The organism is Clostridium chromiireducens (genome assembly GCF_003575225.1).
GTDB lineage: Bacteria > Bacillota > Clostridia > Clostridiales > Clostridiaceae > Clostridium > Clostridium chromiireducens.
Genome location: NZ_QXDJ01000004.1, coordinates 407,830 through 575,770 on the forward strand (window position 1 = coordinate 407,830; position 167,941 = coordinate 575,770).

Genomic DNA, 167,941 nt, shown 5'->3' on the forward strand with positions numbered 1-167,941 from the left:
TAAATCTTGCAAAACCGTAAGCTACCACAGCACTTGAAATTACCGTAAATAATACAGTTGGTATAACAAGTTTTATTGTATTAAGGAAAAATGTACTATATCCATATTGTCCACTTCCCTTCCATCCTTGTATATATGAATCCCATGTAAATGCTTTAGGAAGTAATGATGCCGAACCAAATAATTCATCATTACTTTTAAATGAAGCAAAGAAAAGCCATACAACTGGATAAATCATGATTATTCCGACTACTACTAAAATTACATATCTTAGAATTGTGCTTCTTGACTTTTTATTCATTAAAACTCTCCTCCATCATCGTAATAAACCCATTTCTTTGAAGATTTAAATATTATAAGTGTGAAAACTAATATTATTAAAAATAGAATCCAAGATAAGGCAGATGCATATCCCATTTTAAAATATCTGAAAGCTTCTAAATACAACTTCATTCCATATAAATAAGTTGATTGCATAGGACCTCCACCTGTTATTACAAAAGCGGATGTGAACTCTTGGAAAGCTCCAACTAATTGCATAATAACGTTAAAAAATACTATTGGTGTTAACATTGGTATAGTAATTGTAAAGAACATTCTAATTTTTGATGCTCCATCCATTATTCCAGCTTCGTATAGTTCTGCAGGTATCTGCTTTAAGCCCGCAAGAAACAACACCATAGATGAACCAAACTGCCAAACAGTAAGTATATCTATTGTGAATAACGCTAAACTAGGACTACCAATCCAATCAAGAGGTGGTATTGAGAATATAGATAAAATCTGATTTATTGTACCTTCTTTCATGAACAAGAAACGCCATAATACAGATACTGCTACACTTCCTCCAAGTATGGATGGAATATAATATATAGTCCTAAAAGCATTTATAAATTTTAATTTTGAGTTTAATATCATTGCAATCAGTAATGCAAACGCTAATTTTGCAGGAACGGATGTAAATACATATACAATTGTTACACTTAAGGATTTCCAAAACTCTGGATCCACTGTAAATATACGTATATAATTATCTAAACCAACAAATTTAGGGTTTCCACCTAAACTTAAATTAGTAAATGAATAATAAAATGATGAAACTAAAGGATATAGCTGAAAACCAAGAAAACCTAATAGCCATGGGGATATGTATAATAATCCCGTGTATTTTTTCAATGTCTTACTTCTTTTATGGTGAAGACCACTTTTTAATTCTATTGCTGTATTTTGTTCCACGTAAAAACCTCCTACCTTTACTTTATATTAATCTCTTACAATGCTAATTATTTATGAATAGATGAGCTCCAGCACAATATATTAATCTTTCATTAGAAACAACCAATAATAAATGAGGTTAATCTCTATGCTGAAGCTTCTAATCACAACATTGCCATGTATTTAAATTAAACTAGTTTGCAGCACTCTTTAATTCTTTTAGCTTACTTTCATAAAGTTTAATCATGTCATCTGCTGCTTGGTCAGGTGTAAACTTCTTATATGCAACATTTTCAATTTCAGTTAATAAAATATTTCTTAATTCTGAATTACTAGATACCCCATTGTATATTAACCCTGGATTTTTTGTTGCTGCCTCAACAGCTTTTACTGCTAATGGATTTACTTTATTCGCATCCAATGCAGCTTTTCTTGAAGCTTCTACAGGAGGAATAGATCTAACATCCCCTAATACTTTAGCTGCTTCCTTATCGTTGAAGAAAAAGTTCATGAATTTTGCTGCTTCTTTTGCGTTAGGAGATTTTTTATTAATACAAAGTAAAGTCGCAGGTCTTACTACTATCCCTGAACTTTTCGCATCTTTAGGTACTGGATATAATGTAACATCCGCACTATCTCCTAAAGTACCACTAAGTACTCCTATACCAGCTGCCCAACTAATAGCACTACCAAATTGCTTATTTATCCATGCAGTATTTTGCTCTGGTTTAGATTTAAATGTAAAACTTTGCTCTGCTGGTTGTACAATTCCTTCATCAAATAACTTTCTTTCAAGTTCAAAGGCTTGAGTAAGTGTAGCTTTATCAAATCCCATTGTATAATCATCTTTTACCCATTGCTGACCTGTTTTTTGAATAACATATGGCATAATAATAAAATCTAAAAAGTTATTTTGTTCTGCATTTAATAAATAATTGCTACTATTTTGTGCATGAACTTTCTTTCCTTCTTCAATTAATTTGTCCCAATCTAAATCTTTAGTTATATCAGCATTTGCAGCCTTTAAAATATCCTTATTGTAAACTACAGTTAATGCATTTAATCCCATTGGTAATCCTTGAATTTTTCCATTAAGTGTACAATAACCATCTAAGAATTTTTTATCAAACCCGCTCATATCAACTATGTCTTTAAACTCATTTAAATCGTAAAACATTTCTCCTTGTTTGGCATAATCATAAATCCATGGGTTGTCCACTTGAATAAGATCTGGTGCAGTACCACCGCCTAACTGAGTTGATAACTTATCTTGATATCCATCAACTCCACCATATTCTGCCTCTATCTTTACATTTGGATTTTGTTTCATATACAAATCTATTGCTTCTAAAGTTGCCTTATGACGTACATCACTTCCCCACCAAGAAAATCTTAGAGTTACTTGATCTCCTTTACTGCTATCTTTGGCAGTTTCTTTTGAAGCATTTCCACAACCTACAAATATAGATGTAGCTATTGAAATAGCACATAATATACTAATGATTTTTTTTCTGTTTTTCATAAATTTCCTCCTAATTTATATAGTGCTATACACACTAATAATTTCACTATTGCTGCAGCTTTAATGTTATTCTATCATACGTGTAATTCTTTACATAAGTGACCTATTATTATAAATGGTATCTTTATAACAGAACTTCTTTACAATTAAATTTAAAAGGTATCTTTATCTTATAAAAAGCATCTTTCTCTTATGATTAGAATCACTTTCTTATGATTTTAATTTCTATCAATTCAATAACCTTAAATTATGTAGACAATCTTTGAATTCAGTAATAAAAGAAATCAACTTATTAAGCTTAACATTAAAATACCCCCTTTTATAGAGACAGTTTTATTAATTAAACTATCTGCTATATAAGGGAGCATATAAATCTAAAATTTCCGTGAGATTCATGGTGGATACTAAATAGCTCTTAAATTTCCACCAAGATATGTATAAGACATCTTAAGGTAGGCTATATTTTTATGTAGTTTGGATTTTTTACAATTTAAATTTTTCTACCATGTTAATTAATTTTTGTGCGAGTTCTGCTTGGCTTTGTGCTGATTTAGCAACATCATTAACAGCAAGAGTAACCTCATTAACACTATTTGATATATCTTCTGAACTTGCAGCTGATTCTTCTGCAGTTCCAGATACATTTTGAACAGCATATGATATTTGTTCAACTAATTCATTCATTTGATTAGATGACTTGGAAATTTCAACAATGATATCATTTACAAGATTTGCATCTTCCTCATACTGAATGCCTGTTTTATTAAGAAATTCATAATTTGATTTCACATTATTATCAATGAAGTTAAGTACATCTTGGCCACTTTTTGATAATTTTGTTACTGCTACTTGCACTTGATTTACCATAGCATGAATATTCATTACTGCTTCTGAAGATTGCTCTGCTAGTTTTCTTACTTCATCAGCAACTACTGCAAAACCTTTCCCATGTTCCCCAGCTCTTGCAGCTTCAATTGCTGCATTTAATGCTAACAGATTAGTTTGCTCTGCAATACTTCCAATAGAATCTGCAATCATTTTAACTTCATCTACTACTTTTGCTTCTTCAATAGCATTTAAAATTTGTGAGCGATTTTCCATATATATTACATTACTTTCCTTTATCTCATTTATTGCCTTATCTTTTATGTAAAATGCACGTTTTTTAATATCATTTACTGTGGCACTTGCATCGCTGGCTCTATTTGCAAGTCCACTGGTGTTTGAAGTAATTTCTTCTGTCGATGCACTTACTTCTTCTGCTGTTGAACTTAAATCCTGTACTCCTCTTGATATTTGTTCGGTTGATTCATTTACTGATTCCATTTTAGAAGAAACCTCTTCAACTGTGGCTGATAATTCTTCACTTGTTGCACTCATATCACTTGCACTATTCATTATTTCACTTATTAGATTTTTTATATTATTATTAGCATTATTTAATGCTATAGAAAGATTTCCGAACTCATCGTTAGAATTAATTCTTATTGATTGGGTTAAATCGCCACTACCAATTGCTTCTGCAAAATTTAAAACTTTTTTTATCTGCTTAGATATCCATATAGCTATCAAAGTTCCTAACATAATTGCTATAATTAGGTTTAAAGCTCCTATTGTAATTACCTTATGTATGGAACTCTGGTAAGTTAAATTATTTTCTTTGTATAGATTATCAGCTTGATCTGTATTAATTCTAATTAGATTGCCTAAGTGATTATATAAAGCTGTCTTCACTGGACCTAAATTAAGATATTGATCATCAGCTTCATTATAATTATTTTCATCTGCATATTTGATAATTTGTTCACATGCATTTTTATAAAGTTTTATATCATCTTTTAATAAAGCCAATGCTTCTTTTTCTTCATCAGATAATATTGCTTTTTCATAGTTTTCTATAATTTCTGCATTTTCTTCATACAATCTATTAACTTCTTTTTTAGTTGCTTCATTTTGATTATTTATATTTCTCTGAGCATCAATTTTTAAAATATCAAAACGAATATCCGCTATATTCTGCCTAATAGTTGTTAGCTGTTTTACTGACTCAAGATTATAATTATGCATTTTATCGGCATTAGATTTAATTTCTCTCATATTTATTATTCCAATACTGCCTACTAAAACAATAAATAATGATACTAAAACAAATGTAGATATTAATTTTTGTATGGTTTTTAGATTTGTAAACCACTTCACAAAATATCCCTCCATATTCTTTCTTGTATTATTTTGCGCAATGATGTTGTCCAGATTAGGTCAAAATTTTTTCAGACAATTAAACCGGAGCTGCAATCTTATAAGCTTGTAGTATTACAATTTATCTTCTCTAAAAACAATAGAAACATAATCCGGGCTAACAAACGGTTCTCCACCTTCAGAATACATAAATGCCTTATAAGGATATGCTTCATTGAAATATGGCGCACTTTTCGAAATATCAATATTAGTGACACAATTAATCAATTTAATTAATAGCTCTCTACTATAAGGTTCACTAGAATGAGAAGTAAGAATAGTATTGACTTCAAACTCATTTAGCTTTTTGAGACTATTAATATATTCACTTATTTTTTTGCTTTCTTCTAGAAACATCCATACATGCTGCAATACTGAATCTCCAGAAAGCAACAGTTTATTTTTTCTTTCAATTAATGAAATACACCCGGCAGTATGCCCATTGCAATAAATTACTTCAAGTTCATATCCTCCTAAGTCAAATACTTTCCCTTCGTCTACAGGAATAAAATTAATATTATATTCTCTATTTACATAGTCTTCTTCCTTAAAATCTTTTGGAAGTCCTATATTTTTTTTATAATTATCCGCAGTCCACTTTCTCTTACCTGACAAAAGAATCTGCTTTGCTAAATTTATATCATTTTCATGAATGTAGATTTCATCAAATTGATAATTCCCACCCATATGATCAAGGTGACCATGGCTGTTAACAACAATAATAGGTAGATCTGTTATAGATTTAACTACTTGCTTCAAATCACCAATACCATAACCTGTATCAAATAATAATGCCTTTTTACCTCCTACAATTAATGAACAACATATCTTATTGGGATCACTTATATGATATACTCCATTCATTACCTTCTTAATATTGTAATATTGATTATGCATACAAAACACTCCTATACTTAACATTTCTTATTTTAACCACTTCAGCTCAATGCCTTGCCCACTATTACTATTCTGCCTAAATTATATTCTTCTTGAGACAGCTTTAATGCCATTCTAGCATAATTGTAATTATTTACATAAGATATCTATTATTATAAATGGTATCTTTAAAACAGAACTTCCTCATATATTAATTAAAAAAGGTATCTTTTTCTTATAAAGAGCATCATTATCTTATTATTAGAGTCACTTTCTCATGATTTTATATCCCCCTGTTGTTTTATATATGCAATTTTACTTTCATATGGTAAAATCTTTATGAATACGTAATCATATATTATAAAGTATGCTAAATAATATGTAATTTCTTTGAAAACGCCTTGAATTTACAACGATTATTAGCAGAAAATTTAATTTTATGACTCTTTGAGGATACGTTAATAGGGGGAAGCTATAATGTACAAACTACTTGTAGTAGATGATGAAAATGAATCAAGAAATTTATTATGTAGATATTTTCCATGGGGGGATTTAGGCTTTGAAATTGTTGCACAATTAGAAAACGGAAAGCTTGCATTAGAATATATTTTAGATAATGAGGTAGATGTAATGCTTTGTGATATAAAAATGCCATTTTTAGATGGCATTGAACTTGCAAAAGAAATATTCAATCGTAAGCTTAAAATAAAAGTTATATTTTTAAGCGCTTACAAAGACTTTGAATATGCTCGTAAAGCTATAGCCTATGGAGTTAGTGAGTATATTGTAAAACCTTCAAAATATAATGAAATTTATGAAGTATTTTCTTCTTTAAAAAAAGCATTAGATAATGAATGCTTGCCTAATGAAAATAGCATTTTGGATATAGAAGAAAACGATTTTAAGGATTTATCAAGTTATGACTCTAAAATAATCTCATTTATTAAAGATTATGTAAGGGAACACTATAAAGATGCTAGACTTGAAGATATAGCTGAATCAGTTCATATGAATCCAAACTATTTGAGTCAATTTTTTAAACAGAAGACAGGAGAACGTTTTTCTAACTACTTAATAAAAGTAAAGATGAATCGTGCCGCTGAGCTCTTAAATGATATAAGATATAGAACCTATGAAATTAGTGAAATGGTTGGCTATAGTAATACAAAAAATTTTACTAGAACTTTTAAAAGCTATTATGGAAAAAGTCCCAAGGAATATAGAAATCAAAAGGATACTATTAATCCTCATCCTTTTGAAAGGTGATGAATTATTTTGAAAAATAACTTTTTTACAAAGAATTTAATTATATTTTTGATTCCTCTACTAATACCTACATTAGTATTGGGGTCTTTATCCATAATTATTACTCAAAGATATATTAAGGATCAGATAACTCAAAATAATATAAATCTCTTAAATCAAACAAAGACAAATATTGATTTAATTTTTAATGAAATAGATACTCTTAATATTCAATTCGATGGTACAGCTAATATGGCTTACACTCTAAAAAGGGTTTTAAAAAAAGATACACTATATTCATCAGATATAGCCAATGTTGACACAACTTGCTTTTTTCTGAATTCTTTTGCTAACTCAAAGCCTTATATTTATTCTATACATATTTATTATGAAAATGAAAATGGTAGATTTTGTACAACCAATAATGGTATAACAAATTTAAATAATTTCTTTGACACCTCTTGGTACGATAACTATCTGCATCATCCTTCAGAAGAAAAATTGTGGATAGAAACAAGGAACGTAAAGCAATATGATTTTGAAGAAAATGAAACGAAACTCATAACAGTTTATAAAAGGATGGCTCTTAATAATGGTGTAATAGTATTAAACATTAAAGCTGACTATATACAAAATTTACTAAACAAATCAGTTTCTGACCCTAAACAAAAGATATTCATATTAGATAAAAATAATAGCGAAATTGTTAGTAGCCAAGCTCCTGGAAATAAAATTGATTTTGATATTAAAGAACTTATAAATTTAAACACTAATACAATATACTCTCCATCAGAGAATAAATTTTTATGTAAATCAATTATTCATTCTGATAGATTTTCTTGGAACTATATATCTGTAATTCCTGAAGGTATACTATACTATGTTTCTATAAGTTTACTTAAATATACAATTGTATTATTGTTATTTTCATTTATTTTAGGGCTAATTTCAACCTTCTATCTCACTAAGAAAAACTACAAACAGATTTCAAATATTATAACTATAATTGATTCGGCTAAGAATAATCAACCTCTACCTGTGATAGATAGCAATGTAAAAAATGAATTTAGTTATATTATAGAAAATTTAGTTACCACCTTTATTGAACAACACTATTTAAAAGTACAGTTATCTGAAAGAAAATATAAACTAGAAAATATGGAGCTTATTGCGCTGCAGTCTCAAATCAACCCTCATTTTTTGTATAACACCTTACATACAATCTATTGGGAAGTGATAAAGGCAACTGGTAGTAATAGTAAGCCAATTAAGATGATAGAAAATTTATCTAATATATTGGATTATTCTTTAACGACACCTTGTAATAGAGTTTCTATTGGAGAGGAAATTAGGTATACTAAAACCTATCTTGATATTCAAATGATAAGATATGGAGATAAGTTTGATGTACTATGGGCATATACAGAGAATGTAGAACCTATCAACACAATTAAGTTATTAATCCAGCCCTTAGTTGAAAATTGTATATATCATGGCATTAAAAATAAAGACGGAAAAGGCAAAATTAAAATTAAACTATCACAAAAAGATGGCTTCCTAATCCTAACAATTATTGATAATGGTATTGGAATTGATAAAGAAAATCTTGATGCTATAAAGAATAAGCTGGATTTTGACGGCGAGCACTCAAATCATATTGGTTTGTTTAATACAAGTAAACGCCTTAAGTTGACCTATGGAGATAATTATGGTATCCATATAAATAGTAAACTAGGACTTGGGACTGTAATTTATATTAGAATACCTATATCCTATAGCTAAAAATCAATTAATTTTTTTCTCTTAAAATATTTAAATATTTTCATTCTCATTGGATTTTCAGAGAAAATAAAAAAAGATATTACTTCACATATTGAGTAATATCTTTTTAATTATTAAAACAAAGCTAATCCTACTCCAAATATTAAAGCTCCCACTATTAAGGTAGTTACACAATATCCCATAATATCACGAACTTTAAGACCGGCTATAGCTAAAGCCGGTAGTGCCCAAAATGGTTGTGCCATATTCATCCAAGCTTCACCGTACGCGATTGCCATAGCTGCTTTCCCTGGCATTACACCAAGAGCTTGTGCAGCTGGCATTATGAATGGACCCTGAACAACCCAGTGCCCTCCACCAGATGGAACAAAAAAGTTAATTAGTCCTGAGCTTAAAAATGCGAGGATTGGAAAGGTATGAACATTAGATATGCTAACAAATCCTCCGGTGATCAAGCCTCCTAAGCCTGACAAATCCATCATTCCTTGTATTCCAGCATAGAATGGGAATTGTACCATTATACCTGCTGTTCCTTTTGCTCCATTAACTACAGCCTGCATATAAGATAAAGGACTGCCATGAAGAATTATACCAATAAAGAACATAATCATATTTACAGCATTAACATCCATAGTGCCACCATTCATAAAGTAATAAATAATATAAGCAATACCTAGAAGTCCAATTATCCATGCAATAATTTTGCTGTTTTCAACACGTACAGCAAATGTCTTTTGAGTATTAATATCATTACTAGTTTCATTAATTGCATCTGCAGCTAATAACGCTGGATCAATTTCTATAACGTCCTCATCTTTTGGCATCATCATCCTGGTCATTAATGGTAATACAATTATCAAAGCAATAGTTACAAATATATTAAACGGAGCAAAAATAGTTTCATTTATTGGAATTAATCCTATAGCTTTTTCCATAGGATTCCCCTTAGTTGCTGCTAGAAGAGGAACTGAACCTGATATACCTCCGTGCCAAGTCATAAAACCAATATAAGAACTTGCAATCAATAACCGGTAATCTGTACGTGGCACTTTTTTAGCTACTTCCTTCGCAAGTAAGGCACCAACAATTAAACCAAATCCCCAGTTAATAATATTAGCAACTGCTGCTGCAAAGGTAACAAGCATAATAGCTTGAGCTGGTGTTTTAGGTAAGCTTGCAATTTTTTGTAAAATGCGTTTAACATATGGCGAACTAGCAAGAGCGCTGCCAGTAACTAAAATTAATGCCATCTGCATCGCAAAGGCTAGAAGATTCCAAAAACTCTTCCCCCAGAATCCAATCATCTCAATTGGTGTATGATTCGTAAATATAATACCTGAAACAAACATAATTAGTGTCAAAATCATTGCGAAAACAAGTGGGTCAGGAAGAAATCGTTGCACAATAGCTGTAAAAAACTTGGATAAACTTTTTATCATTTTCTGGTCCTCCCTTAAGATTAGTAATAAACATGAAGCTTATATGATTAGTAAACTATATTATAATGATTAATATTTATAAAACGTTTACTTTTTCCTCCTTTAATTAATTTCAAAATTTCAATTAATAGTTTCATAATATGCTCTTCTAAAGTTTATTAAATTCTAATCCCTTAATACAAAGATGACAGATATACCCTCCTGTCATCTTTATACTCAGTTTGTTTCATCTATTCACTTAACAGCGGCAATACTTGTTCAAAATAATCAAGTGATTCAGGGTTTTCTAAAGCATCTCTATTTGTAACATTGCGCCCATTTATTATATTAGTTACAGCACTTTCTACTTTCTTTCCATTAAATGTTCTAGGAATATCCTGAACCTGCATTATTATAGATGGAACATGCCGTGGCGATGCGTTCTCTTTTAAAATCTTCTTAATATCCTTTTTCAAATTTTCATCTAATTCAATTCCATCCTGTGTTTGTACAAAGAGAATAATTCTTTCATCCCCATTATAGTTCTGACCTATTGCCAAGCTTTCCTTAATCTGTGGTAATTTTTCTACTTGATTATAAATTTCAGCTGTTCCAATTCTTACACCTGACGGCTTTAATGTGGAATCTGATCTGCCATAATAAGATATTCCTCCTGTATCTGAATGTATTTTAACATAATCTCCATGGTGCCAAACACCTGGATAAGTTCTAAAATACGCATCCATATAACGGTTATTATCAGGATCATTCCAAAATCTTATTGGCATTGATGGAGCAGGCATTTCGCATACGAGTTCCCCTAGCTCGTCTCTAACCGGCTCTCCCTTTTCATTGAAAGAATTTATCTTCATACCAAGCCCTGGCCCTTGAAGCTCACCTAAATAGACAGGACTTATGGGATTACCTGTAGAAAAACAGCCGTTTATATCTGTTCCTCCAGCAATTGAGTTAAAATGCAGCTGCTCTTTTATCTCTCTATAGATATATTCAAACCCTTCTTCTGAAAGTGCTGACCCTGTCTGAGAAATTGCTCTAAGATTTGAAAGGGATACAACATTTTTAGGATAAAACTGTTCTTTCATAAGAGAATGAACGTAACTTGCACTGAGTCCAAAAATAGTAACCTTCTCCTCTTCTAGTATCCTCCATATAGAAGATACATCTGGGTATGATGGATTGCCATCATAAAGTACTATACAAGAACCTGTTCCTAATGCTGCTGCCTGCCAATTCCACATCATCCAGCTGCAAGTTGTAATATAAAGCATTCTATCTGACGGCTTAACATCATTTTGCAAAACTAATTCTTTTAATTGATTAATTAGCAGTCCTGCCGCAGACTGTACCATACATTTAGGTTTTCCTGTTGTTCCCGATGAAAACATCACAACAAGAGGATGCTCTGAAGGAAGCTGTTCAAACTCAAAATTCTTTGGTATCTCATTTGAAAGATAGTTTATCCAACTGACACTGTTGGGAATTTCGGCTGTATTTAAACTTTCACCTGCATAATGGGAAATGATTACTTTTTTAATAGAGTTAATTCCTTTTACGATTTGACTTGCATTATCAAGAACATTAAAACGTTTTCCTTTATAGAAATATCCATCTGCTGTAAATAATACAGTCGGCTTAACTTGACTAAGCCTATCTAATGCTGCATTTGGTCCAATGTCTGTAGCACATGAGCACCAAATGGCACCTATTGCTGCAGAAGCAAGCATAGCTATTACAGTGTTTGGCATATTAGGCATATATGCAGCAATGGTATCCCCTGCTTTTATCCCATCATCTCTCAATGCCTTAGCAAGCCTCACAACCTGTTCATATAACATCCTATGGCTGATTTCTTCCCTGATTTGGTTCTCGCCCCTGAATATAATTGCAGGAGAAGAACTTGAGGAAAATTTAAGCATATTTTCTGCATAATTCAATTTTGCACCCACAAACCATTGAGCCCCTGGAAACTTTGATATATCGTCTACTGGCACGTCATATGGCTGGGAACTCTTTATATCAAGATAATTCCACAATTCACCCCAAAAACTATCTGGATAATCAATAGACCACTTATAAATAGATGAATAATCACTAAGTTTTAGGTTAAATTTCTCATTTATATAATTCATAAAAGAATAAATATTGGTTGTTTTAATGTATTCTTCAGATGGTTTCCATAATAACTTTTTCATTTAATAAACCACTTCCTTTAAATTCTTATTTCAAATTAACTCCGTTACTTCACCTACTCCTCCTGTTTATCATAATTCTTGGTCTAGTAATATAATTAAATAAGTTCCTAAATGTTAAATGTTTTACGTTTTCATATTTATACTTTCAAACTTAATATAGCACATTGGATATTTTAATTAAAATTTCATATAGAGCGATGTAGCTTTATATTCTTCCATATAAATCCATAATTGAAGATAATAAGATTCACACTTCTTATTGTATTATTTTACCAAATATTATATATGTGTTTACATGAATTACATTATGTATAGATAACTAAATACTCTCTAAAATCATAAAAAGGACTATATCAGAGATTAAGTTTAAAAACTCCCTGATACAGTCCTTTACTCTACAATTTCTGTTACTAAGTTACTCATTTAACTTGTTTATTCATTAATAGATACTTCTTGTGAACTTTTCTGTCTAATCATAAGCCATAGGGCAATTCCTATCAGACATGATAATCCCTCTGTAGCTGTCATAGCCCAAATAACACCATTAACAGCAAATAGTAAGTTTCCTACAATCAAAATAGGGATAAATAAAACACCTCTCACAGCAGCCATAACATTTGATTTCACACCATCACCTTCAGCTTGGAAGATTCCAGTAAAAAATTCGCATAAGGCAGCAAAAACAGTTGAGGAAAGTTGAGCTAAGAGAGTTATTTCACCAATGGCAATAACCTTAGGATCTATACTGAAGAGGCCAATAATTTGTAACCTGAATGCACATATAACTGCTCCTATAGCCAATGTTAAACCTAGAATATACAATATGGTTTTTTTAACAATTTCCATGAGACGCTTTTGATTATTTGCAGAGTATGCAAATGCAATTAGTGGTACAACTCCCATTGCAAAGCCCATACCAATGCAATCTACAATTTGAACAACTCTTTGTGCAACTCCAAATCCCGCTACAACATTATCTCCATAAATCATGGAATAATTATTGAAAAGTAGACCTATAATGACCATAAATCCACTCATTAATAAAGCTGAAACTCCGACCTTAAAAATTTCACCATAAATTTCTTTACTTGGTTTAAAGTACTTGATTGATAAACTCTGAGCACTACTCTTCTTTTGCAAATAATATATAAAATATAAAACGGAAAATATATTACCACAAACAGAGGCTAGTGCTGATCCCATAACATTCATATTAAGCACGAAAATGAATAGAGGATTAAGTATTATATTAATTATAATACCACCTATAGTACCAGTCATAGAAACAGTTGATGCACCCTCCGCACGTACAGCTGATTCAAGCGCCATATTAACAATAATAATTGGAGCCCCAATAACAAGTATCATAACAAAATTTCTTGTATATTGCAGAGTTTCACCACTTGCTCCTAAAAGCGGCAAAATAGAAGATAAAAAAGGCAGACATATCATCATAAAAATAATACCCATAATCATTGATGACCAAAAGTTAATTGAACTAACTTTTTTGGTATTATCTGTATTTCCCTCACCTAAAAGTCTCGATATATATGTTCCTGAGCCTACTCCAAACATTTGCCCAAGTGCCATTAATACTGATGAAAATGGTAATGCCAGTATCACTGCCGCCATCATTGCAGTATTATTAAGCTTACCTATAAAAAAAGCATCGATGATATTATAGACAACTGAAGTTATACTACTTAATATCATAGGAATAGCCATGTGTATTATTGCTTTTGTAACAGGTGCCTTTTCAAGATAGTAGAGCGATTTTTGATCCATATTTTCCATGTTTTCCATATAAAAAACCCCTTCCATGTTTTATAAGTAATAAAATTAGCACTTAACAATAAGGCGTAATCTTCTTTCAATATTATTAATTCTAATTTCTTTTTCCTTTCTACAAACATAGTATATAGCTGCTATTTAAACTGAATTTAAATGGAATTTAAACGCAATGTAAACAAAAGAAAAACCACAATCTGTTAAATTCAGACTGTGGTTATAAACATATTAGCTTCTATTTTGGCAGAAAAACAGTAAATTTTGTACCTTTTCCAATTTCACTTGTAAGAGATATTTTTCCTCCATGTAAGTCAACAATCTTTTTTACTATTGAAAGTCCAAGTCCGTTTCCACCCAAAGAACGATCACGAGCTTTATCTGCTTTATAAAACCTCTCGAAAATTCGCGGTTGATCTTCTGGTGAAATACCTATACCCGTATCGGAAATTTCACATTGAATTCCATCTTCATTACTAGATAATTTAACGCCTATATTTCCGTTTTCTGGTGTAAACTTAATAGCGTTATTAATCAAATTTATAAATACCTGACTTAATAAGGCCTCATCTCCAGATATTATAGTTTCATCAAGAGAAACATCAAGGGTTATATTTTTTGCAGACCACTGTGGTTCTAGCATTAGTAAAATACTTTCAATTTGCTTATTTATTTGATATTTCTTTAAGTTTAAATTATTATCTTCTGCTTCCAAATTAGATAATCTTAATAAATTTTCGCTTAATTTAGATAATCGTTTGCTTTCAACTTCTATTATATTGGCGTAATGTGATATTTGGCTCTCACTTAAATTTCCTTTTTTTAAAAGCGCAGCAAAACCTGAAATAGAAGTTAATGGCGACTGTATTTCATGTGATACATCTGATATAAAATCTTGACGCAGTTTTTCCAATGAACCCAGCTCTTTAGCCATCTTATTGAAATTATCTGCTACTTCATTAAAAGGGTCAAGCTCGTTTGTTTTAACAAGGACATTAAAGTCACCAGAAGCTATCTTGTTCATAGCTTCAATAGCTCCACTTAATATTTGAAAACGTGAGAGATCAAATTTCCTATTCTTATTAGTAAATCGCCAGTGCAAATAGAAATATATTTTCACGCTTACAAAATATATCACAACTGAAAGTAAACTTTGGACAATAAAGATTAGATATAAAGGAATGCTTTCTAATTGCCCTAAAATAAATATGAAAATATAATATCCGCTAGTAAGACCAAGTAATGTTGTAAAAAAAATTAGTATCATTGAAATCAAAGGTTCGTTTCCTCTCACTTCACTTCCTCCAATCTGTAACCAAGTCCACGAATTGTAGTAATTTTAAATTTGTAAACCTCAAATGGAAATCTTTCCCTAAGACGATTTATATGAACGTCAAGAGTTCGCTCATTTCCTTCAAAATCAAGCCCCCAAACCTCTTCAATTAACCTATCACGAGAAAGGGTTTTACCAGAATAACTTCCAAGCATGAATAAAAGTTCAAACTCCTTCATGGGTATATCGCATTGTTCATTGTTGTTAATGACAGAATAACTACTTTTATCTATAGCTAAATTACCAATATTAATGACCTGTGACGTAGCTACTTTATAGCGTCTCAGAAGTGCTTTTATTCGAACAAGCAGCTCATCAATCTCAAATGGTTTTGTTAAATAATCGTCCGCTCCAAGTTCAAACCCCTTTACTTTTTGGGAAAGTTCGCTTTTGGCAGTCAGCATCAAAATTGGCATATCTTCATAATATCTGCGTACTTGCTTACAAAATTCGTAACCGTCCATTTGCGGCATCATAAGATCAAGAACACAAAGATCTATTTTTTCCTCTCCAAGCTTTTTTAAGGCATCCCTTCCATTTACAGCTTCAGATACAGAAAATCCTTCGTTTTTCAGTACTGTGCAAATAAGCTCTCTAATATAACTGTCATCATCTATAACTAAAACTTTATTCAAATCTATCACCCTCCTTCTTTGAGCATACATTATCAATGTAAACACAATATAAATTGAAACAGAGGAAGTACATGAATTTCAAAACTCCCAAATCGTTGTTTCATCCTTCATTATTTAGTTTTCGCATTTATCATTTTTATATAAACTAATCCCCCAAAGCTATATATTTAGACTATTATTTATTAATTATTTTTTATTATAACATACGAAAATAAACCTATAACAAAATTTTAAGCACTTGCTTGAATACTATAATCTCACGCCTTTTTAAAGTTACAAAAATAAACAAAGATAATTATTTTTATTCTCCAGTATGATTCTACCTAGCTATTATATAGATCTAATTAAATTAAAAAGAACTGCTAACTGAACTGCTTCCCGTCAAGTAGACAATTAAAAAAATAAAAAAATTTTCTGCCAGTGGGTCTAACCTGCTGGCAGTTTTTATGCTGCATGTAAATATATTTCATGCTTTTCCATCGGTGTTAATACACCAAGATTTCTCTGCAAGCGTATATTGTTGTAATAATCGATATATTCTTCAATCATCTTTACTAAAGACATCTTATCTGTAAATTGTTTTCCGTAGTATCGCTCTCTCTTGATAATTCCCCAAAAACCTTCCATCGGTCCGTTATCAATACATTTTCCAACTCTTGACATACTTTGTGTCATTCCTGCATCTGTAAGCTTTTGATGAAATACACGGTTGGTATATTGAAAACCCCTGTCACTATGAAAAAGGGGATGAGCCTTCGGTTCTTTCGCAATAGCATCATCTATAGTATCAAATACCAATGAGTTATTGTTAGTATCTCGAATAACATAAGATACGATTCGGCGATCATAAAGATCCAAAATAGCACTTAAGTAAACTTTACGCTTCTCACCATGAACATAATACTTGAATTCTGTTACATCAGTAAGCCATTTTTCATTCGGAGCGGAAGCACTGAATTCTCGATTTAAAAGGTTCTCCGCAATATATTGAGGATTCTTAGCCTGTCTAGTACAACCGTTATTCTTATATTTTATGGTAGATTGAATATCTAGTTTACGACAAATACGCAATACACGCTTATCATTCACTTTGATATCATGATAGCGTTCTAGGTCATCTCGAATTCGTCGATACCCTTTGTCTGGACTCTTCTCGTGAATCTTTTCAATCTTGTCAGCAATGAGCCTATTTTCACTTTCATTCAAGGTAACATCTCTTTTTAGCCACTTATAGTAACCAGCTCTTGAAACCCGACCAAGTTTGCATAAGGCTTGCACAGGATAATTATATTTTGCATTTTCTTCTTTGATTGCCTGATAAATATATTCATGGCGAACTCGGCTTAGCCCCGCCTCCTTTCTATCTCCTCGAGTTTTTTTAAGAAGGAAACCTCCATTTCAGCTCGTTCCTTTTCAGCACGTAAAATCTTGTTCTCTGCTCGCAATTTTTCCAATTCATTCATCTCAGCTTCGGGTTTACACTTCCCGCGCCTGTCTTGAAGGCCATCTATTCCAACCTTTTCATATTTCACAGTATAGCCTCTAGCCTGTTGATATGAAATCTGGTATTTTTCTGATGTTTCTTTATAATTATGTTCATGTGCAATGCAGTATTGTACAATTTCAACTCGTTCTTCAAATGTGGTTTTTCTTCCTTTGATCATGATCGTTTTCCCTCCTGCTCCATAAGCTTTCAGCTTCTCATGACCATTATACTTCAAAACCCATTTAGATATAGTATCATTTGATGGAATTTTGTATTTTACGGCTAATTCTTGCAATGAACCTTCTCCACAAATATAAGCATTAACAACCTTATGTTTAAAGGCTGAGCTATAGCATGCATTATGTCCAGTTCGGATAAATGCGCTTTCTCCGAAAGTCCGATATTTAGCAATCCACTTTCTAAAAGGTGCGCTGGTCACCCCATATTTCTTTGCAATAGAATCATAGCTACCTTTTCCATCTAAATGTTCTTTTACTGCCTGAAGTTTTTCTTTAGGTAAGATATTTCTAGACATAAAATTACTCCCTTCTAAGTAAAACAGTTTTATTATTTCAACTGTCTACCTAGAAGGGAGCATATCAAACCAACAGTTCTTAACTTAAAACTTATTTTATTTCTTATATAAATCTGGAATCAAATCTAATGATTTTTTAATTCGAACTAAATTTGCTTGAGTCGATTTATCACCTATTTTTTCAACATTTATATATACATATTTAACAGCTTGAACTGTATCCTTTCCTAATTCCTTCATATGTTCACCACTATTTGAGTTTTCAAGCAATGCTCCATAATACATAGCTTTTCTCATTGTATTATTATCGCTCCAATAATTATTATAATTATTATTTATAAACATTATCGCTTCTTTAACTTCTGAATCTGAAACTCTTTGAGCATCTTTCTTCGATATTGATATAATTTCGTCAACTGCTTCAATTGTATTTGGTGTTGCTTTTAATTTTAATTTATCATCCACTATGGATTCATAATTTTTTATTTCTGCTTTCTTTACATCCTTACCATCATTTTCTGTTTTCTTATTAAGTTCTTCCTGTATATTCTCATATAATTCTTGCTGTTCACTAGTATAATTTCTTTTACTTTGCATAGCTTTAATATTATTACCTATATTACTTGCTAAATTTATTATCACGAATAATCCAAAAAATATTAATATTACAATCTTTATAGCTACATCCCACTTGCTGTATTTCCACATAAGTAATAATCCTATTGGGAAAAATAAAATTAGAAATAAAATAATTATCAAGTTTTTTTCATACCACTTTTGAGTCATTAGTAAAGCCCCCATTTATCTTTCATACCGTAATTATACTAAATTGGTATTCTTATGTAAATGTTTCTATTAACATACAATATGAAATATCTATTTAATAATGCTTAAAAATGCCTCTACAAAGATAAGTGTTGTATATTTTCTTTTGCTTAAATTTACTTATTATCCTTTATAAATGATATAATTCTCCGTAACAACCCTGACTTAAGACTTTATTGAATGCCATCTAAATTTCTCGATTTCATCTAATTTATTACTTTCTGCTATTATTAAACCATTCAATTGTTGATTCTTTCACCTCTTTTGGAAGTTTTTTATTATAAACATCATCATATAACCACGCCAATGTTTTTTTACTTAGGTATTTTTTCATTTCATTTTCTGCTTCTAACATTACTACTTTAATTAAGCAAGGGCACTTTGTATGTGTATCTGGTAAATTCTCTTTATCTAATAATATGTTATTTTGCCTAATTTCTGCGCATTGGAAAAATGATTCACTTCCTTCTATTGCTTCTACAACATCCCAAAATGTTATATCTTCAGCACTACGAGCTAGCGCGTATCCGCCTTTTACCCCTGGTATAGATTTTATGATTCCTGACTTACTTAATTTTGCATACACCTTTGATAAATAAGTCTCTGAGATACCTTGAAATGTAGCTAAATCCCTTATTCCTACAGATTTACCTTCTTCTAAATTTACCATATATAATAAACAATGAAGTGCATATTCTACTCCAACTGAAAATTTCATTCGTCTTCTACTCCTTTTAGTCTCTCTTAGTCTTTTCTTAATAATATCTGATTATCTATTTCCATTCAAGATATTAATTTTATATGAAATACATACAATTCTTCAAAAAATATTCTATTGACAGTTTACTAAAAACATAATATTATAATCATAGATACTATGTATCCACGATTAATTTTGTCGATAATATGAGGAGGATTATAAAATGTTTACAGAAAAGTTTTTAGAGGTACTAAATCATGAAGGTGTTGTTTCTATTGTAACTTGTGCTAATAATGAGGCTCATGTTGTAAATACATGGAATAGTTATTTAGTTATTGTTGAGGACAATAAAATTCTAATCCCTGCTGCTGCTATGATTAAAACAGAAGAAAATATCAATGTTAATCCTAATGTTAAATTAACACTTGGTAGTAAAGAAGTTATGGGGCATGCCTATATGGGAACTGGATTTTCACTTGAAGGAACTGCTAAATTTTTAAGGGAAGGAAAACACTTCGAACATATGAAAGAAAAATACTCATTCCTAACACGAGTATTAGAAATTACAGTTAACTCTTGTAAGCAAACATTATAATTTTTAGAATTCAAGGAGAAAATCATGGCTAGAAAAATTAATAAGTCAGACTGCGTAGGTTGTGGGACTTGCCAAAGGGTATGTATTATTGGTTGCATAACACAAGAAGATGACAGAAAAAGAGTTATTAATGAATCAGCTTGCGTTGATTGCGGCGCCTGTCAACTTGCTTGCCCTAAGAAATGCATTTTCCCAAATTAACTGAAAGGATAGAGTTAAAATGGAATTAACAGAAAAGGTAATAGAACTGCTTACTAAGTCAGAACCTATGAGACCTGGTGAAATCGCCGAAGCACTCGGTGTTGATAAAAAAGATTTAGAAAAGGTAATAAAGCAGTTAAAGAATGATTCAAAAATAATATCCCCAAAAAGATGCTTTTATTCTGTAGAAAAATAGTAAGATCACAATTCATTCAATAATAAAAAGAACGGCGGGATATTGTCCGTTCTTTTCTACTTTCATTTAATATTTGACTTTGAATAGCAATATCCTAGAAATCATAGTATCGTAATTATTTACATTTTTCCTATTTTTGAACCTTAACAAATAATAATTTATAAATTTGAACCAATATAAGTGGAATAACTGATAATCCATAAATATAACTAATTTGATCTGAACTTAATGGAGCAACTTCAAAAACACCCCTTAATGGTTTAAAAGTTAGAACTAGTAGTAACAGTAAAAAACCAATTATTACTGCAAACCATATAGATCTATTTGTAAATAAGCCTATTCTAAAGACTGATTCTTTAGACCTGCAATTAAATCCATGGAGTAGCCTTGATAAACAAAGAGTTGCAAAAGCCATTGTACTTGCAACATAAGCACCACCTGTATATAAGCCTATATGAAATGCTGCCATGGTAACTACTGCAATAAGGAGCCCTTCCATTATAACTTCAATTGCAAAAGATTTATTAAGAATAGGAACATTTATGCTCCTTGGCTTCTCTTTCATTATATTTTCATTATGAGGCTCAAGCCCGATTGCTATTGCTGGCAAGCTATCTGTAACCAAATTTATAAACAAAAGATGAACTGCTGCAAAAGGAATTGGCAGTGCACCTATTGATGCATATACCACTGATAATATTCCTGCTGTATTACCTGATAGAAGGAATTTAATTGAATTCTTAATATTGGCATATATACTCCTGCCATTTGATATGGCTTTAACTATAGTTGAGAAATTATCATCGGCAAGTACCATAGAAGCAGCATCTTTAGCAACTTCTGTACCTGTTATTCCCATTGCAATTCCTATATCTGCTTGTTTTAAAGCTGGTGCATCATTTACACCATCTCCAGTCATTGCAACGATATTTCCTTTTTCCTGCCAAGCTCTTACTATTCTGATTTTATGCTCTGGGGATACTCTAGCATAAACTGAAACTTTCTCTACTCTATTTTTTAATTCTTCATCACTGATTTTTTCCAATTCAAAGCCTTCCATAGCTTCTGATTCATCTTTAAGAATTCCTATTTGCTTAGCTATAGCAGATGCAGTAATTTTATGATCACCAGTTATCATTACTGGCTTTATACCTGCTTCAATACATAGTTTTACAGCCTCTGCCGATTCATTTCTCGGTGGATCCATCATTGCTATAAGACCAACAAATATTAAATTATGCTCATCTTCAAGGGTAATCTCTTTTCCCTCCGAAATCTCCTTGTAAGCAAATGATAAAACTCTAAGCCCACCCATTGAAAATTCTCTATTTACTTTTTCAATTTCTTTTTTATGCTCTTCCGTGAAATCCTTTATTCCTTCTGAAGTTTCAATCTTGGTTGCTCTTGCTAAAAGTACATCCAATGCACCCTTAGTTACCATTGTATATTTATTTTTAAATTTGTGAGCAGTACTCATTAGTTTCCTATCAGAGTCAAAAGGTACTTCTCCTAGTCTTGGATATTGTTCTCTTATAATTAATTCATCTAATTCATATATTTCACCCATATTAACTAAAGCAACTTCAGTTGGATCTCCAATTTCTTTGTTTTCAACAGTGACAGCATCATTACATAATAATGCCATTAAAACTAACCCTTTCTCTAAAACCTTATGCTGATCCAAACTATCATGCTCAAGTACCTTATTATCAACAAAAACTTTCTGTACTGTCATTTTATTTTGTGTTAAGGTTCCTGTTTTATCTGAACATATAACTGAAATACTTCCAAGACTCTCGACAGCATGGAGTTTTCTTACAATAGCATTTTTCTTAGCCATCTTTTGAGTTCCAAAAGCAAGAACAATGGTTACAATTGAACTTAAAGCTTCTGGAATAGCTGCCACTGCTAAAGATACTGCAAACATAAAGGAATCTACAATATTACGTCCCCTAAATATATCTAAACCAAAAATAATAGCTGAAATAATTAATATAACAACAGCAAGTTTTTTCCCAAAGTTATCCAAACTAACCTGAAGCGGTGTTTTCTTTTCCTTTGCACTCTCCAACAAGTTTGCTATTTTACCAATTTCAGTATTCATTCCTATATCTGTAACTAAAATAACTCCTCTTCCATAAGTTACAAAGCTTCCTGAAAACACCATATTTTTTCTGTCACCAATAGCTACGTCATCTTTATCTATTACCTCAACAAACTTCAATACACTTTCTGATTCACCAGTTAAAGAACTTTCATTTACTTGAAGACTAAAACTTTCAAGAATTCTACCATCTGCACTAACATAATCTCCAGCATCAAGGTATAAAATATCTCCTGCCAAAAGTTCTCTAGAAGGAATCTCAAGCTTTTGACCATTTCTTAAAACCTTGGCTGTAGGTGATGAAAGAGCCTTAAGACTTTTTAATGACTGTTCTGCTTTAAGATGTTGTACTGTACCAAGTATTGCATTAATAATAACAACAACCAATATAACAATAGTACTTTCAAGCTTTCCAAGAAAAGCTGAAATAATTGCTGCACCTAATAATATAATTACTAAAAAATCTTTAAACTGCTCCAAAAAAACCTGCAACGGACTTTTCCTAGCTGCTTCTTCTAGTTCATTAAAACCATGCTGCTCTCGTCTTTTTTTGATTTCTTCTTCATTTAAGCCCTTACTAGTAACACCTAGTACCTCCAGTGACTCTTCCGGTGACTTTTTATAAAATTCCTTCATAAACCGTGCCTCCTTAAAAAATGACTACAAAGATCTCACATTTTGCTTATATAAGATTTTTACTCTTATTGTTTTGCTTTCTACTTACTAATTTCCTATATATTAACAAAAGTATAATAATAAAAATTATAATGGCAGCAAAAATACTATATTGTTTCATTATTAAATGAATGTAGCTCCAATTATGGCCTATAAAATATCCCAATGAAACAAGTATTGCATTCCAAATTATTATCCCCATAACTGAAAATAAAATAAATGTTTTTTTATTGTATTTTGCAGCTAGTATTCCAATAGCAGGTAATATAACCTCACTTGGCATCGCAGGAAAACAAGCATATTCCATAGCAGTAATTATCACCACTGCTATATATCCTATTTCACTAATTATGTACATAATCTGATTTGTTAAAGAATTTATAATTTCCATAATATTCACCCCTACATTTTAGTAATTTTTTCTTTGGTTTAAAATTAATTACAACAAAAAGACTCTATAGTTAGAACACGTTCTAACTATAGAGTCTCACCAAACATTTTTTGTTTTCAAAGCCGGGATTTCTCCGTAATGACGACTTTGAATCCTGTATAATTAACAGGCAGTTACTCCCTCTACCAATGTAGTTTTAATTATCCTTTTTAATATTATTATCTACTATATTAATATCAAATTCAAAGCTTGTCAACAATCTCTACTATATTTCATATTACAAAACTGACTTCTTTAATTGATCTATTTACTATTATTGGATTTTATTCTTTTCTTTCTCTATTTTACTTCTTTCTACAAACCTTCCCATAAAGAATGCAATAACACCGACTCCAATCCCCGTCTGTACACAGAAAAGTAAGCTCTCTACTTCGCCTGGCAATTCTCCACCGATCCAAGTTTCCATAACTGGTTTAAACCAAGGCTTATACTCAGTACCTGTAATTTCAGAGACAACTTTGCTTCCTGCATCATCAGATCCACCAAATTCAGCACCTTTTAATGTGAATAATGGTATAACAGCAATCAGTACAGCGATAATTAATAGGCTTATAACTATTTTTTTAGTCTTTGACATCAATATTCGCCTCCATTCGCTAATCCAAGATCTTTCAATTCTGATTTCGCATATGTTTCAAGGCCAATGATAATAACAACTGTCAAAATTCCCTCGATAATTGCTAGTGGAACCTGCGTTGGTGCAAATACTGCAAGAAATTTACCTACAGATACCATAATACCACCGTTTCCAGACGGATATGCAAGTGCAAGCTGAAAACTTGTTATACAATAAGTAAATAAATCACCAATTGATGCTGCCAAGAAAATACATATATATTTATTGATTTTTAACATCTTACATAATTTATATATTCCATATGAAACAAACGGGCCTGCAATAGCCATAGAAAATGTGTTGGCACCAAGAGTTGTTAGCCCACCATGAGCAAGCAATATTGCTTGGAAAATAAGTACAATAATTCCCAAAATACTAACTGCGCTTGGTCCGAACAATATTGCACCAAGTCCAGTACCAGTCATATGTGAACAGCTTCCTGTTACTGATGGGATCTTTAACGATGAAAGTACAAAAACAAATGCTCCCGCCATAGCCAAAATGGTAATTGATCTACGTTGCTTAGACAATGTTTTCTTAATTGATAAATAACCTGCAACTATGAATGGAATGCATATAACTCCCCATATAATGCAAAATTGTGGTGGAAGATACCCTTCCATTATGTGCATCGCATTGGCCGCTGGAGCTACTCCAAACACTAAAGCAAATACTGCCGCTAGAGCGACAACTCTCTTTTCTTTTTTATTCATTTTTCTCCCCCTCTAAACGCTTTTATATATATGTATATAATTCCTATTTCACAAGCATTCCCTTAAATTCCTGTATACTCTTAGGATAAGCCTTTGTATCTTTCAAAATCTGCTTTTCTACTAGAGATTCATATACCTCCAGCAATGTTGGCCGTTTCAAATTTGCCTTTTTTAGAATTTCTTTGTTTTTAAAAATTTCCAAAGGCGATCCATCTGCAATGATTTTTCCTTCACAGAACACAAGCACTCTTTCAGCCCATCTATATGTAAAATCTACATCATGTGTAGAAATCAACATTGTTTTCCCCTCAGCTCCAAGCTTTAATAGAACATCTTCCAACATCATTGCATTTAAAGGGTCAAGCGCTGCTGTTGGTTCATCAAAAATAATAATTTCTGATTTCATAGCAATAATATCCGCAATACTAACACGTTTCTTTTCACCACCACTCAAATAATGCGGTGGGCGGTCCTTTAAATGAGAAATATTCATATATTCCAGTGCTTCATCAACGCGTCTCAATATTTCTTCTTTAGGAAGCTTTAAATTCATAGGCCCAAATCCAACTTCTGCCCTAACTGTAGATGCAATAATTTGATTGTCAGCATCCTGAAATACTATTCCAATGTTTTTTCTAAGTTCCTTCAAATTCTTTCTATTAATAATCATATCTCGATAAAAAATTTTTCCTTGTTCTGGTGTAAGTACACCATCTACATTTAAAAAAAATGTAGATTTCCCAGAACCATTGGAACCAATGACCGCAATTTTCTCACCTTCATAAATGTCTACGCTTACTCCGTCTAATGCAGACTTTCCATTCCCGTAGGCATAATGAAGATCTTCAATTTTTAATATTAATTTCCTCATAATCGTTCCTTTCTATTTTGTAAGGCTCCAAAGCAAAATCAAAAAAATTATGAATACTGATGCGATAACAATATGTTTCACTTCTATATTTTTATCTTCCTCCAAAAATACAAGTTCTCCATCATAGCATCTAGCTTCCATTGCATCATAATAAGCATTTGCTTTCTTAAGCGAAACAATAAGCATATTACTTGCGATACTTCCAAATGTATAACAAGATGTTTTAAAATCGCAGTAACCTTGACGTGATTTTGCAGAATTTTTCATTTTAGTAGATACATCCATTAAGATAAATATATATCGATAAATAAGACTCATTAATTCTACAATAATCTTTGGTACATATGCTTTTCTTAACACATAAATAATCTCAGAAGATGGGGTTGATAATGTCATCATTTGCAGAGCACTAGTAGCTGCAAAAATTTTCAAAATTAAAAATGTCATTTTCTTAATCTGAACAGTTGAAGTAAAAACATAACAAAACCCAATATATAAGTTATACTCTCCTACTGCCTGTTTTGAGAAATCAATAGCGATAGTAAAAGTACTGAGCAAAATAAAAGTAATAGGAATTGAGAGTATTGACAAATATTCATTTAATGGAATCTCTCCTTTGACAACTGTTATATATGCCATTGCAATTATAACACCAACGGATACATACGGATTGTCCAATGCAATACAAAGAATCAATGTCAAAACTGATAGGTATACTTTAAATGAAGCATTCCAATGTCTAATTTTTGAAGCATAAGCATAAAAATCAATTGAATATCCTTCCCCATGTTTATGTCTTATTTTATGCTTATTAACAACCTTCTCCATATCACATCTCCCTTGAATTTTTATATACTCTTTCTACAAAATAAAAAAGCCTTTCTAACTAAGGTGTTAAAAAGACATAATAATAAAGCATACTCACTCGTATAAAATCGGTAAATAAATATTTATCAATAATGCCCCCCCTATCACTCGTAGAGTTAATGGTGCAAAATATAGGCAGGTCTTCTGACTTAAGAATCATAATTTAAGTACGTCTTCCCTAATTAAAAGTGACATAATGTACTTAAGCTCCTCTAATACAGCTACGGGATAGTTTAGGAATTTCACCTAATTCCCTTTTAATTAATTAAAATTACTTCATAAATTTAAATTAATATAACTTTAATCAAACCTATATTTTATTATGCAATTTTTCTAAAATACATTTATATCCATAACCATACCATTATTGATAAAAAAAATCAATCAATATTTATACAATGTACATCCCCTATTGTAAATATTCCAGCAAATCTACTTGTACTCATATATCTATATCCACCTTTTTTATTTATATTTCTTTATAGTAAAATCACTTGATAATTCTACATTTGACATGCCTAATACTTTCCCTTTGACTTTTACAACTTATTGAATTCTTAATATAACACAGCTAATTAAAACTTAATGATTTTAGTATTAAGTCTTTACTTATAGGATAAAGAAATATATGTATTATTATCTATTTGGCTTAATTTATATATCCACTCATTTGTATTCTTATTTATATTTACAGATGGGTTTGATTTTATTATGATTCCTGGCACCTTCACCTCATTATTTAATCTTATGTTACAAATATAACTATATAAATTTTCATCGTTATTAATATTATTCATAATTAAGTTATCTATAGCTGTTCTATTAAACTTCAATTCAATTGTGTATATTTTTTCTCTCATTTGTGAATCTTTTGAATGTGTCATCGTTGCTAATCCGCTGGAGTTTATCTTCTCTTCTAATTCATTAATGTTATTGAATTTATATACTATTTCTTCTACATTCATATCACCAATAACATATCTATTAAATTCATAACCGCTTTCTTCAGCCCAATCAAGATCGAATATATATTTGTTTAATTTTGAAGCTATAAACTCATCATATACTATTTGTAATTTTACTGAACCAGACTCATTCTCATCTATTACAGTCGAACTTTTTAATCTTACGTCTCCACATCCAAATAATATAACTAATATAATTAAAATAGTTATGCTTTTAATTATTTTTTTTACTTTACTCATAAGTATTCCTCCAAGATGTATAGTGTAATGCACTCAACCTTCAGCCAAATGTGCGGCCCAAAAATCTAGTCCTCTGCAAAATTTACCGCAAGATAGCTAGCGGCTCCCCCTGCTATATGGCATGCAACTTATGCATATATGTGTTTTGTCTATATATACTATCCCTCATCCTTACTATAATTATGTTGTAAAATAATTCAAGCATAAGCAGATAAAAGCATAAAAAATCACTCACCACAAAATTGTGGTGAGTGATTTTATCATAATTTCCTCGTGCAATAAAAATATCAGTTCAGTTAAAACTGTTCTACTATTTTTAAAATCTAACTAATAATAAAATCTTGGAATATCCCTTTCATCTTCAAATCCAGGTATGACTGGAGGTATAAATTCATATCCTTTAAATCCCCTGCTTGATTCAGTTGTGTTAAGCTCTGCTATCCTTGTTACTCCAACATAAACATCTGATATTTTATACCATGTCGCATAATCTACTACTCCTGTTTGAGGCAATGTGAATATTTGTTGGAATGTTTTTACTGACTGTGCAGTCTTTGGTCCATATCTTCCATCTTCAACAAGCTTCGGAATCAATGGATAGTTTCTTGCTATTCTATTTAATTGACCTTGTATTGTCCTTACTGGAGGTCCAGAAGCTCCAATTGTTAAATCATAGCCTGGATATGACCTTGGACTTCCAGTAACTTTTTCAGCTGTAACTAATTCAATATCATTGCCATAATAATTTCTTAATATCTCATATGGCACCTTTCCTTGTGTTCCCAATGCTTGACTTCCCCATTGACTTAACCAATCAGGACAACTAACCCTCTTTCCATCACAGTATTGTGTTAAAAGTGGCTGCTTCCTTCCAATTCTTCTTACATATGTGGAGAAAATCTCATCTACGATTTCACTTATGTTATCATAAATATTTCTACCATAATTAAATGCATGGTCGTAGGCTGTAGAACTTGTAATATCAAAATTTTTGCCTTTACCTCTATACCATTCAGTAAAAATTCTATTTAAGGTAAAAGATATGATGCAAAAGATATTTGCTCTTATGGCTGACCCTGTCCAAGTGGAATATATTTCACAGGAAGCAACATTTTTAATGTATTCCTTAAATGGCACTTTATAATTTGGCGCTGATGCATCATTGGGGACTCCTTGATGAACTATAATAAATTCTGGAACCACAGGCTGTGGCAATACAACGCCTGAAGTTGGTGGAGGCAATGGTTTTTCAGGATCTTCTGGAATCTTAGGAGGATAATCTCCATTTAAAGTATTTGGCTGTACATTTATAATTTCCTGCCTCATTGGGCCTCTTCCTAAATTAGTCTCTAAATTACATATTTGATATGCAATTTGAGTAGGAAATACTTGGCATCCTCTTATTACTATTGCTTCAAATCCATCCCTTTCAACTGTTATATCATATTCGCTATAAGGTGTTTGATTGCTATTTGGATTTAAAGAATATTCTAATGGTGGAGCCGGTAATTCTATTACATCAGTCAATCCTACTGAATTAGTAATAAGTTCTACGGTTCCTATATTTCCTGATTCAGCTGTTCCTCTAACAGTTATTCTAGCTCTGTCGATTGGAATGTAATCATCCCCTCTAAAGCATTGAACCTTAAGTGCACCTGCTCTTGTTGTTATGGCTCCTGGGCTTGTTGTAATATTTATATTTATGCCTGTACCTGCTTGAGTTCCCCCTGTTCCTTGAGTCCCATTTACAGCTGTACCTGTTGTAGTTCCTCCAGTTCCTGTTGTGGTACTCACACCTGTACCTGTTGTAATTCCTCCTGTTCCTGCAGTTGTATTATTCATACCTGTACCTGTCGTAGTTCCTCCTGTTCCTTGTGTACCATTTATCCCTGTACCTTGTGTAGTAGCTCCAGTATTTGTTGTGGTACTCATTCCTGTACCTACTGTAGTGCCGCCAGTTCCTGCTATGTTATTACCACTCGTATTTGGTGTTGTACTTCCACTACTTATATTCTCCATAACTTCCCTCATTATATTTTTTTTCAGAATATTATATTTATCTTGTTAGGTATTTGTTACTAATCTCTACTTATTATTGAATTGAAATTGTATCCGGTTTATACTTTTAATAAATTTTAGACCACTACAAAATTGTAATGGTCTAAACTATTCAAATTATTAATTCAGCCTAAATTATATTCAACTAATTTACTCTAACACGCTAAGCTCTTTATGCTAAACGCTTCTTGAAGTATATTAATTTCTTCACAAAGTTCAGATATCTCATTTATAATCGAAATTTTTCTAGGTTGTATTTGATTTTTTTGTTCAATATCATTTGCTATTGTTTCATAAATAAGTATAAGTTGCGCCAATTCTTCATCTGATAAATTCAAATGACCTTTTTCAATACAATACTGGGTAAGTAAGTAACTAAGATGTTCCAGTGAATAAAATACTGGCCACATTGTTTCAAGCATTTCTTGATTATTAGGAATCTCCCCTAATGCCGTATTATAAGCCGTTTTAAAATTCATAAAATCTATTTCCATCTTTTCTCTTATAGTGACTGTATTTCTTTCACTATTATTGGATGCTAAAAAAATTAATATTTTAGCATGGCTGCGTAACAATTTAGCCATTAAACCTGTCAGTCTGCTAGATGCTGATTTACGTCCAAAAATATAAGTTCCAATTAATGCAATTACAGATCCAATAACTATATCTGTAATACGGGCTGTTGCAAAATACCCTACATTATGGATTTGAGTAGCATTTTCTGCTATAAGTATGGAATTTGGTGTAATAAATACTGCTGCTAGTGCATAATTCTTAACAATAGCAAGTTCTATTAATGCTGTTAAACATATGTTAATTAAAACTATCATAAAGCCTTCTGGTTTAAAACTTAAAATAATTATAGCTAGCACTACACCAATTATTGTCCCAATTGAACGCTGAATTGCCCTATGAAAAGTTGCCATTATAGTTGCTCCACACATAACTGCCGCACAGGATAAAGTAATCCAATAAGGCCTTGTAAATGAAAAATTAAATGCTATTACTGCTGAAATTGAAAGTACTATTCCATATCTAACTGAATTAACAAACACTATAGAGTCTTTGTTCAAAGCTTTTATAAACTTTGTAACCACATGTGGTTTAGAAATCTCAACTCCTCGTCCAATATATTCTAGTGGTAAATTCATTATAGCTTCAACATCATAAATTATTTCTAATAGCTTATGATATTTTTCATCCACCACTTCATTTGACCTTTCTATGTTAATTGTTTCTTCATCCTTTAAATTAATCCCCTCTGGTAATTGTCTTATCATATCAACAAGTTCTTTAGGCAGCTTATTTTTGCTATTAGAATCCAGCTCAAGCAACTCAAAAAATATTTTGTTTGCATGCTTGTTTAAAAGAACTAGGCGATTAAATAAAAAAGAAACTTTCCACGGCATGTATCCTATTGTGAGAATATCTTCAGATTCCTTTAAAGCATTAACAGTGATATTTCTTATATTACTAATATCTTTACTTCCAACTGCTTCTGCGAATTCTGCCAAAGCTAAATACAACCCTTTAATTTTTTTTAATTCAGGATCGTGAGGATTAAAAAAATACCCTATCATGCTAATTATCCATGAAAACATACTACTTGCAAATACGACACCAATAAATATAGGTGTTTCTGATTGATCAAGTTTAATTCCAGTTGTCATCGTAAAACTTAATACAAAAAATACTGCTGCTGGTCCAGGTATCTTAAGTATTCCAAATATAAAGGTTGTAATTGTCCCTATTAAACCAACTATTAATATTGTAAGCACTGGATAAGGTGCAACTAAAGTTCCGAGTCCAACTGAAAGAGTAATACCAATACCAATGAAAAATATCTTTTTTACACGCTCCGCATATGGTTCATTAAAAACATACAGGTAAGTAAATCCACCTATTGCACCTAACAATCCAAAACGCAATTGATTTAATAAAAGACCAATAATTAGAGGAAATCCTCCACATAAAGCTGCACCTATTGCTTTGTTCCATGGGAAAGGATTTTTATTAAATTTAAATGCTTGTTTTATTATACTTTTATACATATGATTTCTTCCTTTTGCTGCATCTTATTTTAATCCAAATTCATCATCATTTTTTTTAATGTTTTATTAAAATTTTCTAGTTCCTCTTCACTAATATTATTTACTGCCTCCACTTCCACGCTTTCAGCTGCCTGTTGCCACTCAGGGAACATTTCACAAGCTTTTTCGGTTAATTTTATATGTCTTTCACGCTTGTCTTTTCCCTCTGTTCTAATTATCAGCCCCATCTCTTCCAGTCTCGCTAAAGTCCTTGTAATAGTTGGTGCTTCTACACCAAGGTATTTACATAATTCAACTTGTGTACATTCCTTTTTTTTATGTAAATATAATACAATTCCCCACTGAGACGTGTATAGACCAAGTGAAGAAATTCTCTCATTTAATTTCTTGTTAAAGCTTCTTGCTAATTGATTTATATTATGACCATATAAAATCATTTTTCCACCTCCAATTACTTACCTAGGTAATAGTTACTTAGGTAAGTATATCATTTTACTTATCAATACTCAATATATATACTAAAGTTTTAAAGTACTATTAAGTAATACTTATCTTATTAAACTACTTATAATTTTTTATTTAAATCCACTTCTTAAACTATAAGTTTTCCTTTTTTAATAATTATTTATAGACTCAGTTCATCATTATAATTTCCTAAATAAAAAAATACAGCCAAACTCGATGGCTGTATACGTGTATATAATAGAGTTATGAGGATACTTGTGTAAAGGGATATTTTGATACCATTTACAATCAATATTGTAGCATAATATGACACAAATCTATACAACATTATATTCCTCTTAGAAATTTTTATATATTTTACTAATATTTCATTAAATTTATTGTAAGTTCTTTCAAATAAAATAGAGGAAGTACAGATCTTCCTCTTATTTCTTAAAATATCTCCTAAATTTTTAGATGTTAGCCATAGTCTCGCAGCTAATCCTCATGCTTATAATGCTTCAAATGCTGCTCCTGCCATAGCATCATTTGAAATGAATATTTAATTTATATATCTATACACTAAATTTATTAATTGCTTTCTGCAGATTACTAGAATGCTCTGACAACTCATTAATTGAAGATGCTACTTCTTGAATACACGCTGTATATTCTTCCGTCGAAGAAGAAACTTCCTCAGTAGCTGATGCATTTTGTTCTATTATATTAACAATATTCTTTATAGATTTTTCTACTGATATTGCATTTTCATTAATCATTTCTGTTTCAATGGAAACAGCTTTTATCTTATTAGTTACTTCTGAAACTGAATTTTGTATAAGATCAAAGGACTCATCTGTTAGTTTAAGTGAATTTACCTGATCATCTATTGATGTATTTGTATTATTTACTTCAACTACAGCCTTTTTAATATCGTCTTGTACTGATAATATTAAACCATTAATTTTTTCTGTAGAATTTTTAGACAGCTCTGCTAAGTTTTTAACTTCATTAGCTACTACAGTAAAGCCTCTACCAGCTTCCCCTGCTCTTGCCGCCTCGATTGATGCATTTAAAGCTAATAGGTTTATCTGTTCAGTAATCCCATTTATGAATTCAATAACCTTTCCAATCTCAATAGACTTTGTAGATAAATCACCAATTATATTAGTTACAACTTTTGATGTATTTTGGGTATTAGTCATCCTATCACTTTGTTTCTTAAGATTTATAATTCCATTATTTACAGTTTCCATTGCTTTACTTGCAAGCTCATTTATATAAACAGTATTTTCTGTAATGCTGCCTAAACCACTTACAACATCTCTAACTGAATTACTACTCTTCTCTGCTAGTTCTACTTGCTTTGATGAGTTTTCTGCTATGCTAGAAATGCTTGCAGCAACTTCCTCCGCTGTTTTACTAATCTCATCTGAATTTTTATTTATTTCATTTGATGAAAAAGCTACGGTTTCACTGGTAATTTTAGCTTCACTAATTAACTCTCTAATAGCATCAATAAACTTATTGAACCTTTCAGTAAGCTCACCTAATTCATCTCTTTTATATATTTCACCTTTAATAGTTAAATCTCCATTTTCTGCCCGCTCCAACAAGTTTTTAAATTGATCAATAAATTTTGTAATACCTTTATAAGTGCGTATAATAATTATAGTAAATAAAACTACTAATATTATTCCAATTGCTACACCTAAAATTAAATTCTTTTGAAAATTTTCTGCATCAATATTCGATTGTTTTATTACATTTGCAGATTCTGTACTTGCACTATCTTGTATTTGTTTAACTAGCGAATCCATGTCGTCAGTTGTTTTTCTATCTATTCCTTTGACTAATCCATCCACTATATGATAACTTTCTATATTATTAGAATCATAGCTTTCAATTGCTTTATTATATTTACCATACATATCTTTATGACTGCTTAATACTGAGTCCACTAAAGCTGTATCCATTCCATGCTTGTTCATATCTGCTTTAAGTTTTAATAATTGTCCCTGAACCTTTTCATATTCCTGTGAAAACTGAGAATGATATTTTTTAAAAGATTCTGAATCATTACCTCTTAGCAATGTATCTTTCCATTCTTGAACCTGCTTTTTGAAATCCACTTGAGCTTGCCTTGCCTCATCAACTATATTTATATATTCAGCTATTGTATGCAAATTCTCTTCCTGCTTTAAATTAAATTTCTTAAAGTTAATCCATGAAAAACTACTAATTGCCAGTATAAATATTGTGACAAAAGCAATTAACATATATAACTTAGAACCTATCCCTCTATTGCCTTTCATTTCTTCCACTCTCCCTGATAAATTTTTTAATACAAATTCTTACTACGCTTCTATACCGAATCTTACTATGTTATTACATATAATCCTTTTATTATCCTTGCTGATACCTTTTTATCAAGTTACAAATCCTATTTCCTTCTTTTATTCTTGGATATTTATTAAATCAAATTTTTCTAGTAAATCTATAAATATAATCTTGTTAGTTAGACAAAATAAAAAAGACTTACTAGACATAATAAATTATTCCAAACCTTGGCCATACTATATTTATTATGGAAAAGACCTAGACTTCTTTATATTATATATCACGCGACAAATATGTCAACAATTTGACAAGCTAAGAACCTGTTTCTATAAGTTTCTACAAAATATAAATTATATATAGTTAGTGTTTATAAAAAAATTTATACAGTACCTGCTATATTTTTCTAAGTAAGTGTTATAATTCTAATATCAAGTTCAACTAAGTTTCAGGTGGGATTTGATCCACAACTGAATCTTAGTTGAACTTATAACCACAAGGGTCACAATGTACCCTTAGTGGTACGTCATCTATAATCGTGCCACTGTTATCTCATCATTAAAGAAGTGCGAGTGTTACAGTTGCTAGACATTAGATAAATTTAAAAACCAAAAGAAGGTGTACTATGGCAAATCAAATTTTGTTATTAGATAATGTTCATAAATCTATAAAGAAAAAAGAAATTGTTAAAGGTATAAGCTTTTCAATTAATGAAGGTGAAGTCTTAGGCTTTCTAGGCCCAAATGGTGCTGGAAAATCAACTACATTAAGAATGATTGTTGGACTCTCCTCTCCTACAAGCGGAAAAATATTAATTGATGGTCATTCTATTACAAAAGATTACGTTAAAGCTATGTCTAAGGTTGGATGTATTATAGAAGGTCCGGATATGTACAATTATTTAAGTGGTTTAGAAAACTTAAAGATGCTTGCTTCTATGAATAGAGATGTTACTAATGAAGATATTACAAAAGCAATAGAGCTTGTTGGTATGCAAAATAGAATAAATGATAAGGTATCAACTTATTCTTTAGGTATGAAGCAAAGACTTGGCCTTGCTCAGGCTCTTATTCATAAACCAAAACTTCTTATCTTAGATGAGCCTACAAATGGTCTTGACCCTTCAGGTATAAATGAATTCAGGCATATTATTAAAGACCTAGCTAAAAAAGAAAACATAGCTGTACTTGTATCTAGTCACTTAATATCAGAAGTTGAATTAATGTGTGACACAGTCGCAATAATAAAAAATGGTACTTTAATTAGATATTCTACAGTTTCAGAGCTTATAAGCAATCAAGAAGTTTTCTTTGTTTTAAGCGATAACCAAAAAGGAATTGAGATACTTAAAAATAATTGGAATATAGATGGCATTATAAAGGATGATAGAATTGAAGCAAAAGTTGAGATTTCAAAACTTGAAGAGATCAACTCTTCTTTTATTAAAGAAGGTTTAAGAATCAAATTTGTAAATGCTAATCAAAAAACTTTAGAAGATTTATTTTTAAACCTTACAGAGGGTAATTCTGTCATCAGTTAAGGAGGTGAAAATCTTGCTTGTATTAATAAAAAATGAAGTAAATAAAATTCTATCTAGAAGAAAAATGATATTAATCACTGTTATTATGCTAATTTTAGTTTCTTTATTTGCTTATGGGCAAAACTATCAATATAAAAACACTATGGATAAATACGTGAAAACAACTGAAGATAGTGGGAATATTGAATGGCAGGCTTTGCAAAAGCAGCAGATACAGGACTTGAAAAATAGACTTAATAGTCCTGATACTCCTGAAGCAAGTAAGGCTTCAATCAATATTAAGATTCAACAAAATCAATATTACCTAGATAATAATATAAACCCAATCACCCCAAGCGCTGTAAAGTTTTCAGTAAAATTAATGGAACAATCCATTTTTGTTTTACTTCCTTTGTTGATAATACTGCTTGCGGGCGATAGTGTGTGCGGGGAATTTTCAGCAAAGACCATCAAAGTATTGCTAACAAGAGCTGTTCCAAGATGGAAGATATTACTTAGCAAATACTTAGCACTTTTAATTTTGTTTTCTATGGTCATATTAGAAATGGCACTGCTCTCCCTTTTAGTTTCAGGTTTTTTCTTTAACAATTGGGGTTTTTATGAGCCTATAGCCACAGGATTTAATTCCAGTTCCGGTACTTTAGATGTTTCAAATGTAATCAAAGTAATCCAGTTACAATATTTAATTCTTGTATACTCCCTGGGATGGTTTGTCTCTGTTATTGTTGGAACAATTTCATTTATGGTTTCTGTTTTAGTGAGAAATACAGCTACATCTATAGGAATAATGATGGCTACATTAGTTGGCGGTGGATTTCTTCAACTATTTTTAGCAGATTGGCCTATAATAAAATATTTCTTTGTTATTAATCTTAACTTACCACAGTATCTTACAGGCTCATATACCCCTATAAGTGGAATGTCCTTAACTTTCAGCACTTTGGTACTTCTAACTTGGGGAATAGGAGCTCTCATTGTAAGTTTTGTTGTATTTACCAAACAAGATGTATTAGTTTAAAAGGAGGTAAAAGAATGTTTAAAAATTTAAAGTGGATATTAATTTTATTTATATCTATAATTTCTACAATTACATTAATTATAGGTTTTGCATCTGCATTATCAATAAGTTCTGCACCTCCTAAAGAAATCTCAAATACCGAATCTGATGCAAATACTAAAACTGAGACTCAGGAGCCTGCGAGTAGAGATTTAGATAAAAATAATTATAATATATTAGTTCTTGGAGATTCTCTTGCAAAAGGAACTGGAGATGAAAAAGGACTTGGTTTTCCAGGTTACTTTGAAGACTTCTGGAAAACTAAAACTACAAAGGAAATCAAGATAAATAACCTTGCAATAAACGGAGATGTATCTAGTGGGCTTTTAAAAGTAATTAAGGAGCCACAAACCCTCTCTTATATTAAAGGTTCAGATATTATTTTCATATCAATTGGTGGTAATGAAATAAGTAAACTTAAAAATATGGATATAACATCTTCCACTACGAAAATAAAGGATATTGAAAATACGTACTTAAACAACTTAAAATCAATATTTAAGATAATTAGAACTAATAATTCATCATCTATGGTAGTATTTATAGGGTTATATAACCCATTTGGAAAAGATTTGACACCTGATAAAGTAACCATTTTAAATGAGTGGAATTTCCAAAGCCAAGAGCTTATATCACTTGATTCAAATGCACTATTTATTCCAACTTACGATCTCTTCAAGTATAATTCAGGAGATTATTTAGCAGCAGATAACTTTCATCCAAATAGCAATGGGTATGAAGCTATTTCCAATAGAATAAGTGAAGCCTTGAAGAACTATAAATAACATATGCTTATATAATATGTATATACACCGAAAGAGAAGGTACTCTCTTTCGGGTATGCATAGTATTTCGGAGCATAAATCAAATTCATAGTTTATTTATCCATATTGTAGATAAACAAATCATAGCATCAACATATACTTTGAGATATAACCCAACCAGAAATGAGTAGCATATGTCTCAGTTGCGTATTTTTTATCTATAAATCACGAAAATAATGGTGACACAAATAAAATTATTGATAGAGTTATAATAAAAATAACAGTAGCCCAAGAGACAATGTTTTGAGTTTTATTATTAACATATTTGCCCATTATGCGCTTATCATTAATCAAAATTATCATAAATGTTAATATTATAGGAGATAACAAACCAGCAATTTGCTGTGATACAAGTATAATCTTTATTAGAGATACACCAGGGATAAGTATGAACAACGCTCCTAGTATAATTATACCTGTATATATTCCAAAGAAAGCTGGAGCGTCTTTATAGTCATTATCCACACCACTTTCCCAACCAAAAGCTTCACATATAGCATAAGATGTAGAAAGTGGAATAACTGCAGTAGCAAGAACTGAAGCGCCAAATAATCCTGCTCCAAAAAGTATAAATGCAGCTTCTCCAGCTAATGGTTTTAGGGAAATTGCCGCTTCTTCTGCGCTGGTTATTGTTATTCCAGCTTTATAAAGTGTTACGGCTGTACATACAATTATAAAAAATGCTACTGCATTTCCCCAAAAAGCCCCTAAATAAACATCAAGCTTTTCATATTTATAATCGGATATACTTATTTTTTTATCTACTATAGATGATTGGAGGTAAAATTGCATGTAAGGAGTAATTGTTGTACCAATCATTCCTATGAATGTAAGAAGAAAACCTGTATTTAATTCAATAGTAGGCGTTACCATTGATTGCATTACGTGTCCCCAATCTGGTTTAGTTAAAATTGCAGATACAATATAAGTAAAAAATACAAATGTAAATAATAAAAAGATATTTTCTACTTTCTTATAGGAACCTTTAGTAACCAGGAACCAAATCATCACAGAAACAACAGGTATTGATATATATTTACTTACATTAAATAACTCTAAACTTGCTGCAATACCTGCAAAGTCACCAAAAACAACACCCATATTGGCAATTAATAAAATAGTCATTGCAAAAAAAGTAAGCTTAACTCCAAATTTTTCTCTAATTAAATCAGATAAACCTTTCCCAGTTACAACCGCCATTCTTGCATTCATTTCCTGTATTACCGCAAGACTGAATGTGATTACAAGTAGTCCCCACAGCATTTTATATCCATATGACGCACCTACTGAAGCATAAGTTGTAATTCCACCAGCATCATTGCCTGCATTTACAGTAATTAATCCAGGGCCGATAATAGTCATAATAAAAAGCAGCTTTTTAAATCTATTTGATAATGCCTTTTTCATAGTACAACCCTCCTCAATTGTGAATATTCATGAATACTGTCATTCAACGACACTACACCAACTAGATTATTATCTTCATCACTAACTGGAATACAAACGAGATTATATTTATGCATTATACTAATTGCATCATCTATTTCATCTGTATCTTTTAAACTTTGAGGTCTAGTGGCCATAATATTATAAAGTTTAGTGTTTCTATCCGATGTTATTAGTGAAAATATAGAGATAACTCCAATAAGATTATTTTTATCATTCGTAATGTATATATAATAACTTTCTTCCTCACTTGGAGAGTTAGCTTGAATCCATAATATAACATCACTCACAGTAGCATCAGGCAGGAAGGTTAAAAAATCTTTTGACATAATGCTTCCTACGGTCTCTTCATCATATTCCATAAGTTCCCTAATTTCATCTTGGCTTTCTTCATCCATATGTGTTAATAGCTTTTCAACTCTATCTTCATCCATCTCTTCTAAAATATCAGCTATTTCATCAGATGGCATGGCTTCAAATATATCTGATGCCTTTTCATCAGACATAGATTTCAATAAATTTAATTGGACGTCAGTTTCTATTTCTTCTAAAACTTCAGCAGCCTTTTGATTATTTAAGCTTTGGAATAATATATCTCTGCTTTTACTATCAAGATCCTCTATTATATCTGCTATCTCTGCTGCATGTAAGGTTTCTATTTTATTTGCAGGCATTTGAAGCTGTAAATTGTTAACTCCAGTAGACAAAGTTTGTACATCATCCCAGATAATAAGTTTATTCCTCAATCTATATTTAAAGGTTTCTGTTAATAAGATAAAAGGGTACTCTATCCCAAGGCGTCTGAGCAATCCTCGAGTTCCTATATCAACTGCTACAAGTTTCCACTTAGAATTTATATATCCAAGTCTTACATCATTAACACGTTCAACTTTTTTACCATTTATATCAACTATCTGCTTATCTAAAAAGTCTCTTACTAAAAAAATATCTTCTTCATTAGGTAGCCTTGTGACAAGATTATTGCTACTAATTTTAATATAATATTTTTCATTTTCATCTTTGAATATATCAAGTGCTTCAGTTGATATATAGAAAGATTTTCTCCAATTTCTAATTTGTAAATATGCCGCAGTAGGTTTTTCTTGAGTAAAATCAAGAATAAGATCATTCAATTTACCAATCACTTGTCCTGAAATATTATGGATCTCTTTATGCAGAATTTTACTAAAAAAGAAATTTGTTATTTTTTCCATATGATTCACCCCTTTAATTTAGGGCAAAGGAGTAACCAACTAATGCCCTAAAACTAGTATTACTTGAATTTAAATAAAAATACTTATTATGACTATCGGTATCAGGGTCATCCATTGGTTTCACCTCCTTTAAATAATTAAGCAATAAAAAAACCCTCACAAAAAGTGAAGGTTATAATAATCAAAACCACAATAGTACACACAAATACGCAGCAAAAAAATGCGCATTTGTGATGTTCGCCTTCACTCGTTGAGTTTTAGCACTATATAGCATAGAAAACCAAATGGCTTTCGGCTACATTAAGTAGAACCTTAATCCGGTAATACCTGTTGACCCATTGGCGTCTCTCGACGTTTCCGGGCAGCAGCATGTATCTATATAGGAGCCTCACCTAACAAAGATATTATTTTCGTTCTTATTTTACTACCCTGGATAATAGTACGTCAATAGCAATTATGATAAAGATTTTATTTTCTACTATTCTTTTCTTATGCAGGTATACTATTTCAATATTTTACTTTATAGATGAGGTATATATTTTTATAATTAAATCTAATTTTTTTGTTCGAAATCTATTTTTTGAAAAACCGAGAATTTGTCATATTTACTCTATTAATGGAGAATTATACGAACTAAATCGAATATAATTAAGCAAAATCTTAGTTGACTCCCATATATAAAAATGATATGGTTATATATAAAGGTTAATTTTAAAGATAAAAGAATATTGATAGCGCTTAATCAATAGAGCGGGAGAACCAAATTCAGGGGTGAATCTTATTATTAAGATAAGTAGGGTTAATTTTCTTCAACCCGAATCCGTCAGCTAATCTCGTAAGCGTTGAAGAGAAGTTTGTGTATACTTTACTATACGTTTGTTTAGTATGCATATAAATATTATTGCTTTTTTAAGCTGTAGAGACTTCTCTGCAGCTTATTATTTTTATCTCAGCTATTTAACTTTATAAATTAATTAAAAACTTAATTTCCGAAAATTGCTACGATATTTAATTTACTTATAAGAGTCATTTACTAAAATTAGGGGCTGTGTAACAAGTTAGTTTGTAATATAAAGTTCTACAGAACTATATATTAGCAAATTTTATTAACTAAAAGAGTTACATTGAAATGAAAAGGAGAGGACAATCTAATGAGAGCAGGTAAATGTGTATTAAATAATTCTTACTACGCCAAAATAGACCGCACTAAAATATTAGTAGATTTACCTAGTAAACGTGTAAAAATAGTTGATTTTAATGGTATATCAATTCAAAACCTAAAAAGAATAATCCACTTTGCTTCAAAGCAGCATTTAAGTAAAATTATTTGCAATTGTAGTATTGAAAGCTTTGAAACTTTTATTAATGCTGGATTTAATTTGGAGGGTAAAATCGATGGCTATTTTAAAGGCAATGATGCATTTTGTATGTCTTATTTCATTAGTTGTACCAGAAAAGTTTGTAGTAATTTTCCAAAGAAAGATTCATTAGTTAAAGAATGTCTAAGTATGAAAAATACTTATATACATCGCAATAATAGTATGGAATATCTTATAAGGAATGCAACAAAAAATGATATTAAAGAAATGGTGGACTTACTTTCTACTGTATTTTTAACGTATCCATCTCCTATTTATGATGAAGAATATTTAACACAAACTATGAACGAAAAAGTTTTGTATAAAGTTGCAGTTCATGATGGAAAAATAGTTAGTGTAGCTTCAGCAGATATGGATGAGAAAAACTTAAATGCAGAAATAACAAATTGTGCCACTTACCCGACTTTTAGATGCAAAGGGATCTTATCAAATATTATTCATTCATTAGAATATGACCTTAAAATTAAAGGTTTCCTTACTTTATACAGTTTGTCAAGGTCAATAAATCCAAGTATTAATTTTGCATTAAGCAAACATAATTACAACTTTGCAGGCAGACTAGTGAACAATTGTAATATATGTGGAGCATTTGAAGATATGAATCTTTGGGTAAAAAATATATATAACTAAATATTTTCAATATTAACTATTCTATATAAAATTATACCCAACAGAAAATATAAGTTTTTCTGTTGGGTATTGTATTATTTTACCTTCATTTCACTTCCTGAAATAAAGCCTAGTGTTTCTAAATTTTCTTTATTTTCATTACTCATAACAAAATCAATAAACGCTTTAGATAAATCTTTTGATTCACCCTTAGTATACATATGTCCCCAAGACCAGAATTTATAAGAACCATCTGTTATATGTGCTTTATCTGCTGCTACTCCATCAAGATTTACTACTTTTAAAGCATCTTGTGCTTCTTTTGTATTCATGTATGCAAGACCTAAATAACTAACTGCTCCATCATTTTCTTTCATTGCACTTAAAACCGCACCATTTGAATCTTGAGTTACACCTAAAGCTTCATTTTCTGCTGATTTATCTCCACCAAGTACTGTCTTTTCGAAAGTTGCTCTTGTTCCTGAACCAGCTGTTCTATGAATTAATAAAATTGCCTTATCTGGACCTCCGACTTCTTTCCAATTTGTAACTTTACCAGAGAATATATCTTTAATTTGTGCTGAAGTTAAATTATCTATTCCTAATGATTTGCTTACTACAATCCCAAACCCTTGTGCTACGACTTTGTGATCAACTAATTCCTTTGCTTTTGCTGCGTCTAATTTTTCTTCTGCAAATACATCAGAATTTCCTATATTTACTGTTCCATCTAATACTTGAGTAAGACCTGTACCAGAACCTCCCGCTTGAGCTCCTATCTCTGCATCAGGATATTTTTTATTAAATGTTTCGATTGTCTTCTCCATTAACGGTAGTAATGCTGACGAACCGCTCATAGTTATTGAACCTTTTACAGTCGCTTCTGTTTTAGTTCCTTCTGTTTTACTGTCATTTGCTGGTGCTCCCCCTGATGCATTTCCGCATCCTACCATCACACTTCCTACCATTGCTAAAACTATAGCACCTACCATTAATTTTAATGTTCTTTTTTTCATTTCTACCTCCATAAGTAAATTATATTCTGTTTCATTATTTTGTGTTTCATAATTCATATATTATGGTATCTCTTTTTAGTTAACCTATTATTATAAAAATGTTAATTTATATTACATATTAGTTAAAAAAGTTTAACATTTGTATCCATATAAATGTTGAATATCTCTATCATTTTTAAGTTATGCCGGTACGTCAAGTGTACTGAAAATAGAAAATGAAATCCATATTAGAATGCAATAATTAAACATTTCTACAAAAACATAAAAGATATTATCTTAATATATAACTTTATTAGGTTTATATATGGCACTAACATAACCTTAACATGAGCTTAATATCTTCTTATCATTTTACTAATATACTGTAATTACAAATAATAATCTTATACTGAAGTTATTTAAAACAAATAAAGGAGGCATGAAAATAAAATGAACAATTTAAATATCTGTATTGATATCGATGGAACAATAACTAATGCTTATGACTGGCTTGATTATGCAAATGAGTACTTTAACAAAAATATCACTGAAGATCAAGTAACAGAGTATGAAATACACCAAGTAATGGGTATAGAAAGGCATGAATACGAGGATTTCTATAATAAAAATAAATTTAAAATTCACTCGGAGCAAAAACTTAGAGATGATGCTAAACTTATAATAACTGTACTGTACCAAATGCATAATATACATTTTGTCACAGCAAGAGATCTAGAACTAGAAACATTAACCCATTTATTTTTAAGGAAAAATGAAATACCTTATGATAACTTATTTGTTTTAGGCAGCCATTATAAAGTTGATAAAGCAAAAGAATTAAATTGCAATATTTTTATCGAGGACAGTTATGACAATGCGATTCAATTATCAAATTCAGGATACAAAGTTCTTCTTATTGATACAAATTATAATAGAAAACCGCTAAACAATAATATAGTTAGAGTTAACAATTGGAAAGAAATATTCTTAATAATAAATGAACTTTCCTCACAAACTAAAGCAGTTTAAAAAAATTTCAAATCACTTCTTATCAAATCCTCCCATTCACTTTTCACATGATTATTCTGCTCTTCTATTTAATTTTCTAATATCCTTGCCTTCCATTAAATATTCAATGAAAACATCAGTCTTGTTACAAATTTTGTAACAAGAAAAACCAAATGGATGTGTAAATCCATTTGGTTTTTATTATTATCGTTAAATCTTTTTATAATCAATTAATATAATAAGTGAAATTAGGTTATATCGCTTGATTACACACCTGCATATTTATATAACTAAGCAACGAGCTTACAGGAATAATTCCCAAATACATGTTATTATAAGTTATAATAATATGGTCATAAATATTATTCTTTTTTCTAGACATAGCTCTTCGTGCAACTTCATTAATTGCTGTATAATAATCTACTATTAAAGGATTACTATCCATTACAAATGAAATAGGGCTTTTCGCAAAGTTAGCTCCGCCATATTGTGTATTAATGGCAGAATCTAGATTATGCTCCATAATAAGTCCTACTGGAATATCATTATTTACGATACATGCTCCTGTAATATCATTAGAATTAAAATATTCTTTAATTTCTTCGCAATTGCTTGTATACTCAAATGACTTATCCTGCCTTACAATTTCACCTATACAATTTGACTTGTAATTTTGATTTATGCTTTTTTTTAAGTTTCTACATTTTCGAATTAAATCTTTTACAGAATTTGATATATCTAAAAATGTTCCCGCCGGACGACTAATAAAGAAACCTTGCCCCGCATATACTCCTAACTTTATTAATGTTTTAAGTTCCTCTTCAGTTTCTATACCTTCAGCTATAAGCTTCATATTTGTTGCTTCTGAAAGTTTAACAAAACATTCCACTAGCGATTGTTTAAATAAATCCTCATTTATATCTCTAATTAAATCCATATCTATTTTTACAAAATGAGGTTTTGTTTCATTAAGCATTTTTAATCCTGAATATCCCGAACCAGTATCATCAATTGCTATTTTATATCCCTGATCTACATAATTACTAAGAGCTTGCCTAAAACTTGTATAATCTTCAATACATGTCTTTTCTGTAATTTCAAATATTATACTTTTAGGTGACATATTATGTTCTGCAAGAAAATCTTTTGTAAATCCTTTTTTAAATTTCTCATCCTTAAAAATATGTGGATCTACATTTATAAAAAGATACTTATTCTTCTCAAGATTATCAGCTCTTTCAATAGCCTTTATTCTGCACAACTGCTCCAATTCCCATGTTTTATTATAAATTTGAGCCACTTTGAATAATTCATCAGGTTTTTGTAGATGTGAACCTACCGGCCCTCTACTCAAAGCTTCATAACCTATAACTGTACCATCCACAAGTGAAACGATAGATTGATAGACTGTAGTAATATTTTTATTATCCAGAATACTTTCTAATTCCTTTTTATCGTCATAACTTGGAGTAATCTCCAGTAAATTTAACATATTAATAATCTCCTCTTATGTGTTTAAAATTAATCGTTTTAAGACAATTAAAATATAACATGAACGTATTAAGTTATTTTATCATTTAAGTTAAATTTATGTAAAAATAGTATGTTGTATCTGAATTAATACTAATCTCTCTTATGCTAGTGATTTATATTTGATTTATTCTTCTAAATATATTTATTACCCAATTTAAAAATCCCCCATATGTTTTAATTTACTAGTCCAATTTAATTTCATTATTCTCAATTCTTCTATCTAGTTCTTTTACCTTTTCTTCTATTGTTTTAGCCGTTTTTATAAATTCATCATCACTTTTACCTGTTGGACCATCTAATCCCCAGTCTTCTATATGTTTCCCAGGTAAAATTGGACAAACAACGTTGCATCCCATCTTTATAACTATATCAACCTCTGGGATATCTGATAAAAGCTTTGATTTTTTAGCTTGATTTATATCAGTATTGTATAACTCTTTTGTAATTCTTGCTGCATCTTGGTTTATTTGATGTTTTGTTTCTGTTCCTGCTGAATAACTTTCAAAAACGCTATTTCCATAAAGCTTTCCTAGGGCCTCTGCCATTTGTGATCTGCATGAATTGTGTACACAAATAAATGCTACTTTTGTTTTCATTTAGTTTTTTATTCTTTTATTTACAAGTACATTTACTCTTATCATTACAAATACAATCTTTTGTTTCTGTCACAAGGTTCATCATAAACAGTGTAAGCTTATTGCAATTATTAATATTTAATCGGTAATAGTTCCAAAGTCCTTCTTTTCTAACTTCTATAAGACCACAGTTACTTAATACCCTCATATGATGCGAAAGAGTTGGCTGGGTAAAATCAAAGTATTCTAAGATATCACATGCACACCTTTCACCACAGGACAGTATATCAATTATTTTTAGCCTGCTTTGGTCAGATACTGCTTTAAAAATTTTTGCATTTTCTTCATAGTTCATTCTCATTCACATCCTCCTATATAGATATTTATATATATAATATAGAACATTATCTATATATCATCAATACGAATTATATATTTAAGCTTTATTTTAACACTAAATATATAACAATCTATGTGGTTATATTATTCAATATCAATCTTATTGTTACAAATTAGTATCATTATCCTTAATTAAAAAATTATACAATAAAAAATAGAGGCGATATTTACTTCATATATAAATATCATCTCTATTTTATTATAATATATTTATTACTATAGAATAAAACATATCAACTTTTATGAATATTGTTAAAACTTTTAGCAACCGATTCTCCTAATACAATTTATAGCTTGTTGCTTTGTATCTTGGCATGCATCTCTTGTTCCTTGTTCATAACCTTCACAGTATCCTTCTTCCCTTCCCGCTTCAACACCTTCACAAAATCCATTATTAAAACCAGCATTATAAGCTGCTTCTAATGCATCAGCATTAGGATAATTGTTGCATCTATTATTGCTTGTTGCTCCAAGAGTTCCTCTATTATTACATCTATTATTTGTATCTGTTGCTCCAAGAGTTCCGCTTCCATTCCTACATCTTCTTCTGCATCTGCAATTTCTGTTTTCCATTTTTCATCCTCCGTATTTCAATTTCTTATATTAAGTTAAAACCCATTTACCTTTATATTATGCAATCTATATATATTTGTTATAGTATTCAATAAGAAAAATCAAGCTAAAATGTGAGCTTAGCGAGTTTATATAATAATTCTAAGCTATGTATCATTTATCTATAGAAAAACACAGATAGAGGAGATTAAGTGTCGGAACTTAATCTCCTCTATCTGTGTTTTCTAAATTTATGTTTGAGTTATTTTGCACTAGTATAAAATATCATGTTTTAACATATTAATCTATGGTATTTCATGTTTTTTATGAACTCTCACAAATTATTTATAAAAATAACTTAATAATATATAATTTATTCTTTAAACATGTATTTAATTTATACGTTTAGCATAGAAGAATATCTTGAAGTATTTATTAAAACAGATCATCGTTATGCTCGTTGGCGAAAGCCTGTATATCTTTATGCACCTGAGATTTAGCATTATCCCAAAAAACATCTAATTTCTTACCTTCATTTATATTCAACAGTATCTCAAGAAAATTAGACTCTTCTTTTGTTGTTTTCTAAGAATTTATTTCAATATTCATTAAGTTTAATTCGCTATAAATTCAACATTATCAATTTGGAGATTTGTCATATCTGTACTATCTTGCATAAATGAAATTATTAACATACCGCTTGTAACATTAACCTGTTGAGATATTTCAACATAAGAATCTCCATGCGGTATTTCAATTGAAGCTGCATTTTCTCCAAATCCAGATAATTGCAATTTAGACAATGTAGGATTTCCTACACTTTGTTTAACCATTGCTTTTACTGTATAAATACCATTAGGTAATTCAGTTACCTTTTGTTGTAATGATTGCTTTCCTTTTCCCCAGAAGTAGCATTTATAATTTCCTGAAAAAACATCGTCATCATTAACTCCAAATCCATCTTTATTTAGTGCAGTCCAGCCTGATGCATCACCTTTTTCAAAATTTCCATTAGTTATTTTTCCAACTGACTCAGGCAAATCAACTATATATCCTTCATCACCAGGTTTAAGAATTGTAGCTTCTTTTGATATAACTTCCCTATTTTCATCCAATAATTGAATATCATCAATCTGTAAATTTGTTTCACCATTTACAGTTGATTTATAATTAAATGCTATATTTAACTTTCCATTTATAACATCTATAGAACCTTCTATTTTTATATAATCTTCACTATGCTTTATATTAACTTTTTCAGTATTATCACCAGAAGTTATTTCCATTGCTGCATAATCTGGAATTCCAGTATTTTGTTTTACCATAGCAGTTACTGTATATCTACCATTTTTTAATCCGACAACTGTTTGATCAATCTTTTGTGTATAAGGTTTTTTATCATAAAAATATAACTTATTATTTCCTGATGCCGCATCTGTTGCATCTAAGCCATAGCTTCTTCCAGTTATATTCCATCCCATATATCCATCTTCAAAGCCTAGATTATTTATTTGACCTGGTACACCGATTACATCATTATTTTTATCAATATTTTCAACATTTGATTTTTTAAGATAAATCATATTCCAATATTCTAATGATGGTACTGTAAATTCTATATAATTTCCTTTTTCGTCACTTCCTTTTGTAAATTGTAAATTTTGTGATTTACAATCATAAACATCAGGTGAGGCTAAGTACACTCCTTGAATATCTTGTGTAACATAATATTTAACATTAAAATTCTCTATTTTAGTTGGTTTAGATTTTAATCCGTCAGCAGCTCTCCAAGTATTATCCGAAACTCCTAAAAGATTTATCATTTGAATAATATCATAATTCGCATCTTTTTTGGCATATGTCCATATCTTATTAGCTTCGCCTATAGCACTATTAGCATATCCTTTGACCTCAATCTTATTCCCACTATTGATTTGTCCATCTCTTAATAAATTTTCATATGCAACTATAAAATCATAATATTTTCTTTCTCTTGCCTTTAATTCTTCATTCATAACAACATTTCTATTAGGAAAATATTCTTGAGTAAGCATCCTTGTATCATCACCTAGTTCAAGTCTAGATCCACCAGCTGCAAACACTGAGGCACCTGTTAACAATACTGATTGAGTGTTGAAGTTTCCCGGTTTTTCCTCATTATACTTGCTTCCTAAGTTGTAATTCATATATGCTGGTACTATTAATGATCTTCCTTTTGTCTCTATTCTTGCTTGATCAACAATACCTTTTAGTGCATCATATGTTGCAATACCATCCCAAGGCCAAACTTCTGTATATGCTCCATCTACATTACTTTCATTTACCTGTTCGTGTCCCTTATTTCCCACTGGATTCATTAATATATATTTATTAGGAAAAGCTTCTTTTGCAGAATTTAAAAAATCTTTAAATGTAGTAGTAATCGATACCGGAGTACCATCTGCTCTATATATTGTTCCAAAGTCACCAACAGTATCCATATGCCATCCATCAAAATCAAATGCATCAAAAACTTCTTTTTCTCTTCCAAAAATATAACTTTGCCATTCTTTGTTAGCTGGGTCCATAAAGTATAGATCCGATTCCCATCCATCAGGCATTTTCATTGTCCATTGTTCCGCATCAATTCCACCTTCATCCTTATATAATCCCCATTCTTTTTTTGCACCATCGATCTCGTAATCTTTATATGCTCCATATATTAAGTTATATTCCATTGATGCCATGCCAGCTTCATGTCCATTCTTAATATAGTCTTCTATTATAGATTTATATACATCATGCTTTGATAAATCTTTCCACTTATCAGCAACCTCTGAGCCTTCTTTTGGTATAGGTTTATCATGTTTATCCTGCCAATCATAATATTGTAATCCATTTATGTGAAATTTTTTTAATTGATCTATTATATCTTTTGGCTTAACATCTTTTTTATAATTGGTTAGATATCCATACCTCGGAAATTTAAGCCAATTTGATGAAACATCAACAGCTACTGATGATGTTTCTATAACTTTTCCATCAGAATCTTTGCATGTAATTTCAAGTAAATATCCTTTAAAATCTTCATTAGGTGCAAACCAATTTAAATTTATTTGTTTATCTTCACTTTTTCCAATTGTAAAACTTTGTTTTATTACATCTCCAATTTGTGTATCAAGGTATTTTGCTGCTAATTCCACAGTACCATTGGATATTTCATTTCCTGTGTAGTTAGCCAGCTCAATATTTACAACCACATTTGAGCCTGGCTTGTACATTGATTTATCCGTTGAAACATCATATAATAATAATTTTTGATTGAAAGCCCCTTTCTCTGAAGTGTCTACTATTGGAATTTTATCAAAGCTATCGTATGCATATACAGTACTTGGTATAGCAAATAAATTTAATACAGTTGCAGTTGACATTATTGTTAAAGTAAATAAATTCTTTATTCTTTTTCTTGAATTTTTCATAACTCTTCCACCTTTTTAATTAATTAAAACTCCATCGTTTCCGATATTATAACCATTTATGGTTGTATTGGTTAACATTTTGCCATCTTTATCAAAATAGTACCATTTTTTATTATATTTCAACCATCCTGTAGTCATCTCTCCATCTGTCTTTAAATGATACCAGTTTCCAGAATCAAGTATCCATCCTATTGCTAACTTACCTGATCCTCTCAAATAATACCAGCTTCCATCTATATTTGCCCAACCAGTTGCCATACTTCCATCAGGATGTAAATAGTATAAATCATCTTCTAATTTTACCCATCCAGTTGCCATGCTTCCATCTGAGTTCTGATAATACCATTTATCACTTATGTTAACCCAGCCAGTTTGCATAATCCCATCTTTATTAATTAAATACCATTTCTCATCTACTTTAATCCAAGAATTTTTAATTTGCTTTCCTGACTCATCAAAAAATTGCCACCCATACTTGGTTTTAACCCAACCATTATTAATTTGTACTTCATTATTTGATATATCTTTATTACTATCATCATTACCACTGATAACACTATCTTCACTAGTTGTTTCATCAGTTTTTGCATATTCATTAATATTAGTCACATATCCCTCTTCAGATTCACTATCTCCCCAAGCAACTAAATTATTATTATTGTAAACATCTATATTATTTATCTGTGAAGGAATTGTATATTTTTCATCAAATCCATTACCACTAAATTCATATATTTTCCTTTTACCAAGCACCCATAAATTTCCTTCCGAGTCTATAGAATAATATTGCTTCAATAAATTCTTAATTTCATCTGAATCTACAGATGTTATAATTTCACCTTTAAGTCCTGTTTCAATAGATGGGTCGTTAACTTTATATATTTTATTTCTATTAATTTTTAAATCTTCATCTGCCTTGGTCTGAAATCCGACTTGATTAACTTGAATTTTATTATTTTTCTTATCTTTATTAAATCTTACAATATATAAGTTCCCATTCTTAGCATACGTTTCTATATTGTACCAGTCATCATTTAATTTAGCTTGAGTCCAAGACTTATAGTCCGATTCTCCATTCATTTCATATGCAATAACTTCTTTTGGCATATTCGCTTCATCTGTCTTATCCCCTATTGCCTTTGAAATTTTCAAAATATAATTTTTGCTTTTCTCGCTATCAGGATATTCAATATTTATATCCGTATCAGAAGTAAAATCAATACTAATATCAGCGTATATATAATTTGAATCTTGCGCAATTACATCAAGTTTTTTTAAGCTAGCTACAATATTTTCGTCCCCATATTTTTCCCCAAATTTCTCTATATTAACTGTTTTAACCTTATCATTAACTGTATAGGCAAGTTTAATATTTGCAAACTCAGATATATCCATATATTTTTTATAATTATTTACAACTCCATAATATATAGGTAATTGATCATAATTTACAATAGCATGAGTATTACTAGTACTTCCTGTTGCATTTCCAGTATCTTCTCCCGTATCGCTATTGCTTTCACTTGATTCAGAGCCAGTTGGAGTTACTTCTTCTGTTGTTACTGAAATATTATCATCATATGAGATTATTACATCTCCATCTAATTGTGCATCAGATGTTACCTGAATAACTGGTTTTCCATTTTTCTCAACAACTTGTGCATCATATCCACAATAGTCTCTTATTCTTCCTGCTATATATTGTGATGCTTCATTTACATCTCCATTATATGTTTTCGCTTGTCCATCAGACTCTAGATTACTAGGATCATTTTCTGTTATTGAAAACCAAAATTGATAACTATCTCCAAAACTTGATGTTATACCTTCACCTTTTTTTAATGTGATATTTCTCCATTGATGCGCTGTTTGATCATTTATATCGATTGTTGTTGAATATTGTACTGCTCCACTAGTTGTAATTGAATCTACTGGTGGAATTGTTAATGAAATATTATTATCAGCTTCTACACTATTTCCTGAGCTGCCAGCATCTTCTCCATGGCCCGCTATATATTCAATATTTTTCGCAGGTACAGTTCTTGTTGTTACTGAAATATCACTATTATGAGATTGTATTAAGTTTCCATCTAACTGTGTATCAGATATTATTTGAATAACATACTTTCCATTTTCCTGAATAACTTCTGCATTGTGTCCACAGTAACTTCTTATTCTTCCTGCTATATATTCTGCTGCTGCTGATACATTTCCATTATATGTTTTTGCCTGCCCATCAGACTCTTTATTACTAGTATCATTAGTTGTTACTGAAAACCAAAATTGATAGCTATCTCCAAAATTCGATTCTATTCTATTACCCTTTTTTAATGTAATATTGTCCCATTCATCTGTTGATTTCGCATCTACATCAATTATTGTTACATATTTCATATCTTGTCCATTATAGTTCGCACTATATTGATACCATACATCTCCAAATGCTCCTTTATTAGTAGCAATTCTTTTGTCTAAGTTAAGATACTCTCCTACATCACTCCCATATCTTTCCGTTTGTTTTAAATCTTTAATTAGATTTCTTTTAATATTATTCTCTTGGTCTTGTATGCTTTCGTCTTCAAACTTTCCTGTATCTAGATTAAATAAATTTTTGTTACCATCATCATCTAATTCTATATATTTGCTATCATATTTTATCGAATCCTCATAAGCCTCCACATCTTCTAATTCATTATATTTTCCGTTTATATAATATATTGTTTGCTCACTGCCATCAGTTCCTCTATAACCATCGTAGATATATTTGTTTGAATAGGCAAAAGCACTTGAAAAATCTCCTTCTTTTTCCTCTAACGCATCAACTGCAAATGCATTTATTGATGAACCTAATGTTGTAATAGTTGTAGTACACATAATTAATGCAATTATTTTATTAGTTCTCTTAATCATAATATTATCTCCCTCATTTATAATTAAATTAATGAATTCATATTTATTACTAAGTGCTTGTTTATCAGCAGCCCAAAATTCTGTTTATATATCTTTTATTTTTCAATTACTCTAAAACTATTCAATCTAACTTAATTAACTACAAATTGATCTATTGTAGAATTTAATTTTTCAACAACAACATTTAATTCCTCAGCAAATTGAGACACTTTTTGAATTTCTTCAATTTGTTCATTTGCTCCAGCTGATACCTGTTCAGTGGCTGCCGCTGTTTCTTCTGAAATTGCTGAAATGCTTTCCATTGCAATTTTAGTTTTATCTTTCGAATCAACTATTTCATTAATTGATCCAACTATATCTTTCAATTGATAAGATATTTGATTCATACCTTCAAATATAATTTTAAAAGCCTCATCTGTATTCTCAACTGCATTCATTTGTTCTTTTATTATAGTAGTGGAATTGCCTGCTTCTCTTACCATAACTTCTACTTTATTTTCTATATCATTAATGATTTTATTAATTTGAACAGATGATTCTTTCGATTTATCAGCTAATTTTCTTACTTCATCAGCAACAATAGCAAATCCTTTTCCTGCATCTCCAGCTCTTGCAGCTTCAATAGCAGCATTTAATGCTAATAAATTAGTTCGTTCTGCTATATCACCAATTAACTCTACAATTTCCTTTATATCTTTTACATTTAAATTTAAAGAGTTTACATCTCCAACAATTTTAGCTGAAACTTTACTTGTTTCTTCAGCTTTATTTTTCAATATTTTGACTGATACAACAGCTTCTTTTTTTAATTTTTGCGTTTCTTCTAATACATCCCACACATTTTCTGTTTTTCTACTCACTTTATTTATCCCATTGGATAAAATATTCATGCATTCCATTCCTTCGTTAGCGCTAATAGCCTGATTTGAAGCTCCTTGTGCAATTTCACTCATTGTAGCTGCAATTTCCTCTGAAGATGAACAAGAACGTTCCGAAACTTCAGCAATCGTTTTTGTATTATTTGATACATTATTAGCTAGAATTTTGACGCCACTGATTAAAGTACTTATTTTAATTACCATATCATTAAATGCATTTATTACTTCTCCAATTTCATCTTTACTATCATCAGTTATAAGTAACGCTAAATTTCCATTCTTTGCTTTCTTCATAAGTGAAACTAACTTTCCTAGTGGATTAGAAATGCTTCTTGAGACTATTAATGCCACAAGCATTGAAATTATAAATGAAACCAAACCGATAATTATAGTATTATTCTTTAAAATATTTGACTCTAAATTCAAATAACTATATGGAATAACTCCTACTACATACCAATCTGAACCGCTCAGAAGTGAATAAGATACTAGACTACTTCCATCACCCGATGAAAAAGAATGTTTTGTTTGTTTTATCCCATCATCTATATTAGATAAATCTTTTTCTTTATCTTGAATTTTTTCTATAATACTTTTGTCTTTGTATTCTGTTCCAATTAAGCTTGTATCATTGCTTAATATAACAACTCCTTTTGAATCAACAACAAATATATCAGAATTATTGCCTAAACTTACATTTTTAAATGCATCAATAAATAATCTAGGATTCAGTTCTTCTATAACAACTCCATAGTTTTTACCAGTAGTCAAAGTATTTATTTGAGCAGAAGCGTAAATCTTATATCCAGATGAACTTTTATTTAAGGACCATACAAACTTTCCTTTCGCCTTATTTGACATTTCTGATAGTTTCTTTATTGTATCGTCAGATATCTGATTTGAGAAACTGCCTATCTTCTTATTCCCTACACTAATAATTCCAAAACCAGTCATGTCATTTTTTGTCCCAACTTTACTTTTAATTACTTTAGTTAGATCATTGATTTTATGATAGTTATCTAAAGAATCTGTGTCTTGTTCATTTTCAAAATAATCTTGGAAATTAGGTTCAGTTACTATTGACATGGCAAAATTAGAGTTTTTATCCATTTCACTTGAAATATTCAGACCAACTTGTGACATTACCTGGGATGAAAAATTTGAAATTTTATTATTAATTGAACTTTTAGATTGTAATACTGCTGTAATTCCTACTATTAATAATGGAATTAAAACTAACATGCCATAAGAAATTATTAATCTGATTTTGATTTTCGAACCTCTTATAGTACTCTCATAATTTAAGTTAACACTTACTTTTCTTTTAAATAAGTTTTTATTTATTTTTTTATTATTTTTCTTTAAAAGTTTAATCATTAAGTAATCTCTCCCTACTTAACTGTTGTAAACACCTATAAAAAGGATATCAGATAGTTTTTTAATAAAACTATCCGTTATAATATAACCTAACTAAGCCTCATAAATTAATTTTGCAGCGCCATATATTCCAGCATCATTTCCTAACTTTGCAAGCTTAAATTTAGTATTTCTTGACGCATGAAATGCATTTTCTTTAAAGTGTTTAAAAATATTATCGATTAAGACATCACCATTTTTTGATACACCTCCACCAATTACAAATATTTCTGGATCAATAACACATGATATATTTGCTAAGGCTTTTCCTAAATTATTACTAAAATCATCTACCAATGTTAATGCTAATTCATCTCCTGCCTCTGCTGAATCAAAAATATCTTTTGCGGATAGATTTTCAAACTCTTTTAATTTAGACTCTATTTTTGTAATACTTAACGCTTTATTTGCTAAATTAACAATTCCTGTTGCAGATGCATATTGCTCTAAACATCCTTTATTTCCACATCCACAGTTTTCTGTCTCATTATCAGAAACTTTTATATGTCCGATTTCACCGCCGGCACCATTAGAACCTGATATTATTTTTCCATCAATAACTATTCCACCACCAACTCCGGTTCCAAGTGTCACCATAACAGCATTTTTATATCCTTTTCCTCCTCCCTGCCATATCTCTCCTAAGGCAGCAACGTTAGCATCATTTCCAGCCTTAATAGGTAACTTTATTAATTTACTAACTTCCTCCACTATATTAAAAACTTCCCAACCAAGATTCACACACCTAAGTACTGTTCCATTATCCTTAACTGGTCCTGGCACTCCTATTCCTATACCTAATACACTATCCTTGGATATATTCTTTTCATTAAGCTTGTTTTCTAATGTTTCTACAATGTCTTTTAAAATATATTTTCCTTGATCCTCTTTTCTTGTTTCAATTTCCCACTTTTCTAATAATATTCCTTCAGTTTTGAATAAACCAAGCTTAATGGTTGTTCCCCCAATATCTACTCCTAATATATATTCTTTCATTTGGACTACTCCTTCTATAATAATAACCTTGCTTAATTTCAACTGACTATAGCAAGTCAGTTAAGGTTATTTTTTCACTTTAATGCAAGTTTATAAATTCTTGATTCATAAGGTCTAAGCTCTATATTATTTATAGAACCATTTACATCTACATCATAATTGGAAATTAAAAGTTCCTTGGAATTGAACTCAATTTTCTCCTCAAATTCAAACTTGGTCTTATTATCAGTAAAATTGCAAATAACTAACAACTTTTCATTTTCTAAAGTTCTTGTATATGCAAATATTTCTTTATTGTCTTCTAATATCAATTCATATTTTCCATACACAACTATTGGATTCGTTTTTCTAATTTTAATTAGCTTTTTATAATAATTGAATATAGAATTTTCATCATTTAATTGTGATTTAGCATTTATTTCTTTATAATTAGGATTCACTTTTATCCAAGGCTCTCCAGTTGTGAAACCTGCATTTTTGCTATCATTCCATTGAATAGGAGTACGTGCATTATCTCTACCTTTTGCATATATAGAGCTCATTATATCTTCATGCTTATAACCCTGCTCTATTCTTTCTTTGTACATATTAAGAGTTTCTATATCTTTATAATCATTTAAATCCTCAAACTTTATATTTGTCATACCAAGTTCTTCACCTTGATATATATAAGGAGTTCCCTTCATTCCATGAAGTAATGTAGCAAGCATTTTTGCGCTTTCTATTCTATATTCTTTATCATTTCCCCATCTTGAAACTATTCTTGGTACATCATGATTATTCCAGAATAAACTGTTCCAGCCTGATCCTTCTAATTCTACCTGCCATCTTGATAATGCTTTTTTTAAATCTAGCAATTCTAAAGGTTTCAGATCCCATTTTTCTTTACCTGGCTGTTGATCTAATAAAATATGTTCAAATTGAAATACCATGCTAAGCTCACTGCCATCTTTGTTTGAATATTGCTTTGCTATTTCCGGATTAGAACACCAAGCTTCTCCAACAGTTAGTAAATTTTTACTTCCAAAAGTTTTATTATTCATTTCTTTAATATACTCATGAAGCTTCGGACCGTTTTCTTTTATTTTTTCATCTGGAATTTTACCTATAAGTTCAATAACATCCATTCTGAATCCACCAATACCTTTATCGATCCAAAAATTCATCATATCGTAAACTTTATTACGCATTTCTTCATTTTCCCAATTTAAATCAGGCTGTTTTTTACTAAATAAATGTAAGTAATATTGTCCTGTAGTCTCATCATATTGCCATGCACTGCCACTAAATGTTGATCTTAAATCATTAGGTTCTTCTCCGTTTACTGGATCTCTCCAAATATAATACTCCCTATATGGATTATCTTTTGATTTTTTAGATTCAATAAACCATTTATGTTCATCTGAAGTATGATTAACAACTAAATCCATAAGGATCTTTATACCTCTCTTATTTCCTTCTTTAATTAGTTCATCCATATCCTCCATTGTTCCAAAATCATCCATTATATCTTCATAATCACTTATATCATAACCATTATCATCATTTGGTGATTTATATACCGGAGACAACCATATTACATCAATGCCTAACTCCTTTAAGTAATCTAGTTTTTCTATTATTCCTTTTAAATCTCCAATTCCATCTCCGTTAGAATCGTTAAAACTTCTTGGATATACTTGATATACTACGCTTTCTTTCCACCATTCTTTATTCATAATTACCTCCATTAATATATTTAATAATTTTAAAACTCTAGTATTTTCGTAAATTACATATCTTAGAAAATTTATATTATTTCCATTTATACAACTAAAACATTTAACCTTAGTATGTTACTATACTTACTATTAATCGTTATAATTATTATTCTCATATTTCATTAAACGATTACGTATTGTCTAAAAATAAAATTACTATTATTCTAGTAATTTTACTGTATCTCTTTCAATAACCTTATGGGGAAGTATTATACTATTTCCGTCGTCTCCATTTTCCAAAATCTCTAGTACTTTTTCCATTGCCTTTTCACCCATTTCATGAAGTGGTTGAGCAATAGTAGTTAAGGGTGGTATACTCATTTGTGATATTAATGTATTATCATATCCAATGACAGATATTTCTTCCGGAACGCTGATCTTATTTTTATGAAGAACAGATAAAGCTGCCGCTGCCATTTCATCACTTGTTGCAAATACTGCTGTAAATTTATTTCTTTCCTCTAATAGTTCTTCCATACATCTAATCCCGCTGTTATAAGTAAAATCTCCATATTTTATTATTTCTTCATTTATTTCTAAGTCGTAATCCTGCAATGCATTCATGTATCCATTTACTCTTGGTCTACCAGCAATTTTATCATCCTTATCACCACTTATTAATGCTATTTTTTTATGTCCCTTTTCTATTAAATACTGAGTTGCCGTATAAGCCGCTTGCTGATCATCTACTTTTATATATGGTACCTTATACTTATATGATAAAGTTGAAACTAAAATATATGGTATTTTTAATGAATTTAATAAATTGTAATATTCCTCATTCATTGCCAAGCTGATTATAATAATTGCATCTACTTGACGTTCACCTAACATTTTTATATAGCTCTCTGCTCTGATACCATTTACTCCGGTATTACAAAGGAATATTCCATATCCATGTTTATTTGCTTTATCTTCTATTCCATTTAATATCTCAGCATAAAAATATGCAGACACAATTGGAATCAATACACCAATAGTCTTGGTACTTTTAGTTACTAATCCTCTTGCTATAGCATTTCTTTGATATCCCAATTCTTTTATAACGTCTAAAACACGTACTTTAGTTTCTTCGCTATATCCTCCCAAGTCATTCAATATTCTAGATACAGTGGCAACTGAAACCTCAGCTCTTGCAGCCACATCCTTAATAGTCGCTTTCATATTTATTCTCCTCCAATATAACGTAACCGATTAACTTTATATTGAATGTATCATATTTATAATTTTCTGTCTATCACTTCATAATATATATTGCAATTAGATTTATACATGTAATTTATTTAAAGAGATTATGAGAATATAAATTTTTAATGTAAATTTGTTATTGCAATATATATCCTTGAAATTACAAAAAATTTTATTCTTTAACAGAACCCATAACCATACCTGTAACAAAATACTTTTGTAGGAAAGGGTAAATAATTAATAATGGAATAGTTGAAACAACAATTTTTGCAGAATTTAATGTCTTATTAGAAATATCTGCAAGACTTTGCAATTGTGCTGGATTTGTTACTTTTGTAATATCCACTGTTAACTGTTGTATATAAGTTTGCAATGGATAATTTACTGCTTTATTTATATATAATAATCCACTAAAAAAGTCATTCCAATGTCCAACAATACTAAACAAAGATATTGTTGCCAATGCTGGAAGAGAAATAGGAACATATATTTTAAATAAAATCTGCCATTTACTGCATCCTTCTAATTCTGCTGCTTCTTCCAATGATTTTGGCACACTTTTAAAAAAATTCATTAATAATATTACGTTAAATATAGGTACTGCCCCTGGTAAAATTAATGACCAAATAGAATCTAATAAATGTAGATTTTTTACAGTAATGAATATTGGTATCATACCTCCAGAAAATAACATGGCAAATATCATTAAATTCATATAAACATTTCTTAATCGAAATTCTCGTTTACTTTTTGATAAAGGATATGCCATTAGTATTACCAATATTAAATTTAATGCTGTTCCAAGAACAACTCTTAATACAGAAATTCCAAAAGAACGCCAAAACTGTCCTTCTTGCAATAATGTCTTATAAGATGCTAAATTAAAATCTACAGGAAGTAATCCGACTAAATTTCCTGCTGCTGCTGACTTATTACTAAAAGAAATAGCTACCATATTTATAAGAGGAAATAAACAAGCTGCTGTAAGTAGCAATATAATACTCCATATAACTACATCGGCTAGCTTACTTCCAAAACTTTTTGACTTCAACATAATAATTCCCTCCTTTAGAAAATTTGCATATTTGCAAGCTTTTGAGATAATTTATTAGCAGATAACAATAATATACACCCAACTACTGATTTTAATAATCCTACTGCTGTTGCAAAACTATATTGCATTCCAACTAAGCCTACACGATAAACATATGTATCAATAATATCCGCTGTTTGGTAGACAATTGGATTATATAAATTAAATACTTGATCAAAGCCCGCATTTAAAATATTTCCTAAATTCATTGCTGTCATAAGCATAATTATAGGCATTATACCTGGTAATGTTACATGTATTAACTGCCTAAATCTATTTGCTCCATCCATAGCAGCCGCTTCATATAATCCTGAATCAATACCTGTCAGTGCTGCTAAATATACAATTGATCCATAACCAAATTCTTTCCATACATCTGTACCTATTAATATAGATCTAAACCAAGTATTACTTGCTAAGAATAGAGTTGGTTCATATCCAAATATTTTTAAAAACGAATTAACTGGTCCTTCATATGAGAAAATATTAGCTACTACTACAGCTAAAACTGCCCATGACAGAAAATGAGGTAAATATACAATAGTTTGAATTGTTTTTTTTGCCCATTTTTTTCTTATCTCATTTAAAAGTAATGCAAATGTTATTGGAACTATAGTACTAAAAATGATCTTTCCTATAGCAATTACCAATGTATTTCTTAAAATATTCATACTGTCTGGTATTTGAAGCATATATTTGAAATTATCAAGTCCAACCCACTTGGATCCTAATATTCCTTTCGCCGGCAAATACTCTTGAAAGGCCATTATTATTCCAAACATTGGAATAAAGCTAAATATTATCAAAAATATCATACCTGGTGCTAGCATAAGATGATAACTTAGCTGCTTCTTCCCTTTTTCCATTAACTTCCCTTCCTTTCTCTTAATGAAAATATACATTTTCTTGTTAGCAGGTTGAACTCAAATACTCTTTTCATTCAACCTGCTAAAATGTTATTATTTTATTTTTTTATAGCTTCTTCAACTTCTTTTGTAATTTCTTCACCGCCAGTACTCTTCCAAGTTGCAACGAAATCATCAAATGAATCTATTGACGCTTCTCCTGTTACTATTTTTAAGAAAGTTTCATCTTGTAACTTTTGTAAATTTGCCCATTTCAATTTCATGCTCTTTGTTTGTCCGAAAAATACAGGATTAACTTCATTTACTTTAGTTTCGCTCATTAGTTTTGGAGAAATCATTCTTGAAGTATATCCACTCCATGCATCAGCACTTGGAGAATTTGGATTTGCCAAATAATCTTTACATTTTTCATAATTTCCCTTATCAGCTCCTAAAGATTCTGGATCTTTTTCTCCTTTAAGTGCTAAATCAATGTTTTTATACATATCGATTGTTGCATTATAATCATTAATAAGTATATTTACTGGTCTTACACCTGAATCTACACCTTTTTTGATATAGTCCATAAGTTCTTGTTTTCCATAATCTTCATATACCATCTTATCATTAATAACACTTGCTATTTTTACTAATAATTCTGGATGTTCAAATCCTTTTCTAACAACATAAAATTCACTTGCTGGATTTTGTGTATAAGTTGTATAAGAGCCATCTGCATTTGTTGGTATTACATAAGGAACCCATTTTGCATCTGGATTTAGCTTTTTAGCATCATTTAATGGATAATCTGGTGCCCACCATGGTCCAAAAAATGCACCCGCTTGTCCATTAACAATAAGTGAAGTAACATCATCACCTTGTCTTACTGCCATTTGTGGATCAATTAAACCCTTTTTAAACATTTCAGAAACCTTCGCTAATCCTTTTTTCATATTGCTAGTTGTAGATCCAAATACTACTTTCCCATCTTCTTTAATCCATTGTCCTGGGAATGCATTATACATACCCAAAACATTATCCATTTGGAATAATCCTCCATAAACTCCACCTATATTAGCGGCTGACACTAGACCAATTGTTTTTCCAGCACCATTATTACCTGGATCTTTTGTTACAAATTGTTGAAGAATATTTTCAACATCATCCATACTCTTAGGTGCTTGTAAACTTAGTTTATCCATCCAATCTTGTCTAACCCATAACATTGTTGGTACATTAGCACATTGAGTAGATGGTAAAGCCATAAGTTTTCCATCAAATTTAGCACTTTCCAATGCTCTTCCATTATATGAATCGTACATTTTTTTAATTTTATCTGTAGCACAATTTTTGTAAACATCAGTTAAATCTGCTATCATATCACCATCAACTAACTGTTTTAATGTTGTTGCATCAACTTTCATGATATCAGGAAGATCACCAGTAGCAACTGCCATTGATACTTTTTGATCATATGGATCTCCATTTGCTGCTTCAAATTCATCTTTATTTTGAACATTTAATACATCTTTTAGATACCTTGTATATGCATTATTTTCAAAAGTATCTCCTTCTGGAAGACGTGGACTTCCAGGTGTATTTTTACCTATTGTATAAGTTATTAATTGCTCATATTTTCCATATGGAGTAGTTGCAGCCTCAGACTTACTACTTGTTTCATTTGCAGTTGTACCACTTTTATTTCCACATCCTACAAAGAATGTAGCTAACATAATAGCTGTTATCCCAAAGGTTGTTATCCTTTTCATCAAGTTTCTTTTTAACATACCATAGCCTCCTAATTTTATTGAAATAAATAATACTTTAACTGTAACTAGCTTTGGTTAAGTAATTTATATTGAAATTATAGCACTCAACAAATTATTCGAATATACTAAAGATTTTTGATTTATGCAAGTTTTTTACGAACCTGAAAACAACTACATAAAAATCAGCTGCTTAAAAATAGAATTTCTATATCTATTTTCAAACAGCTGATTATAGGCTATTCATTAAATTTATTTTTATCCTTTTCTATAGGAATACGCATTATGGCAACAGTTTTCTCATTTAATATACTTATAAATTTCAAATCACAGTTTTCACCATAAGTAAGTTTTATTCTGTCATACACGTTTTTTACTCCATACCCTTTTGTTTTAGTAGTCAAAATTTTATCACACATTTCTGATTCCATTCCCACTCCATTATCTTCCACCTCAAATATAATATCTTTTTCTATTTGCTTTGCAGATATTCTTAGCTTCCCTCTATTATTCCTTTTTTCATCGATACCATGTAATATTGCATTTTCAACTAGTGGCTGCAACAATAAGTTAATCATATAATATTCTTTGACTTTATCATCAATATCAAAATTCACATCAAAATTATAATTGTGCATCATAGCTTGAATTTTGATATATGCCTCTGTATTATTTAATTCATTATCTACTGATATTACACTGCTACCTTTGTTTAACGATGTACGATAAAATGTTGATAATAATTGAGCCATTTCACTAATCTCATCTTCTCCTGATCTAATTGCCTTCCAATTAATTAGAGAGAGACTATTATAAAGAAAATGTGGATTTATTTGAGCTTGTAATGCTTTCATCTCATATTTTCTTCTAGAAATTTCACTTTTATAAACTTCTTGTATTAAAGTCTTAATTTTTACAATAAGCCTGTGAAAACTATTGATTAAAATACCAATTTCATCTCCTGAATCACTCTTTACCGTAACTTCTAAATGTTCCATATCCATTTCTTTCATATTTTTAGTTAATTTTTCAATGCGATTTACTATTATATATGAAAGCCAGTACCCTACAACTAAAATTATAAAAAAACAGATTCCCACTATTAAATAAACAGTATAAATAATATTTTTCGATGATTCTACAATTAAATTTATAGGTTTATAAAGATACACTGTCCATCCTAGATTATTTATATCACTTTTTATTAAAACATAATTTCTATTATTATAAGTTACACTATCTTTTTTGCCTTTATTTAATTCAGTACTTGGCAAGAAGTAATCATTTTCACCATCATAATTTTTATTTTCAAATATAACTTCGCCATTTTTATCTAAAACATACACTCCACAATTGGAACTTGATATATTATATAATGATTTAAAAAAACTCTCAGAATTTATTTTTACATAGAGAATATTTTGTATATTATTATAATTTTTATTTATAAATTGAACTGCTAAAAAAATATCCTTTTTATCACTAACAAACCAATGAGGTTGATATTTACCTGATACTTCTTGATACCAACCAGTGTCTTTAATATTATCCATAGGAATTATATAATCTGAATGTTTCACTATATTATTAGTAGTATAAATCGTTAATTGCTGTACCTCATTATGCAATGCTTTCAGCATATCAATATAAGGATCTAACATATTATGAAATTTATAATACATTTCGTAATAACTCTTATAACCATAATTAACCACTTCTAAAACCATAGGATTGAATGTAGTGTAATTTGCCAAGTTATTATAAACATTGGCCGAATTTTCGATTTCTGCAACTGATTCTGAAAAAGATTTTTTTAAGTTCTCTTTTTCTTGATTTAATAATAAGCATCTTGTTTGTTCATAACAAAATAATCCTAAAATAGTAATAGGGATAATACTAACTAGAAAATAAGTCAAAATTATTTTATGCCGAAATTTTAAATTCAGAAAAAACTTTTTTAATCTATTCACTAGCATCATCCCTTTGTCTATATTTTTCTGGTGTTAATCCATAGAACTCTTTAAAACTTTGACAAAAATAGGATGTATTACTATATCCCACAAGATTACCAATCTCTTTTATTTTAATATTTGTATCTTCTAGCATTTCTTTTGCTTTCTCCATACGATAGTTTTTTATAAAGCCATTAATACCCATACTTGTTTCCTTCTTAAATATACTGCTTAAATAACTTGGTGTCATATATACGTGTTCTGCTAAAATATCAAGTGATAAATCGTCTCCATAGTTTTTGTAAATATATGATTTTACCAATTCTATCTCATGTCTATTATTTAAAGATTCTTTAGAAAACCGCTTCTCCATACTATTTATAATATTATTTAATATATCACTAATCTCCTGTATCGTTTTGCAAAAATAAATTTTATCTATTTTCTCATTTAAATCCATTTCGCCTACCTTTTGCATTTCTTGATGTATATTCCGATAAATACTTGAGAGGATAAACTTTACATATATTTGAGAAAAAGCATTCTTTGCCGAAAATTTTTTTATTAGAATATTGACATGGGTTCTTAGGCCATAGAAATCCTTAACTTTTATATCATATTCAATATTTTCAAGCATAGTATTATCAAACTTTTCGTCTGTAGATTCTAATGATATCTCAAAATCTTTAGAAAAAATACAATTATTAGATATAAAAAAACGTTGTTCCATAATGTGTTCCATATTGTAGTATTCTTCCGAAATCAAATAAGGTGACGTTAATAAATTACTAATAGCAAAATAACAATCTACTTCATATTCTTCTAATATTCTATTATGTATTTTTATGCAAATTTTTTTTAATATGGACTCGTCTACAGAATCAAATAAAAAAAATATACTTTGTTGCGGATTTAAATTTAGATAGTCAGCTTTAATTCCTAAATTATTTTGAATTTCCTTTATAAATCCCTGATGATTATGAAAAAAATCATTATCAAACTCCATCAAAATCATCCTCTTATACTTATTTATAAAATCTGTATAGGCATCCAAAGAAAATCTTTCTCTAAGATTTTCTATAGATGTTCCACTTATTATCTTTAGTAGAACATGCTCTTTTTCAGTGAAACTTCTTATTTCTCGTTTTTGTTTTTCTTTCCCTTCCTGTACCACTTCTTCAATGACATTTTCTATTGTCTTTTTAAATTCCAGCTGATTTATTGGTTTTAAGATATAATTACTTACTCCAAGGCCTATTGCCTTCTTTGCATATTCAAATTCACCAAATCCACTAAAAATTATTATTTTTAAATTAGGATATATTGACTTAGCATTTTTTGATAATTCTAGTCCATCCATAAATGGCATTTTTATATCCGTAAATAAAATATCAACTGAATTTTCTTTTAAATACTTTAAGGCTTCTTCCCCATCATTACACTCTTTTATATCAAAATCAAAAGAAAATTTATTAATTAAAAATATAATGCCATCTCTTTCAATAAATTCATCATCAACAATTAAGATTTTAAGCATAAATTTTTCCTCCTATATCTTCCTTTAAATTTTAATAATCTATTATCGTGTAGATGCTAAATACATATGATATAAGATTCAGTTAGTAATTAACATTACATTAGCTTTAATTACTAACTGGATTTTATATCATAATAACAAAACTTTACGTAACCGTTTAACATATGTTATTAATTTAGCACATATTTTTTTCTTTGTCCATATCACAATTCAAAGTAATAAAACGTCACTGTATATTTAAGGTATCTATACTGTTATTTGTGTAGCTCTAGTTTAAAACTATTAATTCACCTATGCTTCGTTGGGACTTAAATAATATACATCTATATTTTACTTTTGACTTACAGTTGTTTACCCTGGATTCGGGAAATAATCATAAAGTTTATTTTCTCCATAAGTTTCGTTATTATCTTCCCAAGTTAATCGTTTCCTTTATACTTTGAAATATATACCATACCAGAAAGAAATGATATTCTTTTGCGCAGCGTTGCATTGAGAAACCTGCTAGAAATCCATAGCAAGTTTCTCACGCAACCTAGCAACAGAATATCATTTCTTTCGGTAAGTTACATCATAATTACAAATTGCATGTTGATATAAACCAGTTAGAATTTTAATTTATGGTTAGAGATTTATACTACACCAGAAAGAGAAGGTGCTCTTTTACGCAGTGTTGCATTTAAAAAATAATTGTAGGAATTTCTTCATTAAAAGTTGTTCCATCCTTGCTTGTCCTGCGCTTTAGATCAGGAGCATGCAGGGATGGAAGAACTTTTAATGTTAGAAATCCACAATTATTTTTTATAGCAACCGAGTAACAGAGCACCTTCTCTTTCGGCGAACTGTCACATAACTTTAAGTTTTAGTTTAGATATCTATATTAAACTAATACTCTAGACATGCTAACTAATGCTTTTACTGAAAACTGTCTATAAACCTCATCTACTTTGCTCCTAAATCCATAGAGTCCAAGTTTACTTTGTTCCTCAATATCCTCCCTTAATTTTTTAGAAAATATTGGATCAAGTTCTACTGTTCTAATTTCCTCTATTATCCCTGTTTTAGCATTAATAATATATATATTAAATAAGTATCCACTTACTTCTGAAATCTCTTTTAGTCCAACTACTTTTCTCGACATATTTACTGAATAAGGTATATCTATCCACTGATGATTTCCAAATCTAAACAACATTACAATTACGTTATCTTCTTTAAAATATCCGTATTTCAAATCATCTTTCATTATAGTTAGTCTCTCTTTTTCTGTAGGTTCTTCGGCATAAAGTAATAAATTGCATTCATTATCTCTTATATCAAATTTTACTCCTTCTGGATATCGTGACACCCCATCCTCAAATGGTTTTCCAATTTCAAATAGCCCCATATTCCCAACTCCTTTTCTGTTATTATTAAATTATACTATAAAATACTCTTAAAATAAAGTCGAATATTATACCAAAAACTTTTTGTAATTCATCATTTAAATTATGTTTACGCATTTTCCAGCACAACAAAAGTAGTAAATAATACATCTACTATTTACTACTTTTTAAAATCGTATTGAGTTCCAACTTTAGCCATGAAGTTATAATCTGGCTTGACATCCTACTCTATAAAGTTTAAAACATAATGAACATTCTTTAAATTAAGCCACTCTTCTTTACTTATATTTCCCATATTATGTACGCTATTTATTATATACCCCTTAATCCCAAACCATAGTACTTATTTCACCATTGATAAAATTGTAGTCATGCTTAGTGCCGCCTTAATATTAGTAATCTCCAAACTGTTACTGAACTATAATAAGCTTGTCCTGATCTAGAATATGCTTATCAATCCAATCTACAACGAATCCTAATAAATCTTTTACTGATTCATCTTGATTCTCATCTATTTCTGCTAAATTAATACTATTAATTTCATTTATGAAATTTTCATGTTCTACTTTATGAGAAAAGAATCTTTTATATCCAATGCTTAACATATATTCTTCTTCTGATTTAAAATGAAATACTGTATAATCTTTTAATTCAGAAAGAATTTCAATAATCTTATCATATTTATCCACATAAAAATCATTTCTAAGAAGCTCATATGCACTGTTAGCTATTTCAAATAATTTTTTATGCTGCTCGTCAATTAACGATACTCCAATTTCATAATCACTTTTCCATTTCACCATAAAAACACCCCACTATTTCTAATTTTGTATTATTATAGCACAAACTTAATGATTTTATAATATATTGGTTTGTCTATTAACATTTATCTAACATAAAATAAAACAATTATTGGATGGTACTGAAAAAGAGGAGCTATAATTGTACTCCTCTTTTTCAGTAAATATTTAATTTTTTAAATATTTAGGAGATTAATTAATAACAACTCTTATTGTTATTATGATGTTTATGACATTTTATACAGCATTTATTTTTCTTCATATAATTTTTAAGATCATTAACTGCTTTTTCGTAACCTTTTTTGCATCCCTCTTTAAATCCTTGGCTTCTTCCTTTTTCAAATCCATCTTTATACATGTCTTCGCATATCTTTTTACACCCGTGTTTTTTATCTTCGAAACATTCATCTATATTATTGATTTCATCTATACTTTCGAACTCATCTTCATCATAGCTTTCCTCTTTTTCAAAGCATTCGTCCTCTTCAAAAAGTTTAATATCACTAAAACACTCAAAATCTTCTAGATCAAATCCAATTTTGTTATCCATCTTTTTCTCTCCTTCGTAATTTGCATAATAAAATTGTGTTCAAAAAACACCTAATTTTATATTATGCTAAGTAATTTTTTTTGTTATAGATTATGATAAAAATAGATAAAATTTTATAGTTAATGTATATTTTTTATAAACCAGGTCAATCATTAAATATGTAAACATAATAACCCGACCTAATAAATAGAGATAGTATTTAAACATTTGTTAATACTATCTCTTTTGCTTTTTAAATATTTATATATTAAATTGATATTATTAAATCCAATATAATGAAAAATGAAAAATTTTTTTCATTTTTCTTATTATTAACTAGATAATATATTGAATTGGAACATTTTATATAATATAATTTAATTGTATTTAAGTATATTTCAAACCTATGCCGAAATCTTCCCTTAGAATTTCGGCATATAACCTTTTTTATTAATCTAGATAATAAGTATTAGTTGTAAACATATCTAGTACCTATTATCTTTTTCATTATGTAATGTATATTACCATTATAGCTTTAATAATATTAGGACTTGCATTCTTTTATAACAGAATGATTCATCAAATATTGTTTTTTCTTCATGCATGAATCAAAATTTAAATTTTAAATTAATCTTCTTGTCCAAATTGGTTGGACTAATCAACTTATACTATATAATATAATAGTATAGTATAACCTATCTTATATTAAGAAATCCACTTTGAAAAGACACTCTATAATTTCATTGTAAAGGATTAGGAAAACAGTATATATTATAATATATAATCAGGGAGGGAATATATTATGAAAAGAATAGAAGCAATAATAAGGCCTTCAAAGCTTGAAGATATTAAGGAAGCATTAAAAGATCACAATATAAACGGTATAACTATAAACCAAGTTATGGGATGTGGACAACAACGTGGATGGAAAGAATACCACAGAGGTACTGAGGTAATAACTAACGTATTGCCAAAAATAGAAGTTCAAATAGTAGTTGAAGATGATAGAGTTGAAGAAATTATTGAATTAATTATATCAATTGCTAGAACTGGTGAAGTCGGAGATGGAAAAATATTTGTTGTTGACATAGCAGAATGCGTGAGAATTAGAACTGGTGAACGCGGAAAAGATGCACTATAGAAATACCTATTCTAAAAAAGTGGTAACTTACCGAAAGGAAGTAGACTCTGTTATTTCGGTTGCTATAGAATATGACTGTGGATTTCTACCAGTAAAAGTTGTACCCATTCCTGCATGCTCCTGCTCTAAAGATCAGGACAAGCAAAAATGGAACAACTTTTACTGAAGAAATCCTACAGTCGTATTCTAAATGCAACACTACATAAAAGAGTCTACTTCCTTTCTAGTATAGTATATACTTTTGAGAATAAGTCAAATAATTAACAAAATTACTCATATACTTTTTCAAAATTAATATTGAATAGGGGTTTGATTTTTAATCAAGATCCCCCCATTTCAATTTCAATTCTAAATAATGGACTATGAGTTTTTTTAATCATCAACTAATCTGTACCCTACCCCGACTTCTGTATAAATATATTGTGGATCTGCAGGGTTTTTCTCTATTTTTCTTCTTAGGCTCGCCATAAAAACCCTAAGTGACTGAGTTTCATTCCCTATTGAAGCTCCCCAAATTTCGTTAATAATAAAATTATGAGTTAATACTTTTCCTGAATACTTACAAAGGAGTGCCATTATTTTATATTCTATGGGAGTTAAATGTTTATCTTCACTGTTTATAGTCACTTTTCTTTTATTAAAATCTACTGCTAAATCCTTAACTTTAAACACATCAATACTGCCTTTTTCATTTGTTACAGTCATGCTATGTCTTAAGGATACTCTAATTCTTGCTAATAATTCTCCTATTCCAAATGGCTTTGTTAAATAATCATCTGCACCTTTATCTAAAGCTTCAATTTTCTGTCTCTCATTTTCTCTTGCAGAAACAATTATTATAGGAACCTTTGACCATTCTCTTACTTTTGTAACAACTTCGATTCCATCAATATCTGGAAGTCCTAAATCCAATATTATTAAATCAGGATTATGTGACATTGAAAGAGCAATGGCTTCATTCCCTTTATCCGTTTCTATATAATTAAATCCTTGAACTTTTAAGGATGCTGTTATAAAATTTCTTATAGGTCTATCGTCTTCAACAACAAGGATATGCAGTTTATTATCCATCTACTTTTTCCTCCTTCGGAATATCAAATTTAAAAGTTGCTCCTCCTTCATCTTTGTTATAAGCAAAAATTGTTCCACCATGTGCTTCAACTATGGATTTGCAAATTGCAAGGCCTAAACCAACACCTCGTCTAGAATCTGAAACTATATTTCCGTTTGTAAAAAATCTATCAAATATATTTGGTAATATTTCTTCACTTATTCCCATACCATTATCACTTACCTCGAAGATAACACTCTCATCATTTTCATGAAACTTTACTTCTATTTCTGATTCTATGGGAGTAAATTTTATGGCATTATCAAGTAAATTTATTATGACCTGCTCAATTAGACTACCATCCATTGGAGCCATTATTACATTTTCAGAAACTGTTACTTTAATATTATGATCTTTAAATCGTTTTGAAGTCCTTTGAACCGCTTCATAAACTACTTCTTCTACAATCTCCATATTCTTTTTTATTTTCATCTTTCCTTCATCAAATCGTGTCATGCTAAGTAAGTTTTCAACTAATCTTATGAGCCACTCAGTATCATCGTAAACACCTTCAAGTAATTCGCTCCTAGTTTCTTCTGATATGAGATTTCCTGTTTCAATTATAGTGCTTACTGCTCCCTTAATTCCTGCAAGGGGGCTTCTTAAGTCATGAGAAATTGACCTTAAAAGATTACTCCTTAACCTTTCGCTTTCTACCTCTAATTTAGAATTCTTTTGGGTTTCTGCAAGGATTTCTCGGTCTAGAGCAATATAAATTTGGTTAGCAACTGTTTCAAATATAAATTTTTGTTCAGGTTTTAATTGACCATTAGTACATGAAATTCCTATTACGCCTAATATTCTTCCATTACTTTTTAGAGGCATATAATAACCTTTTGCTCCATAAAAGGTATTTGTTCCTGTCCCTGACTCTTTATCATTTAATAACGTCCAGTGTGCTACAGCTTCTTCATCCTTACTTAATAAAGCTCTGTCTTTCTCACCTTTAGTTGCAGTATAAATAAAAGGTGTAGATAATCTATTTTCTTGAACTAAATAGCAAATAATAGTTCTTTCAAGTAATCTTGATAAATATTTTATTCCTATCCCTACAACATCTGCAGTACCTGTTGCACTTAATAATTTTTTGCTTACCCTGTACAAAATTTGTGTTCTATTTTCTCTTAGCAACGAATTTTGCGCTTCTCTTTGAATTTTATTTGTAAGAGTACCAATGATAAATGTTACTATAAGCATAATAGGAAATGTTGCCAGATAGCTTTTATCATATACTTCAAGAGAATATCTTGGTTCTGTAAAAAGAAAATTAAATAGAAAAATGCTTATAATTGAACTAGTGAACCCTAAAAGGTATCCTCTTGTTTTCATATTAACTATAATAACACCGAGTATAAATATCATAATTATATTAGCTTCACTAAAACCTATATAATCAATTAATAGCGAAATCATTGTAGATAATAGCATTATTAAGCTGGATATTAATATCTCTCTTTTAGTCACATTGAATTTTATTTTATCCTTCTGTATTATCTTTTCTTTTCCCTTATAAAAAGTTGAATTTGGTATTACATACACATCTATATAAGAGTTTGATTCCATAAGTTTATCAACAATATCCCTAGCATAAAAATGAAATAAATTCTCAGGTTTCTTATGATTTTTACCTATAATAATTTTAGTTGCATTTCTAAATTTTGCATATTGAATTATCTGTTCAATAGTATTGTCACCATATGCTGTTACTACTTCTCCTCCTAATTGCTCCGCTAAACTAAAATGTGAATTAAGCCTTTCTCTATCTTCTTTACTCAAATTTTGAGATTTTGTTGTCTCAACATAAAGAGCTATCCATTTTGAATGATGAGCTTCAGCCATCCTTGTGGCTGTCCTTATGACTCTTGAAGATGAAGGTGATGGGGAAATACAGGCAAGCACTACATCTGATGTTGGCATTACAGTTATCTGTCCTTTTGATAATCTTACACTTTCCACCTCATAATTTACTCTATCAGCTGTTCTTCTTAATGCAATTTCCCTTAGGGCAAATAGATTATTTTTAGTAAAAAAGTTATTAAAAGCTTTTCTTGTCTGCTCCTTGCTATAAACTTTTCCCTCACTAAATCTATTAAGGAGTTCAGTCGGCTCAATATCAATTAATTCTACTTTATCAGCTTCATCAAAGACCTTATCCGGAATTGTTTCTCTTACAGCAATATGTGTTATACTTTCAACTATATCATTTAAGCTTTCAATATGCTGAACATTTAAAGTTGTATAAACATCTATTCCAGCCTCTAAAAGTTCCTCGATATCCTGCCATCTTTTTCTATGCCTTTCAGTACTAGCATTGGTATGAGCAAGTTCATCTACTAATATTATCTGTGGCTTTCTATCAAGAGCCTTATCTAAATCGAATTCTTTTAATATTATTCCCTTATAATTAATAATCTTAACGCCAATGTCTTCAATTCCACTTACTAAAGCCATAGTTTCTGGTCTAGTATGAGGTTCTATATAACCAATTACTATATCCTTGCCCATCTTTTTCATATCATGAGCTTCCATCAGCATTGAGTAACTCTTACCAACTCCAGCTGCATAACCAAAAAATATCTTCAATTTCCCTATCGAAGAATCCTCTTCATCTTTTTTTATTTGATTTAAAAGATAGTCTGGATTTGGCCTTTCATGAATATCTATTTAAATTCCTCCTTACTCTCATATAGTTGTGTCTTCTATTTTAGTAAAATTATATAGTAATTAATACAAAAGAAATATCTTTCCTAAACTGTATTAATCCATTTTTGAATAGATATCCTCTTCTTTCACGCTTGAATAATTATAAAACTCTATACTACTTCCTTTAACTTTTCCTTTTAAACTTTTGGTTCTAAAATAATTCTGTTCATTATTTCCAAAAATTACTTCTATTTCATTATCTTCTATGCTATATTTTGCATAAGTATAAAATACATCCTTATAAAAATTATTTATAATTGTACAATTACCATTTGAGTTAAGTTCCAATATAGTATTATCGGAGGATCTATATCTTCCGATATATGGGTCGTTGCTACAACCTACTATAAAAATACTACTCATTATAAAAATTAAAAATACAGAAAGCATCTTTTTCATAGTAACTCCTCCAGTCCACATAATATAAAATGCACACAACTTCAATCTACTTTTTGTTTAAAATTGCAGCTACTTCAATATTAACTTTCATAATATTTACTCTTGTTTCTCCAAATACACCTAAAGTCCTGTCCTCAGTATATTTATCAACAATTTTGCGAAGATCAGCTTCACTTATTCTTGATGCCTTTGAAACTGCAGGTATTTGAATTGCTGCTGCTTCTGGACTTACGTCAGGATCAAGACCTGAACCCGAGCTTGTTAATAAATCAGTTGGAATATCTTCTTTTTTAACTCCAGGATGAGTATCTAAAAATTCATTAATATCTTTTTCAACTCTTTCTTTAAGTGCTTCATTAGAAGGTGCTAAATTTTGTGATCCTGAACCTACACCACTATATGCTGACTTACCATTTTCATCTTCTTTTGTATCAGCTTCTGTATAAGTGTTATAATTTATTGCAGAAACTCTACCTCTAAAGAATCTAGAATCAGTAAAGTTTTGTCCTATAAGTTCTGATCCAACTTCTTTTCCATCAACAACTACCATACTTCCGTTAGCTTGTTTATTAAAAATTAACTGACTTATTCCAGTCATTAAAAGAGGATATATAAGCCCACAAAGTATCATTAAAGTAATACTTACGAGAATAGATTTTTTAATTATTTTCATATAAAAATCTCCTTTTTGTTGAAATACATACGATTATTTATTTTAAAATACTTAATAACATATTTTTCTGAAATCTCAGAACTTCAAGAAACATTCATTTGAAAAGAAAGCCTGCGGCTTTCATTCTCAATTGTAAATTGCTGACTGTTAACTGACTAAATTAGCCTATATTAAGAATTCTAACTAGTGGAGTAATAACCATATCAATTATCTTTATTCCTATAAAAGGAACAAGTACTCCTCCGCCTCCAAAAATGAGCATATTTCTAAGTAACATCATTTCTGCTTTCATAGGTTTATATTTTACACCTTTCATTGCTATTGGAATAAGCAATGGTATTATTATTGCATTAAATATAAGCGCTGAGAGTATAGCACTATATGGTGTTGAAAGTCTCATTATATTCATTATTTGCATTTCAGGTATAGCTACAGTAAATATAGCGGGTATAATAGCAAAATACTTTGCTACATCATTAGCAATACTGAAAGTAGTTAAAGCCCCTCTTGTAATCAATAGTTGTTTTCCTATCTCAACTACTTCTAGGATTTTTGTTGGATCTGAATCTAAATCTACCATATTGGCTGCTTCTTTAGCTGCTGTAGTACCACTATTCATGGCAAGCCCTACATCTGCCTGTGCTAGAGCTGGTGCATCATTAGTTCCATCTCCAGTCATTGCTACAAGTTTACCTTGTTCTTGTTCTTTTTTAATAGCAGCAATTTTATCCTCTGGCTTGCATTCAGCTATAAATTCATCTACTCCAGCCTCTTTAGCAATAGTTGCAGCCGTCAACGGATTATCACCAGTACACATAACAGTTTTAATTCCTATTTCTCTAAGCCTTTTGAATCTTTCAACAAGACCTGGTTTTACAGTATCTTTAAGATATATAACTCCATATATTTTGTCATTTACACAAACTACAAGAGGTGTTCCTCCAAGTTTTGATACTCCATTAACAGCTTCATCTAAATCCTTCGGAATAGTTCCTCCCATTTCTTTTATTCTATTTCTTATAGAATCAGAAGCTCCCTTTCTTATAGCAGTGCCATCACGTAAATCTACTCCACTCATTCTTGTTTGGGCTGTAAATTCAATAAAATCTAAGCTTTTATACTCTTCTTCATTAACTGTTGCTTTGCTCTTTTTACCAAGATCAACTATAGATTTCCCTTCTGGTGTATCATCTTTTAACGAACACATTACAGAATAATTTATTAAATCTAACTTATCTGTTTTTCCAACAGATATAAAATCAGCTGCTAATCTATTACCAAATGTTATGGTTCCAGTTTTATCAAGAAGCATTGTATCTACATCACCACAAGCCTCTACAGCTTTTCCCGACATGGCTATGACATTAAATTTGGTAACCCTATCCATGCCTGCAATACCAATTGCTGATAATAGACCTCCAATTGTTGTAGGTATTAAACAAACAAGAAGTGCAATTAAAGTAGAAATATAGATTGAAACTCCTGAATAATGGGCCATTGGATAAAGGGCAACTATAACTATAAGAAATATTATTGTCAAGCTAACAAGTACAGTATTAAGCGCAATTTCATTTGGAGTCTTTTGCCTTGATGCTCCTTCTACAAGAGAAATCATTTTATCTAAAAATGATTCACCTGGTGTTGCTGTTATCTCAATCTTTAACCAGTCACTTACAACTTTTGTTCCTCCTGTAACTGATGCAAAATCTCCTCCACGTTCTTTCATAACAGGTGCTGATTCACCAGTTATTGCTGATTCATCTACAGAAGCTATTCCATCTATAACTTCACCATCATTAGGAATTATTTCTCCATTTTCAACTAAAACTACATCTCCTCTTTTTAATTCATTTGCATTTATGATTTTAGTAGTTCCATCAGGATTTAATAGTTTTGCTACAGTATCCTTACGCATTTTCTTTAAATTTTCAGCTTGAGCTTTTCCTCTCCCTTCAGCTACTGCTTCTGCAAAATTTGCAAAAAGTACTGTAATAAACAATATTACCGCTACAATGAAATTATACACTCTTAAATTACTGCCTTGATCGCCAAATAAACTAGGTAAAAATGTAAGTAATAAAGTTATGATAAAACCTACTTCAACTACAAACATAACTGGATTTTTTATCATATATTTAAGATTCATCTTTTTAAAAGATTCTATAATTGCTTCATTCAATATTTCCTTTGTAATAAATTTTGATTCTCTTTTTTTATCACTCATATTATTTTTTCTCCTTGCATTCTAATTTCATAATAATCAAGGTCTTATCAATTCCACAATGTTAAGTGCTCTGCTATTGGTCCAAGAGCTAAAGCTGGTAAAAATGTTAACGCTCCAATTATTAAAACAATAGCAATTAAGGTTAATGCAAACATTTTATTATCTGTTCTAAAAGTTCCTATTGTCGTTGGAATTGTTCTTTTAGCCGCTAAAGAACCTGCTACTGAAAGAAGAATTATAATTGATAAGTATCTTCCGAAGAACATAACTATTCCTGTTGTAGTATTCCAAAATAACGTATTATCTGCCATTCCTTCAAATCCCGAACCATTATTTGCAGCAGATGATGTAAATTGATAAACGATTTGGCTTAAACCATGAAACCCTGGATTTGATATTCCTGCTAACCCTTGTGGAACCACTAAAGCTAAAGCTGAAAACATTAATATTAAAAATGGATGAATGATTATAGCTAAAGCTACTAGTTTAATTTCCTTCCCTTCAAGCTTCTTTGATAAAAATTCTGGAGTTCTTCCTACCATAAGTCCACATAGGAAAACCGTAAGAATTGCGTACATCATCATATTCATAAAGCCTACACCTTTTCCTCCAAATATAACATTAAGCATCATATTCATAAGAGCTACTGCACCACCAATAGGCGTTAATGAATCATGCATATTATTAACTGTTCCTGTTGTAAAAGCTGTAGTCACTGTGGTAAATAACGCCGATTGACCTATACCAAACCTAACCTCTTTTCCTTCCATATTACCCATAGCTTGGCTTAATCCTACATGAGCTAAAACCGGGTTACCTGCTTTTTCTGCAAAATAACATATTGGTAAAGCTATAATAAATATTCCTGCCATTGCACCAAATATTGCCCACCCTTGTTTTTTATTCTTTAACATTAAGCCAAAGGTATAAACTAATGCTCCTGGAAGCATCATCATAGATAATAATTCAATCAAATTTGATAACGGTGTAGGATTTTCAAAAGGATGAGCCGAATTCGCACCAAAGAAACCACCACCATTTGTTCCTACGTGTTTTATAGCTTCAAGAGCTGCTACAGGACCCATCGCTATATCCTGCATTTTCCCCTCTATTGTAGTAACTGTTTTAGTTCCTGATAGAGTTTGTGGCACTCCTTGAGATACTAAAAGAATTCCTATAACTATTGAAAATGGTAGTAAAACTCTTGTTGTAATTCTTATTAAATCTACGAAAAAGTTTCCCATAGTTTTCTTTCCAATTATTCCTCTCATAAAAGCAAGAGCTGCTGCAAAACCTGTCGCTGCAGATGTAAACATCATAAATATGATAACAATCATTTGACTTAAATGAGAAAGACCTGATTCTCCACTGTAATCTTGAAGATTTGTGTTTGTCATAAAACTTACAATTGTGTTAAATGATAAACTCTGCTCCATTCCATCTATTTTATTTGGATTTAAAAATAAGATTCCCTGAGCTCTAAGTATTATATATCCTATAAATACCATAACTGCATTAACTACAATAATTGAAAAAACATATTCTTTCCAATTCATTTCTTCATCTTTATTTATCTTGCATATTTTATAAATAAGATTATCTATCGGATTAAAAAGCTTGTCTGCGAATGTTTTCTCCCCAGTACTAACAAAATATAAATATTTTCCAAGTGGCACTACGATTAACATAAAAAGTAGTAAAGTTATTATTATTTGTAACCATTCCATAAACTATTCCTCCTGATTTACTTTCAATAATCAAAATTTTTCTGGATTAAATAGTGCATAGCCTAAATATCCAAAAAGTAAAATTATAATTGTAATTAGAATCCACATATATATCCCCTCACTTTTTTATTTATTGATTTGCCTTTCACACCAATTCGCAAATAATGTAGCTGAACAAAAACCTAATATTAATATTACAAAAAAAACCACGTCTAACATTATTCTTCTCCCTTCATTATTTATTTTCTTAATTTGAATAATTCTCTTCATTCCTAGCAAAAATAATACCAATTAATTGCAAAACAAAAAATAAGGAGTATTATTCAAATAACTTTATATTTGAATAATACTCCTTATGATATAAAAATTGGGTTAAGATTATTTTTTTCATCGTAAAGATTGTATAAAGATTTTATAGAACTATTTCTTCTTTTTTAATTTATCTTCTGCTTTTCTTATGTTTTCATCAACTCTAAATTCAACTATTCTGCTTATTAATTCATAAGGAAGCAACTTATCTATAGGAAATTGTACTGATCCTTTTGCCCCTTTATATTCGGATAATTCATCTTTAAATTCATTAATTCCACTAGGCGTAGGGTAAAACCCTATATGATTTTTATAAGCAGCAAAATGCACTAAGTTTCCATGCAGCACAAAAGTAGGCATCTGATAACTTATTTTTTCCTCCGCATATGGTGCCGACTCTTTTATAACTTTTCTTAATGTTTCTAATATTTCCTGAATCTCAGGAGAAAACTGCAAAATATATTCATCGATTGTTTTATAAGCAACCTTATTTTCTTCCATCCTTTTCTCCTCTATTAACGAATTCATCTATTATCTTTCTTGCAAGAGTATATTTCTTAGGTATATTAGGAAAGTTATCTTTTGAAAACCAGTTGGCGTCCATAATTTCTTTACCATCAACCTTTATTTCCCCTGATTCATACTCTGCAAAAAATCCTATCATTAGTGAATTTGGGAATGACCATGGAGAACTATTAAAAAATTCAATATTTTTCACCTTTATTCCAACTTCCTCAAATACTTCTCTCTTCACAGTGCTTTTTAAATCTTCTCCTGCTTCAACAAATCCAGCAATTAAACTATACATATTATTTATAAAGCCACTGTTATGAGCCAGCAATATTTTATCCCCCTTTGTAACAGCAACAATTATTGCTGGGCAAATAACAGGATACATTACATGATTACAGTTTGGACATACTTTAGCTATTTCTTCTTCTTTGTTTTTTGTTTTCGAGCCACATTTACCACAGAATTTGTGAGTTCTATCCCAATTTAGTATCTGATTTGCCCTTCCAGCTACTAAAAATAATTCTTCATCAATAAGTGGACCTACCTCTCTTAAAGATATCAATTCATAGCCATCCTCTAATTCAATTTGAGAAGATGCTTCTACACCAAAACACGACTGTCCTAACATTTCCCCTAAAAAGAATTCACTTTCATATGTAACATTCAAATTATTAAGTTCATCTAAAACTGGAATATTTATTACATCATTCTCTCTTTTAATTAATAAACTTCCCTTAAAAAATGTGAAGTAAAAATCACTAGCTTGACTTTTTTTAGATATGTCCGATAATATTTTAAATTTATTGCTCATAATTTACTAAGTCCCTTCTAACTACATTATATTATGCCTAGTTAATCTATTTTTTAAAGGTTTCAAATTCATCTAAAACCCCCATCTTTACACATTAATGTATTGATTAACTTATCATTTCAAATCAATATTAATCTTAATTATAGCACTAATTCCAAATTTATGTGAATATGTTCAGCAAAGTTATTCTCGCTCAGTATCAAGTGAAGCTTGATTCAGGTAGGGTCTGTTTCCCCCTCTGAATCTTATAATAACGATGATATGGTCATAAGTGACGCTAATGCACTTCAAAATTAAGGGTATCTTATCTGCATTCTAAGCACAATTAAAAAGGAAAGAATGCATTATCTCCATCCTTTCCCTACCTCTCTGCGTTTTAATGAAATATGAAACGATAAAGTTATATATATCCAATTTAAATATTTGACTTATAATTAAAATAATTATTCATTCTTGTTAATTTTGAGTGTATCACTATACTAGAAATAATTAACATATTGTTTGCAGTGTTTCATTGGGATTTTGATGGTAGTGATTCTTGACTAGAAGTTGTTCCACAATGCTTGTTCAGCGCCTGTCGTTGAAGCAAGCATTGTGGGTACAACTTCTAGTCGTAGAATCATCCATTAAAATTCCTAGAAACCGAAACACAATATGTTATTTATTTCGGTAAGTTACACATAAGTCTAAGTTATAAGTTGCTTATCTTTCAAGCAATTCCTTAAAGACCTTATTATGTTCTATATCTTTGCTTAAAGCTTGAATAACCCTTACGATTTGTTCTCCCTTTATCTCTTCCTTATTACTCATAGCTATTCCAATAATATATGCCTTTATTATTCTGTAACTGTTAATCAGCACATTAACGCTTTTAACCAAACTTTCCCCCTTATTAAAAGGAATTAGATCTTTAAAAATTTGATTTACTAAATAATTTTCAAAAACATAAGAATAGCTTTCTAATTCTTTAAAATACTTAGGTGTATGATTTAAGAATTCACTCATATTATTTACTTTTGTCATACCATTTATATAGTCTTTAAGGCATTCTTTTAATCTCACGCTTCTTATATTTTCTACAAGAGCACTTTCTGCAATATCTGTATAGAACTTATTGTCCTCTTTGAATTTTAATCCCCTTAACCTGCTGTAATCTGACTCTTCATCATTAAATTCTTCTAACAATTCTTCTATAAGGTCAAACTCTGATGAAGCATGTGATTCTTCAATTTGTACATAAAAAGCTTTAAGGATATTTAGCCTTTCTTCAATAGAGAACTTTCTTGACTGCATAATATTTATTGATATTACTCTTATATCCCAAAAGTATTGAAGAAGACTATCAGTTCCATCAAAAGCTGCACTATCTATAATTCTTCTTATTTCAGTATTCTTCTCTTCTAGTTCTTCTTCCCCTTCAATAAATTCCATTTTGTCCTTATTTAAAAATGCCATAGAGCATATTTCCGGACATGAAGGTAATCCGTTCTTTTCATAGACATCATCCACAATATTAAATACTCTAGGATAGCTCTTGCAAGTTATACAAAGCTCCTCTTCTCCAAATCCACCATGAATATCACAAAGCATATTACAATTTAAAAACGGACATCTACTCTTTTCTTTAAGTACCATAAATCCCTGGTTAAACGAATCATATTCATCTTTATTTTTCACATATTTTCCGTCTAATAATTTGTTAAAATCCCCGGTACTATTTTTATATTTATTATAAGTATCTTCATCTATATTTATATCCCATCCAGCACAACAAGTATCCGTGCAGCTTGAGCTAATACATTTAAATTCTGCCATATATTTAGGCATAAAAATATTTACTTTCATAATTTGCTCCAATCTCTTCAATATAAACTACATTGTATCACTATTGTGGCTGATAAACTACTTGTAAATTTGGATTTAAATCTTAGTTACATAATACCTTTATAAGTTATTCCTAGGCTTATAACTTATAAAAAAGTATAATTTTTTCATTAAAACATAATCTAAATTTGAGCACTATGATTAGAATGACATATGGAGGATAGTCAAAATGAAAATAGTTAATAAGATAATGTTCATTATCATTATATTTGTCATTATTCCAAAACCAAATAATAATTGTACTAATCTATGCATTAGCTCAAATGCTGCTACTAGAAAATCAGTCAATGTAGGAGTATTAGTATCAGATATCACTGATCCATACATATCCCAAATCAAACAAGATTTAGAGAATATCCAAAAAGATAATGCAAATAAAGTTAATTTCACTTTTTTTGATGCAAAAGGAAATCAAGCTACACAAAATGAGACTTTAGATACCTTACTCAAAAATAATATTGATCTTTTCTTGGTAAATTTAGTTGATACAAATACACATACAATTGATAATTACATTGATAGTGTTAAACAAAAAGGTATTCCATTAATTCTATTTAATTCCGAACCGCTAACCAAAACAAACCAAATGATTGGATATAAAAAATTTGCTATTATAACAACCAATCCTAAAGAAGCAGGTAATCTACAAGGGAAGCTTATTTCAGATATATGGAATAAATATAAATCAACTATAGATAAAAATGGAGATGACACAATGCAATATGTAATGTTACAAGGTGAACTTGATAATATAGGCGCAATTGAACGAACAAATTCTTCTATTTCAACAATCAAAAATGAAGGAATAAAAACTCAACAGCTTGCATTACAAATTTGTAACTGGAACCAAGAATTAGCTAAAAATGCTGTTGAATCACTTCTTCTTAAATTGGGTAATAGAATAGAATTAATAATTTCAAATAATGATGCAATGGCAATAGGTGCTTTAGAAGCACTTCAAAAGCACGGATATAATATGGTAGATAAGTCTAAATATATTCCGATTTTTGGAGTGGACGGAATACCATCTGCCCAAGATTTAATAATAAAAGGTTTTATGACAGGTACTGTTGTCGAAGATCCTAATGACACAGCTGTAGCACTTTATACAGTAGGTATGAATTTGGTTAATAATAAATCCCCTCTAGAAGATACACCTTATAAATTTGATGAAACAGGATTTATCATTAGAATTCCTTATCGCGGAACTTTTCCAAAAAGTTGATTTTAGTATTTCACTCACCACAAAATTGTGGTAAGTGAAAACTTGCTTGATTCTAATTTTTTAGTCCTTCGGAATAACAAAGTCTACTCACTTTTGGTAAGTTATGTAATAAATTAAGTATATATATTATTTATAATATTTTGGTGCAACTTTTATTGTTTTGAAGAATTCATCGTCATGAGCAAAGAATACTTTTGCATCATACTTCTTTTCTAATGATCTCACTTTATTAATCGATTTAAAGAATGAGAGACTGTCATAAAGCAATCCAGATGGTTTTGCTGGCGGCCCATATATTTCCGAGGTATACACACAATCTTGTGGAAAGATAAGAGTACCTTCATTTTCCAAGTGAACTACCAATCCTAATAGTCCTGGTGTATGACCTGGGAGATTTATAATCTCTACCCCTTTGGCAAATTCAAAATCATCTTCAACTAAATGATATTGTTTTACTGAAACATCTAAATCTGCTTTTATGTATCCTCCATGAGTCAATGGATCTGCATTTAATCTAACCTGTGTCTGAGCCTGCATGAAATCAGCTTTTGAAACATACACATCAGCATGCCTAAACATATCTAAATTTCCTGCATGGTCTAAGTGCATATGAGAAATAATAACTTTCTTTATATCCTCTGGTTTTGTGTCACATAAGGCTAATTGATTCTCTAGCCTCTGTTCCTTTGTTTGATATAACGGATAAACTTCTTGAAGATTTTTAGGCCAATATCCATTCATAGCCTCTGGATTGCTTCCTAAATCATATAATATTTTCCCATCAGGATGATCTATCAAAACAGCCATTACAGGCAGCTTAATCCATTCATTTTTTACGTGCGGGTTACTATAAGTCCCCATAGTTGCCCCACCAACCACATTATTTTTATCCGTTTCCAAATATCCTGTATCTAAAACATACACTTTCATATAATTCTCCTCCTAAATCATAGATAACCAACATGTAACTTAAACTTATGTGTTACTTATTTCTATTAAAATGCTAAACTCAAAGTTAACAAGTATGGATGGTTATTCCAATTAAATATTTGACTTATTAGATAAACATATTTACAAATTTTCTAGAACTTTAAGTGGATATCTTCTCTAGAAATCAAATTCATTTTTGTACCCACAAGGGGCATAATATGAAGCAGGCATTTGAAAATAAGCTGCTAAAGTACTTAATGGAAGCTAGTTCCACATTAGCTTGTCTCAATGAAATTGGGAGCAAGCTAATGTGGATGCAAGCTTCAATTTAGTACTTTCAGCGAAATTTTCATAGTCCTGAGGAACAAAAATGTATTTGATTTCGGTAAGTTATCACTTAATTCTAAGTTACATGTTGTAAATATATTTCTCTAATTAAAAAATCTTTATCTGCAATTATATCATTCTAGATTAGCTAATGTATATGTACTTTAGTAACGTATATTTTGTGCACGCATAATATAAAAATGAATCAATCTATAAGTTTAACTTCTTTTTTACCATTTCATAAATTTAAATTAATATTCCTATAGTAACCTTAGTGTATAAGAAATTTTAAAGGATGGTGTGAAAATGCAAACTAAAAAATTATCAGTTTGTACTTACCATATCAACATAGTTAAGAACATTTTGAAGAAAATCAATTCAATTAAAAAATCAACATTATTAGGAATATCAATTGTTTCATTGCTATTATTCATTTTTTTCACTATAATTGCTGATTTCTATGAAACTTTAAATAATGCTAGTAATAAAAATGCTGCTATTTCTGAATTTAAATTAGATATAAATCGGCTTAGTGAAACAGCCGGAATTATTGAAGAAGAAAGGCAGTCAAATTATACTTACAAAACAAATCTCTTTGGCTCTGATGGAAATATAATAGACAATAATGGTCTTTCATCTGATTTAATAACGGCCTTAGTTAAGATTGGTGATTCAAACAATGATAAAAATATTTCTAGCGAAGAGTTAAAAACTCTAAAAATAATGAAATTAAAGCCTGATGCTTTTCGAAGTGAACTTAAAAATTTACAATATAATCTGCAATCACCTGATTGTAACTTAAATAACTATGTAGTTATAACCCAAGGAAAATACGCTGGTACAATACTTTACAATGGACCTATTAAGTTTGTGGATAATGATAATAAACGATATTTCGGGTTAGAACTATACAATTAATGCAATTTAACTTTACTAATAGATATAAATATACCTAATCATCATCGATCCCTGTAACACAAAAAAAACATCAGCATTATCATAATGTTGATGTTTTTTATTTAGGAAAGCTTTATAATTAAGGAAGCATACCGGGAAGAAAGATATGATTATTTATTAAATCAATACTCATATTTTTCGTTAAAATCCTTGTATGAAATACTCCCTATCTGTCTATTCACATTAAGATTTATATCTCAAAAATTTTAATATTCTAAACTTCAAAAATATTGCTTATTCTAGCAATCTTTATCATTTGGAACATTTGTAGGATCTTCAATTAAAGTAGTGAAGAAATAATCATGATCATGTCCATCATTAACAGAAGTTTCACCCTTTACTAAATGAATGTGTTTTCCACCTGGAAGAGAAATTGCTGGACCAGTAGTATCACAAACAGAATGAAAATGATCACAAAAAGTATCTGTAAGTGTTTCAATTTTATGAACATGAGAGTTACCACATCTAATTGCAGGTCCAGTTACACCAGCTATACGATGATTATGAATTATGCACTCTTCATCTTTTGCATAGTCTGTACTTGATAAAAATTCATGGTTATGATTTTTAACCAATACACATTTTTCTGCACATTGATTATTTCCTGAATAATGTTCCTTATAGTTTTTTCCCTTTTTAAAATTGTACCCCATTCCATTTCCTCCTTAGTTGTTCATGATATAACATTTTATGTTATATCAAATATTTATGTGCAAAAAAATAAAGGATGTAGTTACAATATTGTTAACTACATCCTTATATGACAAACTTGAGAGAGAGTTATTGTATGGGGGTTTGTATGTTTATATTATAACATCACATTATAAAATAGTAAATACTAATTAATAATTTTTATCTATTAGTATTAAATAGAACAAAGCGGCTACGTCACGTTCCTTTTCAATCATATTTTTACAAGCCAACCTCTTCTTAACCATTGATATAATTGGCTTTAAAAATACAAAATTTTTATACTTTCCTACACAAAAATAAAAGCAGTTTAAATCTAAAATTTAACCTGCCTTTATCAATCACTACTTAACTTGCAAAAACTCATCATAGTTGTCCAATCTGTCCTCCCGGTTGTTCTTTTTTAGCCAAATGCTGTAGTTTAAAATATTATCTTCTAAATTTTTTATACTAATAATTCTTATAATTTTCCCATTTACTTTCTTCCTTCCATAAGATATATCGCTCTTAATTAAACTAAGCATTTTCATCCCTCCTCATATAATTTTCATTACTTCTTAAATTATTTTCTTCTTCATAAACATATATTAACATATTTTTTATAAATATTCTATGTTATTTAATAACAATTATCAATTATCGTTCGACATATTAAATTTTTAAATTAACTATGCACTAATTGGTTATATTTTCTATATTCATGTCAATACTGTAATATAAGTGAGGTGTTTGTATGGTAATAATAATCTTAATATCTTTGACTTTTGTAGGCATTAGCTTATTCTTAAGCTCTATCCAAAGAAAGAATTCAGATGATTATATGAAAGATATCCAAAAAGAATTATCTAATGAATTAAAGATAATAAAATAGACAGTATAGTTCTATAGGATCTGGTTTAATTTGTAGTTTATCAAAAAAGCAGCTATTTAACTAGCTGCTTTTCACTCTATAAATAATTTTGAAGGTATTAAATATACTAAGATAAAAGGGGTGGGGATTACTATTTCTAGTATGTTTTTATAATAACACACTATTACAAAACAATCAATAGTAATTAATAATCTTTATCGTTTAATTTTAAATAATATATAAGCAGTAATTAATAATATCTTAATTACTGCTTAAAATTTATTATGAAAAAAGGTATCAGCTATATTCATGTTATATAAGTCTTTGGATTTAATCTTTTAAATTACTATATACTTTAAAACTTTCTTAAACTATTTCTTCAATAGCTAATAATCTTGGCTTATTTCCCTCTTGAACTTTTATATATATTCTTGCCATTTTCATTTGTAAATCTTCTATGATCGTCTTAACTTTACAAATAAAATAGTATTCTTCCATTCCATTAGTTACTACAGCTATAGGATTAAAATTCCATCCTTTTATTCCATCTAATGCTTTGTTTAATATTTTTTTATCTTTTTTTGTAACTATATTTCTAATCTCTAATTCTTCATTATCTCTTTCCATATTATCAAACGCCCTTTCTAATACTAATTTTACAATTAGTTTTTGTCAGTTGTTTGTCAAAGTTATTAACTCTTTGTTAATATAGTATTACAAAACAATTAATTCCAATGATTTTTTCAAAGATTCTTACGTTAATTCATTTATTATAAACCTTTTCTTAACCTTATTTCTGAATATAATGATATAATAATTTTAATGTTATCCATCATCTTTAATTCATATAAGAAGATTTTACTATGAATAAATTAGATTTTTTAGGGAGAGATTCTGGATACAATGTTTCTGAAATTAATAAAACAATATGGGGGTTTACTTATGGATAAAGGCATATTAAAGATGGTCGCTATAGTAACAATTATTGCAATCACGTTATTAATTGGCAGCCTGTGTGTGGCAATGCGTTATGGCGGATTAATGATGAGATCTGTTAGTACATCAAGCCAAAATAACGGAACTGGAACATCGAATTCATCAAATCCTGGAAATTAGAATATAAATTATGATCATAAACAGACTAAAATCTCAAAATACCACATTATCTATTTAATAATGTGGTATTTAATAATTTTCTTATTTTTTATATAACATATCTATATGCGGAATGTTATCCTCTAGATATTCTTCTGAAATCCCTTCAAATCCAAGGCTTCCATAAAAATCAAATAAATATGCTTGTGCCTGAATCTTGATTTCTGTTTCCTTTAAAATTTCTTCTATATAATTAATTGCTGTTAATATCATTTTCCTTGATAAGCCTTTTCCACGATGTTCTTTTTTAACTATTATTCTTCCAATTGATGCCTTATCGTATGAAACACCTTTAGGTAGAATTCTTGAATAAGCAATAATTTCTCCATTATCTTCTAAATACAAGTGTAATGATTTTTGATCTTTCCCATCTGCGTCTTGGTAAGGACACTCTTGCTCTACAATAAAAACTTCGGTTCTTAGCTTTAAAATATTATATATTTCCTCACAGTTTAACTCATTAAACTTCTTTAGTTTCCACTCCATTGTCTTTCCCCCAATTAACGTGATTTACATGAATTCATATTTATAATTTTAAAACTAATTATATATATAAATCGTTCCGATGTCTATTTAAATTCATCCTTTAGCTTTCCAGCAAATTGCTTGATATATTATATAAAAAGATCTCCCTTAACTGAACTTAAAGGAGATGGAAACAAAATTAATGCATACATAAAAATGCGCATGCTTATTATTTATTTCTTTACAGCTTTTAGATTATTTCTACATTCTTCACAGATATAGAAACCTTTAAATTCAAAAATATGATCCATACTTCCGCAAAAAGTACATCCTGGTGCATATTTCTTTAGTATTATTTCATTATCATCTTTAAAGATTTCTAAAGAGTCTCCTTCATTAATAGTAAATACTTTTCTTGTCTCCTTTGGAATTACAATTCTTCCAAGCTCATCAACTTTCCTAACTATTCCTAAAGATTTCATAACTCTATTCCCCCTATATATGTTATATTTCTATTATGAATATATTTAAAAAATTATTTACAGGCTACTATTTTTTATGTGTACGTTTTACACTATATGACTTATTATAACATATTTATAAAATTATGTATCAATTATTTCTAAAATATATAAATTAGTCATTTTATCAGCATAACTATCAAATTAAATCCTATTTCCCACAAATAGGATTATATATCGTTTATTCTAAATCATATTTATCATTATGTACCTTGTAAATATATTTTATTTTCTTAGTATAGTTTATAAGTATTTATTTCTCTCATAAAAAAGAGGTAAATTAAACTCCGTGGTTTAATTTACCTCTATAAAAAATTAATTAGCTCGCAAAAATTGTTCATAAGTCTCCATTTTATCCTCTCTGTTAGTCTCTTTTATCCAATTGTTATATTTAAAAATATCTTTTTCTAAATTTTCTAATTTCAACTTAATATTTTTCTCTTTCTTCACTTCTGCATACATAATTATTTTGATTATATTTCCCACCTATTCCACCTCCTTCTATAAGTATATACAATAATTAGAATACATTTAGGTACTAATTTTATGGAAAAGATTACAAAATAAAATGAACTCTATTTCTAGAGTTCTAAAATTGATTGTTAATATTAATTTGCGATTTTCACCATCGGTAACCTCCAACTTTGACACTCCAATTTTTCTTTTTCCTAACATTCTGCTCCTTCTGATATCCATAAAATTCGTTTTGTGCCTTTAATCTTCTTTTCATTATATCCTTTATAGTCTGCTCTGTTAGTTCTTTTGGTGTCATAGCCTTCACCATCCCTTATTAATATCTACAATATAAATTTTATAAGATTAAGGTTAGATTTATGCTAAAATCCTTGTAAAATTCATGTTATATTCTTATGATTTTTTTATTTTTCAAACCACGTACATATGTAAATTAATTATCTTGCATATTTTTTCCAAATATTTTTATCAAGCATAGATAGTGATTTGCTTCACGCAAAGTATGGTCACATACTAATGGGAGTATAGCGACCTTTACTTTAGAGTCCAGTTAATAGCTCACCTGATTTTATTACCTCTTCACTGATTAAACCATTAGAAAAGAAATACTACATCACTAAGAAGCATATAAAATTCCCTTCTAAAGGCCTCTGCGTCGCATGTATATCTGAATTTATGAATATTTTTATCCTAAAAAACAACGAAAACCATGCATATAGGATCTTTTTCCTATGATGCATGGTCTCCTTTTATATAGAGGTTTTATGCATTTGCTAAAACCTCTATATTTTTATTTAATTTTAGAGTCCTTGTTCGTAGCTTTCAATCATTCTTTTTACCATTTCTCCACCAACGCTACCATTTTGTCTTGAAGAAAGGTTTCCTTTGTCTGTACTTTCATAGTTGCCTAATCCTATTTCTGAAGCAACCTCAGTTTTTAATCTGTTTAAACCTTCCTTTGCTTCTGGTACTAATGTTCTATTACTACTACTATTTCTTGAAGCCATTTGCATCTACCTCCCTTTAATTAATTATTTTGCTTGGCAGTAATATATTAACCACTATGACAAATTATAATCTATTAAATTGTTAGCAAATTTAGCTATTTGATACACATTATCATCTTAACTCTAATTTTATAAAAGTAATCATATATTGTAAAAGCTTTCCTAAGAATTCTCTGTAATTATGCAATATAGTGTTCCTACTTTCAGTACGACAAGCACAAGTGTAACAACATGCAATTAAGCACCTTTAATACCCAAAGAAAGTAGACTCTATTATTTCGGCTACATTGAATATAATAATACATATAAAAGTTTATAACCTTTCTATGGCATTCTTTTATATGTGTATATCCTAAATGCAACGTTGCACAAAAGAATCTACTCTTTTCTATTTATAGATATCGAATATAAAACTTATACTTATGTGATAACTTACCAAAATTATAAACATTTTTATCCGATAGCGTGCTACTGGATAAGTTCAACTAAAGATTTAGGTGGAGATTAAACTCCACCTAAATCAAGTTTCACTTAATTCCGAAAAACTATGAAAATATCGCTGAAGGTTCTAAGTTGCAGGTTGCATCCACTTTAGCATGCTCCAACTTTCAGTTTGACAAGCTAAAGTGGAACAATCTACAGAGGAAACTCGACTCACATTCGTTCGCTGAGTAAGCGATTCACTCCAAATCAAAGATTTGGGTTCTCTGCTTAAGAACCTTTAACAGCTCATTTTCAAATGTTTTCTCCATATTATGCCCCTTGAGGGTACAAAAATGTTTATAATTTCTAGTGAAGATATCATCTTAAAGTTTTAACAGATTTATAAATATGTTCATCTAATAAGTCAATATATAATTTAGGAGTCTATATATACTTTAAAAATTCAACTTCATACTTATATAGTTATTTCATATTTGTTTACTATTTATACGCACTAATATAAAGTTTTGTAAAGAAAACAATGAAGAACCGAAGCAAACACATATATTCCCTTTTGGTTATTTAGCAGAAAACTTAAAAATAGCCTCCTGATGTGAGTATTTTTATATTTCGAGTGATTCACAACGCCTTTATTCGTACCAAGTTCTTATGATTTCAGCACTTTCATCGCTAGGATAATATCTTTTATCTGTGCTCGTTTCTCCTATGGCGAATACTGAGAATCCAAGATGCCAAGGTTCATCTTGGAATTGACGTTTATAAGCTTCAAAGCAATTTGCCTGCTCTAGGTTATTCATGGTTTCTGAGATTAATGGATTATATGGCTGCACTGATGCTTTATTAGTTCTTGGGAAACCTAATTCTCCGAAGAAAATTGGCTTATTCCATTTATCATAAAAGTTTTTTATCTCTTGTTTCACATTTTGCCTTCTATCATATATCTGTGATTTTTCTATTGCACTTGCTAAATTTTCCACTGTATTAACTTCATTATCTGTAAGTTCAAAATAAGCTGCTATAGAAATGTAATCTATTTTTGAAAATACTTTATTATTCAGTTTTTCTTTATACTTATCTTTAAATTCTGGTGAAAAGCTTTCTGCTGTAACCCAAAAATTGGTCCTATAAGTAACTAAGCCTTTATAATCTTTTCTAACAAAATCAACCATATCGCACATACTATCTTCATCTGATTCCATATGTACAAAACTCGTTCCTATATTAAATGCATCTACATGATATGGCACAGCTATGTCTTTAATTAAAGGACTTAAGACATTATTAGTCCAGCTATTAAAGAATTCATCTTTATCATCTGGATTCCAGGCTGTTTCTCCTATACTTCCATTTTCTATCCATGGATAAGGCTCAAGTATTATATTTATTTTCTTTCCCCTGAGCTTCTTAAATAACTCAATAGCACGCTTTTCACTGCCCTTATCTACTGTCATGGTGCTTGAATTTCTGTTTTCAATATTTATTACTATTGGAACATTTAACGTGTTAAGATTAAGTCTATCAATGTCCTTAAGTACCTGCTCAATATTATAATCAGTAGATAGATTACCGGATTTAATCTTGGTTTCAAACTTTGAATTTAAGGTTTTACCCTCATACTTATTTATCATTGCATTTATGTAACCCCTTGACTCCATATTAATATTATAAGCATAAAAACCCGCACCAAATATGCTTATAAAAATAACTATAAGTACTATTTTAACTTTTGTCATTTCTCCCCCCTGTGGACTTCGTATATTATAAAAAAGCACTATTTTATTAGTGCTTAAATCTTTATATTTATATTCCTAAAAATAAATATCCGAGAATTCAATATCAACATTTTCAGTACTATCCTTTTTATAAAGTATATGACTTTCCATGTTTTCAGATAGCTTATGGTCTTGATGCTCAATAGGGAACGTTACTAAAAACTCAGATCCTTGTTTAAGCACACTTTTACAAGTAATAGTCCCTCCTTGTAGCTCTACAAGAGATTTTACAAGAGACAAACCTATACCGCTGCCTTCATTCTTTCTAGATAAACTTGTGTCTACCTTTTGGAATCTTTCAAAAATCTTCTCATGCATTTCTTCTGGTATCCCTACTCCATCATCTTTTACACTAATTGTTACACTTTTAGAATCTTTACTATAAATATTAACTTTAATAGTTCCCTTTTCTCTTCCATACTTAACTGCATTAGATAACAAATTTAACATTATCCTCTCAATTAAATGTGTATCGCAGCTAAGATATATTTCTTCTTTTTGAGTATCAAATATTAAATTCATCTTTTTATTATCTACATAAGTTTTAATTGAAAATACAATATTTTCAACTTCGCTTACGATATTCTCCATTTTAAATAATGGTCTAAAGAATCCTGCTTCTATCCTTGATACGTCGATAATATTATTAACCAATCTTATGAGTCTTAAACAATTCTGCTTTATTATATCATTGTATTTCATAATATCATCTATAACTAAAGTATCTTTATAAGTACTTTCAAGCTGCAGAACTGAATAAATAACATTTAAAGGAGTTCTTAATTCATGAGATATATTTGTAAAAAATTCATTCCTTGCTTCTGATATATAATGCTCATTTATTACTTCCTTTTTATTATAATCAATGCAATTAGATGGTACATTGAGGTCATTAAAGATTGCTAATGCCATGGTTTTACATGAACCATAGCCACATGCTAAACAGTTAATATTTCTTGATTCTTCTGTATGCTTATTTAATTTAGTAAAAATTTCATCATATTGTTCTTCAGTTGGTTCAACTATATTATTGATAACAACATTTCTATTGTACAATCTCATAAAATCTTCCAGTTTTAAATTTTTATCAAAATATCCATGTAACCAATCAACTTTCTTTCGAAATAATTTTCCGCCCTTATCTTTCTTTTTTGCGCTCTTTAGTTTATTGAATTCACTATCAACCTGATCAATTCTTTCAGCACTGGCACATTTACTACAGGTACCTGTCCCAAAATTACAACCATTGGAACAATTTAAAATGTCTACAATTAGAGGCACTTCTTTATCTTGTTTTAAATTATTACTATATCCACGTAGATAATCATAAGCGTATTCAGTTCCATTAATTTCTTTTATCCACGCATCCTTTATGTAATAACCAATATTCTCTTTAAAACCTCCTGGTCTGCTAAAAAGAAAACCTAAACTACAACCCATATCATCAAAGCTGCTTTCTTCAAATTGTGATATATCAATATTATTTGAAGCTAAATACTCTGAAAGTTTATTAAAGGTTATATTATATTTTACATTTCCATGTGTATTTTCATCATGAATTTCATCTGCCTTTGCTATGCATGGTGATAAAAAAGCTATATCATCTTTTATATGTGCATATTTTTTCATATAAATTGCCATACACATCATAGCACTTTGTATTGGTGCAAGTTTATCAAGCAATTCCGGTTGATATTTTTCTATGTAATTAACTATTGGTGGACATGGCTGAGTTATAATAGAATTACAATTATATTTTTTTATAGTTCTTAAGTATGCCCAAATTGATATATCAGCTCCAAAGGATACATCATAAATAAAATTTACACCCAAACTTTTTAAGTAACCCAATAATTTTTTATATTTACGAAACTGTACCCTAATAGCAGGCGCTGCAACTACCGATAACTTTTTTCCACTTTGCAGATCTTTAAAGAATCTTTCTGTATCATCCTTATAATATCTTGCATCGTGATCACATACCTTAATGCATTCTCCGCAATGAATGCATTTTTCTGGATTTACTTTTATCTTAATGTTTCCATCAACAAGGTAGGCAATATTAGCACCAGGTACCGGACAGTTAGTAAGACACTTATTACAACCTACACATTTTTCTTCATTTAAGTAAATTTGATCAACAAATTTGTACATTAATGGTTCCCCCTGAAAATAATAGCGTTTTATTTGGAGTTATTCAAAAACCTGATAAATTCTCAAAAAATACATGTTTTTTAGTTGCAATTACGATTGCAATCTTATTTAACTTTCCCCTCTTAACACTAACTTGTTTCATGGTAATGTAATCTTCACAGAACCTTACCCATTATAACATATATTGTAAATATAGTAATATTTAATTTAATATTTTTCTAAATAATTAAGAATTTTATCTTTTGCTTTCTTGTATTTCTCTAATCTCTCATAATCTTTTTCAGTAGGATTTTTAATTCTTGATATATCCATATTATCATTTAAATCTGCTAACTTTACATTGCATGCTATCTTGTTCTCAATTATTCTATCTATAAACTCCTCATAAGTCTCACCTTTACGTCTTGTAAGCGCATCTAACGCAGATAGCACTTCTTTAGAAAAACCTTTTTCTCTTAAATAATCCAATGTAACATCAGTATCTTCTATTACATCATGAAGGACAGCACAAATCTTTTCCGCTTCATCTTCTCTTGAAAACATTAATCTTAATGGATGAAGTATATATGGGCTCCCACCTTTATCAACCTGCCCCTTGTGAGCGTTTACAGCAATAAGTATGGCTTTCTCTATCACCTTTTGGTACCTCCATAGAAATTTATTTATATTTATTCATTAAAACTTTAGAGATATAGATACATTATTATTTCGTCATAAAAATCATCATCTATATTAATATTAATAAGTTACTCAAAATATTATCCTAATTATAACATATCATTAAACTTCTATTATACTTTTAAATTATTCCCATTAGAAAATCTTATAAAAATTTTATTAAATTCGTGCCTCTCCCTTTTTTATTGCATCTATATATATGAAAAGAACTTATTTAGATGTTTAATACTATATAAGTTTACTTAATTTAATCTATATTTGAGGAGGATTATAAACATGAAAAACTATGATAACTTTTTACTAGGAGTAACAAATCTCGAGGAAGCACGAAAATATTATGAAGGTACTTTGGGACTAAAACTTAAATTCGATTTCTCTAATAAAGGAATGATTGCTTTTAACATAGGTGCTGAAGAACCAGCAATAATATTAAAAGACGAAAATGTATTTAAAAATACGAAACCAACAATCTGGCTTGAAGTTGAAAATGTAGAGACAAAATATGATAAGCTATTAAAAAATGGAGTTAAGTTTCTATCAGAACCTTTTGAAATAATGACTGGAATGGCTGTGGAATTTGAAGATCCATTTGGAAATAGATTTGGAATTACAGATTATTCAAAGAAAATATAGTAAAAACATACTTTACCGTAATAAGTAACATACTTTTGCTCCAGTTTCTAAGAAATTTTGATGGGTGATTCCTAAGACTAAAAGTTGTACCCAAAATGCTAGCTTCAAAAACAAGCTTTGAACTAGCATATTTGGAACAATATTAAAGGAAACTCGACTCACTACGTTCCCTGAGTAAGTTCAATTAATCAAATCATAGATTTGAAATTTCACTTAAGAATCACATCCACCAAAATTTCCAATGAAACATTCCACAAAAGTATGTCACTTATTTCTGGTATAGTGTATATTTCAAAGTATAAATTAGTTTCATTTGAATTTTCAATTATATGGTACCTATTGTTTACGAACTGTCTCCTCAAAACTATTGTAAATTAAACAGCTAAACTTTAAATCACTTTAATTTATCTAACTTGGCAGCTCATCTAAAGTTTTAAATTGATACCCCTGACTCTTCCATTCTTTAATCAGACTGTCTAAAATTTCAGTATTAGTTTTAGATACCGCATGAAGCAGAACAATTGCGCCATCTCTAGTATTCTTTAAAAGAGTTGCTTTAGCAGTTCCTGGATCTGGCTGCTTATCTACATCGTAATCTTTATAGGCAAGAGCAAAAAACACTGATTTATAGCCAAGTTTTTGAGTATAATAAAGTGATAGTTCACTGAAAGTACCCTCTGGTGGTCTGAAATAGTTTGACATTCTACAGCCTGATATACTGTTTACTGCTTCCTCTACTCCCTTAAGTTCAGCATTAAATGCATTTTCATCTGTAAATGTAGGCATAGATTTATGCTGTACAGAGTGATTTGCTATTATATGCCCTTCATTAGCCATTCTTTTTAATAGCTCACTATCTGGAACTCCATTGTAGCTGCCAGTCACATAAGGCTTTGTTACAAAGAAGACGGCATGTACATTGTTAGCCTTTAAAGTATCTAAAATGCGTGAAGTATATCCATTTTCATAACCTTCATCAAAGGTAAGATAAATAACCTTCTTAGAAGTATCACCAAAACCATACCCGTTATATTTTTTTAAAAGATCAGCACTATCTCTTGAGGAATATAACCACGACCATCCTATAGCTTTTGTGCTTAATGCTGATGGATTAGATACTACAACCTTATCAAAGGATTTTGGTTGTGGCATAAAATCCTGAACTTGGACAGCTTCTGACTTTTCTGTAGGTTGTATTTTGGAACTAGACTCAGTTTTTGAGTCGGACTTTGATGGTGAATCAGGTTCCTTTTTAATAGCCGGGTCTTGATTTTCTTTAACCTTTTTATCATTAGATGTATTATTATTTTCTGAAGTACTTTTTTGTACGTTTTCTTGGATTTTTCCTTTATCTTCATTTGCTCCACCACAGCCTGATAATAATAAAGCCAAGGCTATAAGTAAAACTAAGTTCTTTTTAAGCATCTTTATCCCTCCAAACATGTGAGATGTTTTAGTTATAGTTATACATTTTAAGCTTGTCCTTTACGCGGTTATATGACAATTGCCTTTGCAAATTAACATATTTTCTAATTAGATATACAATTGCATTTTTAAGAATTGGTTACTATAACTATAATTACATTATACAACATTTTCTCACTATTTTTTCTAAAGATTCTTGCATTTTATGTCGATTGTTTGTTTATTTATAAAAAGTCAGCTGTTATTTCATCAATGATAAAAAAAATGAAACTATTCAAGGTAGATACTTGCCTAAAAAAAGTAGGCAGTTTACATATTTACATTCTTTCTCTTATATAAAACTGATATTGCCGCTAATATAAGGATCATCCCCATAAAAGCGGGTGCTGCATGACCAATTGATACATAGATTTGACCTCCAATGATAGGCCCAATCATTCTTGCTAAAGCCTGAATAGATTGGCTGCCTCCTTGAATCCTTCCTTGTTCACTAGAATCTACAGACTTTGAGAGCATCCCATTAAATGAAGGCCCAAAAATTGAATCACCAAAGCCAAATATAAACATTCCAGCGATAAGAAGAGGATAGAATGAGAATAATGCAGATAGCGCAATAAAACTGTAGCCTATAATCTCCGAAATCATTCCAAGAATTGCTATCTGTTTATCGCTAAGTTTTACCAAAAGCTTTGGCATAATTAAACTTTGTGAAATGATATCTTGGAATCCCATAATTGAAAACATAAGTCCAATCATTGTAGGCTGAAAGCTGAAAGTATCCATTGTAAATTGTGAAAAAACTGCCTGAAGTGATCCGTTAGGTATCCAAATTAAAAATGCTGAAACAAGCAGCCTTTGTATGCTTTTCATGGAAAGTATGTTTGCAAGCTGTGTAAATGGATTCAGTCTTACAATGGTAATTTCTTTCAGTCTATTATTCTTATCAAGGCTTTCAGGCATGAAAAAGAGTCCATAAACAACATTCAATAAAGTTATAATTGCTCCAAAATACAAAGGTACAGAATAACCAAATTTGGCAAGTAATCCACCTAGAGTTGGACCAATGACGCCCCCTACACCTACAATTGCACTCATCCATCCAAAGTATTTAGTTCTATGTTCTGGAGGAATGATGTCCGCAAAATATGCAAAGATAGTGCTTATAGTTCCGCCTGTTATACCATCTATTATGCGTCCAGCGAATAGTATCCATAGAGCTCCTCCTATACCAAAAATCAGATACCCGATTGCAGAACCTAAAAGGCATACTAAGAGAACTGGACGACGACCATATTTGTCGCTCAAAGCTCCAAGTCCAGGGGCCGCGAAAAACACACATACTGCATAAACAGATGTAAGCAGTGTAACGACTATAGCTTGTTCCCCCTGATTGCTTGTATAAGGTTGTACTAAGAATGGAACGACAGGGGATATTATACCAAAGCCTATTCCGCAAAGAAATACGGAGATAAGACCGAATATTAAAGCATTTTTATCTACAGTTTTTTCTGTGTTATGTTCATTATATGATTTAAATTTAGACATTTAAATTCTCCTTTCATAAGTTATATTTTTGTTTCCTTGTCAACAAAACCATCATATCATCACTTTGTTTCCTTGTCAACAAAAATAAAAACAATAAAAATGCAGCCAGTTCTCAATAGAGCTTAGCTGCATGTGGTTTTATTTTCATTATTCAAATTTATTCCGATTTAATATCTATATCCATTTTTTTATTTCTGCATCCAAATGATTACTATACTTTTCTATGAAGTTAAGCATATTGTCAAATTGCTCCTCAGTTATCTGATCAAAAACGGCTTTATCTCGCTCCTGAGATTCTTTATGAAGTTTCTCATGGATTTTATAAATTCTTTGACCTTCTTCAGTAAGCCTAAAATAAAGTTCTTTCTTATTATCTGGCTTCTGGTAGCTTTCAATGGCACCTTTTTTTATGAGCTTCTTGGTCATTTTGCTTATGGCCCCCCTAGTCATATAAAGAGACTCTGCAAGCTTTGTCACGTTGGAATCTACATTTCTTCCAATGCATTCAATGTAATGTACTTCAGAAGACTTATAATCTTCAAAACTGCCTTCCATCTTAAACTTATTAAGCCAAGCAATTTTATTAAATAATTCCCTAAAACCCATCATGACCTGTTCTTCTTTATTCATGACCTATCCTCCCACTCTTTGGCGCATTAACAATATTATATTAATTTTTTGTTTCTATTTCAACAATATTAAAGAATAATGCTTTTATACTCTGTTAATATATTATTTTAGTAAAATCAATAAGTCCTACTTTGTTTTCTTTTGAAATGCACCAATACGCATATCTATAGTGATAACAAGTGATTCATATGATTCTAGTTTTTCTTTATTTTCTGGCGTTGACTTCCAATAATGAGGTGTCATCTTAAGTAAGCTCAATATTTCTTCTTTATTTAATTCTATATCATATGTAACATTAGCTTCTTTTACATAATCATTTTCTTCAGCACTTGCTTGATATACCTTATCATTTAAATTTACATCTGAATATATAATTTCTCTTAGCTGTATTAAATGGTTAGTTCTAGGCAGTACCCTTACGAAAACTCCATCATCTTTTAAAACTCTATTGCACTCATTGATTTCTATTGGACTAAATACTGAAAGTATACAATCTATTGATTTATCTTCTGCAGGAATATGAAAATTATTTCCAACTGACCAAACACATTCTTTATCAGATTTACTAGCATATTTTACTGCATCTTTTGATACATCCATACCATAATAATCAGCTTTTATATTTTTCTCATTCAGATAATTCTTTAAATTAGTTAAATAATAACCTTCACCACAACCTAAATCTAATATATTAGACTTATCATTTCCATTTTTCCTTAGAAATTCAGCAATCATTTCACTTATTTTATCTGATATTGCTTTATAGTAACCTCTATTTAAAAAGTCTATTCTAGCTAAAACCATTTCTTTAGAATCTCCCGGATTCTTGCTTCTTTTTTGATTACTAATAAGTAAATTTACATATCCCTCTTTTGCTATATCATAAGTATGCTTGTTATTACATCTATACATTTTATTCGAAGCATCCTTAATTAATTTATCCTTGCAAACTGGGCATAGTAGTATTTGATCACTAAAAATATTATCCATAGTTTTACCGCTCTCTTTCTGTGTTCTTCAATCTCTTTACTATACACTTTTTGCGTTTTTTTGGCAAGATTATAGATAAACAACGCGGAATTTATTGTTAAGCTTAATATGAATATAATCTAAAAAGAAAATTTAACACTCGTAAGGTTTTCGCTAAGCTCCCACAATTTTTTAGCAAGCTTTGAATCTATAGCCCAAGGACGTACACCATTTCCTTTTAGGCTGTCGGACTGAACAGACTCAGCGATATCACAGTCTTCGCAATACACACCACCCATTCCATTTAATATAGGATTCGTTGCACACCATACCGATGTAGCTGCACCCTGATCAATAGTTTTAAATTCATTCGCTTGTTCCTTAGCATCAGTCTTTTTGCTATTGCTCTTTATCTCTTGTGTGGTGACTTTTCCATCAAGAGAAAATCTCCCCAGGTCAGTAGTTGGAATTAACCCTGGATGAACTGCAAAAGCTCTTACTCCATATTCTCTACCTAGCCTATCAAGCTCAACTGCAAAAAGTACATTGGCAGACTTAGATTGAGCATATGCTTTCCATCTATCGTATTCTGTTTTTTCAAAATTTGGGTCTTCGAAATTAACCCCTCCGAGGCGTTGTGCTCTTGAAGAAACTGCGACAACTCTTGCATTGCCAGCCTTTTTTAAAGCAGGCCAAAGTCTTGCTGTTAATTGAAAGTGTCCAAGATGGTTTGTTGAAAATTGAGATTCATATCCTCTCTTATCTTTCATTAGTGGTGGAGCCATAATTCCAGCGCTATTTATTAAAATATTTAGCTGCCTCTGAGAAGCTATAAACCTCTCAGCAAATCTATCAATAGAGGATGGGTCCATAAGATCCAAAGTTTCTAGCTCTATATTTTGAATTCCTTCTACAGCACTCTTTGCTTTTTCAATGTTCCTTGCTGGTACTATAACAGTAGCTCCAGCTTCTGCTAAGACCTTTGCTGTCTCTAACCCAATTCCTGAGTAACCTCCAGTAACAATTGCCACTTTACCTTGTAAATTTATATTTTCTATTACCTCTTTTGAAGTTGTAGAAAATCCATAACCTGAATTTATTGGTGCTTGAATAGTATTTCTCATATTTTTCTCCTTTTCTATATGTAATTTAACTTATAAAATGAACTTAAATCGCCTGCGATATTGTTAGTATATTTCTTAGAGCGCAGTGTAAGTCAATAGAGAATTTAAAATTTTTCAAAATATTGATTTGCAATTATAATAACCCTTATAATTGTTACTATACTTTAATATAAAACTAAGTAATGTTATTCAGAGGAGTGCAATTATGAATTACTCAATAAAAGAAGTAGCGGAAAAATTTAACATATCGTCATACACATTAAGATACTATGAAAGGGAGGGACTAATACCTTCCGTACTACGTAATGATAGTGGTAGGAGGGTATATACAGATATTGATTTAGGCTGGCTACAACTAGTGTGCTGCATGAGAGCTACAGGAATGTCTATTTCATATATAAAGAATTATGTAAATCTTTGTACAGATGGGATTGACACCTTGCCAGAAAGACGTAACATTATGATCGAGCAAAAAGAAATATTAAAAGAAGAAATCAGGAAATATACTGAACTTCTTGAACTTGTAGACATGAAATTAGATTATTATGATGAAAAAATCTCAAAAGATGAATTGAAAAGGTTTATTGGTTCGAAAAGTGATAAACATTAAAAATACATACCTGTTTCTTGCATAGAGGGATTCCAGAAGCTAAAGCATTGATTGACAATAACCTTATGAGGAATATGTAAAAAAAATCATAGTAAACACTTAACCTAATTTGCATGAAAAATATAGACTTATAAGATAATGCAATCATCTTATAAGTCTTAAAATATACTCATTATATAGCTGTATTAGTGAAGTTACTAATACCATCTCAAAAATCAGCTAAGTAAATAATTTGTTATTTAGTCTTCCTTATCCCCTCTTCATCAAAAATCCTTCTTAAATAGATTTCCGTATATAAAGTGAAGCTGAAAGTAATTAATAAAGATCCTGTAATACTTATTACACTAGATAAATTAGGCTCTTCTCTTAATAATAGTGTAATTAATAGGGAAAAACTCAAAGATATACTTCCTCCTATTAACATCATGACAGCACTAAAACTATTCCCCTCTTTCCATGTTTCTTTATTTTTCATGGCAAAAAAAGTTCTATATCCGTAAACGCTATTTATCTTCTTTGGTGGCCGTAACTTTAAGATTGCTCCGACAACAATAAAAATTACACTGGTCAAAATATTAGTAATTAACATAATTTTTCCTCCGCACATTGTTTAGGTTTTTACAGTATATCTAGATATCCAACATGTAACTAGACTTATTTTGTAACTTACCCCCTAAATATTATTTTCATTGATACTAAGATTTCTATAAACTAAATCATCTCTTTTCTCAAAACCCAAGGCTCGCCAAAACTCATTTCCTAAATCATTTGATGCAAATGCAACAAGGGCAACTTTATTTATTTCTTCTTTTCTCAACGCATTTACTACAGCCTCCACTAATGCTTTTCCAATCCCACTTTTACGATAGTCGGGATTAACCGCCGTATGATAGATGTATCCTCTTCTTCCATCATGTCCGCACAAAATTACACCTATTATTTTATTTTCATTATAGGCAACATAGTTTGTTTTAGGATTCCTTTTTATAAACTTTGCGATTCCTTCAAAAGAATCATCTAAACTACGCATTCCCATTCCATTAGTATTTGTCCATAATTTATACACTTCATTATAGTCTTCAGTTGTCATTAACCTTATTTTCATACTTCACCCTCCAGAAATACAAAAAAATATAGATATAACATTCCCTAATTATCTACTCTAAATTTCTATGTATTCAAACTTGTTTTCATGCCATTTAAGAAACTTCTCAAAATCATCATAAGAAACTCCTAAGGTAGCAGTATTAACATTTGGATGAAAATTAATAGGACTTTTATTGACAATATCCTTATCTATAAGAACCATAACTTCGCTCTCTTCATCATTTATTAAACCAAAAGGGGTAACAGAACCTGGCTTAAGCTGAAGATATTTAAATAGCCTTTCTTCTGACGCAAAAGATAATCTGCTGCTGCCAATTTGATTTGATAAATTTATTAAATCAACTTTTTTACTCTCATCTAAAACCACTAAATAATGAACATCACCTTTTCTGTTTCTAAGAAAAAGATTCTTACAATGTTGTCCGGTAATTTCTAGCTCTAATTCCTTCGCCTCTTCACAAGTATACACCGGCTTATGTTCATATTTTATATAATCAATTTCTAATGAACTCAAAATATCATATACTCTCTGTTCATTTGTACTCATAATTATAACTTCCTTTCAAAAAATATGCTGTGATTACTAATTCTATAGATACAACTAAACGAAATTTAATACACATTTATACTAGCTGTATAACTCAATCTAATCTCAATTATAGCATATTTTGAAAATCTTGCTTACTTAACTTTATTAGTTTTCACTATTAATCTTCTTAAATTTATAGTCGCTACAAATAGAAATGTGGCCGCCATCCATTTAGAACCTTTCAGCTTTTTAAGCTTTATTTTTCTTCTTTATTAACAATCCTTATTAGATTGTCTTTATGTCTAACTACCATTAAAATACAAGCTATAGTAGCAGAAAATATTATCGCAATAGGTAATTTCATAATAATGCACATAATAGGTATTGTTACACCTATAGAAATAGATCTAATAGAAACTATTCTTGTAATAAATCGCAATATAAAATAAACTGCAACTCCAGTTAACGTTGGAATTGGTGCAATCAATATAAATGCTCCAAGAGTTGTATTTACTCCTTTTCCACCCTTAAATTTAAGGAATGGTGTATAATTATGTCCTAAAATTACTGCTATGGCAATTATAGAAACATAAGTATTTTCTGACACTGGCAACTCTATAGTCTTGGCTAAATAAATGCCTAAAGCCACAGGAATTACTCCCTTTAAGATATCGATTATCTGAGTAATAATAGATATCTTAGTTCCTGCAATTCTTTTAACATTTGTTGAACCTATATTTCCACTGCCTTTAGTTCTTATATCAATTTCACAAAACCTTTTAGTAAGCAAGTATCCAGTTGGAATTGAACCACACAAAAAAGATACTAAAATTGTTATAATAATAATCATTTCATTCACCCTAAATTCATTCTATTTTGATTTATATTATCTAACTATTTTAATAGGTTATAGTTTGATTTCATGCTTATTATAACATAATTCACAAAACATCACATCAATGATTCAATTCTCCTCTTATTGTGTTGCCCCTAAGTATAGAACCAGTTGGTCTATGTAAAATTACTATTGGATTTTTTCAGTAAAAGTTGTTCCATTTTTGCTTGTCCTGAGCTTTCGCTCAAAATCATATAAGAATGGTGCAACTTTTACTGTTAGAAATTCACTGAAACTTTCTCAAACAATCAATTAACAGAATGACTTTTCTTTCAGTTTGATATACCACAACATTTAAACTTAGCACATCTTTGCACAAAAAAATCAGATAAATGTTTGTGAAATAAACATTTATCTGATTTCGGTTATTATTGGATGAAGTTTAAGTATAGGTACTTATCTATTTTTTCAAACCTATAATCCAATGCTTAGATATCAAGCCCAGCATGGTATCCTTGATATACTGCAGTCGTTATAGTTGATGGACGTACACAATCTCCAATTTCTCTAACCCAAAGTGCAGATTCAACTAATTCATCTACGACCTTTCTTCTTGCTCTTTGTCCTAATGCACAAATTACTGAAGTACCTGGTACAAGATGTTCATTGCCTTCTGAATCAGCACATAAAACTCCTTCTTCTGTTACCTTTAAGCCTTTATATTCTGTATGCACATGAATATTATTCTTTTCGATTTCTGATAATAAAATTGGACGATGTCTTATGTTTGCATCTGGAGCAAGTTCAGGTCTCATTTCTACTAAGTGTACAGTTTTTCCTTCTTGTGCTAAATGTATTGCTGCTTCACAACCTGCAAGACCTCCACCAAGAACTACTACTTCACTGCTAACCTTGTCTTTTTCTATATAATAGTCATTAACAACTACTACGTTATCGCCATCTAAACCTGGGATTAGCGGAACAAGCGGTTCTGAACCAACTGCTATAATTAATGCATCAACATTTTCGTTTTCAACATATTCTTTTGTAACAGTTGTATTTAAACGAATTTCAACACCAGCATCTTCTGCTAATTTTCCAAGGGTAACACCTAATTCATACATTTCATACTTAAATGGAAGTGCTTGTTCTCCCTTAAGTATTCCACCTACCTCATTAGATTTTTCACAAAGGATTACCTTATGTCCACGTTTTGCAGCAGTTATTGCAGCTTCGAGTCCTCCTGGTCCACCACCTGCTACTAAAACTTTACGTGAAGTTGCCGCCGGAATAATTTCTGTTCCTCCAAGTTCACGTCCAATTAATGGGTTAACTGTACAACGTCTTGTAGATGTCATAGCACGTTCTGCCATACATGTAAAACATCTTAAACATTTTACAATATCCTTATCACGATTGCTCATAACCTTTTGTGGAAGCTCATGGTCAGCCAAAAGTGCACGAGCCATTTCAACAACATCAGCTTTTCCACTAGCTATGATTTCTTCCATCATTTCTGGATCATTTAAACCACCAAGTGTCGCAACTGGAACACTTACATGTTTTTTAATTTCTGCTGCAAGATAAACATTTGATCCATGTGGTAAAAACATAGAAGGATGCGTTAGACCAAATCCTCTTTGGTAAGTTCCTGCAGATACATGAAGTAAATCTACTCTTGATTCAATTAATTTAGCAATTTCAACACCTTCTGCAAGATCATATCCACCTTCAAATAATTCAGAACCACTAAATCTAAATTCTATCGGGAATCCTGGTCCAACAGCTTTTCGTACGCTATCAAGAACTTCCTGAGCAAAACGAACTCTGTTTTCTAATGAACCACCGTACTTGTCTGTTCTCTTATTAAAATAAGGTGATAGGAATTGATTAATTAGCCATCCATGTCCACCATGAACCATAACCATTTCAAATCCTGCTCTTTTAGCTAGTGCAGCTGTATCTCCATAAGCTTTTACTATATCATCTATTAATTCTTGAGTAAGCTCCTTTACTTCACGACCATCTGGACGAACTCCAATGCTTGGTCCCCACTGAGCTAGTCCATCTTTTTTATTCTTGTCAGTTAAATAAGTTCCAGCATATTGTCCTGAATGAGATAACTCTACGCTGGCAATTGCTCCATGACGACGGATAGCATCTGCTGTGTAAGTAAAACTTGCAAGTGAACCTACTGTTTGAAGATCTAAATGATACATATGTGAAGCTTCAGTTTTAGGATGAACCACAACCTCACTTACAGTAACTGAACCTGCCCCACCCTTAGCTCTTAATTCATAAAAAGCTGTAGATGCAGGCCCAATAGTACAATCCGCTGTAATATCTGTTCCTCCCATAGGAGCTGAAAACATTCTATTTCTAAAAGTTACATTTCCAATTTTTATTGGCTTACAAAGGTTTGGATATTTTCTTTCCATAATTCTATTCTCCTTAATCTATTGTTTAGTAAAGTTTTTCTGTAAATTTCTCACATGATTCCTTGATAATAACTATATTTTCTAATTAATTCATATCTAAAAGTATCAATCATTGTCTAATAATTAACACGCAATTGTTTACATATTCGCTTATTTATTAGTTGAAATTGCTTTTTTATGCATATAGCGATAAATAAAAGTTAATGCAAAGCCAATAACACACATAACTGCAGCTATTAAAAATGCTCTTTGATAGCTATGATCAGCAGCATATACATTTCTCATAACTGTTGGTCCAAAGTAACCTGATACTGCAAAACCAATGAACATTATTCCAAAGTTAACACTATTATTTTTAGCGCCAAATTGATCTGCTGTGAATCCAGGGAAAACCCCCATAAATGCACCAAAGGATACACCTACAATTACGATACCTACATAAAATTTAGTTACATCTCCTTGACCCGAAAAATATAAACATGTAAGACCAATAACAGCAATAATAAAGGCAATAGTAAGCGTATTTATTCTACCAATTTTATCCGAAAGATAACCTGCTATAATACGGCCGCCAGTATTAAATAATGCTAATATAGAAACTACTGTAGTTGCAGCTGCAACTGGCATTCCAATCATACCTTGTGCTAAAGGTGAGGCCATTGAAGAGCACATTAATCCAGTGAATGCACCACATAATAATACTAAAATCATTACATAGAACGTAGGACTTGCAAGCATTTCTCTCCAATTCTTATCATTTTGATTTGACTTACTACCCTGGGATACTGGTGGTGTCCACCCCTCAGGAATAAATCCTACAGGACATTTATCAATGACAAACGAACAAACACAAACAATAATTAAGAATGTTGCACCGATTATCTTAAATGCTGCAGTTACTCCAAAATTACTGATCAGTATGTTTGCAACTGGTGGTACTATTACTGAACTAAACCCATAACATGCAGTTGTAATACCTCCAACAAATCCACGTTTATCTGGGAAAAACTTGATAGAGTTACTTATTGTACATCCATATACCATTCCAATTCCAAGTCCAGTTATGATACCATAGGCTAACACTAACATACCTAATCCATTAGCAAAACCTGATAAGATCATACCTCCACCAAAAAGCAACCCACCAACAAAGATAACTTTTTTAGGTCCAAATGTATCATTAATTCTTCCACCCGAAATCATTGTTATAGGTCCTACTGAATTAGTAACAGTGAAAACGATTGCTAGAGCTCCAGCAGTCAGCGTGGCTCCAGTAACTTGGCTCAAATAGCTTGCCATAGGAGCTGCAAATACACTCCAAGCATACATTGAACCAATACATAAATTGATAAAACAGCTTGCGATTAAAATAATCCATCTTTTTTTTGTTAATTCCATAAAAAATCCCCCTTGCTATTTTTGTTAATATTATCACAATTTCATGTTAATAATATCACAACCAAATAAACATGTAAATATGAATATATAAATATTTATATGTTTATTATTATATATTTATTTTTATATACTATTCAAAATATGTTTCATTAGATATACTTACTTATAAGTAGTTATTTAACATATTCTCCTGCACTCAATTTCAATCAATTTTTTATACTTTGACAAAATTGTAATCTGAGAAAATCATGTTATAATAACTAGACGCCAAAGAAAGAGGTGTGTTTATGAGAACACTTAAATATGCAATTTTAGGATTATTAAATAGAAAACCAATGACTGGTTATGATATAGGAAAAGAATTTAATTTTCAATTAGCGGAATTTTGGAGTGCAAAACATAGTCAAATATATCCAGAACTAAAAAAATTGGTGGATGAAAAACTCATAGTTTATGATATTGAAATTACTGGAGATGTTTTAGAAAAAAAAGTTTATAATATCACAGAAAAAGGCAGGAAAGACTTTTTAAAATGGCTAAAAAAAGATGAGCCTATGGAACAGACTCCAAAGAATGTTTTTCGCCTTAGAATGTACTTTTCAAATAATTTAGAGATAAGTACTAGAATCTATTTATTAGAGCAACAATTAGAGCAGCACCAAGACAGACTAACTTTCTTATACACCCAGTTAGATCCTTATGATGGTATTCCCCCTGTTGATAGTGATGCATTTGGAGACTATCTTGTTCTAAAGGGCGCCATTATACGAGAAGAATCTTCAATCAAATGGATAAAGCTTTGCATTGATTGTTGTAAAAACGGCACTAAATAGGATAAATAACAAACTAAAATAACCCACGGCAATTTTATTTGCCGTGGGTTTCATTTTTACCCCCCTAGATAAACATCTATCCTATTTATACTTCGAGATATGCATACACCAGAAAGAAAAGGTATTCTTTTGCGCAGTGCTGCATTGAGAAAATTCCTATAGGATTTCTTCAGTAAAAGTTGTTCCCTCTTTGCTTGTCCTGAGCTTTCGCTCATGAGCATACAAAAATGTATGTAACTTTTGCTGGAATAAAATTCTCATTCAATTTCCAAACATGCTCTAGATAAACACAAACCTGATTTATACTTTGAAATATACACTAAACCAGAAAGAAAAGGTATTCTTTTGCGCAGTGTTGCATTGAGAAACAGAATACCTTTTCTTTCGGTAAGCTATATCTTAACTCTAAGTAAATGTGTTTATCTAAAGATACTTCTCCATTTTTGTTGCAGCTTGTTTTTCTAATTGTTTTACTCTTGGATATGACAGGTGCAATTTATCCTGAACTACATAGTATTTTCTGTGCTGTATATGAACAATCTGAATCACTTTTCTTTCATCCTCTGTTAAAATAGTCATTGCATTTTCAATTCTTTTTAATTCCCTTTTTTACTTGCCTGTTCCCTATATAATTTTTCTTTATTCCCTATTAATTCTTCTTGCTGCTGTTCAACTTTAGAGATGTTCTTAAGATTCTCCTCCATTTTATCTTCTTTATTCATTCGATTTATGGCTTCTAGTTCTTCTTCAAGCTCCTCAACTCTTAAATCTATCTCATGAATATCTGCTAAGGTTTCCTTATATTTTCTCACTCTATCTAAAGTACTACTCACGAAACTCACTCCCTAATCTTTTTCATAGCTCTTTAAATATTCTGCCTAAAAGCTTTTAAATGACTTTGTATTTCACATTAATCTATAAGATTTCATCTTTATTTTAACCTATAATTATTTTTTGTACCTTCAATTTCAACTATAAAATCTTTAGCCATTTCATATATTCTGCTTCCTATAGCCTCATCAAAGCTTAAAAGTTTTTCAATTGTAAATTCTGTTGAAACTATTATTGGCAAATGATTAAGATATCTATAGTTCACAAGCTCGAACATTATATTAACGTCAGTTTCATTTACTTTACCCTTGTACAAATCATCAAGTAATAAAATTTCACAGGTTTGATATCTGCTTAGAGTTTTCTTATAAAACTCTTCATCCAGCATGTTCTGCTTAAGGCTTGTAATAACATCCCTGTAAGACATATAAATAACCTTTATGTTTTTCTTCAGAAAATTATTAGCTAAGGCCAAAGCGATGTGAGTTTTGCCGCTACCTGGATTCCCACAAAACAAAATTGAATTTCTTCTCTCTCCTCGTATTTCATTAAAGCTTTTATAATAATCTGTGGCTTTAGCTTTCATCTCTTTTGATTTCATTGACCATTCTTCAAAATTGCTGAAATTCTTATTAAAGTTATCAATATTAATTCCACTGTTATTCCATAGCCTTTTTACCTTCTCTATTTCCAAGCACTTGCATGGAGTCATTAATGGCTGGGAATTTTCTTGCCTTTTAATAATAAAACCTGTATCATTACATAATTCACACTTACATTGGCTCATCCCTTTCAAGATGGGTACTTGCTCTTGGTCTCCATTCTGGTATTTTGATGTTGAACTTTCTCTCACTTTTTGCATAATTCTGTCCATAACACTCTCCATAACTCTCCTCCTTTAATGGATATATTCCCTTCCAACAGTGTTCTATGCTATTTTCTAAAATCCTAATTTGAATCTTTTCATCTTGAGAAAAAGCTTTTAACTTTGATAGCATTATTGTCAAAGCTTTATGTGTCATTGGCTTTCTTATCTTCTGTCTCATATTCATAAAATCCATTATGCTTTCTCTCAAACTATCATTTTGTGTAAATTCACCTATATATATTTTATTCTTATCATTCTTATAGTTCTTTTCATTCTTGTTAGTTGTTAATTCTTTGTTAGAGGCTTGTGGTATATTTGTTAGTTCTTTGTCAGCTTCTTTGTTAGTTTTCTCAATACTGCCTTGGTAAAGCCCCCAATTTGTTATCTTTATAAACCTCCCTGTTTTTGTTACTTCTTGTGTTAAAAATTCATATTTTTCAAATCTTTTAAGGGCTGTCCTAACATTTTGAACAGAAATACCAATGCCGCTTTTCTTCACAATACTTTCTAGGGATGTAACAAGTTCTCCAGGCTTTGCTGTAAACTTTTTGCCTCCCCATTCCCATTCTTTTTCTTCATGATTCGCCATACTTAAAAGAGTAATAAGAATAACCTTTTGTTCTAATGTAGACTTAATCCAAATAGCCTTATCAAAAAGACATCTATGAATCTTAAACCATCCTCCACTCATTTTCTCATCTCCTACATTGTTTTCTAATATTTATCTCTATGGCAGATTAAATAATATAAGTATCTACCTCTCTCCCCTTTTCACACATCCAAAAGGAATCATATTGATAATTACTGCATTTTAAACCCTCTAGTTCCTCATTGTCTTCTTCATAATCAAAGCTTTTAAGCTCTATTGTTTCTGCTCTACATATTCCATCCTTATAGTTTTTACAGGTTTTCCAATGACATTTCACTACCAATTCGATTTCCCCCTCTTAGCTCTTAAATATAAAAAATTCCCCTCTCATTTCTCCTTTACAGCAAGTTCCTTATTGAGTTCCTTCATTTCATCATTTAACATATCTTTAAAGTCTTTAAGTTCCTCTTCTCTTACATCCCTTTTTAATCTATCAACAACTTCCAAACCCCTAAAAATAGTTCCCAATTTCTTTCTCCACCCTTGCAATAAATTATTCTTTCTTTCTATATTTCATGATTTTTAAATCCTGCGAAACAATATTCCATTAAGTGCAAAGAATATTTCTGACTTACCAGTTCAATATACTCTCTTTTATCTTCAGATTGGCTTTTCTACATGGATATTCATAATAATTATTGGTTTATTAGATAAAAGAATTTACAAATCTATTAGAACTTTATGTGGATATCTTATCTAGAAATCAGAAACATTTTTGTACCCACAAGGGGTATAATATGCAGCAGGCATTTGAAAATGAGCTGCTGAAGGTTATTAATGGCTGATTGTTCCACTTAAACTTGTCCAAATGAATATTTGGAGCAAGTTTAAGTGGTGGCAACCTGGCATTTATAACCTTCCAGCAAAATTTTCATAGCCATGCGAAATTATTATGCCCTTTAGGGTGCAACAATGTTTCTGATTTCGGTAAGTCACCACCTAATTCTAAGTTACAGGATGTTTATCTACACCACCGCCAAATCCAAACTTATTTCGCTGTTTAGTAAGGTTATTTGATTTACTAAAACTGTTGGAGGTTTATATTCTTCTATTATTTTCTTAGCAATTTCAAACTGGCATCTCTTTATGGCTTCATATCTTTCTACACCAAATTCTCTTCTAAGCTGATGTTGAATATCTGAATAAACCTTTGATCTTAATGAATTATTATTGTAGGCTGGTGTTTTATATCCACCTAAGGCCTTTATTCCAACCTTTCTTACTAATGCTTGAAGCTCTTTGCATTCAATACTATAAAGGGGAACACTGTTTTTAAAATCATCAATGTGAGCTTTTATTTCATCAATCTTTGTATAATATTCTCTTAACACTGCAATCTGCGTTTCAAGTTTACTTGATGTTACTAATTTATTTTGTGATTCTTGATTTTCACTTTCTATTTCTTCAAATTTCTTTACATACTTTGCTGAAAATAATATTCCTTTTTCCCCTTGAAATTTATTAGCAATAAAATCACAACCTATTTTAGTGAAAAGATAAGATTTGTTTTCTCTTCCGCTGCTGTCTTTATAAGAACTTAATATAAAATAATCACTCACCACAAAATTGTGGTCAGTAAGAATCGGGATAATTCCCTTATACTTACCATCCTTTGTCCCTTCAAGCTTCTCAATTATTTTATAATGCTTTACCCCTAACATATCTGCAATTTCCCTGCTATCAATGGTTTTTATCACAGTTTGTACTAGTTCTTTCATAATATCTTCTCCTTCACTTTTATTGATTAAGCTTGACCTGTTAAACATGAATTATTAGATTTGATTTATTAACTCTATTCCGCTATCCTAAAATCTTTAAAGATTTCATCTACTGTGCAATTATACAAATCAGCCAATTTTTTCATAACTTGAGCTGATGGAATTGACCAGCCTTGTTCCAGTTTATAAAATGTACTTCTGCTTATATTTAGAGCCTCTATAACCTCTTTACTTTCAAGGCCCAAATTAAGTCTTCTCAGTCTTATTGGCGTTAATTTCATCTCTCCACTTCCCCTTCACCCACTACTTATCATTATTTACTCCTTGTCCTAACATACTTATATTTTATCAGTTTTACTGATATTTTTAAAATCTTATTTTATCATAAAAACTGATAATTTTGGCAATTATATGGATATTACTTATACTTCCTTTAATTTTCTTTAATTTACCAAATATTTTATAGTCAACGCTAATAGCTGTCATATCTACTAACAAATTGCACATTGACTTATAATAATAATTTATAAAACAATTGATATTAGACCGATAATATTACCGATAAACCTACTGATAATTTTGCCGATAATTTAATTTATAAAATATAGATATCCAATTAAAAAACTTAAGATATATATTATTAAATAATCAGTAAAATCTGAAAATTATTAAATGCATAATTCTGTTTTCTAATCTCGAAACGTATATAGATATCCCAATTAAGAGTTTGATTTATACTTTGAAATACTTTCCATACCTTCTCTTTCGGTTGGTTATATGCATAAGTCTAAGTCATAGTCTGTTTATCTATAAATTTGAGCACGAAAAAAGACCTGAGTTTTAAATTACAGGTCTTTCATCTAGATAAACTAACTATTTAATTTTTCTAAATGGTATAACAGTATCTCTTTTGTCTGCAGTTATATCATAATCTTCTTTAGCATCTTCCTTAATAATATCTAAAGAATCTTTTTCTCTTATTAGCCTCATAAGATATACAATTTTTTCTTGATATCTTTTGAATGATTCAGTGCTCATCTATAATTCTCCTTTTGAAAAAACTAATTTAACGATAGCTTATCCCAATAGAAATAAAATATTCCTCAATAAAGAAACTTTGGCTTATAAAAAATTGCCTATCAATAAAAAAAAGAGCATTACTCCAAGGTTAGATAATATAAATCATGAAATATCAGTTTTAATAATTTCATAATATATATATTATGTGAAAACTTATAAAAGTCACTCTATTTTTATGTAAATTAATAAAAGTATTTTCTTATTTTATTAGAATTTTTAATGAAAACATGAGTTTGTATAAATTATATTTTTAATTCACATAATAAAAGTTGAAATATTTCATTTATTTACACTAATTTAAAAGGAGTTAAACTAATGAAAAAATTTATTGCTATATTCTCTATTTTTTTATTTTTATCATTTAATATAAGTGCAGTAACAGCTATGGCTGAAACCAAATATTTAGATCAGGGATTTTACAAAGTTAAAGATATAGGTTTACTTACTGGTTCTTCCTATAAAGTACGGAATGCGTCACCTACTGGCCGGGCTATTGTAATGGTCTTTGATGGGAATCAACTGATGCAGGAATTTTTAAGACTAGAACCAAACTCTCAAAGTTTTATTCTTAAACCTCTTGATTTTGATCATATTGTGATAATTGTTGGTGGTGGTAAGGTTGAGTTTTCCTAAAAATACATATTCTCATTTTAAATGGCTAAAATAAAACCACTTATCTAAAGATGAAATCTACACCTTTAGATAAGTGGTTTTATACTTTCATAGCATCCATTATTTTTAATTTCTTATCTATATATTCTGATTTACTAAAAACATAATCAATATCTTTAGTTATTTTAATATCTATAAATCCATCATCAATCATGTTATTTAATATTTCCATTGCTTTTTCATGGGATAGTCCCTTTCTGTACGGTCTCTCCTCAGTAAGTGCTTGATAAATATCAAGACAAGTCATAAGACGTGAATTAAAATCTAATTCTTTATTCCCCATGCCAATAGGATATCCTTTTCCATTTAACTTTTCATGATGATTTGAAGCCCATTCAGTAATCTCCTCAAATCCTTTTATTTCTTGCAGAGCTAATCTAGTGTAATCCGGGTGTTTCTTAATAATACTAAACTCTTCGTCAGAAAGTTTGCCCGGCTTGTCTAATATATAGTTTGGGATCGCTAGCTTACCAATATCGTGAAGATCAGCTGCAATAATTAACTTCATCTTTTCTTCTTGCTCTAAGTCATAAAAGTCTGCCATAATAGCGGCCTTTTCCGATAAACTTTGAGAATGTTTTTGAGTATATCTAGATTTAGAGTCAATAATTTTTGATAATACATTAGTTATATTATGAATTTCTTCGAAAGATAACTCTAAACTATACTCAGGAATTTCTTTCTTTAATGCTATACTAACAAAATCATTTTTCAAATTTATCCAAAATTCTTCATCTTCAGTGACTTTTAAAAAAGCTTTTATAATTCTTGAAGAAAACGATATATTTTCTTGATGTGCCACAAATTCATAAACTTTATTCCGCATATCATGATTATTATTTTGTAAATCAAAACTCTTTTCTAGAGCATCAGCGATTGCTATAATTTGCGAGATTAAAGGAATTTCCTCTCCCCTTAAGTTAAAGAATCCTGTGCCATCATACCTTTCATGATGATACTTAATTATATTTTTCACATTGGTCAGTAGTGGATAGTTTTTAATATTCTTTTCTCCAATTGTGCAATGTTCTTTTACACCTTCTAATAATGCTGCATTTTTCAATTCTTTTGTAGCTAATTTTTTATGCAGACTATACTCACTTAATCCATTATCATGTAGCATTGCAAGCGCAGCTACATCATGGAGTTCTTCAGAACTTAATCCCATTTCTTTAGCGATACTAATTGAAATATATGCAGTTCTTTTTCCATGATTAGATGTCATCCCGAGAATATCCATCTCTACAAAGTCCAAAGCAAATGAAACAGCCATAAAAAATTCATTTAACCTAAATAACATAATTATCCTCCTTATTACATTAAACTTATCTTTTGTATAAAAAACGAAAATAGTATAAAAATATTTTATACTATTTTCGGTATTTTTACTAGAAAATTAGTTCCTTTACCAATTATGCTATCTGCTGTTATAATCCAATTTCATAAAGCTCTCTTTTTAATTTTTTCTTCTTTCGCCAATTCATCTTTCTTATTTAATGCTATATCACATACCTGACCAAAGTATGCAAATTTTACTCCAAAAAGATAAATAAGTACTCCCATAACAACTAAGTATAAAGCTAAATATATTGGTCCTAAGAACGCTGCTGGAGCGGCATTATATAATGTTAATGTTCCAAAGAACATAAATATTACGCCTGCTACCCATTTTATATATACCTCTGGTATATGCCTGCACATCCATGCTCCACCTAAAATACCTATACCGTCAGCAATAAGCATTCCAACCGTCGTTCCCATTAAGATAAGTAATGGTTGTTGATTTTCTGCCGCTATGGATATTGTCATAAGTTGTGTCTTATCTCCCATTTCTGCTATAAAGAAGGCAATTGCAACCGTTACTATAGGTCCAAACTTTACCTTTTTATTCTCTTCATCGTCTAGTTTATCTCCCCGTATTGTCCAAAGGCCAAAAACTAGAAAAGATACTGCTGCTATAATCTTTATCAAATTCATTGGAATTATAGTGCTTACATAACTTCCAACCGCAACTGCCAATGCATGATTTAATATAGTTGCAATTAGAACTCCAATCAATACGTGTTTAGCTTTGTATTTACTTGCCATGGCCATAGCTAAAAGCTGAGTTTTATCCCCCATTTCTGCGACTACCACTAATAATAGTGCCTTAATAAACACTCCCATATTTAACACCTCCAAATTATATTAATTATTAATTTTAGTTATCCCCCTTCTTGCACTTTTTTATAAAAAAATAAAGACCTTCAGCACAATAAAGCGTTTTGTCATAGATCCTTTTTGATAGATTTTATCAAAAAAGGTTTATAACCTAACACAAATATTGCGCTAAAAGTCTCACTTAACTAAAATTAGTTACGATAAAGCCAGACCTAAGGTCAGTATGTTGACTTTATCACCTTTTAAAAGGCAGTTACTCCCTTTTAACTTTAAATTATTTTCAATATTTTAATTTTATATCAAATCTCATCCACTGTCAATAATTTCCTGCTTATCACTATATTCCTTTTTATAGAATGATACTTTTTCATCAATGCTGATAATCTCTAAATAGATAAACCACTTCCGACCTAGACTTGTTTAGCAATTCACCGAGATTATAAAAATTACTATTTCGAAATTTAAATTTTTTTATATTTCATGGTAATTTTGAAATAACGTCATATATCCTATATGAAACCAATTTGAAAGGAGTGAAAGCAATGGCTATAACAAAAGTTCCAGAGTCTACTGCTCTTAGTATTGAAATTCAAAGTTCAATTGATAAAGCAGGCGATCCTGTATACACTAAGAAAACTTTTTCTGGTGTAAAAAATGATATTGATCCTCAAAGTGCCTATGATGTTGCTGAAGCAATAAAAGCTGTTCTAGCTGCAAGTACTAGAGACACTTTTATAAACTCAACTGTCAGCTTAATCAACGCGTAAAACAATTCTTAATTACTAATCTATGCTCATTTTGATAGTACATCGGTATTTGCATTATTAAAATTAATTTGGAATTGATTTTAATAGAAAGGAGGAAATTTACATGGAATATGTTTTGACAATGACTTTCTTAACTTCTGGTGGGTTAAAGTCTACATTATCTATAAATGGTGTTAAACCAAATCTTTCAAAAGATCTGATAAATTCTTTAATGGATATTATAGTTGCAAAAAATGTTTTCTTAACTAAATCTGGTGAGTTAGTAAAAAAAGAAAGCGCTCAAGTGACTGAAAGAAAAATCACTAAATTTGAAGTAGCTTAATGCTCTTTTAATAGAAAATAGAACCATGCGTGATAAGCATGGTTCTATTTTTTATAATTGAATATATTTCTTTTACCTTCACATAATAGAAATTGAAACATTGAATTTTTAGAATCATGAAGGGTGGCTGATCCAATGAAAAAGTTTCTTACTTTATCCTCTATCTTTTTATTATTATTATTTAGTATTAATACAATTACTGCTGTCGCTCAGGTAAACCAATCAAAAAGATTCAAAGAAGGTTTTTATAGTATGAATGATTTAGGGTTATTAGAGAATGTTTCTTACAAAGTCGAAAATGTCTCTAATTATAACGGATTCCTTGTAGTATTTGATTCTGAGCAAAAAATACAGCAAGCAATATCATTAGAGCCACACTCAACAAAGCATCCTCTTAAAACCATTAGAAATACCGACAGAGTTGTAATATTGGGTCAAGGTGAATTAATTTTTTCTTATTAAAATTCAAAAGTTCTTACATTTAAGGTTTTTTACTATCCCACATCATTAACCAGTTGTTTATTACTGAAATCTTGAAAGGAGCTAATTTTATGAAGAAATTAATTACTATATTGTCTATTTTTTTATTAATATCATTTACTATAAATACAGTAACTGCCGTAGCTCAACCTAAAATATATTCGCAAGGTTTTTACACAATGAAAGATCTTAATCTCTCTGAAAATACTTCTTATACTGTTCAAAATAATGAACCTTATGTTGAAGGTCTACTAATTATTCTTGATTCTGATAGAAAGATACAGCAACTTATACGTATACCACCTAGCTCAACTAAAAATCCTATAATTCCTCTAAAAAGTGACTACAAATTTATAATATATGGTAATGTTAAATTAATATTTTCTTAAAATGCACTCTCATAATGTAATAATATTACGGCTTATAGATTATAAATATATGTCTGAAAACTCTACATTAGTAATTTGCACAAGACGGTTATCATTCATAAAATCTACCATTAGCTTTTCATTTTGTTCCTCTAGTGCCATCTCATCAGGAAGCAGAATTATAAAAGTTGTACCTTTGCCAAATGTACTTTCTACAGTTATACTGCCTCCTAATGCTTCAACAAACTTCTTTACCAATGATAAACCGATTCCTGTGCCCTCTGCCTGCCTTGATAACGAACTATCTACCTGTCCAAACTTTTCAAATATTATATCTATCTTATCCTGTGGTATACCTATTCCATTATCCTTTACTTTAACGCATATATTACCTTTTAAAGAATTCATACTCACAACAATAGATTTACCTGCCGGTGTAAACTTGATTGCATTAGAAAGAAGATTTAGGATTATTCTTTCATATTTTTCATCATCTATTCCTATTGTCTTTTTTGCGAGCTTAGATACAAATGTTATCCTTACTTTCTTCCTCGAAGCATATTCATAAACAGATTCAGTAATAGCTTTTGTGAGGAAAACTATATCTATATTCTTTTTATTAATCTTAATACTTCCTGCATTCGCACGTGTGATATCAAGGAGGTTATTAACCAGCCTTAATTGTCTAGAAGTATTCTGTTTAATAGTTCTCATATAATCTTTTATTTTATCTGTCATTTGATCTGCATAAACAAAATTCAAAGTCTGTATAGCCGTGTTTATAACATTAAGTGGTGTTCTAAACTCATGTGAAATAACTGATAAAAAATCATCTTTCATCTCCATCGCCTTCTCAAGCAATTCTTTCTGCTCTTTAATATGCTTCTCATAAAGAACTCGCTCTGTAACATCACGACAAATAATAATTCCTAAACGAACTTCACCCATCTCATCAAAAACAGGGGTTGCATTAAAATTAAAATATATGTTATTGTCTCCGTGCTTTACAACTACCGTCTGATTCTCAACTTTTTCACCTCTTATGACTTTCATAGAAGGAAAATCGTCAAGTGTAATGATTTCACCTGTTTCAGTATAATAAGTTTCACCTGCTTCAAGCGACTCTCCTACTTTTTCAAGTGCCCTACCAAGCAAAGTGGTATTCTTTGTATATTTCGCAACCTTTTTGTTTAACATTATATAATTTCCGTTTTTATCTACAACAGTTAACCCCTCTGATATATTTTCTACTATGATTTCTAATTGTTCTTTTTGCTGTTTTATGATCTGATTTTGAATTCGTAATTCCTCTTCTATTCTTTTACGCTCAGTAATATCTCTATTTGTTTCAAGAATAGTTTGGTGTCCCTTTTCATCTACTATTAGCTGAAACCTTGTCTCTACTATAAGTTTGCTGCCATCTTTTCTTGTATGTTCTATCTCACCACTCCAAAGCTCTTCCCTTAAAAGTATAGATTTTATCTTATTAATATCAATTGGAAATATGGTTTTTAGGAGTTCGTGACCATTATATCCTATAGCTTCTTCTTTACTATAACCATACTTTTCCTCTGCTCCCTTATTCCAATATATTATGTCGCCGTCAAGTCTCCAGGCCAAAATAGCTTCACGCGAAAAATTTAATAGATTAGCCTGCATTTTTAACTGTTCATTCTGCTGCTCAATAACCTTCGCCTGTTCTTCCAACTTCTTTCTATTTAAAACTTTTTCTGTTATATCTGTTGTAATTTCAATACAATATTTAAAAATTCCATTCTCAAATACTGGAGCGAGACTAACTTCCCAATATGTTACTCCTCTTTCAAATTTAAACATATATTCATCAATATAAGCCGGTTTTTCTGTTAGGAGTACATTTCTCCATATATCTTCAGATGAACTTCCGATCCACCCTGAAATAATTTCGTGCATTTTTTTACCTATTGAATTTTCTCTCCTGTTAAAGGGCTTATCAAAAAAATCCAGGTAAGTCTGATTGGCTCTTAGTAAAGTTATATCGGGTGCACTAAAGATAGCAATGCCAAGTACATCATGAGAAAGCAATGCTTCTACAGCTGGCAATTTAACATCCAAACGTAAATTTTTCTTCTCAGAGAAAACGTATACTTTTTTAAAAGTATCTTCATTAACAGTTATATTTACAAACCTAGCATCTAATGATTTAGTGAAAAGAAAATACTCCTTTTCCCCATCAACATTTTTTATCTCAATGCTAGGACCGATTCTTAAAATGCTGAATAATTCATTAATATTTTTATTTAATAACTCTTCCATTGAGTATTCTGTCATATCAATAAATGATTGACTAATTTCAGTAGCAATTTCATTGTTTACAACTATATAAGATTTCCCATCAATACAATCAAATGAATCATAAAACTTCATAATAATTCTCACTCCCAAAGTTTAGACTTTTTTCCTTAGCACAATTATACATATATACTATATTACCATGTTATTCCACACGTTTCTACCATGTATTACCACTATATTTATTAAAATAATCAAAACTATTTTGTATACTTATTTCAATATTTGGAATAATAATACTGAAACCTAAATTTTTTTCATAATTTATTTATAGACTCCTCATTGTAGGGGTCTTCCCCCCCCATTTAATTCGGACTTTTTCAGTATTGAAAATCATTCTTCTTCATCTTCTTCAAAATAATCCTTTTTTGTTTCATAAAATTAATGAGATATGTATAAAGACGAATAAATTCTATAAATATAGAAAATCTATAACTATACAATCAAACCACAACCTATGGAGGATTAAAATGAATATATTAAAGAAGCTGATTTCAGCCATTATAGTTATGCTATTGTTATCAAATATAATCCCATATAATGCATATGCTCTACAAACCTCTACTAATGAACCGGAACTTAAAGTAGCTGTATTCATAAATAATTTTGACGATTTATTCCTCTATGAAATTAAGAGAAATTTAGAAGATATCCAAGCTGAAAATGAGAATAAAGTTCAATTTACTTTTTTTGATGCAAAAGAGAATCAAGGCTCACAAAATGATAGTATTGAAAAAGCACTTACTGAAAATTTTGACCTTTTTGTATTACGTCCGGTTAGTAAAAATATAAGTGATTTTGAAGGCACTTTTAATAAAATACAACAAAAAAATATTCCGTTAATTCTTTTATACGAGAAAACTTCATCAATAGTAAATTTACTTAAGCGCTACCAGAAAGCTGTTATTATCGATACGAATCTTGTTCAATCCGGGATTCTAGAAGGTAAAATCCTTGCCAATGCCTGGAATGCAAATAAGGAAGTCTTAGATAAAAATAAAGATAATATAATGCAATATATTCTGATAAAAGGTCCGTCTGATAGCAATATAACAACTATAAGAAGTAAGTATTCAATTCAGACAGTTAATGAAGCAGGAATAAAAACTCAGGAACTTTCATCGGTCACCTGCAACTTTCTAGAAGAATGTGCAAGGACTTCTATTGAATCACTAATTTTAAATTACTATGGCAAAATCGAAGCAATAATTGCTAATAGTGATTCTATGGCAATAGGTGCCATTAAAGCACTTCAAAAATACGGCTACAACAAAGGAGACATCTCTAAATATATTGCAGTTGTTGGAATTGACGCCTTGCCAGAGGCTAAAGAATTAATTAGGCAAGGTGCCATGACAGGTACTGTTGAGCAGCACCCACGTGAACATGCAGATGCAATTTATTCTATAGGAATGAATTTAGTTTCTGGCAAGTCTCCTCTCAGTGGCACAAATTATAAATTTGATGAAACAGGAATTGCAATCCAACTACCTTATTTTGAATATGTTAAATAAGTGTAATTCTTTAATTATATGGCTTAATATTTTTACTATAGATAAGTTTTAAATTTCTTCATAATGATTTAAAATCTTTTTAATTTTTTCATGAATAATGGATTTTAACGATTGTGGTTTAACTGACTTAATAGAAGTACCATATCTAAGAAAATATTCAGATATAAAGTCTTCTTCACCCTTATTAAAAAATCCCTTTATAATTGTCTTTGTTCCTAATTCTATTTTCATAGTGGGATAATTTTCCTTATAAAAAATATCTTTTGCACTATCTAAAATTTCTATTTCAAACTGAATACTTTTATCAGATTTGTAAAACTCTAAAGGAGAGTTTATTAATTTTTCAATTGGAAATTCTAACTTATCATTACTAAACTCTAATGAGGTTATTTTATCACATCTAAAAACTTTGTATTTATTACTATCAAGCTCTATTCCACTGGCATACCACTGTCCAAATTTAGAGGAAATCTCAAAAAACTGTATATGATAATTTACAGTTTTATTATTTTTCAAATACTTAATCTTACAACTTACTTCATTAATAACACTTTCTAGAATCTTATCTAAGAATTGACTAACACTATTATGCTTAGATGCTTCAAATTTTAAGACCTTTTTCATCTTATTAATTTCTTTTATTTGTTCTCGTGATAGGCAGCTTTCAAATTTTTCATTTAGTTTCTCTATACTTAAATGAAAAGGCGTAGACTCATATGCTTTAAGTGTGAGCATTGCAAAATATAAAGCGTATACCTCATCTATGGTAAATATAATAGGTGACAATAATCTATTTTTCAATATAACATATCTTCCGTATCTACCTTGCTCTGCGTAAATAGGCATTCCCAATTCTTCTAATGAACTAATATCACGTAAAGCTGTACTTTTTGAAATGTTATATTTATTCATTAAATCACTTAAATTAAAGTAATCAAAGTCATTTAAATATATCATCATATGGTTTAATCTTTCTGATTTTTTCATATATCCTCCATTGTAAAATTTTCCTGAATAAAGGTTTCATATTTTGACACCTTTAAGTATTATACTCTAATTATATCAATAATATAGTCATTGATATCTAATTAATTATACGAAGGAGATTAATATTATGAGTACAACACTAGAAATTGCTATTTTCCTTTCAATGAATGGAGAAGCACAAGATGCTATTAATTTTTACAAGAAACACTTTAATGCAGAACAGTTAATGATTGTAACATATGAAGACCTGGCAAAGATGGGCGATAAATCAATAGAAATTAATGACGAAAATAAAAATCACATCTCTCACTCTATTTTAAAAATAGGTAAGACTAAAGTTATGATGAATGAAAATCCAATGGATACTAACGAAAAGTACAAAGCTGGTAATAATACCTCGCTATGTGTTCAAAGTGCTGATTTGGAAGAAATCCAACAATTCTATAATAGCTTGATTACAGATGAAAGAGTTAGAATAATTGTACCATTAGCGAGTAATATATTTAGTAAAGCATATGGTATTATTGAAGACCCCTTTGGTATTCAAATTCAATTATGTTTTGATGAGAGGTTAAAGTAAAAATTATTCTTGTGATAAATAATAATTAAAAACTCTATCATAGTTATTGAAATATATACTAAGATAGAGTTTTTTTTACAATAGCACTTTAAATTATAATAATTTAAAATGCTTCAGCTATAGGTATAGTTTGTATTACCTTACACAAATAATTTAATAGATTTTTTTATGTACAATGGCATTATAATTAAAATGAATCCAAGCAATAAATATAAATATAGTTATATGCTAAAATTTAATACAAGACTATTTAAATGCTTCATACCATGTTTTAAATTCTCAGTTTCAATTTGCACATCATTTGAATTATTTTTTATATTTAATATTTTGTCAGCAACTTCACTTGTACCCGTTGAACATTCGTTATTTGCTGTTGATATTTCCTTTAATGATTCTGTTATGGTTTTTATTGATGCCAAAAGTTCCTCTGATGTTGCACTTAAATCTGATACTAGATTCTTTATGTACAAAGCATCTTTCTCATAGTTTTCTCCAACTAAAACTGACTCTTTATAACTATCTAAAACTTTTGTTTCAATATATGTTAATGTTTGCTTAGAGACATCACTAAGATTATTTACAGCCTCAAATATTATATCAACTACATTATGTATTTCATTTACAGTTATTTTTGAATTCTCTGCTAATTTTCTAATTTCTTCTGCGACTATAGAAAATCCTCTTCCAGCTTCTCCTGCTCTGGCTGACTCAATAGCTGCATTTAATGCTAAAAGGTTAGTTTGCTCAGAAATATTAAAAATTGCATTAGTAAGCATTTTGATCTTTTCAACACTTTTAATTTTATCTAGTGCTTCATTCATTGCTTGTTTAATTGATGAATGTGCTTCGGTAGCTTGCCTTTGAAGCATTACAGAACCATCTTTAAGTGCACTTGCCCTACTATTAATTTTATTAGCTGATATAGCTCCATCTTGTGCTTTATCAGATATATGTTCTACTGCTGTTTCTATTTCCTCGGAAATAGCATTTATTTCCTCGGTTGATGCAGCAGTTTCTTCAACCTCTGCTGACAATTCTTCAATTACAGCAGAAGCCTCTTCTAAATTCCCCGTAATTTTTATAATATTATTGCTAGAAATTGTGATAACATCATTTATGTTCTTTGTTTCCATCATTATAGCTTGTACAATTTCTTTTAAAGAATTATGCATTTCATTAGTAGCTCTTGTTATATCACCTAATTCGTCTTTTGAATCTAGCCACTTGTCAGGTATGCTTCCTCTAAGATTTCCTGTTGAAATAGATTGTATATGTTTTTTTAAGAATGATAAAGGAGATGTAATGCTCTTTATTATATACATACAAAATGCAACAACAGCTATAATTATAATGAAAGCTATCAAAATTGACATAATATAATCAAACTTAAGTTTATTATTAACACTTTCTTCAATTGATAAATTGTTCTTATTTGCAAGTTCTACGACTTTATCAATAGAATTTCTGTGATTATTATATAACTCTTCTAATTTATTATTTAATATAAATTTTGCATTCTCTTTATCTCCATTTTTTATACACGGAATAAATTCGTTATTTAAAACATTAAAATATTCCTCAGCTGATTTATATGAATCTTCCACAAAAATTCTTTTCATTTCACTTTCAGGTAAATCATTAACCCATAACTCGTGATGTTCATTATAGTAGCTTTCGAGTTTTTCTTCATATTTAGCTAGTTCTTCAATCTTACTTTTATCATCTTCATTTAATAATTCCAATGCTGTAAGATGTGATTCTATTATGTACTCTGGAGGTGGAAGTATATCTGATATTAGATCTTTCCCCATAATTATTTGTTTATATGTATATCCATTGATTTTTGTATCAGTTATAACTTTATTTGTATAAAATCCAAAAACTGAAAATCCTAAAATAAAAATAATAATTAACAAAAATAACTTATATTTAATCTTCATATCTTTTATCATAAATTTAGCCCTCAACTCACATGATTATTTTATGTTTTATTCCCCAATTCTTATTTGCTATTTCGTATTGTTGATTAAATCACCTCTTTCTAATCTCATTAATAATCAGTTATATTTGAAACTTTAAATAAAAAAGACCAACTTAAACTAATTAATAAAAAATAATTAGCTTAGATTGGTCGGTTGCACAACTAGCTCCAAATTCTTAAAGTGCCCAAATAAAAGAATTCTTCATAGCTCCCAAATCATATTTTTGACATAGTTACACATCATTATTTACTGGTTAAATATTGCAATATGTGAAATTTTATCACATTAACTTACAATAATCAACAGTTATTAATATGACTCAGTATCGAAATCCAAATTCAAATTTATGAAATTACCTTTTTTAAAATAAAGCTGCCTTCTTCTAAATCTTTCGGATTTTTTATTTCTATTACATGAAATCCGCACTTATTAACATAGAAATTATGATTCCTATGAGAAAAAATAGGCGTTTCAGTACTCCATACTCTTGTATTTGGATACATGCTTTCAATTTTACTCCAAACTTTTGTTCCAATCCCTTTATCCTCATAATCAGGATCAATAAATATATTCCCTAAATAATTTTCATCATTATCATTAATCCAAAGAATTGTGGCACCAATAAGAACATTATCTAAGTATATACAATAAGAAGTCGCTTCTTTATCTAATCCCCATTTCCTTAAAAATGACCCATCATCGTATCCTGGAGGCCCACCAGTTTCTTGTCCCAAATGAATTTTTGTATCATAATCAAAAGCTCTTTTCATTATGTTTATAAGACTCAAAATATCTTCTTCAGTCATTTTATCAAATTTTATATTCATATCTACTCACCCCACCAAATTACTATTTATAATACTTAACTTTAAACTCAAATTGATTATTTATTAGTTCAAGAAATATTTTTAATCGTGATTATAAGGTATATGTTCAGAACCGAAAAATTTAGTAATATCACTATTTATCATTTCTAAAATATTATCATTCACGAATTTCACGTTTTTTACCATTATAAATTAATTATAACATATTTTGTAAAGGTCTCTTTATATACTTATAAAATAGAAAGTTTTACTTACCACAATTTTGTGGTGAGCACTTTGTCACTTCTTCAAATTATAAATGTTTTAATAGGATAATTTCATAAGGTTCTCCTTCTGGCATAAAACCTCCTACTGTTTTGTATCCCAATTTTAAATAAAAGTGTTGCGAATATTCGTTAGAAGCTGTTGAAGTCATAACAACCTCATACTCTAACTTTCTCATTTCAATTTCCCAAAACTCAACTAATTTTTTTCCGTAACCTTTTCCTCTCTTACTTTCTAAAAAATAAAGCATGTTCATAAATGGTGTATTGTCCCAAAACAAGTTATATCTTAGCCACCCACAAAAATCATTATTTTCTTCTAGAATTAGCACTCTACCTAACCCTATAAGATTTTTTAATTCATTCATTTTAATATGCTTATCATATAATGAAATAATCTTTAAATCTTCTATTTCAGCAAATCTAATCCTCATTAAAAACCACTTTCTTTCTTGCTTATTTACTTACCTTTCTTCCAAACTGGCCATATCACCATAGTTTTATACCAAATAGACTTATATTTCCACTTATGTTATAGTTTTGTATGAAGTGCGGACAAAATCACTTATTCAAATCAATAGAATAAAGTACATGTTTCCTTAAAGGACTGCCCTCAATAATATTCGGATGTTCAAATTCCATAACCTTTATCATACCAATCTTCTTCATTACATTTTCTGATTCAATGTTTATTTTCGAAGTGAAGCTATATACTTTATTGAGTTCTAGTGTTTCTAATCCATATTTTAAACATGCCTTTGCTCCCTCTGTTGCAAACCCTTTACCCCATGCTTCATATTTAAGTCTCCAACCTATTTCAATGCACGGAGTAAATTCAGATTTGAAGTTTGCTAAGTGGAATCCAATAAAACCAATGAAATCATTATTATGTTTAGTTTCAACTGCATAAAGGCCATAGCCGAAATTTTTGAATTCATCTTGAATTATGTTGTAAAATCTATCTGTTTCCTCTTCAGTAAGTGTTTTATTAAAATATTTCATTACCATGGTATCCTTATTCATTATCCGAAATTCATATAAATCTTGTTCATTCCAATCCCGAAATACTAACCGTTGTGTTTCAAAATAAACCATGTTTTCCCTCCTTTGAAATAGCTATATTTAGCCGTCAATTATATGAACTTATAAGAGTATTGTGTAAATGCTTTGAATTTACTTTAAATATTGTTCTGGATTTAATGATATTTTCTCTACATATGCAAAGAATAATGAACAGTGGTATCCATCAGCAACTGCATGATGAACTTGGATGGTTACCGGCATAATAATTTTATTATTTTCTTCAAAGAACTTCCCCCATGTTACCATAGGAAACAGGAAAGGACTACTTCCTTCGTTGTTTACATTAAAAGATGTGTAATTAAACCAAGGCAGACATGAGACAATAAAAAAATTCTTTTGAAATTGTGTTTTAAAATTATTATCTTCTTTATGACTGTTTAAAGAATTTACCATATCTCCATAAAAACTTAAAAATTCATCATTGAATGCTGTGTACATATCACTCATTACTTTAGTCTTATCGCTTAATACAGAATAACTCGGACCAATTTCATCAAAGAATCCTAATCTGCCATCTTCATCTAAAGCCATTTTAAATTCTTTATGATTATTTATAGCTTTTGAAACAATCCACGTAAATGTTGGATAAAGTCTTAACTTATTAGCTCTTATATAATTATATAGATTAGTAATATCAAGATTAACTGTAATACTGTATGTACATTTCGCATTATTAAAAAAATGGTTGAAACGATCTTTCCTTTCCCAAGTATCCATATCAACTATATTAAACCCCATAATAATTTATTTCCCCCTTATATTTTAATCTTATAATTCTTATTTCTAATCTTCAAAATTATTAACTACTTGTCTCCTTACGATTTTAACGGAATCTTACATAGAAAATTCTATTTTCAGGAATTAAGCCACTACTTATCAACGGTTCAATGCTTTCTGTATTGCCATGCCAACATCCTGCAATAGGAATTAACCCTTGCGAAATAGCAAATTTGCTCAGGTTTATCATTATACTTCTGCCAATACCTTTCCTTCTATGCTGTGGAAGTCTAAAATTGTCTACATCAACATTTTTCTGATTATTTTTCATCTTACCTATACCACCATATCCTAAGGTCTCCTCATTATCTGTGATTTTATAGAACTTGAAATTTCCATCGTCAAAGCAACTTAAATCACTATTTATTTTTATTTAACACCAACCCTCATACGATAGGAAAAATCTATTTTAAATTCTTTATCACCAAAAATATCAATAATTCTCTCTTTAAAAGATGCTAAAGTTGGGTTTATTTCATCTATATTTGCTTTAATAATAGACTGTAACCCTCCTTGACTTAAAGCAATTTCTATAAATCTTTGTGAAGTGCACATTTCAGTATTTGAAAAAACTATTTCTCTTACATATCTAAACTTATTGCTATTTTTAATATTGGAAAGGTGATTTTCCTTATCCCATCTGACAAAGCTATCTTTAATTCCTTCATATGTGGATTCAATTTCATTTACTTTCTCAAAAAGTTTGTTATATTCAAGTTCTGCTTCCCAATTACAAACAGGTGGCCAATCATAATCATAGACTGCAAAAACACCTCCATCTTTTAATATTCTTGAAACTTCATACAAAGTAGCTTCTGGATTCATCCAGTGAAATGATTGAGAACATGTAACAATATCTACAGAACTATCATTAAGCCCAGTATTGTCTGAAAATGCAGAAACAAATTTTACATTATTTAAATCTAATGCCTGTTCTATTGCTATTTTAATCATATCATCGCTTGGCTCTATTCCTATGACTTTCTTGCTTACATCACTCCAAATTCTTGTGGAAAGACCTGTACCACATCCTAAATCAATAACAACAGATGGACTTTCACCTAAATACTTAAGCAATATTTCTATGACTTTTTCAGGACATTCAGGTCGTGCATTATTGTAAACATCAGCAAATCCTTTAAATCTATCTGCATTTAAATGTAAGTAATCTTTCATAAATCCACCATCTTTCTAATTTATATTCTTTCTTTAATAAAATCTGTAATTATATTATGTGTTCTTTCCCAATCTTCGAAAGGCATATCGATAATAACTTTTTCAATTGGCAGCTGTTTCAAAATACTCAGCTCCACTTTTTGTCTTTCTTCAATACATGAAATATATCCATCAAAGCCTTCAAGAGAGTTTGACTTTCCATACCCTTGGGAAGTATGATAATCAATAACACTTTTAAGCCATTCATCATCACGTTCCATGGCAACTTCAGAAACTCTTTCTTTTACCTTAGAATTTTGCAAATAAATTATCACAGGACTTAGAGTCTTTATATGTTCATAAATGCTTGTTATATACTTTTGAATATTTTCATAAGGAAAATTAAACCTCATCATCATTTCACATAATGGATTCTGTAAAAAACAACAATTAAAAACATAAATATTCATTTCTTTGTTTGCCTGCTTGGCAAACTCTTCCCAATGCTCTAGCATAATTGCTTTTTCTATTTCCCATGGCAAACAATCATATATTTTAAAAGGAATTATCTTATTAAATAACTCTCCATTTACCTTTGAAAGTGGTATAACTACGCCTGAATTCTTCATAACTCCAATATTTTGAACTTGCTGTAATTCTATATCATTAAATATTCTCAAATCATTGCTTGTCATAAATGCATGAAATTCATAGTCAGCCGGATGTTCTAAATCGCCCTCATCATAACATGAAACAGAACGTCCCTTTTTCAAAAGAATATCCGCAACAAATTTACTGGTGGTACTTTTTCCTGTGCAAGGTAATCCTTCTATTATAAATAACTTATTTTTCAATAGAAAATCCTCCTAGATTTAAATTAAACTAATATTTCCAATTACTTTTGAAGTCTCTTTTAATCGCATCACAAATTCATACCAGGTTGGACTCTCTAAACTCATGGAAGAAATACGATCTTTAATGAACTCTCTTATTTCTTATTTTGTCTTTGGCCAATGAATCATATATTCTCCCGTTTCTTCATCACAACCATAATCGCAAATATCTTCATAATCCATTTCATTTATTGGACTAATAATTAGTCTTTCTGTTTCAATCATTTTTTCACTTCCTAGATATATAATCAAAGTTATATTTAAAGCAAATCACCATTATGAGTTAATTATAACATAATTTTCAAATTAAATATTATTATTTATCACCCTTGCTTTATAGTAACTACATAACTTAAAATATAATTGCAAAATTGACGTGGTGGTAACTTCGATTACCGCCTTTTTCATTTTAAACAAAAAAATACAGCCAAATTAATGACTGTTTAATAAAGGGAATATTAATGAAAAAGCTTTTCTTAACAATTTTTATTATAATTAGGTTTCCTTAACAATAGCTGAATAAATTAAAAAGTATAAATCTTATTTTTTTTCAAATACTATTACAGAAGTTCAATCAAAGGAGTGACTATTATGAATCATAACGAAAGTATAGGGTGTTCAGTAGAAGAATGTAAATACCATTGCAAAGATGATAATTATTGCACATTAAGCAAAATACAAGTAGGAACTCATGAATCAAAAGCTAAGAGTAAAGAATGTACTGATTGTAATTCTTTCGAATTAGGCATGTAAAATTTAATTGACACAAAAAAGCAGTAGTTGGATTTCTCCGAATACTGCTTTTTAAACTAATCTAGTCAAACAGATATCCCATCATCTTTTCGGGATTCTCTAAAAATTTTCTTGTTATCATGTAATTATCAGTCTTTTTATAAGGAGTTTTCGTAATTCCATCATCATCAATAACAAATATATCTGCACCTGGATATGCCATTAATATTGGTGAATGAGTTGCAATAATAAACTGTGATTTTTTCTTTACAAGCTCATTAATAATAGTAAGCATAGCCATTTGTTTAACTGGTGACAATGCCGCTTCTGGTTCATCTAAAATATATAGCCCATTTCCACCAAAACGATTGGTCATGAGTGTAATAAAGCTTTCACCATGTGACATCTTATGTAATGATTTACCTCCATAACTATCTACAACACGACGCCCCATAGAACTTTCTGAATCGAGATTTTCTATTTCTGTAGCTACATTATAAAAACTTTCCGCCCTTAGAAAGAAGCCATCACGAGGTCTCCTCACACTCTTTACTATAGTAAGATATTTATATAATTCAGAATGTGTTTCTCTTGATGAAAAACTAAAATTTTTAGTTCCTCCTTCTGCATTAAATCCACTATTAATAGCAATAGCTTCTAGTAATGTTGATTTTCCACTGCCATTTTCACCAACAAAAAATGTTACATTGCTTGATAAATCTAAGCTGATTAAGTTATTAACTACAGGCAACTCTTTAATATAGCTGTCCGCTTTATAAATTTCTTTCTTGAGCCGGATTTCTTTTATATATAAATTATCATATAGCATTCGTGTATCACCTCATTGTTTCTTTTCTGTTTTACCAACCTTCTTCTGTAGACTTATTAATCTATCCTTGTACTTTTTCATAATATCAATAGCAATTAACAAAACCTCATTATCGTCTTTATCCATTTTATCACATCCTCTAACTAGAATGCTTTTATCTATTCAATATTGATAATGATATGGTTCACCGTATCAGTAACAAGTGATAACACACTTTCTTATCCATATGTTAATTTATACTCTTATTTCATATCAATTCTTATTGATTTATCTTTAAGCCTTTATAATCATTGTATTATATACTGTCAAGTCTTAACCCTCTACTCCAAACTGCTTTGATAGATAGAGTGTCGGATATATTGGTAGTTGGATCACCATCAACTAATAATAAGTCAGCACGTGCTCCAACTACTATGCGTCCTCTATCCGAAAGACCAAAACGTCGAGCAGGGACAGAAGTTGCAGCTCGCAGTGCTTCAATTGCTGTGAAACCAGCCTCAACTAGTAATTGAAGTTCGTGGTGTACACTAGCACCATGTGCAAGTCCTCCAAGTATTGGAATTGGAACAGAAACATCTGTACCAACTAAAATATCTACCCCAGCATTATGAAGATCCATTACATTATTGAAGTTGTCTTTCATGGTTCCTTGTGGGAATGTATTAAAACTTGAATTCAATGTATCTATCCATTCTTGACTTAGTTTTGAAATAACACGTGGATCAGTTGCTAAATCAGAAGCTGGCTTCCCAATAATAGAAGAATTTAGTACTAGACAAGGTGTTACAAAAGCACCACTGTCAGCAATTGCCTTTATCAATTCAGGAGTCCACGACGGACGATCAATAAATACGTGAGCTAATCCGTCTACTCCAAGGTTAATTGCTGTTTTTGAAGATTCCGCTGTTAGCACATGGGCAAGCACTATTTTATCCAACTTATGTGCTTCATCTACTGCTGCTTTATAAATATCATCACTTAAAACAGGAAGACCAGGACTATTCATTACTGTTCCTTCTTCAATTAAGATTTTAACATAGTCTGCACCCTGGGATACTTGTTCATTTACATGTTTAACAGCTCCCTGAATGGTTGTTACAGAAGGTGATTCTTCTTCATGATTGTGTTGCTGTTCATGGGCTGCTATAAATGCAGCTTTTTCTTCTTCAGTCATTTTTTCCATTTCTTTAAGTACAAAATCAGGAATGCCATCCCCCCCTATTAGTTCATCCGGATGCCCACCTGGAGCAGTTACCCCCATACCAGCAGAACGTACATCTGCAATATCATAGATACCCTTTAACTCTAATTCACGACCATTTTTCGTATAACCACCCATCATTTCTAATTCAGTTGTAACACCAAATTTCAATGCATGGCGTAGACCGTCTACCGAAGTATGCACATGAGAATCAATAAGACCAGGCATTAAAGTAGCACCCTTGGCATTGACAATTGTTGCTCCAACTGGTACTTCACCACCGATAGCAACGATATTTTCACCGTCAATTATTACAATCTGTTCATCAATCACCTTTTCTCCATTAAAAATGCGAGCGTTAATAATAGCAGTTAGCTTTTCAGTTTTAAATTCTTGATTTTCTTTTTTATTCATTTTATTTTCCTCCCCTTCTCGCTGATCGAGTATCATTATTTGTAAAATTTATATCCACAATATCAGAAACAAGATATTATATATGTCAAGCCCACCTTTCTCTCTCCATTTTTAAGCAACCAGTAGTAGTTACTATATTTTTTATACTCCAAATATAGAATTCAAATATTCTCTATAAAACAGACTCTGACTTTATTATATTATCAATAGTTGACTATGTCAACTGTTGATAATATCCACTAAATTACTTGCAGAATACAATTCCCTTCTATATAATAAAAAATGAAGCAAGTCACATCTCTTAAAAACGGTTTCAAATTTTAGTTTAAGGAGAACTGAATGATATGGAAGAATTATATTTCCTCAACTATTGTGGTGCTATATACCGAAAATCACAACTCTATATAAAAGCAGCCTTATCTGACCGAAACATGAGTTTCTCTGATGCTATGGTTTTAATATACGTCAGTGCTAACCCCGGAACAATCCAAGATGACATCGGCAGTAACTTGTCGATTGATAAGTCAGTTGTAGCACGTTCCATTAAATCCTTAGAAGCCTTAGGGTTATTAACAAGAACCGAGGACGTCTCCAATCAGCGTGTTAAAAAAGTTTATACCACTGAAGCAGCCAAAGAATTCAAAACATACTGGAATAAAATCATCTCTCAATGGAATAAAACTATTTTAGCAGACCTAACTCCAGAAGAGCGAAGCATGGTTATTTATGCTAATTATAAAATCAAGGTATCAGCTATCGCCGCTGACATTCAAAACGAAATAAAACAAATAAAATAGGTTATGACTCATGTTTCACAAAAATGAAGAAACCTTGTAGACATGATATAAAATGAAAAGTACCATATGGGATAGACAATAAAAAAAAGTCTATCTTATATGGTACTTTTATGTATAATATAACCAATAATATTAGGAATGAACATAGTTGCGTAATAAATTATTTACAGATGAAGAAGTTGAAATACTGCTATCTTTCTATTCCTAATTTTAGTAAATTCCTCATTTACTTATGATACGGTTCACCGTATCAGTAGTAAGTGATAACCCTTTTTCTTCATATATCTTTTTAATCCTTATAGCACTCTAATTATTCCTAATACTAAACCAACGCAAAAACCACAAATAGCACCGTTTACCCTTATCCACTGCAAATCATCTCCAACTCGCTCTTCTATTAATTCTATAAGAGTTTCAGTATCTAATTTTTCAAGGTTATCTCTAACAAGTTTTCCTATCTTTTTGTGATTAACACTTATGTATTCTGATACATGTTCTTGTATCTGCTGTTCTAATTTATTCATTAAACTAATATCTTCTGATATACCATCTATTAAGTTACTTAGCATCGGCAATATATTATTTTTTATGTAATCATCATTAAGATAATTTAAAATTATACTTTTTAATTCATTTAATGTTTTCACTATGTAATTATTTAGCTCAATATTATTACTTAAGTTAGTTTTATACTCATCTATTTTCTGTATGATATTCTCATTGCTACTGATGCTTTTTATATTATTCCGCATTAATTTAAGTATCATCACCCTGCTTGAATTGTTTTTATTTTTTAAATCACTTAATATTGAAATAACTAATTCTTGTGCTATTTTTCCTACTTTTTCTTTCCCTAAAAGGCTTAAAGCTGTGTTTAAAGTATATTGCATCATTCCACTTATTTTAAGTTTTTTTATTGAACTAAATACTATATTTCCAAATTCATTTTTTACTTTTTCTTCTTTTACTATCTCCTCACACTTAACAATTAAATTATCTAAAAATTTCTCTTCATAATTATTCTTTAAGCATATATCAATTAATTTTTCAAGAAATTTTTTAGTATCTAATCTATTTAAGTATTTTTCAATTAATATAAGTACATAAGAAGAAATCTTTATTATGGGAATATAATTTATAACCCCTTTAATAATATGTGATATGGCTGCTTTCCCCTCATTAGAATATATACTTTTTTTACATATATTTAATATTTTTTTCACAACTTCTAACTCATGTACTTTACTTATAATGCTTGATTTATTGAGTAAGTTATTTTCTACTATTGAAACCAAAGCTGTAGTTATTTTTTGACGATTTCTAGGTAACAATGCAGTATGTGGAATTTGGATACCTAATGGATGACGGAAAAGTGCTACTACTGCAAACCAATCTGAAAATCCACCTACCACTCCTGCTTCAAATCCGCTTTGCAATATAATCATTATAGGTATATCCTTTGAAAATAATGTGAACAGAAAACCTATAAACATAATAACTAATAATATTAATGCTTTTTGATTAGTTTTTATTTTCATATTATAGCCTCCTCTAGCTATCATTATTGCCATTTTATCTTATGAATATTTTAATCTGCTATTTTAATTTCAGAATCCAATTTATCTATTTTTATATTCCAGCTTGAGGATTTATATATTATATAATATGACGCGGTTCATCGTATCTGTTCAATCAATAGCTTTTTCAAATATAAATTTTTTTGATAACTCCAAATTCGAATTTATGAAATCACCTTTTTTAAGATAAAGCTGCCTTCTTCTAAATCTTTCGGATTTTTTATTTCTATCACATGAAATCCACACTTATTAACATAGAAATTATGATTCCTTCGAGAAAAAATAGGCGTTTCAGTACTCCAAACTTTTATTCCAACCCCATTTCCTCATAATCAGGATCAATAAATAGCTTCCCTAAATAGTTTTCATTATTATCATTAATCCAAAGAATTGTTGCACCAATAAGAACATCATCTAAATATATACAATAAGAAGTCGCTTTTTCATCTAATCCCCCATCAAATTACTATTTATATACTTAACTTTAAATTATTTCTTATTTGGAGAAATATTTTTAACCGTGATTATAAGGTATATGTTCAGAACCGAAAAATTTAGTAATCTCACTATTTATCATTTCTAAAATATTATCATTCAAAAAACTAGGTAATAAGCGTATTTGATTTAAATTGTCTATATCAATCCATTCACTTTTAAGTTGCATATCATCTATTTCTGTAGGCTTGACTTTTATATCATCTTTTAATTTGCAAATAAAAATATGATACATTTTATGGATATATTCAGGATATAACTCTTTTGTTCTAGGGTCATCGCATATTTCCTCATATAAAGCAGAAAACCTTATTGGAATAACATTGTATCCAGTTTCTTCAAGACATTCTCTTATAATTGCCTCAGGTAGAGTTTCATATGTATCTTGCCCTCCACCTGGTAATGAATAATAATTTCCATTATACTCATCAAAACATTTGTTTAATAAAATTTTGTTTTTATCTATAATAATTGCTTTTGCTGTACTTCTAATGCTCATTTTTACCTCCTTAATAATAACTAATTGTTAAATTACATTTATCTGCAGGTATTATAAATAGTGCTTATCTCGTAGTTACTTACTATTATTAGAATTAGGAACTTTCTTATATTTACCTCCAGAACCCATAAGTCCACTAAGGTAAAGGCTATCATGTTCAGTATCATCTTTATACTCTATAACCCAAAATGGCCAAATTAAGTCTGTTATTGTTCTACTTTCTCCTACCCCAATACCTATCGTCTTCCCGAGGTTTACGTCATCTGTGGGTGACCAGTATTCATTACAAATATAGGTGTTGTTCCCAAATAATAAGATATTATCTTTCATCAAATATTTGTCCAAACAAAATCTTGTATATACAAACCATGATGGAATTATGCTTAAAACAAATATGACAAAAATAATCAACCCTATTTTTATGACTTTCATAATACTTCTCCTTCACGAATACCACACTTATTTACCATTATAAATTAACCATAACATATTTTGTAAGGTTTTTTTAACTACTTATCTAATAGAAAGTTTTACTCACCACAATTTTGTGGTGAGTGCTTTGTTACTTCTTCAAATTAATATAGTGTTAGATATTTCAGTGCTTTAACACAAATAACCCTCTCTCATTCTGAATAATGTGATACTAATATCTGTCATTAATTTTATTGGCTCACAATATAAAAAATACTATATAAGAAATAATAAACATATCATACCAATAAGGTCACTAAAGTAGTGGCCAATCCACGAAGTAAATATGTTTTTAGTTTTTGTAAAAATAATTCCAAATAATATACTATCAATGAATATTCCAAACATATCAGATATTACAATAGCAATGCTTCCATCTGAGTAGTGCATAAAAGCAAAAAGTAAGGATGAAATTATAATTGCCTTAACTGGTTCTATAAACCATTGTAATCTCCCTTGAATAAATCCTCTAAAAATAATTTCCTCTAAAAATGTACCTATTGTGATAGATATTATTGCAGGTATTATTACTTTTACATCCATTGGTAATCTTGATTTTACGTGTTCAATATATCCTGTTATACAATACTTTCCTATATAAAATGTTAGAAGTGGTGAAATAACACCAGCTAATGTAATAAAGTGCCAATTTTTCTTTATATCAATTAAGACAGTTTTTATATTAAACCCTATCTCCGCCCAAGAACGATGTCTTATTCTTTTCTCAATCAAAAGATATATTATAGGAATTACAGGAATGATTGCTTTAAGATTATTAAATATTAAAAATAATAAAACAGTAACAATTATAACAGTCAATGTTTCTGCTAATAATCGCTTGTCTACTTGTTGTTTTTTCTTCACTGTATCTCCTCCTAATTATGCGAGCACTCAGAACTAATACTACATTTAAATTCTTTAAAGCATTTTTTTCACTCCATGCATTAATAAGGCAGAACCAGAAGTTATCCAATACTCACTTATTGGATAATCCAAATCCTTAATTATTGAATCTTTATGTAACATTTTGTACTCCCCTTTTACCAATGCCTATAATTCAATCTTATACTAATTACCAATATGATTCAATTACAACATTTATTGTAAGATTAAATTTAATTTCTATTGCTATAGGAATTATCGTATAAGGCAATTGTACGAATACATAGACATGAAATATTGGTGAAAAGGCTGCTGTATATATAAAATAAAGGGGGACCAAATTATGCCCCCCCAAGACAGCACAATACAAAGGATTAACCCTACCATAAATATAAGACTAAAAGATATTATCTTTTTTACCCTTGTATTTATAATATTTAACTTTATATTGTAATTTATTAATTTTACGTTATACATATATTCTAATATTACATTGAAAACTTTTGAATATATTATTCAATTATATATGCACTTATAATTTCTCCATAGTAAGCTGTATGAAAATCCTTGTTTGCGCCATGAAATGAACTTTCGACATCTTGTGGATAAAATTTATTTTTATTTTCTTCTTTAATCTCTCCCTCATCTTGTTTTTGTTTATATACGATCCTGCACTCAAGTGTAAGTGAAAGTTCCTTAATAGCAGGAACTGAAATACTATTAGATGGCTCTAATGTCAAGTTTAGTTCTTTAATTTTGTCACTTAAATGACCAGATTTTGTGCCACAAATCCCCAATATTTTTTTATCAAACTCGCCAAACGGTATATTTATCGTAAATTCAGGATTTTTTTCAAGTTGATGTTTTGTAAATCGATTTTCCCTCACGAAGACTGTGAAAATCGCTTTTCCCCATTCTATTCCTAAAGTTCCCCATGAAATAGTCATAGAATTAACTTTATCATCTACCTTTGTTGTTAATAAAACCCCTGTTTTAAGTGCTCTCATTATCTCATTTGCATAATCAAATACTTGTATCTCTTTTTTCATAATATTATCCTCCTTGAATATTTGTTGTCTATATGATAAATTAATATATAATTCATAACAAGTATGCACTTTTTTGTTAGATACTACCCAAAAGGAGAGTAACCATGAATGATGAAATAAATATTAAACCATTTGCTTATGCAATGTCTTTGATTGACGGTAAATGGAAAATGCATATATTATTCTGGCTTTGGAAAAAACAAATTCTAAGGTATGGTGAGTTGAAACGTCACCTTGGAACAATTACTCATAAAATGCTCAGTACACAGTTAAAAGAATTAGAATTAGATAATTTAATTATTCGAAAAGAATATCCCCAGGTTCCTCCAAAGGTAGAATATTTTCTATCCCAAAGAGGTTTAAGCATTATGCCTGTTTTGCAGTGCTTATGTCAATGGGGTAATGATCATATTAATGATTTATAATATTTCAGTGAAAGCTATTTATTAAACTATTTAAAATTTCCCTCTTAGAAAAATCTCCACTTATCCTCATTCCCCAACCAATCCACTTTCTCTCATCCTTTTAACAAACTTTTCAGATTTCTTATTGACCTTTTCCTTTAGAAAAATAGAAATTATTATTGAGATGAAAAAATATATAGATAAAATTCCTGCATTATAGTATAAGGAACTCCAAATAATTCCGCCTTCCGCTTCTCTCATTCCGCCTATAGCATAGGTAAAAGGAAGCATGGGACTTATATTTTGAAAAAACTTAGGTGTAAGTTGTATTGGAAATGTTCCACCTGATGCCGAAACTTGAAGTACCATTATAATCAATGCTAAAGCCTTGCCAACATTTCCAAATACGGAAACCAGAGTATAGATAATCATTATAAACACAAGCCCCACATACATAGAAAATATTAAAAATACCACTGGACTTACGGCATAAGTTTTAATGATAAAAAAATTTCCTAAAATAATAATAATAGTCTGAAGTAATGAAAGAGTAGCAAGGGTTAAAAACCTACCAAAAAACATCTTTGTTGTTGCCAAGTTTTTACCATCTTCTAAAGGTTCTACATGTATAGACAATATAGAAAGCAGTGTAAATCCCCCCACCCAAATAGCAAGAGTGCTATAGAACGGAGACATAGCTGATCCATAATTAGGTATAGGAAATACTCTATTTTGCACTAGCTCAATTGGATTTGCTAAAAAATCACTTACATCTTTTGTGTTTTTATGTAAAAAATCCGTAAGTTCATTAAATTTCTGATCATTGTTCAAATTTTTAAATTTTTCAACATTGCTATGAATGGTTTCTTGAGCCTGTGGAAATTTATCCTTAATATCTTTAAGCTGTGCTGCCCCTAGGTCAGTACCGATATTTGCGTCTTTTAATAAACTATTAATTAAAGGCATATTATTTTTTGCACTTTCTAAAAGCCCTAACGAATTATTTGCCATATCTGTTGTATTATTTACTAGATTATTTATTTGTGGAGAAATAGTGTTATCAAAATTACTTATTGACTCATCTATAAGCTGAGAGGTTTTATCTATATTTTGTATAGCAGAATTTACTGCATCAGAAGAAATTGCATTACCACTACTTAAAGCACTTATAACATTATCCAGATTCAATTTATTTTGAACCAGCTGATCTCTAATATTTTGCATTTTGCTTATGAAATTAGAAAGTAAATTACTATGTAACATGTTATTTACAGACTGAAGTATATTTATATCATTATTAATAGTAGATATTGCATTGTTTAAATTATTAACGGAAGACTTTAAAGCCTCCTGCTGCCCTTTAACATCTGTATTTATAGAATTATTAATGCTGCTAAGATTATTTTTCACTGTGTCCGCATTAGCTTTTGCTCCAGCCAAGTCAGTTCTTATATATGGAGATATATTTTTTATAGTGCCATTTACTTTACTAAAAAAGTCATTACTGGACTTTATAACATTTTGAGCATTATTCAAGGAATTTGTTATATTAGGTACATTTTCCTGAATATTTCTTATGAAATTATTCATATCTACAGCTCCATTATACGCATTATTTATACCTTCTCCGATTTGAGGAAGATTAGCATCTATATTGCTTACCATATTTATAAATTCCTCCATCTTAGGCTTAAGCTGCTCTAGTTCAACACCATAGGCGCTCATATAATTAAGCACAGTGTTACTTACTTCTTTAGTAACGGAGCTAGTTATTTCACTTTGCAGAGTAGTTAGTCCGCTTTTTGTAATCTTAGGTGCAATAGCATTAATTTTTTCATTAACAGCATAAATTAAATTAGCCTTAGTAGGTTCACCGTTTGCTGTAATAGATAGAAGATTGCTCGAAAAATTTTCAGGTATGGTTATACTGGCGTAATACTTACCATATTTCACTCCACTTTCAGCTTCACTTTCATCAACAAAAGTCCAGCCAATGCTTTGATTATTCTTTAGTTTATCTACTACTTCATTACCTATATTGATTTCTATGCTTTGAATCTTAGAACCTTTATCATTATTTACTACTGCAACTAGCAATCCTTTGGTATTACCATAAGGATCCCAAGATGCTATTATATTAATCCATGCATATAAGGCAGGTACAAAAAGTAATCCTGCTATTATAATCATGAGAGGCTTATTAGATATTATTTTTTTTATATCCCGTTTATAAATTTTAAGTATTATGCTCATAAACCTTTATATACTCCCTTTCTTGAATCTAATATTAATATGTTAATTTCATAGGATAAATCAAACGCTCTAAAAAGATTATGTCTGATTTATATTTTCCATTAAAATATCAAATGATTCATAATGAAGTTAAAATAAAGGGGATGATAAACGTTTTTGAATTTACTTTAAATATTGTTCTGGATTTAATGATATTTTCATTACATCTGAAAAAAACAATGAACAGTGGTATCCATCAGCAACTGCATGATGTACTTGGATAGTTACTGGCATAATAATTTTATTATTTTCCTCAAAGAACTTCCCCCATGTTACCATCGGAAACAGGAAAGGACTACTTCCTTCATTGTTTACATTAAAAGATGTGTAATTAAACCAAGGCAGACATGAGACAATAAAGAAATTCTTCTGAAATTGTGTTGTAAAATTATTATCTTCTTTATAACTGTTCAAAGCATTTACCATGTCTTCATAAAAACTCAAAAATACATTATTAAAAGCTGTATACATATCACTCATTACTTTAGTCTTATCATTCAATACAGAATAACTCGGACCAATTTCATCAAAAAACCCTAACCTACCCTCTTCATCTATGGCCATTTTAAATTCTTTATAATTATTTATAGCTTTTGAAACAATCCATGTAAAGGTTGGATAAAGTCTTAACTTATTAGATCTTGTATAATTATATAAATTAGTAATATCAAGATTAACAGTAATACTGTATGTACATTTTGCATTATTAAAAAAATGATTGAAGCAATCTTTCCTCTCCCAAGTATTCATATCAACTATATTAAACCCCATAATAATTTATTTCCTCCTTATATTTAAATCTCATATATTTTTATTTCTAATCTTCAAAATAGCTAACCACTTATCTTCATACAATGTTTACTTCATTTTAGTTTACTATTTAGAATCAATTATAGCATAAATTGTAAATATCATAATATCCAGTTTTCATCTGATTAAAACTCTAAAATCATATAATACTATTCAGAGCCACCGTGTTTGGGTTTCGAATCAACTTTATTTTCAGGCGAAAATGCCCCTTTTCCTTGTTTATAGTCACATTTTTCACATTGAGTCATTCTATTTTCATTATCTTCCTTGTGATAGGCTTCAGACCATCTGCAAATACTCTGCAAAATATGAACCACAGAATTTCCCTCCTCAGTGAGACAATACTCCACACGAGATGGAATCTTATAGAATCTTTAATTATTCTTCTTCATCCTCTCTAACTTTCATCTTGTAATGCTTAAAAATTTTATTTTGATAGTTTCCTACTTTAAGTAACTTATTTTTTACTTAATTCTAAGCACAATTTACATATTATGTACTATGTTAGAATTACACAGAAAAAAATCGCAAATTCATAGTGATATGCGATTTTATAATACGTTATTTATTTTTATTGATTCATGATTTAAGAAGATTGAGTTTCTTTATACATTATCATTTGAACTCAATTGTTATTTCATCTGTATAAACAGCAGTTCCAGATATAGCAACCTTTATATCATTATCTTTCTTAGTAACATGAACATGTACTTCACCATCTCGTTTCACTTCATCCCCCTGCTCTACTATCAGTTCAAGAGCATTCATACCCGGAGTTATGTAGGTTATATAATATGCGCCCATTACTCCTGACGCAGTTCCTGTGACTGGGTCTTCAATTGTTCCTGAAAATGGAGAGGAAAAATGTCTTGCGTGCATATGAGTATGTTTTTTTATAGTTTTTAAGCAAAAAGGATGAACTGAACATTGTGGCATCTCCTTTAATGTAGTTGGAAACAATTTGTTTTGTGGTATCATACGTGAAAAGGCTTCTAAAGTTTTTATTGGAACAAGTAGTGTCCATGTCCCAGTACTACCATAAACAGTCGGAATAGATGTATCAATATCGTCCGGGTTCAGTCCTATTGAATATGAAAGTTCCTCAATTGAGCCTTTAAAAGGTTTAAAAATAGGAAGAGCTTGCTCCATCAATACATATAACGTTTTATCTTTTTCAAAGAAATCAACTTGTAGAATACCTGCCTTTGTTTCTATTGTTATCTTATCACTCTTGTTTATTAGTCCTTTTAATTTTAACGAGTATAATGTTGCAACAGTACCATGTCCACATAAATTAATTTCATGACCTGGTGTAAAATATCTAATCTGCAAATCCGCCTTATCAGATTTAACAACAAAAACTGTTTCATTAAATCCTACTCTATATGCGATTTCTTGCATTTGCCCATCCGACAAATTATCTGCATTTAAAACAACGCCTGCAGGATTTCCCTTATTAGGAGTATCTGAAAATGCGTCATATTTATATACTTTTATTTTATTCATCTTTATGTGCCTTACCCTTCCATCTATAAATTCCTTAAAGTTTAATTCACAATAATTTACTAGTATGAATCAATTATAGCACAAATTGTAAATATCGCATTATTCAATTTTCAATATATATATGCTTTCTCTTGGTTAAAGTGTATTGTTGGACTCCAAGCCTTTTGTTCCCTCAAAACTGTTTCATTTTGTCTATATGCACTTGTTAAATTACCGCCTGATAATTTTTCCCAGCTATTTATCACCATTACTCCCCTACAAATTACCATTTATATTCCAGTTGATTATATCATATTTTGTAAACACTACATTTTTCAAAATCCAAAGAGTATTATTTTCATTTAAATTTTCCTTACATATTTCACACATAGGATTATTTTCCAGATTTAGGGCATTTTCTATATGATGATCCACGTAGTCCATAATTGAATTTATTTTCAAAAATATCATATACATGCAAGCGCTCTCTATATTATAAATATTTTTTATATCCTTTTACAACATCATTATTGTATCCAATAGCCTCATAAAATTTATGAGCTTCTTTCCTTCTGTAAGCTGAAACAAGCATAGTGAAGTAACACTCTCTTTTTTGAGCGTACTTTTCAATAAAACTCATTAACTTCTTACCGATTCCCATGGCTCTACATATGAATCATCCATTAAATGAATCTAGCTTCTGGAAGAGCTCCTCTCAATAATATTGACTATAAATTTGATGAAACAGGAATTACGATTAAAATACCTTATTATGAATATGTTAAATAATTATAATCTTTAATTGTTCTTTTTTATTCAACCTATTAGTATTACGGATTTAAATATTTATTATGATGAATATATTTTTTCACCTATCACATAATAGAAATTGAGTAATTTAATTCTATTCTCACTTTAAGTTATGAAAGGTGGTTAATCTAATGAAAAGATTTTTTATGGTATTTTCTATTTTTTTATTTCTATTTTTTAATATATACTCGGTAACCACTGTAGCAGCTTCAAAATCATTTTCAGAAGGATTTTTTTCGCCAAAGGATTTGAACCTAATGGAAAATGTTAATTATACTATCCAGAATGTTTCGCCTAGTTATGACTCCTATTTGATTATTTTTGATGATAGTGAACGAACACAACAAGCTGTTCGTTTAGAACCTAATTCACAACCTCATATTTTACTGCCTATTAAACATACCTACAAAATGAATACCTAATTCCTTTGCTAAATTCTCAGTACTTTTTGAAGTTGCTACACCCTTTAAATTCATACCGCTTTGAATCAATTTTCCAACTTTATTAATCATATAATAAGCTGTTGAACCAGTACCTAATCCCAATGTCATTCCATCTTTTATATACTCTGCTGATTTTTCTCCAGCAATTCTTTTCTGTTCCATAACTACCTCCTAAACAATTTTGATTTCATAATTACCTAATATTATTTTAACTAATCAACATAGTTACTATGACTTTCAATATTTGAATTAACTTAATATATTTTGTAAATATTAATTATTTAATTTATAACCAAGGAGTTTTACTCACCACAATTTTGTGGTGAGTGATTTGTTGATTCGTCAAATTAGAATAATGAGTAATATTTTAGAATTACGTATAAAAAATCGCAAAATTAATCTCTCTTTTAATAATGCGATATTTAAGTCTGATATATATTTTTATAAAATATATTAGTACACTAATATAAACTATTTATTACTTAATGTTATACTTTCACTATTGTTTAATACCTTTATTCTATGGTTAAGATTAGTTAATTCTTCTCTCTTGAGAATGCAATGATTCCAGGCTTCTAGATGAATTGGTAAAACTATGGAATCTTTTGAATTGATTAAGATTTGCTCTATATCGTATTTACCCATAGTAATTTTATTACCATTCAATACCGCATTTCCTGAAAACGCCAATATATATTCTGGCTTTTCATTATTTAATACTGTTTTTACCTCATCACACCAGACAGTATCTCCAGTTATATATAGTTTACCTTCATTGGAGCTATCAAGAATAAATCCAAATGATTTTCCCATTATGGATTCAATTTCTCCTATGCCATGCCTTGCATTAGTTGATTTAATACTAATATCTTTAAATTTAATAGTATCATCTATTGATAAAATATTATTAAAACCTACATTACTAATAGTTTCCTCAAAATAAGAAGGACATATTATTTTCACATTCTCTCCATAAATTTCAATAATCCTTTCATCAAAGTGATCTCTATGGGGATGAGTTAATAATATTGCATCTATGTTACTTAAATCAATATCTTTGGCTTCCATATCAACCAAAGGATTGTTAATCAGTTGTCCACCATTTGCTGGTGATAATGTTCCTTTGTTATAAAAAATAGGATCTAATAAAAACCTTGTGTTTTCAAATTCAATCAAACAAGTTGCATGTCTTAATAAAGTAATTTTCATAATAACCTCCATGTATACTTATCAAAGTATTATTTATATTTTAAAATTGATTTCTCTAGAGCAATATATTTATCACCATCCATAAATATCAAATTGCACACCAGCTATGTAATTTTCTATTGCCCGCTTTATATATGGGATAACGTTATAAGGAAGGTCATCAATTTCAAACCATGATAAATCATCGCATTTTTGTGGCTCCATATTTGTTATTTCACCATCCCATGAATCTGCTGTAAAAAAGAAATCAATTCTTTCATCATCTAATTTTCTGTGCATGACACTTGCGAATTTGATATTGTTTGGTTTAATTTCTACTCTTGCTTCTCTTATCATTGCTGATTTTACATCTTCATTCCCATCTGAATGCCCTGCCACAACACTATAATTTCCATCTTCATATCCTGTATTAAATCTTCTTAACAATAATATTTTACCTTCCCTAATAAGCAAAAGGTGTACGGCAACAGGCATTTGAAATCTTTTCTTACTCAAATAAAATCCCCCTTCTAAAATGCGCTATAAATCACCATTATAAATCAATTATAGCATATATTGTAAATATGGCATTATTCAATTATAAAAACAATTCTAGATTGCTATACTCATTTTATATAGTGCATAATATTTTAGTATGACGCATTAAAAAACCGCAAATTCAATCTCTTGAATAATGCGATTTTACAATTTGTTATTTATTTTTTGTGATTCATAGTTTTAAAAATAATAAATCATTAAATTATAAATTTGAAAATGGAATTAAACTATGAGTTTCAGTTAAATGCCTTTCATTTCTTGATCCATTTGAATCTCTTTCTATCAAAGTCCAAGATGGTAGGCTTTCACCTTCATCTTCCAGATCATAATCTCCACCCGCTGGATCTGATAAACGATATAAAACTTCATTAAAAGCAGTTAATGCTATTTCGTATGCAAAATCACCTAATAGTTCTGGTGTTGCTCCTTTTTCTAATAATTCACTTTCAACTTTAGAAATACTGAACCCTTTTTCAATTCTATTTCTTAAAATATCACCATATTCTGTTTTATAAGATTCAAGACTTTTATTTAGGGGTCTTACAAACCGAAATGCTGAAAGCCACGCAAAATTCTTGTCATTGATCTCAAGATTAGCATAATAATCTGCTTTATTTTCTGGTAATCCAAACTCTTGTAACAGTTCTTTGATTTCTTCTTTACCCATTATTAATTCTCCTTACTTTTATATAATGCTCTTATTTACTATTCCTAATCAATTATAACATAAACTGTAAATTGCATATTATTCAATTTCAAAGAGCATTCACATAATTTACTACACAAAACCTACAAGTTGCGTACTAAATCTTCAGAAAAATCTACTAGTGAAATCCCATACTTTGCATTCTGATACAAAATTAAAAAACTTTAGATTTAGTTAAATTAGTTTCTCTGGAATAAACTTAGAAGCAATCCTCTTCATTAATATGTAATCAAGTATCAAGAGAATACCTCCTCCTAGAAACAAAACAAGATTGCTAAGTAAAAGTACACCTGTCATTTGGCCCACTAATAAAAGAATCACAGGAATAACAAGAAGTCCACTTACTTGTTGTGCTTCTTGGAAGGTTTCTGATTTTGCTGATACCATAACAGTAAATATCAACGATAGTAAATTGATTGCAGGTGAAATCCAAAGTATAATTATGAGCCATTTTATATCTGGAAAAATAAGTCCTCCAAAATATATAAATCCACCTATATTGAATATGATTCCTATGGCTATAAATGAAATCAAAGTCACTATGTATGATGGTATAAAAACCCCTAAAATCTTTGCTCTAAGCAGTTGTTCCATTGATATTGGTGTATAAAGCAGAGACTCCAGAGTTTTATGCTCCTTTTCTCCAACAAAACTGCTAGCCCCAATTACTCCTGAACACATTATAGGAATTATAAGAAAGTATGAAGGAAACATAAAGTTTATCATTACTTTTATTAATAATTGAGCTGGAGTATATGTTGTATATTCTAAAGGCAGCTTTTTTAAAAGAGGTGCCAGTTTCGTAATCATGCTAGAATCATTTTGAGCAAAGTTTGCACCTATCAGTATTCCTAGGGGTACGATTATTGTAAGAATAATTGGTACAATGGTCATAGGCATTATAACTCTTTTCGAACTTGTTATTTCATTTATATCTTTATATATCAATGCTTTTTCATTTCTATTCATACTTTAACCACTCCAAACCTATAAAGTTTCATCATCATTTCTACCTTTTATATATTTAAAATACAGCTGTTCCAAAGACCACTTCTGCTGCATAGCCTCATAAATTTCTCCACCGTTTGCCAGTATACTTTGTATAAGAGTATTGGCTTCTTTATCTCCTAAAATGGCTTTACTATATAAACCACTATTTTCACGTACAAATCCAAGCTTCTCCGAAATATTTTTGCCTCTTATTTTTAATTGAAGAGCTGCATTTTTCCTTGAAGCAAGTTCATCAAAGGTACCTAAACCAAGGATATTCCCATTGTTTATAAAACCATATAGGGTGCAGATATCTTCAGCATATTTTAATTGATGAGTACAAAGAAAGATTGTAACTTCATTTTCCTCCGCAAGTTCTTTTATAAGCCTTGTAACATTCAACGCATTTTCTGGATCTAAACCAGAGGTAGGTTCATCAAGGAATAAAACTTTAGGATTGTGAATCAATGCTATACCTAAAGAAATTCTCTTTCTCATTCCTGTACTGAAAGATTTCACCTTCTTATCTTTTACATCTAATAACTCCAGCCTTTTCAATATGTAATCAATACGTTCATCAAGTAATCTTTCCTCTATTCCATGCATACTCCCAAAGAATATAAGATTTTGTCTGGCAGTAAGATTTTCATAACAGTAGGAGCTCTCAGTCATAACTCCACATAATCTATGAATCTCAAGATTATTTTCCTTAACAGGTGTCCCTAGAATTTCTGCATATCCTGATGTTGCTGAAAGAATTCCATTAAGAATTCTCACTGTGGTTGTTTTCCCCGAACCATTAGGACCAAGAAAACCAAATATCTCTCCTTTAGGTATAACAAGACTTATATTATTCAAAGCATCAGTATGTCCATCATAGGATTTTTTTAGACTTTCTATACTTATTGCATCCATTTTTTCACCTCACAATTATTAGATATATAATTAGTTAAAACTTTAAAGAACTATGTAGTCTATGTGGTATATATAAATAACTATTATTTAAAATCATCATAAATATAATTCAATTTGTTATTATAAATTATTAGCAGCATCCGCTATAAATATTACATTAATAAATTATCAAAGGACATTAATTACTTCAAATCTTATACATAGTGCGCAGCATTTTAAAATTGTACAATAAAAAATCACATTCTCATTTCTGAATAATGTGATATTCGGACCTGTGATTCTTTGTGTACGTATCATAAAAATCTTATATAAATTATGTTAAAAACTATGTATTCTCTATATGCTTAGCTCCACTATCTGTACCAACAATAATACGCTTAAACATATTATTTAATTTTTCCTTACATATTTCGCATATGAGTATTTTCCGAATTTAGGACATTTTCTATATGATGATCCACGTAATCCATAATTGAATTTATTTTCAAAAATATCATATACATACAAGCACTCTCTACATTGATAATTATGCTCTTCATCAAACTTAAATATTATGAATAGTTTAATAGACATTCCTATTCTCCCTATATAGAAATTAAGGAAACTACACTGAATATAAATTGTATAATTGCAAATGGCGTCATTACATATTTTTCTTTTTTACTTTTTGTTAGCATTCCATTCCCTACAATTGCATATGCGAGAAATAAAGTATTCACTATTATAACTATTTTCACAAATATAGAGTTAAACCCTATATTTAATATATTACCTCTTTGCAAATAAGTCATACCAACAAAGATGAATATAAAAAATAAAGTGGCACTTATAAAACGCATTTTTTGTGGTAATACCTTATTTTGCCCTCCAAGAACATATTCACCAAATGGAGCACCAAATGTAATGGATAACTGTAATAAAGACATTCCAAAAGTAATCACTGCACATATGAGTGAACTAAAATAACCTATCATATTAACATCTCCTCAATTTTTTTACATTGTATTTGTTAATATAATAAACCCTGTAGTATACTCCCTAGTCAATACTCTCTTTATTTTATTTTTTTCTTTATTTCAATACAACTTCTTATATTATAATTTTCAATATTGTATACAACCTTTTCCAATCCCTTTTTTAAACTATATAAATCTTCAATTTTATTTTCAATTACGTCTATTTTCTTAAATATTATTTCTTTTAATAAATCATTTTGAGAATTTAACTCCTCCTCCGGGAAAGTAATAATATTTTTTATTTCATTTAGTGTAAATCCTGAATCTTTTATTATTAAAATTACTTCCATTACTTCAATATGACGTTTTGTATATATTTTATAGCCATTTTCTTTTTTTTCAGGTAATGGTAATAATCCAAACTTTTCATAATATCGAATTGTCTCTTTATTTACGCCTAGTAATTTAGAAATTTGACCAATTGTATACTCTTCCATTTATCCTCCATGTAATTGCTTACTATCACAATTTACAAGTATTTACTATTTATGAATTAATTATAGCACATTTTGTAAATATTACATTATTCAATTTTCCTGTAATGTTTACTTGCGACGTACTTCATCAAGTCTCATTTAATATAGAGAAGATATCTTTATTTGCTACTATTTTTTTCTGGATAGTTAGTAATATTTAAAAATCGCAAATTCATTTTTATAATATATAATAAGAGAAATATTTATGACATATTAATTACTAGATCATCCCCTACTCCAACTTTAGTTATAAAAATTTTATTTAAGTCGAAATTTACTGTGACAATATTTAAACATATTTCTGATGTTGTACCTATCATTCTTGTTGGTGCGTTAGGATTACTCAATGATTTTCTAGGCACATCGTTCCATGTACTAATATATTTAATCCCCTTTCTTGTTAATACTTGTTCACTATGTGTATGTCCATAGAAAAATGCAATAACATTTCCAAGTCCTTGTGAAGAAAAATCTACTGAAACTGATTGTCCAAAGTCTCCAGTAGTTGCTATAGAATTATATTTTGTTCCCATCTTAAATGCATCAATAATATCTAACATTACAGTTCCGTTATATACAAGATTATCTGCACCTATCATTTCTTCTGGAAATGGATTAACATGCGTAAAAAATATAACCTTCCATTGCTCATCTGGTATGTTCAATGCAATGTGTGCTAACCAGTTTAACTGAGTATTTGAGTAAGCATAAGTATTTTGTCCATCATACTTCCATGCTGCCTTATTATATTGATTTTTAATATATGGAATATCGATAGAATTTAAAAAAATTGCTCTGACCCTATATTCTGGCATATCATAGTAATAATACATTCCTTCTCTATTTGATTCATCAAATTTAACAATTCCCTCTAACCTTTTAAACATGATATTATATTGTTCTTGTGGTATCATGGTATATTTTACATTATCTGTTCCATTTGAAATTATCGAGTTATCATCATGATTTCCCTTAACTGTAAAATAATTATCGAAAGATATCTTATTAATTAATTTTGCTGCTGTATCTAAATGAATTTGCTTTGTTATTCCATTATCTAAATTATCTCCACAACAAGCTGTAAATTTAATATCCATATTATTGTTTATATAATTAATGGCCTCTATGTCTGCAAAAGTCGATGCTTCAGTAATATGTGGGTCCGTAAAAAAAGAAAAACTTATAGTTTTGTTATTTTGAAGTTCTCTTGCTTTTGCAATTTGCTGATCAACTGTTTCTTTTAAATAAATGGGCATTTTATTCTCATACGTTTTATTATTCATTTTACTCCTCGGCTTTCATTTAAATATTTTTTCTTTCGATAGCTATTAGTAAATTTTTAAACAATATTCTCTTAATACATCCTTAATTTTATTATCTACAAATATCTTCTTATTTTAACATGTTCCTCCATAATTGCACTATTCAATTTTCAAAGAACATTTTACTTCATAAAACACATTGAGTAATATTTTAGAATTGTGCAACAAAAAAACACCGCAAATTCATCCGAAATAATGCGATATTTTAGTTGTGTTATTAATTTTATTATACTAATAAAACGTATTTATATAATAATTATATCTTACTAATAAATTGGAATTTGTCAGCTTTTGCATATTTTATTTTTAATACGAAGACTGGCTTCAATATGCATTATCCAATGTCGTGAAAATGGCATTTGAATTAAGCCCTGAATATTTTTATCACACCAATAATCGATTAACCAAACAGAATCATCATCATTACTAACTACATCCAATGACTTAATCAGTTTCTTATCTTGTTCATTCATTTTTATTTTCAAATCCTCATATGAAAGTTCTTTTAGTAATTGTGATGTTGAAATATCAACATCACTAATATACTGATATAGTTCCTCCAAATTTAGTTTTGATGAAAATATTGAAATTTCTTGTTTAATCAGTTCATTTCCAGTTGTCATAATAGGTGACTTCATTCTTTCACTATAGTTATCTTTAAAAAATATTTGCTCTCTTTTTTTTATCAAAGAATTGGATACTATATCTTCTATTCTAAAAATATGATACAAAGAATAGGCAATTGTTTTATTATGATACCCTTTCGCGTTGATAAAAGGCATTGCATTAAAATCTTCTCTATTCAATAATTCCTTAAAACCTATTATTTCTTTCATTAATTCTTTTCTTAACTCCAATAATGTATCAATTCCTGCATAAAAAGTATCTTTTTTCTTTATCTGTATTTGCATTTTTTTATTTAAATCTGACCATTTGGCATTCATAAGCTTACCTCCACAAATTACTATTTATCTTCTAATCCCCGCCTAAGACTTAAGGATTAGCACCCCTTAAGATTTTGCTCAACCTTTATCAGTTAAGTATGAGACAATACCGGAAACATAAATTGCTTATCTTCAAGTAACATTTTATCTCTTCCTAGAACAAATAAAACATCTTCTTCACCTAGTTGATTAAGTGTGTAAGAGCTTGTCTCTTTTGGTGTAAAATAAAGTTTTGCCTTCTTTATGTTTTCATATACCAAATAATTAAGTATCTTATCTAAAGAAACTTCCTCTTTGCAAAAAACATCTAATAATCCTATTGTATCCTCGGCAAAATCTGCAATTACAACTGCATCATAATCTTCAATATAATAAACATTTTCATTCATAAATAAAGTGCAATAAAACATAGTCAGTTCTGCATTACCAAGCATAGAAACTTTAGCAAGTGAAGCTGAAGAATTAGCTTTCTCAAATACTAGGGACTTATCCTCTTCATCAGACATATTTAATTTTTTCGCATATCCATGTCCATTCTTTATGCTTACTAATTTTCCGCATTGATATTGACTTAATCTATCAAAACCGAATTTAGGGTAAAAATCAAAGACCGTGTCATTAGCAAATAAATAAATCAAGTCACACTTGTCTTCCCATTCTTTTATGATTTTTTCTATGATTACTCGAGCTAACCCCTTATTTCTATAAGCAATGTCAGTCATCACCGTTCCTAACTGAATATACCTTTTTGTTTTTCCATAAACCTCAAAATCCATTATATTAACTGATACATTGGATACAACTACATCGTCATCCATTAATGAATAAGGTATATATTGATTTTTCCAGTATCCGTCTTGATACCATTTTTCAAAATTAAATCCAAATGTTTTCTCTGTTAAAGCATTAAAGCTCCTTCTATATATATCATCTTCACCATTTCCTATAACCAATTTATATTCTTTACCTTCTATATCAAAATACTTCATAATCTAAATTCCTCTTATATCATAAATAAATTTTCTTTTTTATTAAATACCATTATAAGTTACCTTTACTTATGTAACAAATATTTTATTTTATAAATATAAGATTTAGAATAAACTCTTTTCTAAAACGTATAATAAAGCTATATAACAACTGGCAAGGAGGCTCTAAATGAAATCATTTAAAAGAATATTAAGTACAGCTTTACTTACAATTATATTGATTATAATGATAGGAAATAACACATATATGACTACGAATGCTAGCACAAACTATCCTCGAGGCGCTCTTGTTAGAGTCGGAATATTTACAAGAGACCTTAATGATGATTACATGATACTCCTACGCAAAAATTTTGAAGATATTCAAAAGAATAATCCTGAACAAGTTGAATTTTCTTTTTATAATGCCAATTTTAATCAATCAACACAAAATACAGATATTGAAAATGCACTTAATAACGGCATTGATCTTATATTATTAGATATGGTCAATCTACTTGAAATACGAGAGATGATTAACAGAATTTCTCAACATAACGTCCCATTAGTACTCTTTAATAGAGTGCCATTTTCAATGGAGGCAATTAAATCTTATAAAAAAGCTTTTTATGTAGGAACAGATTCAGTACAAGGCGGCACTTTACAAGGAAAAATGATTGTCGATGCTTGGAGGAATTATAAACAATTAATCGATAAAAATAATGATGACGTATTACAATATGCATTGCTCGTTGGTGAAAAGCTTAATAAAACCTCCATCGATAGATCAACATACTCCGTTTCAACTATTAACGAAGCTTTTATAAAAACAGAACAACTTGCATCACCTATTTTGAATTGGGACACAACATTTGCTAAAGATGCCATTGATGCATTGTTCTTAAGATATGGTAATAGAATAGAAGCAATAATTTCAAATGATGACTCTATGGCAATTGGCGCTGTTCAAGCATTGCAAAAATATGGCTATAATAGTGGAAACAAATCTCAATCAATCATAGTTGTTGGTGTAGATGGAATATCTGAAGCTAAAGAACTAGTTTCAAAAGGCTTCATGTTAGGTACTGCTTCACAAGAAACAGCTGATATGGCTAATACAATATATACCGTAGGATTGAATTTAGTTAATAATAGAAATCCTGTTGAAGGTGTACCATATAAACTAGATGAAACAGGAGTTGCAATTCTCCTTCCATATGAACCATATACTGGGCCAATGTTTCAATAATCTTTTAATATCTAAAAATGGTTACATACAGCATTTAAAATAACTCTGCCACAACGATTTTTATGATTAGAATAGATGGTAACCAGGAGGTAATAGAATCAAATTCAATTAAATCTAATATTGCAATTCTGTTGATAAAATTGCAATATTTGATCCAGGTACAGTAAACATAACATTATAAATCTTATGAATAACCTATTAGCATTTCAACATTTACGGAATATTATATATAAAGACAAGCTATAGTAACGCATATGAAAAAAATTCATAGGAGATGTGATTGATGTTAGAAAATAATAGTAATTATATCCTAGATAATAAAGATACCAAATTACAAGAAGTAGTTAGTATTCCTGTTTCTTTATATGAATCGATGAAAGGAAAATACTTTGTAGGTCAAACAGAGACTTTATGGGTTGGTAATGAATCAAATGCCTGGGCCGGTTTATCAAATCCACGTAATTCAGATGTCAACTTATATGCAAATGTATTTACTATTTCAAATCTATCTAATGACTATTTAACTGCTCAAATATGGTTAAATACTAGTTTCCCTGAAAAAGCCTGCACATCCCATAAGATTTCTCCGACTAATACTGCTTTAAAGCCACTACCAAAAAATAGAGTAAACATTCGATTTATTGAATCTACTAACATGGTTCCTAAAGATGGAGTTAATGTGTATGAAAGAATAGTACCTCCTAATACAACATTAGTAGGCGAGGAAGATGGAAAATTTATAGAAGCTCCAGGTGGAAGTTATACTTTAATCATAAAATCATCAATTTTAAAACTTGATAAGGTAATAGTTGCATTTGGATGGTGGGAAAAACCAATATGTAAAAAAGGAGATTATATTAAATAGCTTAACTTTAACAAGGAGATGTAAAACTTCCTCTAGATAATTTTTAAAATACCAGATTCTTAAATGATAACTTGGGAAATGTTTTTTCATTTCCCAAGTTTAATTATTTCTAAATTCATCAAGAAATCACCAGAAATATTTGAGCATAAGCTACCAGTTAATCACCTGGAATACATATGAAATTAATTTATTCATGCCGTATTCTTTTTTGAATTTGCCACCATACTGACACAATTGCATATTATAATAAAATTATAATATTGATAAAACCTTTTCATAAATATTTCCCTAAATATAAATAGAAAATAGTAACTTTCATATTCTTATATGTAGGTTACTATTTTTTGTTATATCATAGTTATACAAATCAAGCTAATAGACATAATTACATAATATTATTCTACTATTTTTAAACACAAATAGAATTATAAGCAAGTATTGCGTTATTTTAAAAAGCATAAAATACAAGTTTAATCAAATAATATTACAGAAATATAATTAAAGGAGTGATTTATATGTCATGTAATAAAAGTATAGGTTGTTCAGTAAAACCTTGCAAATGGCACAGCAAAGGAGAAGATTATTGTACGTTAGACAAAATAAATGTAGGAACTCATGAATCAAATCCTAAACAAAAGGAATGTACTGATTGTAATTCTTTCCAATTAGGTATGTAAGTATTTGAATTAATATTAAAAAGCAGTAGTTGGATTACTACTGCTTTCATCATTATTTGAAAAAAAAGAAGTCTAACCTTGTGACATAAATTCATGCAAGGTTAGACATTAGTCTTTTATTCTTAATTATGGTTAATTCTTTTTAGAAACTTATTCAGTCGGTTTAGTAACATGAACTGTGCCACGTGGATGGTGAGGTGGAGCATATATAGAATAAACTTTAAGTGGTTTATTCCCTGTATTTATGATATTGTGCCAAGTGCCAGCAGGTATCATGATTGCAAAGTCATCACTGGCATTTGCTTGAAAATCTAGATTGTCTTTGCTTCTTCCCATCCTAACAATTCCTTGTCCATCCTCAATACGTATGAACTGATCAGTGTCTGGGTGAATCTCTAAACCTATGTCATCACCAACATTAATGCTCATTAAAGTAACTTGAAGATGGCCTCCTGTCCATAAAGCTGTACGAAAACTGGTGTTTTGCTTGGTAGCTTTATCAATATTAACTACTAAAGGCAGTGGACCATAATCTTTCAGTTCCATTTGTTTAACTCCCATTGATGCTTGTGGTAAATCGGCTCTAAAATCATTTTCATTTTCATCAAAAACATCATTATATGGGACATTTCTAAAATAAGAGCTCGCAAAGTCCCAATTATCATATGTGCAATCTAAATTATTACTTGATGCTCCAGTATTATCATCTTCTGGATACAATCTATTATTTGGCATATTATTTCTTCCTTATATAGTATTTCAAAATTATAATATGTCTTAGTTTTTAAAATGTTCTATATTATATAATTCAAAAGTATTTTCTATTACATTAGGTAAAATGCTGTAAATGGACTTTCCAATCCTCTCTTCCATCAGAAAATATCCTGTAGGTAATGCTAATGCATCACATAGCTGAATTAATTTATCGTAGGCTGAATATTGCACATTTCCTAAGTATTCCTTAACAAATTTGTATTCCTCATTTGAACAGTCCCAATTACCAAAAACAGCATCAACATCTTGAAGTGGATGAGAGTGAGTTAAACAAATTCTTACTAGTAGATTATATCCTCTTTCAGCTGCAAAATTATATCCTTCTATACTATATCTCATGCTTGTCACATCGTACCTTCTCTTTCGGTTGATTATATGCATAAATTTAAGTTATAGTTGGGTTATATATATTATTCTTCAATAAATTTTATTAGTTCTTCATTAAATTCTTTCTTTTGGTCATAAAATACTGCATGTCCACTGAATTTGAATGCTAAAAGTTTTGAATTGCTAATCATTTTTTCTTGGATTTGTCCTAGCTCAAAAGGCACAATTTTATCATGAATTCCATGCATAATTAAAGTTGGAACATCTATTTTCTCCAAATCAGAAAAGAAAACTTCATCTATCCACGCATTTGCAACTGCTGCAGTTGCCCATCCTGCTGCCTGCAATCCCAATTGAAAGAACCAATCTGAAAAAGCTTCAGTTATATGTTGATAAAAAAACATATCTCCAAATCCCCTAAGCATATTTGGTCTGTCATTATATGTGCCTTTAATAATTTGTTCAACAGTTTCTTTGTCTAAGCCATAAGGAAAATCTGGACGTTTGATGAGACTTGGAGATACTGCAGCAATAAGGGCTAACTTTGATACCCCATGACCTTTATGACGAGCCATATATCTTACAGCAATTCCTCCTCCATTTGAATGTCCTGCCAGTGTTATATCTTTTAAACTTAATGTATCAATTATGCACCTAATATCATCTGACATCCTATCAAAATTATAGCCTTTGTAAGGCTTATCTGAATCTCCAAATCCTCTTGTATCTACTCCAATACATCTATACCCCAGTTTTGGCAAAACATCAAATTGATATTCAAATAACTTGTGACTTCCTGGCCAACCATGTATAAATAAAATTGTTTTCTCAGCTCCCTCGTTAAGATCTTCTACATAAATTTTTACATCTGGTTCTACTTTTACATAGTACCCCATTAAATAGCCTCCAATAAAATTACTTATAATTTACATTATATTAATTGGACGATGAATTTATTAATCATTAATATGTAAGAACATTTCTCCATTAATTACTGCTAACTTCCTACATAGTACATAATATTTTAGTATTGTGCATTAAGTAAAATTTTACTTTGAATATATTCGTTTAAACATCACATAATAAAGTTGAAATTAATTAGTTGTAAATTAATAAAACTTTAAAGGATGGTTAACGCTATGAAAAAATTTATTGCTATATTTTCTATTTTTTTATTTGTATCATTTAAGATTAACACACTAACCCTTGTCGCTGAAGCCAAAACTTTTTCACAAGGTTTTTATACTATGGAGGATTTAGGTTTATATCCTAACACTCCATATTCTGTTCAGAATTCGTCTACTTATAATGACGGTATACTAATTATTCTCGACGGAAATAAAACCATACAACAAATCATACGCATAAAGCCTTCGTCACCAAAGTATACTTTAATACCTCTTATGAGTGATTACGTTTTTATACTATATGGTAATTTTGATTTAAATTTCTCATAGAGTATAAGTTTGGTAATTTTGATTTTCAACGACTTAAACACTTGCTTAAATTTCACTTTACTTGAATTCTTCTTTGAAATTTTCGCATAATAATCTTAAATCAATAATCCATATTTTATTTTCTGGTGATACAATTATGAAAGGTGGTTAATCTAATGAAAAAGTTTATTGCTGTATTTTTAGTTTTATACTTTATTATAAATCCAATAGCTACAGCCGCTGAAACTAAAACATACTCTCAAGGTTTTTATACAATGAAAGATCTTAATCTCTCTGAAAATACCATTTATAAGGTTCAGAACAATGAACCTTATGTACAGGGTCTATTAATTATTCTTGATTCAAATTCAAGGGTACAACAACTTATACGAATACCATCTAACTCTACTGAGAATACTTTAATTCCTCTTGCAAAAGATTATAAATTTATAATATATAATAATGTTAATTTAACGTTCTTCCAATAGGCATTTTTATAGGGCCTATTGTATTTGTATCATATTTTAACTTACATTAATCGGCACGCACTTTCTACATTGTTATTAGTAACTTCTTATGATGAATAATTATTTAAAATCCCCATATACTAGAATGATTTATGACTAAATCAACTCCATTTATTTTTGCCCCTAATATATAGGGGCTTTAAATTTTGTCGAATAATATTCTTTAATATTCGCATAATACAAATGTCTTCATGTGTAATTAGTTCATTTTTCCACCATCTTTTGTTAGTACATTCACTTCTTAGCCATCTAGCTGCTCCCATTTGTTTAACTTCTATTTGAAACTCTCTTACTTCCTGTTTTGGATGATCTGGAAATTCAAGGAGTAAAGTCAGGGAATTTAATGCTCTTTCTTCAGTCCCAAAATAAACTTCATAATTTGTCATTGTTGCTCTACCTCACGTTCTTACTATCGTGCGTATATTCTAATTTCAAAAACAAAATACTAATAAAATGGAGGTGCTATTATGAATATAAAGAAATTTTTAGTATTTTTTCTAATATCCTTATTTGCATTTGTTAAAATCCCTCAAGCACAACCACTTCCTATTGCAACAACTTATACACAAGGTATCTATAATATGACTCAATATAATGGAGATTATATTACAGGTAAACTAATAACTCCCGACAAACCTCTTACTGTAATAGTAATTGATTCTAATGGTAAGCAAAAAACATTTTTAAGGTTTGATACCCCAAATGAAACTGTAAAACTGGGTCCTGTTCAAGAAGGCGATATTCTAGCACTGGTTGGTACTGGAGAAATATCTTTTTCTCCTCTTTGACAGTTTACTAATATAGTGTTTAGTGAAATTCTAAACACTATATTAAGTATATTAACTTTCCTACTTAATAAAATTTCTTGTATTACTATTTCGCAATATCTACAGATCACGAAATACCTTCAATTATAAAAAACAAATATCGCAAATCCATTTTCCATGAATTTGCGATATACATACCTTAATCTCTAATATATTTTTCTATTATTTATTAATTGCTACTAAAATAAATTAGTTCTACCCTCGAAGCAGATTCCCAAACTTTAAGAGTTTTTACTGTAGACTAAATTCTGCTGATATATTTGTATATCCCTCGGAATTACTTATTTCTTTCACAATTCTATATTTACCTGGTGTTAAATTTTTAAAATCTTTTAATGTGTCTAAGCTGCAATTTTCCTTATTTATATCTTTTGATAATAGAAATATACTAAGATCTTCAAACGTTGCATTTTTTGAAAAATCTAAACTATGCCACTCATTATCTTCAAATTTTTCTACTTTATATCGAGTTCCATATCCACCGTCTAAGTTTGTATTATTTGTAATATAAACATTAATATCTTTCGTACCAAGTGGATATACACGTTCTTCAGCCTTCATAGTGATGTCTTGCACTTGAACTCTATCTTTATTTGGATCCATAGCTCCACTTGCATCAAAGTAATATCCATCAACAGTTGCATCATGTACCATAGCACCATCAATATTGTAATAATGATAATTACCTTTAATAAATTGCCAACCTGTGATGTATGACTTTTCCGTGTTCCACCATCCATTAGTACTGTGCTTCCATTCTGCATTTGCTCCTATTGAATTTAATGTCAGCACAGAAATTAACACTAATAAACTCATTACTACATTTGATAATTTTAACTTTCTCATACATATCCCCCCCAAGCTGTAACGTTAGTGTAAAGTATTTACACTACTCTTTTAAATTTTTTCTTTATATATCAAGGGTTCGAGCGTTTTTTTGTACAAAAAAACAATGCCCCCCTAATTTCATGTTATAATCGAGTTCCGCAACACCAAAACAACATCAAAAGAAAGGTCATTGTCATGGATTCAATTATAACTTATTTACTTTTATATAATCAATATTTAGTTAAAACTATTTATAAACTTGTTTTGTTTATTTCAAAGAATATACCATTAAATCAATGGGCATTCGACGATTCTAACAGCCCAGAATATCAAAAATTTAAAGTAGACAAACTTCCTAAAATTATTCGTTTTGAAAAAGTTGACTATCAATTTCTTTTAGCTTATTACAAGCACAAATATAACAAGGTAGTGAAACCCGTCCAACGACGGAACGGCAAGTCTATTCCTAGTGAAACTATTTGCCCAAAGTGTGGTGCACCTCACCATTATATCTACGATAATAACGGCAATCGAGGTCAGTTCCAATGCAAGGTTTGTGGTCAAAATTTCAACGAAAGCAATTATGTTACTAAGCCTATAGTACTTGTGTGCCCTCATTGTGGCCATACTCTTACTCAAAAGAAAAACCGTAAGCATTTTCGCATTCATAAATGTATAAATCCTAAGTGTTCATATTGCTTAGCTGGTCTTAAAAGACTTCATAGTGATATAAAATCTTCTGAGAAATATAAATATAAGCTTCACTATATTTATAGAGAATTTACTTTTGATTTCTTTAAGATGAATTTACATACACTTTCTAAGCGTGCTATCAACTTCAGTTTTAAAAAGTTTAATCCTCACATTATGGGTTTATGTCTGACCTACCATGTTAATCTTAAGCTTTCAACTAGACAAACCGCTCACGCTTTAGCGGAGATACATAGTATAAAAATATCACATACTATGGTTGCTAACTATGCATTAACTGCAGCTACTGTAATTAAACCATTTGTAGATACTTTTGATTACAAACCTTCTAATATCCTTTCTGCTGATGAAACTTATATAAGAGTAAAAGGTATCAGGCATTATGTTTGGATTGTTATGGATGCTTGTAAAAAGTCCATTCTTGGCTATCAGGTATCTGACACAAGAGCTGTTGGTCCATGCATACTTGCGATGCGGATGGCTTTTGATAAATTTCAAAGCTTTCCTGGTAAAATGTTAAAGTTTATTGCTGATGGTTATAGCGCTTATCCACTTGCTAAGCAACAGTTTGAGCTAGAAGAAAATAAAATTTTTGATCTTACTCAAGTAATAGGACTTACAAATGATGATTCGGTTTCTAAAGAATACCGTTGGATTAAACAAGTAGTTGAACGCTTAAATCGTACTTTCAAATCATCATACCGTGTTACTTGTGGTTATGGGAGTGAAGACGGTGCCCTTTACGGAGTCTCTCTTTGGGTTGCATATTACAACTTTCTGCGCCCACATCCTTATAATTATTGGCGGCCTCTAAATGAGATTGATCAATTAAAACAAGCTGATAACATGCCTGCTAAATGGCAAATACTTATTAGTCTTGGTCAGCAAACTATACTTCATATGCAAGAAAATCAACTCTCCTAAAATAAAGATAAACTTAATACATTTTACAGTTTTTGCCTTCGGCGACGGAGGTCTTTTGTCATACACAAAATCAAATGATAAATTGTAAAATTAAACATTTTTACTTAATAGTGTAGATTGATTTTTACTTCTATTTTTTCATAGTTTACTTTACACTATC

At 29.9% G+C, this 167,941-nt stretch carries 167 protein-coding genes, 1 pseudogene and 5 riboswitches (1 of these 173 cut by a window edge); of the genes and pseudogenes, 35 read left to right on the plus strand and 133 right to left on the minus strand.

Annotated elements, in window-relative coordinates; genetic code table 11:
• From D2A34_RS17700 to D2A34_RS17720, 5 genes are all read right to left on the minus strand, one after another.
• Nucleotides 1-301: the 5' end (the start) of a carbohydrate ABC transporter permease gene (locus D2A34_RS17700; protein ID WP_017209431.1), read on the minus strand. 539 nt of this gene lie to the left of the window's left edge; only the first 301 of its 840 coding nucleotides appear in the window; the start codon lies at nucleotides 299-301; its stop codon lies off the left edge, out of view.
• Nucleotides 301-1,236, minus strand: coding sequence for a carbohydrate ABC transporter permease (locus tag D2A34_RS17705; protein ID WP_079441159.1), 936 nt, complete (start codon nucleotides 1,234-1,236; stop codon nucleotides 301-303). Before D2A34_RS17705 ends, D2A34_RS17700 begins: the two co-directional genes overlap by 1 nt.
• A gap of 172 nt (nucleotides 1,237-1,408) precedes the next feature.
• Nucleotides 1,409-2,737 (minus strand): ABC transporter substrate-binding protein, encoded by a 1,329-nt coding sequence (locus D2A34_RS17710; RefSeq protein ID WP_119367449.1) that lies wholly within the window; start codon nucleotides 2,735-2,737, stop codon nucleotides 1,409-1,411.
• Nucleotides 2,738-3,220: 483 nt separating this feature from the next.
• Nucleotides 3,221-4,936: a methyl-accepting chemotaxis protein gene (locus tag D2A34_RS17715; RefSeq protein WP_119367450.1), complete on the minus strand. Its 1,716-nt coding sequence runs from the start codon at nucleotides 4,934-4,936 to the stop codon at nucleotides 3,221-3,223.
• 114 nt (nucleotides 4,937-5,050) lie between these two features.
• Nucleotides 5,051-5,872, minus strand: a complete 822-nt coding sequence (locus tag D2A34_RS17720) for an MBL fold metallo-hydrolase (protein ID WP_119367451.1) — start codon at nucleotides 5,870-5,872, stop codon at nucleotides 5,051-5,053.
• A gap of 456 nt (nucleotides 5,873-6,328) precedes the next feature.
• Here D2A34_RS17720 and D2A34_RS17725 point away from each other — a divergent pair, with 456 nt between their 5' ends.
• Both D2A34_RS17725 and D2A34_RS17730 read left to right on the plus strand, forming a co-directional pair.
• Nucleotides 6,329-7,117: a response regulator transcription factor gene (locus D2A34_RS17725; protein ID WP_119367452.1), complete on the plus strand. Its 789-nt coding sequence runs from the start codon at nucleotides 6,329-6,331 to the stop codon at nucleotides 7,115-7,117.
• A 9-nt stretch (nucleotides 7,118-7,126) separates the two neighbouring features.
• A complete protein-coding gene (locus tag D2A34_RS17730) occupies nucleotides 7,127-8,878 on the plus strand; it encodes a sensor histidine kinase (RefSeq protein WP_119367453.1) in 1,752 nt (583 codons plus the stop codon).
• Nucleotides 8,879-8,991: 113 nt separating this feature from the next.
• Here the strand turns inward: D2A34_RS17730 and D2A34_RS17735 are convergent, their stop codons facing one another.
• The 9 genes from D2A34_RS17735 to D2A34_RS17775 form a co-directional block, all read right to left on the minus strand.
• Entirely contained in the window at nucleotides 8,992-10,317 is a 1,326-nt protein-coding gene (locus tag D2A34_RS17735) for a TIGR00366 family protein (protein WP_079441135.1), read from the minus strand.
• A 230-nt stretch (nucleotides 10,318-10,547) separates the two neighbouring features.
• The gene (locus tag D2A34_RS17740) at nucleotides 10,548-12,509 is read right to left on the minus strand and encodes an acetoacetate--CoA ligase (RefSeq protein ID WP_119367454.1); all 1,962 of its coding nucleotides are present in this window, start codon (nucleotides 12,507-12,509) and stop codon (nucleotides 10,548-10,550) included.
• A 432-nt stretch (nucleotides 12,510-12,941) separates the two neighbouring features.
• The gene (locus D2A34_RS17745; protein WP_119367455.1) at nucleotides 12,942-14,312 is read right to left on the minus strand and encodes an MATE family efflux transporter; all 1,371 of its coding nucleotides are present in this window, start codon (nucleotides 14,310-14,312) and stop codon (nucleotides 12,942-12,944) included.
• Nucleotides 14,313-14,532: 220 nt separating this feature from the next.
• Nucleotides 14,533-15,561 carry a HAMP domain-containing sensor histidine kinase gene (locus D2A34_RS17750; RefSeq protein WP_119367574.1) on the minus strand — a complete coding sequence of 343 codons (1,029 nt, stop codon included), beginning with the start codon at nucleotides 15,559-15,561 and terminating at the stop codon, nucleotides 14,533-14,535.
• A gap of 23 nt (nucleotides 15,562-15,584) precedes the next feature.
• Nucleotides 15,585-16,262 (minus strand): response regulator transcription factor, encoded by a 678-nt coding sequence (locus D2A34_RS17755; RefSeq protein WP_079441127.1) that lies wholly within the window; start codon nucleotides 16,260-16,262, stop codon nucleotides 15,585-15,587.
• A 444-nt stretch (nucleotides 16,263-16,706) separates the two neighbouring features.
• Entirely contained in the window at nucleotides 16,707-17,585 is an 879-nt protein-coding gene (locus D2A34_RS17760) for an IS3 family transposase (RefSeq protein ID WP_119365406.1), read from the minus strand.
• Nucleotides 17,586-17,605: 20 nt separating this feature from the next.
• Nucleotides 17,606-18,283, minus strand: a complete 678-nt coding sequence (locus D2A34_RS17765; protein WP_119365407.1) for a helix-turn-helix domain-containing protein — start codon at nucleotides 18,281-18,283, stop codon at nucleotides 17,606-17,608.
• 96 nt (nucleotides 18,284-18,379) lie between these two features.
• Nucleotides 18,380-19,069 carry a hypothetical protein gene (locus D2A34_RS17770; protein WP_119367456.1) on the minus strand — a complete coding sequence of 230 codons (690 nt, stop codon included), beginning with the start codon at nucleotides 19,067-19,069 and terminating at the stop codon, nucleotides 18,380-18,382.
• Between the two features lie 253 nt (nucleotides 19,070-19,322).
• Nucleotides 19,323-19,826, minus strand: a complete 504-nt coding sequence (locus D2A34_RS17775) for an Rrf2 family transcriptional regulator (RefSeq protein ID WP_079441709.1) — start codon at nucleotides 19,824-19,826, stop codon at nucleotides 19,323-19,325.
• 205 nt (nucleotides 19,827-20,031) lie between these two features.
• Between D2A34_RS17775 and D2A34_RS17780 the strand changes: the two genes are divergently transcribed.
• From D2A34_RS17780 to D2A34_RS17790, 3 genes are read left to right on the plus strand one after another with little or no spacing between them, the layout of a single operon-like run.
• Complete coding sequence (locus D2A34_RS17780) at nucleotides 20,032-20,403, plus strand: pyridoxamine 5'-phosphate oxidase family protein (RefSeq protein ID WP_119367457.1); 372 nt, start codon at nucleotides 20,032-20,034, stop codon at nucleotides 20,401-20,403.
• A gap of 24 nt (nucleotides 20,404-20,427) precedes the next feature.
• A complete protein-coding gene (locus D2A34_RS17785) occupies nucleotides 20,428-20,604 on the plus strand; it encodes a 4Fe-4S binding protein (protein WP_079441711.1) in 177 nt (58 codons plus the stop codon).
• Nucleotides 20,605-20,623: 19 nt separating this feature from the next.
• Nucleotides 20,624-20,800, plus strand: a complete 177-nt coding sequence (locus D2A34_RS17790; protein ID WP_119367458.1) for a MarR family transcriptional regulator — start codon at nucleotides 20,624-20,626, stop codon at nucleotides 20,798-20,800.
• A gap of 130 nt (nucleotides 20,801-20,930) precedes the next feature.
• Here D2A34_RS17790 and D2A34_RS17795 read toward each other — a convergent pair whose 3' ends face one another.
• The 11 genes from D2A34_RS17795 to D2A34_RS17845 all read right to left on the minus strand — a co-directional run bounded on the left by D2A34_RS17795 (nucleotide 20,931) and on the right by D2A34_RS17845 (nucleotide 35,170).
• On the minus strand, nucleotides 20,931-23,540 hold the full coding sequence (locus D2A34_RS17795; protein WP_119367459.1) for a cation-translocating P-type ATPase: 2,610 nt from the start codon (nucleotides 23,538-23,540) through the stop codon (nucleotides 20,931-20,933).
• A gap of 46 nt (nucleotides 23,541-23,586) precedes the next feature.
• Nucleotides 23,587-23,970: a DedA family protein gene (locus D2A34_RS17800; protein WP_119367460.1), complete on the minus strand. Its 384-nt coding sequence runs from the start codon at nucleotides 23,968-23,970 to the stop codon at nucleotides 23,587-23,589.
• A gap of 313 nt (nucleotides 23,971-24,283) precedes the next feature.
• Nucleotides 24,284-24,607: an energy-coupling factor ABC transporter substrate-binding protein gene (locus D2A34_RS17805; protein WP_079441713.1), complete on the minus strand. Its 324-nt coding sequence runs from the start codon at nucleotides 24,605-24,607 to the stop codon at nucleotides 24,284-24,286.
• Complete coding sequence (locus D2A34_RS17810) at nucleotides 24,607-25,359, minus strand: energy-coupling factor ABC transporter permease (RefSeq protein WP_079441714.1); 753 nt, start codon at nucleotides 25,357-25,359, stop codon at nucleotides 24,607-24,609. Before D2A34_RS17810 ends, D2A34_RS17805 begins: the two co-directional genes overlap by 1 nt.
• 43 nt (nucleotides 25,360-25,402) lie before the next feature.
• Complete coding sequence (locus D2A34_RS17815) at nucleotides 25,403-26,230, minus strand: energy-coupling factor ABC transporter ATP-binding protein (RefSeq protein WP_079441715.1); 828 nt, start codon at nucleotides 26,228-26,230, stop codon at nucleotides 25,403-25,405.
• Nucleotides 26,231-26,242: 12 nt separating this feature from the next.
• The gene (gene cbiQ / locus D2A34_RS17820; RefSeq protein ID WP_079441716.1) at nucleotides 26,243-27,058 is read right to left on the minus strand and encodes a cobalt ECF transporter T component CbiQ; all 816 of its coding nucleotides are present in this window, start codon (nucleotides 27,056-27,058) and stop codon (nucleotides 26,243-26,245) included.
• Between the two features lie 156 nt (nucleotides 27,059-27,214).
• Nucleotides 27,215-27,380: riboswitch (cobalamin riboswitch) on the minus strand.
• Between the two features lie 322 nt (nucleotides 27,381-27,702).
• On the minus strand, nucleotides 27,703-28,302 hold the full coding sequence (locus D2A34_RS17825) for a hypothetical protein (RefSeq protein WP_119367461.1): 600 nt from the start codon (nucleotides 28,300-28,302) through the stop codon (nucleotides 27,703-27,705).
• A 327-nt stretch (nucleotides 28,303-28,629) separates the two neighbouring features.
• On the minus strand, nucleotides 28,630-30,321 hold the full coding sequence (locus D2A34_RS17830) for a peptidoglycan-binding domain-containing protein (protein ID WP_242966167.1): 1,692 nt from the start codon (nucleotides 30,319-30,321) through the stop codon (nucleotides 28,630-28,632).
• Between the two features lie 194 nt (nucleotides 30,322-30,515).
• Nucleotides 30,516-32,411 carry an FUSC family protein gene (locus D2A34_RS17835; protein ID WP_119367462.1) on the minus strand — a complete coding sequence of 632 codons (1,896 nt, stop codon included), beginning with the start codon at nucleotides 32,409-32,411 and terminating at the stop codon, nucleotides 30,516-30,518.
• A 29-nt stretch (nucleotides 32,412-32,440) separates the two neighbouring features.
• Nucleotides 32,441-32,848, minus strand: coding sequence for a MarR family winged helix-turn-helix transcriptional regulator (locus tag D2A34_RS17840; RefSeq protein ID WP_079441719.1), 408 nt, complete (start codon nucleotides 32,846-32,848; stop codon nucleotides 32,441-32,443).
• 582 nt (nucleotides 32,849-33,430) lie between these two features.
• Entirely contained in the window at nucleotides 33,431-35,170 is a 1,740-nt protein-coding gene (locus D2A34_RS17845) for a methyl-accepting chemotaxis protein (RefSeq protein ID WP_119367463.1), read from the minus strand.
• A gap of 647 nt (nucleotides 35,171-35,817) precedes the next feature.
• Here D2A34_RS17845 and D2A34_RS17850 point away from each other — a divergent pair.
• Genes D2A34_RS17850 through D2A34_RS17860 form a run of 3 tightly spaced genes read left to right on the plus strand, consistent with a single transcriptional unit; the run spans nucleotide 35,818 to nucleotide 38,574 of the window.
• On the plus strand, nucleotides 35,818-36,732 hold the full coding sequence (locus tag D2A34_RS17850) for an ABC transporter ATP-binding protein (protein WP_119367464.1): 915 nt from the start codon (nucleotides 35,818-35,820) through the stop codon (nucleotides 36,730-36,732).
• Nucleotides 36,733-36,745: 13 nt separating this feature from the next.
• Nucleotides 36,746-37,750 (plus strand): ABC transporter permease, encoded by a 1,005-nt coding sequence (locus tag D2A34_RS17855; RefSeq protein ID WP_119367465.1) that lies wholly within the window; start codon nucleotides 36,746-36,748, stop codon nucleotides 37,748-37,750.
• A 14-nt stretch (nucleotides 37,751-37,764) separates the two neighbouring features.
• Nucleotides 37,765-38,574, plus strand: a complete 810-nt coding sequence (locus tag D2A34_RS17860) for an SGNH/GDSL hydrolase family protein (protein WP_119367466.1) — start codon at nucleotides 37,765-37,767, stop codon at nucleotides 38,572-38,574.
• Between the two features lie 204 nt (nucleotides 38,575-38,778).
• Here D2A34_RS17860 and D2A34_RS17865 read toward each other — a convergent pair whose 3' ends face one another.
• Together D2A34_RS17865 and D2A34_RS17870 are read right to left on the minus strand one after the other, a co-directional pair.
• Nucleotides 38,779-40,020 (minus strand): Nramp family divalent metal transporter, encoded by a 1,242-nt coding sequence (locus tag D2A34_RS17865; RefSeq protein WP_119367467.1) that lies wholly within the window; start codon nucleotides 40,018-40,020, stop codon nucleotides 38,779-38,781.
• The gene (locus D2A34_RS17870) at nucleotides 40,017-41,273 is read right to left on the minus strand and encodes a magnesium transporter (protein ID WP_119367468.1); all 1,257 of its coding nucleotides are present in this window, start codon (nucleotides 41,271-41,273) and stop codon (nucleotides 40,017-40,019) included. Before D2A34_RS17870 ends, D2A34_RS17865 begins: the two co-directional genes overlap by 4 nt.
• Nucleotides 41,274-41,508: 235 nt before the next feature.
• A riboswitch (M-box (ykoK) riboswitch) is annotated at nucleotides 41,509-41,680 on the minus strand.
• Nucleotides 41,681-41,998: 318 nt separating this feature from the next.
• Nucleotides 41,999-42,130, plus strand: a riboswitch (cyclic di-AMP (ydaO/yuaA leader).
• A 294-nt stretch (nucleotides 42,131-42,424) separates the two neighbouring features.
• On the opposite strand from D2A34_RS17870, the gene ablB reads away from it, so the two are divergent.
• Nucleotides 42,425-43,282, plus strand: coding sequence for a putative beta-lysine N-acetyltransferase (ablB, locus tag D2A34_RS17875; protein WP_079442005.1), 858 nt, complete (start codon nucleotides 42,425-42,427; stop codon nucleotides 43,280-43,282).
• A 74-nt stretch (nucleotides 43,283-43,356) separates the two neighbouring features.
• Here ablB and D2A34_RS17880 read toward each other — a convergent pair whose 3' ends face one another.
• Nucleotides 43,357-44,277, minus strand: a complete 921-nt coding sequence (locus D2A34_RS17880) for a phosphate ABC transporter substrate-binding protein (RefSeq protein ID WP_119367575.1) — start codon at nucleotides 44,275-44,277, stop codon at nucleotides 43,357-43,359.
• A gap of 429 nt (nucleotides 44,278-44,706) precedes the next feature.
• On the opposite strand from D2A34_RS17880, the gene D2A34_RS17885 reads away from it, so the two are divergent.
• The gene (locus D2A34_RS17885; protein WP_079442004.1) at nucleotides 44,707-45,285 is read left to right on the plus strand and encodes a 5' nucleotidase, NT5C type; all 579 of its coding nucleotides are present in this window, start codon (nucleotides 44,707-44,709) and stop codon (nucleotides 45,283-45,285) included.
• A gap of 232 nt (nucleotides 45,286-45,517) precedes the next feature.
• Here the strand turns inward: D2A34_RS17885 and D2A34_RS17890 are convergent, their stop codons facing one another.
• The 18 genes from D2A34_RS17890 to D2A34_RS17975 all read right to left on the minus strand — a co-directional run bounded on the left by D2A34_RS17890 (nucleotide 45,518) and on the right by D2A34_RS17975 (nucleotide 70,857).
• Nucleotides 45,518-46,756, minus strand: coding sequence for an EAL domain-containing protein (locus tag D2A34_RS17890; protein WP_119367469.1), 1,239 nt, complete (start codon nucleotides 46,754-46,756; stop codon nucleotides 45,518-45,520).
• 223 nt (nucleotides 46,757-46,979) lie between these two features.
• Nucleotides 46,980-47,393, minus strand: a complete 414-nt coding sequence (locus tag D2A34_RS17895) for an arsenate reductase/protein-tyrosine-phosphatase family protein (protein ID WP_079442002.1) — start codon at nucleotides 47,391-47,393, stop codon at nucleotides 46,980-46,982.
• A 16-nt stretch (nucleotides 47,394-47,409) separates the two neighbouring features.
• Nucleotides 47,410-47,733, minus strand: a complete 324-nt coding sequence (locus D2A34_RS17900; protein WP_079442001.1) for an ArsR/SmtB family transcription factor — start codon at nucleotides 47,731-47,733, stop codon at nucleotides 47,410-47,412.
• A gap of 299 nt (nucleotides 47,734-48,032) precedes the next feature.
• On the minus strand, nucleotides 48,033-48,344 hold the full coding sequence (locus D2A34_RS17905; protein WP_119367470.1) for a hypothetical protein: 312 nt from the start codon (nucleotides 48,342-48,344) through the stop codon (nucleotides 48,033-48,035).
• Between the two features lie 593 nt (nucleotides 48,345-48,937).
• Nucleotides 48,938-51,781 carry a glycoside hydrolase family 66 protein gene (locus D2A34_RS17910; RefSeq protein WP_119367471.1) on the minus strand — a complete coding sequence of 948 codons (2,844 nt, stop codon included), beginning with the start codon at nucleotides 51,779-51,781 and terminating at the stop codon, nucleotides 48,938-48,940.
• A 15-nt stretch (nucleotides 51,782-51,796) separates the two neighbouring features.
• Entirely contained in the window at nucleotides 51,797-54,691 is a 2,895-nt protein-coding gene (locus D2A34_RS17915; protein ID WP_119367472.1) for an N-acetylmuramoyl-L-alanine amidase family protein, read from the minus strand.
• Nucleotides 54,692-54,822: 131 nt separating this feature from the next.
• Nucleotides 54,823-56,946 carry a methyl-accepting chemotaxis protein gene (locus D2A34_RS17920; RefSeq protein WP_119367473.1) on the minus strand — a complete coding sequence of 708 codons (2,124 nt, stop codon included), beginning with the start codon at nucleotides 56,944-56,946 and terminating at the stop codon, nucleotides 54,823-54,825.
• 93 nt (nucleotides 56,947-57,039) lie between these two features.
• Nucleotides 57,040-57,981: an ROK family glucokinase gene (locus D2A34_RS17925; RefSeq protein WP_119367474.1), complete on the minus strand. Its 942-nt coding sequence runs from the start codon at nucleotides 57,979-57,981 to the stop codon at nucleotides 57,040-57,042.
• A gap of 74 nt (nucleotides 57,982-58,055) precedes the next feature.
• Nucleotides 58,056-59,699 carry a glycoside hydrolase family 13 protein gene (locus D2A34_RS17930; protein WP_119367475.1) on the minus strand — a complete coding sequence of 548 codons (1,644 nt, stop codon included), beginning with the start codon at nucleotides 59,697-59,699 and terminating at the stop codon, nucleotides 58,056-58,058.
• 201 nt (nucleotides 59,700-59,900) lie between these two features.
• The gene (locus D2A34_RS17935; protein WP_119367476.1) at nucleotides 59,901-60,905 is read right to left on the minus strand and encodes a LacI family DNA-binding transcriptional regulator; all 1,005 of its coding nucleotides are present in this window, start codon (nucleotides 60,903-60,905) and stop codon (nucleotides 59,901-59,903) included.
• Nucleotides 60,906-61,101: 196 nt separating this feature from the next.
• Nucleotides 61,102-61,983 (minus strand): carbohydrate ABC transporter permease, encoded by an 882-nt coding sequence (locus D2A34_RS17940; protein ID WP_119367477.1) that lies wholly within the window; start codon nucleotides 61,981-61,983, stop codon nucleotides 61,102-61,104.
• A 14-nt stretch (nucleotides 61,984-61,997) separates the two neighbouring features.
• Nucleotides 61,998-62,888, minus strand: coding sequence for an ABC transporter permease (locus D2A34_RS17945; protein ID WP_119367478.1), 891 nt, complete (start codon nucleotides 62,886-62,888; stop codon nucleotides 61,998-62,000).
• 98 nt (nucleotides 62,889-62,986) lie between these two features.
• Nucleotides 62,987-64,654 carry an extracellular solute-binding protein gene (locus D2A34_RS17950; protein WP_119367479.1) on the minus strand — a complete coding sequence of 556 codons (1,668 nt, stop codon included), beginning with the start codon at nucleotides 64,652-64,654 and terminating at the stop codon, nucleotides 62,987-62,989.
• Between the two features lie 218 nt (nucleotides 64,655-64,872).
• Nucleotides 64,873-66,603, minus strand: a complete 1,731-nt coding sequence (locus D2A34_RS17955; RefSeq protein ID WP_119367480.1) for a sensor histidine kinase — start codon at nucleotides 66,601-66,603, stop codon at nucleotides 64,873-64,875.
• Nucleotides 66,596-68,122 (minus strand): response regulator, encoded by a 1,527-nt coding sequence (locus D2A34_RS17960; protein WP_119367481.1) that lies wholly within the window; start codon nucleotides 68,120-68,122, stop codon nucleotides 66,596-66,598. Before D2A34_RS17960 ends, D2A34_RS17955 begins: the two co-directional genes overlap by 8 nt.
• Nucleotides 68,123-69,002: 880 nt before the next feature.
• Entirely contained in the window at nucleotides 69,003-69,509 is a 507-nt protein-coding gene (locus tag D2A34_RS17965; RefSeq protein WP_079440599.1) for a hypothetical protein, read from the minus strand.
• Nucleotides 69,510-69,917: 408 nt separating this feature from the next.
• Nucleotides 69,918-70,310 (minus strand): bacteriohemerythrin, encoded by a 393-nt coding sequence (locus D2A34_RS17970; RefSeq protein ID WP_079440598.1) that lies wholly within the window; start codon nucleotides 70,308-70,310, stop codon nucleotides 69,918-69,920.
• A 193-nt stretch (nucleotides 70,311-70,503) separates the two neighbouring features.
• The gene (locus D2A34_RS17975; protein WP_079440597.1) at nucleotides 70,504-70,857 is read right to left on the minus strand and encodes a hypothetical protein; all 354 of its coding nucleotides are present in this window, start codon (nucleotides 70,855-70,857) and stop codon (nucleotides 70,504-70,506) included.
• 781 nt (nucleotides 70,858-71,638) lie between these two features.
• Here D2A34_RS17975 and D2A34_RS17980 point away from each other — a divergent pair.
• A complete protein-coding gene (locus D2A34_RS17980; RefSeq protein WP_079440596.1) occupies nucleotides 71,639-71,977 on the plus strand; it encodes a P-II family nitrogen regulator in 339 nt (112 codons plus the stop codon).
• A gap of 372 nt (nucleotides 71,978-72,349) precedes the next feature.
• Here the strand turns inward: D2A34_RS17980 and D2A34_RS17985 are convergent, their stop codons facing one another.
• The 10 genes from D2A34_RS17985 to fliB form a co-directional block, all read right to left on the minus strand.
• Nucleotides 72,350-73,048: a response regulator gene (locus tag D2A34_RS17985; protein ID WP_079440595.1), complete on the minus strand. Its 699-nt coding sequence runs from the start codon at nucleotides 73,046-73,048 to the stop codon at nucleotides 72,350-72,352.
• Nucleotides 73,041-75,752 carry a sensor histidine kinase gene (locus tag D2A34_RS17990; RefSeq protein ID WP_079440594.1) on the minus strand — a complete coding sequence of 904 codons (2,712 nt, stop codon included), beginning with the start codon at nucleotides 75,750-75,752 and terminating at the stop codon, nucleotides 73,041-73,043. The genes D2A34_RS17985 and D2A34_RS17990 overlap by 8 nt, the downstream gene beginning before the upstream one ends.
• A gap of 93 nt (nucleotides 75,753-75,845) precedes the next feature.
• Nucleotides 75,846-76,190 carry a hypothetical protein gene (locus D2A34_RS17995; RefSeq protein WP_119367482.1) on the minus strand — a complete coding sequence of 115 codons (345 nt, stop codon included), beginning with the start codon at nucleotides 76,188-76,190 and terminating at the stop codon, nucleotides 75,846-75,848.
• Nucleotides 76,191-76,236: 46 nt separating this feature from the next.
• A complete protein-coding gene (locus D2A34_RS18000) occupies nucleotides 76,237-76,863 on the minus strand; it encodes a K(+)-transporting ATPase subunit C (RefSeq protein WP_119367483.1) in 627 nt (208 codons plus the stop codon).
• Nucleotides 76,864-77,023: 160 nt separating this feature from the next.
• The gene (kdpB, locus tag D2A34_RS18005) at nucleotides 77,024-79,087 is read right to left on the minus strand and encodes a potassium-transporting ATPase subunit KdpB (protein WP_119367484.1); all 2,064 of its coding nucleotides are present in this window, start codon (nucleotides 79,085-79,087) and stop codon (nucleotides 77,024-77,026) included.
• Nucleotides 79,088-79,134: 47 nt separating this feature from the next.
• On the minus strand, nucleotides 79,135-80,814 hold the full coding sequence (kdpA, locus tag D2A34_RS18010; protein ID WP_119367485.1) for a potassium-transporting ATPase subunit KdpA: 1,680 nt from the start codon (nucleotides 80,812-80,814) through the stop codon (nucleotides 79,135-79,137).
• Between the two features lie 30 nt (nucleotides 80,815-80,844).
• On the minus strand, nucleotides 80,845-80,922 hold the full coding sequence (gene kdpF, locus D2A34_RS27685; protein WP_079440616.1) for a K(+)-transporting ATPase subunit F: 78 nt from the start codon (nucleotides 80,920-80,922) through the stop codon (nucleotides 80,845-80,847).
• A gap of 312 nt (nucleotides 80,923-81,234) precedes the next feature.
• The gene (locus D2A34_RS18020; RefSeq protein WP_119367486.1) at nucleotides 81,235-81,624 is read right to left on the minus strand and encodes an iron chaperone; all 390 of its coding nucleotides are present in this window, start codon (nucleotides 81,622-81,624) and stop codon (nucleotides 81,235-81,237) included.
• Nucleotides 81,611-82,447: an NAD(+) diphosphatase gene (gene nudC / locus D2A34_RS18025; RefSeq protein WP_119367487.1), complete on the minus strand. Its 837-nt coding sequence runs from the start codon at nucleotides 82,445-82,447 to the stop codon at nucleotides 81,611-81,613. The genes D2A34_RS18020 and nudC overlap by 14 nt, the downstream gene beginning before the upstream one ends.
• Before the next feature lie 702 nt (nucleotides 82,448-83,149).
• Nucleotides 83,150-84,292 carry a flagellin lysine-N-methylase gene (fliB, locus tag D2A34_RS18030; protein ID WP_119367488.1) on the minus strand — a complete coding sequence of 381 codons (1,143 nt, stop codon included), beginning with the start codon at nucleotides 84,290-84,292 and terminating at the stop codon, nucleotides 83,150-83,152.
• A 208-nt stretch (nucleotides 84,293-84,500) separates the two neighbouring features.
• Here fliB and D2A34_RS18035 point away from each other — a divergent pair, with 208 nt between their 5' ends.
• Nucleotides 84,501-85,556, plus strand: a complete 1,056-nt coding sequence (locus tag D2A34_RS18035) for a galactose ABC transporter substrate-binding protein (RefSeq protein WP_079440586.1) — start codon at nucleotides 84,501-84,503, stop codon at nucleotides 85,554-85,556.
• A gap of 126 nt (nucleotides 85,557-85,682) precedes the next feature.
• Here the strand turns inward: D2A34_RS18035 and D2A34_RS18040 are convergent, their stop codons facing one another.
• Nucleotides 85,683-86,486 (minus strand): N-acyl homoserine lactonase family protein, encoded by an 804-nt coding sequence (locus tag D2A34_RS18040; protein WP_119367489.1) that lies wholly within the window; start codon nucleotides 86,484-86,486, stop codon nucleotides 85,683-85,685.
• 633 nt (nucleotides 86,487-87,119) lie between these two features.
• Here D2A34_RS18040 and D2A34_RS18045 point away from each other — a divergent pair.
• Nucleotides 87,120-87,731, plus strand: a complete 612-nt coding sequence (locus tag D2A34_RS18045; protein ID WP_079442459.1) for a hypothetical protein — start codon at nucleotides 87,120-87,122, stop codon at nucleotides 87,729-87,731.
• Between the two features lie 278 nt (nucleotides 87,732-88,009).
• Here the strand turns inward: D2A34_RS18045 and D2A34_RS18050 are convergent, their stop codons facing one another.
• Together D2A34_RS18050 and D2A34_RS18055 are read right to left on the minus strand one after the other, a co-directional pair.
• Entirely contained in the window at nucleotides 88,010-88,423 is a 414-nt protein-coding gene (locus tag D2A34_RS18050) for a YmaF family protein (protein WP_079442460.1), read from the minus strand.
• Nucleotides 88,424-88,804: 381 nt separating this feature from the next.
• Complete coding sequence (locus D2A34_RS18055; RefSeq protein ID WP_079442461.1) at nucleotides 88,805-88,984, minus strand: hypothetical protein; 180 nt, start codon at nucleotides 88,982-88,984, stop codon at nucleotides 88,805-88,807.
• A gap of 209 nt (nucleotides 88,985-89,193) precedes the next feature.
• On the opposite strand from D2A34_RS18055, the gene D2A34_RS26835 reads away from it, so the two are divergent.
• Entirely contained in the window at nucleotides 89,194-89,331 is a 138-nt protein-coding gene (locus D2A34_RS26835) for a hypothetical protein (RefSeq protein WP_160361132.1), read from the plus strand.
• Nucleotides 89,332-89,676: 345 nt separating this feature from the next.
• Here D2A34_RS26835 and D2A34_RS18060 read toward each other — a convergent pair whose 3' ends face one another.
• A complete protein-coding gene (locus tag D2A34_RS18060) occupies nucleotides 89,677-89,937 on the minus strand; it encodes a hypothetical protein (protein ID WP_079441648.1) in 261 nt (86 codons plus the stop codon).
• Between the two features lie 315 nt (nucleotides 89,938-90,252).
• On the opposite strand from D2A34_RS18060, the gene D2A34_RS26840 reads away from it, so the two are divergent.
• Nucleotides 90,253-90,426 (plus strand): hypothetical protein, encoded by a 174-nt coding sequence (locus D2A34_RS26840; protein ID WP_182629411.1) that lies wholly within the window; start codon nucleotides 90,253-90,255, stop codon nucleotides 90,424-90,426.
• Between the two features lie 81 nt (nucleotides 90,427-90,507).
• Here the strand turns inward: D2A34_RS26840 and D2A34_RS18065 are convergent, their stop codons facing one another.
• The 8 genes from D2A34_RS18065 to D2A34_RS18090 form a co-directional block, all read right to left on the minus strand.
• A complete protein-coding gene (locus tag D2A34_RS18065; protein WP_079441649.1) occupies nucleotides 90,508-90,951 on the minus strand; it encodes a GNAT family N-acetyltransferase in 444 nt (147 codons plus the stop codon).
• A gap of 212 nt (nucleotides 90,952-91,163) precedes the next feature.
• On the minus strand, nucleotides 91,164-91,412 hold the full coding sequence (locus D2A34_RS18070) for an AbrB/MazE/SpoVT family DNA-binding domain-containing protein (protein ID WP_079441650.1): 249 nt from the start codon (nucleotides 91,410-91,412) through the stop codon (nucleotides 91,164-91,166).
• Nucleotides 91,413-91,766: 354 nt separating this feature from the next.
• Nucleotides 91,767-91,937 carry a hypothetical protein gene (locus D2A34_RS26845; RefSeq protein ID WP_182629412.1) on the minus strand — a complete coding sequence of 57 codons (171 nt, stop codon included), beginning with the start codon at nucleotides 91,935-91,937 and terminating at the stop codon, nucleotides 91,767-91,769.
• Nucleotides 91,938-92,073: 136 nt separating this feature from the next.
• The gene (locus D2A34_RS26850) at nucleotides 92,074-92,223 is read right to left on the minus strand and encodes a hypothetical protein (RefSeq protein ID WP_169896854.1); all 150 of its coding nucleotides are present in this window, start codon (nucleotides 92,221-92,223) and stop codon (nucleotides 92,074-92,076) included.
• 502 nt (nucleotides 92,224-92,725) lie between these two features.
• Nucleotides 92,726-92,932: an alpha/beta-type small acid-soluble spore protein gene (locus D2A34_RS18075; RefSeq protein ID WP_079441651.1), complete on the minus strand. Its 207-nt coding sequence runs from the start codon at nucleotides 92,930-92,932 to the stop codon at nucleotides 92,726-92,728.
• Nucleotides 92,933-94,005: 1,073 nt separating this feature from the next.
• Complete coding sequence (locus D2A34_RS18080; RefSeq protein ID WP_119367490.1) at nucleotides 94,006-95,109, minus strand: glycoside hydrolase family 113; 1,104 nt, start codon at nucleotides 95,107-95,109, stop codon at nucleotides 94,006-94,008.
• A 75-nt stretch (nucleotides 95,110-95,184) separates the two neighbouring features.
• Nucleotides 95,185-97,302 (minus strand): [Fe-Fe] hydrogenase large subunit C-terminal domain-containing protein, encoded by a 2,118-nt coding sequence (locus D2A34_RS18085; RefSeq protein WP_119367491.1) that lies wholly within the window; start codon nucleotides 97,300-97,302, stop codon nucleotides 95,185-95,187.
• Between the two features lie 207 nt (nucleotides 97,303-97,509).
• Nucleotides 97,510-97,938, minus strand: a complete 429-nt coding sequence (locus D2A34_RS18090) for a GTP pyrophosphokinase (RefSeq protein WP_119367492.1) — start codon at nucleotides 97,936-97,938, stop codon at nucleotides 97,510-97,512.
• 318 nt (nucleotides 97,939-98,256) lie between these two features.
• On the opposite strand from D2A34_RS18090, the gene D2A34_RS18095 reads away from it, so the two are divergent.
• Nucleotides 98,257-98,613 (plus strand): VOC family protein, encoded by a 357-nt coding sequence (locus D2A34_RS18095; RefSeq protein ID WP_119367493.1) that lies wholly within the window; start codon nucleotides 98,257-98,259, stop codon nucleotides 98,611-98,613.
• Nucleotides 98,614-99,021: 408 nt separating this feature from the next.
• Here the strand turns inward: D2A34_RS18095 and D2A34_RS18100 are convergent, their stop codons facing one another.
• From D2A34_RS18100 to D2A34_RS18120, 5 genes and pseudogenes are all read right to left on the minus strand, one after another.
• A complete protein-coding gene (locus D2A34_RS18100) occupies nucleotides 99,022-100,038 on the minus strand; it encodes a polysaccharide deacetylase family protein (RefSeq protein ID WP_119367494.1) in 1,017 nt (338 codons plus the stop codon).
• A 309-nt stretch (nucleotides 100,039-100,347) separates the two neighbouring features.
• A complete protein-coding gene (locus tag D2A34_RS18105) occupies nucleotides 100,348-101,583 on the minus strand; it encodes an MFS transporter (RefSeq protein ID WP_119367495.1) in 1,236 nt (411 codons plus the stop codon).
• A 157-nt stretch (nucleotides 101,584-101,740) separates the two neighbouring features.
• Nucleotides 101,741-102,213, minus strand: a pseudogene (locus D2A34_RS18110) (MarR family transcriptional regulator).
• A 126-nt stretch (nucleotides 102,214-102,339) separates the two neighbouring features.
• A complete protein-coding gene (locus tag D2A34_RS18115; RefSeq protein WP_119367497.1) occupies nucleotides 102,340-103,203 on the minus strand; it encodes a putative RNA methyltransferase in 864 nt (287 codons plus the stop codon).
• A gap of 119 nt (nucleotides 103,204-103,322) precedes the next feature.
• Entirely contained in the window at nucleotides 103,323-104,306 is a 984-nt protein-coding gene (locus tag D2A34_RS18120) for an oxidoreductase (protein ID WP_119367498.1), read from the minus strand.
• A 205-nt stretch (nucleotides 104,307-104,511) separates the two neighbouring features.
• Here D2A34_RS18120 and D2A34_RS18125 point away from each other — a divergent pair, with 205 nt between their 5' ends.
• A complete protein-coding gene (locus D2A34_RS18125; RefSeq protein ID WP_119367499.1) occupies nucleotides 104,512-104,916 on the plus strand; it encodes a MerR family transcriptional regulator in 405 nt (134 codons plus the stop codon).
• Between the two features lie 235 nt (nucleotides 104,917-105,151).
• Here D2A34_RS18125 and D2A34_RS18130 read toward each other — a convergent pair whose 3' ends face one another.
• The 6 genes from D2A34_RS18130 to D2A34_RS18155 all read right to left on the minus strand — a co-directional run bounded on the left by D2A34_RS18130 (nucleotide 105,152) and on the right by D2A34_RS18155 (nucleotide 111,223).
• The gene (locus D2A34_RS18130) at nucleotides 105,152-105,505 is read right to left on the minus strand and encodes an SdpI family protein (RefSeq protein WP_243128358.1); all 354 of its coding nucleotides are present in this window, start codon (nucleotides 105,503-105,505) and stop codon (nucleotides 105,152-105,154) included.
• Between the two features lie 84 nt (nucleotides 105,506-105,589).
• Nucleotides 105,590-106,021, minus strand: coding sequence for a GNAT family N-acetyltransferase (locus D2A34_RS18135; protein ID WP_079441662.1), 432 nt, complete (start codon nucleotides 106,019-106,021; stop codon nucleotides 105,590-105,592).
• A 57-nt stretch (nucleotides 106,022-106,078) separates the two neighbouring features.
• On the minus strand, nucleotides 106,079-106,570 hold the full coding sequence (locus D2A34_RS18140; protein WP_079441663.1) for a prolyl-tRNA synthetase associated domain-containing protein: 492 nt from the start codon (nucleotides 106,568-106,570) through the stop codon (nucleotides 106,079-106,081).
• Between the two features lie 238 nt (nucleotides 106,571-106,808).
• Nucleotides 106,809-107,402: a glycerol-3-phosphate 1-O-acyltransferase PlsY gene (gene plsY, locus D2A34_RS18145; RefSeq protein WP_119367501.1), complete on the minus strand. Its 594-nt coding sequence runs from the start codon at nucleotides 107,400-107,402 to the stop codon at nucleotides 106,809-106,811.
• Between the two features lie 473 nt (nucleotides 107,403-107,875).
• Nucleotides 107,876-109,825 carry an oxidoreductase gene (locus D2A34_RS18150; RefSeq protein WP_119367502.1) on the minus strand — a complete coding sequence of 650 codons (1,950 nt, stop codon included), beginning with the start codon at nucleotides 109,823-109,825 and terminating at the stop codon, nucleotides 107,876-107,878.
• 150 nt (nucleotides 109,826-109,975) lie between these two features.
• Nucleotides 109,976-111,223, minus strand: a complete 1,248-nt coding sequence (locus D2A34_RS18155; RefSeq protein WP_119367503.1) for an L-lactate MFS transporter — start codon at nucleotides 111,221-111,223, stop codon at nucleotides 109,976-109,978.
• 287 nt (nucleotides 111,224-111,510) lie between these two features.
• On the opposite strand from D2A34_RS18155, the gene D2A34_RS18160 reads away from it, so the two are divergent.
• Nucleotides 111,511-112,056 (plus strand): PadR family transcriptional regulator, encoded by a 546-nt coding sequence (locus tag D2A34_RS18160; RefSeq protein ID WP_119367504.1) that lies wholly within the window; start codon nucleotides 111,511-111,513, stop codon nucleotides 112,054-112,056.
• Between the two features lie 423 nt (nucleotides 112,057-112,479).
• On the opposite strand, the gene D2A34_RS27285 is transcribed toward D2A34_RS18160, so the two are convergent.
• The 9 genes from D2A34_RS27285 to D2A34_RS26860 form a co-directional block, all read right to left on the minus strand.
• Nucleotides 112,480-112,635: a hypothetical protein gene (locus D2A34_RS27285; RefSeq protein ID WP_243128359.1), complete on the minus strand. Its 156-nt coding sequence runs from the start codon at nucleotides 112,633-112,635 to the stop codon at nucleotides 112,480-112,482.
• Between the two features lie 17 nt (nucleotides 112,636-112,652).
• Nucleotides 112,653-112,889, minus strand: coding sequence for a hypothetical protein (locus D2A34_RS27290; protein ID WP_243128360.1), 237 nt, complete (start codon nucleotides 112,887-112,889; stop codon nucleotides 112,653-112,655).
• A gap of 98 nt (nucleotides 112,890-112,987) precedes the next feature.
• Complete coding sequence (locus D2A34_RS18170) at nucleotides 112,988-113,773, minus strand: ATP-binding protein (protein ID WP_341467262.1); 786 nt, start codon at nucleotides 113,771-113,773, stop codon at nucleotides 112,988-112,990.
• Nucleotides 113,661-114,446, minus strand: a complete 786-nt coding sequence (locus D2A34_RS18175) for a hypothetical protein (RefSeq protein WP_119367506.1) — start codon at nucleotides 114,444-114,446, stop codon at nucleotides 113,661-113,663. The genes D2A34_RS18170 and D2A34_RS18175 overlap by 113 nt, the downstream gene beginning before the upstream one ends.
• A gap of 46 nt (nucleotides 114,447-114,492) precedes the next feature.
• Nucleotides 114,493-114,681, minus strand: a complete 189-nt coding sequence (locus tag D2A34_RS18180) for a DUF1540 domain-containing protein (protein WP_242966157.1) — start codon at nucleotides 114,679-114,681, stop codon at nucleotides 114,493-114,495.
• A gap of 50 nt (nucleotides 114,682-114,731) precedes the next feature.
• Nucleotides 114,732-114,872, minus strand: a complete 141-nt coding sequence (locus D2A34_RS26855) for a hypothetical protein (RefSeq protein ID WP_169896847.1) — start codon at nucleotides 114,870-114,872, stop codon at nucleotides 114,732-114,734.
• A 497-nt stretch (nucleotides 114,873-115,369) separates the two neighbouring features.
• Nucleotides 115,370-116,122: an ORF6C domain-containing protein gene (locus D2A34_RS18185; RefSeq protein WP_079441437.1), complete on the minus strand. Its 753-nt coding sequence runs from the start codon at nucleotides 116,120-116,122 to the stop codon at nucleotides 115,370-115,372.
• A gap of 74 nt (nucleotides 116,123-116,196) precedes the next feature.
• Nucleotides 116,197-116,403, minus strand: a complete 207-nt coding sequence (locus D2A34_RS18190; protein WP_079441436.1) for a helix-turn-helix domain-containing protein — start codon at nucleotides 116,401-116,403, stop codon at nucleotides 116,197-116,199.
• A 592-nt stretch (nucleotides 116,404-116,995) separates the two neighbouring features.
• Nucleotides 116,996-117,160 carry a hypothetical protein gene (locus D2A34_RS26860; protein ID WP_160361345.1) on the minus strand — a complete coding sequence of 55 codons (165 nt, stop codon included), beginning with the start codon at nucleotides 117,158-117,160 and terminating at the stop codon, nucleotides 116,996-116,998.
• 357 nt (nucleotides 117,161-117,517) lie between these two features.
• On the opposite strand from D2A34_RS26860, the gene D2A34_RS18195 reads away from it, so the two are divergent.
• A complete protein-coding gene (locus tag D2A34_RS18195; RefSeq protein WP_079441435.1) occupies nucleotides 117,518-117,835 on the plus strand; it encodes a hypothetical protein in 318 nt (105 codons plus the stop codon).
• A 79-nt stretch (nucleotides 117,836-117,914) separates the two neighbouring features.
• On the opposite strand, the gene D2A34_RS18200 is transcribed toward D2A34_RS18195, so the two are convergent.
• Together D2A34_RS18200 and D2A34_RS18205 are read right to left on the minus strand one after the other, a co-directional pair.
• Nucleotides 117,915-119,174: an HD-GYP domain-containing protein gene (locus tag D2A34_RS18200; RefSeq protein ID WP_119367507.1), complete on the minus strand. Its 1,260-nt coding sequence runs from the start codon at nucleotides 119,172-119,174 to the stop codon at nucleotides 117,915-117,917.
• A 140-nt stretch (nucleotides 119,175-119,314) separates the two neighbouring features.
• On the minus strand, nucleotides 119,315-120,040 hold the full coding sequence (locus tag D2A34_RS18205) for a TMEM165/GDT1 family protein (RefSeq protein ID WP_119367508.1): 726 nt from the start codon (nucleotides 120,038-120,040) through the stop codon (nucleotides 119,315-119,317).
• A 150-nt stretch (nucleotides 120,041-120,190) separates the two neighbouring features.
• A riboswitch (yybP-ykoY riboswitch) is annotated at nucleotides 120,191-120,308 on the minus strand.
• A gap of 268 nt (nucleotides 120,309-120,576) precedes the next feature.
• Between D2A34_RS18205 and D2A34_RS18210 the strand changes: the two genes are divergently transcribed.
• The 4 genes from D2A34_RS18210 (at nucleotide 120,577) to D2A34_RS18225 (ending at nucleotide 121,992) form a co-directional block, all read left to right on the plus strand.
• Nucleotides 120,577-120,801: a DUF1659 domain-containing protein gene (locus tag D2A34_RS18210; RefSeq protein ID WP_079441432.1), complete on the plus strand. Its 225-nt coding sequence runs from the start codon at nucleotides 120,577-120,579 to the stop codon at nucleotides 120,799-120,801.
• Between the two features lie 103 nt (nucleotides 120,802-120,904).
• Nucleotides 120,905-121,123, plus strand: a complete 219-nt coding sequence (locus D2A34_RS18215; protein WP_079441431.1) for a DUF2922 domain-containing protein — start codon at nucleotides 120,905-120,907, stop codon at nucleotides 121,121-121,123.
• Nucleotides 121,124-121,258: 135 nt separating this feature from the next.
• A complete protein-coding gene (locus D2A34_RS18220) occupies nucleotides 121,259-121,585 on the plus strand; it encodes a hypothetical protein (protein WP_079441430.1) in 327 nt (108 codons plus the stop codon).
• An 89-nt stretch (nucleotides 121,586-121,674) separates the two neighbouring features.
• A complete protein-coding gene (locus D2A34_RS18225; RefSeq protein WP_079441429.1) occupies nucleotides 121,675-121,992 on the plus strand; it encodes a hypothetical protein in 318 nt (105 codons plus the stop codon).
• A 39-nt stretch (nucleotides 121,993-122,031) separates the two neighbouring features.
• Here D2A34_RS18225 and D2A34_RS18230 read toward each other — a convergent pair whose 3' ends face one another.
• Nucleotides 122,032-124,377, minus strand: coding sequence for a sensor histidine kinase (locus D2A34_RS18230; protein WP_119367509.1), 2,346 nt, complete (start codon nucleotides 124,375-124,377; stop codon nucleotides 122,032-122,034).
• 395 nt (nucleotides 124,378-124,772) lie between these two features.
• On the opposite strand from D2A34_RS18230, the gene D2A34_RS18235 reads away from it, so the two are divergent.
• Nucleotides 124,773-125,816, plus strand: a complete 1,044-nt coding sequence (locus tag D2A34_RS18235) for a galactose ABC transporter substrate-binding protein (protein WP_079441427.1) — start codon at nucleotides 124,773-124,775, stop codon at nucleotides 125,814-125,816.
• Between the two features lie 48 nt (nucleotides 125,817-125,864).
• On the opposite strand, the gene D2A34_RS18240 is transcribed toward D2A34_RS18235, so the two are convergent.
• On the minus strand, nucleotides 125,865-126,803 hold the full coding sequence (locus D2A34_RS18240) for a helix-turn-helix transcriptional regulator (protein ID WP_119367510.1): 939 nt from the start codon (nucleotides 126,801-126,803) through the stop codon (nucleotides 125,865-125,867).
• 127 nt (nucleotides 126,804-126,930) lie between these two features.
• Here D2A34_RS18240 and D2A34_RS18245 point away from each other — a divergent pair, with 127 nt between their 5' ends.
• Nucleotides 126,931-127,383 (plus strand): VOC family protein, encoded by a 453-nt coding sequence (locus tag D2A34_RS18245; RefSeq protein WP_119367511.1) that lies wholly within the window; start codon nucleotides 126,931-126,933, stop codon nucleotides 127,381-127,383.
• 221 nt (nucleotides 127,384-127,604) lie between these two features.
• Here D2A34_RS18245 and D2A34_RS18250 read toward each other — a convergent pair whose 3' ends face one another.
• The 9 genes from D2A34_RS18250 to D2A34_RS27295 all read right to left on the minus strand — a co-directional run bounded on the left by D2A34_RS18250 (nucleotide 127,605) and on the right by D2A34_RS27295 (nucleotide 134,588).
• Entirely contained in the window at nucleotides 127,605-129,335 is a 1,731-nt protein-coding gene (locus D2A34_RS18250; RefSeq protein ID WP_119367512.1) for a methyl-accepting chemotaxis protein, read from the minus strand.
• Nucleotides 129,336-129,504: 169 nt separating this feature from the next.
• Nucleotides 129,505-129,586: riboswitch (cyclic di-GMP riboswitch) on the minus strand.
• A 123-nt stretch (nucleotides 129,587-129,709) separates the two neighbouring features.
• A complete protein-coding gene (locus D2A34_RS18255) occupies nucleotides 129,710-130,192 on the minus strand; it encodes a GNAT family N-acetyltransferase (protein WP_119367513.1) in 483 nt (160 codons plus the stop codon).
• Between the two features lie 292 nt (nucleotides 130,193-130,484).
• Nucleotides 130,485-130,889, minus strand: a complete 405-nt coding sequence (locus D2A34_RS18260; RefSeq protein ID WP_079441443.1) for a GNAT family N-acetyltransferase — start codon at nucleotides 130,887-130,889, stop codon at nucleotides 130,485-130,487.
• Nucleotides 130,890-131,016: 127 nt separating this feature from the next.
• Entirely contained in the window at nucleotides 131,017-131,550 is a 534-nt protein-coding gene (locus tag D2A34_RS18265; protein ID WP_079441422.1) for a GNAT family N-acetyltransferase, read from the minus strand.
• Between the two features lie 78 nt (nucleotides 131,551-131,628).
• Nucleotides 131,629-132,276, minus strand: a complete 648-nt coding sequence (locus D2A34_RS18270) for a CatA-like O-acetyltransferase (RefSeq protein ID WP_119367514.1) — start codon at nucleotides 132,274-132,276, stop codon at nucleotides 131,629-131,631.
• An 85-nt stretch (nucleotides 132,277-132,361) separates the two neighbouring features.
• Nucleotides 132,362-132,688, minus strand: coding sequence for a GNAT family N-acetyltransferase (locus D2A34_RS18275; RefSeq protein ID WP_341467266.1), 327 nt, complete (start codon nucleotides 132,686-132,688; stop codon nucleotides 132,362-132,364).
• Nucleotides 132,685-133,491: a class I SAM-dependent methyltransferase gene (locus tag D2A34_RS18280; RefSeq protein ID WP_119367516.1), complete on the minus strand. Its 807-nt coding sequence runs from the start codon at nucleotides 133,489-133,491 to the stop codon at nucleotides 132,685-132,687. Before D2A34_RS18280 ends, D2A34_RS18275 begins: the two co-directional genes overlap by 4 nt.
• 20 nt (nucleotides 133,492-133,511) lie before the next feature.
• A complete protein-coding gene (locus tag D2A34_RS18285) occupies nucleotides 133,512-134,324 on the minus strand; it encodes a P-loop NTPase family protein (RefSeq protein WP_119367517.1) in 813 nt (270 codons plus the stop codon).
• Between the two features lie 141 nt (nucleotides 134,325-134,465).
• The gene (locus D2A34_RS27295; RefSeq protein WP_243128361.1) at nucleotides 134,466-134,588 is read right to left on the minus strand and encodes a GNAT family N-acetyltransferase; all 123 of its coding nucleotides are present in this window, start codon (nucleotides 134,586-134,588) and stop codon (nucleotides 134,466-134,468) included.
• Nucleotides 134,589-134,954: 366 nt separating this feature from the next.
• On the opposite strand from D2A34_RS27295, the gene D2A34_RS18295 reads away from it, so the two are divergent.
• Nucleotides 134,955-135,116 (plus strand): DUF1540 domain-containing protein, encoded by a 162-nt coding sequence (locus D2A34_RS18295; protein ID WP_079441417.1) that lies wholly within the window; start codon nucleotides 134,955-134,957, stop codon nucleotides 135,114-135,116.
• Nucleotides 135,117-135,177: 61 nt separating this feature from the next.
• Here D2A34_RS18295 and D2A34_RS18300 read toward each other — a convergent pair whose 3' ends face one another.
• Both D2A34_RS18300 and D2A34_RS18305 read right to left on the minus strand, forming a co-directional pair.
• A complete protein-coding gene (locus D2A34_RS18300; RefSeq protein WP_079441416.1) occupies nucleotides 135,178-135,924 on the minus strand; it encodes an AAA family ATPase in 747 nt (248 codons plus the stop codon).
• A gap of 295 nt (nucleotides 135,925-136,219) precedes the next feature.
• Nucleotides 136,220-137,575, minus strand: coding sequence for an amidohydrolase family protein (locus tag D2A34_RS18305; RefSeq protein WP_243128362.1), 1,356 nt, complete (start codon nucleotides 137,573-137,575; stop codon nucleotides 136,220-136,222).
• Between the two features lie 308 nt (nucleotides 137,576-137,883).
• On the opposite strand from D2A34_RS18305, the gene D2A34_RS18310 reads away from it, so the two are divergent.
• Nucleotides 137,884-138,336 (plus strand): MarR family winged helix-turn-helix transcriptional regulator, encoded by a 453-nt coding sequence (locus tag D2A34_RS18310; RefSeq protein WP_119367519.1) that lies wholly within the window; start codon nucleotides 137,884-137,886, stop codon nucleotides 138,334-138,336.
• A 296-nt stretch (nucleotides 138,337-138,632) separates the two neighbouring features.
• Here the strand turns inward: D2A34_RS18310 and D2A34_RS18315 are convergent, their stop codons facing one another.
• The 6 genes from D2A34_RS18315 to D2A34_RS18340 all read right to left on the minus strand — a co-directional run bounded on the left by D2A34_RS18315 (nucleotide 138,633) and on the right by D2A34_RS18340 (nucleotide 143,309).
• Nucleotides 138,633-139,874, minus strand: a complete 1,242-nt coding sequence (locus D2A34_RS18315; protein ID WP_119367520.1) for a DUF445 domain-containing protein — start codon at nucleotides 139,872-139,874, stop codon at nucleotides 138,633-138,635.
• Between the two features lie 346 nt (nucleotides 139,875-140,220).
• On the minus strand, nucleotides 140,221-140,337 hold the full coding sequence (locus D2A34_RS27600; protein WP_341467267.1) for a hypothetical protein: 117 nt from the start codon (nucleotides 140,335-140,337) through the stop codon (nucleotides 140,221-140,223).
• A gap of 90 nt (nucleotides 140,338-140,427) precedes the next feature.
• Nucleotides 140,428-140,907, minus strand: a complete 480-nt coding sequence (locus D2A34_RS18325) for an NUDIX domain-containing protein (protein WP_079440736.1) — start codon at nucleotides 140,905-140,907, stop codon at nucleotides 140,428-140,430.
• Between the two features lie 75 nt (nucleotides 140,908-140,982).
• On the minus strand, nucleotides 140,983-141,339 hold the full coding sequence (locus D2A34_RS18330) for a hypothetical protein (RefSeq protein ID WP_079440735.1): 357 nt from the start codon (nucleotides 141,337-141,339) through the stop codon (nucleotides 140,983-140,985).
• 255 nt (nucleotides 141,340-141,594) lie between these two features.
• Nucleotides 141,595-142,242 (minus strand): CPBP family intramembrane glutamic endopeptidase, encoded by a 648-nt coding sequence (locus tag D2A34_RS18335; protein ID WP_079440734.1) that lies wholly within the window; start codon nucleotides 142,240-142,242, stop codon nucleotides 141,595-141,597.
• A gap of 530 nt (nucleotides 142,243-142,772) precedes the next feature.
• Entirely contained in the window at nucleotides 142,773-143,309 is a 537-nt protein-coding gene (locus D2A34_RS18340; RefSeq protein WP_119367521.1) for a flavin reductase family protein, read from the minus strand.
• A gap of 104 nt (nucleotides 143,310-143,413) precedes the next feature.
• On the opposite strand from D2A34_RS18340, the gene D2A34_RS18345 reads away from it, so the two are divergent.
• Nucleotides 143,414-143,734, plus strand: coding sequence for a winged helix-turn-helix transcriptional regulator (locus D2A34_RS18345; RefSeq protein WP_079440732.1), 321 nt, complete (start codon nucleotides 143,414-143,416; stop codon nucleotides 143,732-143,734).
• A gap of 66 nt (nucleotides 143,735-143,800) precedes the next feature.
• Here D2A34_RS18345 and D2A34_RS18350 read toward each other — a convergent pair whose 3' ends face one another.
• The 19 genes from D2A34_RS18350 to D2A34_RS18440 form a co-directional block, all read right to left on the minus strand.
• A complete protein-coding gene (locus D2A34_RS18350; RefSeq protein WP_079440731.1) occupies nucleotides 143,801-145,966 on the minus strand; it encodes a YhgE/Pip domain-containing protein in 2,166 nt (721 codons plus the stop codon).
• A 162-nt stretch (nucleotides 145,967-146,128) separates the two neighbouring features.
• Nucleotides 146,129-146,776 carry a CatA-like O-acetyltransferase gene (locus D2A34_RS18355; RefSeq protein ID WP_079440730.1) on the minus strand — a complete coding sequence of 216 codons (648 nt, stop codon included), beginning with the start codon at nucleotides 146,774-146,776 and terminating at the stop codon, nucleotides 146,129-146,131.
• A gap of 188 nt (nucleotides 146,777-146,964) precedes the next feature.
• Nucleotides 146,965-147,177, minus strand: coding sequence for a winged helix-turn-helix transcriptional regulator (locus D2A34_RS18360; RefSeq protein WP_119367522.1), 213 nt, complete (start codon nucleotides 147,175-147,177; stop codon nucleotides 146,965-146,967).
• 253 nt (nucleotides 147,178-147,430) lie between these two features.
• The gene (locus D2A34_RS18365) at nucleotides 147,431-148,321 is read right to left on the minus strand and encodes a PhzF family phenazine biosynthesis protein (protein WP_119367523.1); all 891 of its coding nucleotides are present in this window, start codon (nucleotides 148,319-148,321) and stop codon (nucleotides 147,431-147,433) included.
• Between the two features lie 110 nt (nucleotides 148,322-148,431).
• Nucleotides 148,432-148,566, minus strand: a complete 135-nt coding sequence (locus tag D2A34_RS27480; RefSeq protein WP_279221636.1) for a hypothetical protein — start codon at nucleotides 148,564-148,566, stop codon at nucleotides 148,432-148,434.
• 10 nt (nucleotides 148,567-148,576) lie between these two features.
• On the minus strand, nucleotides 148,577-148,762 hold the full coding sequence (locus D2A34_RS18370) for a hypothetical protein (protein ID WP_139376245.1): 186 nt from the start codon (nucleotides 148,760-148,762) through the stop codon (nucleotides 148,577-148,579).
• A 31-nt stretch (nucleotides 148,763-148,793) separates the two neighbouring features.
• On the minus strand, nucleotides 148,794-148,961 hold the full coding sequence (locus D2A34_RS18375) for a GNAT family N-acetyltransferase (protein ID WP_079440727.1): 168 nt from the start codon (nucleotides 148,959-148,961) through the stop codon (nucleotides 148,794-148,796).
• A 532-nt stretch (nucleotides 148,962-149,493) separates the two neighbouring features.
• Nucleotides 149,494-149,715 carry a sugar phosphate isomerase family gene (locus D2A34_RS18385; protein ID WP_242966104.1) on the minus strand — a complete coding sequence of 74 codons (222 nt, stop codon included), beginning with the start codon at nucleotides 149,713-149,715 and terminating at the stop codon, nucleotides 149,494-149,496.
• Nucleotides 149,716-150,024: 309 nt separating this feature from the next.
• Nucleotides 150,025-150,762 carry an MBL fold metallo-hydrolase gene (locus D2A34_RS18390; RefSeq protein ID WP_182629414.1) on the minus strand — a complete coding sequence of 246 codons (738 nt, stop codon included), beginning with the start codon at nucleotides 150,760-150,762 and terminating at the stop codon, nucleotides 150,025-150,027.
• 72 nt (nucleotides 150,763-150,834) lie between these two features.
• Nucleotides 150,835-151,257: an NUDIX hydrolase gene (locus D2A34_RS18395; RefSeq protein ID WP_182629415.1), complete on the minus strand. Its 423-nt coding sequence runs from the start codon at nucleotides 151,255-151,257 to the stop codon at nucleotides 150,835-150,837.
• Nucleotides 151,258-151,501: 244 nt separating this feature from the next.
• Nucleotides 151,502-151,966 carry a hypothetical protein gene (locus D2A34_RS18400; protein WP_119367526.1) on the minus strand — a complete coding sequence of 155 codons (465 nt, stop codon included), beginning with the start codon at nucleotides 151,964-151,966 and terminating at the stop codon, nucleotides 151,502-151,504.
• 213 nt (nucleotides 151,967-152,179) lie between these two features.
• Entirely contained in the window at nucleotides 152,180-152,974 is a 795-nt protein-coding gene (locus D2A34_RS18405) for an ABC transporter permease subunit (protein ID WP_119367527.1), read from the minus strand.
• Between the two features lie 18 nt (nucleotides 152,975-152,992).
• Entirely contained in the window at nucleotides 152,993-153,910 is a 918-nt protein-coding gene (locus D2A34_RS18410) for an ABC transporter ATP-binding protein (protein ID WP_119367528.1), read from the minus strand.
• A 390-nt stretch (nucleotides 153,911-154,300) separates the two neighbouring features.
• Complete coding sequence (locus tag D2A34_RS18415; RefSeq protein WP_119367529.1) at nucleotides 154,301-154,483, minus strand: hypothetical protein; 183 nt, start codon at nucleotides 154,481-154,483, stop codon at nucleotides 154,301-154,303.
• An 11-nt stretch (nucleotides 154,484-154,494) separates the two neighbouring features.
• The gene (locus D2A34_RS18420) at nucleotides 154,495-154,884 is read right to left on the minus strand and encodes a hypothetical protein (RefSeq protein WP_119367530.1); all 390 of its coding nucleotides are present in this window, start codon (nucleotides 154,882-154,884) and stop codon (nucleotides 154,495-154,497) included.
• 80 nt (nucleotides 154,885-154,964) lie between these two features.
• On the minus strand, nucleotides 154,965-155,363 hold the full coding sequence (locus tag D2A34_RS18425; RefSeq protein ID WP_079440718.1) for a MerR family transcriptional regulator: 399 nt from the start codon (nucleotides 155,361-155,363) through the stop codon (nucleotides 154,965-154,967).
• Nucleotides 155,364-155,605: 242 nt separating this feature from the next.
• Nucleotides 155,606-156,685, minus strand: coding sequence for a metallophosphoesterase family protein (locus D2A34_RS18430; RefSeq protein WP_079440717.1), 1,080 nt, complete (start codon nucleotides 156,683-156,685; stop codon nucleotides 155,606-155,608).
• A 323-nt stretch (nucleotides 156,686-157,008) separates the two neighbouring features.
• Entirely contained in the window at nucleotides 157,009-157,668 is a 660-nt protein-coding gene (locus D2A34_RS18435) for a phage head-tail adapter protein (RefSeq protein WP_119367531.1), read from the minus strand.
• A 92-nt stretch (nucleotides 157,669-157,760) separates the two neighbouring features.
• Nucleotides 157,761-158,657, minus strand: a complete 897-nt coding sequence (locus D2A34_RS18440; protein ID WP_119367532.1) for a GNAT family N-acetyltransferase — start codon at nucleotides 158,655-158,657, stop codon at nucleotides 157,761-157,763.
• Between the two features lie 169 nt (nucleotides 158,658-158,826).
• Here D2A34_RS18440 and D2A34_RS18445 point away from each other — a divergent pair, with 169 nt between their 5' ends.
• The 3 genes from D2A34_RS18445 (at nucleotide 158,827) to D2A34_RS18455 (ending at nucleotide 161,427) form a co-directional block, all read left to right on the plus strand.
• Nucleotides 158,827-159,885, plus strand: coding sequence for a galactose ABC transporter substrate-binding protein (locus D2A34_RS18445; protein ID WP_119367533.1), 1,059 nt, complete (start codon nucleotides 158,827-158,829; stop codon nucleotides 159,883-159,885).
• Between the two features lie 283 nt (nucleotides 159,886-160,168).
• On the plus strand, nucleotides 160,169-160,750 hold the full coding sequence (locus tag D2A34_RS18450) for a DUF6143 family protein (protein WP_119367534.1): 582 nt from the start codon (nucleotides 160,169-160,171) through the stop codon (nucleotides 160,748-160,750).
• A 515-nt stretch (nucleotides 160,751-161,265) separates the two neighbouring features.
• Nucleotides 161,266-161,427, plus strand: a complete 162-nt coding sequence (locus tag D2A34_RS18455; protein ID WP_079440712.1) for a DUF1540 domain-containing protein — start codon at nucleotides 161,266-161,268, stop codon at nucleotides 161,425-161,427.
• A 150-nt stretch (nucleotides 161,428-161,577) separates the two neighbouring features.
• Here the strand turns inward: D2A34_RS18455 and D2A34_RS18460 are convergent, their stop codons facing one another.
• The 3 genes from D2A34_RS18460 to D2A34_RS18470 form a co-directional block, all read right to left on the minus strand.
• Nucleotides 161,578-162,162, minus strand: coding sequence for a cupin domain-containing protein (locus tag D2A34_RS18460; protein ID WP_119367535.1), 585 nt, complete (start codon nucleotides 162,160-162,162; stop codon nucleotides 161,578-161,580).
• Nucleotides 162,163-162,204: 42 nt separating this feature from the next.
• Entirely contained in the window at nucleotides 162,205-162,549 is a 345-nt protein-coding gene (locus tag D2A34_RS18465) for a hypothetical protein (protein WP_207669026.1), read from the minus strand.
• Nucleotides 162,550-162,611: 62 nt separating this feature from the next.
• The gene (locus D2A34_RS18470; RefSeq protein ID WP_079440709.1) at nucleotides 162,612-163,424 is read right to left on the minus strand and encodes an alpha/beta fold hydrolase; all 813 of its coding nucleotides are present in this window, start codon (nucleotides 163,422-163,424) and stop codon (nucleotides 162,612-162,614) included.
• A gap of 243 nt (nucleotides 163,425-163,667) precedes the next feature.
• Here D2A34_RS18470 and D2A34_RS18475 point away from each other — a divergent pair, with 243 nt between their 5' ends.
• Both D2A34_RS18475 and D2A34_RS18480 read left to right on the plus strand, forming a co-directional pair.
• Complete coding sequence (locus tag D2A34_RS18475; protein WP_119367536.1) at nucleotides 163,668-163,985, plus strand: hypothetical protein; 318 nt, start codon at nucleotides 163,668-163,670, stop codon at nucleotides 163,983-163,985.
• A 155-nt stretch (nucleotides 163,986-164,140) separates the two neighbouring features.
• Nucleotides 164,141-164,452, plus strand: coding sequence for a hypothetical protein (locus D2A34_RS18480; RefSeq protein ID WP_079440707.1), 312 nt, complete (start codon nucleotides 164,141-164,143; stop codon nucleotides 164,450-164,452).
• A gap of 140 nt (nucleotides 164,453-164,592) precedes the next feature.
• Here D2A34_RS18480 and D2A34_RS27300 read toward each other — a convergent pair whose 3' ends face one another.
• Complete coding sequence (locus tag D2A34_RS27300; protein WP_242966103.1) at nucleotides 164,593-164,877, minus strand: hypothetical protein; 285 nt, start codon at nucleotides 164,875-164,877, stop codon at nucleotides 164,593-164,595.
• Nucleotides 164,878-164,958: 81 nt separating this feature from the next.
• Between D2A34_RS27300 and D2A34_RS18490 the strand changes: the two genes are divergently transcribed.
• Nucleotides 164,959-165,279, plus strand: a complete 321-nt coding sequence (locus D2A34_RS18490; RefSeq protein WP_079440706.1) for a hypothetical protein — start codon at nucleotides 164,959-164,961, stop codon at nucleotides 165,277-165,279.
• Nucleotides 165,280-165,549: 270 nt separating this feature from the next.
• On the opposite strand, the gene D2A34_RS18495 is transcribed toward D2A34_RS18490, so the two are convergent.
• Nucleotides 165,550-166,164 carry an immunoglobulin-like domain-containing protein gene (locus D2A34_RS18495; RefSeq protein WP_119367537.1) on the minus strand — a complete coding sequence of 205 codons (615 nt, stop codon included), beginning with the start codon at nucleotides 166,162-166,164 and terminating at the stop codon, nucleotides 165,550-165,552.
• A 177-nt stretch (nucleotides 166,165-166,341) separates the two neighbouring features.
• On the opposite strand from D2A34_RS18495, the gene D2A34_RS18500 reads away from it, so the two are divergent.
• Nucleotides 166,342-167,781 carry a DDE-type integrase/transposase/recombinase gene (locus D2A34_RS18500; protein WP_119365494.1) on the plus strand — a complete coding sequence of 480 codons (1,440 nt, stop codon included), beginning with the start codon at nucleotides 166,342-166,344 and terminating at the stop codon, nucleotides 167,779-167,781.
• The last annotated feature ends 160 nt before the right edge of the window (nucleotides 167,782-167,941 follow it).

Coding starts and splice junctions, on each gene's coding strand:
- kdpF (WP_079440616.1), bottom strand. CDS start 80,922: ATGTGGATTCTAATTACAATTATAATTTTACTTTTTGGATATTTAGGC.
- D2A34_RS18265 (WP_079441422.1), bottom strand. CDS start 131,550: ATGGTTTATTTTGAAACACAACGGTTAGTATTTCGGGATTGGAATGAA.
- D2A34_RS17965 (WP_079440599.1), bottom strand. CDS start 69,509: ATGGGGCTATTTGAAATTGGAAAACCATTTGAGGATGGGGTGTCACGA.
- D2A34_RS17785 (WP_079441711.1), top strand. CDS start 20,428: ATGGCTAGAAAAATTAATAAGTCAGACTGCGTAGGTTGTGGGACTTGC.
- D2A34_RS17850 (WP_119367464.1), top strand. CDS start 35,818: ATGGCAAATCAAATTTTGTTATTAGATAATGTTCATAAATCTATAAAG.
- D2A34_RS17975 (WP_079440597.1), bottom strand. CDS start 70,857: ATGGATAACAAAATTGGATTTGATCTAGAAGATTTTGAGTGTTTTAGT.
- D2A34_RS18150 (WP_119367502.1), bottom strand. CDS start 109,825: ATGGAAAGAAAATATCCAAACCTTTGTAAGCCAATAAAAATTGGAAAT.
- D2A34_RS18480 (WP_079440707.1), top strand. CDS start 164,141: ATGAAAAAGTTTATTGCTGTATTTTTAGTTTTATACTTTATTATAAAT.
- D2A34_RS17920 (WP_119367473.1), bottom strand. CDS start 56,946: ATGATTAAACTTTTAAAGAAAAATAATAAAAAAATAAATAAAAACTTA.
- D2A34_RS18080 (WP_119367490.1), bottom strand. CDS start 95,109: ATGACAAAAGTTAAAATAGTACTTATAGTTATTTTTATAAGCATATTT.
- kdpA (WP_119367485.1), bottom strand. CDS start 80,814: ATGGAATGGTTACAAATAATAATAACTTTACTACTTTTTATGTTAATC.
- D2A34_RS17980 (WP_079440596.1), top strand. CDS start 71,639: ATGAAAAGAATAGAAGCAATAATAAGGCCTTCAAAGCTTGAAGATATT.
- D2A34_RS17950 (WP_119367479.1), bottom strand. CDS start 64,654: ATGTTAAAAAGAAACTTGATGAAAAGGATAACAACCTTTGGGATAACA.
- D2A34_RS18050 (WP_079442460.1), bottom strand. CDS start 88,423: ATGGGGTACAATTTTAAAAAGGGAAAAAACTATAAGGAACATTATTCA.
- D2A34_RS17885 (WP_079442004.1), top strand. CDS start 44,707: ATGAACAATTTAAATATCTGTATTGATATCGATGGAACAATAACTAAT.
- D2A34_RS18305 (WP_243128362.1), bottom strand. CDS start 137,575: ATGATACTCGATCAGCGAGAAGGGGAGGAAAATAAAATGAATAAAAAA.
- D2A34_RS17795 (WP_119367459.1), bottom strand. CDS start 23,540: ATGAAGGAATTTTATAAAAAGTCACCGGAAGAGTCACTGGAGGTACTA.
- D2A34_RS27285 (WP_243128359.1), bottom strand. CDS start 112,635: ATGACTATTTTAACAGAGGATGAAAGAAAAGTGATTCAGATTGTTCAT.
- D2A34_RS18415 (WP_119367529.1), bottom strand. CDS start 154,483: ATGTCTATTAAACTATTCATAATATTTAAGTTTGATGAAGAGCATAAT.
- D2A34_RS18205 (WP_119367508.1), bottom strand. CDS start 120,040: ATGGGAGTGTTTATTAAGGCACTATTATTAGTGGTAGTCGCAGAAATG.
- D2A34_RS18225 (WP_079441429.1), top strand. CDS start 121,675: ATGAAGAAATTAATTACTATATTGTCTATTTTTTTATTAATATCATTT.
- D2A34_RS18255 (WP_119367513.1), bottom strand. CDS start 130,192: ATGAATATAAAATTTGATAAAATGACTGAAGAAGATATTTTGAGTCTT.
- D2A34_RS17865 (WP_119367467.1), bottom strand. CDS start 40,020: ATGAAAAAGGCATTATCAAATAGATTTAAAAAGCTGCTTTTTATTATG.
- D2A34_RS18390 (WP_182629414.1), bottom strand. CDS start 150,762: ATGAAAATTACTTTATTAAGACATGCAACTTGTTTGATTGAATTTGAA.
- D2A34_RS18470 (WP_079440709.1), bottom strand. CDS start 163,424: ATGGGGTACTATGTAAAAGTAGAACCAGATGTAAAAATTTATGTAGAA.
- D2A34_RS18125 (WP_119367499.1), top strand. CDS start 104,512: ATGAATTACTCAATAAAAGAAGTAGCGGAAAAATTTAACATATCGTCA.
- D2A34_RS18450 (WP_119367534.1), top strand. CDS start 160,169: ATGTTAGAAAATAATAGTAATTATATCCTAGATAATAAAGATACCAAA.
- D2A34_RS18085 (WP_119367491.1), bottom strand. CDS start 97,302: ATGTACAAATTTGTTGATCAAATTTACTTAAATGAAGAAAAATGTGTA.
- D2A34_RS17930 (WP_119367475.1), bottom strand. CDS start 59,699: ATGAATAAAGAATGGTGGAAAGAAAGCGTAGTATATCAAGTATATCCA.
- D2A34_RS17815 (WP_079441715.1), bottom strand. CDS start 26,230: ATGAGGAAATTAATATTAAAAATTGAAGATCTTCATTATGCCTACGGG.
- D2A34_RS18495 (WP_119367537.1), bottom strand. CDS start 166,164: ATGAGAAAGTTAAAATTATCAAATGTAGTAATGAGTTTATTAGTGTTA.
- D2A34_RS18100 (WP_119367494.1), bottom strand. CDS start 100,038: ATGCTTAAAAAGAACTTAGTTTTACTTATAGCCTTGGCTTTATTATTA.
- D2A34_RS18060 (WP_079441648.1), bottom strand. CDS start 89,937: ATGGAAAGAGATAATGAAGAATTAGAGATTAGAAATATAGTTACAAAA.
- D2A34_RS17710 (WP_119367449.1), bottom strand. CDS start 2,737: ATGAAAAACAGAAAAAAAATCATTAGTATATTATGTGCTATTTCAATA.
- D2A34_RS17720 (WP_119367451.1), bottom strand. CDS start 5,872: ATGCATAATCAATATTACAATATTAAGAAGGTAATGAATGGAGTATAT.
- nudC (WP_119367487.1), bottom strand. CDS start 82,447: ATGAGCAATAAATTTAAAATATTATCGGACATATCTAAAAAAAGTCAA.
- D2A34_RS18230 (WP_119367509.1), bottom strand. CDS start 124,377: ATGAAGTTTTATGATTCATTTGATTGTATTGATGGGAAATCTTATATA.
- D2A34_RS18365 (WP_119367523.1), bottom strand. CDS start 148,321: ATGAATAAAATAAAAGTATATAAATATGACGCATTTTCAGATACTCCT.
- D2A34_RS18175 (WP_119367506.1), bottom strand. CDS start 114,446: ATGAGTGGAGGATGGTTTAAGATTCATAGATGTCTTTTTGATAAGGCT.
- D2A34_RS18185 (WP_079441437.1), bottom strand. CDS start 116,122: ATGAAAGAACTAGTACAAACTGTGATAAAAACCATTGATAGCAGGGAA.
- D2A34_RS17780 (WP_119367457.1), top strand. CDS start 20,032: ATGTTTACAGAAAAGTTTTTAGAGGTACTAAATCATGAAGGTGTTGTT.
- D2A34_RS17740 (WP_119367454.1), bottom strand. CDS start 12,509: ATGAAAAAGTTATTATGGAAACCATCTGAAGAATACATTAAAACAACC.
- D2A34_RS18325 (WP_079440736.1), bottom strand. CDS start 140,907: ATGAGCATTAGAAGTACAGCAAAAGCAATTATTATAGATAAAAACAAA.
- D2A34_RS18310 (WP_119367519.1), top strand. CDS start 137,884: ATGGAAGAATTATATTTCCTCAACTATTGTGGTGCTATATACCGAAAA.
- D2A34_RS18065 (WP_079441649.1), bottom strand. CDS start 90,951: ATGGAGTGGAAACTAAAGAAGTTTAATGAGTTAAACTGTGAGGAAATA.
- D2A34_RS17835 (WP_119367462.1), bottom strand. CDS start 32,411: ATGTATAAAAGTATAATAAAACAAGCATTTAAATTTAATAAAAATCCT.
- D2A34_RS17735 (WP_079441135.1), bottom strand. CDS start 10,317: ATGATAAAAAGTTTATCCAAGTTTTTTACAGCTATTGTGCAACGATTT.
- D2A34_RS18045 (WP_079442459.1), top strand. CDS start 87,120: ATGCAAACTAAAAAATTATCAGTTTGTACTTACCATATCAACATAGTT.
- D2A34_RS18155 (WP_119367503.1), bottom strand. CDS start 111,223: ATGGAATTAACAAAAAAAAGATGGATTATTTTAATCGCAAGCTGTTTT.
- D2A34_RS18245 (WP_119367511.1), top strand. CDS start 126,931: ATGAGTACAACACTAGAAATTGCTATTTTCCTTTCAATGAATGGAGAA.
- D2A34_RS18070 (WP_079441650.1), bottom strand. CDS start 91,412: ATGAAATCTTTAGGAATAGTTAGGAAAGTTGATGAGCTTGGAAGAATT.
- D2A34_RS18260 (WP_079441443.1), bottom strand. CDS start 130,889: ATGAGGATTAGATTTGCTGAAATAGAAGATTTAAAGATTATTTCATTA.
- D2A34_RS17775 (WP_079441709.1), bottom strand. CDS start 19,826: ATGAAATTTTCAGTTGGAGTAGAATATGCACTTCATTGTTTATTATAT.
- D2A34_RS18020 (WP_119367486.1), bottom strand. CDS start 81,624: ATGGAAGAAAATAAGGTTGCTTATAAAACAATCGATGAATATATTTTG.
- D2A34_RS18410 (WP_119367528.1), bottom strand. CDS start 153,910: ATGGATGCAATAAGTATAGAAAGTCTAAAAAAATCCTATGATGGACAT.
- D2A34_RS17890 (WP_119367469.1), bottom strand. CDS start 46,756: ATGTTAAATTTACTGGAGATTACTCCAAGTTATGACGATAAAAAGGAA.
- D2A34_RS27295 (WP_243128361.1), bottom strand. CDS start 134,588: ATGATTGAAACAGAAAGACTAATTATTAGTCCAATAAATGAAATGGAT.
- D2A34_RS18425 (WP_079440718.1), bottom strand. CDS start 155,363: ATGGAAGAGTATACAATTGGTCAAATTTCTAAATTACTAGGCGTAAAT.
- D2A34_RS18095 (WP_119367493.1), top strand. CDS start 98,257: ATGAAAAACTATGATAACTTTTTACTAGGAGTAACAAATCTCGAGGAA.
- kdpB (WP_119367484.1), bottom strand. CDS start 79,087: ATGAGTGATAAAAAAAGAGAATCAAAATTTATTACAAAGGAAATATTG.
- plsY (WP_119367501.1), bottom strand. CDS start 107,402: ATGATTATTATTATAACAATTTTAGTATCTTTTTTGTGTGGTTCAATT.
- D2A34_RS26835 (WP_160361132.1), top strand. CDS start 89,194: ATGGTAATAATAATCTTAATATCTTTGACTTTTGTAGGCATTAGCTTA.
- D2A34_RS17840 (WP_079441719.1), bottom strand. CDS start 32,848: ATGATTTTATATGGTCATAATATAAATCAATTAGCAAGAAGCTTTAAC.
- D2A34_RS18385 (WP_242966104.1), bottom strand. CDS start 149,715: ATGGAACAGAAAAGAATTGCTGGAGAAAAATCAGCAGAGTATATAAAA.
- D2A34_RS18210 (WP_079441432.1), top strand. CDS start 120,577: ATGGCTATAACAAAAGTTCCAGAGTCTACTGCTCTTAGTATTGAAATT.
- D2A34_RS17970 (WP_079440598.1), bottom strand. CDS start 70,310: ATGGTGAAATGGAAAAGTGATTATGAAATTGGAGTATCGTTAATTGAC.
- D2A34_RS18340 (WP_119367521.1), bottom strand. CDS start 143,309: ATGAAAAAAGAGATACAAGTATTTGATTATGCAAATGAGATAATGAGA.
- D2A34_RS17725 (WP_119367452.1), top strand. CDS start 6,329: ATGTACAAACTACTTGTAGTAGATGATGAAAATGAATCAAGAAATTTA.
- D2A34_RS26850 (WP_169896854.1), bottom strand. CDS start 92,223: ATGACACCAAAAGAACTAACAGAGCAGACTATAAAGGATATAATGAAA.
- D2A34_RS18195 (WP_079441435.1), top strand. CDS start 117,518: ATGAAAAAATTTATTGCTATATTCTCTATTTTTTTATTTTTATCATTT.
- D2A34_RS17880 (WP_119367575.1), bottom strand. CDS start 44,277: ATGAAAAAAAGAACATTAAAATTAATGGTAGGTGCTATAGTTTTAGCA.
- D2A34_RS17960 (WP_119367481.1), bottom strand. CDS start 68,122: ATGCTTAAAATCTTAATTGTTGATGATGAATTTATTGAAAGAGATGGC.
- D2A34_RS17925 (WP_119367474.1), bottom strand. CDS start 57,981: ATGAAAGAATATATATTAGGAGTAGATATTGGGGGAACAACCATTAAG.
- D2A34_RS18455 (WP_079440712.1), top strand. CDS start 161,266: ATGTCATGTAATAAAAGTATAGGTTGTTCAGTAAAACCTTGCAAATGG.
- D2A34_RS17810 (WP_079441714.1), bottom strand. CDS start 25,359: ATGAATAAAAAAGAAAAGAGAGTTGTCGCTCTAGCGGCAGTATTTGCT.
- D2A34_RS17900 (WP_079442001.1), bottom strand. CDS start 47,733: ATGAGAATGAACTATGAAGAAAATGCAAAAATTTTTAAAGCAGTATCT.
- D2A34_RS17770 (WP_119367456.1), bottom strand. CDS start 19,069: ATGACTCAAAAGTGGTATGAAAAAAACTTGATAATTATTTTATTTCTA.
- D2A34_RS17765 (WP_119365407.1), bottom strand. CDS start 18,283: ATGTCTAGAAATATCTTACCTAAAGAAAAACTTCAGGCAGTAAAAGAA.
- D2A34_RS18490 (WP_079440706.1), top strand. CDS start 164,959: ATGAATATAAAGAAATTTTTAGTATTTTTTCTAATATCCTTATTTGCA.
- D2A34_RS17995 (WP_119367482.1), bottom strand. CDS start 76,190: ATGAAAAAGATGCTTTCTGTATTTTTAATTTTTATAATGAGTAGTATT.
- D2A34_RS18000 (WP_119367483.1), bottom strand. CDS start 76,863: ATGAAAATAATTAAAAAATCTATTCTCGTAAGTATTACTTTAATGATA.
- D2A34_RS18040 (WP_119367489.1), bottom strand. CDS start 86,486: ATGAAAGTGTATGTTTTAGATACAGGATATTTGGAAACGGATAAAAAT.
- D2A34_RS17750 (WP_119367574.1), bottom strand. CDS start 15,561: ATGATACTAATTTTTTTTACAACATTACTTGGTCTTACTAGCGGATAT.
- D2A34_RS18270 (WP_119367514.1), bottom strand. CDS start 132,276: ATGGGGTTTAATATAGTTGATATGGATACTTGGGAAAGGAAAGATCGT.
- D2A34_RS18300 (WP_079441416.1), bottom strand. CDS start 135,924: ATGCTATATGATAATTTATATATAAAAGAAATCCGGCTCAAGAAAGAA.
- D2A34_RS18355 (WP_079440730.1), bottom strand. CDS start 146,776: ATGGGGTTTAATATAGTTGATATGAATACTTGGGAGAGGAAAGATTGC.
- D2A34_RS18435 (WP_119367531.1), bottom strand. CDS start 157,668: ATGAATGCCAAATGGTCAGATTTAAATAAAAAAATGCAAATACAGATA.
- D2A34_RS18220 (WP_079441430.1), top strand. CDS start 121,259: ATGAAAAAGTTTCTTACTTTATCCTCTATCTTTTTATTATTATTATTT.
- D2A34_RS18405 (WP_119367527.1), bottom strand. CDS start 152,974: ATGAATAGAAATGAAAAAGCATTGATATATAAAGATATAAATGAAATA.
- D2A34_RS18295 (WP_079441417.1), top strand. CDS start 134,955: ATGAATCATAACGAAAGTATAGGGTGTTCAGTAGAAGAATGTAAATAC.
- D2A34_RS18105 (WP_119367495.1), bottom strand. CDS start 101,583: ATGTCTAAATTTAAATCATATAATGAACATAACACAGAAAAAACTGTA.
- cbiQ (WP_079441716.1), bottom strand. CDS start 27,058: ATGGAGAAGGTTGTTAATAAGCATAAAATAAGACATAAACATGGGGAA.
- D2A34_RS18315 (WP_119367520.1), bottom strand. CDS start 139,874: ATGAAAATAAAAACTAATCAAAAAGCATTAATATTATTAGTTATTATG.
- D2A34_RS17940 (WP_119367477.1), bottom strand. CDS start 61,983: ATGTTGAAGTCAAAAAGTTTTGGAAGTAAGCTAGCCGATGTAGTTATA.
- D2A34_RS18400 (WP_119367526.1), bottom strand. CDS start 151,966: ATGGGTAAAGAAGAAATCAAAGAACTGTTACAAGAGTTTGGATTACCA.
- D2A34_RS27300 (WP_242966103.1), bottom strand. CDS start 164,877: ATGACAAATTATGAAGTTTATTTTGGGACTGAAGAAAGAGCATTAAAT.
- D2A34_RS18130 (WP_243128358.1), bottom strand. CDS start 105,505: ATGTTAATTACTAATATTTTGACCAGTGTAATTTTTATTGTTGTCGGA.
- D2A34_RS17825 (WP_119367461.1), bottom strand. CDS start 28,302: ATGAGTAAAGTAAAAAAAATAATTAAAAGCATAACTATTTTAATTATA.
- D2A34_RS18445 (WP_119367533.1), top strand. CDS start 158,827: ATGAAATCATTTAAAAGAATATTAAGTACAGCTTTACTTACAATTATA.
- D2A34_RS26840 (WP_182629411.1), top strand. CDS start 90,253: ATGGATAAAGGCATATTAAAGATGGTCGCTATAGTAACAATTATTGCA.
- D2A34_RS17985 (WP_079440595.1), bottom strand. CDS start 73,048: ATGGATAATAAACTGCATATCCTTGTTGTTGAAGACGATAGACCTATA.
- D2A34_RS17945 (WP_119367478.1), bottom strand. CDS start 62,888: ATGGAAAAAGGGAAGAAGCAGCTAAGTTATCATCTTATGCTAGCACCA.
- D2A34_RS18115 (WP_119367497.1), bottom strand. CDS start 103,203: ATGGATAATATTTTTAGTGATCAAATACTACTATGCCCAGTTTGCAAG.
- D2A34_RS17910 (WP_119367471.1), bottom strand. CDS start 51,781: ATGAAAAATTCAAGAAAAAGAATAAAGAATTTATTTACTTTAACAATA.
- D2A34_RS17790 (WP_119367458.1), top strand. CDS start 20,624: ATGGAATTAACAGAAAAGGTAATAGAACTGCTTACTAAGTCAGAACCT.
- D2A34_RS17800 (WP_119367460.1), bottom strand. CDS start 23,970: ATGGAAATTATAAATTCTTTAACAAATCAGATTATGTACATAATTAGT.
- D2A34_RS18215 (WP_079441431.1), top strand. CDS start 120,905: ATGGAATATGTTTTGACAATGACTTTCTTAACTTCTGGTGGGTTAAAG.
- ablB (WP_079442005.1), top strand. CDS start 42,425: ATGAGAGCAGGTAAATGTGTATTAAATAATTCTTACTACGCCAAAATA.
- D2A34_RS18170 (WP_341467262.1), bottom strand. CDS start 113,773: ATGGAGAGTGTTATGGACAGAATTATGCAAAAAGTGAGAGAAAGTTCA.
- D2A34_RS18190 (WP_079441436.1), bottom strand. CDS start 116,403: ATGAAATTAACGCCAATAAGACTGAGAAGACTTAATTTGGGCCTTGAA.
- D2A34_RS17860 (WP_119367466.1), top strand. CDS start 37,765: ATGTTTAAAAATTTAAAGTGGATATTAATTTTATTTATATCTATAATT.
- D2A34_RS18345 (WP_079440732.1), top strand. CDS start 143,414: ATGAATGATGAAATAAATATTAAACCATTTGCTTATGCAATGTCTTTG.
- D2A34_RS18075 (WP_079441651.1), bottom strand. CDS start 92,932: ATGGCTTCAAGAAATAGTAGTAGTAATAGAACATTAGTACCAGAAGCA.
- D2A34_RS18200 (WP_119367507.1), bottom strand. CDS start 119,174: ATGTTATTTAGGTTAAATGAATTTTTTATGGCTGTTTCATTTGCTTTG.
- D2A34_RS18235 (WP_079441427.1), top strand. CDS start 124,773: ATGAATATATTAAAGAAGCTGATTTCAGCCATTATAGTTATGCTATTG.
- D2A34_RS17830 (WP_242966167.1), bottom strand. CDS start 30,321: ATGGAGAATATAAGTAGTGGAAGTACAACACCAAATACGAGTGGTAAT.
- D2A34_RS18120 (WP_119367498.1), bottom strand. CDS start 104,306: ATGAGAAATACTATTCAAGCACCAATAAATTCAGGTTATGGATTTTCT.
- D2A34_RS18035 (WP_079440586.1), top strand. CDS start 84,501: ATGAAAATAGTTAATAAGATAATGTTCATTATCATTATATTTGTCATT.
- D2A34_RS18160 (WP_119367504.1), top strand. CDS start 111,511: ATGAGAACACTTAAATATGCAATTTTAGGATTATTAAATAGAAAACCA.
- D2A34_RS26860 (WP_160361345.1), bottom strand. CDS start 117,160: ATGAGCACTGAATCATTCAAAAGATATCAAGAAAAAATTGTATATCTT.
- D2A34_RS17935 (WP_119367476.1), bottom strand. CDS start 60,905: ATGAAAGCGACTATTAAGGATGTGGCTGCAAGAGCTGAGGTTTCAGTT.
- D2A34_RS18250 (WP_119367512.1), bottom strand. CDS start 129,335: ATGATAAAAGATATGAAGATTAAATATAAGTTATTTTTGTTAATTATT.
- D2A34_RS18280 (WP_119367516.1), bottom strand. CDS start 133,491: ATGAAAGATTACTTACATTTAAATGCAGATAGATTTAAAGGATTTGCT.
- D2A34_RS18460 (WP_119367535.1), bottom strand. CDS start 162,162: ATGCCAAATAATAGATTGTATCCAGAAGATGATAATACTGGAGCATCA.
- D2A34_RS18135 (WP_079441662.1), bottom strand. CDS start 106,021: ATGAAAATAAGGTTAATGACAACTGAAGACTATAATGAAGTGTATAAA.
- D2A34_RS18375 (WP_079440727.1), bottom strand. CDS start 148,961: ATGGGAATCGGTAAGAAGTTAATGAGTTTTATTGAAAAGTACGCTCAA.
- D2A34_RS18140 (WP_079441663.1), bottom strand. CDS start 106,570: ATGAGTACAAATGAACAGAGAGTATATGATATTTTGAGTTCATTAGAA.
- D2A34_RS17745 (WP_119367455.1), bottom strand. CDS start 14,312: ATGGAAAACATGGAAAATATGGATCAAAAATCGCTCTACTATCTTGAA.
- D2A34_RS18350 (WP_079440731.1), bottom strand. CDS start 145,966: ATGAGCATAATACTTAAAATTTATAAACGGGATATAAAAAAAATAATA.
- D2A34_RS18240 (WP_119367510.1), bottom strand. CDS start 126,803: ATGAAAAAATCAGAAAGATTAAACCATATGATGATATATTTAAATGAC.
- D2A34_RS17915 (WP_119367472.1), bottom strand. CDS start 54,691: ATGATTAAGAGAACTAATAAAATAATTGCATTAATTATGTGTACTACA.
- D2A34_RS18430 (WP_079440717.1), bottom strand. CDS start 156,685: ATGAATAATAAAACGTATGAGAATAAAATGCCCATTTATTTAAAAGAA.
- D2A34_RS18500 (WP_119365494.1), top strand. CDS start 166,342: ATGGATTCAATTATAACTTATTTACTTTTATATAATCAATATTTAGTT.
- D2A34_RS18055 (WP_079442461.1), bottom strand. CDS start 88,984: ATGCTTAGTTTAATTAAGAGCGATATATCTTATGGAAGGAAGAAAGTA.
- D2A34_RS17805 (WP_079441713.1), bottom strand. CDS start 24,607: ATGTCAAAGACTAAAAAAATAGTTATAAGCCTATTAATTATCGCTGTA.
- D2A34_RS18330 (WP_079440735.1), bottom strand. CDS start 141,339: ATGAAAGTCATAAAAATAGGGTTGATTATTTTTGTCATATTTGTTTTA.
- D2A34_RS18420 (WP_119367530.1), bottom strand. CDS start 154,884: ATGATAGGTTATTTTAGTTCACTCATATGTGCAGTGATTACTTTTGGA.
- D2A34_RS17905 (WP_119367470.1), bottom strand. CDS start 48,344: ATGGAAAACAGAAATTGCAGATGCAGAAGAAGATGTAGGAATGGAAGC.
- D2A34_RS18440 (WP_119367532.1), bottom strand. CDS start 158,657: ATGAAGTATTTTGATATAGAAGGTAAAGAATATAAATTGGTTATAGGA.
- D2A34_RS17845 (WP_119367463.1), bottom strand. CDS start 35,170: ATGAAAGGCAATAGAGGGATAGGTTCTAAGTTATATATGTTAATTGCT.
- D2A34_RS17895 (WP_079442002.1), bottom strand. CDS start 47,393: ATGAAAACAAAAGTAGCATTTATTTGTGTACACAATTCATGCAGATCA.
- fliB (WP_119367488.1), bottom strand. CDS start 84,292: ATGAAAGTAAATATTTTTATGCCTAAATATATGGCAGAATTTAAATGT.
- D2A34_RS17870 (WP_119367468.1), bottom strand. CDS start 41,273: ATGGAAAAAATAACAAATTTCTTTTTTAGTAAAATTCTGCATAAAGAG.
- D2A34_RS18475 (WP_119367536.1), top strand. CDS start 163,668: ATGAAAAAATTTATTGCTATATTTTCTATTTTTTTATTTGTATCATTT.